The sequence below is a fragment of the Halorussus lipolyticus genome (genome assembly GCF_029338375.1).
GTDB lineage: Archaea > Halobacteriota > Halobacteria > Halobacteriales > Haladaptataceae > Halorussus > Halorussus lipolyticus.
The window spans coordinates 3171219-3383853 of record NZ_CP119804.1 but is presented as its reverse complement, the minus strand read 5'-3'; the positions used below and the strand labels follow the sequence as shown (position 1 = coordinate 3383853).

At 64.7% G+C, this 212635-nt stretch carries 217 protein-coding genes, 1 tRNA gene and 1 pseudogene (1 of these 219 running past the window's edge); 137 read left to right on the top strand and 82 right to left on the bottom strand.

The window, feature by feature from the left end:
• Nucleotides 1–112: 112 nt before the first annotated feature.
• From P2T57_RS17040 to P2T57_RS17020, 5 genes are read left to right on the top strand one after another with little or no spacing between them, the layout of a single operon-like run.
• Nucleotides 113–379 carry an AbrB/MazE/SpoVT family DNA-binding domain-containing protein gene (locus P2T57_RS17040; RefSeq protein ID WP_276300421.1) on the top strand — a complete coding sequence of 89 codons (267 nt, stop codon included), beginning with the start codon at nt 113–115 and terminating at the stop codon, nt 377–379.
• A gap of 3 nt (nt 380–382) precedes the next feature.
• A complete protein-coding gene (locus tag P2T57_RS17035; protein WP_276300420.1) occupies nt 383–784 on the top strand; it encodes a type II toxin-antitoxin system VapC family toxin in 402 nt (133 codons plus the stop codon).
• Between the two features lie 52 nt (nt 785–836).
• The gene (locus P2T57_RS17030; RefSeq protein ID WP_276300419.1) at nt 837–2006 is read left to right on the top strand and encodes an MBL fold metallo-hydrolase; all 1170 of its coding nucleotides are present in this window, start codon (nt 837–839) and stop codon (nt 2004–2006) included.
• 60 nt (nt 2007–2066) lie between these two features.
• Entirely contained in the window at nt 2067–2660 is a 594-nt protein-coding gene (locus tag P2T57_RS17025) for a flavin reductase family protein (RefSeq protein WP_276300418.1), read from the top strand.
• The gene (locus tag P2T57_RS17020; RefSeq protein WP_276300417.1) at nt 2657–3529 is read left to right on the top strand and encodes an AAC(3) family N-acetyltransferase; all 873 of its coding nucleotides are present in this window, start codon (nt 2657–2659) and stop codon (nt 3527–3529) included. The genes P2T57_RS17025 and P2T57_RS17020 overlap by 4 nt, the downstream gene beginning before the upstream one ends.
• Nucleotides 3530–3550: 21 nt before the next feature.
• Here P2T57_RS17020 and P2T57_RS17015 read toward each other — a convergent pair whose 3' ends face one another.
• A complete protein-coding gene (locus tag P2T57_RS17015; protein ID WP_276300416.1) occupies nt 3551–3883 on the bottom strand; it encodes a 2Fe-2S iron-sulfur cluster-binding protein in 333 nt (110 codons plus the stop codon).
• A 118-nt stretch (nt 3884–4001) separates the two neighbouring features.
• Here P2T57_RS17015 and P2T57_RS17010 point away from each other — a divergent pair, with 118 nt between their 5' ends.
• Nucleotides 4002–5372: a geranylgeranyl reductase family protein gene (locus P2T57_RS17010; RefSeq protein ID WP_276300415.1), complete on the top strand. Its 1371-nt coding sequence runs from the start codon at nt 4002–4004 to the stop codon at nt 5370–5372.
• Nucleotides 5373–5624: 252 nt separating this feature from the next.
• On the opposite strand, the gene P2T57_RS17005 is transcribed toward P2T57_RS17010, so the two are convergent.
• Nucleotides 5625–5777, bottom strand: coding sequence for a hypothetical protein (locus tag P2T57_RS17005; RefSeq protein WP_276300414.1), 153 nt, complete (start codon nt 5775–5777; stop codon nt 5625–5627).
• Between the two features lie 264 nt (nt 5778–6041).
• On the opposite strand from P2T57_RS17005, the gene P2T57_RS17000 reads away from it, so the two are divergent.
• Entirely contained in the window at nt 6042–7310 is a 1269-nt protein-coding gene (locus P2T57_RS17000; RefSeq protein WP_276300413.1) for a PQQ-binding-like beta-propeller repeat protein, read from the top strand.
• Between the two features lie 9 nt (nt 7311–7319).
• Nucleotides 7320–7955, top strand: coding sequence for a PH domain-containing protein (locus P2T57_RS16995; protein ID WP_276300412.1), 636 nt, complete (start codon nt 7320–7322; stop codon nt 7953–7955).
• A 553-nt stretch (nt 7956–8508) separates the two neighbouring features.
• On the opposite strand, the gene P2T57_RS16990 is transcribed toward P2T57_RS16995, so the two are convergent.
• From P2T57_RS16990 to P2T57_RS16980, 3 genes are all read right to left on the bottom strand, one after another.
• On the bottom strand, nt 8509–9255 hold the full coding sequence (locus tag P2T57_RS16990; RefSeq protein WP_276300411.1) for a proteasome assembly chaperone family protein: 747 nt from the start codon (nt 9253–9255) through the stop codon (nt 8509–8511).
• 72 nt (nt 9256–9327) lie between these two features.
• Nucleotides 9328–9696 carry a hypothetical protein gene (locus tag P2T57_RS16985; protein WP_276300410.1) on the bottom strand — a complete coding sequence of 123 codons (369 nt, stop codon included), beginning with the start codon at nt 9694–9696 and terminating at the stop codon, nt 9328–9330.
• 65 nt (nt 9697–9761) lie between these two features.
• Nucleotides 9762–10034 (bottom strand): hypothetical protein, encoded by a 273-nt coding sequence (locus P2T57_RS16980; protein ID WP_276300409.1) that lies wholly within the window; start codon nt 10032–10034, stop codon nt 9762–9764.
• Between the two features lie 111 nt (nt 10035–10145).
• Here P2T57_RS16980 and P2T57_RS16975 point away from each other — a divergent pair, with 111 nt between their 5' ends.
• From P2T57_RS16975 to P2T57_RS16965, 3 genes are all read left to right on the top strand, one after another.
• Nucleotides 10146–11054: an RsmB/NOP family class I SAM-dependent RNA methyltransferase gene (locus P2T57_RS16975; RefSeq protein WP_276300408.1), complete on the top strand. Its 909-nt coding sequence runs from the start codon at nt 10146–10148 to the stop codon at nt 11052–11054.
• Nucleotides 11051–11569, top strand: coding sequence for a DUF7122 family protein (locus P2T57_RS16970; protein WP_276300407.1), 519 nt, complete (start codon nt 11051–11053; stop codon nt 11567–11569). The genes P2T57_RS16975 and P2T57_RS16970 overlap by 4 nt, the downstream gene beginning before the upstream one ends.
• A gap of 159 nt (nt 11570–11728) precedes the next feature.
• A complete protein-coding gene (locus tag P2T57_RS16965; protein WP_276300406.1) occupies nt 11729–12325 on the top strand; it encodes a carboxymuconolactone decarboxylase family protein in 597 nt (198 codons plus the stop codon).
• A 4-nt stretch (nt 12326–12329) separates the two neighbouring features.
• Here the strand turns inward: P2T57_RS16965 and P2T57_RS16960 are convergent, their stop codons facing one another.
• Nucleotides 12330–13868, bottom strand: a complete 1539-nt coding sequence (locus tag P2T57_RS16960; protein WP_276300405.1) for a DUF790 family protein — start codon at nt 13866–13868, stop codon at nt 12330–12332.
• 136 nt (nt 13869–14004) lie between these two features.
• Here P2T57_RS16960 and P2T57_RS16955 point away from each other — a divergent pair, with 136 nt between their 5' ends.
• The gene (locus P2T57_RS16955; RefSeq protein ID WP_276300404.1) at nt 14005–14421 is read left to right on the top strand and encodes a hypothetical protein; all 417 of its coding nucleotides are present in this window, start codon (nt 14005–14007) and stop codon (nt 14419–14421) included.
• Between the two features lie 6 nt (nt 14422–14427).
• Here the strand turns inward: P2T57_RS16955 and P2T57_RS16950 are convergent, their stop codons facing one another.
• The gene (locus P2T57_RS16950) at nt 14428–15822 is read right to left on the bottom strand and encodes a DEAD/DEAH box helicase (RefSeq protein ID WP_276300403.1); all 1395 of its coding nucleotides are present in this window, start codon (nt 15820–15822) and stop codon (nt 14428–14430) included.
• 467 nt (nt 15823–16289) lie between these two features.
• Between P2T57_RS16950 and P2T57_RS16945 the strand changes: the two genes are divergently transcribed.
• The 4 genes from P2T57_RS16945 (at nt 16290) to dnaK (ending at nt 20597) form a co-directional block, all read left to right on the top strand.
• Entirely contained in the window at nt 16290–16745 is a 456-nt protein-coding gene (locus tag P2T57_RS16945) for a luciferase domain-containing protein (protein ID WP_276300402.1), read from the top strand.
• 82 nt (nt 16746–16827) lie between these two features.
• Nucleotides 16828–17406, top strand: coding sequence for a twin-arginine translocation signal domain-containing protein (locus P2T57_RS16940; protein WP_276300401.1), 579 nt, complete (start codon nt 16828–16830; stop codon nt 17404–17406).
• A 69-nt stretch (nt 17407–17475) separates the two neighbouring features.
• On the top strand, nt 17476–18123 hold the full coding sequence (locus tag P2T57_RS16935; protein ID WP_276300400.1) for a nucleotide exchange factor GrpE: 648 nt from the start codon (nt 17476–17478) through the stop codon (nt 18121–18123).
• 542 nt (nt 18124–18665) lie between these two features.
• Nucleotides 18666–20597: a molecular chaperone DnaK gene (dnaK, locus tag P2T57_RS16930; protein ID WP_276300399.1), complete on the top strand. Its 1932-nt coding sequence runs from the start codon at nt 18666–18668 to the stop codon at nt 20595–20597.
• A gap of 234 nt (nt 20598–20831) precedes the next feature.
• Here dnaK and P2T57_RS16925 read toward each other — a convergent pair whose 3' ends face one another.
• On the bottom strand, nt 20832–21215 hold the full coding sequence (locus P2T57_RS16925) for a twin-arginine translocation signal domain-containing protein (protein WP_276300398.1): 384 nt from the start codon (nt 21213–21215) through the stop codon (nt 20832–20834).
• 180 nt (nt 21216–21395) lie between these two features.
• Here P2T57_RS16925 and dnaJ point away from each other — a divergent pair, with 180 nt between their 5' ends.
• The 5 genes from dnaJ to P2T57_RS16900 all read left to right on the top strand — a co-directional run bounded on the left by dnaJ (nt 21396) and on the right by P2T57_RS16900 (nt 27324).
• Nucleotides 21396–22574 carry a molecular chaperone DnaJ gene (gene dnaJ / locus P2T57_RS16920; protein ID WP_276300397.1) on the top strand — a complete coding sequence of 393 codons (1179 nt, stop codon included), beginning with the start codon at nt 21396–21398 and terminating at the stop codon, nt 22572–22574.
• Nucleotides 22575–22923: 349 nt separating this feature from the next.
• Nucleotides 22924–23241, top strand: coding sequence for a DJ-1/PfpI family protein (locus P2T57_RS16915; protein WP_276300396.1), 318 nt, complete (start codon nt 22924–22926; stop codon nt 23239–23241).
• 60 nt (nt 23242–23301) lie between these two features.
• Nucleotides 23302–24300 carry a CPBP family intramembrane glutamic endopeptidase gene (locus P2T57_RS16910; RefSeq protein WP_276300395.1) on the top strand — a complete coding sequence of 333 codons (999 nt, stop codon included), beginning with the start codon at nt 23302–23304 and terminating at the stop codon, nt 24298–24300.
• Nucleotides 24301–24345: 45 nt separating this feature from the next.
• Entirely contained in the window at nt 24346–25206 is an 861-nt protein-coding gene (locus P2T57_RS16905; protein ID WP_276300394.1) for a hypothetical protein, read from the top strand.
• A gap of 108 nt (nt 25207–25314) precedes the next feature.
• A complete protein-coding gene (locus P2T57_RS16900) occupies nt 25315–27324 on the top strand; it encodes an AMP-binding protein (RefSeq protein WP_276300393.1) in 2010 nt (669 codons plus the stop codon).
• 23 nt (nt 27325–27347) lie between these two features.
• On the opposite strand, the gene P2T57_RS16895 is transcribed toward P2T57_RS16900, so the two are convergent.
• Nucleotides 27348–27638 (bottom strand): Ig-like domain-containing protein, encoded by a 291-nt coding sequence (locus P2T57_RS16895; protein WP_276300392.1) that lies wholly within the window; start codon nt 27636–27638, stop codon nt 27348–27350.
• 198 nt (nt 27639–27836) lie between these two features.
• Between P2T57_RS16895 and P2T57_RS16890 the strand changes: the two genes are divergently transcribed.
• Together P2T57_RS16890 and P2T57_RS16885 are read left to right on the top strand one after the other, a co-directional pair.
• Nucleotides 27837–28616 carry an acyl-CoA synthetase family protein gene (locus P2T57_RS16890; protein ID WP_276300391.1) on the top strand — a complete coding sequence of 260 codons (780 nt, stop codon included), beginning with the start codon at nt 27837–27839 and terminating at the stop codon, nt 28614–28616.
• Between the two features lie 81 nt (nt 28617–28697).
• The gene (locus P2T57_RS16885) at nt 28698–29012 is read left to right on the top strand and encodes a hypothetical protein (RefSeq protein WP_276300390.1); all 315 of its coding nucleotides are present in this window, start codon (nt 28698–28700) and stop codon (nt 29010–29012) included.
• Nucleotides 29013–29050: 38 nt separating this feature from the next.
• On the opposite strand, the gene P2T57_RS16880 is transcribed toward P2T57_RS16885, so the two are convergent.
• Nucleotides 29051–29239, bottom strand: coding sequence for a hypothetical protein (locus tag P2T57_RS16880; RefSeq protein WP_276300389.1), 189 nt, complete (start codon nt 29237–29239; stop codon nt 29051–29053).
• A 142-nt stretch (nt 29240–29381) separates the two neighbouring features.
• A complete protein-coding gene (gene lonB, locus P2T57_RS16875) occupies nt 29382–31394 on the bottom strand; it encodes an ATP-dependent protease LonB (protein ID WP_276300388.1) in 2013 nt (670 codons plus the stop codon).
• 171 nt (nt 31395–31565) lie between these two features.
• Here lonB and P2T57_RS16870 point away from each other — a divergent pair, with 171 nt between their 5' ends.
• Nucleotides 31566–32084 carry a nicotinamide-nucleotide adenylyltransferase gene (locus P2T57_RS16870; protein ID WP_276300387.1) on the top strand — a complete coding sequence of 173 codons (519 nt, stop codon included), beginning with the start codon at nt 31566–31568 and terminating at the stop codon, nt 32082–32084.
• Nucleotides 32085–32539: 455 nt separating this feature from the next.
• Nucleotides 32540–33289, top strand: a complete 750-nt coding sequence (locus P2T57_RS16865; RefSeq protein ID WP_276300386.1) for an SAM hydrolase/SAM-dependent halogenase family protein — start codon at nt 32540–32542, stop codon at nt 33287–33289.
• 15 nt (nt 33290–33304) lie between these two features.
• Here P2T57_RS16865 and P2T57_RS16860 read toward each other — a convergent pair whose 3' ends face one another.
• Both P2T57_RS16860 and pyrF read right to left on the bottom strand, forming a co-directional pair.
• Complete coding sequence (locus P2T57_RS16860; RefSeq protein ID WP_276300385.1) at nt 33305–33580, bottom strand: DUF7520 family protein; 276 nt, start codon at nt 33578–33580, stop codon at nt 33305–33307.
• A gap of 31 nt (nt 33581–33611) precedes the next feature.
• Entirely contained in the window at nt 33612–34415 is an 804-nt protein-coding gene (pyrF, locus tag P2T57_RS16855; protein WP_276300384.1) for an orotidine-5'-phosphate decarboxylase, read from the bottom strand.
• Nucleotides 34416–34552: 137 nt separating this feature from the next.
• Between pyrF and P2T57_RS16850 the strand changes: the two genes are divergently transcribed.
• From P2T57_RS16850 to P2T57_RS16835, 4 genes are all read left to right on the top strand, one after another.
• Nucleotides 34553–34750: a hypothetical protein gene (locus tag P2T57_RS16850; protein WP_276300383.1), complete on the top strand. Its 198-nt coding sequence runs from the start codon at nt 34553–34555 to the stop codon at nt 34748–34750.
• Between the two features lie 166 nt (nt 34751–34916).
• Nucleotides 34917–35177, top strand: coding sequence for a type II toxin-antitoxin system HicB family antitoxin (locus P2T57_RS16845; protein WP_276300382.1), 261 nt, complete (start codon nt 34917–34919; stop codon nt 35175–35177).
• Nucleotides 35178–35265: 88 nt separating this feature from the next.
• Complete coding sequence (locus P2T57_RS20300; RefSeq protein WP_337250807.1) at nt 35266–35424, top strand: type II toxin-antitoxin system HicA family toxin; 159 nt, start codon at nt 35266–35268, stop codon at nt 35422–35424.
• A gap of 39 nt (nt 35425–35463) precedes the next feature.
• Nucleotides 35464–36270, top strand: coding sequence for a pantoate kinase (locus P2T57_RS16835; protein ID WP_276300381.1), 807 nt, complete (start codon nt 35464–35466; stop codon nt 36268–36270).
• Nucleotides 36271–36303: 33 nt separating this feature from the next.
• On the opposite strand, the gene thsA is transcribed toward P2T57_RS16835, so the two are convergent.
• The gene (thsA, locus tag P2T57_RS16830) at nt 36304–37866 is read right to left on the bottom strand and encodes a thermosome subunit alpha (protein WP_276302127.1); all 1563 of its coding nucleotides are present in this window, start codon (nt 37864–37866) and stop codon (nt 36304–36306) included.
• Between the two features lie 328 nt (nt 37867–38194).
• On the opposite strand from thsA, the gene katG reads away from it, so the two are divergent.
• The 3 genes from katG (at nt 38195) to P2T57_RS16815 (ending at nt 42079) form a co-directional block, all read left to right on the top strand.
• Nucleotides 38195–40342 (top strand): catalase/peroxidase HPI, encoded by a 2148-nt coding sequence (gene katG, locus P2T57_RS16825; protein WP_276300380.1) that lies wholly within the window; start codon nt 38195–38197, stop codon nt 40340–40342.
• Nucleotides 40343–40732: 390 nt separating this feature from the next.
• Nucleotides 40733–41557 (top strand): amidohydrolase family protein, encoded by an 825-nt coding sequence (locus P2T57_RS16820; RefSeq protein WP_276300379.1) that lies wholly within the window; start codon nt 40733–40735, stop codon nt 41555–41557.
• Between the two features lie 117 nt (nt 41558–41674).
• Entirely contained in the window at nt 41675–42079 is a 405-nt protein-coding gene (locus P2T57_RS16815; RefSeq protein WP_276300378.1) for a DUF7344 domain-containing protein, read from the top strand.
• Here P2T57_RS16815 and P2T57_RS16810 read toward each other — a convergent pair.
• The gene (locus P2T57_RS16810) at nt 42076–42468 is read right to left on the bottom strand and encodes a DUF7344 domain-containing protein (protein ID WP_276300377.1); all 393 of its coding nucleotides are present in this window, start codon (nt 42466–42468) and stop codon (nt 42076–42078) included. The genes P2T57_RS16815 and P2T57_RS16810 overlap by 4 nt on opposite strands.
• A gap of 147 nt (nt 42469–42615) precedes the next feature.
• Here P2T57_RS16810 and P2T57_RS16805 point away from each other — a divergent pair, with 147 nt between their 5' ends.
• The gene (locus P2T57_RS16805) at nt 42616–43296 is read left to right on the top strand and encodes a helix-turn-helix domain-containing protein (RefSeq protein WP_276300376.1); all 681 of its coding nucleotides are present in this window, start codon (nt 42616–42618) and stop codon (nt 43294–43296) included.
• Here the strand turns inward: P2T57_RS16805 and P2T57_RS16800 are convergent, their stop codons facing one another.
• Nucleotides 43297–44250 (bottom strand): glycosyltransferase family 2 protein, encoded by a 954-nt coding sequence (locus P2T57_RS16800; protein WP_276300375.1) that lies wholly within the window; start codon nt 44248–44250, stop codon nt 43297–43299.
• Nucleotides 44251–44324: 74 nt separating this feature from the next.
• Nucleotides 44325–45032, bottom strand: a complete 708-nt coding sequence (locus tag P2T57_RS16795; protein ID WP_276300374.1) for a class I SAM-dependent methyltransferase — start codon at nt 45030–45032, stop codon at nt 44325–44327.
• Nucleotides 45033–45150: 118 nt separating this feature from the next.
• Here P2T57_RS16795 and P2T57_RS16790 point away from each other — a divergent pair, with 118 nt between their 5' ends.
• A complete protein-coding gene (locus P2T57_RS16790) occupies nt 45151–45312 on the top strand; it encodes a hypothetical protein (protein WP_276300373.1) in 162 nt (53 codons plus the stop codon).
• A gap of 27 nt (nt 45313–45339) precedes the next feature.
• Here P2T57_RS16790 and P2T57_RS16785 read toward each other — a convergent pair whose 3' ends face one another.
• Nucleotides 45340–45744 (bottom strand): PPOX class F420-dependent oxidoreductase, encoded by a 405-nt coding sequence (locus tag P2T57_RS16785; RefSeq protein WP_276300372.1) that lies wholly within the window; start codon nt 45742–45744, stop codon nt 45340–45342.
• Nucleotides 45745–45895: 151 nt separating this feature from the next.
• On the opposite strand from P2T57_RS16785, the gene P2T57_RS16780 reads away from it, so the two are divergent.
• From P2T57_RS16780 to P2T57_RS16765, 4 genes are all read left to right on the top strand, one after another.
• Nucleotides 45896–46165 carry a MarR family transcriptional regulator gene (locus tag P2T57_RS16780; protein WP_276300371.1) on the top strand — a complete coding sequence of 90 codons (270 nt, stop codon included), beginning with the start codon at nt 45896–45898 and terminating at the stop codon, nt 46163–46165.
• 54 nt (nt 46166–46219) lie between these two features.
• Entirely contained in the window at nt 46220–46984 is a 765-nt protein-coding gene (locus tag P2T57_RS16775) for an MBL fold metallo-hydrolase (protein ID WP_276300370.1), read from the top strand.
• Nucleotides 46985–47061: 77 nt separating this feature from the next.
• Nucleotides 47062–47766, top strand: a complete 705-nt coding sequence (locus tag P2T57_RS16770) for a YkgJ family cysteine cluster protein (protein ID WP_276300369.1) — start codon at nt 47062–47064, stop codon at nt 47764–47766.
• A 347-nt stretch (nt 47767–48113) separates the two neighbouring features.
• Nucleotides 48114–48527, top strand: a complete 414-nt coding sequence (locus tag P2T57_RS16765) for a TRAM domain-containing protein (RefSeq protein WP_276300368.1) — start codon at nt 48114–48116, stop codon at nt 48525–48527.
• 72 nt (nt 48528–48599) lie between these two features.
• Here P2T57_RS16765 and P2T57_RS16760 read toward each other — a convergent pair whose 3' ends face one another.
• Nucleotides 48600–50324 (bottom strand): radical SAM protein, encoded by a 1725-nt coding sequence (locus P2T57_RS16760; RefSeq protein ID WP_276300367.1) that lies wholly within the window; start codon nt 50322–50324, stop codon nt 48600–48602.
• 149 nt (nt 50325–50473) lie between these two features.
• Between P2T57_RS16760 and P2T57_RS16755 the strand changes: the two genes are divergently transcribed.
• From P2T57_RS16755 to P2T57_RS16745, 3 genes and pseudogenes are all read left to right on the top strand, one after another.
• Nucleotides 50474–51934 (top strand): hypothetical protein, encoded by a 1461-nt coding sequence (locus P2T57_RS16755; RefSeq protein WP_276300366.1) that lies wholly within the window; start codon nt 50474–50476, stop codon nt 51932–51934.
• A 213-nt stretch (nt 51935–52147) separates the two neighbouring features.
• The gene (locus P2T57_RS16750; protein WP_276300365.1) at nt 52148–52306 is read left to right on the top strand and encodes a DUF7559 family protein; all 159 of its coding nucleotides are present in this window, start codon (nt 52148–52150) and stop codon (nt 52304–52306) included.
• Nucleotides 52303–52692, top strand: a pseudogene (locus tag P2T57_RS16745) (Hsp20 family protein); the annotation flags it as partial. The gene P2T57_RS16750 and the pseudogene P2T57_RS16745, both read left to right, overlap by 4 nt.
• A gap of 20 nt (nt 52693–52712) precedes the next feature.
• On the opposite strand, the gene P2T57_RS16740 reads toward P2T57_RS16745, so the two are convergent.
• The 8 genes from P2T57_RS16740 to P2T57_RS16705 all read right to left on the bottom strand — a co-directional run bounded on the left by P2T57_RS16740 (nt 52713) and on the right by P2T57_RS16705 (nt 59890).
• Nucleotides 52713–52904, bottom strand: coding sequence for a hypothetical protein (locus P2T57_RS16740; protein ID WP_276300364.1), 192 nt, complete (start codon nt 52902–52904; stop codon nt 52713–52715).
• Nucleotides 52905–52997: 93 nt separating this feature from the next.
• Nucleotides 52998–54128: an NAD(P)/FAD-dependent oxidoreductase gene (locus P2T57_RS16735; RefSeq protein WP_276300363.1), complete on the bottom strand. Its 1131-nt coding sequence runs from the start codon at nt 54126–54128 to the stop codon at nt 52998–53000.
• Entirely contained in the window at nt 54129–54899 is a 771-nt protein-coding gene (locus P2T57_RS16730) for a creatininase family protein (RefSeq protein WP_276300362.1), read from the bottom strand.
• A 72-nt stretch (nt 54900–54971) separates the two neighbouring features.
• Nucleotides 54972–55691, bottom strand: coding sequence for a fumarylacetoacetate hydrolase family protein (locus P2T57_RS16725; RefSeq protein WP_276300361.1), 720 nt, complete (start codon nt 55689–55691; stop codon nt 54972–54974).
• 69 nt (nt 55692–55760) lie between these two features.
• Complete coding sequence (locus P2T57_RS16720; protein WP_276300360.1) at nt 55761–56543, bottom strand: DUF7388 family protein; 783 nt, start codon at nt 56541–56543, stop codon at nt 55761–55763.
• A gap of 531 nt (nt 56544–57074) precedes the next feature.
• Nucleotides 57075–57680 carry an NUDIX hydrolase gene (locus P2T57_RS16715; RefSeq protein WP_276300359.1) on the bottom strand — a complete coding sequence of 202 codons (606 nt, stop codon included), beginning with the start codon at nt 57678–57680 and terminating at the stop codon, nt 57075–57077.
• A gap of 147 nt (nt 57681–57827) precedes the next feature.
• Entirely contained in the window at nt 57828–58307 is a 480-nt protein-coding gene (locus P2T57_RS16710; RefSeq protein ID WP_276300358.1) for a DUF7109 family protein, read from the bottom strand.
• Nucleotides 58308–58789: 482 nt separating this feature from the next.
• The gene (locus P2T57_RS16705; RefSeq protein WP_276300357.1) at nt 58790–59890 is read right to left on the bottom strand and encodes a pyridoxal phosphate-dependent aminotransferase; all 1101 of its coding nucleotides are present in this window, start codon (nt 59888–59890) and stop codon (nt 58790–58792) included.
• A gap of 95 nt (nt 59891–59985) precedes the next feature.
• Between P2T57_RS16705 and P2T57_RS16700 the strand changes: the two genes are divergently transcribed.
• The 3 genes from P2T57_RS16700 (at nt 59986) to P2T57_RS16690 (ending at nt 61902) form a co-directional block, all read left to right on the top strand.
• The gene (locus P2T57_RS16700) at nt 59986–60342 is read left to right on the top strand and encodes a nuclear transport factor 2 family protein (protein WP_276300356.1); all 357 of its coding nucleotides are present in this window, start codon (nt 59986–59988) and stop codon (nt 60340–60342) included.
• Between the two features lie 297 nt (nt 60343–60639).
• On the top strand, nt 60640–61155 hold the full coding sequence (locus P2T57_RS16695) for a CinA family protein (RefSeq protein WP_276302126.1): 516 nt from the start codon (nt 60640–60642) through the stop codon (nt 61153–61155).
• 264 nt (nt 61156–61419) lie between these two features.
• Nucleotides 61420–61902, top strand: a complete 483-nt coding sequence (locus P2T57_RS16690) for a metal-dependent hydrolase (protein ID WP_276300355.1) — start codon at nt 61420–61422, stop codon at nt 61900–61902.
• On the opposite strand, the gene P2T57_RS16685 is transcribed toward P2T57_RS16690, so the two are convergent.
• Complete coding sequence (locus P2T57_RS16685) at nt 61899–62657, bottom strand: PHP-associated domain-containing protein (RefSeq protein WP_276300354.1); 759 nt, start codon at nt 62655–62657, stop codon at nt 61899–61901. The genes P2T57_RS16690 and P2T57_RS16685 overlap by 4 nt on opposite strands.
• Before the next feature lie 102 nt (nt 62658–62759).
• On the opposite strand from P2T57_RS16685, the gene P2T57_RS16680 reads away from it, so the two are divergent.
• The 3 genes from P2T57_RS16680 (at nt 62760) to P2T57_RS16670 (ending at nt 66798) form a co-directional block, all read left to right on the top strand.
• Entirely contained in the window at nt 62760–64418 is a 1659-nt protein-coding gene (locus P2T57_RS16680) for a long-chain fatty acid--CoA ligase (RefSeq protein ID WP_276300353.1), read from the top strand.
• A gap of 427 nt (nt 64419–64845) precedes the next feature.
• A complete protein-coding gene (locus tag P2T57_RS16675; protein WP_276300352.1) occupies nt 64846–66000 on the top strand; it encodes an acyl-CoA dehydrogenase family protein in 1155 nt (384 codons plus the stop codon).
• A 132-nt stretch (nt 66001–66132) separates the two neighbouring features.
• Nucleotides 66133–66798, top strand: a complete 666-nt coding sequence (locus P2T57_RS16670; RefSeq protein WP_276300351.1) for an HAD family hydrolase — start codon at nt 66133–66135, stop codon at nt 66796–66798.
• Here P2T57_RS16670 and P2T57_RS16665 read toward each other — a convergent pair whose 3' ends face one another.
• On the bottom strand, nt 66799–68886 hold the full coding sequence (locus tag P2T57_RS16665) for an ABC transporter substrate-binding protein (RefSeq protein ID WP_276300350.1): 2088 nt from the start codon (nt 68884–68886) through the stop codon (nt 66799–66801).
• A 143-nt stretch (nt 68887–69029) separates the two neighbouring features.
• Here P2T57_RS16665 and P2T57_RS16660 point away from each other — a divergent pair, with 143 nt between their 5' ends.
• The 3 genes from P2T57_RS16660 to P2T57_RS16650 all read left to right on the top strand — a co-directional run bounded on the left by P2T57_RS16660 (nt 69030) and on the right by P2T57_RS16650 (nt 72030).
• Nucleotides 69030–69335 carry a DUF7565 family protein gene (locus tag P2T57_RS16660; RefSeq protein WP_276300349.1) on the top strand — a complete coding sequence of 102 codons (306 nt, stop codon included), beginning with the start codon at nt 69030–69032 and terminating at the stop codon, nt 69333–69335.
• Nucleotides 69336–69527: 192 nt separating this feature from the next.
• Nucleotides 69528–70109: a GNAT family N-acetyltransferase gene (locus P2T57_RS16655; protein ID WP_276300348.1), complete on the top strand. Its 582-nt coding sequence runs from the start codon at nt 69528–69530 to the stop codon at nt 70107–70109.
• Between the two features lie 238 nt (nt 70110–70347).
• Nucleotides 70348–72030 (top strand): acyl-CoA mutase large subunit family protein, encoded by a 1683-nt coding sequence (locus tag P2T57_RS16650; protein WP_276300347.1) that lies wholly within the window; start codon nt 70348–70350, stop codon nt 72028–72030.
• Between the two features lie 495 nt (nt 72031–72525).
• On the opposite strand, the gene P2T57_RS16645 is transcribed toward P2T57_RS16650, so the two are convergent.
• Nucleotides 72526–73647, bottom strand: a complete 1122-nt coding sequence (locus P2T57_RS16645) for an aminotransferase class V-fold PLP-dependent enzyme (protein ID WP_276302125.1) — start codon at nt 73645–73647, stop codon at nt 72526–72528.
• A gap of 1297 nt (nt 73648–74944) precedes the next feature.
• Between P2T57_RS16645 and mce the strand changes: the two genes are divergently transcribed.
• Nucleotides 74945–75328, top strand: coding sequence for a methylmalonyl-CoA epimerase (gene mce / locus P2T57_RS16640; RefSeq protein WP_276300346.1), 384 nt, complete (start codon nt 74945–74947; stop codon nt 75326–75328).
• Between the two features lie 18 nt (nt 75329–75346).
• Here the strand turns inward: mce and P2T57_RS16635 are convergent, their stop codons facing one another.
• Nucleotides 75347–75997 carry a ferredoxin--NADP reductase gene (locus P2T57_RS16635; RefSeq protein ID WP_276300344.1) on the bottom strand — a complete coding sequence of 217 codons (651 nt, stop codon included), beginning with the start codon at nt 75995–75997 and terminating at the stop codon, nt 75347–75349.
• A gap of 260 nt (nt 75998–76257) precedes the next feature.
• Between P2T57_RS16635 and P2T57_RS16630 the strand changes: the two genes are divergently transcribed.
• The 6 genes from P2T57_RS16630 (at nt 76258) to P2T57_RS16605 (ending at nt 82929) form a co-directional block, all read left to right on the top strand.
• Nucleotides 76258–78018 carry a 2-oxoacid:acceptor oxidoreductase subunit alpha gene (locus P2T57_RS16630; RefSeq protein ID WP_276300343.1) on the top strand — a complete coding sequence of 587 codons (1761 nt, stop codon included), beginning with the start codon at nt 76258–76260 and terminating at the stop codon, nt 78016–78018.
• Nucleotides 78015–78878: a 2-oxoacid:ferredoxin oxidoreductase subunit beta gene (locus P2T57_RS16625; protein WP_276300342.1), complete on the top strand. Its 864-nt coding sequence runs from the start codon at nt 78015–78017 to the stop codon at nt 78876–78878. The genes P2T57_RS16630 and P2T57_RS16625 overlap by 4 nt, the downstream gene beginning before the upstream one ends.
• A 206-nt stretch (nt 78879–79084) precedes the next feature.
• On the top strand, nt 79085–80014 hold the full coding sequence (locus tag P2T57_RS16620; protein ID WP_276300341.1) for a hypothetical protein: 930 nt from the start codon (nt 79085–79087) through the stop codon (nt 80012–80014).
• A gap of 231 nt (nt 80015–80245) precedes the next feature.
• Nucleotides 80246–81208: a hypothetical protein gene (locus P2T57_RS16615; protein WP_276300340.1), complete on the top strand. Its 963-nt coding sequence runs from the start codon at nt 80246–80248 to the stop codon at nt 81206–81208.
• A gap of 271 nt (nt 81209–81479) precedes the next feature.
• Nucleotides 81480–81704, top strand: coding sequence for a hypothetical protein (locus P2T57_RS16610; protein WP_276300339.1), 225 nt, complete (start codon nt 81480–81482; stop codon nt 81702–81704).
• Complete coding sequence (locus P2T57_RS16605) at nt 81697–82929, top strand: digeranylgeranylglycerophospholipid reductase (protein WP_276300338.1); 1233 nt, start codon at nt 81697–81699, stop codon at nt 82927–82929. Before P2T57_RS16610 ends, P2T57_RS16605 begins: the two co-directional genes overlap by 8 nt.
• Before the next feature lie 9 nt (nt 82930–82938).
• Here the strand turns inward: P2T57_RS16605 and P2T57_RS16600 are convergent, their stop codons facing one another.
• From P2T57_RS16600 to P2T57_RS16590, 3 genes are read right to left on the bottom strand one after another with little or no spacing between them, the layout of a single operon-like run.
• On the bottom strand, nt 82939–83070 hold the full coding sequence (locus P2T57_RS16600; RefSeq protein WP_276300337.1) for a hypothetical protein: 132 nt from the start codon (nt 83068–83070) through the stop codon (nt 82939–82941).
• A 54-nt stretch (nt 83071–83124) separates the two neighbouring features.
• Nucleotides 83125–84720: an AMP-binding protein gene (locus tag P2T57_RS16595; RefSeq protein ID WP_276300336.1), complete on the bottom strand. Its 1596-nt coding sequence runs from the start codon at nt 84718–84720 to the stop codon at nt 83125–83127.
• A complete protein-coding gene (locus tag P2T57_RS16590; protein WP_276300335.1) occupies nt 84713–85537 on the bottom strand; it encodes an alpha/beta fold hydrolase in 825 nt (274 codons plus the stop codon). Before P2T57_RS16590 ends, P2T57_RS16595 begins: the two co-directional genes overlap by 8 nt.
• Before the next feature lie 88 nt (nt 85538–85625).
• Between P2T57_RS16590 and P2T57_RS16585 the strand changes: the two genes are divergently transcribed.
• Nucleotides 85626–86051, top strand: coding sequence for a MaoC family dehydratase (locus P2T57_RS16585; protein ID WP_276300334.1), 426 nt, complete (start codon nt 85626–85628; stop codon nt 86049–86051).
• Between the two features lie 157 nt (nt 86052–86208).
• Nucleotides 86209–87768 carry a BGTF surface domain-containing protein gene (locus P2T57_RS16580; RefSeq protein ID WP_276300333.1) on the top strand — a complete coding sequence of 520 codons (1560 nt, stop codon included), beginning with the start codon at nt 86209–86211 and terminating at the stop codon, nt 87766–87768.
• Between the two features lie 14 nt (nt 87769–87782).
• Here P2T57_RS16580 and proS read toward each other — a convergent pair whose 3' ends face one another.
• The 3 genes from proS to P2T57_RS16565 form a co-directional block, all read right to left on the bottom strand.
• Entirely contained in the window at nt 87783–89240 is a 1458-nt protein-coding gene (gene proS / locus P2T57_RS16575; RefSeq protein WP_276300332.1) for a proline--tRNA ligase, read from the bottom strand.
• A gap of 252 nt (nt 89241–89492) precedes the next feature.
• On the bottom strand, nt 89493–90167 hold the full coding sequence (locus tag P2T57_RS16570) for a hypothetical protein (RefSeq protein WP_276300331.1): 675 nt from the start codon (nt 90165–90167) through the stop codon (nt 89493–89495).
• A gap of 104 nt (nt 90168–90271) precedes the next feature.
• Entirely contained in the window at nt 90272–90760 is a 489-nt protein-coding gene (locus P2T57_RS16565; protein ID WP_276300330.1) for an 8-oxo-dGTP diphosphatase, read from the bottom strand.
• A 92-nt stretch (nt 90761–90852) separates the two neighbouring features.
• Between P2T57_RS16565 and P2T57_RS16560 the strand changes: the two genes are divergently transcribed.
• Together P2T57_RS16560 and P2T57_RS16555 are read left to right on the top strand one after the other, a co-directional pair.
• Nucleotides 90853–91098, top strand: coding sequence for a hypothetical protein (locus P2T57_RS16560; RefSeq protein ID WP_276300328.1), 246 nt, complete (start codon nt 90853–90855; stop codon nt 91096–91098).
• On the top strand, nt 91058–91696 hold the full coding sequence (locus tag P2T57_RS16555) for a ferredoxin--NADP reductase (protein ID WP_276300327.1): 639 nt from the start codon (nt 91058–91060) through the stop codon (nt 91694–91696). Before P2T57_RS16560 ends, P2T57_RS16555 begins: the two co-directional genes overlap by 41 nt.
• A 403-nt stretch (nt 91697–92099) precedes the next feature.
• On the opposite strand, the gene P2T57_RS16550 is transcribed toward P2T57_RS16555, so the two are convergent.
• Nucleotides 92100–92591, bottom strand: coding sequence for a DUF7984 family protein (locus P2T57_RS16550; protein WP_276300326.1), 492 nt, complete (start codon nt 92589–92591; stop codon nt 92100–92102).
• A gap of 336 nt (nt 92592–92927) precedes the next feature.
• Between P2T57_RS16550 and P2T57_RS16545 the strand changes: the two genes are divergently transcribed.
• A complete protein-coding gene (locus P2T57_RS16545) occupies nt 92928–94847 on the top strand; it encodes a beta-CASP ribonuclease aCPSF1 (RefSeq protein ID WP_276300325.1) in 1920 nt (639 codons plus the stop codon).
• A 161-nt stretch (nt 94848–95008) separates the two neighbouring features.
• Here the strand turns inward: P2T57_RS16545 and P2T57_RS16540 are convergent, their stop codons facing one another.
• Complete coding sequence (locus P2T57_RS16540; protein WP_276300324.1) at nt 95009–95491, bottom strand: MGMT family protein; 483 nt, start codon at nt 95489–95491, stop codon at nt 95009–95011.
• 97 nt (nt 95492–95588) lie between these two features.
• Between P2T57_RS16540 and trpC the strand changes: the two genes are divergently transcribed.
• Genes trpC through P2T57_RS16520 form a run of 4 tightly spaced genes read left to right on the top strand, consistent with a single transcriptional unit; the run spans nt 95589 to nt 99344 of the window.
• Nucleotides 95589–96404 carry an indole-3-glycerol phosphate synthase gene (gene trpC, locus P2T57_RS16535; protein ID WP_276302124.1) on the top strand — a complete coding sequence of 272 codons (816 nt, stop codon included), beginning with the start codon at nt 95589–95591 and terminating at the stop codon, nt 96402–96404.
• The gene (gene trpB / locus P2T57_RS16530) at nt 96401–97654 is read left to right on the top strand and encodes a tryptophan synthase subunit beta (RefSeq protein ID WP_276300323.1); all 1254 of its coding nucleotides are present in this window, start codon (nt 96401–96403) and stop codon (nt 97652–97654) included. Before trpC ends, trpB begins: the two co-directional genes overlap by 4 nt.
• Nucleotides 97644–98522, top strand: coding sequence for a tryptophan synthase subunit alpha (trpA, locus tag P2T57_RS16525; protein WP_276300322.1), 879 nt, complete (start codon nt 97644–97646; stop codon nt 98520–98522). The genes trpB and trpA overlap by 11 nt, the downstream gene beginning before the upstream one ends.
• Before the next feature lie 27 nt (nt 98523–98549).
• Entirely contained in the window at nt 98550–99344 is a 795-nt protein-coding gene (locus P2T57_RS16520) for a 2-amino-3,7-dideoxy-D-threo-hept-6-ulosonate synthase (protein ID WP_276300321.1), read from the top strand.
• A 611-nt stretch (nt 99345–99955) separates the two neighbouring features.
• Here P2T57_RS16520 and P2T57_RS16515 read toward each other — a convergent pair.
• Nucleotides 99956–100819: a coiled-coil protein gene (locus tag P2T57_RS16515; protein WP_276300320.1), complete on the bottom strand. Its 864-nt coding sequence runs from the start codon at nt 100817–100819 to the stop codon at nt 99956–99958.
• Between the two features lie 259 nt (nt 100820–101078).
• A complete protein-coding gene (locus tag P2T57_RS16510; protein ID WP_276300319.1) occupies nt 101079–102953 on the bottom strand; it encodes a hydrolase in 1875 nt (624 codons plus the stop codon).
• A 112-nt stretch (nt 102954–103065) separates the two neighbouring features.
• Between P2T57_RS16510 and P2T57_RS16505 the strand changes: the two genes are divergently transcribed.
• From P2T57_RS16505 to P2T57_RS16490, 4 genes are all read left to right on the top strand, one after another.
• Nucleotides 103066–103218 carry a hypothetical protein gene (locus P2T57_RS16505; RefSeq protein ID WP_168215896.1) on the top strand — a complete coding sequence of 51 codons (153 nt, stop codon included), beginning with the start codon at nt 103066–103068 and terminating at the stop codon, nt 103216–103218.
• Between the two features lie 120 nt (nt 103219–103338).
• Nucleotides 103339–103761 (top strand): DUF371 domain-containing protein, encoded by a 423-nt coding sequence (locus P2T57_RS16500; protein ID WP_276300318.1) that lies wholly within the window; start codon nt 103339–103341, stop codon nt 103759–103761.
• Nucleotides 103758–104195 carry a hypothetical protein gene (locus P2T57_RS16495; RefSeq protein WP_276300317.1) on the top strand — a complete coding sequence of 146 codons (438 nt, stop codon included), beginning with the start codon at nt 103758–103760 and terminating at the stop codon, nt 104193–104195. The genes P2T57_RS16500 and P2T57_RS16495 overlap by 4 nt, the downstream gene beginning before the upstream one ends.
• A gap of 129 nt (nt 104196–104324) precedes the next feature.
• Entirely contained in the window at nt 104325–105173 is an 849-nt protein-coding gene (locus tag P2T57_RS16490) for an endonuclease III domain-containing protein (RefSeq protein ID WP_276300316.1), read from the top strand.
• Here the strand turns inward: P2T57_RS16490 and P2T57_RS16485 are convergent.
• A complete protein-coding gene (locus tag P2T57_RS16485) occupies nt 105170–105508 on the bottom strand; it encodes a hypothetical protein (protein ID WP_276300315.1) in 339 nt (112 codons plus the stop codon). The genes P2T57_RS16490 and P2T57_RS16485 overlap by 4 nt on opposite strands.
• A 60-nt stretch (nt 105509–105568) precedes the next feature.
• On the opposite strand from P2T57_RS16485, the gene P2T57_RS16480 reads away from it, so the two are divergent.
• From P2T57_RS16480 to P2T57_RS16465, 4 genes are all read left to right on the top strand, one after another.
• The gene (locus P2T57_RS16480; RefSeq protein ID WP_276300314.1) at nt 105569–106291 is read left to right on the top strand and encodes a PHP domain-containing protein; all 723 of its coding nucleotides are present in this window, start codon (nt 105569–105571) and stop codon (nt 106289–106291) included.
• A 73-nt stretch (nt 106292–106364) separates the two neighbouring features.
• Entirely contained in the window at nt 106365–107522 is a 1158-nt protein-coding gene (locus P2T57_RS16475) for a DUF373 family protein (RefSeq protein WP_276300313.1), read from the top strand.
• 117 nt (nt 107523–107639) lie between these two features.
• A complete protein-coding gene (locus P2T57_RS16470) occupies nt 107640–108386 on the top strand; it encodes a diphthine--ammonia ligase (protein ID WP_276300312.1) in 747 nt (248 codons plus the stop codon).
• 442 nt (nt 108387–108828) lie between these two features.
• On the top strand, nt 108829–109854 hold the full coding sequence (locus tag P2T57_RS16465; RefSeq protein ID WP_276300311.1) for an SH3 domain-containing protein: 1026 nt from the start codon (nt 108829–108831) through the stop codon (nt 109852–109854).
• A gap of 84 nt (nt 109855–109938) precedes the next feature.
• On the opposite strand, the gene P2T57_RS16460 is transcribed toward P2T57_RS16465, so the two are convergent.
• The 3 genes from P2T57_RS16460 to P2T57_RS16450 form a co-directional block, all read right to left on the bottom strand.
• The gene (locus P2T57_RS16460) at nt 109939–110907 is read right to left on the bottom strand and encodes a nucleotidyltransferase family protein (protein ID WP_276300310.1); all 969 of its coding nucleotides are present in this window, start codon (nt 110905–110907) and stop codon (nt 109939–109941) included.
• A 147-nt stretch (nt 110908–111054) separates the two neighbouring features.
• Complete coding sequence (locus P2T57_RS16455; RefSeq protein ID WP_276300309.1) at nt 111055–111450, bottom strand: DUF7344 domain-containing protein; 396 nt, start codon at nt 111448–111450, stop codon at nt 111055–111057.
• A 59-nt stretch (nt 111451–111509) separates the two neighbouring features.
• A complete protein-coding gene (locus P2T57_RS16450; RefSeq protein ID WP_276300308.1) occupies nt 111510–113138 on the bottom strand; it encodes a bacterio-opsin activator domain-containing protein in 1629 nt (542 codons plus the stop codon).
• Nucleotides 113139–113369: 231 nt separating this feature from the next.
• Between P2T57_RS16450 and P2T57_RS16445 the strand changes: the two genes are divergently transcribed.
• Both P2T57_RS16445 and P2T57_RS16440 read left to right on the top strand, forming a co-directional pair.
• The gene (locus P2T57_RS16445; RefSeq protein ID WP_276300307.1) at nt 113370–113663 is read left to right on the top strand and encodes a transcriptional regulator; all 294 of its coding nucleotides are present in this window, start codon (nt 113370–113372) and stop codon (nt 113661–113663) included.
• A gap of 74 nt (nt 113664–113737) precedes the next feature.
• A complete protein-coding gene (locus P2T57_RS16440; protein ID WP_276300306.1) occupies nt 113738–114154 on the top strand; it encodes a Rieske (2Fe-2S) protein in 417 nt (138 codons plus the stop codon).
• 75 nt (nt 114155–114229) lie between these two features.
• Here P2T57_RS16440 and P2T57_RS16435 read toward each other — a convergent pair whose 3' ends face one another.
• Together P2T57_RS16435 and P2T57_RS16430 are read right to left on the bottom strand one after the other, a co-directional pair.
• Nucleotides 114230–114967: a helix-hairpin-helix domain-containing protein gene (locus tag P2T57_RS16435; RefSeq protein ID WP_276300305.1), complete on the bottom strand. Its 738-nt coding sequence runs from the start codon at nt 114965–114967 to the stop codon at nt 114230–114232.
• A 27-nt stretch (nt 114968–114994) separates the two neighbouring features.
• Nucleotides 114995–115804 (bottom strand): shikimate dehydrogenase, encoded by an 810-nt coding sequence (locus P2T57_RS16430; protein WP_276300304.1) that lies wholly within the window; start codon nt 115802–115804, stop codon nt 114995–114997.
• 147 nt (nt 115805–115951) lie between these two features.
• Between P2T57_RS16430 and P2T57_RS16425 the strand changes: the two genes are divergently transcribed.
• From P2T57_RS16425 to P2T57_RS16400, 6 genes are all read left to right on the top strand, one after another.
• Nucleotides 115952–116896 (top strand): calcium/sodium antiporter, encoded by a 945-nt coding sequence (locus P2T57_RS16425; protein ID WP_276300303.1) that lies wholly within the window; start codon nt 115952–115954, stop codon nt 116894–116896.
• A 48-nt stretch (nt 116897–116944) separates the two neighbouring features.
• Complete coding sequence (locus P2T57_RS16420; protein WP_276300302.1) at nt 116945–118288, top strand: sodium/calcium exchanger protein; 1344 nt, start codon at nt 116945–116947, stop codon at nt 118286–118288.
• A gap of 54 nt (nt 118289–118342) precedes the next feature.
• The gene (locus P2T57_RS16415; protein WP_276300301.1) at nt 118343–119698 is read left to right on the top strand and encodes a D-aminoacyl-tRNA deacylase; all 1356 of its coding nucleotides are present in this window, start codon (nt 118343–118345) and stop codon (nt 119696–119698) included.
• Between the two features lie 98 nt (nt 119699–119796).
• The gene (ftsZ, locus tag P2T57_RS16410) at nt 119797–120942 is read left to right on the top strand and encodes a cell division protein FtsZ (protein ID WP_276300300.1); all 1146 of its coding nucleotides are present in this window, start codon (nt 119797–119799) and stop codon (nt 120940–120942) included.
• 490 nt (nt 120943–121432) lie between these two features.
• Nucleotides 121433–121600, top strand: coding sequence for a protein translocase SEC61 complex subunit gamma (locus P2T57_RS16405; protein WP_276300299.1), 168 nt, complete (start codon nt 121433–121435; stop codon nt 121598–121600).
• Nucleotides 121601–121610: 10 nt separating this feature from the next.
• Nucleotides 121611–122048 (top strand): transcription elongation factor Spt5, encoded by a 438-nt coding sequence (locus tag P2T57_RS16400; RefSeq protein ID WP_135825507.1) that lies wholly within the window; start codon nt 121611–121613, stop codon nt 122046–122048.
• A 553-nt stretch (nt 122049–122601) separates the two neighbouring features.
• Here P2T57_RS16400 and sppA read toward each other — a convergent pair.
• The gene (gene sppA / locus P2T57_RS16395) at nt 122602–123546 is read right to left on the bottom strand and encodes a signal peptide peptidase SppA (protein ID WP_276302123.1); all 945 of its coding nucleotides are present in this window, start codon (nt 123544–123546) and stop codon (nt 122602–122604) included.
• 625 nt (nt 123547–124171) lie between these two features.
• Nucleotides 124172–124732: a YqaA family protein gene (locus P2T57_RS16390; RefSeq protein ID WP_276300298.1), complete on the bottom strand. Its 561-nt coding sequence runs from the start codon at nt 124730–124732 to the stop codon at nt 124172–124174.
• A gap of 119 nt (nt 124733–124851) precedes the next feature.
• Here P2T57_RS16390 and P2T57_RS16385 point away from each other — a divergent pair, with 119 nt between their 5' ends.
• Nucleotides 124852–125538, top strand: coding sequence for an HVO_2922 family protein (locus P2T57_RS16385; protein WP_276300297.1), 687 nt, complete (start codon nt 124852–124854; stop codon nt 125536–125538).
• A 22-nt stretch (nt 125539–125560) separates the two neighbouring features.
• Here P2T57_RS16385 and P2T57_RS16380 read toward each other — a convergent pair whose 3' ends face one another.
• The 4 genes from P2T57_RS16380 to P2T57_RS16365 form a co-directional block, all read right to left on the bottom strand.
• Nucleotides 125561–126205 carry a DUF3267 domain-containing protein gene (locus tag P2T57_RS16380; RefSeq protein ID WP_276300296.1) on the bottom strand — a complete coding sequence of 215 codons (645 nt, stop codon included), beginning with the start codon at nt 126203–126205 and terminating at the stop codon, nt 125561–125563.
• Nucleotides 126206–126269: 64 nt separating this feature from the next.
• On the bottom strand, nt 126270–127319 hold the full coding sequence (mfnA, locus tag P2T57_RS16375; RefSeq protein WP_276300295.1) for a tyrosine decarboxylase MfnA: 1050 nt from the start codon (nt 127317–127319) through the stop codon (nt 126270–126272).
• Nucleotides 127320–127925: 606 nt separating this feature from the next.
• Complete coding sequence (locus P2T57_RS16370) at nt 127926–128948, bottom strand: DNA-methyltransferase (RefSeq protein ID WP_276300294.1); 1023 nt, start codon at nt 128946–128948, stop codon at nt 127926–127928.
• A gap of 77 nt (nt 128949–129025) precedes the next feature.
• Nucleotides 129026–129994 carry a transcription initiation factor IIB gene (locus P2T57_RS16365; RefSeq protein WP_276300293.1) on the bottom strand — a complete coding sequence of 323 codons (969 nt, stop codon included), beginning with the start codon at nt 129992–129994 and terminating at the stop codon, nt 129026–129028.
• A gap of 263 nt (nt 129995–130257) precedes the next feature.
• Between P2T57_RS16365 and P2T57_RS16360 the strand changes: the two genes are divergently transcribed.
• From P2T57_RS16360 to P2T57_RS16350, 3 genes are all read left to right on the top strand, one after another.
• Nucleotides 130258–131016: a helical backbone metal receptor gene (locus P2T57_RS16360; protein ID WP_276300292.1), complete on the top strand. Its 759-nt coding sequence runs from the start codon at nt 130258–130260 to the stop codon at nt 131014–131016.
• Between the two features lie 96 nt (nt 131017–131112).
• Nucleotides 131113–131631 (top strand): inosine/xanthosine triphosphatase, encoded by a 519-nt coding sequence (yjjX, locus tag P2T57_RS16355; RefSeq protein WP_276300291.1) that lies wholly within the window; start codon nt 131113–131115, stop codon nt 131629–131631.
• The gene (locus tag P2T57_RS16350; RefSeq protein ID WP_276300290.1) at nt 131628–131822 is read left to right on the top strand and encodes a hypothetical protein; all 195 of its coding nucleotides are present in this window, start codon (nt 131628–131630) and stop codon (nt 131820–131822) included. The genes yjjX and P2T57_RS16350 overlap by 4 nt, the downstream gene beginning before the upstream one ends.
• 10 nt (nt 131823–131832) lie before the next feature.
• Here P2T57_RS16350 and P2T57_RS16345 read toward each other — a convergent pair whose 3' ends face one another.
• Nucleotides 131833–133680 (bottom strand): flippase-like domain-containing protein, encoded by a 1848-nt coding sequence (locus P2T57_RS16345; protein WP_276300289.1) that lies wholly within the window; start codon nt 133678–133680, stop codon nt 131833–131835.
• A gap of 384 nt (nt 133681–134064) precedes the next feature.
• Here P2T57_RS16345 and P2T57_RS16340 point away from each other — a divergent pair, with 384 nt between their 5' ends.
• Nucleotides 134065–134307 (top strand): DUF7123 family protein, encoded by a 243-nt coding sequence (locus P2T57_RS16340; RefSeq protein WP_276300287.1) that lies wholly within the window; start codon nt 134065–134067, stop codon nt 134305–134307.
• On the opposite strand, the gene P2T57_RS16335 is transcribed toward P2T57_RS16340, so the two are convergent.
• The 6 genes from P2T57_RS16335 to P2T57_RS16310 all read right to left on the bottom strand — a co-directional run bounded on the left by P2T57_RS16335 (nt 134271) and on the right by P2T57_RS16310 (nt 139515).
• Nucleotides 134271–134441, bottom strand: a complete 171-nt coding sequence (locus P2T57_RS16335; RefSeq protein WP_276300286.1) for a hypothetical protein — start codon at nt 134439–134441, stop codon at nt 134271–134273. The two genes, P2T57_RS16340 and P2T57_RS16335, sit on opposite strands and share 37 nt — an antisense overlap.
• Before the next feature lie 59 nt (nt 134442–134500).
• Entirely contained in the window at nt 134501–135838 is a 1338-nt protein-coding gene (locus P2T57_RS16330; protein ID WP_276300285.1) for a cytochrome P450, read from the bottom strand.
• A gap of 104 nt (nt 135839–135942) precedes the next feature.
• Entirely contained in the window at nt 135943–136812 is an 870-nt protein-coding gene (locus P2T57_RS16325; protein ID WP_276300284.1) for an NAD-dependent epimerase/dehydratase family protein, read from the bottom strand.
• Nucleotides 136813–136843: 31 nt separating this feature from the next.
• A complete protein-coding gene (locus P2T57_RS16320) occupies nt 136844–137455 on the bottom strand; it encodes a winged helix-turn-helix transcriptional regulator (protein WP_276300283.1) in 612 nt (203 codons plus the stop codon).
• A 244-nt stretch (nt 137456–137699) separates the two neighbouring features.
• Nucleotides 137700–138857, bottom strand: a complete 1158-nt coding sequence (locus P2T57_RS16315) for an SPFH domain-containing protein (protein WP_276300282.1) — start codon at nt 138855–138857, stop codon at nt 137700–137702.
• Between the two features lie 97 nt (nt 138858–138954).
• Complete coding sequence (locus P2T57_RS16310) at nt 138955–139515, bottom strand: NfeD family protein (protein WP_276300281.1); 561 nt, start codon at nt 139513–139515, stop codon at nt 138955–138957.
• Between the two features lie 389 nt (nt 139516–139904).
• On the opposite strand from P2T57_RS16310, the gene P2T57_RS16305 reads away from it, so the two are divergent.
• A complete protein-coding gene (locus P2T57_RS16305; protein ID WP_276300280.1) occupies nt 139905–140084 on the top strand; it encodes a DUF7312 domain-containing protein in 180 nt (59 codons plus the stop codon).
• A 466-nt stretch (nt 140085–140550) separates the two neighbouring features.
• Here P2T57_RS16305 and pyk read toward each other — a convergent pair whose 3' ends face one another.
• On the bottom strand, nt 140551–142311 hold the full coding sequence (pyk, locus tag P2T57_RS16300; RefSeq protein WP_276300279.1) for a pyruvate kinase: 1761 nt from the start codon (nt 142309–142311) through the stop codon (nt 140551–140553).
• A gap of 119 nt (nt 142312–142430) precedes the next feature.
• On the opposite strand from pyk, the gene P2T57_RS16295 reads away from it, so the two are divergent.
• Together P2T57_RS16295 and P2T57_RS16290 are read left to right on the top strand one after the other, a co-directional pair.
• Nucleotides 142431–142715 (top strand): GYD domain-containing protein, encoded by a 285-nt coding sequence (locus P2T57_RS16295; protein WP_276300278.1) that lies wholly within the window; start codon nt 142431–142433, stop codon nt 142713–142715.
• Nucleotides 142716–142868: 153 nt separating this feature from the next.
• Nucleotides 142869–143003 (top strand): hypothetical protein, encoded by a 135-nt coding sequence (locus P2T57_RS16290; protein WP_276300277.1) that lies wholly within the window; start codon nt 142869–142871, stop codon nt 143001–143003.
• Between the two features lie 310 nt (nt 143004–143313).
• Here P2T57_RS16290 and metG read toward each other — a convergent pair whose 3' ends face one another.
• On the bottom strand, nt 143314–145449 hold the full coding sequence (metG, locus tag P2T57_RS16285; RefSeq protein ID WP_276300276.1) for a methionine--tRNA ligase: 2136 nt from the start codon (nt 145447–145449) through the stop codon (nt 143314–143316).
• A 705-nt stretch (nt 145450–146154) separates the two neighbouring features.
• On the opposite strand from metG, the gene P2T57_RS16280 reads away from it, so the two are divergent.
• Both P2T57_RS16280 and P2T57_RS16275 read left to right on the top strand, forming a co-directional pair.
• On the top strand, nt 146155–146826 hold the full coding sequence (locus tag P2T57_RS16280; protein WP_276300275.1) for a type I 3-dehydroquinate dehydratase: 672 nt from the start codon (nt 146155–146157) through the stop codon (nt 146824–146826).
• 73 nt (nt 146827–146899) lie between these two features.
• Nucleotides 146900–147367: a zinc ribbon domain-containing protein gene (locus P2T57_RS16275; RefSeq protein WP_276300274.1), complete on the top strand. Its 468-nt coding sequence runs from the start codon at nt 146900–146902 to the stop codon at nt 147365–147367.
• Nucleotides 147368–147391: 24 nt separating this feature from the next.
• Here the strand turns inward: P2T57_RS16275 and P2T57_RS16270 are convergent, their stop codons facing one another.
• The 3 genes from P2T57_RS16270 to ppsA form a co-directional block, all read right to left on the bottom strand.
• Nucleotides 147392–148558: a 3-dehydroquinate synthase II gene (locus tag P2T57_RS16270; protein WP_276300273.1), complete on the bottom strand. Its 1167-nt coding sequence runs from the start codon at nt 148556–148558 to the stop codon at nt 147392–147394.
• Between the two features lie 188 nt (nt 148559–148746).
• Nucleotides 148747–149745 (bottom strand): DUF7537 family lipoprotein, encoded by a 999-nt coding sequence (locus P2T57_RS16265; protein ID WP_276300272.1) that lies wholly within the window; start codon nt 149743–149745, stop codon nt 148747–148749.
• Between the two features lie 139 nt (nt 149746–149884).
• A complete protein-coding gene (ppsA, locus tag P2T57_RS16260) occupies nt 149885–152215 on the bottom strand; it encodes a pyruvate, water dikinase (protein ID WP_276300271.1) in 2331 nt (776 codons plus the stop codon).
• A gap of 248 nt (nt 152216–152463) precedes the next feature.
• Between ppsA and P2T57_RS16255 the strand changes: the two genes are divergently transcribed.
• Complete coding sequence (locus tag P2T57_RS16255) at nt 152464–152895, top strand: hypothetical protein (protein ID WP_276300270.1); 432 nt, start codon at nt 152464–152466, stop codon at nt 152893–152895.
• 344 nt (nt 152896–153239) lie between these two features.
• Here the strand turns inward: P2T57_RS16255 and P2T57_RS16250 are convergent, their stop codons facing one another.
• On the bottom strand, nt 153240–154148 hold the full coding sequence (locus tag P2T57_RS16250) for a PhzF family phenazine biosynthesis protein (RefSeq protein WP_276300268.1): 909 nt from the start codon (nt 154146–154148) through the stop codon (nt 153240–153242).
• Nucleotides 154149–154238: 90 nt separating this feature from the next.
• Here P2T57_RS16250 and P2T57_RS16245 point away from each other — a divergent pair, with 90 nt between their 5' ends.
• The 4 genes from P2T57_RS16245 to P2T57_RS16230 all read left to right on the top strand — a co-directional run bounded on the left by P2T57_RS16245 (nt 154239) and on the right by P2T57_RS16230 (nt 157135).
• Nucleotides 154239–154772 (top strand): hypothetical protein, encoded by a 534-nt coding sequence (locus tag P2T57_RS16245; protein ID WP_276300267.1) that lies wholly within the window; start codon nt 154239–154241, stop codon nt 154770–154772.
• 81 nt (nt 154773–154853) lie between these two features.
• Nucleotides 154854–155567 carry a phosphoribosyltransferase gene (locus tag P2T57_RS16240; protein WP_276300266.1) on the top strand — a complete coding sequence of 238 codons (714 nt, stop codon included), beginning with the start codon at nt 154854–154856 and terminating at the stop codon, nt 155565–155567.
• Between the two features lie 141 nt (nt 155568–155708).
• A complete protein-coding gene (gene mtnP / locus P2T57_RS16235; protein WP_276300265.1) occupies nt 155709–156563 on the top strand; it encodes an S-methyl-5'-thioadenosine phosphorylase in 855 nt (284 codons plus the stop codon).
• A gap of 125 nt (nt 156564–156688) precedes the next feature.
• Nucleotides 156689–157135: a CBS domain-containing protein gene (locus P2T57_RS16230; protein ID WP_276300264.1), complete on the top strand. Its 447-nt coding sequence runs from the start codon at nt 156689–156691 to the stop codon at nt 157133–157135.
• On the opposite strand, the gene P2T57_RS16225 is transcribed toward P2T57_RS16230, so the two are convergent.
• From P2T57_RS16225 to P2T57_RS16215, 3 genes are read right to left on the bottom strand one after another with little or no spacing between them, the layout of a single operon-like run.
• Entirely contained in the window at nt 157132–158151 is a 1020-nt protein-coding gene (locus P2T57_RS16225; RefSeq protein WP_276300263.1) for a segregation and condensation protein A, read from the bottom strand. The two genes, P2T57_RS16230 and P2T57_RS16225, sit on opposite strands and share 4 nt — an antisense overlap.
• On the bottom strand, nt 158144–161728 hold the full coding sequence (smc, locus tag P2T57_RS16220; protein WP_276300262.1) for a chromosome segregation protein SMC: 3585 nt from the start codon (nt 161726–161728) through the stop codon (nt 158144–158146). The genes P2T57_RS16225 and smc overlap by 8 nt, the downstream gene beginning before the upstream one ends.
• A gap of 24 nt (nt 161729–161752) precedes the next feature.
• On the bottom strand, nt 161753–162037 hold the full coding sequence (locus P2T57_RS16215; RefSeq protein WP_276300261.1) for a DUF7518 family protein: 285 nt from the start codon (nt 162035–162037) through the stop codon (nt 161753–161755).
• Nucleotides 162038–162844: 807 nt separating this feature from the next.
• Here P2T57_RS16215 and P2T57_RS16210 point away from each other — a divergent pair.
• Complete coding sequence (locus tag P2T57_RS16210; protein WP_276300260.1) at nt 162845–163873, top strand: PGF-pre-PGF domain-containing protein; 1029 nt, start codon at nt 162845–162847, stop codon at nt 163871–163873.
• A gap of 5 nt (nt 163874–163878) precedes the next feature.
• Here the strand turns inward: P2T57_RS16210 and P2T57_RS16205 are convergent, their stop codons facing one another.
• Nucleotides 163879–165537, bottom strand: coding sequence for a sensor histidine kinase (locus P2T57_RS16205; protein WP_276300259.1), 1659 nt, complete (start codon nt 165535–165537; stop codon nt 163879–163881).
• A gap of 89 nt (nt 165538–165626) precedes the next feature.
• On the opposite strand from P2T57_RS16205, the gene gatB reads away from it, so the two are divergent.
• Nucleotides 165627–167114: an Asp-tRNA(Asn)/Glu-tRNA(Gln) amidotransferase subunit GatB gene (gene gatB / locus P2T57_RS16200; protein WP_276300258.1), complete on the top strand. Its 1488-nt coding sequence runs from the start codon at nt 165627–165629 to the stop codon at nt 167112–167114.
• 129 nt (nt 167115–167243) lie between these two features.
• Here gatB and P2T57_RS16195 read toward each other — a convergent pair whose 3' ends face one another.
• Together P2T57_RS16195 and P2T57_RS16190 are read right to left on the bottom strand one after the other, a co-directional pair.
• Nucleotides 167244–168248 (bottom strand): YeiH family protein, encoded by a 1005-nt coding sequence (locus P2T57_RS16195; protein ID WP_276300257.1) that lies wholly within the window; start codon nt 168246–168248, stop codon nt 167244–167246.
• A gap of 254 nt (nt 168249–168502) precedes the next feature.
• Nucleotides 168503–169900, bottom strand: coding sequence for an MATE family efflux transporter (locus P2T57_RS16190; RefSeq protein WP_420028546.1), 1398 nt, complete (start codon nt 169898–169900; stop codon nt 168503–168505).
• 255 nt (nt 169901–170155) lie between these two features.
• Between P2T57_RS16190 and P2T57_RS16185 the strand changes: the two genes are divergently transcribed.
• The gene (locus P2T57_RS16185; RefSeq protein WP_276300255.1) at nt 170156–172657 is read left to right on the top strand and encodes a DNA topoisomerase I; all 2502 of its coding nucleotides are present in this window, start codon (nt 170156–170158) and stop codon (nt 172655–172657) included.
• A 78-nt stretch (nt 172658–172735) separates the two neighbouring features.
• On the opposite strand, the gene P2T57_RS16180 is transcribed toward P2T57_RS16185, so the two are convergent.
• On the bottom strand, nt 172736–173116 hold the full coding sequence (locus P2T57_RS16180; RefSeq protein WP_276300254.1) for a hypothetical protein: 381 nt from the start codon (nt 173114–173116) through the stop codon (nt 172736–172738).
• A 225-nt stretch (nt 173117–173341) separates the two neighbouring features.
• Here P2T57_RS16180 and P2T57_RS16175 point away from each other — a divergent pair, with 225 nt between their 5' ends.
• The 5 genes from P2T57_RS16175 (at nt 173342) to aspS (ending at nt 178166) form a co-directional block, all read left to right on the top strand.
• On the top strand, nt 173342–174067 hold the full coding sequence (locus P2T57_RS16175; RefSeq protein ID WP_276300253.1) for a phosphoglycerol geranylgeranyltransferase: 726 nt from the start codon (nt 173342–173344) through the stop codon (nt 174065–174067).
• Between the two features lie 318 nt (nt 174068–174385).
• Complete coding sequence (locus P2T57_RS16170; protein WP_276300252.1) at nt 174386–175333, top strand: ABC transporter ATP-binding protein; 948 nt, start codon at nt 174386–174388, stop codon at nt 175331–175333.
• Nucleotides 175326–176123, top strand: coding sequence for an ABC transporter permease subunit (locus P2T57_RS16165; protein WP_276300251.1), 798 nt, complete (start codon nt 175326–175328; stop codon nt 176121–176123). The genes P2T57_RS16170 and P2T57_RS16165 overlap by 8 nt, the downstream gene beginning before the upstream one ends.
• A complete protein-coding gene (locus tag P2T57_RS16160) occupies nt 176123–176764 on the top strand; it encodes a TetR/AcrR family transcriptional regulator (protein ID WP_276300250.1) in 642 nt (213 codons plus the stop codon). The genes P2T57_RS16165 and P2T57_RS16160 overlap by 1 nt, the downstream gene beginning before the upstream one ends.
• A gap of 100 nt (nt 176765–176864) precedes the next feature.
• Entirely contained in the window at nt 176865–178166 is a 1302-nt protein-coding gene (aspS, locus tag P2T57_RS16155) for an aspartate--tRNA(Asn) ligase (RefSeq protein ID WP_276300249.1), read from the top strand.
• Between the two features lie 5 nt (nt 178167–178171).
• On the opposite strand, the gene P2T57_RS16150 is transcribed toward aspS, so the two are convergent.
• Complete coding sequence (locus P2T57_RS16150; RefSeq protein ID WP_276300248.1) at nt 178172–178714, bottom strand: PIN domain-containing protein; 543 nt, start codon at nt 178712–178714, stop codon at nt 178172–178174.
• Complete coding sequence (locus P2T57_RS16145) at nt 178711–179013, bottom strand: UPF0175 family protein (RefSeq protein ID WP_276300247.1); 303 nt, start codon at nt 179011–179013, stop codon at nt 178711–178713. The genes P2T57_RS16150 and P2T57_RS16145 overlap by 4 nt, the downstream gene beginning before the upstream one ends.
• 113 nt (nt 179014–179126) lie before the next feature.
• On the opposite strand from P2T57_RS16145, the gene P2T57_RS16140 reads away from it, so the two are divergent.
• The 3 genes from P2T57_RS16140 to P2T57_RS16130 are packed head-to-tail and all read left to right on the top strand — an operon-like array spanning nt 179127 to nt 181420.
• The gene (locus tag P2T57_RS16140) at nt 179127–179963 is read left to right on the top strand and encodes a pantoate kinase (RefSeq protein WP_276300246.1); all 837 of its coding nucleotides are present in this window, start codon (nt 179127–179129) and stop codon (nt 179961–179963) included.
• A 41-nt stretch (nt 179964–180004) separates the two neighbouring features.
• The gene (locus P2T57_RS16135) at nt 180005–180619 is read left to right on the top strand and encodes an SIMPL domain-containing protein (RefSeq protein ID WP_276300245.1); all 615 of its coding nucleotides are present in this window, start codon (nt 180005–180007) and stop codon (nt 180617–180619) included.
• 57 nt (nt 180620–180676) lie between these two features.
• On the top strand, nt 180677–181420 hold the full coding sequence (locus tag P2T57_RS16130; protein ID WP_276300244.1) for a 4-phosphopantoate--beta-alanine ligase: 744 nt from the start codon (nt 180677–180679) through the stop codon (nt 181418–181420).
• A 200-nt stretch (nt 181421–181620) separates the two neighbouring features.
• On the opposite strand, the gene P2T57_RS16125 is transcribed toward P2T57_RS16130, so the two are convergent.
• Nucleotides 181621–181815, bottom strand: coding sequence for a cold-shock protein (locus P2T57_RS16125; RefSeq protein WP_115794993.1), 195 nt, complete (start codon nt 181813–181815; stop codon nt 181621–181623).
• 246 nt (nt 181816–182061) lie between these two features.
• Here P2T57_RS16125 and P2T57_RS16120 point away from each other — a divergent pair, with 246 nt between their 5' ends.
• Both P2T57_RS16120 and P2T57_RS16115 read left to right on the top strand, forming a co-directional pair.
• Complete coding sequence (locus P2T57_RS16120; RefSeq protein ID WP_276300243.1) at nt 182062–182991, top strand: sulfide-dependent adenosine diphosphate thiazole synthase; 930 nt, start codon at nt 182062–182064, stop codon at nt 182989–182991.
• A gap of 14 nt (nt 182992–183005) precedes the next feature.
• Nucleotides 183006–183761: a DUF7001 family protein gene (locus tag P2T57_RS16115; RefSeq protein ID WP_276300242.1), complete on the top strand. Its 756-nt coding sequence runs from the start codon at nt 183006–183008 to the stop codon at nt 183759–183761.
• Nucleotides 183762–183941: 180 nt separating this feature from the next.
• On the opposite strand, the gene P2T57_RS16110 is transcribed toward P2T57_RS16115, so the two are convergent.
• Nucleotides 183942–184619 carry a class I SAM-dependent methyltransferase gene (locus P2T57_RS16110; protein WP_276300241.1) on the bottom strand — a complete coding sequence of 226 codons (678 nt, stop codon included), beginning with the start codon at nt 184617–184619 and terminating at the stop codon, nt 183942–183944.
• 161 nt (nt 184620–184780) lie between these two features.
• On the opposite strand from P2T57_RS16110, the gene P2T57_RS16105 reads away from it, so the two are divergent.
• The gene (locus P2T57_RS16105) at nt 184781–187219 is read left to right on the top strand and encodes a methyl-accepting chemotaxis protein (protein ID WP_276300240.1); all 2439 of its coding nucleotides are present in this window, start codon (nt 184781–184783) and stop codon (nt 187217–187219) included.
• Between the two features lie 191 nt (nt 187220–187410).
• A complete protein-coding gene (locus tag P2T57_RS16100; protein ID WP_276300239.1) occupies nt 187411–187662 on the top strand; it encodes a hypothetical protein in 252 nt (83 codons plus the stop codon).
• Nucleotide 187663: 1 nt separating this feature from the next.
• Here P2T57_RS16100 and P2T57_RS16095 read toward each other — a convergent pair whose 3' ends face one another.
• A complete protein-coding gene (locus tag P2T57_RS16095; protein WP_276300238.1) occupies nt 187664–188563 on the bottom strand; it encodes a thiamine-phosphate synthase family protein in 900 nt (299 codons plus the stop codon).
• Nucleotides 188560–189165 (bottom strand): dCTP deaminase, encoded by a 606-nt coding sequence (gene dcd, locus P2T57_RS16090; protein ID WP_276300237.1) that lies wholly within the window; start codon nt 189163–189165, stop codon nt 188560–188562. Before dcd ends, P2T57_RS16095 begins: the two co-directional genes overlap by 4 nt.
• Before the next feature lie 84 nt (nt 189166–189249).
• On the opposite strand from dcd, the gene pth2 reads away from it, so the two are divergent.
• The 17 genes from pth2 (at nt 189250) to P2T57_RS16005 (ending at nt 201299) form a co-directional block, all read left to right on the top strand.
• A complete protein-coding gene (gene pth2 / locus P2T57_RS16085) occupies nt 189250–189588 on the top strand; it encodes a peptidyl-tRNA hydrolase Pth2 (protein WP_276300236.1) in 339 nt (112 codons plus the stop codon).
• 152 nt (nt 189589–189740) lie between these two features.
• Entirely contained in the window at nt 189741–191468 is a 1728-nt protein-coding gene (locus P2T57_RS16080; RefSeq protein WP_276300235.1) for a histidine kinase N-terminal 7TM domain-containing protein, read from the top strand.
• A 101-nt stretch (nt 191469–191569) separates the two neighbouring features.
• The gene (truD, locus tag P2T57_RS16075; protein ID WP_276300234.1) at nt 191570–192898 is read left to right on the top strand and encodes a tRNA pseudouridine(13) synthase TruD; all 1329 of its coding nucleotides are present in this window, start codon (nt 191570–191572) and stop codon (nt 192896–192898) included.
• 83 nt (nt 192899–192981) lie between these two features.
• On the top strand, nt 192982–193131 hold the full coding sequence (locus P2T57_RS16070; protein WP_276300233.1) for a hypothetical protein: 150 nt from the start codon (nt 192982–192984) through the stop codon (nt 193129–193131).
• Between the two features lie 147 nt (nt 193132–193278).
• The gene (locus P2T57_RS16065) at nt 193279–193659 is read left to right on the top strand and encodes a zinc ribbon domain-containing protein (protein WP_276300232.1); all 381 of its coding nucleotides are present in this window, start codon (nt 193279–193281) and stop codon (nt 193657–193659) included.
• A 54-nt stretch (nt 193660–193713) separates the two neighbouring features.
• Nucleotides 193714–194439 carry a DUF2103 domain-containing protein gene (locus tag P2T57_RS16060; RefSeq protein WP_276300231.1) on the top strand — a complete coding sequence of 242 codons (726 nt, stop codon included), beginning with the start codon at nt 193714–193716 and terminating at the stop codon, nt 194437–194439.
• A gap of 153 nt (nt 194440–194592) precedes the next feature.
• Entirely contained in the window at nt 194593–194760 is a 168-nt protein-coding gene (locus P2T57_RS16055; protein ID WP_276300230.1) for a DUF8015 family protein, read from the top strand.
• A gap of 77 nt (nt 194761–194837) precedes the next feature.
• Nucleotides 194838–195119 carry a 50S ribosomal protein L37ae gene (locus P2T57_RS16050; protein ID WP_276300229.1) on the top strand — a complete coding sequence of 94 codons (282 nt, stop codon included), beginning with the start codon at nt 194838–194840 and terminating at the stop codon, nt 195117–195119.
• Nucleotides 195116–195250: a DNA-directed RNA polymerase subunit P gene (locus tag P2T57_RS16045; RefSeq protein WP_276300228.1), complete on the top strand. Its 135-nt coding sequence runs from the start codon at nt 195116–195118 to the stop codon at nt 195248–195250. Before P2T57_RS16050 ends, P2T57_RS16045 begins: the two co-directional genes overlap by 4 nt.
• A 15-nt stretch (nt 195251–195265) precedes the next feature.
• The gene (locus tag P2T57_RS16040) at nt 195266–195535 is read left to right on the top strand and encodes a KEOPS complex subunit Pcc1 (protein WP_276300227.1); all 270 of its coding nucleotides are present in this window, start codon (nt 195266–195268) and stop codon (nt 195533–195535) included.
• Between the two features lie 136 nt (nt 195536–195671).
• A complete protein-coding gene (locus P2T57_RS16035; protein WP_276300226.1) occupies nt 195672–196073 on the top strand; it encodes a prefoldin subunit beta in 402 nt (133 codons plus the stop codon).
• Nucleotides 196074–196316 carry a DUF3194 domain-containing protein gene (locus P2T57_RS16030; protein ID WP_276300224.1) on the top strand — a complete coding sequence of 81 codons (243 nt, stop codon included), beginning with the start codon at nt 196074–196076 and terminating at the stop codon, nt 196314–196316.
• 211 nt (nt 196317–196527) lie between these two features.
• Complete coding sequence (locus P2T57_RS16025; RefSeq protein ID WP_276300223.1) at nt 196528–196773, top strand: hypothetical protein; 246 nt, start codon at nt 196528–196530, stop codon at nt 196771–196773.
• 188 nt (nt 196774–196961) lie between these two features.
• Nucleotides 196962–197612: a helix-turn-helix domain-containing protein gene (locus P2T57_RS16020; protein ID WP_276300222.1), complete on the top strand. Its 651-nt coding sequence runs from the start codon at nt 196962–196964 to the stop codon at nt 197610–197612.
• Between the two features lie 75 nt (nt 197613–197687).
• Nucleotides 197688–198656, top strand: coding sequence for a diacylglycerol/lipid kinase family protein (locus P2T57_RS16015; RefSeq protein ID WP_276300221.1), 969 nt, complete (start codon nt 197688–197690; stop codon nt 198654–198656).
• Nucleotides 198657–198716: 60 nt separating this feature from the next.
• Complete coding sequence (locus tag P2T57_RS16010) at nt 198717–199268, top strand: GMP synthase subunit A (protein ID WP_276300220.1); 552 nt, start codon at nt 198717–198719, stop codon at nt 199266–199268.
• Nucleotides 199269–199412: 144 nt separating this feature from the next.
• Nucleotides 199413–201299, top strand: coding sequence for a DUF2070 family protein (locus P2T57_RS16005; RefSeq protein ID WP_276300219.1), 1887 nt, complete (start codon nt 199413–199415; stop codon nt 201297–201299).
• A gap of 78 nt (nt 201300–201377) precedes the next feature.
• Here the strand turns inward: P2T57_RS16005 and P2T57_RS16000 are convergent, their stop codons facing one another.
• On the bottom strand, nt 201378–201893 hold the full coding sequence (locus tag P2T57_RS16000) for a VOC family protein (RefSeq protein WP_276300218.1): 516 nt from the start codon (nt 201891–201893) through the stop codon (nt 201378–201380).
• 204 nt (nt 201894–202097) lie between these two features.
• Between P2T57_RS16000 and P2T57_RS15995 the strand changes: the two genes are divergently transcribed.
• Together P2T57_RS15995 and P2T57_RS15990 are read left to right on the top strand one after the other, a co-directional pair.
• On the top strand, nt 202098–203345 hold the full coding sequence (locus P2T57_RS15995; RefSeq protein ID WP_276300216.1) for an ABC transporter substrate-binding protein: 1248 nt from the start codon (nt 202098–202100) through the stop codon (nt 203343–203345).
• Nucleotides 203345–205777, top strand: a complete 2433-nt coding sequence (locus tag P2T57_RS15990) for a methyl-accepting chemotaxis protein (RefSeq protein ID WP_276300215.1) — start codon at nt 203345–203347, stop codon at nt 205775–205777. The genes P2T57_RS15995 and P2T57_RS15990 overlap by 1 nt, the downstream gene beginning before the upstream one ends.
• A gap of 21 nt (nt 205778–205798) precedes the next feature.
• Here P2T57_RS15990 and P2T57_RS15985 read toward each other — a convergent pair whose 3' ends face one another.
• The gene (locus P2T57_RS15985; RefSeq protein WP_276300214.1) at nt 205799–206374 is read right to left on the bottom strand and encodes a DUF7097 family protein; all 576 of its coding nucleotides are present in this window, start codon (nt 206372–206374) and stop codon (nt 205799–205801) included.
• Between the two features lie 278 nt (nt 206375–206652).
• On the opposite strand from P2T57_RS15985, the gene P2T57_RS15980 reads away from it, so the two are divergent.
• The 5 genes from P2T57_RS15980 to P2T57_RS15960 all read left to right on the top strand — a co-directional run bounded on the left by P2T57_RS15980 (nt 206653) and on the right by P2T57_RS15960 (nt 211526).
• The gene (locus P2T57_RS15980; RefSeq protein ID WP_276300213.1) at nt 206653–207000 is read left to right on the top strand and encodes a DUF192 domain-containing protein; all 348 of its coding nucleotides are present in this window, start codon (nt 206653–206655) and stop codon (nt 206998–207000) included.
• A 104-nt stretch (nt 207001–207104) separates the two neighbouring features.
• The gene (locus P2T57_RS15975; RefSeq protein WP_276300212.1) at nt 207105–208358 is read left to right on the top strand and encodes an MFS transporter; all 1254 of its coding nucleotides are present in this window, start codon (nt 207105–207107) and stop codon (nt 208356–208358) included.
• A 291-nt stretch (nt 208359–208649) separates the two neighbouring features.
• A complete protein-coding gene (locus tag P2T57_RS15970) occupies nt 208650–210233 on the top strand; it encodes a 2-isopropylmalate synthase (protein ID WP_276300211.1) in 1584 nt (527 codons plus the stop codon).
• 219 nt (nt 210234–210452) lie between these two features.
• A complete protein-coding gene (locus P2T57_RS15965; RefSeq protein WP_276300210.1) occupies nt 210453–210965 on the top strand; it encodes a TspO/MBR family protein in 513 nt (170 codons plus the stop codon).
• A gap of 162 nt (nt 210966–211127) precedes the next feature.
• Nucleotides 211128–211526, top strand: coding sequence for a hypothetical protein (locus tag P2T57_RS15960; RefSeq protein WP_276300209.1), 399 nt, complete (start codon nt 211128–211130; stop codon nt 211524–211526).
• Nucleotides 211527–211600: 74 nt separating this feature from the next.
• Here P2T57_RS15960 and P2T57_RS15955 read toward each other — a convergent pair.
• Nucleotides 211601–211686 (bottom strand) — tRNA-Ser (locus tag P2T57_RS15955).
• A gap of 102 nt (nt 211687–211788) precedes the next feature.
• Between P2T57_RS15955 and P2T57_RS15950 the strand changes: the two genes are divergently transcribed.
• Nucleotides 211789–212635 carry the 5' portion of an AAA family ATPase gene (locus P2T57_RS15950; RefSeq protein ID WP_276300208.1) on the top strand. Its footprint extends 104 nt past the window's final position, so the window shows 847 of its 951 coding nt (coding positions 1–847); the start codon lies at nt 211789–211791; its stop codon lies beyond the right edge, outside the window.

The following is a 212635-nucleotide window of genomic DNA, read 5'->3' as shown; positions in this document are numbered from 1 at the left end:
GATGTTTTGAAGACCGGTCAGGAGTCCGTCCGATAGCGATGTCGCTCGGTACGGGAAAATACAGGAATCAGCGGGAAGACTTTATAATCTTCCCGCGTTAGTAGCTCGTAGGATGTCGAAATCTACGGACGAACGCGGACGCATCTACCTGCCTAAAGGCGTTCGTGAGCGGTTCGGAGACCAGTATCGAATCGTCGAACTCCCGAGTCACGTCGCGCTGTTTCCCGTTGACGACGACCCGCTAGAGGGACTGCGGGACGCCGTCGGTGACGCTTTCGAAGGCGACGATGCCGACCAGTTGAAAACTGATGCCCGCGAGCGAATTACCGAAGACGTACAAGCGGAAGCCGAACGTCGCATGGAGGAGCGAGAGGACTGACCCGTGTACGTCGAAACGGACTTTCTCATCGCCCTCGTCAAGGACGACGATTGGCTCCGCGAACCCGCACTTCGGGCGCTCGAGGAGCGCGACGACGTTCACACGTCGATTCTCGCGTACGCCGAGGTCCTCGTCCTCTTTTACGACCGCGGGCAGGCCGAGTACGAAATCGACGCGCCGCGAGCGATTACGAACCTCCTCGAACTAGTCCCGATTCGTCCGGAACGCCACGAGGACGCCGTCCTCGCCGCCGCCACGTTTCTGGAAGAACACCAGATGACGCCGTTCGACGCACTCCACGCGGGGATGGCTACGACGGGCGACGGGTCGGTGCTATCGAGCGAGCAGGACTACGATACCGCCGGTCTCGACCGCCTTCCGCTGGAAACGTACATCGACGAGTGACGTTTTCTCCGGGTGCCACATCGTTTTCTCCCCGCAAGCCGTACCCCCACGCATGACCGAGGAGACCGTCTCACCCGAAGACCTCTACGAGCGACTCCGGCGCGGCGACCCCGTGAACCTCCTCGACGTGCGCAACCGCGACGAGGCCGAGGCGTGGCCGCTCACCGGCCCGAGCGTCGAGTCCGAGCGCGTCACCTACGCCGAGTTCATGGCCGTGAAGGCCCGCGGCGAGGCCGAGGCGTTCGTGGCCGACCTCGGCCTCGACGAGCCAATCGTGGCGGTCTGTCCCCGAGGCGAGGCCAGCGCCTCGGTCGCCGAACTCCTCCGCGAGCAGGGTCTCGACGCCAGAAACCTCGAATCCGGGATGGAGGGCTGGGCGCGGGTCTACGCCGACCGCGAACTCCCGGCGGATGCGACCCCCGAGGCGACCGTCCTCCAGTACGACCGCCCGGCGACCGGATGCCTCGGCTATCTGGTCGTCTCGGGCGACGAGGCCGCGGTCATCGACCCCTTGCGGGCCTTCGCCGACCGCTACGTCGCCGACGCCGAGGACCGCGGTGCCCAACTCCGGTACGCCATCGACACCCACGTCCACGCCGACCACCTCTCGGGCGTCCAGCAACTCGCCAGCGACGAGGACGTTGAACCGGTTCTGCCAACAGGAGCGACCGACCGCGGCCTCGCATTCGACGCGACCCTGCTGGCGGACGGCGACGAGTTGGCGGTCGGCGACGCCACGCTGACCGCGCTCCACGCGCCGGGCCACACCACCGAACTCACCGCGTTCCGCCTCGGAGACGTGCTGTTCTCGGGTGACGCGCTGTTCACCGACAGTTTCGGTCGGCCCGACTTGGAACGGGGCGACGAGGGCGCGGGGGTCCTCGCCGGGACGCTCCACGAGACGCTGACCGAGCGACTGCTGGCGCTTCCGGAGGACCTCCTCGTCGCGCCCGGCCACCGGACGCCCGACGAGACACCCAACCCCGACGAGAACGAGACCTACACCGCCAGAATCGGCGACGTGCGCGACCGACTCGACGTTCCCGCCGAGAAGGAGGCGTTCGTGAGTGGGGTATTGGAGTCGCTTCCGCCTCGGCCCGCCAACTTCGAGGCCATCATCCCGGCGAATCTGGGCCGGGAGGCCATCGACGACGACTCGGCCTTCGAAATCGAGTTGGGGCCGAACAACTGCGCGGTCACCACCGCGGCCGAGAGCGACTGACTCGGGGACTTTCCTCGCCGGAAGCGCAAGCCATTCGTCGCCGCGAGACCTGCTGTCGATATGGAAATCGACCCCGACGAAGCGGGTTCACTGTACCGGACCCTCGCCGGAGCGGTCGTCCCTCGGCCAATCGCGTGGGTCAGCACGACCGACACCGAGGGAACCGACAACCTCGCGCCCTACAGCTTTTTCAACGTCGTCGCGGTGGACCCGCCGGTCGTGATGTTCGCGCCGGTGGACGACGACGACGCGCCCGGCGGTCTGAAGGACACTCCTCGGAACATCCGAGACACCGAGGAGTTCGTGGTCAACGTCGTCACCGAGTCAGTCGCCGAGGCGATGAATCAGACCAGCGCGACCCTCCCGGCGGGCGAAAGCGAGTTCGACCACGCCGACCTGACCCGCGCCGACTCGACCGAAATCGCCCCGCCGCGAGTCGCCGAGTCCCCGGTCGCCTTCGAGTGTTCGCTCTACGAGATGGTGGACGTCGGCGACTCCACGATGGTTCTGGGCGAGGTCGAGTGGGTCCATCTGGACGACGACGTGACCACCGACGGGAAGATGGACGTCGAAAAGTTGGATGCTGTCGGTCGCCTGTCGGGGAGCTTATACGCCACCACGGAAAATCGGTTCTCGATGGAGCGCCCGCCATGACCGACGAAGAGACCCAACGCGCCGACCCCGAATCGAACGACGTGGACGCAGAAGGCGAAGCGAAGGCCATCGAGCGCACCGACGCCCCGCTGACCGTCGAGCGACTCGCCGACGACCTCCGGGACCTCGGCATCGAGGCGGGCGACACGCTACTGGTTCACTCCTCGATGTCCTCGCTCGGGTGGGTCGCGGTCGGCCCGCCGACCGTGGTGGACGCGCTGATGGAGGTCCTTGCGCCCGAGGGAACGCTCGTGATGCCGACTCACTCGCCCCAGTACACCGACCCCGCGGGATGGGGCAATCCGCCGGTCCCCGACGACTGGGAGGAGACGGTTCGGACCGAGCGCCCGCCCTACCGGCCCGCCGTGACGCCGACCCGCGGGATGGGCGCGATTGGCGAGTGCTTCCGGACCTATCCCGAGGTCCGCCGGAGTCGCCACCCGACCTACTCCTTCGCAGGGTGGGGTGCCGACGCCGAGGCCATCGTTGCCGACCACAGTTACGACCACGGCCTCGGCGAGGAGTCTCCGCTGGCAAAAATCTACGACCGAGATGGCACCATCCTGATGCTCGGCACCGGCCACGAGACCAACACCTCGCTCCACCTCGCGGAGCATCGCGCCGACCGCGAGCAGGAAATCGTCACTCAGTCCGCCCCGGTGCTGGACGAGGACGGCGAGCGCGTGATGAAAGAATTCGAGGAACTGGACTACGATTCCGACGATTTCCCGGATGCAGGTGCGGCCTTCGAGGAGGCCCACCCGAAGGCGGTCACTCGCGGACAGGTCGGGTCCGGGACGGCGACGCTCGTCTCTCAGCGCGACCTCGTGGACTACGGCGCTGAGTGGTTCGAGGAGAATCGGGAGTAGGTCGCTAAATCCGGCGTCGAATCAGTCGTCGGCCGCGGCGGGTTCGCTCTCCATCGCGCCGGCGTCGTCCTCGATGCTCGGCGGGTACTTCCCCCGGTCGAGTTTGAGGTCGCTGTTGGGTCGGGCCATGCAGGTCAGGGCGTAGTTTTCGGCCTCGTCCTCGGTCAGACCGCGGGCCGCGGGTTGGGTCACGTCGCCCTCCAGAATTTCGGCCGAGCAGGCCAGACACATCCCGACGCGACAGGAGTACTCTTGGGCGACGCCCTCCTCGATGCACTTGCTCAGGATGGTCTCCTTGTCCGAGACCTCGATGGTCTCGCCCGTGCCGACGAACTCGACGGTGTACTCGGTCATGCCTCGTGCTACGAAACTCCCTCACTTTACTCTTTATCGCCGCGGTTGTCGGCTTCGGGCGACAGAATCCCGGCCCGCGTATAAAGAGTTTTGCCCCCTCCGTCTCGTAGCCGAATGCATGGCTACGCACGAGTACGACATCGTCGTCGTCGGGGCGGGGACGGCGGGATGTTACGCCGCCGCGACCGCCTCGAAGGCGGGGTACGATGTCGTCGTAGTGGAGCGAAAGACCGAGGAGGAAGCCGGCCACATCGCCTGCGGAGACGCCCTGAAGGGCGCGGACGCCTTTCCCGAGGCCATCCCCAAGTCCCAGTTAGCGCCGTCCTTTACGAACACCGGCGTGGACCACGGCCGGTTCGAGATTCCCCAAGAGAACACGGTGCTGGAAATCCCGGTGCCCGGCGAGTTGGCGGTCATCGACCGCTGGGAGTACGGGCGGCGCATCATCGAGGGTGCCGAAAGCGCGGGCGTCGAGTTCCACTACGACACGGTGGTCAAGGACGTGACCCAGCGCGAGGACGGCCGGGTCACTGGCGTCCGGGGCAAGCGCAAGGGCGACATCCACCGGTACGACGCCGAGGTCGTGGTGGACGCCGCGGGGTCGCTCTCTATCCTGCAGGACAAGGCGAACCTCGAAGACGCCACCTTCGACACCAACGTCAACTACTCGCAGTTCTGCTCTGCCTACCGTGAAATCGTGGAGGTTGAGGAGCCAGTCCCGTGGGACGACGCGCTCGTCTTCAAGCCGACCGAGCGGGCGGCGGGCTATCTCTGGTACTTCCCGCGGACCGACACCGAGATTAACGCCGGGTTGGGCTTCCAGATGACCGAGGAGCCGATGCACCTCGTGGACGACCTCAAGCGGGACCTCCGCAAGCGCCCGGAGTTCGAGAACGCGACTGTCGAGGACAAACTCGGCGCGGCCCTGCCCACTCGGCGACCCTACGACTCGGCGACTGCGCCGGGATTCATGTCGGTGGGTGACGCCGCGGGCCACGTTAACCCGACCACAGGCGGTGGCATCGCCGGCGCGGCCTACGCCGGCAAGTACGCCGCCGAGGCCGCCATCGACGCCATGGAGCAGGGCGACGTGAGCGAGGCCAACCTCTGGGAGTACAACGAGCGCGTCATGGACCACTTCGGCGCGCGCTACGCCGGTCTCGACGTGTACAACATCTTCTCGACCGCGGTGGACGTTGACGACCTGATGGGTCTGCTCGGCGCGCTCCCGGCGAGCAAACTCGCGGAAGCCCTCTACTCCGGGTCGGCCAACGTCGGGTGGTGGCTCAAGATTCAGACCGCCATCAAGTCGGTCGGCCACTGGGACCTCATCTACGACCTCTACCAGACCAAGAACCTCGCCGACGACCTCATCGACCACTACGCGACCTATCCGAGCGACCCCCGAGGACTGCCGGCGTGGCAGGAGAAGCGCGATTCGCTCATGGACGAGATTTACCAGACAACGGGCGCGGACCCCAAGTACTAGAAACGACCTTTTTATTGCGAGCGAGGCCGCCGCGGGCGGCCTCACTCGATAAAAAGCTCGACCAAAAACACCGGAAGACAAACCGCGTCTTCCGAGCAGTCGGTCGCTTTGCTCCCGACAACACGGCGCTCCTCCCGTTGGTCGTCGCTTGGTCCGCTCGCTCACGTTCGTTCGCTCGCGGTAGAAAACGCTAGCCCGGACTGGTGGGTCGGTTTGAGCGCAGGTGGGTTAAACCGGACCTATCGCCGACGATTACTCCGACTCGGCTTCTTCGCGGAGGGCTTCGACCTCCTTCTCGATTCTGCTCAGCGCGGCGTCGGCGTCCATGTAGCCCTTGTCGTACTCGCGGTACACGGTGTCTGCTTCGCTCAGGAACTCCGAAACGGCGTCTTCGAGGTCGGTCATATCGCTACCGACGGGATTCGCCGAGAAAGGTCTGATGAAGTTGGCTCGGTAAATATCAGGAAGGTTTTTGGCAAAACCATGAATATTTCTGCTCGACTAGGAGTAATGGAGTCGAACAACCCGCCTTCTCGAACGCCGAGACGTTGCTCCGGAGTCACCCGTCGGACATTTCTCCGGTCGGGTGCCGTTCTCACCGCCGGGAGTCTCGCGTTTCAACAGGCAACGATACAACCGGTCGCCGCGGCAGAGTCCGAAGCGTGGCCGATGCAACGATTCGACCCGGCGAACACCGGCCACAATCCGAACGGAACCCCGTTGAAAGGCGACGTCGGGATACTCGCCAAAGTAGACGCCCCCGTCTTTCCGACCGAGGACTACCTGCTGTCCGATGGCACCGCCTACATCCACACGGACGACAACGAAATCGGCGCAGTCGATGTCGAGACGGGCGAGGTTCAGTGGATGACCGAGACGCTAAGTTCGCTCACTATCCCCGAGTTCTTCAACGGCGACCACCTCGTCGCTCGGTCGATAGACGAGGCCGGATACGTGTTCGACCGGGCGTCGGGGAGCGTCGCCTCCGAACCGACGTTCGGGCGGGGGACCGGCCTCGGTTACGACGGTCAGAACCGGTGGTTCGCCCCGCGGGCCGACGGGACGCTCACTGCGGGCGAAATCGGTTCCGACGAACCACTGTGGGAAACCCCGCTCGGTGGCATCGGACTCCTGCCCGCCGTTTCGAACCAGCGCGTCTACGTGGCGACGATTCACGACACCGACTTCGACGAACTACAGTACGAAACGCCGACCGAGATGGACGCCGAAGGTCGATTGTACGCACTCGACGCTTCGGACGGGTCCGTCGTCTGGGAAGTCTCCCGCGAGCGATTCGGCATCGAACCGCCCGCAGTACACGACGGGACCGTCTACTGGACGGGGACGGACGGGAACCTCGTCGCCTACGACGCCGGAACCGGTGAAAAGCAGTGGGAGTTCAGCACGGACCGCAGTTTCCACACTCCGCCAGCAGTCGCCGACGGAACGGTCGTCGCGGGGAACGACGCCGGACGGATATACGCACTCGACTCCGAATCGGGTGACGAAATCGGGGCAGTACAAACCGACGGACGGGTTCGCGGCGGCCCCGTCGTGGTGGACGACGTGGTCTACTGCGGTAGTGACGACAACACCGTGTACGCGATAGGACTCGGTTCCGGCGAGACGCTGTGGGAGTTCAAGACCGGGGACTCGATTCGTGCCCTGAGCGCCGGGCAGAATCGAGTTCTCGTCGGCACCCACTCCGGCATGTACGTCCTCGGCCCGCGGAGCCAAATTCCGGCCGAAGACGCCGCGAGCAGAGAGACCAAGAGCGACGGGCGCGGCCCAGCAGAGTCGGACCAGCAACGTGGGTTCCTGACGAACGACGCCGATTCGTCGTTGGCGTTCCTCGAAGACCCCGTGACGCTCACGTGGGCGGGCATCGGCGTCTCGATTGCTGGAATCGTCATCCAACTACTCGGACGGCAAACCTGACACAGAACCATGGCACGAGGACTTCCCGGCGTTTGGAGTACCGCTCTCAGTATCCTGTTCGGCGCAAGCGGCGGATACGTGTATTTCGGACAGACCCCCTTCCCGGAGGTGTTGGGGACACCGCTCCTGTTGTTCGGCGCGTTCGTCTTCGTCACCGGGTGGTACATCCACTTGGTCGCCGCGCCGCCTGCCCCGACGCTTCGGGAAAGCGAGGAGATCATCGACACGCGCCACCCCACGCAGAAAGCCCCGCTCGCAAAAGTACTGTTGGGCCTGCCGTTTCTCGTCTCGGCCGGGTACTTCCTGTTCTTCACGATGTACCCCTACGTCTATCCGACAGTCGCGTTCGCAATCGCGCTCTACCTGCTCTCGACCGGACTGTTGACCTACTGGACCAACTCACTCACGACCTACTACGTCACGACCGACCGGGTGATGAGTTCCTTCCGGCTATTTTCGCTCGTCCGGAAGGAGATTCCGATGGAGAAGATTCGCGCCGTGAAAGAGAGCAAATCGCCCATCGAGGCGATAGTCGGCGTCGGCAACATCCGGGTCGCCAGTGGTGGCGGTGCCGGACTCGAAGTCGTGATTCGGAACGTGGACGACGCGATAACGTTCGCCGACGAGATTCGCAAGATTACCTAGATTCGGCGTGGCGTCCGTGTTCTCGTCGTCCTCGCGGAACACGGTGTCTGCTTTCGCTCGGGAACACCGAAACGGCGTCTTCGGGGTCACTCGTATCGCTCCCGGCGGATTCGCCGGGAACGGCCCGGTGAATCGCGGTAGAGCAGTTCCCCCGCCAGTTATACACATAATCCTAATTGCTAGAAGATGAATATTACTTCCTAAGGCATTATTTTGTTGTTTCTATAGCCCTTGTGGTAGTCTTTACGGAAAGTTCGAGGCGAAAGCCTCGCCCTTCAGGGCAGGGAGGAAGTCAACGCCGTTGTAGGACGGTGCGCGGCGGTGGCAGTTGCGTTGCTGTAGCGGTGGCGGTGCTGTAGCAGTGGCGGCCGCGGTGCTGTCGCGGACGAGTACCAGCGATTCCACCGCGAGCGAGGAGCAACGCGACGAGCGAGCGGACCAAGGGAGGACCAAAGCGAGCGAAGCGAGCGGCGGGACGACCGCCGTGTTTTTCATGAAAGTTTTACCAGCGAGGAGATTCGCCGGAGGCGAATCTACGAGCGCAGTAAAAGTTTCATTGGAACATACGTAGGGGCTGAGCCTGCGAACTCTCGTCGGACTCGGCCTCCTGCATGCGCTGGGCGAGTTGCTCCTTCTGCTCGCTTATCTCCTCGGCGCGTTCCACGAGGTCACTGCTATCGACCTCGACGCCGGTCAGCGGGCCGATGCCGTGTTTGATGAGGATGCGGGCGGCCTCCGGGTCGGGGAACTGCGGGTCACTCTCCACGATGAGGCCCAGCGCGTCGAGGCCCCGCGCCCCGGCCTCGGACAGCAGTGCGCCGGTGGGACCGCTAATCGCGCCGCGGTCACGGGGCGAATCGATGTCCTCGTCGTCCAATCGACCGGCCACGTCACCCGTCGCCACGCCGTAGAGCGACGGAATCTCGTCGGCCTCTTTCTTGTCGGGCAGGCCGCTCATGTAGATGGCGGTGGCGTCGTGGGCTTCGAGCCAGTTGCTGATACACGAGGCGAACTCGGAGGCCGCCGACGCCGAGACCGGCACGTCGCTCTGGAGCGCCACGAGGTCGCGCTCCTCGTCAGCGTAGAGTCGGACCGGGGGCCGGAGTTCACGGCTGTCCTCCTCGTAGACCGAAATCCGAGGCAGGCCCTCGCAGTCGATGCTGGCGTAGTAGGTCATGTCGAACGTCTCCACGAGGTGGTCGGTCGCAATCTTCCCGACCAGTCCGATGCCCGGCAGTCCCTCGACTAGCGTGGGTTGGTCGAGTGCTACGTCCTCGTCAACGACTGTGACGCTTGCCATGTCCGAGGGTTGTGTCAGCGAGCGCATAAAGGTCCGGGCCGCGGCCGGATTCGACCGCGGCCTCTCAGGTCGCTACTCCTCAACGGGGTCGCTGGTGCGGCAGTAGGGACACTCCGACCGACCGGCACCGATTCGGTGGTCGCAGATTCGGCAGTTCGCCCGGTTGCCGGGGCGATTCGAGTCGATAGGTCCGAAGAAGTCGAACTCGGCGTGGATTGCCAGCAGGACGCCGACGACGAACAGACCGGCGGCGACCAGCGGCGCTGGCGACACCGAGTGACTCGCGGTCACGATTCCAGCGACGACCGCACTGGCAGTTTCGAGCGTGAAGGCGTCGAGACCGACCGTTCCGACCGTGAGCATCCCCACGACGGCCACCAGTAGGCCGACGCCACGAACCACCTGCAGACGCATTCCGTCTCTCCCACCCAAAGGGTCCATGCACGACCCGAGACGGTTTGCATTCAAAACCGTTACCAATCTCCCTCGAACTTGGGCGTACTGGCTCAGGTCTCCGAGTCAGAGGTGTAGGCCAGTTCGAGTTGGAGGAGCGCCGTGCAAGTGACGTTCTCCACGTCGAAGTCGATGCCCTCGACCTGCTCGTTCAGGTAGCCGTTGCACCGGCGCTCCTCGATGATGTTCTCGACCGTCGCCGGGGACCCGCACTCCGGGCAGTCGAAGTAGTAGCCCGAATCGCTCTCGTGGATGGCGTCGGGTTCGAGTTCCATCCGCGCGGCCTCCTCCCAGTCCACGTCGTCTGGTGCGTTCGCGTTTGCCATGAGACAATCGACGGTGGAGAGACGGGTAACGGCTACGGCCGGCGAGTGGCTTTTGGGACAGTCGCCCGCCTTCCGAAACCCACAAACGACGCTCGCGCCAACTCACCGCCAATGGAGAAACTGGAGCGGTACGAACCGCTGGTCGAGGAGTTCGACGCTTTCCTCGAAGCCTGCCAGCGCACGCTTCCCTCGGTCGTCCGGGTCAACACCATCAAGGCGACCCCGGAGCGCGCGAAGGCGGCGCTGGACGAGGAGGGCGTCGGGTGGACCGACCGCGAGTGGTCAGAGACGGTCTTGGAGTTAGACACCGACAATCCCGGAAGCACGTGGGCGTCCTACCACGGGTGGATTCACGGCCAAGAGGAGGTCTCGGCCATCCCGGCCGAGGTCCTCGGGCCGGAACCCGGCGAGGTCGTCTGGGACGCCTGCGCCGCGCCGGGGAGCAAGACCACCCAGCTATCGGCGCTGATGGACGACGAGGGACTGGTCGTGGCCAACGACAACAACCTCGGCAGACTCTCTGCTCTGCGGTTCAACACCGAGCGACTGGGCGTCACCAACACCGCGGTCACCAACACCGACTCGCGGAACTTCTCGCTGAAGCCATTCGATTTCGACGCCTTCGACAAAGCCTTGGTTGACGTACCCTGCTCCTGTGAGGGCACCATCCGGAAGAATCCGACCGCGCTGGACGACTGGACGATGGACCACGTTCGGAGCGTGGCGGGCGTCCAGAAGGGCATCCTCCGGCGGGCCGTGCAGGCCACCAAGGAGGGCGGCACGGTGGTCTACTCGACCTGTACCTTCGCGCCCGAGGAGAACGAGGCCGTTCTCGATTACGTCCTCGGCGAGGAGGACTGCCGACTGGTCGAGTTCGACCTCGGTCTCGATTCGCGGCCCGGCGTCACCGAGTTCGAGGGCGAGGAGTACGACGAGAGCGTCCGGAAGGCCAAGCGGTTCTACCCGCACCACAACGACACCGGCGGGTTCTTCTGCGCGAAACTGGAGGTGGGAGAATGAGCGACCAGACCAATCCTACGAACGACGGCCAGCAGTTCGACCGCCTGCCCGCGACCGCCGACGACCGCGAGGTCGAGGGCCGGGCCACCCGCAAGGAGGTGCTGGACTGGTGGGACCAGCGATTCGAGATTCCGCCCGAGACCTTCGAGGAGTTCACGTTTTGGGAGAAGGGCAAGGGCAAAATCTGGATTCTCCACGGCGACATCGCCTCGCCGCTCCGCATCGAGGCCCTCGGGATGAAGTTCCTGCGGACCCGCCAAGAGCATTGGAAGCCCACGACAAACGCGGTCCAGCGGTTCGGCCGCGAGGCCACCAAGAACGTCGTGGAAGTCACCCGCGAGGAGGCGCGGCGGTTCGTCCGGGGCGAGGACCAAGAACTCGACTGGGACGGCGACTGGGGCTATCTGGTGGTGAGCCACGAACTCGCCGGGGGCCTCGAACCCCTCGGGGTGGGTCTCTACGTCCACGGCGAACTCCGGAGTCCCGTGCCGAAGGGCCGCCAGCGCGACCTGTAGGTCTCCTCGGGTCGCCGCTCGGTCCGGACGGCGAACTCGACTATTTCGAGCTGTCTTTCGGGATTGTATACGATTCTTTGGGGATTGTTTTTCGTCGTCCGTGGTGGTCCAGCGAATCGGAGGTACACTTATCTGTCGAGCGAGAGGAATTGCGCACTGATGACACACCTCGACCCGCTTCCCGAGGACGAGACGGACGAACTCGAAGCCGAGTTCGAGACCTTCGAGGAGATTCTTGGCTTCGTGCCCAACAGTCTCCTCACGATGCAACGCAAGCCCGAAATCGTGGAGGGCTTCGACTACCTCACCCAGAAAGTGATGCAGGAGGCCGACGACGTGGACCCCGGATTCAAGCGACTCGCCGCCCACGTGGCAAGCCACAGCGCCGGGTGCCAGTACTGCGAGGCCCACTCGCTCGTCGCCGCCGACATCCACGGCGTGAGCCAAGCCAAGTTAGACGACCTCTGGGAGTACAAGGACAGCGACCACTACTCCGAGAAGGAGCGCGCGGGCCTCGACTTCGCGCTCGCCGCCGGGAGCGTCCCCAACGAGGTGGACGACGAAATCATGGAGACCCTCAAAGCCCACTGGACCGAGGACGAAATCGTGGAACTGCTGGCCGCCATCAGCCTCTACGGCTTCCTGAACCGGTGGAACGACTCGATGGCGACCGACCTCGAAGACGTGCCCCGCGAGATGGGCGAGGAGTTCGCCGACGAAAGCTGGGACGGCGGCAAGCACGTCGCCGACGAGTGAGAGCCTATTCCGACTGCGCGTCGTCTTTCTTGCGAACGGTCCCGCCGCTCAGGCCCTCCCACTCGACGGCGTAGCCCAACTCCGAGAGGAGGGCGCTAGCGTCTCCGATAGCCCGCGATTCGAGGACCGCCTCGACGGCGGAGAAGGCCATCCCGTCCTCGATTTCGTCTGCGAGGTCGTCTAACACGCCGGGACGGACGAGGGTCCGACCGACGCGCTCGTGGGCCGGGAACGCCCTGCTCTCGATTGCCTCCTCGCTGACGCCGCGCTCCTCGGCGAGGGCTTCCAGCGAAATCGCGTCGGCTTCGGGGACGATTTCGGCGGGCAGGTCGGCCGCGTTCTCGGCGACTAACTCGTCCTCGTAGCGCCGGAGGGCGTCGCGCACGTCCTTGAGCCGAACCGTCTCCGAGTAGGGAATCGCCCGGTGGTCGCGGGCCTCGATGGCCTCGCCGACGCCCAGACTCTCGTCCACCGCGACCAGAAGCTCCACGTCCTCGACGGTTTCGAGCTGTGAGAGCTTCTTTTCGACGTACTCGGGCGTCCAGAACCCCATAATCTCGAAGAAGACTCGAAAGTCGCTGTGCCGATAGTCGAACGCGAAGTCCGGAATCATGACCCGCGCGCCGGTTTCGAGGGGTTCGGGTTCGCGGGTCAATTCCCAGTCCGACCCCAGCGACTCGAACCGGCCGGCGAAGTCGGCCTCGACGCCGCTGTCGAAGGTCACCTCCGCGACCGGTTCGACGCCGGGGACCCGAACCGGGTCGTCGTCCGACAGCGAGAGGGTGCGCTCGGTACCGTAGTCGTCGATGGTCGCCGAGAGGGTCCACGAGTCGGCCTTGGCGACGGTCCGGAGGAGGCGCGCGAACCGGGTCCCGTAGCGCCGCGTCGAGCGAAAGAGGGCGTCGGGGCCGGTGACGATTACCTCGCGGTCCGAGAGGTCCTTTCCGTCGCCCTCGGTCTTGTGAATCTCGTACATCAGACGCAGACGTTTGACCGCCGAGACGAGGGCTTTCGGGTCAGCAGTTCGGACCCGAATCTCGGTCGCATCGAAAAGCGCTGTCTGGGCGAGTGAGAGGTTGTATTGTGTCAGCAGTTCGTCTGGACTCCATCTGGCGTCGAACTCGGCGAGGACCTGTCGTTCGTCCAAATCGGCGTAGAGCGAGTCGGCGACTGTTCCGGGCGAAACAGCGAGTCGGTCGCTCGCTCGCCGGAGGGCCTCGGCGCGCTCGGACTCCGAGACCACGCCGACCGCCTCGGCCTCCTCGAAGGCGGTCCGGCGGGCGCGCTCCGGCGGGACCGGAGCCTCGGTTTCGAAGACGGCCTCGCGGTCCAGCAGTTTGGCGAATCCCCGGACGAGTTTGAAGTGGTCGGCGTCGGCCTCCAACTCCTTCAGCGCGGAGTCGAGGTCGGACCGCGGTTCGCCGACGTGGCCCTGAAACGTGCCGAGGACCCGCGCTGAAAGCGGACGGTGTTCCCGCCCGGCGAACTGCGGGTGATAACCCCCGCCGGCCCGAGAGACGCGAAGCAGGTCCTTCGTCAGCATACCCGTCACTCGGGTCGGCGCGTACAAAAGCGGTCGGAAGAGTAGGGAGAACACCGGGCCTGAGAGAACGCAGGCCGGGGTGAAAGCGCAGGGCCGGAAGCAGAAAGCACATGCCACTCGACTGAGAGGCTCCGCCATGCGCAGACGTGACACCCTCCGGAAGTGTGCGGCGGTCGGCGTGACCGCCGGGTCCGGTCTCCTCGTCGCACTCTCGGACGGCGATGGGTCGAACGCCGAATCTGAAGCAGGCGGCGAGACCAAATCGGGTCCGTTGGCGGTCAGCAACGTGGACTACCGCGAGGACGACGCCGGGAACTTCGTGGCCGTGATTTCGGTGACCAACTCGGGAGACGCCGAGGCCACTGGCACGCTCGCGGTGAACGTGACCGCGGCGAAATCGACCACCGAAGACGCCGACGACACTACGACCGTCCGCCAGTCCACCGAGGTCACGGTGTCGGCGGGCGAGACCCAGACCGTCAGTCTGTCCTTCTCGGTGACGTTCGCGCAGTTCGAGCGGAAGGGGTCGCTCGACGCGGAGGTCCGGACCTGACGACGCTCACCGTCTGCGCTCGGCGACGCGCTCCTCGGCGGTTTCGGCGCTGACGACTTCGTAGAGGAGGGCGGGCCGACCGTCGTCTTTCGGGCGGAGGACCCGGCCGAGGCGCTGAGTGAACTCGCGTTCGCTCCCGCTTCCAGAGAGAACGACGGCGACGGTGGCGTCGGGCACGTCAACCCCCTCGTCCAGCACGTTCGAGGTCACGATGCGGGAGTACTCTCCCTCGCGGAACCGACTCAGGATTTCTCTGCGCTCGGCGGTGGCGGTCTGGTGGGTGAGGGCGGGGAGAAGAAATCGCTCCGAGAGGCGGTACACGAGGTCGTTGTGGGCGGTGAAGACGATAACCCGGTCGTCGCGGTGGTCGGCGAGGATGGATTGGAGGGCTTGGACTTTGGCCTCGCTGTTCAGCATGATTTCGCGGGCCTGCTGTTTGGCCAGCAGGGCCTCGCGGGCCTCGGGGTCGGACCCGGAGCGTTTGACCAGTTCCTGATAGTCGCTCCCGCTCCGCATCTGGATATTCGACTTGGCGAGGTAGTTCGTGAACACCTCGTTGGCGTCTTCGTATCGCCGGCGCTCGTCGTCGGTGAGTTCGACTTCGAGGCGCTTGATGTCGTAGGGCGCGAGGTGTTCGCCGGCGAGTTCGTCGGGGTCGATGGCGTAGACTTTTCCGCCGACCAATTCGGCGACGACTTCGTGGGCACCGTCGGGGCGCTCGAACGTCGCCGTCAGGCCCATTCTGGCGGGCGCGGCCAGTAGTCTGGCGATGTCGCGGTAGCCCTCGCCGCCGAGGTGGTGAACCTCGTCGAAGATTGCCAGTCCGAACCGGTCGCCCAGTTCGTCGGCCCGGAGGTACGCCGAGTCGTAGGTCGAGACGGTGAGGGCTTCGACGGTCTGCTCGCCGCCGCCCAACTGACCGACCGGGACGCCGAACTCGGCTTCTAACTCCCGCCGCCACTGCTCCAGCAGGTCGATAGTCGGGACGACGACGAGGGTCGCGGTCCGGAGGTCCTCGATGGCCTTCAGGCCGATGACGGTCTTTCCGCTCCCGGTGGGGAGTTCGAGGACACCCCAGCGGCGAAGCCGCTGTGAGCCTCCACTCGCTTCGCTCGCGGGGACTCCTCGGCGATTCGCCTCCTCCCACGCCGACAGCGCGTCCCGCTGGTACGCTCGGAGTTCGTAGTCGGAGGCAATTTCGGGAAGGTCGGGCGCGTCGAGAACCCTGTCGTCGGCGGAAATCCCACGGCGGTCGAGGGCCTCGCGCAGGTCAGCGTACCGAAAAGCGGGCGCTCGGCGCGTCTTCGACCGGGTGTCGGCCTCGGTGTGAGGGAGGGAGAGACCGGGGTCGGCCTCGACGCGGATGGTTCCCTCCTCGAAGGTGAGCGTCGCGTCTGGCACGGCTTGGTGGGTCCTCGGTCCCCGTAGAACATAAGCGGACTGCCGTCGGTCGGCGAGCAGTCCGAGGAATAAATATAAAAGAATGATTATCTAACGATTGTATTCATTTCTTAAACACGCATATTTATTTTCGGACTGGGTATTCGAGCGAGCGCCCGCCGAGGCAGGGGCTCGCAGACGCGCGGTGTGGTTCTCCCGCCGAACGCGCGATAGCCCATCTGACGGAGGCGTCAAAAACACACCAGCCCCGCAATCCTGCTGTTCGCGCTCCCGACCACACCAAGATAGTGCAACCGGTAGAGGTTTCGAAAAGCGTTCACAGTTCCTCGGGCATCCAAAACAGAAACCCGACAACGAAACCCCACTATTCCCGGCATTTCGACGCTGAGACAGTCGTTCTCCGAGGAGACACGACTTCGAGTGGGCACGTAGATTAAGTTGCCAGACGGCGTTACCCCGATGAACACATGGGGGACCAGACCAAGCGAGAAGCGGCCCGGCTCGTGGACCGCGTTATCGAGGAGGTCGCGGCGTGGCCGCACGTCAACACCAACGAACACCGGTTCGAGGGCCGGGAGTTCACCCTCGGCCCGCGCGAGGTGGGCCACGTCCACCGCTGGGGCATCGTAGACGTGCCGTTCACCAAGCGCCTGCGAGAGACGCTGGTCGAGGACGGAAAGACCGAGAAACACCACGTCGTCCCCGAGTCGGGGTGGACTACCTACTACATCAAGGGCGAGGAGGACGTGGAGCGGGCGATTTGGCTCCTCCGGCTGTCGTACCTCTACCACGTCAACAACCTGAAGAAGACGCCCGCGGGGGCCGAGAAGTTCGAGAACGTGGACGTGGCCGACGAGTTGGCGGAGTTAGAGATTAGCGACGACGTTCGGGCGGCGTTCGAGCGGCGAGGACTACCACAGTGATGCGGAGCGGAACCTTCGACCCATCTTTTCATTCTAGTTATAATTAGAAAATTTTATTACTTGACAATTATAAAATTCGTGTATGCAGAACTCGGAATTAGATTCTGGTCGGAGGAGTTTCCTGAAACGAACAAGTGGCATTGCAGGAGCTGGAATCGGAATTGGCCTCCTCTCCTCGACGGCCGCGGCACGCGAACACGACTTGTACATCGCGGCGGCGTCCGGAGAACCCTACTACCACATCACCGTCACCGGTTCGTTCGAGAACGGTGACAGCGATATCGTCGGGCGAGTGAGCGCCGACGAGCAAATCTCGTTCACCTACACGGGGTACATGGAGAAAATAAACGTTCAAGAGACCGGTGAAATAGTCATCGAGGCGACGAATGGGAACAACTTCGATGGTTGGCGGAAGCTGACGCTGGACAACGTGGACTCAACGAGCGTCGATTACCGCGTCAACACCGCCGACGGAATCTCCGACTACGACAAGCTCGAAAGCGGCGACTCGAAGCCGACGAAAGGTGCCGGCGACGGAACCCTCGGCTCGTTCGATACAGACATCTACTACGGTCGCGGGGACTTCACCTCGGCTCGGTTCACGCTGGATGACATCTACAGCACGGACCTGACAGTCGAGTACATGGACAACGCGCCGTAGGTCGCCGGCTGAGCGCCCCCGTCGTCCCGTTTCTCAATTCTTAAACGCGCCCAACCGTTTGTATCGCACATGACCGACGAGGAGACCACCGAGCAGGTGCGGAAGGACGCCGACAGCGAGGCCGACGCCACCGAAACCGCCGACGCCGACACCGAGGCCGAGGAGCAGGAGGACTCGCTCGGCCCGACCAGTACCAAACTCGTCGCCGAGGTCGCAACCCAAGACGCCGAACTCGCCACCGACCTCGAAGCACACCTCGCAGAACTGGAGGCCGACAAGCAGGAGGCCGCCGAGCGCGCCGACGACCTCGAATCCAAACTCAAGCGCAACCGCGCGGACTTCAAGAACTACAAGAAGCGCGCCAAGAAGCGCCAAGAGCAGATGAAAGAGCGCGCGACCGAGGACCTCGTGGAGAATCTCCTCGACGTGCGCGACAACCTCAAGCGCGCCGTCGAGGACGACCACGAAAACGTCGAGAGCGTCCGAGAGGGCGTCGAGATGACGCTCAACGAACTGGACCGCGTGTTCGACGACGAGAACGTCGAGGAAATCGCGCCCGAACCCGGCACCGAGACCGACCCACAGCGCCACGAGGTCATGATGCAAGTCGAGAGCGACCAACCGGAGGGGACCGTGGCCGACGTGTATCAACCCGGCTACGAGATGGGCGAGAAGGTCTTGCGGGCGGCGCAGGTGACTGTCAGCGACGGCGAATAACACCAGAGTCGCTTTTGGGGTTTGCAGGGTTTCGGGTGTTCACTGAGGATAACGAGGGAAAACGGGAATACCGGAGCAAGGACGTTTTAGAAAGCCCCCGCCCGGTCGCGGTCACGTGAGCGAAGCGAACGTGACCTTGGAAGACGCGGTTTGTCTTCCAGCGGTCGCTCAGCGACATATCGCTGGCCTCTCCGCACCACCCGGCCAGCGATAGGGGTCGCTGAGGCGACTAAACTGCACGCGACCGGGCGGCCCCTTTCAGTCCACCCAGACGTAGGTTTGGTTGGCCAAGCATTTGCTGGCGGTTGTTCGGCCGAGCGTTCGCCGACAGGCGCGTCGCCGAGCGAGGCTTGTTCGTGTTCGAGTTCTGCGAATTATTTCGACTGGTCGAGAACTGGTAGAATTGCGGTCCGATATATAAGTATGTCATTCACGGGCATAGGACATTTCCAAAACCGCAAGACGGCGTAGGGTTTTCTCTGCGAGCCTGTACGCCGAGACTAGCAAGGCTTAAACAGCAGAACCCGCAACGTATCGACAACATGGCGAGCAACAAGATTCTGGGCATCGACCTCGGTACCACGAACAGCGCGTTCGCGGTCATGGAGGGCGGCGACCCGGAGATTATCGTCAACAGCGAGGGCGACCGCACCACGCCCTCGGTCGTCGCCTTCGACGACGGTGAGCGTCTCGTCGGGAAACCCGCCAAGAACCAGGCGGTCCAGAACCCCGACCACACGATTCAGTCCATCAAGCGCCACATGGGCGAGGACGACTACACCGTCGAAATCGACGACGAGGAGTACACGCCGGAGCAAATCTCGGCGATGACCCTCCAGAAAATCAAACGAGACGCCGAGGAGTATCTGGGCGACGACATCGAGAAGGCGGTCATCACGGTCCCCGCCTACTTCAACGACAAACAGCGCCAAGCGACCAAGGACGCCGGCGAAATCGCCGGCTTCGAGGTCGAGCGCATTGTCAACGAGCCGACCGCGGCCTCGATGGCCTACGGGCTTGACGACGAGTCCGACCAGACGGTCCTCGTCTACGACCTTGGTGGGGGTACCTTCGACGTGTCCATCCTCGACCTCGGCGGGGGCGTCTACGAAGTCGTCGCCACGAACGGTGACAACGACCTCGGAGGCGACGACTGGGACGAGGCCATCATCGACTATCTGGCCGACGAGTTCGAGAACGACCACGGCATCGACCTCCGCGACGACCGACAGGCCCTCCAGCGACTCAAGGACGCCGCCGAGGAGGCCAAAATCGAACTCTCGTCGCGCAAGGAAGCCGACATCAATCTGCCGTTCATCACCGCGACCGACGAGGGTCCGGTCCACCTCGAAGACAGCATCACTCGCGCGAAGTTCGAGAGTCTCACGTCGGACCTCATCGAGCGGACTGTCGGCCCGACGGAGCAGGCCCTCGAAGACGCGGGCTACGACAAGGGCGACATCGACGAGGTAATTCTCGTGGGTGGCTCGACCCGAATGCCGCAGGTTCAGGAGCAGGTCGAGGAGATGACCGGCCAAGAACCGAAGAAGAACGTCAACCCCGACGAGGCCGTCGCGCTCGGCGCGGCGATTCAGGGCGGCGTCCTCTCGGGCGACGTGGACGACATCGTTCTGCTCGACGTGACGCCCCTCTCTCTCGGTATCGAGGTCAAGGGCGGTCTGTTCGAGCGCCTCATCGACAAGAACACCACCATCCCGACCGAGGAGTCCAAGGTCTTCACCACGGCGGCGGACAACCAGACCTCCGTACAGGTCCGAGTGTTCCAAGGCGAGCGTGAAATCGCCGACGAGAACGAACTCCTCGGCGAGTTCCAGTTGACCGGCATCCCGCCGGCCCCGGCCGGAACGCCCCAAATCGAAGTCGGCTTCAACATCGACGAGAACGGCATCGTCAACGTCTCCGCCGAGGACCAAGGTTCGGGCAACTCCGAGGAGATTACCATCGAGGGCGGCGCTGGTCTCTCGGACGAGCAAATCGAGGAGATGCAGGAAGAAGCCGAGAAGCACCAAGAGGAAGACCAGAAGCGCAGAGAGCGCATCGAGGCCCGCAACGAGGCCGAGAGCGCGGTCCAGCGCGCCGAGACCCTGCTGGACGAGAACGAGGACGACATCGACGACGACCTCAAAGCCGACATCGAGGCCGAAATCGAGAGCGTCCAAGAGGTCCTCGGCGACGAGGACGCCACCAAAGAAGAACTCGAAGACGCCACCGAGAGCCTGAGCGAGGAGCTTCAGGAAATCGGCAAGCAGATGTACCAGCAACAGGCCCAAGCCGGTGCTGGCGGTGCCGGACCGGGCGGCGCTGGTGCAGGACCCGGCGGCGCGGCGGGCGCTGGCCCCGGCGGCATGGGCGGTCAGGCCGGACCCGGCGGTGCCGGTCCGGGCGCTGGCGGCGACGACGACGAGTACGTGGACGCCGACTTCGAAGACGTTGACGACGAGGAGGAGCAATAGCGACGACGAGTCGTCTGCTCGTCAGAGCTTGCCTCTGACGGTGTTGACGACGACGACGAAGACAAGTAGTGACGAATAGCGACGAGGTGGATTCGCGGTCGGTCGTCCGCGAACCCGCGCGCCGACGAAATCGACCGACGTTTCTTTCGAGGTGAAAAAACAGTCAGTGGTGAGTTCACACGCTGACCGGTTCAGTTTGGGAATCGGGGTCCCGTCTCCGCGGTTCAGCGGTAGCTACGGGTAAATCTGGTCTCCGTTGAGCGTCACTCTGACACAGCAGTCCGTCTGAGATTCGTCGACGACGAGGTTCGCCGAGTCGTACCAGATGACGTCTACGTCGTCGCCCGAGGAGGCGATGGTACCGTCCAGAGCCAGTCCCGAATCGAGGTACTCCCAGTTGTCGTCCGACTCCAGTTTCTCCCACTGGACACTATCGGCCTGTCCGAAGATGAGTCGGTAGTCCTTCTCGCTGTCCGCGTTGAACGGTTCGACTCGGACTTCGTTTGCCAACTCGGCCGCGCCCGTTCCCGACAGGGCCGCCGTCCCGAGCGTTGCGGCGCTTGCAGTAGCCGTAATCCGTTTCAGTGCGTCCCTCCGCGAAACATCTTCGTGTGACATCACTCACTTGTTGGGATTCTATCCATTTGAAATTGTTGGCAAAAACTAATTAAATTAGTAACTCTTACTCTGTATATTGCTCCCGGTTCGTCTCGCAGAACGAGGCCGTTTTACTCAGCGGTCGGGACGACTCGGCAACGCACCCTTGAAGTAACTCCATCGTTTATCGACTGACAACGAATGAGCGAGGACTTCTACGACGTACTCGGCGTGAGCAGGGATGCCGACGAGGACGAAATCAAGGACGCCTACCGCGAGAAAGCGACCGAGTACCACCCCGACGTGAGCGACGACCCCAACGCCGAGGAGAAGTTTAAGCAGGTCAAGAAGGCAAAGGAAGTGCTGACCGACGACGAGAAGCGCCAAGCCTACGACCAGATGGGCCACGAGCGATTCGAGCAGGCCGAGAAACGCGGCGGATTCGACGGCGGTCGCGGCGGCGCTGGCGGTGCCGGCGGCATGGGCGGCGGTCCCTTCGGCGGCGGCATGGGCGGCGGTGGCAACATGGGCGGTGGCATGGGCGACATCTTCGAGCAGTTCTTCGGCGGCGGGAGCGGCGGTCGCCGGTCCAACCGGGCGCAGAAGGGCCAAGACCTCCGAACGCGCCTGACCATCGACCTCGAAGACGCCTACGAGGGCGTCCAGAAGCAGGTCAGCGTCCGCAGACCCGAGACCTGCGACGACTGCGACGGCGAGGGCCACCCGCCGGGCACCGATTCGCACACCTGCGAGGAGTGCAACGGTCGCGGGCAGGTCACGCAGGTCCAGCAGACGCCCCTCGGCCGGGTCCAGCAGACCCAGACCTGCCGTCGGTGTGGCGGCGAGGGCGAAATCTACGCCGAGACGTGTTCGACCTGTAACGGCGACGGCACGGTCCGCAAGGAGGCCACCCTCTCGGTCGAGGTCCCGGCGGGTATCCAGTCGGGCCAGACCCTCCAGATGGAGCGCGAGGGCGCACCCGGCGAAAACGGCGGGCCGAACGGGGACCTCCTCATCGAGGTCGAAATCGAGGACCACCCGGACTTCGAGCGCGAGGGCGACGACCTGCGCTATCAGGAACCCATCTCCTTCCCGCAGGCCACGTTCGGCGACACCGTGCAAATCGAGACCTTCGACGGGACCGTCGAGATGGACGTGCCCGCGGGCACCCAGAGCGGCGAGACCTTCCGCCTGAAGGACAAGGGCATGCCGCGCCTCCGGCGGCGCGGCCACGGCGACCTCTACGTGAAAGTGCAGGTCGTCACCCCCGACAGCCTCAACGACGAGCAAAAGGAGGCCCTCCAGCAGTTCGCCGAGGCCGGCGGCGAGGAGGTCAGCGTGGACGAGGGGTTCTTCGAGAAGATTAAAAACTCCTTCTAAACGACCTTTTTATTGCGAGAGCAAAACCGGCGTCACCGCCTCAGAAGCGCCTTCGGTGCTTCTTCGACAGTTCCTTGGTCCGCTTGCTCCTCCCTCCGGTCGTCGCTCGCGGTGAAACAGCGCAGAGCGCCGTATGCTACTGCGCCCACCCGCGGTCGAATCGCTGGCCCGTCGGTGGGCAGTCTCGCCGCGCACGCTAGAATGAATTCGACTGTCTGGTTGTAGACAACCTTCTGCGTTTAGAAAAGACGTGAAAAGGTTTCTTTAGGAATTGTTTTGTTGTCTTTATCCGTAGTCCCCTCCAACTGGCCCGTCGGCTTTTCCCTGTCTATCTCTGACTCCGACCCGAATGAGTGAAACCGAGCAACCGCTCGACGGGACGACGGCCGCGGTCCTCGTCGCGCCAGAGGGCACCGAGGACGTAGAGTTTGCACAGTCGAGAGAAGCGGTCGCCGACGCCGGGACCGAGGTCGAAGTCCTCAGCACCGAGGCCGACGACCGGACGCTCACGTCCTATCCGAGCCTTCAGACCGACGTTCGGAACGCGGGCGGCGACTGGGTTGACGAGGAGGTCGTCACCGACGACGGTCTCGTGACCAGTCGCAAGCCCGACGACCTCGACGCCTTCTGCGAGACCATCGTCTCGGAACTCGCCGGCGAATCGTAGACTGGGCCGGACGCCGCGAGGAGCCGAACTTTTTGACCGCGGGGTTCCTACTCGGTACCGATGCCGCCAGCGCCCCAGTACGAGTCGTTCGCCGCCGTCACGATGCTGGTCCTCGGCCTGCTCATCGTCCTCGCGCGGGCCTCCGAAGCGATGTTCGAAGACCCCGAGGAAGCCGAGGACGCTACTGTAGAGACCGATGCCGACGACGGAACCGACGAGTGGGACGCCAGCGAGCCCCGGATTCCCGCGACCGGCGCGGCCCGAATCGAACAGCACACCGACACCGGCGAGGGCCGCATCGAGCGCCGGATTCTGGACGACGAGAACGACCCGTGGAACGACGAGAGCGACTGGGACGACGGGCCGGACCGAGACGACACCCCGTGGGGCGAAAACGAGGCCGAGGCCGACGCCCGACGAGCGCGGGCGCAGGCCGCCCCACGCGAGGAGGCCGAACTCGACTTCACGACCGGCGCGCTGTTGGCCAACGTGGCGTTCAGTCAGGGCCTCTTCGGCGTGGCAATCGTCGGCGCGGCGTGGATTGCCGACCTCCCGCTGGTCGCCCTCGGGGTCAGTCCCGCCGACCCGTGGAACCTCGGTCTCCCGGCGGTCGCAATCGGTGTCGGCGTCGGTCTCGCGCTCTACGTCGCTAACGAACTCTCCGCGAAAGTCGCCGACGCAGTGGGCGTGGACTACTCCGAGGGACTGCGCGAGGCGCTGGCCCCGGACTCGCTGGGCGGGTGGGCGATTCTCCTCGGCGTCGTCTTGCCCGTCATCGCCGGGTTCGAGGAACTCCTCTTTCGGGCCGCGCTAATCGGCGCGTTCTCCGCGGGATTCGGTATCTCACCGTGGGTGCTGGCGGTCTTCTCGACCGTCGCGTTCGCCATCGGCCACGGCGCACAGGGACCCGGCGGCGTCGCCGTCACCGGCCTGCTGGGGTTCGCGCTGGCCGCCGCGTTCGTCGTCTCGGGTAGCCTGCTGGTCGTGGTGGTCGCCCATTACCTCGTCAACGCGCTGGAGTTCGTGGTTCACGAGGGACTGGGCATCGAGTGGGCCTGAGCCAAACCCTTTTGCGCGGACGCCCCCAGTTTTCCGACGAGAGCGATGTCCGAAAGCGCGACGCCGAACGAGTTCGCACCTACCGACAGTGACGAGACCGACGGCTTCTTCGGCCTCGTCGCGGGCCTGTACGCCGCCACTCTGCTCGCGCCCGCCGTCGCTATCCTCACAGCGTTCGTGACCGACGACGCCGCCGCGCCGTTTTTCGGCTTTCTCGGTTCGGTCGTCGCGTTCGCGGGTCTCGTCGGGTGGTACGCTCGCCCGAAGTCGGTCGCGGTCCGCCTCGGACGCTCGCGGTGGATTTGGCTGGCCGTCGTCGCCCCCTTTGGCTACGCCGGAGTCCTGTTCCTGACCATCTCTGCCGGCCTCGGCGGTGCGGGCGTCGGTGCCTCGATGGTCGGGATGATAGCCGGAATGTTCGTCGGGATGGGGTTCGCCGTCGCGGCGCGGAACCGCTACGCGAAGGCCGCACTCGACGGGGCCGACGAGTACGTTCGGTTCAGTGCCCGCGCACCGAAGCGTGACCGGCGGGTTCACTACGTCGTCCTCGGAGCGGGCGTCGTCGTCACCTTCGCGGGTCCGGTGGTTGCGTGGCTGACCGACCTCCACGTCGCGGAAAACACGTTCTATCTCGTCGGTCCCTTCCTCGGCGGGTTGGCTGGACTCACCGCCGAGCGAACCTTCGCAGTCACCGACGCCGGACTCCTCGTGGACCAGCGCGTCTCCAAGAACCTCCGGCCGTGGGACCAGTTCGAGAGTTTTTCGGTGAGCGACGATGCCGTCGTCGTCCGTCGCGCTGGCCGGTCGCTGTTCGGACTGCGGGACGTTCGCCGAGACGCCAGCGACATCGAAGACCCGGATGCAGTCGCCGACGCGCTCTCGGAATTTCTACCGCGAGAGGAGTAAGACGGTTCTCCTCCGCGAACGACGAGACGAGGCGACTCCAGTCGTCGGTGCATCCAGTGAGAAAAAGGTGGTAAGTTACTTTGCACCGGACCGCAATTTTTGCGATATATGGACACGCTCGAAGACGTGGACGAGGTTGTACACGAACCCAGCGACGAGTTCGTGGAATCGACGAACGTCTACCAGTTCATGCAGAAGTACGACATCGAGGACTACGACGAACTCATCGAACGAACGACTTCGGACGTGGAAGGCGTCGAGGAGTCCGGCGTCGAGTGGTTCTGGGACGAGATGGTCGAGTACCTCGGCATCGACTTCTACGAGGACTACGACACCATTCGAGATAACAGCGAGGGACCCCAGTTCTCGGAGTGGTACGAGGGCGGCGAGTTGAATATCGCGCACAACGTCGTGGACCGCCACGCAGAACCCGACAGCGAGACCCGGAACAAGGTCGCCACCATCTGGGAGGGCGAGGACGGCGAGGTCCGGGAAATCACCTACCACGAACTCGCCCGCCAGTCGAACAAGGTGGCTAACGCCCTCAAAGAACGAGGCATCGAGGCCGGCGACTCGGTTGGCCTCTACATGCCGATGGTGCCGGAGGTCGTCTCTATCCTCTACGGCGCGTTCAAGGTCGGCGCAATCGTCGTGCCCATCTTCTCCGGATTCGGCGTGGACGCGACGGCGACCCGCATCGAGGACCCCGAGTGCAAGGTGCTGTTCACTGCCGACGGGTTCTACCGACGCGGCGACGAGGTTCTGCTGAAGGACGCCGCCGACGAGGCCATCGACCAAGCGGGCCACGTCGAACACACCATCGTCTACGAGCGACTCGGCCACATCTCAAGCGACGAGGTGTCGCTGAAGTGGCGGAGTAGGGACGAATCGTGGGACGAGGCGGTCGAAACCCAGTCCGACGAGTTCGATACCGAGTCGATGGCGTCGGGCGACGAGTCGATGCTGTTGTACTCGTCGGGGACCACCGGCAAGCCCAAGGGCATCGTCCACACCCACGCCGGGGCCTTGATGCAGTCCGCCAAGGAGATTTACTTCGGCTTCGACCACAAACCGAGCGACCGGTTCTTCTGGGTGTCCGACATCGGGTGGATGATGGGACCGTGGACGCTTATCGGCAACCACGCCTTCGGCGGCACCGTCTTCATGTACGAGGGAGCGCCCGACCACCCCGAACCCGACCGGTTCTGGGAGATGATAGACCGCCACGGCATCTCGACGTTCGGCATCTCGCCGACCGCGATTCGGGCCTTGCGGAAGTACGGCGACGAGTACGTCGAGAAACACGACCTCTCGACCCTGCGACTGCTGGGTTCGACCGGGGAACCGTGGGACCCCGAGAGTTGGATGTGGTTCTACGAGAAGGTCGGCAACAGCGAGGCACCCATCATCAACATCTCCGGCGGCACCGAAATCATGGGCTGTTTCCTGATGCCGATGCCGATTCAGTCGCTCAAGCCCTGTACCCTCGGCGGGCCGGGTCTCGGCATGGACATCGACATCGTGGACTCCCAAGGCGAATCCATCGCCGACACGCACGAACGCGGCTTCCTCGTGGCCCGCGATTCGTGTCCCTCGATGACCAAGAGCCTCTGGTCGGGCGACGAGCGGTATCTGGACGAGTACTGGTCTAGCTTCGAGGACCCGCCGCTGTGGGACCACGGCGACTGGGCCCAGAAGGACGAGGAGGGCTTCTGGTTCCTCCACGGCCGGGCCGACGACGCCATCAACGTGGCGGGCCGGAAGGTCGGTCCCGCGGAGGTCGAGGGCGCGCTCATCGACCACGAGGCCGTGAATCAGGCCGCCGCGGTCGGGGTCCCGGACGACACCACCGGGCAGGCCGTGGTCGCCTACGTCATCCTCGAAGACGGCTTCGAGGCCACCGACGACCTCCGGGCGGAACTCCGCGGGCAGGTCGGGGGCGAACTCGGCAAGCCCTTCAAGCCCCGCGAAGTCCTGTTCGTGAACGAGTTCCCCAAGACCCAATCGGGCAAAATCATCCGGCGGGCCATCGAAGCGACCTACACCGGCGAGGACCTCGGCGACATGAGCAGTATCGAGAACCCCGAGGCGCTCGACGAACTGGAAAACGCCGAGTAGTCTCGCGTCCTGTCTTTCGAGCGTCAGGCGCACCCCATCCGCACTTCGACCGCGCCGCCGGACGCGACTGCTACCACTAGCTGGCAGTAGTCGTCCGGCCCTCGTCGCTCGAACGACTGGGATTCGCGGTCGTCCACTGTCACGACGAACCGATACTGCGCGTCCTCGTCAGCTACTCCGTCGAGCGAGACTGTCTCTCCCGGTGCGAGTACCGCCTCGACTTCGAAGCCGTCGGTCTCGCTCGACTTGTTGGTCGGGTCCTCTGCCGGGGCGGTCGTCGCTCGCTCGTCGCGGGAGAAGGGGACGCGGGGCATACACCTGCCGACGGACCTTTCGGACTAAAGGGAGGTCCTCTCCGGACGAGTCTCCTCGATGCGGGCCGAGGGCGTATCCGCTCGGACGAGACAACAAAAACAGTCTCAAAGAAATCAATATCATTGTTTAAATCCCCTATATATGTTTCTGCAGGTCGAACCGACGCCACTTTTCCGCCACCGTCCTAACCGCCGACCATGAACGCACTCGGTGACCTCGTGGCCCGCGACCGGCGCTCGGAGGAGACCGCACTCGTCGCCCCCCGCGAGAACCGGACCTACGACTACCACCGGTTCTGCACCACGGCGTGGAAGACCGGCAACTTCTGGCGGCGGCGAGGAGTCCACGACGAGGCCACCGTCGCAGTCGCCGACGACCCCGAACCCGAGGCCGTCTTCTCGCTCCTCGGGGCGGCCCTGCTGGGCGCGCGGACCCGGTTCGGCCTGCCCGCGACCGGCGAGACCGGTGACTCCGGCCAGACCGGCGACTCCGAGAAGGCCGCCGACCTCGACGCCCGCGTCGTGGTCGCGCCCCACGACGAAATCGGCGACTACGAGGTCCCGCCGGGGTGCCAGCGCGTCGGGTACGGCGGACCGCCCGACGACCCCGCGATAGCCCACTTCGAGCGCGACGTGTGGAGCGAAAACCCCTCGTTCCCCGAGACGCCCATCGACCCCGAGACGGTCGCGCTAGTGGCCGACGGCGACGAATTCACCCACGCCGACCTCCTGACCGCCGCAGAGGAGGTCGCCGACGACTGGGGCCTCGAACCCGGCGACGAGGTGGCCGTCCGCGCGCCCCTCGCCGACCCCGGAACGGTCGTCGCCGGCCTCGTTGCTCCGCTGGTGGCGGGCGCGGCCGTTCTGTTCCCCGACGACGAGACCGCCGGTGACTTCGCAGTCGTCGCCGAATCCGGCGACTCGCCCGGTGAGCAGACACCGGAGTCCGAGACTATCGCAGTGTCTACGGTCGTGTAGGTTGCTCGTCGGCCCGGCGTCCTCCTTTCGTCCCGGTTCACTCCGAACTATTATTACACTCGTACTGGAACTACCGCCGGAATGTCAGTTACCGAGAAATCGATAGCGGTGGCCCGTCGGGTGTTCGTTCGCCTCGTCGCCTCGGTCCGAGAGTTCGCGCTGATAGCCGTCTACGCCGCCATCGTCGTCGCCGTCTCAGCGCCGACCATCATCGCTACCGGCGCGGCGATGTACTGGGTGAGCGTCCACCTCGGCTTGGAGGGTCCCGTCCGAACCGCCTACTTCGGCGTCGGCGTGGTGGTCCTCATGTTCGTGTTCGCCATGCTCCACCGGTTCGTCCAGCACGTCGGCCGGGCGCTCCTCGGGGCGACCCGAGAACCGTACTATCAGGTCTGAGGCACAAAAAATAGCGACTGCCCGCAGGGGACAGTGACTTACTCGGCGGGAATCTCGTCCTCGAACTCGATTTCCGCGTCGTCCGACCCGGAGAGAATCGAGGCGACCGCAACCGAACCGCCGGTCAGGAGGCCGATTTTCGTGCCGTCGCCGCCGACCGCGCGGACGGCCAGCGTTGCGACCACGAACGCGACGATACCGCTCAGGAGGCTCTTTTTGAGTCCCATACTCACCCTTACGACAGGTAGCGTAAAATAGGTATCTATCGTTCTCGGCCAGCGAAACCGACCGCCGGGTCGCTCGAAACGAACTGGCCGGAACGAATCGGTCGAGATGAATCGGTCGAAACGCGAAGAAAAGCGCGCCGAGTTACTGGGGACTCGGACTACCGGTGCCCTGACGGCCAACCTGCCGTTCGAGGGCCGACCCGGTGATGTTCTTCAGGCGGTCCACGAGACTGTCCTTCTCGGCCTCGCCTTCGAGGGCGACCTCCAGCACTTCGCTGATGTGGGAGACGGGGATGATTTCGATTTGGTCCTCGTACTCCTCTTCTATCATCACGTCGTCCTCGTTCGCCGCGGGGATGATAACCCGGTCGAGACCCGCCTTCGCGGCGGCCTCGATTTTGTGGGTGACGCCGCCGACCGGAAGCACGTCGCCCCGGACCGACAGCGAACCGGTCATGGCGAGGTCCTGCCCGACCGGAATGTCCTCCAGCGCGCTGATGACGGCCGTGGCGACCGTGATGGACGCCGAGTCACCGTCGACGCCCTGCTGGCCGGCCTGCACGAACTGGATGTGAACGTCCTTCTCGGTGATGTCCTCGTCGCTGAACTTCTTGATGATGGCCGAGACGTTCTGGACCGCCTCTTGCGCCATCTCCTTGAGTTGTCCCGTGGCGATGACCTCGCCGGGACCCTGCGAGGGCGTCACCTCGGCCATCACGGGCAGGACGATACCGGAGTCCTCGCCCATGACTGCCAGTCCGTTGACCCTGCCGACGACCTCGCCCTGATTGACGGTGAGTTCGTAGTCCTTTCTGCGCTCGATGTAGTCGTCGGCGACCTGTTGCTCGATGGAGCGACTGCGGCGCTTGGCCTGTAGCACGTCCTCGCGCTCGGTCTGGTCTTTGTTCTCGGCGCGAGCGATGTCGCCCGCGACCCGAACCAGTCCGCCGAGGTCACGCAGTTTGAGCGTGAGGTGGTCCTTGCGACCCGACCGACGCTGTGCTTCGAGGATGATTTCCTCGACGGCCTCCTCGTTGAAGTGCGGCAGGCGGCCGTCTTTTTCGACCTCTTGGGCGATGAACCGGGTGTACTTCCGGCGCATCTCCGGGGTGTCGTCGATGGTGTCGTCCATGTAGACCTCGTATCCGTACCCCTTGATGCGGGAGCGGAGCGCCGGATGCATGTTCTCCATCGCGTCCATGTTCCCCGCGGCAATCATGATGAAGTCACAGGGGACGGGTTCGGTCTGGACCATCGCGCCCGAGGAGCGCTCGGACTGGCCCGTGATGGAGAACTCGCCCTCCTGAATCGCGGTCATCAGCTTCTGCTGGGACCGGATGTCGAGGGTGTTGATTTCGTCCACGAACAGCACGCCCTTGTTGGCCTTGTGGATGGCTCCCGGTTCCACGCGGTCGTGGCTCGGGGTCTCCATCCCGCCGGACTGGAAGGGGTCGTGGCGAACGTCGCCCAGCAGGGCACCGGCGTGGGCACCGGTGGCGTCCTCGAAGGGCGCGGTGGTCTGGTCGGCGTGGTTGACCAGCAGGTTCGGAATCATCGCGTCGTTGCCCCGCGACCCGTAGCGGAACGCGAGGTAGATGACGCCGGCCGCGAGGATGCCCAGCAGGGGCCGGGTTGCGATGAGGAGCGAGTAGCCGACCACGATGGCGATGATGACCCACATCAAAAAGGAGCGCATCTGGTTGCGCTTGCGGGCCTCCTCTTTGTGGGCCTCGATAATCTGGTCGCCCTTCCCCGCGGGGACGGTCCGAACCTTCGGTTCGTTGCCGTCGTCGGGGTTGTGGTAGACGAGGACGTCCTGTAGGTCCTCCTTCGGCAGGAGTTCGCTCATCGCCTTCGCCAGCATCGACTTCCCGGTACCGGGCGTGCCGATCATCATCACGTGGCGGCGCTGTTTGGCCGCCTTCTGCACCACGTCGCGGGCGTGGTCCTGCCCGATGACCTGATCCACCAGTCTATCGGGAATTTCTATCTCGTCGGTGGTCTCGATCTCCAATCCGCCAAGCAGGTCCTCCTCGACTGCTTCGTCGTCCGCGATGTCGGGTTCGACATCACTGCCGAGGTCTTCGAACTCCGAGCCCCCCTGCTCGGTCGTCTGCTCCGGCGGCGGAGCCTCGTTATCGGTGTCCTTACTCATAGAACTGTCCTGTACGTGTCTGAATTGAGGGCTGGAGAATTGATATACTTTCTCCCTCGATTCGCCCGAGGAGGTTACGTCGAACTCACCGCGATACGGGCTGAAAACCCGGTTTCTACCAAACGCGGTAACTCGCCACCCTTATAAAACCACACCGTGCAACGGTACAGTATGACTCGCGGATTTTACATCGGGCGGTTTCAGCCCTACCACAACGGCCACCACAACGTGGTCCAGAGCATCGCCGAGGAGGTAGACGAGTTGGTCCTCGGCATCGGAAGTGCGGGCGACTCTCACAGCCAGCACGACCCCTTCACCGCCGGCGAGCGAATCATGATGATAACCAAGTCGCTGGTCGATTCGGACCTCGTGACCTACGCGGTCCCAATCGAGGACTTGGACCGAAATTCCGTCTGGGTCAGCCACGTCCAGAGCATGAGTCCGGACTTCGACGTGGCCTACTCGAACAATCCGCTGGTCATCCAACTGTTCGAGGAGGCCGGCGTCGAGGTGCGCCAGTCGCCGATGTACAACCGCGACGTGCTGGAGGGCACCGAGGTCCGCGACCGGATGATAGAGGGCGACGACTGGGAGAGGTTGGTGCCGGACGCGGTGGTCGAGGTTGTCGAGGAGACCGGCGGTCTGGAGCGGATTCAGCGCGTGAGCGATTCGGACTCGAACGGCGAATAGCACGTTTTGGGTAGGGGGCGTTTTCTCGACCGGTCGCTCTGAATTATACGATTAGAGTTCGGCATCGGAGTACCGAAGTCCCAGAAAGCCCACGACCGGTCGCGGACGCTCCGGCGGATATATTCGCTCTCCGCACCGCCCGCGAAGATAGAGCCGCCGGAGACGACCATGCAAGCACGACCGGGCGTGCCCTTTCAGTCCGACCGCGCCGCAACCGCAGGCCTCACACCTCCCCAACCTCCTCGCTCGCTTCGCTCGCTCGTCCCTCGCACGAAACGGCGCACCCACTGACGGGGTGCGCCAGCGCGCGCCAACCCCAAAGAATTGTTCAGCCATTTTTAGGAATTGTAATTCAATTCTTAGACCACAAATAGTTGTTTTATCCCGACACCACATCCTCGACCGCTCCCGAACTAGTGCGTTTTAGACGCCAGAAATAGAAGTGATGAGCGACAATGATAACGCTCGCTTCAGACTTCGGCACGCCCTACCCCGCCGCGATGAAGGGCGTGATGCTCCAGCGGACCGACGCGCGACTGGTGGACGTAGCCCACGATTTCCCCCGGCAGGACGTGCGGTCCGCCGGGTTCTGGCTCCGGGAGGTCCTGCCGTACTTCCCGCCCGCGGTCCACCTCGTCGTCGTGGACCCCGGCGTCGGCACCGACCGGTCTGCGCTGGCGATTCGGGCGGGCGACCACGCGCTCGTCGGCCCGGACAACGGGGTCCTCCTCCCGACAGCGAGAGCACTCGCTGGCGACGACATTGAGGTCTTCGAAGTCGAGTATCTGGACCCCGAAAGCTCGACTTTCCACGGGCGAGACGTGTTCGCGCCTTTTGCGGCCGAAATCCACGAGGAGGGCGTCGAGTCCTTCCACGAACGCGACGACGTGACGCCAGTCGAGGACTACCAAGACCTCCGGTTCCCCGAGCCAGCAATCGAGGACGGCACGGCGGTCGGCGAGGTCCTCGTCGTGGACGGGTTCGGCAACGTCGTCACCAACTTGCCCAGCGACCTGCTGGCCGACCGCGAGGAAGTGACCGTCAATGGCGAGTCAGCGCCGGTCGTGCGGGCCTACGCCGAGGTCGGCCCGAACCGACGCCTCGTCACGGTCGGAAGCCACGGCAACGTCGAACTCGCGGTGAACCGCGGCCGAGGAGACGACGCCTTCGGCGTCTCGGTCGGTGACGAAATCAGAATCGAGTGAGGGGCCGGCCCTCGGTCACTGCGCTCGCTCTCCGGTTTGGTCGTCGTACCGCGAGGCCACGCTGACGAGGCCGAACAACAGCGCCAGCACCCCTGCGGTCAGGGCCATCCCGAACACCGCCATCGAAACCGGCGTCATCTGGAAGGAGACGACGCCCAGCAGGTCCATCGACACCGCTCGATTCTGGCCGGACGCGCCCACGACTGCGCCGATGCCGCCCGCGAGGAGGACGACGATGACCGCGCCCGCCCCGAAAATCGGTCTGCTGGAGATGCGCTCGTCAGTACTCACGACCGGACGTTAGAACCGACCGCGATTATGGCTATCGGTACTGGTTCAGGCGCTCTTTGAGGTCCGCGGCGGCCTCGCCCGCGGCCTCGTCGAAGGGCAGGTCGGACTCCTCGCCCGAGAAGATGATGCCTCGGGTCGAGTTGACCAGTCCGGCACCGTTGTCGGCCGTGGCGTGGGTCGCCGCGGCCTCCGCGTCGCCGCCCTGCGCGCCGACGCCGGGGACGAGGAACGGGAGGTCCGGCACGCGCTCTCGGACCGAGCGTAGCTCTGCGGGCGTGGTCGCGCCGACCACGAGACCCACGTTGTCGTTGTCGTTCCAGTCGCTAGCGAGGTCGGCGACGCGCTCGTAGACCAGTTCGCCGCTGGCGAGTTCCAACTCCTGTAGGTCCGCGCCGCCGGGGTTCGAGGTCCGACAGAGGAGAAAACAGCCGGCGTCCTCGCGGTCGAGGAAGGGGGCCAGCGCGTCCTGTCCGAGGAAGGGATTGAGCGTGATGGCGTCCACCGAGTCCAGAATCTTGGCGTACTGCCGCGAGGTGTTGCCGATGTCGGCGCGCTTGGCGTCGAGCAGGACCGGGACGCCCGTCTCGTGGGCGTGTTCGACCGTCTGCTCCAGTGCTTTCCAGCCCTCCGAGTCCTCGTAGAACGCGGCGTTGGGCTTGAAGACGGCGGCGTGTTCGGCGGTCGCGTCGATGATTCGACGGTTGAACTCCCAGCGCGGCAGGTCGGCGTCCCGGACCGCCTCGGGCAGGCGGTCGGTATCCGGGTCGAGTCCGACCGAGACGATGCTGTCGATGTCGGCGATGCGGTCGGCGAGTCGGTCGAAGAACGTCGTCATTGCCCCGGATTTCCGGGGGCGCGGATACAAAGGTTGCTACTCGGCCGCGGTCCCGAACGTCGGGCGTCACCGCCGCCGCGTCTTGTCCGACCACAAATATGATAACAAATTTATAATCGGGGTGCAGAGACAGGAGCATGTCGGTAGCAAACGACGATTCGCCGACTGGTCTCCTCGGCGAGAAACTCGGCGTCTTCCTCATGGGCATCGGCCTCGGCTATCTCGTCGCCATCGAGGCCACCGTTTCCGGCGGCGACGAAATCAGCTACGTCGGCCTGTCCACGATTACGCTCGGCGTCCTCGTCTCGGCGTACTTCCGGCGAGACGAAAACTGATACTGCTGGCCGAGATTCGACGTAGAACCCGCGCCGGAATCAAATATACTTCTTAAGCAGAGGATTACAATTTTGCACTCCGGGCTGGTGGATTACCTGCTAGCAAAAAAGGCCGTGTTTGGGCAGGGACAGGCTTTTGAGGTTGCTACCCGAACGTGCAATCAATATGGCAACTCGTGCGGGACGCGATTCGGGGAATCCGCGTCGGGAAATCCACCTCGTTCAGGAGGACGACGGATGGTGGTCGGCCATCGACGAGGAGACTGGGGTCGCAAGTCAAGGCGAAACTCGGAGCAAAGCACTCGACAATTTGGACGAGGCAGTCGCGCTCACGAAGGAAGCGCGGGCCGAGGACACGGACGCGCCGGAACCTGACGCGCCGGAACCTGACGCGCCGGAACCTGACGCGCCGTGGTTCGATGAATAACTGTGGTATCACGCGACTTTTCTGGGCGTGACGTAATCAGCGCGCTCACGATTTCAACTACCGAAAGGACCGACAGCGCGGCAGTCACGTGATTCTGAAGTACACGAATCCTGATACAGGAGAAGTCCGAACCGTCACGGTCCCACTCCACGACCGAATACGCACCGGGACACTGCAGTCAATAGCGAATCAATGCGGTGCGGAAGACTTCGAAAGTTGGTGCGAGTGGGTCGATGAGCATCGGTGAAGGGCACGTACTAAACCCCTTGCTCTCCCACCAACGCTTATGAGAGCCTTCGCCCCCGGAAGCGTCACCGCCGTCTTCGCGCCGGGCGAGACGGCAGACCAGTCGAAGGGCGCGAGCGTCGCCATCGCCGACGGGATGATTGCGGACGTACAGCAGGCCCGAGACGAGACCGACCGTGACGGACCACTCGTCACGGTCGGCGGCGAACCGACCGCTTTCGAACCGGTCGAGTTGGCCCTCGGAAAACTCGACCTGCCGGACGCGGCGGTTCGCGCCGACCTCACCGCCGAGGTCCCCATCGGCAGGGGGTTCGGCGCGAGCGGGGCGGCCACCCTCGCCACCGTCCTCGCTGTCAACGAGGAGTTCGACCTCTCGATGACCCGCGAGGACCTCCTCGAAGTCGCCCACCGCGCCGAAGTCGAGGCCGGGACCGGTCTCGGCGACGTGTTCGTGCAAAATCGCGGCGGCCTCGTGGTCGGCGACGGTGGGGAACCACAGAAGTTCGCGCGTGAGACGACCATCGAGTACTCGTCGTTCGGTTCCATCGCCACCGAGGGCGCCTTGGCCGACGACGACCTGATGGCTCGCGTCCAGCGCGAAGGCACCGCCGTTCTCGACGCGCTCCCCGACGACCCCGCACTCGCGGACCTGACCCGGAAATCGTGGGCGTTCGCACAGGCAATCGACCTGCCGACCGAGGAGGTCCGCGAGGCGGTCGAAGCGGTCGAAGCGGCGGGTGGGACCGCCAGCATGGCGATGGTCGGCGAAACCGTGTTCGCGGTCGGCGTCGAGGGTGTGCTGGAGAACCAGACTGAGGTGTGTCCCGAGGGCGCGGAACTGCGATAAAAAGGAAAGTCCGAGAGAACGGCCGCTACGAGATCATTCCGCCGCAATCACGTCGTCGATGCGCGCAATCATCGTCGCGGCTTCGGTCGCCGACTCGAAGGCCTCGCGCTTGACTGCGGCGGGGTCGAGGACGCCCGCTTCCACGGGATTGCCGACCTCGCCGTGTTCGCCCTCGGCGATGATTCCGGCCCGGCCCTCGTTGTCGTCGTTCTCGGCGCGGAGGTCCACCAGTCCGTCGATGGGGTCCATGCCGGTGTTCTCGGCGAGGGTGCGCGGAAGCACGTCGAGGGCGTCGGCGAAGGCCTCGACCGCGAGTTGCTTGCGACCTTCGACGCTGGCGGCCTCCTCGCGCACTCGGTCGGCAGAGACGATTTCGGTCGCGCCAGCGCCGGGGACGACGCCGCCGGTGTCGAGCGCGGCAGTCACCACGTCGATGGCGTCCGAGAGGGCGCGTTCGAGTTCGTCCACGACGTGTTCGGTGCCGCCCCGAATCAGCATCGTGACCGCCTCGGCGGCCGCGCCGCCCTCTACGAACGCGAGGTCGTCGTCGCCGAAGGTCCGGACCCGGACCGTCTCGGCGCGTCCGAGGTCGGCGTCCTCGATGTCCGCGACCTTGCTGGTCCTGCTCGCGCCGGTCGCGGAGGCGATGGCGCGGGCCTCGTCGTCGCCGACGCTCTCGAAGGCGAGGAGGCCCGCGTCGGCGAGGAAAGCCCCGGCGCGGTCGTCGATGGAGTCGGTCGAGAAGACCACATCGACACCGGCCTCGGCGAGCGCGTCGGCGTATTCGCGGAGTTCGCGCTCCTCGGCGTCCATCGCGGCGGTGAGTTGGTCCACGTTCTCGACGCTGTACTCGGCGTCGATTTCGGTCTCGCGGACGCCGAACTTCTCGTCTACGACCGCGATGGTGGCGTCTTCGACCTCGGTGGGCATGTTGGCGTGGACCGCCTCGGCGTCGCTGATGACGCCCTCCACGAGTTCGGTGGCGGACGAGGAGCCACCGGTCTGAGTGTGGACCCGGATGTTGTCGCGGACGACGCCCTCGTCGCCCTCGACGTGGCGGACCGCCCGGACCACCGCGTCGGCGAGTTTGTCGGTGGTCACGTCGCCGGTGCCCTTACCGGTCATGCTCGACTCAGCGACGTGCCGGAGGAGTTCGTCGTCCAGTTCGTCGTCAAGAACGAGGTCATCGACCGCGCCGAGGGCCAACTCGCGGGCCTCGGCGTAGCCTTCTACGATGGTCGTCGGGTGTACGTCGTCGTCCAGCAGTTGCTCGGCCTTCGACAGCAGTTCGCCCGCCAGCACCGCCGCGGTCGTAGTCCCGTCGCCGACTTCCTCCTCTTGGGCCTCAGCGACTTCGACAATCATCTGGGCGGCGGGATGCTCGATGTCCATCGTGTTCAGGATGGTCGCGCCGTCGTTGGTGATGGTCACGTCGCCGGTGTCCGTGACCAGCATCTTGTCCATCCCGCGAGGCCCGAGCGTGGTGCGTACCGCCTCGCTGACCGCCCTCCCGGCCGAGATGTTCGACTTCTGTGCGTCTCGGCCCTGCGTTCGCTCGGTCCCCTCCGCGAGGACGAACATCGGTCGGCCTCCCATGCGTTGCTGTCCGGAGTGTGAGTCTGCCATGGTTACTCCCCGTCTAAAAGATGTCTAAACTTCTATATAAACTTTACTCGCAGTTCGTGTCGAGTGGTACCACAAATGATGGTCCTCAGACCGGCCGAATACCGACATCCATCCCACCCATTTCCAACTTCAACAAAAAATATTGCTCTTTCAAGAATTTGAGACTGCCGAAGACCGCCTACTTTTTGTAATAGCAGTTCGTCGTTTCGAACGAGTGAGCTAAACAAATGTCAGTAGACAGCTACAAGCACGGCGTGTATGGCGTGCAGGACGACGAGATTTCTGCGGAGGTTCGAGTATGAGTCGGTCGAACAAAAACTGGTGGCCCAACCAGTTGAGTTTGGACATCCTCGATAAGAACACTCAGGAAGTCAGCCCGATGGGCGACGAGTTCGACTACGCCGAGGAGTTCCAGAAACTCGACCTCGACGAGGTGAAAGACGACATCGAAGACGTGATGACGACCTCGCAGGACTGGTGGCCCGCCGACTACGGCCACTACGGGCCGCTCTTTATCCGGATGGCGTGGCACAGCGCCGGGACCTACCGAACCAGCGACGGTCGCGGCGGTGCCTCCGAAGGTACTCAGCGGTTCGCTCCCCTGAACAGTTGGCCCGACAACGCGAACCTCGACAAGGCCCGGCGACTCCTCTGGCCCGTCAAGCAGAAGTACGGCAAGAAGCTCTCGTGGGCCGACCTGATGATTCTGGCGGGGAACGTCGCCATCGAGTCGATGGGGGCCAAGACGTTCGGCTTCGCCGGCGGCCGCGAGGACGCCTTCGAACCCGACGACGCCGCCTACTGGGGACCGGAAGACGAGATGGAGGCCTCCGAACGCTTCGACGCCGACGGCAAACTCCACGAGGGCCTCGGTGCCACCGTGATGGGCCTCATCTACGTGAACCCGGAAGGCCCGGACGGGAATCCGGACCCGATGGCGTCGGCGGAGAACATCCGCGAGTCGTTCGGTCGCATGGCGATGAACGACGAGGAGACCGCCGCGCTCATCGCCGGCGGACACACGTTCGGAAAGGTCCACGGTGCCGACTCCGGTGACAAACTCGGTCCCGAACCCGAGGCCGCGCCCATCGAACAGCAGGGTCTCGGTTGGGAGAACGAGTACGGAACCGGCAAAGGCTCCGACACCATCACCAGCGGCATCGAGGGGCCGTGGACCCAAGCACCCACCGAGTGGGACACCGGCTACATCGACAACCTGCTCGACTACGAGTGGGAACCCCACAAGGGTCCCGGCGGCGCGTGGCAGTGGAAACCCAAGGACGAGGACCTCCACGACACTGTGCCGGACGCCCACGAGGAGGGCGAGACCCAGACGCCGATGATGCTGACGACGGACATCGCGCTGAAGCGCGACCCCGAGTACCGGGAAATCATCGAGCGGTTCCAAGACAACCCGATGGAGTTCGGCATCAACTTCGCCAAGGCATGGTACAAGCTGACCCACCGCGACATGGGACCGCCCGAGCGGTTCCTCGGCCCGGAAGTCCCGGACGAGGAGATGCTGTGGCAGGACCCGGTTCCCGACGCCGACTACGACCTCATCGGCGACGACGAGGCCGCCGACCTCAAAGCCGAGATTATCGACTCGGACCTCTCGGTCTCCCAACTCGTCAAGACCGCGTGGGCCGCGGCATCGACGTACCGCGACAGCGACAAGCGCGGCGGCGTCAACGGCGCTCGCATCCGCCTCGAACCCCAGAAAAGCTGGGAAGTGAACGAACCGGCAGAGCTGGAGACGGTGCTGGAGACCCTCGAACGGATTCAAGAGGAGTTCAACGGCTCGCGCTCCGACGAGACGCGCGTCTCGCTCGCCGACCTCATCGTGCTGGGCGGCAACGCGGCCGTCGAGCAGGCGGCGGCCGACGCCGGATACGACGTGGAAGTGCCCTTCGAACCGGGTCGGACGGACGCCTCCCAAGAGCAGACCGACGTGGAGTCGTTCGAGGCCCTCAAGCCGACGGCGGACGGGTTCCGTAACTACCGCTCGGACGAGGCCGACGAGCCGGCGGAGGAACTGCTGGTTGACAATGCGGAACTGCTGAACCTGACGCCCGGCGAGATGACGGCGCTCCTCGGCGGCATGCGGGCGCTGGACGCGAACTATCAGGGTTCGGACCTCGGCGTCTTCACCGACCAACCGGAGACGCTGACCAACGACTTCTTCCGGAACGTCCTCGACATGGGCTACGAGTGGGACCCGGTCTCGGAGGACCGCGAGGTCTTCGAGGTCCGCGACCGTGAGACGGGCGAAGTCGAGTGGAAGGGGTCCCGCGTGGACCTCATCTTCGGCTCGCACTCCCGACTCCGCGCTCTCGCCGAGGTCTACGCCTCGGACGACGGCGAGGAGAAATTCGTGCAGGACTTCGTGGACACGTGGTCGAAGGTCATGAAGCTCGACCGCTTCGACTTGGAGTACGCTGAATAAGACTCCTCTACGTTTCCTTTAGCAATATTTTGTTGTCTTAAAAGATTGTCTTGTTGTCCTAAATAGTGGTTGTGACCACCGGCATTAGTGTGAACGTCTACTGAAGTCCCGCCCGAGAGAAGTTCGACCGGGCGCACCCTGCCGGTTGTTCGTCCGGGCGTTCGCTGGCAGTTGGTCAGCCGAACACATCCGAGACCGGTCCGCCAAATCGTTCGGCATAGTGAATCAACCGACCGGTCTCGCCCGGCGGACCTTGTTCGGTCCGTGGCGGACTGAAAGGGCGAACCGCGCGAGGGCTTTCGAGGTCGTAATCGCTACTCTCACATCGTATCCAACTCCTGCCGAGTGCAACCGACACTAAGAAATAGGGTAGTTCCGAAGCCACCCACGATGCTGGAGTTGGAGCATCGCTTCCGGGTGGTGGACGTACACGCACGGCTCAACGCCGACGCCGGGGGCGTCCAGACCCGCGGGCGGGCTATCAGTCCTGATAGATTGGAACGAGAGATGCACCAAGCGGGAGTCGTGCGGTCGGTCGTGTTCCCCGGACCGCGAGACGGCGGGAGCTACGTCAGCGCGAACAACGCCGTCGCGCGCCGGAGTGTCGATAGGCCCTTCCTCGCGTTCGCCCGCATCGACGGCCCGCGAAATCCCGGCGAGACGGCCTCGTCGCGGCTTCGAAACCTGACCGCGCGACGGCAGGACCACCACACTTCGCCCGAGGACGTAGAGCAGTACGCCTACGACGACCGATTTCACGGCTTCAAACTCGACCCCGCCAAAGACGGCCTGCCCGACGAGGAGACACTCGACCAGTTAGAGGAGGTCGGTCTCCCCGTCTTGGTCCACGGCGGCGAGGGGTTCTCGCCGAAGACCGCCGAGGACGACCTCCTCGCGCGGTCGTTCCCCGTCATTCTGGCCCACTTCGGCGGCCACCCGCTGAACCGGGAGTTGATGACCGACGCCATCGACCTGTTGGAGCGCCACGACGAGTGTTACCTCGACACGAGTTACGTCCGGTATCGGGACCTGTTGGAGCGGGCGGTCATGGAACACCCCGACCGGGTGCTGTTCGGAAGCGGCGCGCCCAGTTCCCACCCCAACGTGGCGGTGATGGAGATTCTGACCCTCGACGTGCCCGAGGACGCGATGCGGAAGGTCTTCGACAAGAACGCCCGGCGGGTGCTGGCCGATTCGCTTCCGGGAGACTTCTGAGCGGTTGGCGACCGTCGGCGGACGCCGACGAGTCGCTGACGGTCTCACGCGCGACGCTCTGGGTCGGGCACAATTCTTAGGTGTGAGCCGACGGTTTACACGCCGGGGCGGAAGCGGATGTCTGAGAATGGGGGAGACGACGACCAATCCGACGACAGCGACGACTGTACCGATAGCGCGCGTGACCGACGACCAGTCGGTGACGTTTCGCTGTCGATAGATACGACGCTCGAACTCCTCGCCGACCACGACCGGCGAGTCGTTATCGACTATCTCCAAGACGGAGACGACCGGACAGTGACCATCGACGAACTCGCTACCTATCTCGCCTCCCGGACCGACGAGTGCGCCGCCGACCCACCGAGTGCCGACCGCGTGCAGACGATGCTCCATCACGTCCACGTGCCGAAACTAGTTGACACCGGCGTCGTGGATTACGACGCCCGCAACGAGGAGGTTCGATACTGGGGGAGCGAGCGACTCGAACGCTGGCACGAGCGCATCCGGAATCGAGACGATTAGTCGGGCGCGTTCCGCGCGATACTGTCCGGCGAGGCCACCTCGGCGAACGCGCGGGGTTCGCTCTCGGTCTCCGCTCGGGCCGCGGTCGTCAGAAACGGTTCGAGGCCAGCGATGCCGTCGTCCAGCGATACCTCGTCGTTCGGGCCGTCGTAGGTCACTACGTCGAATTCAGCGAGTTTCGGGAGGTGGTTGTGGACGAGCGACGCCATCGCCCGCTCGTGCTCGTCTGCGATTCCGGCCGAGACCACCGCGTCTGCGAGTTCGCCGACGCTCGCCGGACCGTCCGCTTGGAGGGCGTAGATAACGTGCCGACGATAGGAACTACTGAGGAGGTCGCACGAGCGGTCGATTCGCTCGCGGACGCTCCCTACGTGTTCATCTAACATCATCTCCGGATACCGCCACGGGCCACTTAAGCGATTGATTCGTTCCCACCCGTTCCGTAGCGACGACCGGGACCGTTGCAACCGTTTCACGACCGTTCGGAATCGAAAGCGGACCCAACCGATTAAACTCTCAGGCGTCGTACTCGTCGTATGACCCTCATCGCGGACTTCTATCTGGAGACGCCCGTCCTGCGGACCGCGATTCGGGAGGCCCCCGAGATGACCATCAACTTCGAGCAACAGACCTCCCGAGATACCAAGCCCTTCGCAATCACGTTCTGGACCGTGGACGGCGATTTCGAGGCCTTCGAGGACGGTTTGGCCGACGACCCGACCGTCGAGGACGCGGCGGTGCTGGCGGAAGTGGACGACCAGCGACTCTATCAAGTCGAGTTGACTCCGGAGGGAAGCGACCAGATGACCTATCACGCGTGGGCCGACCTCGGCGGCGTGTTCGTCTCGTCGGAGCGGGTCGGCGACGGGTGGCGCGTCCGGATTCGGTTCCCCGACCGGGAGTCGCTCCGGGAGTACGTCGATTTCTGCGAGGACCGAGACCTTACGTTCGACCTCCGGCAGTTGTACGATGCCGGACGCGAGACGGAGAACACGCTCGGCTTGACCGACCGCCAGCACGAGACGCTCCAGACCGCGACCGAGATGGGGTATTTCGAGGTCCCCCGCCAGTCCGAACTCGAAGACCTCGCAGAGGTGCTTGGCGTCTCCCGGCAGGCGGTCTCGGAGCGACTTCGGCGCGCGACCGAGACGCTGGTCCGGGCTACGATTTACGAGGGCGACTCCCCTGACGGCGGTGACACCGACCGCGGTGAGTAGCTACTGTTCGGGTTCTTCGGTCCGCTCGGTCTCGTCGGCCTCGTCAGAATCGGTGCGCCAGTCGTAGCGTTCGACTGCCCGGTCGGCACGGGCCGAGATGCCCCACGGGTTGCGGGTCTCGCTCCGGTCTTTGACCCGCGCCCAGAAACCGTCTTTCGCGCCCCGGACCGTGTTCACCGCGACGCACCGCCCGCTGGCCATCCACGCAGAGGGCGTCCCGTCGCCTTGAATCACGTCGATACCGGACCCGATTGCGTCGGACACCGCGTCTCGGGCGGTCCGCCCGAAGACGCCGGGTCGCGGCCCGTAATTCTTCACGAGTCGGTAGGCCAGCGCGCGGTACTTCCACCCCCAGTCGCGTTCCTCGTCGTCCTCGCCCTCGTCGTGAGACACGCTCACGTCCGACGACCACTCGACTTCGTAGCCGTTGGCGGCGAGTCGGTGGGCGCAGTCCCGCGCGCCGCCGGTGACGAGGTACTCGTCGAACCCATCCATCGCCTCGATGGTCTCGCGGGTGAACGCGACGTTGCCGCCGTCGAAGTAGGTGACTTCCCGGCCGTCGATGGTCCGGGACTCCTCGTCCTCGGTGGTCACGCCGGCCCGGACCGACCGGTGAACCGGCCCGGTGACCGCGCCGATGTCACTGTCGGCGAGCGCGGACCGGACGCCCTCGGGCCACGAGTCCTCGATTTTCTTGTCCTGTCCGACGAGCGCGATGGCGTCACCGCTGGCGACCGAGAGGCCGGCGTTGCGCGCGACGTTGAGTTTCCTGTCCGAAACCTCGACCAACATGTCCACGTCGTCGCGGTTCCGGACCATCCCGGTGGTCCCGTCGGCCGAGGGGCCGTTGACGACGACCACCTCGGCTTCGGGGGCGTGAGACGCCAGCGCGTCGAGACACCCGGCGAGGCGCTCGCGCCCGTTGAGCGTCGGGACCACCACGGATAGCTCCATACCCCCGAATCTCCCGCCCAAGGTTTAAAAACGGTTCGGCCTCTGGTCGAAGTTCGCCGATTCGGCGAGTCGATTCACTCGACTCGGGTGTTCCAATAGGAGACCGACGCGAAGTAGTCGCCGACCGGCGAGTCGCCGATGGCGGTGTCGAAGTCCCGAATCGGGCCGGCGATTGCGCCGGGAATCTTCCGGTAGAACCCGTAAGGCAGAATCCAATCGTGGTCCTCGTCCACGAGTCGGAGGTCGGCCTCGTTCAGCAGTTTGTCCACGTCGCCCCGCGAGTAGAGGTGCGACCCCATCGGGAGCAACCAGTTGTAGACGCTCCGAGTACTTCTGGCGTTGAACGTGTCGAAGACGACCTGCTCCTTGGCGACCCGGCGCATCTCCGAGAGGAAGGTCGCCGGGGTGTCCGCCAGATGGAAGAACCGCATGGCGAAGACCACATCGAAGTGGTCGTCGGGGAAGGGAAGTCGCCCGGCGTCCCCCCGCATGAACTCCAGATGGTCGGAGACTCCGGCGTCTCGGGCTTTCTGGCGGCCCTGCTGGAGCATCGCAGACGAAATGTCGAGACCCACGATGTCGGCACCGCGCTCGGCCAGCATGACGGTGAACCGACCGGTACCGCAGGCTATTTCGAGGACTTTCTTGTCCTGTAGCGGGCCGATGGCGTCGAGGACGGCCTGCTTCTCCCGGCGGTCGATGAGTCGTCCGCCGCGCGAAAATCGCTTCTCCTCGTACTCCTCGGCGACCTCGTCAGTCTGGTACCACTCCGCTCCTTTCACGCTTCTCGTCTGCTTATAGTCCGCCGGGGGACTAAAACGGTATTGGAACAGTTTCGGGACTGACCGCTTTCCGGGGACTAACCTCTTTGCGGGTCGGGTCGTACCCCCACGGGGAACTATGACGACGTGCAAGGGATGCGGGCGGGAACTCGACGCCGAGGACCTCGTCCGCCACGAACTCGAACGGTCGGTGGTCGTCCACTGTCCGGACTGCGAGTGTCTCGTCGGGCGGTACAACCGCCACGGCGACAACCCGAAGACCGACCGGCGAACGCAGTGAGACCGCGGCCGTCCGGCCCGCTGGGCGCTACTTACCGCTAGTGACCACGCGGTCGGGCCGAATCCGAATGATGACTCGCGGTCCGGCCTCCTCGCCGTGGTGTGGATACTCCTCGACGCCCATGTAGCGTCGGGCGAGTTTGTCGATGTGGTCGATTGCGCCGTCCTCGGTGACCTCCTCGACTTCGCCGCGGACCGAGACGTACCGGTAGGGGTCGTCGGGGTCCATCACGCAGACGCCGACCTTGGGGTCGCGCTCGACGTTCTTCTCCTTCTGGCGACCGCGGGCGGTGTTGACCAGCAGGTTGCCCTCGTCGTCTTTGTCTATCCAGACCGGCGTAACCTGCGGGGTGCCCTCCGGCATCAGGGTAGCGAAGTTGGCGAACGTCTCGCGCTCGAACAGGTCGTTGAACTCGTCGGGTATCGTCTCCATGTCGCACCCGACGTTCCCGACCGCCGTAATTTTTGCCGCCTCGGCAACTACGAAAGAAATTTAAGGGTGATTAATATTTCCTTAAGGTGTTTAGAGTGTACAGACGCACATATAGCCAACATTTACCTATGCTTTCCGGAGTTGGATACCCATGAGCACGACCACGGACGAGCCACCCGTCGCCGAGCAGTTATCCGACGACTTTCGCGACCGCTTACGCGAACTTCCCCCGAGCGCCAAACTCGTAGCGAAGGTGCTGGAGACCGACGCCCCGCTGTCGCAGGGCCAACTCGCCGAGGAGTCCCTCCTCCCGGACCGCACGGTGCGCTACGCCCTCAACCGCCTCGAAGACGAGGACCTCGTGGACTCTCGCTACAGCTTTCAGGACGCCCGCAAGCAGGTCTACTTCCTCGAACGCTGACGACTCCCGAGTCGCTTCGTCTCCCTTTTCTCGTCGGCGCGCGACGCTTCCGACATGAACGTCCAGCAGGTCTCGGTCCCGACCGAGACGCTCGCACCGACCGGCGCGACCAACGCCTACGTACTGGGTGACGACGAGGCCCTCCTCGTGGACCCCGCGAGTCGAACCGACAAACTCGACACTGTGGTCGAGTCCTCGTCGGTCGAACACGTGCTGGTGACCCACGCTCATCCCGACCACGTCGGCGCTGTCGAACACTACGCCGACGCCTGTGACGCGACAGTCTGGGCGCGGGCGGGCAGAGAGGAGCGATTCGAGCGCGCCACGGGAATCGAACCGGACCGGAGTTTCCGAGAAGGGACCGACATCGCCGGTACGACCGTCGTGGAGACGCCGGGTCACGCTCCCGACCACGTTGCGCTCGAAACGGACGGCGGGATACTGACCGGCGACCTCGTGGTCTCGGAGGGAAGCGTCGTCGTCGGGGCGGACGAGGGCGACGTGCGGGCCTACCTGACCTCGCTTCGGCGACTCTACGCCAGAAACCCCGACCGGCTCTGGCCCGGCCACGGCCCCGCTATCGAGAATCCGCGCGACCAAATCGAGCGCCTGATTCGCCACCGCCTCGACCGCGAGGAGAAGATTCTGGCCGCGGTTCGCGGCGGTGCGACCGAACTGGACGCCATCGTAGACGCCGCCTACGACAAGGACCTCTCGGGGGTGCGAGAACTGGCCCGAAGCACGACCGTGGCGCACCTCCGGAAACTCGACACCGAGGGGAAGGTCGGTTGGGACGGCGACCGAACGCATCCGGCCTGACCGGTGCGCTCGGTGGATTCGAATCCCCCTTCACTCCCGATAAACACCCTTTTGCCCGCTAAGACCAACCCAAGCGTGTGCAGAGCCTCGAAGCGGAACTCGAAAACGCCCGGCAACTCGACACCGCCGACCTCGCGGACGCCATCGAGGAAATCGGCTTCGAGTGTACCCGGTGCGGAGCCTGTTGTAAGAGCGCGGAGCCTCGCTCCGCGGAGAATCGAGCGGCGGAGCCGCGAGATGCCGAGGCTGACGACCCCCACACGGCGACGGTCTTCCCCGACGAGGTGCGGGACCTCCAAGACGCCACCGACTACGATTGGCGGGACGTGGCTCGGCCGATGCCCTACGGCCTCGACGGGGCGGGAGATAGCGTAACGGGCGAGACCTTCGAGTGGGCGCTCCAGACCGACGCCTGCGGCGATTGCGCCTTCTACGAGGAGGCCGACGACGGCACTGGAGCCTGCTCGGTCCACGGCGACCGGCCGCTCATCTGCGAGACCTACCCCTTCAGCGTCGCGCTCGGCGGAACGAGCCAACCGATGGGTGAAGCGGTAGACGAGGAGGGAATGGTCCGCGCTCACGAGTGCGAGGGACTGGGCAGAGATATCTCTCGTGAGGACGCCGAGGACCTCGCAGAGGCGCTCAAGGAGCGAGCGGTGCGGGAACTACGGGAGGCCATCGCGGTCCGCGACGAGTACGAACCCGCCGACCCGGACGACGGCGTGGTGGTCCACGACTCCGAGGGCGCGAAGCGCCCGGACGGTACGGAGTACGACGGCTGAGGACGCCGCCGCGGAGGACCACCGCAAGCCCAATCACCGCGAGCGGGCCAGTTTTGAGTTTGTGAGGCGACACGCGAACGGTTGGTCCCGTGCCGGTATTTAAACCTCAGGTAGGGGAGAGTCATCGAGTTGGGTCTGGAACTCCTCCGAAGAACAGAAATCATTTTCTTAGTCAATGTTTTAGATTCTCAAGCAATTGAACATATTTCTCTTGCAGGAGGAGCGAGCGCAGAATTTTAACCGACCTTTTGCAAGGTCACGCCTCTCGTGGCGCGGCCGCAGGAGAAGGTCGTTGAGTAAAATTCTTTACGCACTGACCACTTGGGTTCTAATGGAGGCATATAGCCTTGGAGATCTCTGACAAACTCCTGTGTCTGTTCAGTGCTGATGTGACTATCGAAGACGACAGCTACGTCGTCGAAGTACCGCGCCGAGAAATCGAGACTGGGTCGGTCGAACCCGGCGAAACCTACCGCGTCGCGCTCATCTCCGACGATTCGGACTCTTCGACCAAATCTACGGAGTCCGAGGACAACACGAGCAGTGGCGCACCGTCCGAACCCCAGCCCCCCGTCGAGGAGGGCGAAATCCGCTACGTCGAAGTCGAGGACATCGGCAAGCAGGGCGACGGCATCGCTCGCGTCGAGCGAGGCTACGTCATCATCGTCCCCGACGCCGAAATCGGCGAGCGCGTGAAGGTCGAAATCACGGAAGTCAAGTCCAACTTCGCGGTCGGCGAAATCATCGACGAGGACTTCTAACCGACTTCCCCTTTTGTTGCGAGCAACGCCGCACAGCGACCGCTACGGCACGAAAACAGTAGTTCTGAGTCGTTAGTCCGCTCCTTCCGGCGTCTCTGCGGTCGTGAACTCGGCGAGGTCAATGCCCACGTCGGCCGAGAGGTCGGTCGGCGACTCGTAGGGTCGGTTGACGATGACGTTGCCGGCGCGCTGTTTGCCCAGACCCGGAATCGCGGTGAGTTCGTCCATCGTCGCGCTGTTCAGGTCGAGCGGATAGGGCACGCCCGTCACCGACCGGTAGCCGTGGTCCACCACCGCCACGTCCACGGTCCGGCCGAGTTCGCGCTCGCCCGGAATCCCCACGAGGAGCGGGTAGGTGCCCAACTGGCGACCGAAGGTCTTGCCGTCCTGATGGTACTCCAGATGCACGTCCGGCAGAATCGTCCCCGCCGGTGCGAGGCGCTGGAGCATCGGGTTGTCGATGGTCTCGCGGACCTCCGATTTGTACTGCTTGAACAGTTTCTTGTGGTCGTTGGCGATGTCCGCGCCAACGTCGCTCATCTCGGTGCCGTCGAAGGCCATGACCTGCCGGATGTTGACCCGCCGGAGCATCAGGCCCTCGTCGTAGACCCGGTTCAGGAACTCCTTGTTGTGGTCGAAGGTCTCTCTGCGCTCGCCCTTCAGGCCGTGGAGGAGGTTGATTCCCGGCAAGAGCTTCGGCAGGCGATTCGCGGCGGATTTCCCGTGGGTCGGGGCGTCCGCGGGGTCCTCGCCCGGTCGCCACCCGGCCTCCTCGTTGACGATTTTGACTGCCTCGAAGCATTCGTCGGCGGTGACGTTGAGGTTGTTCTCGTCCTGTACGAGGGGGTCGGCCGATTCGAGGCCGAACGCGGCGGTGTCGCCCGGCGTGTTGTGTTCGGCGATGACCCGGATGCCCTCGCGGGCCAGTTCGGGCCACTCGACCACCGTGATGGGGTTCATGTTGTCGAGGTGGAGCGTCTGGATGTCGGGCGCAACCTCTCGAATGCCACCGTACAAATCGCGCAGGGCCTCCGGATTGGGCTTCTCGCCGTCGCCGCCGTAGGCGAGGATGTCGGCCTGTCGGCCGAGTCGGAAGTGGCGCGCGCCCCGATTGTAGAGGACTTCCACCTCGCTGACGACCGACTCGGGTTGCCGGAAGGAGGGGTTGCCGTACAGCGGTTCGGTGCAGAACGAACATCGGTAGGGACACCCTCTGCTGGTCTCCATCTCGCAGATGAGGTAGTCCGGGTGGTTGGGGTGCTGTTCGATGACGAAGGCACCGTCGGCGGCCCAGCGGTCGATTTCTTCGTTGTCCCGTATCCGGTTGTTGAACCCTTCCAACCCGCTTTCGAGCAGGTCGTAGGCCGCGGCTTCCACGTCGCCCTTCGCCACGAAGTCGAAGTCCAAGTCGTCGCGCTCGGTTTCGGTCGCGCCGGCGTTCTCGTCGCCGACGCCGAACTTGACGGGGCCGCCCATCAGACTGGTACCGTCGGCGGTCCACGCCATCTTGCGCACCTCGTCGGGTTCGGCCGGGGTGCCGCCGACGTACTTGCCGGGGACGGTCATCCCGCCGAGGTAGACGAACAGGTCGGCGTCCTCCACGTCGCGCCACTTCTGGGAGTCGTCGCGGAGTTCGTCGATTGTGTGGTAGGTTACGTTCTCCTTGGGGACCCCCGCGTCCACGATGGCTCCGGCGGTGTACCGGGGGTACGTCGAGATGTACGGCGGCACGCCGAAGTGGGCCGGTTCGTCGACGTACCCGTCCACGAGGGTCACGTCGAGGGCGAGGTCGGTCATGTACCTTCCTACCCGTTCCACGGATAAAACCGTGCGGATGTCTGAAGCGGTGGAAACCATCCCAACGCTGACGTTTCAGAATAGGAGACACCTGCGGCCGAATAGCCGCCCGATAACAAAGCCCGACGCGGCGCTTTCTGAAACCACGAATGGTACCCGTTAGCCGACGCGGCCTGCTGGCGACCATCGCTGTCGGTGTCGCCGGACGCGCCGCCGCTCGCACCACGGACGCCACCGAGTACGTCATTGAGCAGGGCGACCAGTGCATCCCGGTGACGCCGCTCTCGGGCGAGGAGTCCGCCGAATCGTTCTACGACTACCGGACGCCCAACACCTCCCCGTCCGGGGCGACCTACAGCTCTTACGGCACGAGAGGCCTCCAGCGCGCCGAGACGAGCATCTGCTTTCTCTACGACGGTCCGGAGGGCCTGAGTCTGGTGGTCGTCCACGACAAACTCCGGGACGGAACTCCCGGCGGCGCGGTCACCTTCGACCTGAATCTGGCGAACCCGGACCGCGGTTCGTGGCTCGTCGGCGACGACGACTACGACGCGCCGACCAACTACGACACCTTCGCGCGCACCGACACCGGGTGGCGCGTCGATTGGACGTGGGCCGAGGCCCGGTCCGACGGCGGCGTCTACGGTCTCCTCGGCGAGGACTTCGCACTCACTATCGACCCGTCGTTCAACCGGCAGGCCGCGCTCTACGACGACCACTATGAGGGCGAACTCACCGACTGGCAGTTTCTGACTGGCGACCGGACCGACCCCGAGCGAATCTCGCTGGCGATGGACCGACCGGTGACGATTCGGCCCGGCGGGTGCGGCGAGCGCACGACCACATCGACGACCACGACCCGGCGCGAGACAACCGAGGAGACCACCCGAGATGACGAGTCCGAGAAACGCCCGTCCGAACCGCTCGAAGCCGACGTGGAGATATTTCCCGGCAAGGTCAACCCCCGGAGCCACGGCCGCCTGCCGGTCGTGGTCCGGTCGTCCGAGGAGTTCGACGCCACCGCGCTCGCTCCCGGTACGGTCGCGTTCGGGCCGGGCGACGCAGAGCCGGGGAAGCGAATCCGGACCGACGCCGACGACGATGGGCGCGAAGACTTGAAACTCCTCTTCTGGATGGACGCCACGGGCATCGGTTGGGAAACCGACGAGGTTCGACTGACCGGGGAGACCGAGAGTGGCCGAGAAGTCGTCGGCGAGGCCGAGGTCAGACTCGCGCCGAACCGTGGTGAGGACGACGAGAGCGACGCGGACGACGAGAATGGCGAGAGGAACGAGAGTGGCGAGAGGAACGAGAATGACGAGGACGACGAGAGCGAGGACGAAGCCGACAGGGACGAGGCCGGAAACGGGGAAGCCGACGAAGACGAAGCGGAAGACGGGGACGACGGCGAAGACGAGCGAGGCGACGAGGAACCCGAACGCGAAGGAGACGACGACGCGGAGTCGGGAGACGACGAAGACCACCCCGGTCGCGGTCACGGAAACGGGAAGAATCGCGGGGAGGGTCGCGGCCGAGGGCGTGGAAACGGCCGCGGCAAGGGCCGAGGAAAGGGTCGCGGCAACGACAAGGGCCGTGGGAAAGGTGACTGACTCGCCTCTCGCTTCGAAGTTTGGAAATATCTGTATTTGTTAAAAGTAAGTAAGTATATTTTTAACACAGAGATATATTTCCCCTACCGCTGGCGCTGACGGGTTCGAGACTCGGACGGCGACGGCGCGCGCCGGACGAATCGCTCCGCGACTTCGGGCCGGAGAATCGCCGAAGCCCTCCCGTTTATAGTCACTCGCGCGTTAGATTCGACCATGCCCGCGACGCTCGAAGTGAAGTGTACGAACGACGAGTGCGAGTTGGATATGTTCGAGATGCACTACACCTACGACATGCCCGACGACGTGGGGGTCTCGGACTTCCAATGCCCCTACTGCGCTGGAACCGACTGCCTGCGAGAGATAGAACTATGACGATAGGCGACATCGGCCGGTCGGTCGGAAGCGCCATCCTCCAGCGCATCGGCCGGGCCGCCAGCAAGGTCCAAGAGTCCAAGCCCCTGCCGGTGGACCTGCTGGAGAGCGACGACGCCTATCTGGTGGTGTTCGACGCGCCCGGTGCGACCGGAAGCGACGTGCAGGTCCGGTACGCCGACGGCGCAGTCCACGTCCGCATCGACCGCTTCCGGGACTTCTACGAGGACTTCGAGATGCTATTCCCCGGACGCGGCCTCTCGCTCGACGGCCGGGCAGACCTGCCCGCCGACGCGGTGGTTGACGCCGAGGCCGCGAGCGCGACGTTGACCGAACACGGCACGCTCCGGGTTCGAGTGCCCAAGCACGCAGAACAGACCGACGAGTCCCGCGAGTCGGCCGAGGCTTAGGGCGACTCGCCGACCGGATTCGCGCTCGTCGCACCCTTCTCGTCGCATCGCTCGATGGTGACTCGCCAGTCGGGTAACTGGTCGGGAACCGTCGTCACCGCTCGCTCTCCGGCAACCGTCTCCCCCTCGGCGAACGCGGTCAGCAGTAAGTCGCGCAGTTCGCTGTCGAAGTCGCTGTCTTCAGCCATACGAATCCTTCAATGCAAGCATACTATTTTAACCTTTCCTGCCCGGCAAACTGAAATTAGCGCCGTCGCGCTCGTCGCGCTGGCGACCCGGCGCTACTCGACGGTCATCCCCTCGACGATGGCGAACTCCTCGTCGCCGTCGAACCGCGTCGGGTCGAACTCCGGGAGGGGGTTCTCGCCGAGCATCGCGTCGGCAGACGCCTCGCCGAGGGCCGGGGCACGCATGAATCCGTGGCCCTGCCACCCGCCAGCGACGTAGAGGCCGTCGCGCAGTTCGCCCAAGAGGGGGTCGCGGTCGGGGGTCGCCACGCAGAGGCCGGCCCACGCCTCTCGCGTGGCACCGAACTCGCCGAGGCGATGGCCGAGTCGGTCGCGGGTGATTTCTCGGAACTCCCGGTCGGCCTCCCGCGCCCAGTCGTCCGGGTCGCTCTCTACCTCCTCGGTGCCGTCGCCCGCCAGCAGGCCCTCGGAATGCGGTCGGAAGTAGTAGCCACCGGTCGCGTCGTAACCCATCGGCAGGTCGGCCCGGTCCTCGCTCCGAGTCGTCCCTCCGAACCCCGCGGTCAGCGCCTGTACTCGGTAGGGCTTGAGGGGAACCGGGATGCCGGCGATAGCGAGGAGGCGCTTGGTGTGCGCCCCGGCCGCGACCAGAATCGCGTCGAAGGACTCGCTTTCGCCGTCTGTCTCCTCGACGGCGAGTGCGTCGGCGTCGATTCGGGCCTCGGTGTCGGTCCGAATCTCCGCGCCCTCCTCGCGGGCCTTCTCGGCCAGCAGGTCGGCGTAACTCGCGGGGTCGGTGTGGCCGGCGTTCTCGGCGACTGCGGCGACCGCCACGTCGCGCCAGTTCACCGCGGGGAATCGCTCGCGGAGTTCGTCGGCGTCAGCGAACGACACGTCCCGCCCGGACTCCTGCATCCGGGGCACCTGCTCGCGGATGGCTTCTACTCGCTTCTCGTCGCCTTCGCGGGCGAACCAGACGTAGGGCGTCTCGTGAAACTCGAAATCGCCTTCGCCGGAGAACTCCCGGAAGCGACCGATTGCTCGCTCGCCGACACGGGCGTCCTCCGGTGCGGCGAAGGCGTCGTAGAGGACTCCCGCGGCCCGCCCGGTGCTTCCCCCGGCAATCTCGTCCTTCTCGTAGAGAACCACCTCGGCACCCTGCCGGGCGAGGTCGTAGGCAGACGTGACGCCGACCGCACCGCCGCCGATGATTGCGGCCTTCATCTATCGATGCTCCCGCGGCCAGAGGTCCGCCATCGCTTGCTCGGCTAGCCAGTCCACCAGCGCGGAGAGGTCGTCCTCCGCGTGGGCCAGCAGTTTCTCGCCGACCTCTCGGGACCCTGCGGTGGGTTCGCCGACCGCGCCGCTCTCGGAGAAGTCGATGGTGTCGAAGCCGATGGATGCGCCCCGGACCGACTTACCCCACGAGTCAGCGCCGCCGTCCTCGGCGTCTTCGAGGGCAGACTCGCGGACCCACTCGTCGGCGACGGCCAGCATCATGCTGGTCTCTACCTCGTCGGCGTGGCCCAGCGACGTGTCGAGTTCCTCCTCGATGAGCGCGTCCAAGTTCGACCACCAGTTCCACGGTGCAGTGAAGGCGACCTCCTCGTTCCGAAGGGTGCGGGCCGCGCGCCGGAGGGCGTCTGAGTTGCCGCCGTGGCCATTGACCACGACTGCCTTCCGGACGCCGTGTTCGGTCACGCTGGCCAGAATGTCGGCCACGTAGTCCTCGAAGGTCTCGGGATTCGTCCAGAGCGTCCCGTCGAACTGGCGGTGGTGGGAACTCACGCCGACCGGCACCGGCGGGAGGACCAGCGCGTCGGGGTGGTCGGCGACGGTCTCGGCGACCGCCCGCGCCGCGAGGAGGTCGGTGCCAAGCGGGAGCGCCGGACCGTGCTGTTCGACGCTTCCGGTCGGGAGGACGGCGACTTCGGCCTCCTCGAAGGCGTCGCCAGCGGTCGTCGTGGTGTGTTCGTGGAGATACGTGCGACTCATGGCCGGGAGAAGGGCCAGCGGGTACTTAGAGATGTGGTCCCCGGAAACGGAGACGAGTTGGCGGACGGGGTTCTACTCCGAGGAGACGACCCGATTCCGGAGCGTGCCGACGCCCTCGTAGGTAATCTCGATTTCGTCGCCGGGTTCGACCAGTCCGGGATTCGCCGGACTGCCGAACGCGATTACGTCGCCCGATTCGAGCGTGAATCGCTTCGAGAGGAACGAGACGATTTCGAAGGGGTCGAACAGCATCAGTTCGGTGTTGGCCGCTTGGCGGCGCTCGCCCGCCACGTCGGTCCACATGTCGAGGCCGGTCGGGTCAACGTCGGTCTCGACCCACGGGCCGAGGGGACCGGAGGAGTCGAAGGCCTTCCGAGCGGTCCGGCCCTGCTGGTCGAGGGCGTCCATGTCGTTCATCACCGTGTAGCCCCGAATCGCGTCGGCGGCCTCGTCGGGCGAGAGGTTCCGGCACCGCCGGTCGATGACCGCGGCGAGTTCCCCCGCGTAGGTGAGTTCGTCGGTGAACTCGGGGTAGGGAATCGGTCGCTCGTGGCCCAGAAGCGATGCGGGAGGTTTGATGAAGAAGTCGGGTTCCTCGGGGCGTTCGTACTCCATCTGTTCGAGCGTCTCGGCGTAGTTCCGGCCGACGCAGTACAGCGCCGAGGGGTCGGCGGGCGGCAGGAGTCTGCCATCTCTGCCGACCTCGTAGACGCCATCGTCGGCGTCAATTCTGCCGTCGTCGTACTCGCCGCGGACTGGTCCGTCCGGCGTCAGCAAGCGCGCGAGTTTCATGTCTCGGGATTCGGAACTCGGCGGGAAAGGGGTACCGACTCGGCGCGGAGCGGGTTCGATGCGGGTCTCCTATCCGACGAACTCGTCGATGCCGCGGGCGGGGTAGCCCACCACGAGGTCGGCCCCGGCGTCTTCGAGCGCCGCGACTTGCTCGCCGACCTCTGCGGGTTGGCCGACCAGCGCGTAGTCGCGGGTCGCCGCCGAGAGGACCTCGCGCGCTCTCCCGGTTGCTGTCCGGTCGGTCTCAGCGCCGTCGGGGAGCGCGCTGGCGACGGGACCGCGGCGGGCGGCGTAGGCCCCCACGGCGTCGAGGATTTCGTCCTCGTCGTCGGTGAGGACCGTGGGCGCGTAGACTGCGAGTTCGCCGTCGAATCCGGCCGACCGGAGCGCCGTCAGGTCGCGCTCGGTGGACCGGGAGAGGAGTTCGAACTGGGTCGCGCCGGTGGCCAGCGCGAGGCGTTCGACGCCCTCGGTGCCGACCCACGCTGAGGGGGCGCGCTCGACGGCCTCGCGGAGTCGGGGCGCGACCGCCTTCCGGCGCTCGTCGTCGGAGAGGTAGGCCGAGTGGCCCGCGACTGCGACCCGGCCGACGTCCTCGGGGATGCGGTCGTAGCGCGTATCGTCGCCGAGAGGGTCGAACCCCTCGGCCCTGACGGGCGTGGTCAGGCGAACGTCCTTCCGGCGCGAGATGTCGGCAAGGGTCTCCTCGTCGGGGAGGTGTTCGGCACCCTCGTAGTCGATAGCGATTGTGTCGAAGGGCAACTCGACCGCTCGCGCCACGTCGCACTCGGCGGGTTTCAGCGCGGCGGCGTCCAGTCCTGTCTCGGCGAGAGTCTCGCCAGTGGTCAACATGCGCGAACACCTCCAGTAACAGTCGCTCGTCGTTGTCGTCGTGCGGTTCTACTGCTCGTGCGGAACGCGATCCATCGTCTGTGCGACCATGTAGCCACCTGTTCCCTCGGGAGGTTCAAAAGGGTATCGGCGCGGACGATTCTTACCGACTCGACCAACTGACTCGACTCTCGGGTCGCGCTCGGAAAATCTAGTCCTCCGGCGCGCGCTGGCGCGGCGTTTATGCCGCGCCGAATCGCGTGAGGGATGAGGACCACAGGGTGTGAGCGAACGCGAACCCCGAGGCTGGCGAGACGCGCCGCGTCTCGCTGATCTGCGAACGTGGTTCGCAGAGACCGCAATCGGTTGGGGAGGGTGTGGGCCGCAGTCGCAGTGCGGAGCGGTGCGGGTGCAGTGCTGTGCGGCAGACGACTTTGCGCAAGCCTGAAGCTAGCTCTGACGCACCGTCCGCTCCCGAAAGTCTCGGGAGAGAAAAGACAGTTCTAAGAAACAAATACAAACCCTAAATATAGGATATTATTTCCCTAGAACTCAATTTCCTTGCCGAACGTCGGCATCGGGATCCAGCACCCTGTCGATTTTCTCCGGCGCGCGCCAGTCGGTCGTCAGTTCCAGCAACTGCACCAGAATCCGGGCCGTCGCGCCCCAGACCGTGTAGCCGCCGACGTGGAAGAAGTGGACGACCGCCTCGCCGTACTGGGGATGCTCCCGGCGCTCGTTCTCGTAGTTGGCCGGGTCCAGAAAGTCGCCGACCGGCAGGACCGCGATTTCTGCGACCTCGCGCTCGTCCGGGACGTACTCGCGGTCCGGAACTCGGGCGACGTAGGGGGTGACCGAGTAGCGACTGGTGGTCCTGATGTCGTCTAAGCGACCCACCACGTCGGCCTCGTCCGGGCGAAGGCCGATTTCCTCCTCGGCCTCACGGAGCGCGGTGGCCCGGAGGTCCTCGTCGCTCGGTTCGCGGCCGCCGCCCGGAAAGCTCATCTGGCCGGCGTGTTCGCCGAGGTGGTCGGCACGCTTGGTGAACAGGAGGTAGCGGTCGTCCTCGCGCTCCACCACGGCGGCCAGCACCGCCGCATCGTGCTCCTCGTCGGCGATTTCCCGCGGGACGTGTTCGGCCACGCGACCCAACTCCATACGCCATCCTCGTACCCCGGCGTCTTAATTCGTCCGTCCTCGGGTTACGGAGACTCCCTCGAAGGCCCAGGAGTAGACGAAACTGCAACGTTCTCGAAAGCCCTCGCGCGGTTCGCGGTCGAAACAGTCGATAGACAGTCTCTCGACCTACTCGAAGGCCCGGTCCAGCGTCTCGCGCACGTGGTCAGCCTCGACCGGTGCCCACGCTTCGAGGTCGTAGCTCACGTCCAGCAGTTCCTGAGCGCGCTCTGCATCTCCTGCCGCCGCGATTGTTCGGGCCTCGTCGTGGAGACGCTCGGCGACCGACTCTCCGAGGCCCTCGCGGTCTAACTCCCGGTCGGGCACGTCGAGGATGTGGGGCAGGTCCTCGCCGTTCTCCGGCACCGTGGGGAAAGCCGCCGGGCCGGACACGAGGAGCGTCGCGGTTTCGCCGTCGCCACCGTCCCAGTCGGCTTCCGCGAGGTAGTAGTCCTCGACCGCGGCCTCGATTTCGGTCGCGAAGGCCTCGCGTTCGACCTCCTTGCCCTGCTTGAACGCGAGTTCGACCAGCGCCTGCTGTAGCTCCTCGGGGGTGAGACCGCCGAACAGGTCCACCACCCCGGCGAGTTCGTCCTTGGTGTCGCTCATTCGTGTCGGGAGGGGTTCTCGCGGGGGCTTAGTTGTTCGGGAACCATCGCAGGGTAGTGCTCAGATTAGCAGGTGAAACTGAGGTTGTGGTTTCAAAAGCCCTCGCGCGGTTCGCCCTTTCAGTCCACCAAGGGGTTGTTTTGATTCACCGAGCGAAGCAGGTAGCGAGTGGCGCGTATCTGAACGCCGACCCATCGCAGTGGCTCTCCGCTCGCTTCGCCGCGCTCGCGCAGAACTGTGCGTGTGGCGAGTGCAGTGTGAGTGGGGAGTTTCACGCTGAAAGCCGACTGCTCGGACGAAGATTGAAGTACGAAACCGTGACGAATCCGCCCCGGACGCTCCGTGCGGTTGCGGGCAGATAGCTGGCGAGTCAGTCAGCACTGTCGCTCGGCGGTTCCACTGCCTCGCTAATGGCGGCAGAGCCGCCCGTACCTCGTAACCGCCAGTCCGACTACCCGGAAACGGCTGTGCCAATCCGATAGCTATGCGAAGTACTCTGCCAGTCGCTCGGCGGCCTCCTCGACGCGGGGTGAGACCAGCGCGAACCGGAGCCATTCGTCGCGCGACTCGCCGAACGCCTCGCCGGGCATGCCCGCGACACCGGCCTCGTCGATGAGTTTCTCGACGTTCTCCAGCGTGCCGGGGAACTCGGGGAAGCGCGCCAGCACGTAGAACGCACCGTCCGGCGAGGAGTAGTCTGCCCCGGCCGCATCCAGCGCGTCAGTGAACGTCTCGACGCGCTCTCGCAGGAGTTCGCGGTTGGCCTCGTAGTAGGCGGGGTCGGTGTTCCGGAGTGCGTGGAGGACCGCGTACTGGCCGGGGCGAGTAGTGGCAACGTTGGTCAGCATGTGGCGGGTCTTGGCCACGTCCACCAGCGACTCGGGGAAGACGGCGTAGCCGACCCGAAAGCCCGTGATGGCGAACGTCTTCGAGTAGGAGTTGGTGACGACGCGGTTCTCGGAGTCGAAGGCGAGCGCCGAGGTGAACTCCCCGGAGAAGTCGAAGTGGTCGTACACCTCGTCGCTGACGAGGAGCGCGTCGTACTCCTCGGCGATAGCCACGAGTTCGCGCATGGTCTCCTCGTCGTAGACCGCGCCGGTGGGGTTGTTCGGCGTGTTGACCACGATGCCGGCAGTCTCGTCGCTGGCGGCCGCCCGGACGTTTGCCGGGTCGAGTGTGCCATCCTCCTCGGTGGCGACGTAGTTCGCGCTCGCGCCGAGCATCGTCGTCTTGCCGGGGTAGTAGGGATAAACGGGGTCGGTGAGGACGAACTCCGACCCGCGTTCGCGCTCCAACGCTCTGGCCATGGCGAGGTAATTCGCTTCGCCACCGCCGTTGGTCACGACGACTTGGGATTCGTGGACGTTCCGGCGTTCGGCTATCTCCTCGCGGAGTTCTCGCAGGCCCTCGCTCGGCGGGTACTGGAAGTCAGCCCCGCCGAGGTCGGCGTACTCGTGGAGGCCCTCGCTGATGGCGTCGGGCGACCCCCAGTCGGGGTTCCCGCTCACCATGTCCACGACGTCTCGGTCGGCGTCGGCCGCGTACTGCATCACGTGGAAGAACAGCGGTGTGTCGTACTCCATGGGCGGAGAGTCGCACGCCGAGTAGGTTTTTCTTTCCCTCGCCGAGTCGCGGGACCCCCAAAAGGTACAACTGCTAGACACGCCACGGAATCGATATGTCCAACGCAGACCCCGACGCGGTTCGAGACTACTACGACTACATCGACGCCGAGGACCACGAGTCGGTCTTCTCGCTATTCGCCGACAACGTGACCTACGAGCGCCCCGGCCAGTCTGACCTCTCGGGAATGGACGAGTTCCGCGAGTTCTACCTCGAAGACCGACCGCTAGAAGACGGGAGCCACGAGGCCCACAATCTCGTCGTGGACGGGGATACCGTTGCGGTCCGCGGCGAGTTCTCCGGCGTGCAGGACGGCGAGGAGGTCACCTTCGGCTTCGCGGACTTCCACCGCTTCGACGACGAGGGCCAAATCACCGAGCGATGGACCTACACCGACCGCGACGAGGTGTAGGCGACTGGTTTCGCCAATGGACCAATCGTCATTCCTTGGTGGACTGAAGGGGCGACCGCCGGAAGACAACCCGTGTCTTCCGAAATCACGTTCGCTTCGCTCGCGGTTCCACCGCTCGCCAGCCACAGCGCGGAGCGCCGCCACTCCTCACGTGACCGCGAACCGCGCGAGGGCTTTCGAGGATGTTGCGGTCTCGTCCGCTCCGGCGGTTTCGAGGACTCCATCGGCCAGTCCGCCAACCGACCAATTACCACCGACACCCGCACCTTCATCCACGTCCGCCCCGACACCTCAAGTATGCGCGAGTTCGCCGAGGAGCCACCAGTCGAGGAGCGCATCGGAGACCCACTCCGCGAGGCCGACCAGACCCTCGCAGTCGCCGAGTCCTGCACCGGCGGTCTCGTCGGGTCGCTTCTGACCGACGTGTCGGGGTCGAGTGACTACTTCGACCGGGGCCTCGTGACCTACTCCTACGACGCCAAACTGCAGGAACTCGGCGTCGCTCGCGAGGCCTTGGACGAACACGGCGCGGTCAGCGAACCCGTCGCGCGCCAGATGGCCCGCGGGGTCCGCGACGATGCCGGAACCGACTGGGGCGTGGCGACGACCGGCATCGCGGGGCCGACCGGCGGGACCGACGAGAAACCGGTCGGAACGGTGTTCATCGGGGTGGCATACGCCGGCGAGTGGGGTACGCAGGAGTCCTACGCGACGGTCTCTCGCTACGAGTTCGACGGGAGTCGGCGAATGGTGAAAGAGCAAATCGCCCGGCAGGCGCTTCGGGACGTGCTTTCTGAGATAGAGTCGGAATAGCGGTGATAGTGTTAGAGCAATCAAAATATTTCCCAAAAGCAAATTTGTGATTATTAGAAGCTTGTAATTGTTGCTTGTTTCGGGGTACGGTGGTTTGGGTGGTCGGGCCTTTGTCGGTGGTTTGGCACACCGAGCGCGCTCTGTCGGAGGACCCTCGGGTCTTCCTTGACCCGAATCCCGAAAGCGCAAGACGTGCGTCAGACATCGGAAGGAAAACCTTGAGTCGCCGCCGGGTAAGGAGTCCGATATGACCGAGGCCAAGCCATGAACAAGGAGGGACACGTGCTGAACGCGGTTCTGCTGAGTATCGGACTGGGGTACGTCTTGCACCCCTCGGGCGACGTGCCCACTTTCCGGGCCATCGCCGAGATTTCCGTGCCGGTGGTCCTCGGCGCGCTGTTCCCCGACGTGGACACCGCGTTCGGCAAGCACCGCAAGACGCTCCACAACCTGCCCGTGCTGGCGATTATCTACGCCTACCCCGTCTTCTTCGACAACCTCCACTACGTCTGGATTGGCGTGGCGACCCACTACGTGCTGGACGTGGTGGGGAGCAAGCGCGGCATCGCGCTGTTCTACCCCTACACGAAGGAGTACAACCTCCCGGTCGGCGTTGCAGTTTCGAGCGAGCGCGCCACCCTCGTGACGGTCCTCATCACGGGTCTCGAAGTCGCGCTCATCGCCGCAGTGGTCCACGTCCAACTCCCGGTGCAGGACCTCACGGCCTCGATTACGGGACTGCTCTAGTAGACGCTCTCGAATCGGTCGTCGTAGGCGATGTGATTCGGGTGGGTCGGTTCGGTCCCCGAGAGAAACAGGCGGTCGATTTTCTCGTAGGAGTTCTCCCACCCGAGATGCGCGAACTCCGCGGCGCACCGGAGTTTGTGGCCCCATCCCGACCGGTGGACGATTCTGCGCGAGACGCCCTCCTTCAGCGCCGACACGAGGTCACTCGCCGAGTCGAAGGACTCCTCGAACTCGGTCCACGCCTCGCCGACCGACCCCCGGAGGTGGGCGTACGACGAGGTGAACGTCGGCAGGTCGAACTCGGTCGCCAGTTCCCGAGCGCGTCGATTGTGGTGCGCCCAGTGTTTCGGGTTGTAGGCCTCCACGGCGTCGATTCGGTCGCGGTGGGCCGACAAGTCCTCGGCGTCGAAACTGACGTTGAGGAACTCCGGATGCGGCGCGAGGACCGCGGCGTCCTGCCGGTCGAACTCGGCCAGCGCGTCGGCGAGGGTGATGAAGTCGGGCACCGGGTCGTCGAGGCCGAACGCGAGGACGTGCCTGCGGTTCGACCAGTCGCCCGTGAACACCTCTCGGCCGGGAATCACCAACAGGTCGTCGTCGGAGAATCGGTCGGCCTGCTGGCGGACCTCGGAGAGTCGAGTGAAGTGGGGTGCGTAGACGATTGCGTCCAACCCGCGGGCCTTTGCTCGTTGCACTACTCGCTCGTCCAACACCTTCACGTGGAAATCGACGCGAAACGACTCGCCCCCTGTCACGTCCGAACGTTGCCACACCCACCGGTTAACGATTCTGATTCGCGGAGTTTTAGGTTGGTATCTTGTAACAAACAATAAGGTGTCGAAGCCCGGAGAAAGAATATGGGTGGAACTGACCCCACACTTCGACCGTTCCTCTGGCGCGCCGAGAAACTGTACCCCGACACCGAAATCGTCTCTCGGACCGCGCAGGGAATCGAGCGATACGACTACGCGGAGTTCGCCGACCGGACCGGCCAGTTGGCGAACGCTCTCGATTCAGCGGGCATCGAATCGGGCGACAGGGTGGCGACGTTCTGCTGGAATCACCACCGCCACTTCGAGACCTACTTCGGCGTGCCCAACTCCGGCGCGCAGTTGCACACAATCAATCCCCTCCTCCCCGACCACCACATCGAGTACATCGTAGAGAACGCCGACGACAAACTCATCTTCGTGGACCCCTCCCTCATCGAGAAACTGGAAGGTCCCGCCGACTCGGCGGCCTTCGAGAGCGTCGAGCAGTTCGTCGTGATGGGCCAGCAAGTCCCCGAAACCTCGCTCTCCCCAGTAACTGACTACGAGTCCTTCGTCGCCGACGAGTCGGCCGACTACGACTGGCCGGACCTCTCGGGCGACACCAAAGCCGGGATGTGCTACACCTCCGGGACCACGGGCAAGCCCAAGGGCGTCGAGTACACCCAGCAGATGCTCTGGTCGCACACGATGGCGTCTCTGACCCCGCAGGGACTGGAGTTCGACGAGTCCGACGTAATCATGCCGGTCGTGCCCATGTTCCACGTCAACGCATGGGGAATGCCCTATTCGGCGACTGCCGCGGGAGCCAAGCACGTCTACCCCGGTCCCGCACCGGAACCTGCGGACTTGGCTCAACTCATCGAGGAGGAAGGCGTCACCTTCACCGCGGGCGTGCCGACGGTTTGGCTCGGACTCCTCGAATATCTGGAGGACAACGACGCCGACCTCTCGTCGCTCGAAACCATCGTCATCGGCGGGAGCGCCGCCCCCGAGGCCGTCATCCGGCGCTTCGACGAGGAGTACGACGTGGACGTCCTCCACGCGTGGGGCATGACCGAAACCGCCCCAATCGGGACTGTCTCGCACCTCAAGGCCGGAATGGAGGACTGGGACGACGACGCGCGCTACGAGAAGCGGGGCAAGCAGGGCCTCGTCGTGCCCGGACTGGAGTTCAAAGTCGTGGACGACGACGGCAGTGAGGTCCCGTGGAACGGCGAGGACTTCGGCGAAATGTACATCAAAGGGCCGTGGGTGACCCAATCGTACTTCGAGCGCCCCGAAGCCAACGAGGAGGACTTCGAGGACGGATGGCTCAAGACCGGCGACGTGGTGACGGTGGACACCGACGGCTACGTCAAAATCGTGGACCGCGCCAAGGACGTCATCAAGAGCGGCGGGGAATGGATTTCGTCGCTCGAACTCGAAAACGCGCTGATGGCGAACGACAGCGTGGCCGAGGCCACGGTCATCGGCGTGCCTCACGAACGCTGGCAGGAGCGACCGGTCGCCTTCGTGGTTCCGGTCGAGGGGGCCGACGAGGAGGACCTGCGCGAGGCCCTCATGGCGTCGATTCAGGACGAGTACCCGCGATGGTGGGCACCCGACGAACTCGTCTTCATCGACGAGGTGCCAAAGACCGCGACCGGGAAGTTCGACAAGAAGGTCCTGCGCGAGGAGTACAGCGACGAGTCGCTGGTCGAGGGGTCGGTGCCCGATGAGGCCGCCCCGGAAGAAGACGAGTGAGTCCAGCGATGGCGTAACCGGTCAGACGACTACCGAACCAACCGTCCGGCGCGCGGGGGTGTCTGCGCGAACGAAGTGAGCGCAGGCTCGGAAGACGTGGTTTGTCTTCCGGCGCGCGCAGAACTGCGCGCATCCCTCGTGCGAGGGACGAGCGAACGACCAGCGGGAGTGACCGAGGAGGGTGGGGAGGTATGAGGTTCGCGGTAGCGGGGCGGTTGCGGTGTTGGGCGGTTGCGGTGTTGGACGGGGAGGTAGACGGCGTTGCTCACGCCTGAAGCTAGCTTCTTGCTGACTTTCAGGGTTCGTTTCTCTCGGCTCCTCTGGTTCTCACTCCTCTCAGCTCCTCCGGTTCTCACCCCAACTCGGCCCCCGAGTTCGTCTCCCGACCAGCCCCGAAGTATATCCTCCCGCAGTCCTTCCATCCCGTATGGAACTGCTCGCCGACGACATCGTGCCAGAGTACGCCCGAGAAGTCAAACACGAGGCCCGCGAGTTCGCCGACGAGTACATCGCGCCCAACGCCGAGGAGCGATTCCGAGAAGCCGAGTACCCCCACGACATCCTGCAAGCCGGACAGGACGCCGGACTCGTCGCCCAAGACATCGGCGAGGACTTGGGTGGCCGGGGTCTCGACGTGGTGGAGATGCTCGCCGTGGCCGAGGAGTGGTTTCGGGCCGACGCGGGCATCGCCCTGTCGCTCCAACTCGCCAGTTTCGGCGCGGAAATCGTGGAAGCCCACGGCACCGACGAGCAGAAAGAGGAGTACCTCCGACCGGTCGCCGAGGGCGACCAGATTACGGGCCTCGCGGTCTCTGAACCCGACACCGGGAGCGACCTCTCGGGAATGCAGACCACCGCCGAGAAAGACGAGGACACGGGAGAGTGGGTCCTGAACGGCGAGAAGTACTGGATAGGCAACGGCGTCGAGGGCGACTGGCTGACGGTCTACGCCCGGACCGGTAACGACGAGGACAATCGCTACGGCAACCACTCGCTGTTCATCGTGCCGACCGATGCCGAGGGCTACGACGCCGAACACATCCCCGAGAAGATGGGGATGCGGGCGAGCAAGCAGGCCCACATCGTCTTCGACGACTGCCGGATTCCCGACGAGAATCTGGTGGGCTACGAGGGCGCTGGCTTCATGCTGTTGGCGGAGTTCTTCAACCACGGGCGGACCGTCGTGGCGGGCCACGGTCTGGGTCTCGCCGCCGCCGCAATCGAGGAGGCGTGGGAGTTCGTCCACGGCAGAGAGGAGTTCGGCCGGACCATCGCGGACTTTCAGGCGGTCCAGCACGGTCTGGCCGACATGCGGATGGAGTTCGAGGCGGCCCGCGCGCTGACCTACCGGTCAGCAGAGAAAGTCCGCGACGGCGACAACGCGGGTCTGTGGGCCGCGATGGCCAAGACCAAGGCCACCGAAGTCGCCACCGACTGCGCCGAGCAGGGGATGCAGTTCCACGGCGGACGTTCGATTCTGACCGACCGCAGAATCGCGCGGGTGTACCGCGACGTTCGCATTCCGGTGGTCTACGAGGGCGCGAACGAGATTCAGCGGAACCTCATCTATAGGCAATCGTAGAGTAGGCTTTGAGAAACCTTCTTCGTTCCTTAGAAATCACGATTGTTTCTCTTGCGCAGGGGCGGAGTTGTGTGAGATACTTACCCACGCCCTCCCGTCCCTTTTTATCCGAGAACGGAGAACCCCGAAGACATGCGAGCGGTCTTCTTCGACCTCGACGGCACGCTAATCGACCTCCCCGAGGACTTCTTCGCGGTCTTCGAACAGGCCCTGACCCGCCACGACGTGCGCGCCGACGCCGAGCGCCACGAGCGGTTCACCGAGACTCTGCTCGACCTCCTCGGGGAGTGCCGCGCTGACCCCTACCGGGACGCGATGGCCGACCTCTGTGCCGAGTTCGGCCTCGACGCCGACCCCGACGAGTTAGCCGAGAGCTACGTCGAGCGTGAGGTCGCGGCGACCGCGCTCCGACCGGGTACCAACGAGGTCTTCGACGCGCTCGGAGGGTCGGCGGAGACCGCGCTCGGCGTGCTGACCAACGGCGGGGCGCGCGCTCAGCGCCGGAAGTTAGCCCGTCACGGTCTCGCCGAGGAGTTCGACGCCGTGGTGGTTTCGGGCGAGGTCGGCGCGGGCAAGCCCGACCCCGAAATCTTCGCTACGGCGACCGAAGCGATACCGGCCGACGAGTACGTCTTCGTCGCCGACGACCTCGAACGCGACGTGCTACCGGCCCAAGAATCCGGCTTCACCGGAGTCTATCTGTCGGAAGCGAAAGAATCGGCCGAACTGAGCGAGGCGACCGACCGCGCCGACGAAACCGCTTCGTCGCTCCGCGAGGTGCCCGCACTGCTCGGGTAGTTAGCTACTGCTGTTGCCGCCGCCACCGCTATTTCCGCCACCGCCGCCATTTCCGCCGCCGGACTGGTGAATCTGCATCATCTGTACCGGGAGGTTCGCGGCACCCGGACCCGGAATCTCCGGGACGAACCCGGCGAACTCCCCGGAGTTCACCGGCCACATCACCTTGTCGTAGCCGTACACCTGATACGGGAAGTCCAGATAGATTCGCTCGACCGCCTTGCGGGCGATTTGGTTGCGCTTCTCGGCTTCCATGGTGGTTCTGGCCCGCGAGATGAGGTCGTCGGCCCCGGCGTCGCCGAGTCCGTACCCCATCGCGTTGTTGAGTTGGGTCGTGGTGTTCTTCTCGTCGTAGCCTTCGAGTTCGGAGTGGTCGTCGGCGTTGTCGGAGTGGAAGATGTTGTAGAGGGTCCCCGTGGCGAACGGCGAGAGGTCGCTCCACCCCATCGGGTAGATGTCGAAGTCCTCTTGGGAGTAGACCCGGCCGAGCATCGTGTTGAACGTCATGACCTTCGTGACGGCCGGAATCCCGAGTCTGTTCATCATGTCCACCCACCGGGTCGTCATCTTGGCCAGTTTGGGCGTGTCCTTGGCCGGGTAGAGCAGGACCTCGATGGGACCGCCCATGATTTCGGGGATGGTCTTGCCGTTGACCCGAATTTCGTCCTCGACGCCCTGCTTCTGGCGCAGGGTCTCCGACTGGACCGGTCCGAAACTGTAGTCGTGTTTACCCTTCGACTGCCCGCCCGTGACGCCCGTCAGGGTTCCGGGATACTGCTTGCCGACGTACTCGCCCTCGTCGCCGTCGATGACCTTCCCCTCGGTGAGGAAGGTTCGAATCCCCTCGTAGTCGGGGACGCCCGGTTCCTTCTGGCGGAACTCGAAGGCGTTGGTCTCGGGCGCGTTCAGCAGTTCGGCGTCCTCGACTGCGGATTCGGGCCGGACCGCGGTGTACCCCGGTGGCATCACGAAGTCGCCCATGTAGGAGTAGCCCTGCTGGAGTCGTTCGGTCCAGAAGTAGTCGTCGAACACCATCGAAGTCGCCTGCCGGAAGGTGGCGTCGTCCAGCGGCACCCGGCGCATGTTGTACGCGAAGTAGCCGAAGCCAGTGTCGTACCCCTGCACGAACGACTGGCCCTGATTCTCCTCGACCTTCGGGATGTTGGCGACGTTGATGGAGTCGTAGAGACTGTCGATGTTTCCGCGGAGGAAGGCCTGCTGGAGCGCCGAGTCGCTCCCGAATATCTTGAACCGGACCGCATCGAGGAAGGGACCGCCCGACACGAGTCGGTCCACGTCCTCCCGCCAACCGAGGTCACCCAGCGGGTAGTCGTCCCGGAACTCGACTTCGACCGCGGTCGATTGCTCGTACCGAGTGACCGTCCCCGGACCGACGCCCACCGGTCCGTCGTTCTGGGCCGGCGAGTACTGGCGGTAGTCGCTCACGTCGGACCAGACGTGCTGGGGCAGAATCGGCACCGCGAGTTGGTTGCTCGCGTAGGTCCCGATGGGCTTGTCGAGTTTCATGTGTACGTCCCAGTCGCCCTGCGAGGCCTTCTCGACCGTGTTGATGGGCTGAATGGCCGAGGCGTACCGCCCCGGCTCCTGCTCTTTCATGTAGTCGTAGGTGAATATCACGTCCTCGACGGTGAGGTCCTCGCCGTCGGTCCACGTCAGGCCCTCCCGGACGTTGAAGTACACGTCCGGTTGCGGTTCGGCCTGCCCGTCGGGGACCTCGACGGTCCAGTCCGTGTAGATGTTTGGCCGGACCTCGAACTCCACCGGGTCCACCGTGGTCCCGCCCTGATACACGAGGTCCAGAATCGCCCACGAGTACGCCGAGGAGGTCGAAAGTGGATTCAGTCCTCTCGGCTGTTGGCCCATCCCCATGACGAAGACGCCGCCCTCTTGGACGTTCTGAGCGTCCACGTCCGTCGGCTCCGTCAGGATTGACTCGTCCGTGTCTCGTACCGCGCCGCGCTCCTCGGCGTCCGCCGCGCCGGGGAGTGACAGTGCGACTGCGCCCGCACCGCTTGCTTGTAGAAAGCTACGCCGACCGGTTTCGAACTCTGGGTTATCGTCACCCATGGTGGGAGCTAGACATTGGCACGGAAGAAGGCAATGGCTATTAATAAATCACTCCACATTGATTCAGAGCGCCGAGACAGCCCTCGCGCCACGCCGACACCGAGGCGAAAGGTTTTATCAGGACCCTCCGACCATCCGCGTACATGAGTGATTGGGAGTGCGGCATCGACGGTTGCGCCGAGGAGTTTGCGGACGTAGAGGAGGCCATCGTTCACCAGACGACCGACCACAAGCGCCGCGAGTGCAAGGTATGTGGCTCAGTAGTTCCCGATGGCTACTTCGCCATCCGCCACGCGTTCAACGAACACTCGCGGGCCGAGTACGTCCGGGCCTATGGCGCGAGCGCCGCCGAGGTCCGCCAGCGAGAGCGCGTCCGGGACGCCATCGAGGACGAGGCCGACCTCCAGCAGGTAGTGAACCGACTGGACGAAGTGACCGGCGGCCTCTGAGGACGAACCGATTCGGCCACGCTGGCCAGACACCGATTTCGCGCTACCGAGACGGTCCACGCGTTTGGGTGGCTGAAGGGGGCTTCGACGGGCGGCACTCACCCGGTCGTTCCGCGCCGAGAGCGTCGAGTTCGCCGACTGACCGTCTCCTCGCGCCACAGGTTTTTACCCTCAGACGGCGAACTGACACCCATGTACGTCCGGGGCGCGAAAAACAGAGAGGAGGTCTGGCTGTTAGACCACATCGAGGCGATGGGTCTCGACGATACCGCGTTCCGTTCCCGCGACTACGTGGTCGCCATCGACGAGACCTCCGGTCAGAAGGCGGGATTCGGCCGCATCCGAATCCACAAGACCGACGAGCGGGAACTCTGTGAACTCACCAGCATCGGGGTCCTCGAATCGTGGCGCAGGCAGGGAGTCGGCGCGCACGTCGTGGAGCGACTGGTCGAACAGGCCCGCGACCACGGTTTCGAGGTGGTCTTCTCGCTGACCAGCGCGACAGACTACCTCGCCCAGTTCGGCTTCCGGGGCGTCGAGGCCAGCGACCTGCCAGAACGACTCCGCGAGCGCCTCGAAACCAAGCGTGAGAACCTCGACCCGGAAGCGGTCGGGATGGCGCTCGAAGTCGAGGCGTTCGTGATGCCCGACCGACTCCGCGAGCGGTTCAAGAGCGCCCAACCCCACGAGGAGGAACCCGAACCCGAGGAGTCGCCCGAGGACTTCGGCATCGACCCCAAAGAGGCGACCTACAAGTACGATACCGGCGACTGACCCCGGCGTCCTCGGCGGGCGGGGGAAACTGGTGACGGGATACCGTAAATACGCGCCCGTTTAGCAACATATGGTATTGTTTAGGACGTATTTCTGTTTCTCTAGTAGGACTAGATGATTGTTTAGGGCGGTGAACGCCTCGAACGCGTAGCGAGCGAGCGCAATCCGCCGACCCGAGACCGGGGTGGCCGACGCAATCCGCCAATTGTTAAGAGTCGCGCGCTCGTCGGTTCGACCAATGTTCGACTCGGACGACCTCGAGGAGATACGCTCGGCGCGCGAGGAGTGGGAGGACGAGACGGTCGGTCCCACGGTCGAGCGGTTCGGCGAGCGCAAAGACGAGTTCACCACGGACACGGGCGGCCAAGAGGTAGAGCGCATCTACACCCCCAACGACGTGGCGGACTTGGACTACGACGACGACCTCGGTTTCCCCGGCGAGGAACCCTACACGCGCGGGGTCTACTCCACGATGCACCGCGGTCGGCTCTGGACCATGCGCCAGTACGCCGGGTTCGGCACGCCCGAGGAGACCAACGAGCGATTCGAGTACCTCATCGAGAACGGGTCGTCGGGCCTCTCGATGGCGTTCGACCTGCCGACCCAGATGGGCTACGACTCCGACGCCGACATGGCCGCGGGCGAGGTGGGCAAGTCGGGCGTCGCCATCGACTCGCTCCACGACATGGAAACCGTCTTCGACGGCATCCCGCTCGACGAGGTGAGTACGTCGATGACCATCAACGCGCCCGCCTCGGTCCTGCTGGCGATGTACATCGCTGTCGGCGACAAGCAGGGCGTCGATAGGGAGGAGCTACGCGGCACTATCCAGAACGACCTGCTGAAAGAGTACATCGCGCGGAACACCTACATCTACCCGCCGGAACCCTCGATGCGCATCATCACCGACATCTTCGAGTTCTGCGCCGACGAGACCCCGAAGTTCAACACCATCTCCATCTCCGGCTACCACATCCGAGAGGCCGGAGCCACCGCGGCCCAAGAACTCGCGTTCACGCTCGGGAACGGCATCGAGTACGTCGAGGCCGCGATGGACGCCGGTCTCGACGTGGACGACTTCGCCCCGCAACTCTCCTTTTTCTTCAACGCTCACAACAACATTCTGGAGGAGGTCGCCAAGTTCCGCGCGGCCCGCCGGATGTGGGCCACGATTATGGAGGAGCGATTCGACGCCCAGAACCCCAAGTCCAAGCAACTCAAGTTCCACACTCAGACCGCGGGTTCGACGCTCACGGCTCAGCAGGTGGACAACAACATCGTCCGAGTCGCCTATCAGGCCCTCGCGGCGGTGCTGGGCGGCACCCAGAGCCTCCACACCAACGGGAAGGACGAGGCCCTCGCCCTGCCGACCGAGGACAGCGTGCGGACCGCCCTCCGGACCCAGCAGATTCTGGCCCACGAGTCGGGCGCGGCCGACACCATCGACCCCCTCGCCGGAAGCTACTACATCGAGAGTCTGACCGACGACGTGGAGGACGACGCCTTCGACTTGCTGGACACCGTGGACGAGAAGGGCGGCATGCTCCAAGCCATCGAGGACCAGTGGGTCCAGCGCCAGATTCAGGACATCGCCTACGAACGTCAGCGCGAAATCGAGGAGAAAGAGCGCGTCATCGTCGGCGTCAACGAGTTCGAGGTGGACGAGGAACCCGAAGTGGACATTCAGGAGGTCACCGAGGAGGAAGAACAGAAGCAAATCGACCACCTGAACGCGGTCAAAGACGACCGAGACGACGAGGAAGTCGAGGCCAAACTCGACGCGCTTCGGGAGGCCGCCGAGGGCGACGAGAACGTGATGCCCTACATCATCGACGCGGTGAAGGCCTACGCGACGGTCGGCGAAATCTGCGGCGTCTTCCGCGACACCTTCGGGGAGTACCGGCCCGGCGCGGCGGTGTAGTCCAGCGTTTCCGGCGACTTCGCTCGCTCGAACTTAGATTGAGATTCTATATGTTTGAACCGAAACTTATTCTCGGAGGTGAGACCGCGTCCGGATTCAATCCGCTCCAAATCTGTGACGGAGACATCGACGCCGTCTGTTAGTGCCAGCGGTCCACCGCTGGCCCACAGTGACGTATCGCACGCTACCGATTCTCTTGGAAACTAGCGATAGGATTCGAAGATACTTTCCTTTGGAGATATAGAAGACATTTCATAATTCTACAATTTTATTAACGATTGTTTATATAGAAAGATTTATCTCTGTGTGCTTGATTACCGTGTGGAGGTGAACCACATGATCGGATTCGAAATATTCCAGAACGCCATCTGCGTCGGTGCTGGATACTGCTACGGTGCGTAATCGCGTTTTCGCGGAATCGGGTGACAATTGCGGCCGCCGATGCGGCCGTTAGGGATATTCCTAGTTCGTTGCAATACTCCAGTTTTCCGACCCTCAGAGCCACGCGACTAGTTCGTCCACGTCGTCCTCGGTGTTGAAGACGTGAATCGACGCCCGAACCGCGTTCTCGGGGTAGGGGAGCGCCCGAATCTGAATCCCGTCGTCGGCCAACTCGTCCACGAACGCCTCCGGGTCGGGGTCGTCCACGGCGAAGGTGACGAGGCCCGACTCGTACTCGCGAGGACTCAGCAGGCGGGCGGATTCGGCGTCCGCGATGCCTTCCTTGAGGTGGTCGGTCAGGGTCTCGATTCGGCGCTGAATCGCGTCGTAGCCCACGTCTTCGATGGTCTCGATGGCCTCTGCGAGTCCGGCGTAGGGCGCGGGCGAGACGGTGCCGACCTCCAAGCGATGTGCGCCGGGTTCGTAGGCGTACTCCTCGGCGTTGGGGTCCTCGACGCTCCGATAGCCGATGTGGGCCGGTTCGAGGAGGTCCTCGACGCCGGGACTGACGTGAACGAACCCCGCGCCGAAGGGGCCGAGGAGCCACTTGTGTCCGGCACCCGCAGAGAAGTCCGCGCCCCACTCCGCGAGGTTCAGGGGCATCTGGCCGGGCGACTGCACGGCGTCGGCCAGCACCAGTGCGCCGTGGTCGTGAGCGATGTCGGCGACTTCAGAGACGGGGAGTTGGGTGCCGTGGGTCCACGTCAGTGAACTCAGGCAGACGAGTTTCGCGTCCCGGACCGCCTCCTGTATCACGTCCAAATCGAGGCGACCGTCCTCGGTCTCGACCACCTCAATCTCGACGCCCTGTCGCTTGAGGCGCTTCCACGGCAGGATTCCCGACGAGTGTTCGAGGTCGGTCCGGACCACGGTGTCGCCGCGCTCCCAGTCGAGCGCCGCCGCGATGCGATTGATGCCGTCGGTGGTACTCTGGGTCAGCGCGATTTCGGCCGCGTCCACGCCGAAGTGGTCGGCCACCGTCTCGCGCGTCCGGTCGAACACGTCGAACGCGCAGGGGTACATCCCCTCCTCGGCGGGCGCTTCGTACTCGTGGTACTCGACGCACTCCTCGATGGCCTCGACCACTCGCGCCGGACTCGGCCCCGCGGCCCCGGTGTTCATGTAGGTCGTGCGGTCGAGCGCCGGAATCGCGTCCCTGAGGTCGGTCGGATTCACGTCTTCGGTCACGATAACTACGTCCTAAAATCCCCCGACCCATCGGTTGATGCTCTGGTCGTCGGCGAGGGAACCCGACAATGAATGAGGGTAACTCACCACAAGAAATATTAAATTGTACTATCGTAAGTTGGGAAAGGAGGTGACAGAATGTTCCGCATCGTTCCGTTCCAAATCATCTGCGCACAGCCGCACAAATCCTGTGAGTAAACCACACCGATGAGTATCGTCTTTCAACCAGTTTTCGTAGCGCCGACGGTTCGATTACTGGACGCACTGCTATCGTGTTGTCAGACAGGTGCTTAGGGCCTCGGTCGCGAGAGGTTCGTAACGAGTACCGACGGCGGGCCGGGGCAGGCGACCCGCACCGATTTGTGGTGCGCATTGGCGGCATCAGTCGGGTTATCTCTCCAACCCGGAAAGAAATAGATACTTCTAAGAATTAAAATACTGTCTTAAGAACTTGATTATATTTCTTTCCGGGGAAGAAAGTGTGGTTCGGTAGCACTAAACGTTCGCACGAAATATTGGTGTTTTCAATACTATTATTGTTTAATTATTCTCTGATATAGACACATTTATTATCCAGAGACTCACTATCATGTGACAGGAGGTGACAAAGAATGTTCGAATTCAACCCGCTCGAAATCGTGTGCGGTTACAACCAGTGCTTCCTCGCGTAAGGTAGCCATCTTCCGTTCGTGGACTCGACAGCTATTTTGCGACCAGTCGGTACCGGTCGAATTACGAGAATGCTACCCTGATAGTCGCGTCTGTCGCCCGTACGTATCGAACAACGTCGGCGCGGTACCGAGAGTATCGAGACGCTTCTTCCCCCTCGTACATAGTACCAACAATGTGGGACCGTCCGGTTGTACCTCGACAGTAGCGGACCGGAGGCCCCGCGGCACTAAATTTTACCCGAACTGCCCTGATTTTCACTAGAAGAAATATTCAATTATACCACTAGATGGAAATATTTATTACCCAGAGAATCACTACCATGTGGTAGGAGGTGACAAGCAAATGTTCCTAGTCAACCCGACCGAAATCGTGTGCGGTATCCAGTGGTGCGAACTGGCCTAACCCAGCCGACCGGATTCTCCCGAGTGAATCGGCTCGTAATCGTCCCTTTTCGGTAACTTATCGCTAATTCGATAGCTTGGCGTTCGCCGGTTCGGCAGTTCCGACCGAGAATCGTTAGAACAGCGACTGCGCCGGTCGAGACGACGACTCGGACTGCCGGAACACGACTCGGACCGCCGGAACTATACTCCGACGGAGGCATCTGTCGCACATGCACATCGACCACGTCGGAATCGCAACCGACGACGCCGAGGACCTCGCCGAACTGTACGCCGACCTGTTCGACGCGCCGGTCGCCCACGAGGAGCGATTCGACGGCCTCCGAGTCGTCTTCCTCGACTTTGGCGACAGCTACTTCGAACTCCTCGAACCCCTCGAAGGCGGAACCGTCCAGAAGTACCTCGACGCCAACGGGCCGGGCATCCACCACGTCGCGCTCGCTACCGACGACATCGAGTCCGCGCTCGACACCGCCCGAAATCACGGCGTCGAACTCATCGACGACGAACCCCGGCCCGGCGCGTGGGGCCACGACGTGGCGTTTCTCCACCCCAAATCGACGGGTGGCATCCTCATCGAGTTCGTAGAACACTGAGCAACCGCCAGTTTTCCGCTACTCCGAGTCGGGCGCAGGACCGAAGTTCTCGGTCTTGGCGTCGTCGGCGTCCACGTTGGCCGCGTCGAGCGCCGCAGTGGCCCGGTCCAAGAAGTCGGCGAACCCGTAGATGAACGTCTGGCCACCCGCGTCGGCGAGGACCTCCAAGACCTCCTCGCTACTCACGTCGTCGGTGATGACCACCGTTGCGCCGCCGACCGCGAGGTCGGTCAGGCGCTGTTCGTGGGCCGGGTCGGCGTCCTCGTAGACCACGGTGACAGTCGCGTCCTCTCGCTGTGCTCGCTCGCCGATGCCGACCGCGGGACCGACGCCCGGCCCACCCGCGAGGAGGACGACGTTCTCCTCGGCCTCGTAGTAGGAGTCGCCGAAGGGACCCGCGACTTCGACCGTCTCGCCGGGTTCGAGGCCCGCGAGGTAGGGACTGAGCGTCCCCTCGGGGTCAACCTCGACCGTGACCTCGAAGGTCTCGTCTGTGTCCGGCGACGAGAGGGTGTAGTGGCGCGTTATCTCCTCGCCATCGACCGTTCCAGCGAGTTGCACGAACTGGCCCGGTTCGGCGTCGAACGCCGCCGGCGTCTCCAGCGTCAGCGCGATGGTGTCCGTTCCGACCGACTCGACCGCTCGAACCGCGACCGCAGTTCCGTCCATACTCCTCGGTTGTCGGGGCGCGAGTAAAGACGCTACGACTGATTGCGAGAGTGGACGAGAGTTACGACCGATTGCAAGGTCGAACGAGAGGTAATTAACCCCGGAGTAGACGAGATTGCCGGAAGACTATCACGATTTGAAACGGACGCGACACTGCCGTAACCGGCAAGAACAACCGGGGACAACGGTTCAGAAGTTCACCACGCTCGCGGTCGCTTCAGAAGGCTTTTGATTTGGGACGGGCTACCCCACGCCTAGGAATGCCAGACGACCTGAACTGGGCCATCGGCGGCGAGGCCGGCGATGGGATCGACTCTACCGGGAAAATTTTCGCACAGGCGCTTTCCCGCGCAGGACGACACGTATTCACGTCGAAAGATTTCGCGTCCCGAATCCGAGGCGGCTACACCGCCTACAAGATTCGGAGCGCGACCGACCGCGTCGAGAGCGTCGTGGACCGCCTCGACATCCTCGTCGCGCTGACCGAGCGCACCATCGACGAGAATCTCGACGAACTGCACGACGACTCGGTCATCATCTACGACGGCGAGCGCACCGAGATGGAGGACATCGAGATTCCCGGCGACATGACGGGTCTCTCGGTCCCCCTCCAGCGTCTCGCCGAGGAGGCCGGCGGGGCCATCATGCAGAACATCGTCGCGCTCGGCGCGGCGTGCGAGGTCACGAACTTCCCCATCGAGAATCTCGACTCCGCGCTCGAAAAGAAGTTCGGCGCGAAGGGCGAGTCCATCGTGGACAACAACAAGGAAGCGGCACGGAAGGGCCAAGAGTTCGTGGCCGACGAGTTCGACCACGAGTTCGATTACGACCTCGACACCACCGACAACGATTACGTCCTCCTGAACGGTGACCAAGCCATCGGGATGGGCGCAATCGCGGCCGGATGCCGGTTCTACGCTGGCTACCCCATCACCCCCGCGACCGACGTGATGGAGTACCTGACGGGCAGAATCGAGCAGTTCGGCGGCGAAGTCGTGCAGGCCGAGGACGAACTCTCGGCCATCAACATGGCGCTGGGTGCGGCACGCGCTGGTGCCCGTTCGATGACGGCCACCTCCGGGCCGGGCATCGACCTGATGACCGAGACGTTCGGTCTGGTCGCCACCAGCGAGACCCCGCTGGTCATCGCCGACGTGATGCGCTCCGGGCCTTCGACAGGGATGCCGACCAAGCAGGAGCAGGGCGACCTGAACATGACCCTCTACGGCGGCCATGGCGAGATTCCGCGCTTCGTCGTCGCGCCGACCAACGTCGCCGAGTGTTTCCAGAAGACCGTCGAGGCGTTCAACCTCGCCGAGAAGTACCAGACGCCGGTCTTCCTGCTGGCGGACCTCTCGATGGCCGTCACCGAGCAGACCTTCGAACCGGAGACGTTCGACATGGACGCCGTGGAAATCGACCGCGGCAAAATCGTGGACGACGACGAGGTGGAAGCGTGGACCGACGAGCGCGACCGCTTCCAACCGCACTTCTCGACCGCCGACGGCATCAGTCCGCGCGCCCTCCCCGGCACCGAGAACGCCGCCCACATGTCCACCGGTCTCGAACACAACGCGCTCGGTCGCCGGACCGAGGACACCGACGTTCGCATCGAGCAGGTGGACAAGCGCAACCGGAAGGTCCAGACCGCCCAAGAGGAGGAAGACTGGAGTCCCCGAGAGTACGGTAATCCGGACTCGAACAACCTCGTCATCTCGTGGGGGTCCAACGAGGGCGCGATGCGAGAGGCCCTCGACTACCTCGAGGAGGACGACATCGACGTGCGGTTCCTCTCGGTGCCTTACATCTTCCCGCGGCCCGACCTCAGCGACGACATCGAGTCGGCGGACGAGGTCATCGTCGTCGAGTGTAACGCCAACGGACAGTTCGCCGACGTTCTCGAACACGACGCCCTGACTCGCGTCAAGCGCGTCAACAAGTACAACGGCGTCAGGTTCAAGGCCGACGAACTGGCAGAGGAAATCAAGCAGAAGCTCCAGAGCGAGGAGGTCAAAGCATGAGTTCAGAAGTTAGATTCACGGATTTCAAATCCGACAAACAGCCGACGTGGTGCCCCGGATGCGGGGACTTCGGCACGATGAACGGCATGATGAAGGCGCTGGCCAACACGGGCAACGACCCGGACAACACCTTCGTCGTGGCGGGCATCGGCTGTTCCGGCAAAATCGGCACCTACATGCACAGCTACGCGCTTCACGGCGTTCACGGTCGCGCCCTCCCGGTCGGGACGGGCGTCAAACTCGCCAACCCCGACCTCGAAGTGATGGTTGCGGGCGGCGACGGTGACGGCTACTCCATCGGCGCGGGTCACTTCATCCACGCGGTCCGCCGGAACGTGGACATGACCTACGTCGTCATGGACAACCGAATCTACGGACTGACCAAGGGGCAGGCCTCGCCGACCTCGCGCGAGGACTTCGAGACCTCCACGACTCCCGAGGGTCCGAAACAGCCGCCGGTCAACCCCCTCGCGCTGGCCCTCTCGGCAGGCGGAAGCTTCATCGCCCAGTCGTTCTCCACCGACGCCCAGCGCCACACCGAAATCGTCCAGAAGGCAATCGAACACGACGGCTTCGGCTTCGTGAACGTCTTCAGTCCGTGCGTGACGTTCAACGACGTGGACACCTACGACTACTTCCGCGACTCCATCGTGGACCTCGACGAGACGGACCACGACCCGACCGACCGCGAGTCTGCCAAAGAGAAGATTCTCGACGCCGACAAGGAGTATCAGGGCGTCCTCTATCAGGACGAGGAGAGCGTGCCCTACTCGGACCTCCACGGTCTGGATTCGAACATGGCCGACATTCCGGACGGTGCCCCCGAGGGCGCGATGGACCTCGTTCGAGAGTTCTACTGACGACCGGAACTGAATTCGGTCGTCTTTCTTCAGTTCTGCATTTTCGTTTCCCGCCGTTTCGCTCGGGTGAGTAGCCAAATCCTCGGATGGCTTCGAAACCCAGTTCTCTCTGCTCGAAGCCACAACTCCAGTTTCAGCTACTTCGCCAAACACGCTTGCGCGCCCCGGCCCACAAAATTATCCGCGGAAACGTCGTGGCCAGATTCATGAATCGACGGGAACTGCTGACAGCAGTCGGCGTGAGGGCGACCGGAATCGTGGGGTTCGCCGGAGACCGACGAGCGACCGCGAAACAGGACACGCAGACGACCCAGACCACGACCGAGGACGAGGGGTTCTCCGGCATCGACTCGTCGGCCGAGCGGCCATTCGCCACGATTTCGGTCGGGTCGCGGGCCGGGGTTCGGAATCCCGAGAACAACCAACCGCACGCGGTCAGGGTGTGGAACGACAGCGATTCGGCCCGGACTGTCGCCCTCGTCCTCTCGCGGGATGGGGTCGGTGGCGAAACCGGAGCCGGTGGCGGAACCGGGAGCGACGGGGCGTTGGTGGACCGACAGGTCGAGTTCCCCGCGGACGGGTACCTGACGATGCGACTCCTCGAACCGGCGGGGTACGCGCTGACCGTCACGCCCGGCGGAGGCGCTGGCGGTGCCGAAACCATCCGAATCCCGAGAGCGCAGTTCGACTGCAACGACTCGGCGACCGAGGTCGGAGTCACGCCCGACGGGCAGGTGAAATCGAGGACCGTCACGACCGAGGTCGGATGCCCGCCGGAGGTCACGGACCGGACGTTCACCGCGTTCGCGGGGTCCTGCGGGTCGGCCAGCGAGGCCAGCGTCTCGTTCGCCGACGAGTCAGTCACGGTCTCAGGAGCCATTCGCACGCCGAACCCCTGCTACGGCGCGCGACTGGCCGACGTGTCGGTCTCCTCGGCCGACACCCTGCGAGTCGTGGTCGCTACCACGGAACCGAGCGCCGGGGTGTGCGCCCAGTGCGTGGCGAGTGTGGAGTACGAGGCCGTCCTCGGCGTCCGCGACCGACTGCCCGAGACCGTCGAGGTGGTCCACCGCCACGACGGCCAGACGGAGACGGTTGCGACAGTCACGCGCGGAGAGGAGACGACCGCAGAGTAGCGCCGAAGCTATCGGTTCAATTCCAGTTTGAAGTCGGGTCCGGTCGCTCGCGCCCCGAGGCCCGAAAATCGACGCTCGCAGTCGCCGCCGGCACGCACCGATTACGGCCCCGTCACGTCGCGTTGTGTTCCTAAAGCCGGGTTGAGTTGGCTGAACTCCGGTTGACCCCGGCGAAGCAACTGAACGTTTGGTGGTAGTTAACACACTTCAGGTCGGTGCGTGAAACGAGTCATGCCAGACGACACGCACCTTCAGACCAAACCCATCGAACTCACGACCGACGTGAGCGAGTTCGCCGACGCGGCCGAACTCACCGCCGATGGTACCGAATCGACGACCGACCGCCTGCCCACGCTGGCCGTCTCCCGGCGGGGCCTCCTCCGCCGAGGAGCGGCGGCCGTCGCGGGCGGGTCGCTCCTGACCGCGAGCGCCGACCGAGGCGGGGCGACTCCGCACGGCGGAGACGAGCGACCGCTCGACGTGCAGACGACCGACGTGGAACTCCTCGGGGGAACCGACAGCGGGGGCGGCGACGGTGGCGACGGCCGGGCCAAGACGACGGGCAAGGTCCACGGGATGGACCGGGTGAACTGCCGCCGCTGTAGAATCGGCGCGCAGGTCTCGCGGGCGGGCCACGACAAGTGGTACGGTGGCCTCCAGCGAGTCGTGACCGCGCGGAGCAGTTTCCGGGTGGCGGTCACGCTGACCGGTCTCCGGCCCGGCAGGTTCCGGTTCCGACTCGTGGCGTGCCCAGTCACTCACGACCACCTCTGTTTCGGCAACGTCCTCACCGTGGTCGTCCGCGCGGGCGGCCGGAGAAAAAAGAAGAAGAAGAAGCAGAAGCACCACAAGAAAAAGAAGAAGAAACGCAAGAAGCGGGGCAAGTGCCCCTGCGGGAAGCACCACCCGGACAAGCACCACCTGACGCTCTGCGGTGGCGACGGCGACCGGTTACGGGATTACGCCTTCATGATTTCGGGTGGGGGCGTCGAGAAGTCACGGTACAGTTGCGCGCCCCACGCGGTCGGCCACCACGCGGTCACCGTGGACGGCGAGGACCGCATCCGGAGCGACATCGTGACCGGCGCGCTCGCAGGCGGCGGCGATAGCTTCCTGTTCCGAGGCGACCTCACCGATATGCGGTGTGACGACGGCACGAGCGTCTACCTCGACGGTCGGGAACTCCACTACTGAGCCGACCCAAGCAATATTTACAGCTTCTTAAGTATTATAATTACGTCCGAGGGACATCCATACGTTGCTTGCAGAACCAGTGCCCGTGAGCGATGGTCGGTCGACTTCTCCGAGGAGACCGAAGTCGTCCGGGACCCCGAGTAACCGACGCACCGACCGCGGAACGTCCGGTTGACACGGTTCGTCTTGTGCCCGCAGAGCGCCAACAGAATTTCCGTGCGAGAGCGTTTGCGTCCGTTTTTTAAGGGAGAGGTGAATACACGCAGTAGAGATGACTGCGGACGAATACGACGTTGACGGGACGACTTCGCCGGCCGTCCGGACCGGTTCGGGTGGCAGTCCCGTCGTCGGGGGCGAGGCGGAGAACGGGGCCGCCCCGACCCCGAGCGAACAGTTCGAGGCCCACCGGACCGGCGACGACCGACCGGTAGGAGGCTTCGGGACAGCAGACAAAACGCCGTCTTCTACTCACACCGAGGAGTCACTCTATGTCTGAACACTTCGACGTAATCGTCGCCGGTGCCGGACCGGCCGGAGCGCAGTGCGCACGCGACTTGGCCCAGCGAGACTACGACGTGCTGGTGCTGGAAGCCGAGTCCGAAGACGAGTTCCCGCGTCAGTCGAACAAATCGACGGCCGGGACCTTCCCGTCGATGATGGGGTCGTTCGGTATCCCCGACGACGTGGTGATGAACTACACCGACGACGTGGTGCTGGAGTCGCCGAACCAGCACTTCGTCCGGCGGCAACCCGGTGCCGTGCTGGAGTTCGCCGACTTCAAGAACTTCCTCGTGGCGGACGGCCGCGACGACGGTGCCGAATACTGGTTCGACGCTCGCGTCTCCAAGCCGATTACGGAGAACGGCGACATCGTCGGCGTCAAGTACGGCGGCAATCAGGAGGTCTACGCCGACGTTATCGTTGATGCGACCGGACCGTCTGCGCCGCTGGCCAAGAAACTCGGTGTGACCGACCTCCAGCGCGCCAATCAGGCCATCGGTGTCGAGTACGAGTTAGAGGGCATCGACATCGACGCCGACGGCTACGCCGATTTGACCGGTTCGATGATGCTCCGCCTCGACCACGACTTGGCCCCCGGCGGCTACTCGTGGATTTTCCACACCGGCGACGACACCGCCAAGGTCGGCCTCTGCTACATCCAGAACGAGGCCCACCGCGACTACGCCAAGGACGGGATGGGCATCGACGACTACCTCCAGTACTGGCTGGACAACGACCCGCGATTCGAGTCGGCCGAGCGCATCGAGGGCAAACAGCACCGCGGGTCGGCCCACATCCAGATGCCGACCGGCTTCAGCACCGACAACTTCATGGCAATCGGTGACACGGTTCCGACCATCGACCCCCTCTGGGGCGAGGGCATCCACACCTGCATGAAGTCCGGCCGCGCGGCCGCCATCACCGCCGACCGGTGTTTCATGTCCAGCGACCAAGACACCTCGGCCGAGAAGATGGCCATCTACGACGACCTCTGGCAGGAGCGCGTCGCGCCGAAGATGCGGGTCCGCCTGCTGATGACCCAACTCCTCTACCTCGCGCCGAACGAGCGCTACGACACGCTCATCCGGGACCTCAACCGACTCAACCCCGAGACCCTGAGCGACGCCAACGCCGGAAGCGCCCGCGAGATTCTGAAACTCCTGCACACCGACGACATCCCGCTGTTGGCCCAGTTCGCCAAGGAACGACTGTTCAGCTGAGACGCCCGACTACGCCAGCGAACCCGGCCGACCCCGAAGTCCTCGAATCAGTTTTCGCAGGAGTTTGAGCGAGCGAACGACGCTCCGAACGTCGTCCGCGATTGTGACGAGTCGCACCAGTCGTTTGAACAGCGAAGCCATGACAAGAAGTACCACCCGAGTCCAGATAAAAGACGGGGGCGAGGACCCCGACGGTTACTCGTCGCCGAACTCGTCGTTGACGGCCTGTCGGTCGATTTTGGAGGGACCGGACATCGGCATCTCCTCGACGAAATCGAGGTGTCGCGGGCGCTTGAACCGCGCTAGCTTGCCGTCCAAGAAGTCGGTCAGTTCGTCGAGGGTCAGCGTCTCGTCGCCCTGCACGACCGCCTTGCCGACCTGTCCCCACTGGTCGTCGGCGACCGGCACGACCACGACCTCCTCGACCGTGGGGTGGTCGGCGATTCGGTCCTCGACTTCGGCGGGGTAGACGTTCTCGCCGCCCGAGACGTACATGTTCTTCTTCCGACCCTCGATGTAGACGTAGCCCTCGTCGTCCTTGCGGGCCAAATCGCCGGTCGAAACCCACCCGTTCCCGAACGTGGCTTCGGTCTCCTCCTCGTTGCGCCAGTATCGGTCTGCGGCGTGCGGACTCGCCAGTTCGAGTTCGCCGATTTCGCCCGCCGGGAGTTTCTCGCCGTCGTCGTCCACGACTCTGGCGTCGGCGTGCATCACCGGGACGCCCACGCTGTCGGCCTTCTCGCGGGGCCAGCCCTCGGGCATCGTGAAGTTGTTCGGGCCGCACTCGGTCAGGCCGTAGCCCTGCGAGAGGTCCACACTGCGGTCCCACCACGCCTCCATGACCGATTCGCGGCAAGGGCCGCCGCCCGATTTGGCGAACCGGAGCGTCGAGAGGTCGGTGTCGGCCCAGTCGTCGTGGTTGGCCATCATCCGGAGGACCGCCGGAACTGCGACGAGGAGAGTCGCACCTTCCGATTCCACGAGGTGCAGGACCTCACTGGGTTCGAACTCGCGGGCGATGACGACGGTGCCGCCGAGGTGGAACAGGGGGACCGACAGGACGTTCCATCCGCCGGTGTGGAACATCGGGAACACCATCGGGGTCACGTCCTCGGGGCGGAGACCCCACGCGGTGATGGTGTTGAACGAGTTCCAGACGAGCGACCCGTGGGTCAGCACCGTCTCCTTGGGCACCCCGGTCGAACCGCCGGTGTGGAGAAACAGGTGGGCGTCGTCCATCGACACGTCGGCGCTCTCGACCGGCGAGTCGTCTTCGGGGAGCGCGTCGGCCCACGAGTCGAACGCCGACGTGTCGGCGTCGGAGTCGCCTTCGCCGGTCGAAAGCGCGAGGACCGAGCAGTCGAACTCCCGGTTCTCGTGGTCCAGCACGCGCTCGGCGAGGTCGGCGAAGGGGTCTTCGACCACCAGCAGGGCCGGGTCCACGTCGTTGAGCATCTCGACCAGTTCGCCCCCAGCGAGGCGGTGGGAGAGGGGCGCGAGGACGCCGCCGGTCTTGGCGGTGGCGAAAAAGAGGTCCACGAGTTCCGGGCGGTTCCGCGAGAGGACCGCGACGCGCTCGCCGTCTTCGTCCTCGCCGACTGCTCGGCCGCCCACGACGCCCTCCTCGCGGAGGAGCCTCGCGGTCCGATTGGCCCGCGCGTCGAGGTCGGCGTAGGTGAACCGCTCGCCGGTCGTGGCGTCCACGAGGCCGACCGAATCTGGCGAGAGGCGGGCGCGCTTCTCGCTCCACGCGCCCACCCAGTCGTAGGGTCGCTGGTCGTGGCTAAACATGGCTCAGGAACTCCACGAGTCGGTCGGTGACCTCCTCGGACTGCTCGATGAAGAACAGGTGGGACCCGCCCTCGAAGACGGCGAGTTGTACCTTCGAAAGCTTCTGGTAGAGGCGGTCGGCGTTCTCGACCGGCAGAACTCGGTCGTCGGTGCCGTGGGCGACGAGGACGGGAATCTCGATGTCGTCCAGTCGGTCGCTCGAATCGAAGGCGGCGACCCCGCCAGCTTGGGCCTCGCGGGCAGAATCGGAGGCGTCACCCTCCAGTCGCCAGTCCACGATGTCCTCGATGAGGTCCTGATTGTCGGCCCAGAACTCGTCGGTCATCGCTGGCTTCATCTTGTACCGGATGGCCTCGCGCTCGTCGGCGTCGTCTGGCACGCCGAACATCCGGGCTTGGGTCTCGTCGGGCGTCTCTACCGCGTCCTCGCCGCCGTGGCTGGTGCAGAGGAGGCCGAGGCTCTCGGCGCGGTCGTAGTCCAGCGCGTACTGCTGAGCTATCATCCCGCCCATGCTCGCCCCGACGACGTGGGCGCTCTCGACGCCCACAGCATCGAGGACCGCTTCGAGGTCGCTCGCCATCTCCTCGACGGTGTACGGTCCCTCGGGTTCGTCGGAGTCGCCCGTGCCGCGGTTGTCCCAGACCACGACGCGGTAGCCCTCGTCGGCGAGTCGCTGTCTCTGCCAGCGCCACATCCATCGGCCGTAGCCCAACCCCTCCACGAGCGCGACGACTTCGGGGTCGCTCGCGGTGGCCTCCTCGGCCGGGTCGGTAATCTCGTAGTAGAGAGAAATTCCGTCGTTGTCCGCGTAAGGCATGGGTGAACCCACGGACGACCCCGCCTTGAAATCCCCGTTTCACATGTTAACCCCCGGATTGATTCGCCGGGCAGAACGAGGTTCGGGCATGCCAGTCGCATCTGTAGACGACACCGCAGAGGCCACCCTCATCGTCACCGAGGAGACCATCGACGCCTACGCCGACCTGACCGGCGACGACAACCCCATCCACCGCGACGACGACTACGCCGCCGAGACGTTCTTCGGCGGTCGGGTGGCCCACGGGATGCTCTCGGCGGGCGTCGTCAGCGCCGCGCTCGCCGACCTGCCCGGCGACATCATCTACCTCTCGCAGGACTTGGACTTCGAGAACCCGGTCCGACCGGGCCAAATCGTGACCGCGACGGTGACGGTCGAGGAGGACCTCGGTGACGACCGACTGCGCGTCGAGACGGTTGCGGAGGCCGAGGACGAGGAATCTGAGGGCGGGGACGCCGAGCAGGTGATTTCCGGCGAGGCCGTCGTCATGTCGGTCCCTCACGAGAGCGAGTAGTCCGACGAGCGCCCACAAAGAAATCAAAGCATTTCCGAAGCAATCTCTATTATTTCTTTAGAGATTGTATAGCTGTCTCGGATCGGGGAGGAGTTGCCGCGAGGACCGCCCGGATTCCATCACAAAGCATTTTCCCGACTAGTTAGCAATCGGAGGTATGTCTCCCGTCCTCCACCGGCGACTGTTGTCCGGATTGGTAGTCATCCTGCTCGTGACCGCCGCGGTCCCGGCGACCGCAGTCGGTGCGACCGCCGAACCGCCGTCCGCGACGGTCTCCACTTCGGTCGCGGACTCCTCGACCGCCGAATCTGCGTCGGCAGACGAGGAGGCGAACGTCACCACTTCGACCGACCAGAGCGCCAACGCGACGGTCTCGGTCCACGGCCTCCGGACGTGGACAGCGACCGGTTCCGCCGACCTCTCGGGCCTGCGCGACCTCCGCGAGGCCGAGGACTCCGGCAATCTGACCCGGAGCGCGGTCGTCGCGCGAAACGACACGCTGGTCCTCGAACTCCGGGCGTCGGGACTGGCGGGCGCGATTGCCGCCGAGGAGGGGCCGAACGCCACGGCCCGGTTCGTCGCCTTCCTGAACCGAAGCGGGGCCTCGCTGGACGTCTACGACCTGCCCGGTCCCGAACAGCAACGGGCCTACCTCGACGTGACCGACCACAGCGCCGTCTCGGTCGTCCCCGACCCGCGAAACGATTCGTACTACCTCGCCGTCGAAACCAGCGAGGTGAACGTCACCGACGGCGACGGCGGCACACCCGCGAACAACCGGCGTCCGTGGGGCGGGCACGTCGCTAACTTCACCCTCCGAAAATCGTCGGCGGTGACCGACGGCGACCGAGAGACCGCGACGACTGAGTTCCGAATCGAGGACGCCGAGGCCACCCTCGACGCGCCCGACGAGACCGACCGGGTTCTCCTCGCGCCGGGACCGAACCAGACGGTTTCGGGCAGGACGACCCTCGCACCCGGCCACCGCGTGACGGTCGAGGTCCGCGGTCCCGACGGTGAAATCCGGTCGGAGACGGTTCGCGTCCGGAACGGCACCGAGACCGCGGGCCGGTTCGCGGCCGACTTCTACCTGAGCGGCGTCCCCGCAGGGTCGAACGTCGAGGTGTGGGTCGGCCACGATGGCGATTCTCTCCTCGACCACTATCCCCACGACGCCACCGTCCCGGCGAGCGTCCGCCTCCTCGACGCCGCGGTGAACCTGACCGAGCGAGGACTGACCGCGCAGGGCGTGCTGGTCGAGGACGCCCGCCTCTCGCACGGCGGCTATCTCGCGGTCCATCGCGGGTCGGCCGACGGCGAGGTCATCACCCGCTCGCAGTACCTCACGCCCGACGACGAGTTCGGCCAGTTCGTGGACTACGGTCCCGCGCTGGAGTCGAACGCGACGCTCGTCGTGGTCGCCCATCGCGCCGGTCCCGGCGATACGCTCGGCGAACCCTACGCCGAGAACGGGAGCGTCGTTTCCGATTCGGTCGAGTTCACCGTCGAACGCGAGACGACCACGACCACCGAGACGACCCGACGGACCACCGATTTGACTACCGCGACCGATTCGACTGCCACGACCGATTCGACTACCGCGACCACCGTCGAGACTCGGACGCCCTACCCCCAAGGGGACGTTCCGGGATTCGGCGTCGGCGCGGCGCTGGTCGGTCTGCTGGCGGGCCTCGGACTCGCGGGGAGAAGGGAGTAGACGAAAGGCGCAGTTCAGTACGACTTGGCGAAGTAGGCCGTCTCGCAGGCCTCGTCGCCACAGACCGCACACTCGTCGCCGATGGGGTCCTCGTCGCGGTCCATCGGGACCATCACGATTTCGGCCGCAATCTCCTCCTTGACGACCGTTTCGCAGGCCTCGTCGCCGCACCACGGGGCCTTGACGTAGCCGCCGTGCTGGCCGATGGTGCCGAGGATTTGGGAGGTCTCGTAGGCCTCGCGGACGTTCTCGTCCAGATTCTCCTTGGCGGCGTCGTAGAGTTTAGCGTACACCTGCTCGAAGTGGCTCTCGACCGTCTCGGCGACGTTCTCGCGGTCCTCCACGGTGTCCTCGCCGTCGGGGCGGTGGACCACGGTGAGTTCCTCGTCTTCGACCTCGTTGGGGCCGATTTCGATACGGACGGGGACGCCCTTCAGTTCCCACTCGTTGAACTTGAAGCCGGGATTGCGCTCGTCGCGGTCGTCGAGTTCGACGCGGACGCCAGCGTCTTCGAGGTCCTCGGTCACGTCCTCGGCGTAATCGAGGACCTCCTCTTGGTTGTCCTCGTTCCAGATGGGGACGATGACGACCTGTTCGGGGGCGAGTTTGGGCGGGCAGACGAAGCCTTGGTCGTCGGAGTGGGTCATGATGAGCGCGCCGATTGCGCGCCACGAGAGACCCCACGAGGTCGTGTGAGCGACCGACTCCTCCTCGTCCTCGTCGGTGTAGGTCAGGTCGTAGGCCTCGGCGAAGCCCTGCCCGAGGTAGTGGGAAGTGCCACCCTGCACCGACTTGCCGTCGGGCATCAGGGCCTCGACGGTCGTGGTGGTGTGGGCACCGGGGAACTTGTCGTGTTCGGGCTTGCGGCCCCGGAGGACCGGGATGGCCAGCACGTCCTCGTAGAGGTCTTCGTACTGGTCGAGGCGGGTCATCGTCTCGTCCCACGCCTCGTCCTCGGTGGTGTGGGCGGTGTGGCCTTCCTGCCAGAGGAACTCCTTGGTGCGGAAGAAGGGCTTGGTCTCGGTGGCCTCCCACCGGATGACGCTACACCACTGGTTGAGGCGCATGGGCAGGTCGCGGTGGCTTCGAACCCACTCGCTCATGAACGGCGTGATGATGGACTCGCTGGTGGGCCGGAAGGCGAGGCGTTCCTCTAGCTCCTCGTGGCCGCCGTGGGTGACCCACGCCACCTCGGGGTCGAAGCCCTCCACGATGTCGCTCTCGCGTTCGAGGTAGCTCTCGGGGATGAGCGCGGGGAAGTAGGCGTTCTGCGCGCCGGTGGATTTGAACCGCTCGTCGAGGTAGTCCTGAATCCCCTCCCAGAGGGCGTACCCCCGGGGCCGGGTGACGATGAACCCGCCCATGGGGGCGTAGTCGGCGAGTTCGGCCTTCTTGACGACCTCCGCGTACCAGTCGCCGGGCGAGTACTCTTTGCGCTCGGTGATGCCGAGTTCCTGCTCGTTGTCGCTCATTGGGTAGCAGTTTCTTCGATGTGGTCTTAAATGCGATGAAGCTATGGCAAGGGTTCAGACGAGTCCGAGTAGACGCGGGAGATTCGCAGAACGCGACATGAGTGCGGAGTCCGGACGACCTCTTTTTTAGTCGTCCTCCTCGTCGAAGTCACCGTTGAATACGGTCTGTCCCTCGAAATCGGGCTTCTCTCTGTCGTCTTCGTTAGTCACGATTACCAGTTGTGCGTAATCTCGGAAATAGGTTTGCCCTGACTACGATTCGCTTCTGTCTATCCCATCGAAAATCCGCTTCGACCACGAACGAATACTGTTCTCCGGATTCGCCATCTTTCGCCATCTTCGAAGCTGTCCCGGAAGCCCGCTCAGTTTTCCGAGGAGTACGAACAACGTGAGGCCCCAGAGGTTAGTGTGCCACGGGAGCGGTGCAGTATATACTTCAACTGCACCAAGAAGCAGATAGCAAATCCCCGTCACGGTCGTCAGAAGCGTGAGTGTGAACAAGAGTGCATTTTTAGTGTTCGCTCGGTAGTTCTCCTGAATCCACGTCGCGTACGCTTCCGCCAGTCCCTCCTCAACGAGGTCGTAGTCAAACCGATCTTCGAGAATTCGGTCGGTCACGTCGTCTGGATTGACACCGATTTCGCCGCGAGTCGAGGTATAAGTTACAGAGGCAAAGACGATTGAGCTGAATAGCAACCCGACCCCAAACTCGATAAACGGATTCGACAGCGCCGACGCGGTGACCACCTCTGACCGGATTGAAAGAGAAATCCCGCTAATCAGTATACCGACGACTACGATGTTCAGTCGAAATATCTGAACCGCCTTCTCGTTGATGTCCGAAAGTTTTGCCGTCTGTTCGGCGATAGTTTCTCTGGCCTCTGTCCTTGCAAGTTGTGCCCGGCGAACGCGGTCTTCGTTACTCATTACCCAACCTTCGCGTCCACAGGTCGTCGCCGCTACCGGTACTTCTCATAGCCCGATTTAGCTTCGTTTTGACGTATAAACGTATGTACGGGAAATATCCTCACCTAAAATGACTCGGCCGCATCGACTTCCCGGACACCGGTTTCGACTTCCCAGTCCCGGAGTTCGTCGCCATCTTCATCGAAGACGAACTCGCCCGCAAAGGTCTCGCCGTCGAGGAGATGGGGCATCCAATACCGGTCGTCATCCCACATCTGGTCGTAGGGGAGCGAATCGTAGTCGAACCACTCGGGGTCGGCCTCCGAGGACTCCTCGGGCGTGCCCGAGAACTCCTCGGCCCGGAAGACGTGGGCGAACATCCCGGAGTCGTCACCCATCACGAATCGAAACTCGCCGACCTTCTCGGGGTCGCGAGGCGTGACGCCGATTTCCTCCTCGACTTCGCGGACGACGCACTCGCGGGGGGTCTCGTCCTCCTCGACCTTGCCGCCGGGGCCGAGGTAGAGGCCTTCGCCGAGGCCGCGCTTCTTTCGGATGAGGAGGACCTCCTTCTCCTCGGGTCGCAAGAGGTAACAGAGGGTCGCGGACTGCATGTGTCGGCAATCGAACCGCCAACTGATAAATCGGGACGATTGCTCGGCCGCCCGAGTTATCCGGCCGCCCGGCGTACCACCTTCGAATCACCATGAGCGACCTCCACGAGGTCACGGTCACGTCCGTCCACCAGATGACACCGAACGTCAAGCAGTTCGTCCTCGAAGCGGACGACGCATTCGAGTTCGACCCCGGCCAGCACACGCACGTCCACTTCCCGCGAGCGGAGAGTCCGGCGGCCGACGACGAGGACAACGATGGAGAGGGTGAAAGCAACGAGAGAGAAAGTGAAAAGAATGAACCAGAAAGCGAAAGCAACGAAGGGGGAAAGCGGTGAGGACGGCGACGAAGACGAGGAGGTCGTCCGTCCCTACACCTCGACTGCGCTCCCCGGTACCCGGAAAATCACGCTCGCCATCAAGCGGTACCCCGGCGGCGTGGCCTCGACGTGGATGCACGAGCGGACGCCCGGCGACACCATCGACATCGAGGAGCTAGACGGAAATCTCTCCCTCCGAAATCTCGACTCGGACGTGGCGTTCGTCTCGACCGGAACCGGCATCACGCCGATGATGGCGATGGTCAAGCAGTACGTCGAGGAGGGGACCGGACAGGCCACCTTCTTCTTCGGCGAGAAGGACCAACAGCACATCTTCTATCGGGAGACGCTGGACCAACTCGAAGCCCAACACGAGAATCTGGAGGTCGTCTACGTCCTCTCGGAGGCCGACGACGACTGGTCGGGACCCGAGGGCCACGTGCAGGACCTCCTCGACGACTATCTGGACGACTTCGGCGACCGGGACTTCTACATCTGCGGCGTGCCCGAGATGGTGGTCGAGACGCAGGAGTATCTCGGCGACCAAGGTGTAGACGACGAACAGGTGTACGTCGAAGGCTGGGAGGGCGACGAGGTTTCGGACGAAAGCGAGTAATTGAATCATCGAGAGACCGGTAGGCAGGAACGGCGACGAAAACGACCACCGGAAGCACGGCGAAGTGCGTTTAGAAAGCCCCCGGTCGGCCGCGGTCGCTGTGGCGGATATTCGCGGCTCTCAGCACTGGAAGACAACCCGCGTCTTCCAAGCCATCGTCGTCCGAAAATCGGAGATTTTCGTGATCACGAAAGGCTTCGCCTTTCGAACGACCTCACTCCGTTCGGCGAGACACCGCCCGCCGCGAATAGAGCCACCACAGCGACTGAACTGTACGCGGCCGACCGGCCCCTTTCAGTCCACCCAAACCGGCGGTTGGTCCGTCAGGCGGAACTCGCGTTTTGGTCGGCCTGCGTTCGGCTTGTCGAACCTCGATGCCGGCGATTTCGCTGGAATTTCCATCCTACTTCCGGTCGATAGCGAAGGGACTCTCTCCCTCCTGCCAGTCCCACCCCGGCAGTCGAGTCTGGAACCCGGCGGCGAGGGCGGCGTCAAGGTCGTCGGCCCCGGCAGTCTGGCGGTCCTCCTCGGCGTGAACGCTCACGTCGGCGTAGTGAAAGGTGGCCTCGCCCAGCAAGCGGAGGGGTTGGGTCCCGGCGATGGTTCCCGCGAGTTCCCGGCCTAACATCTCGTCCACCACGAACCCCGGATAGTCGCCCTCCACGTCGAGTTCCCGGAGGAGGACCACCAGTCCAGCGAGGTTGACCGCCCGGTCCCCGTCGGCGAAAACGGCGTCTACTTCCTCGCGGTAGGTCTCCTCGGTCACGGAATCGACCTCGGTGTCGAACAGGTCGCCGAGGTCCTCGCGCACGTCGTTTATCAGCGGCACCACCACGTCGGCCCGACTCCGGACCCACTCGTACTCGTCGGCGACTCGCTGAGGAGTCAGTCGCATGTCCGGCCAAACGGCGGCCACGGGCTTGGGTTTGCGCATTTTGAGAAGGCTTTTATAATATCAGGAACTAATGCCGGATAAGCGGGTTTTCCTGCGTCCCCGAGTGAGCGTCCGGTCCGCCCCGGTTGTTCCGGGGGCGTGGACGACTCGCCGACGCGCGAGTTATCGTATCCCGCGGAGAAGCGAAACCTATGCTGTGCTGTACTCTGCATCGTAGTCCTGATGGCATCCCGACCGGTCCGACACGCGACCGTGAGCAGTTAGCCTGCGGTGGCGTCGGACCGGACGGGCCAGACGGGACGATGCGGAGAACGACAACGGAACCACTTTTTCACTATGAGTAAAGTAGACCAGCAATTAGAGGACCTGCGAGCAGAGATTACGAGCGAGTTACCGAGCGACATCTCGGTATCGGACGTGAAGTACGAAGGCCCGGAACTGGTCGTCTACACGCGCGACCCGAAGAAATTCGCCCGGAACGGCGACCTCATCCGAAAGTTGGCCAGTCAACTTCGCAAGCGCATCACGGTCCGGCCCGACCCGGACGTGCTGTCTCGGCCGAAGGACGCCCGAGAGGACATTATGGACGTTATCCCCGAGGAGGCCGGCGTCACCGACCTCGACTTCCACGCCGACACGGGAGAGGTCGTCATCGAGGCCGAAAAGCCCGGCATGGTCATCGGCAAGCACGGTTCGACCCTCCGAGAGATTACCCAAGAAGTCGGCTGGACGCCCGAAGTCGTCCGGACCCCGCCCATCGAGTCCTCGACGGTCTCGAACGTCCGGAATTTCCTGAAACAGGAGCGCGACGAGCGCCGCGACATCCTCGAGAAGGTGGGTCGCCAGATTCACCGCGAGGAGATGTCCGACGACGAGTACGTCCGGGTCACGACCCTCGGCTGTTGTCGTGAGGTCGGCCGTGCGTCGTTCATCCTCTCGACGCCCGAGACCCGCATCCTCATCGATTGCGGCGACAAGCCCGGTGCCGAGGACGAAGTGCCCTACCTCCAAGTCGAGGAGGCCCTCGGTGCCGGCGCAAACACCATCGACGCGGTGGTGCTGACCCACGCCCACCTCGACCACTCGGCGCTGATTCCCCTGCTGTTCAAGTACGGCTACGACGGCCCGATTTACACCACGGAACCGACCCGCGACCTGATGGGTCTGCTCCAACTCGACTACCTCGACGTGGCCGCCAAGGAGGGCCGCGCGCCGCCCTACGAGTCCGAGATGGTCCGGGAGGCCATCAAGCACACCATCCCGCTCGAATACGGCGACGTGACCGACATCGCGCCCGACGTGAAACTCACGCTCCACAACGCGGGCCACATCCTCGGGTCGTCCATCTGTCACTTCCACATCGGCGACGGCCTCTACAACGTGGCGTTCTCCGGCGACATCCACTACGACGACACCCGCCTGTTCAACGGCGCGGTCAACGACTTCCCGCGGGTCGAGACCCTCGTCATGGAATCGACCTACGGCGGTCGCAACGACTACCAAACCGACCAAGAGGACTCCGAGGAGAAACTCAAGGAGGTAATCAACGAGGCCTACGACCGCGGCGGAAAGGTCGTCATCCCGGCGTTCGCAGTCGGTCGGTCCCAAGAGATGATGCTCGTCCTCGAGGAGGCGATGCGCAACGGCGACATCCCCGAGATGCCGGTCCACCTCGACGGGATGATTTGGGAGGCGACTGCGATTCACACGACCTACCCCGAGTATCTGCGTGACGACCTCAGAGACCGCATCTTCCACGAGGACGAGAACCCCTTCCTCGCCGACCAGTTCAACCACATCGACGGCGGCGAGGAGGAGCGCCAAGACGTGGCCGACGGCGACCAGTGCATCATCCTCTCGACCTCCGGGATGGTCACGGGCGGTCCCATCATGTCGTGGCTCGAACACCTCGGCGGCGACCCCGACAACCGGATGGTCTTCGTCGGCTATCAGGCACAGGGGACGCTGGGCCGACGCATCCAGAACGGGTGGGACGAGATTCCGATGAACCGCGGCGGCGGCCGCAACGGCCAACTCTCGCTCGAACTCGACGTGCGGACGGTAGACGGCTTCTCCGGCCACGCCGACCGACAGGGCCTGATGAACTTCGTCAAGACCATGAACCCTCGCCCCGAGAAGATTCTCTGCGTCCACGGCGACGAGTCCTCGACGCAGGACCTCTCGTCGTCGCTCTACCACGAGTTCAACATGCGAACGTTCGCGCCCAAGAATCTGGAGACGTTCAGGTTCAAGTAGGGAACGACCGACCTCGCAGGCCCTCGCTTCTCCGCGTTTCGGCACGAGTAGCCGCGAGTAGGTCGTCCGAATCGGAGAAACGTATAGAGTTGCTAGAAAAACGATTCCGTGTCTAAAAGAAATAAATAATTGTCCCTGCCGTCTGGGCGTGCCCGCCGTCCTCAGAGTCCTTCCAGCGACCGGAGTTTCTGCTCGACCACGGCCGGGGCGGCGCTCGGGCCGTCCCGAACCCGATGGTCCGGGATGACCAGCGGCGCGGGGTTCTGGTCGAGCGCGGTCCGGACGATGTTCAAATCTGCCTCGTCGGTGTGGTCGATGCCGCTGGTCATCCGGGCCAGCGTCTCGACGTTGATTTGGTCGCCGTAGGGAATCTCGCGGACCCGCTCCAGCACCCGGCGCTGGTCGGTCGGCACCGTGAGCGCGACTTCCACGTCCGAGAAGTCGTCCTCCTCCACCCCGTCGAGGTAGTCGAAGATTCTGTCCAGCAGGTCGTGGTCGGACTCGGCCTCCTCGTCGGGCGTGTCCGGGAAGGAGACGCTGAGGACCCGTCCGCTGGCGATGCCCAGTTGGACGTGTCGGTCTAGATACGACGACTCGCGCGCGAAGATGCCAGCAACGCCGTCCACGTCGCCAATCTCGTCCATGCCCGTCGCTTCGGGCGGTCCGGACTTGAAGATTCCGCGGTCAGTCGGGAACCCCAGCGCAAGCCTTATGTACAATTCCGTCCGTTGATGCACAATGATGAACGAAAGCGAGGAACTTGCGCCCGCGGTGGCCTCTATCCTCCGGTCTGCGGAGGCCCGCGGGGACCCCGACGGCGGGCCGCTGTCGGTCGATTCCCGGTCGCTTCCCGACGCGCTCGCGGACGCCGAGGCCGACGGGCGCGTCCCAGTCATCGCGGAAGTCAAGCCGACGAGTCCGACCACCGACGGGACCCGTGACGCCGACCCGGTAGAACTGGCCGAACAGATGGTCGAGGGCGGCGCGGCCGCCCTTTCGGTCCTCACCGAACCCGACCACTTCGAGGGGTCGCCCGAGAACCTGCGCCGGGTCCGCGAGGCGGTGGACGTGCCGGTCCTCCGGAAGGACTTCGTTCTGCGCGAGGAGCAACTCGACACCGTGAAAGCCGACGTAATCCTCCTCATCGCCCGGTTCGTGGACGACCTCGACGGCCTGATTTCTGCGGCCCGAGACCGCGGGTTTCAGCCCCTCGTGGAGGTCCACGACCGCGACGGGTTGGCCCAAGCGGTCCGGGCCGGAGCCGAAATCGTCGGCGTGAACAACCGGGATTTGGCCCGGTTGGAAGTGGACCTCGAAACCTTCGAGAGCGTCGCGCCCTTCGCACCGGACGACGTGACCCTCGTAGCCGAGAGCGGAATCGCCACCTCGGACGACGCCAACCGGATGCGGGAGGCCGGTGCCGACGGCTTGCTCGTCGGGAGTGCGATTATGGACGGGATTCCAGAGACCGACTCCGGAAGTCGAGGGACCGAGTCCCTCGGAAACGTAACTGAGAACACCCAGCGACTGACTACCCCCAAAGAGACACAGACATGAGTAGCGAATCCAAGTTCGGCGACTACGGCGGTCAGTACGTCCCGGAGGCGCTGATGCCCGCCATCGAGGAGTTGACGGACGCCTACGAACGCTACGTCCTCGACAACGAGGACGGCTTCATGGACGAGTTCCGCGAACGCCTGCGAGACTTCGGCGGGCGACCCACGCCCCTCCAGCGGGCCGACCGACTCAGCGAGCGATACGACCGCGAGGTCTATCTCAAACGCGAGGACTTGCTTCACGGCGGGGCGCACAAACTGAACAACGCGCTCGGACAGGTCCTGCTGGCCAAGTACATGGGCAAGGACCGCATCATCGCCGAGACCGGCGCGGGCCAGCACGGCACCGCGACGGCGATGGCGTCGGCCTACCTCGGGATGCCCTGCGAAATCTACATGGGCCGGACCGACATCAACCGCCAGCGACCCAACGTCTTCCGGATGCGAATCCACGACGCCGAGGTCAATCCCGTAGACATCGGGTCGGGCACCCTGAAGGAGGCCATCAACGAGACGATGCGCGACTGGGCGACCAACGTCGAGGACACCCACTACGTCATCGGGTCCATCGTCGGCCCCCATCCCTTCCCCAAGATGGTCCGGGACTTCCAGTCAGTCATCTCCGAGGAGGCCCGCGAGCAGGTCCGCGACCAGACCGGGCGACTCCCCGACAGCGTGGTGGCCTGCGCCGGCGGTGGGTCGAACACGATGGGAACCTTCCACGAGTTCGTCCCGGACGAGGACGTAGACCTCGTGGCGGTGGAAGCAGGTGGCTCGGAGTTGACCATCGACGAGGACGAGGACCTCGCACCCCACTCGGCCTCGCTCTCGACCGGCGAGGAGGGCGTGCTTCACGGCGCGAGGACCAAGCTCCTCCAGAACCGGGACGGTCAGATTCTCGAATCCCACAGCGTGAGCGCGGGACTGGACTACTCGGGCGTCGGCCCGGAACTGGCCTACCTCGCGGACGAGGGCCGAGTCACGCCGGTCAACGTCGGCGACGACGCGGCGCTCGAAGCCTTCCACCGACTCTCGAAGTTGGAGGGCATCATCCCCGCGCTCGAATCCAGCCACGCGCTGGCCTACTTGGAGGAGGCCGTCCTCGGCGAGCAGGCCGACGACCTCGGCGACCTCGTAGTCGTCAACGTCTCGGGCCGAGGAGACAAAGACCTCGACACGGTTATCGAGGAGAGCGAGAAGCGCGACTTGGACGCCGCGCCCTCCATGGAGGTGTTCGAGGGTGAGCAGTAGTATTCGCGAAGCGTTCGCCGACGAACCCCCGCTTATCTCTTACGTCGCGGCGGGCGACCCAGACGCCGAGTCAACGAAAGAGTACGTCCGGGCGCTGGTCCGGGGCGGGGCCGACGTCATCGAACTCGGCCTGCCGTTCTCCGAACCCATCGCCGAGGGGCCGACCATCCAGCAGGCGATTCGCCGGGCGCTAGACGCCGGGATGACGCCGGACCGGTACTTCGACCTCGTGGCCGAACTGCGCGAGGACGCCGAGGTAGACGTGCCGCTGGTCTGCATGACCTACTACAATCTGATTTATCAGTACGGGGATAGCGAGGCGCAACGCGCCTCGGATGCGAGCGGTAAAACCGCGAGCGAGGGCCGGGAGGGACCGGAACCCTTCGTGGAGGCCGCCGCGGAAGCCGGAATCTCGGGCCTCATCGTGCCCGACCTGCCGGTGGACGAGAGCGGCCCCCTCAAGTCGGCCTGCGAGGCCCACGGTCTCGACCTGATATTCATCGTCGCGCCCACGACGACCGACGAGCGCCTCGACCGGATGCTCGACAGGGCGACTGGGTTCGTCTACGTGCAGGGCCGACTCGGTACGACCGGCGCGCGCTCCGACGTGAGTACCGACACCCACGTCAGCCTCGGGCGACTGGACGAGACCGACCTCCCGAAGGCGGTCGGATTCGGCATCAGCGAGCGCGACCACGCCAGAGAAATTGTCTCGGGCGGCGCTGACGGCATCATCGTCGGGAGCGCGTTCGTGGACCTCATCGCAGAAGGCGACGAGGTAGCCGACCGCCTCGAAGCCAAGGCCCGCGAACTCAAAGAAGGCGCACTCGACGGCGCGGAGAAAGTTCCGGAACCGGAAGGCAAATAACCATTCCTTGCTACAGATTCACACACCATGGACGTAGGAACCACAGCACGACTCGACCGAATCGGCACAGACGGAAAGTACGTAATCGTCCCGATGGACCACGGCATCACCCTCGGCGCGGTGAAGGGACTGGGGGACATCGAATCGACCATCGACGCGGTGACTCGCGGCGGCGCGGACTCGGTGCTGACCCAGAAGGGCATCGCCCCCCGCGTTCACCCGAACAAGAACGGCGCTGGCTACATCGTCCACCTCAACGCCTCGACTTCCATCGGCCCGGACAGTAACGACAAGCGCATGACCGGCACCGTCAAGGAAGCGGTCCGGGCGGGCGCTGACGCCGTGTCGCTCCACATCAACGTCGGGAGCAAGTTCGAGCGCGAGCAAATCGAGGACCTCGCCCGCGTCACCGAGACGGCAGACGAGTACGGCGTCCCGGTGCTGGCGATGTCCTACGCTCGGGGACCGGGCATAGACGAACACGACGCCGAGAATCTGGGCCACGCGGTCCGCCTCGCCGAGGAGGTCGGCTCCGACGTCGTGAAAACAGCCTACAGCGGCGACGCCGACAGCTTCGAGCGCGTCGTGGAATCGACCAACCTCCCGGTGGTCATCGCCGGCGGCGAACCCGAGGGCGACCGGGCGACACTCGAAGCGGTCCGCGGCGCGATGGACGCCGGCGCATCCGGCGTCTCGATGGGCCGGTCGATTTTCCAGCACGACAGTCCGGAGTCGATTGCGCGGGCGGTCTCCTCGGTGGTCCACGACGGCGCGAGCGCGAACGACGCGCTTCGGGAAGCGGGTCTGGCAGTCGAAGTCTGATTTTGTAGCGGTCTCGTTTAGAGCAACTTCTTCATGTGCTTTGAATAGGTAATCGTTTCTTTAGCAATTGTATCTAATTCTCCAATGGTGCTGTGGCGCGCGCTGGCGTCTTGCCGAGCGTAGCGAGGCAAGGCTCGTGGGAGCTTGTCTCCCACGGCGCGGCGTTCATGCCGCGCCAACCGCACGAGGTCGTCGGGAGCGTAGTCGTTCGAAAATCGAAGATTTTCGTGATCACGAGAGCGTCGCTCTCGGACGACGACCGACTGCTCGGCAGACGCGGTTTGTCTGCCGGTGGATGAGTAGCGCAGGCCGTAGGCCGAGGCTTGCGAGACGCTTCGCGTCTCGCTGATCTGCGAACGTCGTTCGCAGACAACGCAATCGGTTGGAGAGGGTGTGGCCCGCGGTAGCGGGGCGGGGCGGTAGACGCCTCGGCTTCGGCAATAGCTAGCTTGCTCGCAACATCTTCCGGCGTTTCACCACTGCAACGTCCTCCGGAGTTCCGCCAGTAACCTAGCAATCAGTCGCCGAGATAGAATCAGTCTATTGCTCACACCCATCGCTACCCGTCGAGAGAAAACTGAGAATGAAATGTCCGCAGAACTACGGCCGGATTAGAGCAGGCCCGTCTTCTGGAGCTTCATGAGGTCCTCGGTGTCGAGGGTCTCGCCTTCCTTGAACTGCTGGTAGATTTCCTCGGCCTCTTCCTTGGCCTCTTCTCGCTCCTTCTCCTTCTCGGACTTGCGCTCCTCTTCTTCCTGCTTGTCCAGTTCGCGGAGTCGCTTCTGGACGCGCACGAAGTCCTCGTGGTGCTGGTCGGCGGACTCTTGGGCCTCCACGAACTTCTCGTGCATCTCGTCGGCCTCGTCACGAATCTCGTCGGCCTCGCGGTAGGCCTCAATCATCTGGTTGTGATGCTCTTGGGCCTTGTCCGCGAGTTCCGTGACCTTCTCGTGGTGACGGCTCGCTTCGGCGCGAACCTCCTCGGCTTCCTCAACGAGGCCTTCGAGGTCCTCGCTCTCCTCGAGCTTCTCCTTGCGGGCCTGAAGCTTCTCGCGCTTCTCCTCGATTTTCTCGATGAGTTCGCGCTCGTCCTCGGTCGAGAGGACCTCGGTCTGTTGCTTGAATTCGAGGTCCTCGATTTCGGATTCGAGCTCCTCGATGTCCTTGCCCTCGTCGAGTTCGAGGTCTGACTTCTTGTCCTCGACCTCGTCGAACAGTTCGTTGGCCTTCGCGTTGAGCTCGTTACGGCTCTCTTTGTGCTCTTGAACCTGCTCGTTGAGTTCGTCGCGCTTCTCGCGGTGTTCCTGCGCTTCGTCGACCTTCTCGCGGGTCTTGGCGTTCAGGTCGTCACGCTTGGAAGCGCGCTTGGACGCCTTCTGGTTCAGCTCGTTTCGTCGGTCTCGGAGCTGTCCTGCAAGTTTGATTAGTTCGCCTTTCGACTTGTTCTGAAGTTCCTCTTCTGTTACACTTACCATGCTAATTAAACCTCGATTCCATGCCCGCCGTGGCGTTCGGCTGTCCAGCGACCGACAGCAACTGCTGTCTGTCACTGGCAATCGACCGTTGACAATAGTCCCATGTCATTTGTCGCACGATGCTGGCCGAACGCTCGTGGCGTTCTGGTACCTCCAAATATTCGCTGTGGATATATAAATGTTCCGCCTACCCCAGCCGTGGAAAGCGTTCACACGCCCTCTACCGGCCGTGTAAGGCCTTCCCACACTTCTCAGGGGGTTATAAAGGATACACGTTCTGGACCGCCCCGTCGGCCCGGCCGAACGAGAGTTCGACCGCTTCGGCGTCGGTCGGAACGTCCAGCGTTCCCGCCCGCTCCCGGCCGTAGGCTTCGACCGACACGTCCGACCCGCCGGTCCGGTCGCCCGCGGTCCACGAGACAGTGCCCGACACCTCCTCGGGCGTGTCGTTGACCACGGTCAACTCGCGGGTGTCCCCGCCGGTCGGGTAGGCGTCGAGGAGGACCTGCACCGGTTCGAGCGAGGCCGCCATCGCCTCGTACCCGGCCTTCTGGCTTCCGTCGGCGGTCAGGACGCCCATGCCCGCCCCGGCGTCGGTGTCCCGAAGCGCGTCCGCCGTCAGCAGGCCAGTTCCGCGTCTGCGAAGCGTCTCGGTGACGTGCTTGAGGACGCGCGTCTGGTAGGCTTGGGAGGCCTCAACCGCTCCCACGTCGTCACCGCTCTGCGGGACGTAGGCGTCGTGGGCGCTCGCATCGAACCCGGCGGGGTCGCCGTCGCCGCCCGCCTCCTCGGCGAGCGAACCGGCACCGAACGCACCGACTGCGCCGCCGCAGTCGTACTTGTCGAGAATCCACTCGGTATCGCCGACGTCGCCGAACTCCCATCCGGGGTAGACGTGGGTCGCGTCGGCGTCGATGCCCGGCGCGCCCGAGACCGGAAACACCACCGCATCGTCGGGGAAGGCCTCGGCGACCTCTCGGTCCGGCGTCGGGTCGTGGCCCGCCCGCCACGCCCGCCAGCGGACCTTGTAGCGCGCGAATCGTGAGGGACCGACGCCCGCGAGGTGGTCGCTGGGGTCCGACCGGACGCCGAACGCGGCCACGCAGGGGTGGCGCTCGACCGATTCGGCGAGGTCGGTCGCGCGCTCGGCGTCGTAGTCGCTCGCTCCCGAAATCGGGAGGTCCTGCCAGACCAGCAGGCCCGCCTCGGCCGCGGCCTCGTAGAACTCTGCGGGCGGGACGTGGCCCCGAGCGCGGACGAGGTTGGCGTTGGCGTTGGCCGCCCGTTCCACGTCCCACGTGGGGTCGCCGGTCGGCAGGAGCGAGAACCCTCGCGCTCGGACTCGCTGGCCGTTGACGACGAGACCATCTGTTCCGTCTCCGGCCTCCTCGACTTCGCAGAGGCCGGTCTGGACGACGCGCTCGGAGTCGCCGAGTCTCGCCCTGACGGCGTACCGGTGCTGAGGACCGTGCCCGGCGGGCCACCAGTAGGCGGGGTCCCGGAGTTCGAGGGTCTTCGAAATCGCGGCGCGCTCCCCGGCGTCGGCCTCGATTCTGGCGCGCTCCATCACGCCGCCGCCCCGGAACCCCTGCGGGCGGACCGACAGCGAGATGCGGTCGTCGAGGGCTTCGCCCGCTTCGACTGCGAGTTCGGCGTCGATGACCGCGCCCTCGTCGGTCCGCCGAGGAGTCAGCGACAGTCGGTCGATGAACGTCTCGGGGTGGGTTTCGAGGTCCACGCCCCACCAGATGCCGGGGACGGCGCGCGACTCGGGCACTCGGTCGGTACCGTAGATACCGGCGAACTCGTCGGGGGCGCGACACTCCACGACTAACTCGTTGTCGGCCTCCAAGTCCAACTCGTAGCGGGCGGGGAGGAAGTAGGTGTCGTGTTCGCCGAGCAGGTCGCCGTTGAGCCAGATTCGGGCGTCGGCGAACAGGCCGCGGAGTTCGAGGGTCGCTCGCTCGTCGCCGTCGGTGGGGTCGGCGAACTCGGTTCGGTAGGCTACGATGTCCGCGTCGGCAAACCGCTCGGGGCGGCCCGGCACTTCGACGGGGTGCCACTCGTCGGAGGAGGGAGGTTCGTCCTCCGCGGGCGAGTCGAGGGCCGCGCCCGTCCAGTCGGTGAGAGACATACTCGGCCAACTAAACCCATACCAGATAGGCTTTACGTCCCATGGCCGACCACTTTCACTTTCACTGCGCCCTTAGCACAATTTAAGTAGGATGGCGGCACCACGTTCTCCCATGCTCGAAGACTTGCGGTGTGCCTGCGACGGTGCCAAGTGCGAGCGCACCCTCGGCGAGAACGAGTTGATGCTCCGGATGACGACCGAGGCGGGCGAGCGCCGGGCCTACGAGTGTGCCTGCGGCGCGGTCACCGTGACCGTCGTCCGGTAGCGCCGCGCCGGAACGCCGCCCTGTCGTCCTCGCGGATAGCGGTTGCCGACGACGCCGAGAGAAACTCGTCCCGAAAGAAGACTCTCAAGTGACCACCCTCCCAACCCTCGGCCAGCAACCATGCAAGAAGTCATCCACGCCGAGGGCCACGAGAACGTCTCGGCGGAACACGCCAGCACGTTCGAGGTCACGACCGACGACTTCCTCACGCCCGCCGGCGACTGTATTCTCGGTATCGAGGCCGACCGCGCCCCGGCGGACTTCAATCCCGAGTTCGTCGCGGCGTGCCAGCACGAGGACGCCACCATCACCCTCACCTTCGAGACTCCCGACCACACCGAGACGGTCGCGGGCCGAGGAGACCCCGACCTCACCTTCGAGAGCGACCGGAGCGCCGTAGGTCGGACCAGCGACTACGTGGACGACCGGACCGTGGTGGTCGGCGCGGAGTTCGCCGCCGAGGGCTTCGACCGCGAACTGGTCTCCGCGCTGGCCGAGGGCGCGGAGTTGACCGTGACGCTGACCGTCGAGCGCGAGGAATGAGTCGTCAGACGTGGAGCGTCGTGGCCCGGTTGGTCGCGTTCGCCGGGGCCGGCGGGGTCGCGGTCGGGACGTGGCTCCCGTGGCTGATGGTCCGACCGGGGTATCAGGGGCCGGTACCGGCGATTCATCTCGCCGGGATGGAGACGGGTATCGCCGGTCTGGATTGGCTTGCCCTGACTGCGGCGGCCGTGGCGCTTCTGGGGGTCCTCCCCGTCGAGTTGATGCCCGTCTCGGTCCCTCTCCTCGGCGGAGCGCGGGCCGCCGTCGTGACGACCGTCGCGGGCGGGTTCGTCGCGGTGCTGACCGTCTACTACCTGCTTTCGAGCGGCTTTCTCGGCACGTTCGTCCCGGCCGCGGGGTTCTACCTCACCGCGCTCGGGGGCGTCCACCTCTCGATGGGCGGCGCGCTCCGCCTCTACGCCATCGGCGGGTGAGACGTATTATTGTTTGCTTTCGGCATAGAATTATTTCTCCGAGCAATCGATACATTTCCCCGTCCGGTAGCCGACCGCTCGGACTGCGAGGCCGAGCGTTTTAATCGGATTCGGTCCTCAGCCTCGGCCATGAGCGAGGACGCCGACCCCGACGAGGGCGACCCCGAACCCGCCGAGAACATCAGCGGGGGCGACCCGTCTGCGAGTTCGTTCGCGGCGTTCGACGCCGCCGAGGCCGGGACCCGCGCCGAGGAGGTCGTGAATCGCCTCGGAGACCTGTACTGGCAGAAGACCTACGGCGGACGCGACGCCTTCGAGTGTCTGGTCCGCACGATTCTGAGCCAGAACACCAGCGACGTGGCGAGCCAACCGGCCCACGACGCGCTGATGGAGACGTACGGCGAGGACTCCGAAGCGACCGACCTCGCTGGCGCGCTCGCCGACGCCGACCACGACGAACTCGCCGACACGATTCGGTCCGCGGGCCTCTACAACCGGAAGGCCGACGTGCTGATTTCGGTCGCCGACCGGGTGCTGGCCGACTACGGGAGCGCCGCCGAGTTCGACGCCTTCGTCCGCGAGGAGGACCCAGAGGAGGTCCGGCCCGTCCTCCTCGATTTCGGCGGCGTGGGTCCCAAGACCGCCGATTGCGTCCTGCTGTTCGCTGGCGGTCGGGGCGGCGTCTTCCCCGTGGACACCCACGTCCACCGCATCTACCGGCGACTCGGCATCGCGCCCGCCGACGCCGACCACGAGGGGGTCCGCGCAGTCTTGGAGCGAGAAGTCCCGGCGGAGAAGTGCGGGTTCGGCCACACCGCGAGCATCCAGTTCGGCCGGGAGTACTGCTCGGCCCGCAAACCGGCGTGCCTCGACGGACTGGACGAGTGCCCGATGTCGGACATCTGCGACAGGGTGGGCGTCGATGTCGAGTCCCGCGCAGTCGTTGACCCTGCGGAAGCCACGCTTGACGCCGACTAGTTTTCTCGCCGGGCCTCCGCCAGCAGGTGGTCCCGCAGGTGGCGAACGTCCCGGCGCTCCCGGTCGCGCCACGGCAGAAAGCGAAGCTTCCGCGCTCGCTTCCCGAGGTACGACCCGAGGTAGCCGACCTGCCGGTTCGAGAGCGAGACGGTTTCGGTGACGCCGGCGGTCTCACGGTTTTCGCCGCGCTGGTCCGCTATCTCCCGCCGGAGGTCGTGAACGAACTCCCATTCGGCGGACTTGTCCCGGAGGGCGTACTGGAGGCGGTTCTCCCGCTCTCGGAGCCAGTTTTCGAGGACGTACCACTCCTCGGATTCGAGGGTCAGGTCCGGCATCTCGACGCCTCGGATTTTCGAGGGCCGGACTTTTGCCGTTTCGGGTCCTAGCGAGAGGAAATGACTCCCGAGGTCACGGTGGCTATCGACCCCCACGTCCACTCCGAAGGGTCCTACGACGGCCACGAACCCGTCGAACTCCTCTTGGAGCAGGCCAGCGACATCGGCCTCGACGGCATCGTCGTGACCGACCACGACACCATCGCCGAGTCGCTCCGGGCGGCCGAACTCGCGCCCCAGTACGGACTGGTCGGCATCCCCGGCGTCGAGGTTTCGACCGCGGCGGGCCACCTGCTCGCCATCGGCGTCGAGGAGCGCCCGGAACCCCATCGGCCTCTCGACGAGACGGTCGAGTGGATTCGAGACGCGGGGGGAACTGCCGTCGTTCCCCATCCCTTCCAGCGGACTCGCCACGGGGTTCGGAAGGGCCACATCACCGACTGCGACGCCATCGAGGTGTACAACGCGTGGATTTTCACGGGCTACCGCAACCGGCGCGCTCGGAAGTTCGCCGCCCACTGGGACTACCCCGGCGTGGCCGCCAGCGACGCCCACTCCGCGAAGTACATCGGCCGGGCCTACACCGAACTCACCATCGAGGGGGTCGGGTCGAAGGCGGACCTCGACAGCAATCGCGTCGTGGACGCCATCGGCAATGGCGACGCCGAGGTCCACGGCCGCCGCCAGCCACTGACCCGGAGCGTCCAACACTACGCGCTGGGTGCCGGGCGGAAGGTCGGCCACGGCGTCGCCGCGAGTCTGTCGAGTTTCGCCCGATTCTGACGGGGTTTACCGGACGTATCACCCCAAGCACGAGGGTTTTTAACGCCCGACCGTCTGAATTCAGATACGCGACATGAGTACGCTGGTAGTGTGCGTGGACCGCGACGACGACATCGGCACCAAGACCGGTCTCCAGACCCCAGTTTCGGGGTGGGAGGCCGTCAGGTCGTTAGTCACGGAAGTCGGTCTCGCGGACCCCGAAGACGCCAGCGTCAACTGCCTCCTCGAATCCCTGCGGGTGGCCCGCGACCTGCGCGACGACGACGAGGAGACCACCGTGGCGGTCATCTCCGGCGCGGCCGAGACGATGGTCGGCCGGGACCGCGCGGTGGCCGACCAGATGGACTCTCTCATCGCCGAACACGACCCCGACTCCGCGGTCGTGGTCATCGACAGCGCCCAAGACGAGCGACTGGTCCCCATCATCGAGAGCAGGGTGCAGGTTGATGCGGTCGATAGGGTGGTCGTCCGGCAGGCCCGCGACATCGAATCGACCTACTATCTCCTCAAGCAGTTCCTCGCCGACGAGGAGCTACGCCAGACCGTCCTCGTCCCGGTCGGGGTCGCCATGCTGGCGTTCCCCATCCTGCTGATGGTGTTCGGTCCCGCGATGGCGGTGGCCTCGATTACGGCCGTTATCGGCCTGTTCGTCCTCTACAAGGGGTTGGGCGTGGACGAGTACGTCTCGGACCTGCCCGGCCAGATTCGGGACGCCCTCTACTCGGGCCGGGTCTCCATCGTCACCTACGTCGTCGCGGCGGGCCTCTCGCTCATCGGCGTGTTCGCCGGGGCGCTCCGGGTCTCGGACCTCGGGATGCCGACGCAGGGGGTCCTCCTGCCCGCGATGGCGTTCGCGTTCGCCAGCGTGCCGTGGCTGGCGGCGGCGGCGCTCGCGGCCTCGACGGGCCGACTGCTGGACGAGGTTATCCGCAACGACCGGGTGCGCAACTCCTACCTCAATCTCCCGTTCGGCGTGCTGGCGGTCGGACTGGTCGTCCGGGGCTTCTCGGCGTACTTCCTCCAGCGCGAGGAGTTCATCGAACCGGTGGTGGTCCCCCACGCCGAACTCGGAAGCCTCGCGGTCGCACGCATCAACCTCGACGCCGGCACCCGGATGGCGCTGTTCGTCGTCGCGGGCGTCGTGGTGAGTCTGCTCGGGGTTCGCATCTCGTCCTACGTCACGGGGTCCTCGCTTGGCGACGAGTTCGAGGACGAGGAACTGATGGATTGAGGAACTATACGTATTCGTCTCGCAAACACATTTATTCTGCATACAATCGAAAATGTGTTTTAGGCCGGAGTGGCGCGATTCGCCGCACCTAAATCCGCTCGCTCCCGACTCACGGTCATGACCGAACAGCCATCGTCGGCCGCGCGGGAGGGCCAGTGGGTTAGCCTCTTCTCGGGCGGCAAGGACTCGTCGTGGGCGCTGTATCAGGCGCTCGAAAACGGACTGGACGTGTCCCGTCTCGTCACGGTCCATCCCGAAGGCGACTCTTACATGTACCACGTCCCGGCGACCCGATTGGCCTCGCTGGCGGCCGAGAGCATCGGCATCCCGCTCGTAGAGGTCGAACCCGACGACTTCGAGGCCGACGACGCGACCGAATCCGGCGCGCAGGGCGACGAGGAACTCGAACCCCTCGAAGCCGCGGTCCGGGAACTCGACTCGGACCTTTCGGGCGGCGTGGCGGGCGTCACGGCGGGCGCAGTCGAGAGCGAATACCAGACCTCCCGCATCGAGGAGATGGCCGACCGACTCGACGCCGAGGTGTTCGCGCCCCTCTGGCAGGAAAATCCCCGCGAACTCGCCGACGCGATGCTCGACGCGGGCTTCGAAATCACCATCATCCGCGTCGCGGCCTACGGACTTGACGAGTCGTGGCTTGGCCGGACGCTGGACGAGGCGGCCATCGCGGAACTCGAGGAGTTGAACGAGAGCCACGGCGTCCACATCCTCGGTGAGGGCGGCGAGTTCGAGACGCTGGTGACCGACGGTCCGCACATGGACCGCGCCATCGAGTTGGAGTATTCGACCGAGTGGGACGGGACTCGCGGGACGCTCCAAATTGAAGATGCGTGGTTGAGTGAGTGATTTCGGGCGTCGGTGGTTGCGGCAGTTTGTGATTTGTCGGCGGTCGCGTTCTCTGCGTGCGTCAGCAGTCGGTGAAGGGTCAGGGAAGCTAGCTTCAGGCTTGAGCATCGCCGTCTACCGCCCCGCACAGCACCGTCAGAGCTTCGCTCTGACGAGTCGTGACTCGCTTCGCTCGTCATGACACCGCAACCGCGAATCACACCCTCCCCAACCTCCTCACTCCTTCGCTCCTTTCAGTCACTCAGTCGTTCGTCCCTCGCACGAGGAGTGCGCGCAGTTCTGCGCGCGCCGGAAGACAAACCACGTCTTCCGAGCCTGCGCTCAGCTTCGTTCGCGCAGACACTCCCGCGCGCCGGGAAGCTTCCCGAGATTCGCGCAGGCAATTATTTCTATTCTTTAGCCGTGGAATTTATTTACGCGGGTTTCGTGGCCGAAACTGTAGATGCGAGATTCACGACGCGACTTCCTGAAAAAGGCAGGCGTCGCCGCGGGCGGAGCGTCCGTCCTCGGCGCGAGTACCGCGAGTGCGGCGACCTTCCAACTCGGCGAGGTCGTCCACACCACGACCGCTTTGAACGTCCGAGACGGCGCTGGCACCGGCTACACCGTCCTCGACACCGAACCCGCCGGGATGCGCGGCACGGTCAAGGACGGCCCGGCCTACGCCGACGGCTACGAGTGGTGGTACGTCGAGTTCGACGACGACCGCTACGACGGCACCGCGACCGGGTGGTGCGCGAAAGGCGACGGATGGCTCTCGTCGGGCAAGGAGTGGACCACCAAGTTCTGCCGCTACGACGCGGTTCACGCCACCGAGTACGCCGCCATCCGGGACAATCCGACCACCAGCGCGAGCAAGGCCGGCACGACCGAACCGGGCGACTGGGGCACCCTCGTCGCCGGGCCGAAGTGGAGCGACGGCTACGAGTGGTGGAAGGTAGACTTCCACACCGACTACGACGGGTGGGTCGCCGCGAAGTCGCTCGAGGAGGGCATGCTCTACGGTTGTAACTCCGCGTGGGACAACCTCGACAACCAGTGGGCGCTCGCCAAGGTCATCATGTCCGAGGCCTCCATCGGCAACACGACCGAGCAACGGGCCGTGGGCTACACGGTCCTCAACCGGATGGACCGCAACGGCACCACCGCCGTCACCGACGAGTGGGACGCCTACGCCCACAATCAGGACCCGACCAGCGAGATTCACGACCTCGCGGGACGCATCCTGACCTGCTCGGAACCCGACCCCTCTTGCGGCGCGACCCACTTCTACTCGCCCCGAAGCATGCCGATGGAGGGAGAAAGCACCTCCGGATGCGCCTGTGGTGGCGGACTAGAGTGGACGCCGGGTCTCGACCAGCGTAACTACTGTCCGAGTTGGTCCGAGACGCTGTGTCGGTCCTACGTGGTCGGCGCTCGGCAGGCCTACTACAAGTTCTACCGGTCGTGGGGCGACGGCGCAATCTAGGCGAGAAGTTGCGGTCTTTTCATCGACGTTTTGCAAGCGAGCGAGGAAACGGAGCGACCGACCGAGCGCAGGAAACGGTCGTCGTTAATCGCCGTTCAGAATCTGGGTGTGTGCCCCGATGAGGGCACCCGCGAGGTCCATGTTCTCGACGGTGGTCTTCTCGTCGATGATGGAGTTGCGGATGTCACAGTCCCGAATCGTCGTGTTCGGGAAGACGATGGAGTTGTTGACGCTGGAGTTGACGACTTCCGCACCCGGCATGATGTGGACGTTCTCGCCGACCGTGGTGTTCTCGACGCTGGCGGAATCGGCGATTTGGTTCTCGCCGTCGAGTTTCCACCCGACCGCTTCGAGGTAGCTCTCGGGGGTGCCGATGTCGAACCACGCCTCGTCGAAGGTGTAACTGTACACCGAGTCGCGGTCCTGAAGCCACTGGACGAACCAACCCGGTTCGTCGGGGTTGTTGCCGTTTTCGAGGTACTTGTCGAACAGCGGGATGTTCTCAGCGGTAAAGGCGTAGCAGGCGATGGAGACCAGCGTACTCTTGGGGTCGTCTGGCTTCTCTTGGAAGTCCACCACCTCGTCGCCGTCGAGTTCGACCAGTCCGTAGGATTTGGCGCGTTCTCTGCTTCCCACGTCGTAGGCGGCCAGCGTCGGCGAATCCTTGGCTTGGAAGAAGTCGATGAAGTCGCTGATGCCGAAACTGATGAGGTTGTCGCCGGCGATGACGAGGGTGTCCTCGGAGATGTTTTCGCGGTCGAACAACTGGGCAAGCGCCCCGACCACGCCGAACTTCTCGTCCTCCTCGGTGGTGTCCTCGACGGTGAGTTTCGGCTTGTCGAATTCGCTCTCGGCGAGGTGGTCCCGGAAGTCCTCGGCGAAACGCTCGTTGGTCGAGACGTACACCTCGTCAACTCGGTCGTCGGCCTCCAGTTCGGCGAAAATCTGGTCGATGACGGTCGAATCGCCGACCGGCAGAAACATCTTGGGTCGGTGCTTCGTAATCGGCCAGAGTCGCGTCGCATAGCCTCCCGCGAGAACGACTGCCTTCATAGACTGAGACTCGACCCGCCACGGTAAGTCCTTTTTCATTTCTCAAGTCGGGGGAAATCGGGAGCGGAGTCGGCCTCGAAACCCGAGTCAGCAGTCGGAATCGAGTCGGCAGTCAGAATCGAGTCGGTAGCCACCACTGGGGTCTGCTTACTCGCCGGTCTCGTGAGACCGTGCTAGTTCCACCCAATCGGTGACGAGGCCGTCGCCGCGGTAGCGGACGACCTCGCTTCGAGGGTCGTATTCCACGACGTTCGCGTCCGCGAGTTTCGGCAAGTGGGTGTGATGAAGACTGACTGCGAGTCGCTCGTTGTCGGTCGATTCCCCGGCCGAGTCGTCGGCGACGTGTTCAACGAGGTCCGAAAACGCCGCAACACCGTCGTCGGTGTCGGCGAGATAGGCGAGGACTCGACGCCGGTGGCCGTCCGCGAGGACCTCGAAAAGCCTGTCGAGTTCAGTGCCTGTGGCCGCTTGCTCGTCGGAAACGGACGGCCCGCCGTCCGTCGTTGCCCCCTCCTCTCCCGTCGGTGCGTGTTCCTTACTCATGTTGCGGCGCGCCGGCGGATACTTTCGACCGGACAGTAAAGAACAGTGGACCTAAACAGCTAGGGTCGGTCGCCATCCCAGTCGAAGAAGGCCCCGAGGAGTTCTCGCTGGGCCTTGCGGATGTGCTGGTGGAAGGTGGGCGACGAGACCCCGAGCGCGTCGGCCACCTCCTCGGCGGTACTGTCGCGGGGCCACTCGTAGTAGCCAGCGAAGTAGGCCGCCCTCAGCGCGGTCCGCTGGGCGTCGGTGAGTCGCTCGTCGAAGTCCTGCCGGAAGTCCCGAGTCGTTCGGACCTGCCGGTCCTGTTCGCGCTTGGCGACGAGTTCCACGTCGGGGAACTTGGTCTGGACGCGCTCGACCACGCTCCGCACGTCGGCGTCGGCGGGGAGTTCGGCGACGATGGTTGACTCGCCGTCCTCGCTCGTCGCACTCTTGGTCTTCGCGCCGTACTCCGAGAGCGTCACCACCAGCGACGACCCGGACATCGTGAACTCGACCAGCGACTCGTCGTCTCGGTCGCTGACGAGGCGTGCGTCCTCAACGTTGTCCCACTCGTCGGCGTAGTCGAGGACCTCCTCGGTGTCGGCACCCGCCACGGTGTCGTAGAACAGCAGGTTCCCGTCCGGTCCCGCCGCCATGCCTTCGAGCGCGAGCCGACAGCCTAGCTCGTCGGTGACGGCGACGTAGAACGACTCGGTGTCGGTCAACCGGAACTTGAGTTCGACCACGGCGTCCGAGAGCGCGAGCCGCCGGTGTTTGACCGCGCCGATGGCGAAGCCGATGACCTCGCCCAGCACCTCGAAGGCGTCGGTCTCGCGGTCGCTGAACGCCGAGAGGCGGTCCGAGCCGACCGAGAGGACGCCGTAGGTCGTGTCGCCGTAGCGTATCGGCACCGCGATGCCCGACCGGTCGCCGCGTTCAAGGATGTCCTCTCTGCGCTGTTCGGGGAGCGAGTCGTCGTCGGGGACGCTCTGGACGACGTGGGTCTCGCCGTCGTAGTAGGCCCGCGGAACCGGTTCGATGCTGTCCTCGCTGGCGTCGATGCTGTCGATGAGGTCGCGGGTCTGGTCGTCCAGTCCCGCGCCGACGACGTTCGTCATCTTCGACCCGTTCGGACTGGGTTCGCCGACCCACGCGACCTGATAGAGTTCGGTCTTCACGAGGTGGTCACAGACCGCTTGCGCTATCTCGTCGCGGGTCGGTTCGCCGATAAGCGTCCGGACGACCTCTTGGGCGACCTCGTTGATTCGGTCGAGGGTCTCCAACTCGTCGCGCTGGTTCTCCAACCGCCGCTCGCGGACCCGCTGGTCGGTGACGTTCCGATAGACGCACACCGTGCCCGCGAGGCCCCCGTCGGCGTCGTAGTACGGCGAGCAGGTCGCCTCGAAGACCTGCTCGTCGTCCTCGACCGGGAGGACGACCTCGAAGGTGCGCTCGGTCTCGGTTTCGAGGACCGCGGTCTCGTGTTCGCAGAGTCGCCCGGCGGCCTCCGGGCCGAATACCTCGTCGTCGGTCCTCCCGACGACCTCCTCGGGGTCGTAGTCGAGGAGCGTCCCGGTCGCCCCGTTGGCGAACTGATACCGCCCCTCGGTGTCCTTGACCAAGATGGCGTCGGCGGTGGTCTCGACGGCCGCCTCTAAGCGTCGCACGTACTCGGAGTCGCGGTCTGTCGCGTCGAGGTCGTCCATGGGAAGTCCGCCAGAGAAAAGTCACCGAAAACACATAAATCTCGGGGCTATTTCGGTCGTTTCAATCGCGGACCGCGCCAAAATCGGTCGTGTCCCCGAACCGTCTACCGGGTTTAGACCCACTCTCCCTGTCCAAGAAAATTGAAAACATTTCTAAAATATAGATAATTATTTCCCTCCCGGATTCGCGTCCGGGAAAGGGTTATGTCCTCCGAGTGGCGACGGGAGAGTATGCGCGAGGCCGACGAGACTACCCGCGAGCGCATCGCCTCCCACCTCCGCGAGACCACCGCCTCGCCGAGCGCGCTGGCGACGGAGTTCGACGTGACCGCGAGCGCCGCCATCGACCACGTTCGCCACGTCGCCCAGTCGATTTCGGCGGGCGACGACGAACAGTTGCTGGTCGCTCCTCCCGAATGTAGCGACTGCGGGTTCGACGACTTCGACGACCCGGCGAATCGCCCCTCGCGGTGCCCCGAGTGCAAGAGCGAGTCCGTCGAGGAACCCGCGTTCAGAATCGGATAGGACGAGTCGCCTCGGGGACGACACCGCGATTCTATCGAAAAGGCAATTTGCGGGCCTCGCCCTACACCGAGGTAATGGAACCCGGACAACGCATCACCGCCGTCGAGAACGTCCCCGACGACACGACGTTTCTGTTCACCGTTCGGGACGAGGAGGGCGAGGAAGACGAGGCCATCCTCACCCGGTTGGACGGAGAGGTCACTGGCTGGATTAACCGGTGCATGCACTTCCAACACATCCGCCTCGACAAGGGGTCGGGTGCGCCAAAGCGGAACGGCGAACTGGTCTGTGCGAACCACGGTGCGCTCTTTGCGGACGACACCGGTCGCTGTACGCACGGTCCCTGCGAAGGGGCCTACCTGAACCCGGTCGAGACCGAGGTCCGAGACGGCGCGGTCTACCTCACCGCCGACGACTACGAGTTCGTCGGCGAGGGCGGCATCGAGACGGACCCGACCGATTTGTCCTCGAAGTCGAACATCGAGTTCTGACCGACTCGCCCGGTCGTTTCGGGTGTCTCTCTCGCTGGGGCGTTCGCCGTGGTCGGCGGTCGAAGCTTCGACCGCTTACCGCGCGTCGGCCCGGTCTATCCACGTCGAGATGCGCTTGGCCGAGAGACCGGTCTCGTCGGCGAGTTGGTCGGCGTCGGCGCGGGCCAGTTCGGCGATGTCGCCGACCCCGGCGTCCCGCAGGCGCTCGGCGTAGGCCGGACCGATGCCCTTCACGTCTTCGAGGGGTTCGCCCTCGCCGACGGGTTCCTCGGCGGCCTCGTCGGGTTCGGGCGTCTCGTCGTCGGTCTCCTCGGGCGTCGGTTCGGGTTCGTCGCCCGCGCTCTGGGAGGGTTCGGCGGCGTCCATCGACGGACCGGCGGCCTCGGCGGGTTCGGCCGCCTCGTCGCGCTGTTCCTCGACGCTCTCGGCCTCGGGGGCAGTCGTCACGTCTTCGGTGGTGATGCCGGTTTCGGCCGCCTCGTCGTCGGTTGACTCGTCCTCCGCAGTCGATTCGGTTTCTGTGGCCGGGTCGGTTTCGGTGGCCTGTTCAGGTTCGGTAGCCGATTCGGGTTCCGGGGTCTCGGCTTCGGTCGGTTCCTCGGCGTCTGCTCGCTCGTCGGATTGGGTCGCTTCGCTGTCGAAGGACTCCTCCGTACCGGTATCGACGCCTTTGACGGCGCTCTCGGTTTCCGCATCCGGTTGGGCCGACGCGTCGGGTTCGCGCTCGATGGTCACGCCGGACTCTCCGCGGCGCACCTGCGAGCGGTCGTCATCGAGACCAAGCAACGACTTCAGCTTAGTGAGCAGTCCCATTTGCGCGACAGTAGACGGCCGCGCCACTTAAAGCCGTGCCCGAAGCGCCCTGTTCATCGCGCTCACGGGGGCGTCTCGACCAGTCCAGCGCTCGAAAGCTTCCACTCCCTGATACAATAGCATCCATGCGCCGTCGATGGTGGTCGCGCCGCGCTCGCCCGCCTCCCGGAGGAGTCGCGTCTCCAGCGGTCGGTACACCGCGTCCAGCACCGCGAGGTCGGCGTGGAGCGCGTCGGCCGGAACCGGTGAGGCGTCCTCCTCCATGCCGACGCTGGTCGCGTTGACCAGCACGTCGGCGTCCGAGACCCGCGTTTCGAGCGATTCGAGGCCTCCGGCGGTCGCCCCCGACAGGTCGTCTGCGAGTTGCTCGGCGCGCTCTACCGTCCGGTTGGCGACGTGGACCTCGGCCCCGGCGTCGGCCAGCGCGAACCCCACAGCGCGGGCCGCCCCGCCAGCGCCGACGACCACCGCATCTTTCCCCGCGAGGGTCACGTCGTGGTGGGCGAACGAGCGACGTACGCCGCCAGCGTCGGTGTTGTGGCCGGTCGGGAGGCTATCGCCGTCGCCCGAGAAGTCGATGGTGTTGACCGCGCCGATTCGGACTGCGAGGTCGTCCGGTTCGACGTAATCGAGGGCCTCCTCTTTGAACGGAATCGTCACGTTCAGCCCCGAGATACCGAGCGAGTCCGCGCCCTCGATTGCAGAACCGAGGTCGTCGCGGTCCGGTTCGAAGGTGACGTACCGGGCGTCCAGTCCGAGTTCGTCGTATCCCGCCTCGTGCATCGGCGGCGACAGCGAGTGGCCGACGGGGTTGCCGAGGAGTCCGAACACCTGCATGTCGGGCGAGAGGTCGGCGACCGAGTTAATTACTGCGTTCGGTCGGTGCGTAAACCGAGTACCTTAATCCAAGTATTTATACCGATGGTCCGGTTCGGACCGCAATAGGAAACAATGTTGTCGCTCAAAGCCATCGGAAGCGTGCTCGTGTCAGCTGACGTATTGTACCTCGTCGGCGGTATCCTTCTGTTGTACCTCGGTGCGGAACTGCTCGTGAGTAGCGCCTCGTCGCTGGCCATCGGGTACGGAATCGCGCCCGCGACGGTCGGCGTCACCATCGTCGCGTTCTCGACGACCGCACCCGAGTTGTTCGTCAGTCTCATCGGGGGCATCGGCATCTCCAGCGACATCGGACTGGGCAACATCATCGGTTCGAACATCGCCAATATCGGTCTCGTCTTGGGAGCGTCCGCGCTCGTCCAACCCCTGTCGGTCAACTCCAAACTCCTGTGGCGGCACGGTCCGTTCATGTTCGTGGCGGCGGTACTGCTCGTCGTCCTCGGGAGCGACGGGAGACTCGGCCAGATGGACGGTGCCGGGATGCTCGCACTACTGGCGGTGTTCACCGGCTACCTGCTGTACAAATCTCGGACCGCGGACGAAACAGTCGTCCCCGACGAGATGCAGGTCGAGGACGAGGACGGGTCGGCGAGCGTGCGCGAAATCGGTCTGCTCGTCGGTGCAGGCCTCTGCCTCCTCGGCGGTTCGTTCGGTCTCGTACAGGGCGGGACCGGTCTCCTCCGAGCGTTCGGATTCGGCGACCTCTTTATCGGCATCACCATCATCGCGTTCGGCACGTCGCTCCCGGAGCTTGCGACTTCGCTCGTGAGTTCCATCCGCGACGAGTCGGGCTTCAGCATCGGCAACGTCGTCGGTTCGAACATCTACAATATCCTCGCGGTCATCGGCCTCCTCGCGGTGGTGAACCCGCTTTCAGTGAACACCGACGTTCAGACCTTCCACTTCCCGATGATGATCGGCTTCACGGTCGGCGCAATCGGGCTGATGGCCTACGGCCGACAGCTGTCGCGGCGGAGCGGCCTCGTGCTTCTGAGTGGCTACTTCGGGTTCATCTACCTCCTATTCCCGTAATCACATAACGCAAGACCTACTTTTCGGGGTGAGCTACTCCCCGATAGAATGTTCGGTCGTTTACGACATCCTCTCTCCGCGGTTGCCGTGACGATGGCGCTCACGCTTCCGTGGCTGTTCATCTGGGCGACGGATAGCACACACTCACTCGGTCACTTGCAGACGGTCGCCGTGAGTGGTGTCGCAGTCCTCGGTGCATCCTTCATGCTCGCGTGGGCCGCCGAGACCGCCGAGGAGGACGTTCCCCGCGCCTTCGCGCTGGCCGTCCTCGCGGTCCTCGCAGTCGCACCGGAGTACGCAGTTGACGCGCTGTACGCGTGGACTGCCGGTGCGAACGCCGGGACGCCGCGCGGTGCCGAGGCCGCGAACCTCGCGGTCGCCAACATGACCGGCGCGAACCGCATCCTCATCGGTCTGGGCTGGTCGGCCATCGCGCTGTTCACCGTCTACCGCGCAGGGAGCGCCCGAGACCCCGCGGTCAACAAGGAGTCCGGATTCCTCAAGGGGAACGTCGAACTCGACCGCGACATCGCCACCGAAATCGCCTTCCTGCTGGCGGCGACCGCGTTCGCGTTCTTCGTCCCGTTCGGCGGCGGCATCGGCATGGTCGATACCGTCGTCCTCGTCGGTCTCTACATGACCTACATCGCCATCATCATCCGGGGCGACGTCGAGGAGACCGAGGAGCAAGTCGGCGTCCCGGCTTACTTCCAGTCGTACTCGAAGGGGCCGCGCATCGCCTCCATCCTCTTTCTGTTCGGCTACTCGGGCTTCATGATTTACTCCGCGGTCCATCCCTTCGCTCACGGTCTCGAAGCGCTCGGGCAGTCCATCGGCATCCCCGCGTTCTTCATGATTCAGTGGATTGCGCCGCTGGCGTCCGAGTCGCCGGAACTCATCGTGGTCGCCTACCTCGTCAACAAGGCGCGCTCGACCGCCGGGTTCAACGCGCTCATCTCCTCGAAGCTCAATCAGTGGACGCTCCTCATCGGGACGCTCGCGGTCGTCTACAGCATCGCCGCGGGCGACATCGGCGCGCTTCCCTTCGACGAGAAACAGCGGGCCGAAATCTGGATTACCGCGGCCCAGAGCTTCTTCGCCATCGCCATCCTGACCAACTTCGAAATTAGCGTCCGGGAGGCAATCGGTCTGCTGGTGCTGTTCGCCAGCCAGATTATCGCGGAGTTCTACGTCATCCAGACCATGGCAGACGCACAGGCCCACGAAATCAGCCTCCTCATCCTGTACGCCTACACCGTCGTCTACCTCGTCCTCGGCGCAATTCTGTTCGTCCAGCGTCGCGGCGAGGTCCGCGCGCTGTTCGGCCGAACCGTCTCGAACGCTCGGGACGCCATGGGCGGCCAGTCGGGCCGCCCCGAACACGCTGACTGAGGGTACCCGACCCATTCGACGCGCTTTTCTTCCGGTCGCGCCGTAGTTTCGAGCGTGATTGCCATCGTCGTCAGCGACGCCGACTCGGCCTCGGTTCACATCGGCGACCACCTGCTGGACCTCGCCGACTGGGAGACCCACGAGGACGACTCCCGACCGGACGCCGAGGGCGGCGGCACGGTCTACACCCGCGAGGGCTTCGAACTCCGGGAGTTCGACGCGCTCCACCTCGAAATCGAGGAGACAGCCGAACCGTTCCGGGATTCGACCGGCCACCCCGAAGACCCGGACCTGCTCGTGTTCGCCTCTCGCCACTCCGGGGACACCGGCCCCCTGTTGACGGCCCACTTCACGGGGAACTTCGGCCCGGCCGAGTACGGCGGCACCGAGGGCGGCCTCGCCGAAACTTGCCCGAACGCTCACGCTCGACTCCTCGACGCCTTCGAGGAGTACGCCCCCGAATCCTACGAGGTCGGCATGGAGTGTACCCACCACGGTCCCTCGGAGGTCGGGGTCCCCTCGCTGTTCGCCGAACTGGGGAGCGACGAATCGGAGTGGGACGACCCGGAGGGGGCGCGAGCAGTCGCTCGGGGCATTCTGGACTTGGCGGGGGTCGCTCCGCACCGGGAGCGCCAAATCGTCGGCTTCGGCGGGGGCCACTACGTCCCGCGGTTCACCCGAATCGAGCGCGAGACCGACTGGGCGGTCGGTCACATCGCGGCCGACTGGGTGCTGGACGCGATGGGGTCGCCCGAACAGAACCGCGAGGTGATTCGGCGGGCCTTCGAGGAGAGTCGCGCCGAGCGCGCCGTCGTGGAGGGCGAGTACCCCGAACTGAAGCGCGTGATTCGAGAACTGGGCTACGACGTGGTGGGCGAGACGTGGGTCCGCGAGACGACCGGGATTCCCCTCGAACTGGTCGAGCGTCTCGAATCCGACCTCTCGGGGATTTCGGAGGGCCTGCGCTTCGGGGGCCTCGCGGCAGGGTACGAGAACGATTCCGGCGAGTACGAGTGCATCGACCTGCCCGACGAACTGCTGGTGGAGACCCAAGGCATCGACGCCGACGAGACCCGCGAAATCGTTTCGGCCCACACGATTGCGTTCGAGACCGAACAGAGTGGCACCCGCGCCGGAGGCCGGGCTGTGGTCCGCGGACCGAGCGACCGCGAGGCGCTAGTCGCAGAGTTGGCCGACCTGCTGGGCGAGAAGTACGATTCGGTGGCGCGCGACGACGGCGAAATCGTCGCCCGAACGACCACGTTCGACCCCGAGAAGGCCCGGACGCTCGGAATCGAGGAGGGACCGGCGTTCGGAAAGCTCTCGGCGGGCCAGTCGGTCACGGTCGGCGGCGACGAAATCGACCCCGAAACCGTTCAGTCCGAGGAAGTTCTGCGGTTCGACTGGTAATTTCGACCGCCTGACGTGGTAAATGACACCGAATGTCAGACATTCGTCCGACATAGAGGGGAAAGATAATTAAGCTCCGTTCTCAAGCCAACTTCAGCATGGACTCGCTAGTCGAAGACGCCATCGAGGAAGCCGAGGGGGGACAGGACTCCCGACAGGCCAGTTCGGGGACTGGGGCGAAGTCGCAGGCCGCGAACGCGTCGGGCACGATGACCGACGAGGAACTCAAAGACGTTCTCCAAGACCTCCAGACCGACATCACGGTGGTCGGTTGCGGCGGTGCCGGCGGTAACACCGTCAACCGCATGGCCGAGGAGGGTATCCACGGCGCGAAACTCGTGGCGGCCAACACCGACGTACAGCACCTCGTGGAAATCGAGGCCGACACCAAGATTCTGATGGGCGAGCAGAAGACCCAAGGCCGGGGTGCTGGCTCGCTCCCGCAGGTCGGCGAGGAGGCCGCCCTCGAAAGTCAGGAAGAAATCTACGACGCCATCCAAGGTTCGGACATGGTGTTCGTCACCGCCGGACTCGGCGGTGGCACCGGCACCGGTTCGGCCCCGGTGGTCGCCAAGGCCGCCCGCGAGTCCGGCGCGCTGACTATCTCCATCGTCACCACGCCCTTCACCGCGGAGGGCGAGGTCCGCCGGACCAACGCCGAGGCCGGTCTGGAGCGCCTGCGCGACGTTTCTGACACGGTTATCGTCGTGCCCAACGACCGCCTGCTCGACTCGGTGGGCAAGCTTCCGGTCCGACAGGCGTTCAAGGTCGCCGACGAGGTGCTGATGCGCTCGGTCAAGGGCATCACGGAACTCATCACCAAGCCCGGTCTGGTCAATCTGGACTTCGCCGACGTTCGCACCGTCATGGAGAAGGGCGGCGTGGCGATGATTGGCCTCGGCGAGAGCGATTCGGACGCCAAGGCCCAAGATTCGGTCAAGTCCGCGCTCCGGTCGCCCCTGCTGGACGTGGACATCTCCGGCGCGAACTCCGCGCTGGTCAACGTCACCGGTGGTAACGACATGTCCATCGAGGAGGCCGAAGGCGTGGTCGAAGAAATCTACGACCGCATCGACCCCGACGCCCGCATCATCTGGGGGACCTCCATCGACGAGGAACTCGACGGCGAGATGCGCACGATGATAGTCGTGACCGGCGTCGAGTCGCCCCAGATTTACGGCAGAAACGAGGCCCAGCAGGCCAAGGCCAACAAGCGACTGCAAGACATCGACTACGTGGAGTAGTCCGCTCCGCTCGGAGTCGTTCGGCCTCCTCGGCCTCCTCGGCCCGCCCTGCCCCGCCCTCTCCCCTCGTTCGCCGGTTCGGTAGCGATGGCTATCCCAAATTGCTCGGGAGCGACCAGCATGGCTGAGTGCGCTCGGTGGACCAACCGCCGGGACGCGCTCGGTGACACAACCCACCAGCGAACGCTCGGCCGACCAATCGATAGGGTGGGATGAAGGGGCCGCCCGGTCGCGTCCAATTTAGTCGTCTGAGCGACCCCTATCTGCGCCGGGCGGTGCGGAGAGGCGCAGATATGTCGCTCAGCGACCGCCGGAGGACAAACCGCGTGACCGCGACCGGGCGGGGCTTCAATAAAACGTCACCACCCTGACTCCGCGGTTTGCGCTCATGGCCACTCAACCAGAAGGTCCGACAGATACCCGACACCCACCCAAACCACCGAGCGCATAGCAATAGATAGAAAAAGGACGGTCTCTAAGCCCCGATAACATGGATGTCAAGCTAGACCTCTCGTCGTACGTTCGAGTGCTGAAGCTCGCCAGCACGCCCTCGTGGGAGGAGTTCTCGAAGATTTCGAAGATTGCGGGTGCGGGAATCATCCTCGTCGGCCTGCTCGGCTTTATCATCTTCGCCATCATGAGTTTCATCCCAACGTAGGTGACGCAAAATGGGAATGTACGCAGTCAAGACGACCGCGAGTCAGGAGCGCACCGTCGCAGACATGATTATCAACCGCGAGGAGCCAGAGATTCACGCGGTCCTCGCCCCCGACTCGCTGACGAGTTACGTCATGGTCGAGGCCGACAACGACGCGGTTATCACCCGCGTTCTGGAGGAGATTCCCCACGCTCGGAGTATGGTGCCGGGCAAGAGCGACATCTCGGAAGTCGAACACTTCCTGTCGCCGACGCCGGACGTGGAGGGCATCGCCGAGGGGGACATCGTGGAACTCATCGCCGGGCCGTTCAAGGGCGAGAAAGCGCAGGTTCAGCGCATCGACGAGGGCAAGGACCAAGTGACGGTCGAACTCTACGAGGCCACGGTCCCGATTCCGGTGACGGTTCGTGGGGACCAGATTCGGGTGCTGGACTCCGAAGAACGGTAACTGGCTGACGCGGCTGTTTTTGGCGTTTTTGTCGGTGGTAGTGAGTCGCTGGTGTGGGGTTTGCTTCGTATCGGGGTACGTTGCTCCGCCGAAGCGAGTTACGGGACAGTTGTTCAGCAGAAGCTAGCTATTGCCGAAGCCGAGGCGTCTACCGCCCCGCTACCGCGGGCCACACCCTCCCCAACCGACTGTGTTGTCTGCGAACCACGTTCGCAGATCAGCGAGACGCTCCGCGTCTCGCTAGCCTCGGCCGATGGCCTGCGCTACTCATCCACCGGCAGACAAACCGCGTCTGCCGAGCAGTCGGTCGTCGTCCGAGAGCGACGCTCTCGTGATCACGAAAATCTTCGATTTTCGAACGACTACGCTCCCGACGACCTCGCGCGGTTCGGCGCGGCATGAACGCCGCGCCGTGGGAGACAAGCTCCCACGAGCCTTGCCTCGCTACGCTCGGCAAGACGCCAGCGCGCGCCGTTTTGAGGTTGTAAAATCCGCTAAACAATTCTATAACTACTCTTAGAAAACAATGTAGTTTCCTAAGCAACGAATTACATTACCGAAGCTTGAACTCCACGCCCTCCACGCTCCCGCCGTCGTCGCTCGTGAACGCGCTGGCGACTCCAGCGCCGAGGGCGTAGGCCACCGCCTGCGAGCCACCGCGAACGCGCTCCATCAGGTTCCGCTCGGGGGCGAACTCCTCGACCGTGACCTCCTCGACGCCGAGGTCCCCGGCGAGACGGTCTTTCACGTCGCGTTTGGTCCCGAGTTCGTCCACCAGTCCGATTGCGGCGGCCTCCTCGCCCAGATACACCTTGGCCTCGGTGTCCCGGACCTGCTCGTCGCTGAGGTCCCGGCCGTCGGTCACGCGGTCCACGAACTCGTCGTAGTAGCCGTCGATGAGGCCCTGCAGATACTCGCGCTCGTCCTCGGACATCCCCTTGAGCGAGTTGCCCGCGTCCTTGTACTTGCCCGCTGTCAGGCGCTCGTACTCCAAGCCGAGTTTGTCGGCGGCCTCCGCGGCGTTGACCCGCGAGCCGATGACACCGATTGAGCCGACGATGCTCCCGTCGCGGGCGTAGATGGTGTCACACCCGCTGGCTATCCAGTAGCCGCCGCTGGCGCAGGTGTCGGTGGCGTAGGCGACCGTCGGGCCGTCGAAGCGCTCGGCCGCGATTCGGATGTCGTCGCTGGGCACGACCTGCCCGCCGGGCGTGTTGAGTTTCAGCAGGAGGGCTTGGGCGCTTTGGTCCTCGTCGGCGCGCTCGATTTGCTCCACGATGTCGTCGGCCGAGGACCCGCCGGGCCGAGGAGGGAACCCACCCCCGCCGCCATCACGAGTAATCGGCCCCTCGACGGCGACCTCGGCCACGTCGTAGCCGGCGAACCGCGAGGAGGCCACACCTCCGGCCGCCCGCGCTCCGACGACGCCCGCGAGGACCGCCAGCACGACGCCGAGCAGTCGCGCGAGGTTGCCGTCGGGAATCACCACGAACAGCATCCACCCCAGCGCGACCGCCACCGCGACGCCGACCAGAATCGAGAAGAACTGTGCGACCTGCGCGAGCCGTGAGCTACCGGCCACGGCTCCTCACCTCGATGAATCGCATACCACCGATTGAAGGCGTGTACGCCGTTAAGCCTTCGCCTACGCTGAAACAGATTGCTTCGACTTGTCGAGGGGAAGGTGGACACGAACCGCAGAATCGGTGTCGTGATGTTCTCTCGAAGCCCCCGCCCGGTCGCGGTCACGCGAACGAAGTGAGTGTGACCTCGGAGGACGCGGTTTGTCCTCCGGCGGTCGCTGAGCGACATATCGGCGCTCTCCGCACCGGAAGACAACCCGCGTCTTCCAAGCCATCGTCGTCCGAAAATCGGAGATTTTCGTGATCACGAAAGGCTTCGCCTTTCGAACGACCTCACTCCGTTCGGCGAGACACCGCCCGCGCCGATAGGGGTCGCTCAGACAACTAAACTGCACGCGACCGGCCGGCCCCTTCATCCCACCCATCAGTTGTTCGGCCGGGCGTTCGCTGGTGGTTTGTTCGGCCGAGCGTTCGCCGGCCGCTGGCCGGCAATCATGGTTTCGAGAATTCGAGTACGGAGTTTCGTCGTCTTCGTCGAGTTCAGAACGCCACGACCGTCGAACCCACGAGGAAGATGGTCACGAGGAGTCGCCCCACGCTCCCCGCGAACGTCGCCAGCGCGAACTTGAAGTAGTCCTCCTCGAGGACCGCGAAGGCGTAAATCGACACCGTGTCCGGGAAGAAGGGCACCGAGAGCGCCACCGCCATCCCGAGGTAGCCCCACTTCTTGGCGAGTTCGACCGTCTTGTTCTCGGACCACTCGATGATGTCGAACCGCGAGCGCCGGAGATAGCTGATGATTGGCCCCGACTCCTTGGCCTCCTGCCCGATGTGGAACGCGAGGATGCTCCCCGCGGCCTTGCCGACCGCGCTGACCAAGATGATGATGCTCAGGCGCTCGACCTGCGTCAGACCGAGGTCGAGCGGGGCGACCAGCACCACCTCACTCACGCCGGGGAGCGCGAACGCGATGAGGAACGAGTAGACGAAGATGATGCCGAGACCGACCCAACCGGTCGCTGTCTCTACCAGATGTTCCAACCACTCGAAGGACCCGAGACCGAGACCTTCGAGGAGCGCGGGGGCGACGACGGAGTACACGCTCGGAGAAGGAGGGAGCACGATTATCAGTTTTATGTCTTGGTCGAGCGAGGTTTCGCCCGAAAAGAGGTCCGAGTGCGGCAAACAGACTCATACCTATCCGGACGCTACTCGGTTCCATGTTCGACCACGAGTATACGCTCGTCGCCCATCCCCGACTCCGAGCGCGACTCTCCTACCGGAGCGACGAGGGTGACCTCGCGGCCGCGAGCGTCGAGTTCGACTACCGGCGCGACGAGATTTGGACCGAGGAGGAAACCGGAGTCGCCCTCCCCGACGACACCGACCATCCCGACGAGGCCGACGTGGAGTGGCAGGGCCTCTCGATTTCGCTCTACCGGGACGGCGAGCGCCTGCTGTCGCGGGAGTTCTCGTCGGACTCGCTCGTCTCGGACGCCATCGACGTGGTGAACGCCGCCGAGGCAGTCGCGCCCTCGGTGGTCCGCCGCGGCAAAACCATCGCCAAGCGCGTCGTCAGCAAGCGCCCCGGCGGCCGAGTCGAGATGCGCCAACTCGACGGCGAGACGGTCGAAGCACTCCGACCACCGGCCCAAGCCACTTTCGAGGTCTACGAGGGCAAAGACGAGAAGTGGCGCTGGCGACTCGTCCACGACAACGGTAACGTCATCGCCGACTCCGGGCAGGGCTACTCGTCGCGCCAGTCCGCCGAGAAGGGCCTCCGGAGCGTCAAGCGAAACGCGCTGGGCGCGCCGGTCGAGCGAATCGGCGGCGAGACCCAGCGCGACGTGCGGTCGAGTTCCGACGCTGAGAACGAGAGTTCGGGCACGGAACCCGCCGAGTCGTAGTACTGTTCGACCGCGTCGTGACTCACTCGTCGCCCGACGCCGGGAAGTAGGCGTAGGAGTGGCGTGCGTCGAGGTCGTACATCAGCGTCCCCTCCGGCATCCGGAGGAGTCGCCACGAGATGTAGAGGTCGCCGATAGCGCCCGAGGTATTCACCACGAGGACGAGGAAGGCCGCGAGCGCGACCGAAAACGGCTCCACCGCCAGCAGAGGCGTCAGAACCGCGGTAAAGACTGCCAGCGGTGCGAGGGCGACCACGAGGTTGTCGCGCCGGGTCTGGAACTGGCCGAACGCGGCGGCGTAGGCCGCGCCCATGTTCCACGCGATGCCGTACCGAACCCGGTAGCCGAGGAGTCGGTAGACCAGTCCGTGAACCACTTCGTGGACGACGACGGTTCCGACCGATAGGACTCCGACGACCGCGATACCGCGAGGACCGACGGTGAATTCGAGGGTCGCTCCGGGCCGGAGCGCGCTCATCACTCTCCCGAAGACGAAGACAGCGGCCACGAACAGGGCCAGCGATCCGACCGAGAGTGCCAGTCCCGGATACTCGAAGGTGACCGGTTCGCGGTAGCCCTCGGGCGGGTCGGGTGGGTCCGGAGTCGGCGCGCCCGGTGAACCGTCGTCGTCCGCTTGGGTGTCCGACGCCGCGTCTGGCGGTGCCATGTCGTCCCGACAGACAACGAACAGACCGAAAAATGATGCGCCGACGAGTTCGGCGGGCCGGGCCTCACAGCGAGTCGAGGTCCGCGACGAACGATTCCAGCATCTCGCGGGTGACGTGGGGCATGCAGACGATGCGGAGTTCGCCGGTCGCGGTGGGCGAGACGCGCCAGCCCTCGGCCTGCAACGCTTCAATCTCCTCGCGGGGGATGTCGGCCGCGACCAGCGGTAAAACCGGTTCCACCACGTCGTAGCCGCGGGATTCGAGCGCGTCGGCTATCCACTCGGCGTTTTCCTGTCCTCGCTCGTAGTTCCGGCGGTAGCCATCCGACCAGAGGGCCTCCATCGCGGCGTGTGCCCCGGCCACCCCGGCCCCGCTTCGGGTGCCGGTCAGGGTCGCCTGTGAGGTCGATTCGAGGTAAGGCGTATCGACCGCCAGCGCGTCGAGGACTCGCTCGTCGCGGGTCAGAAACCCGCCCGCGGGGACCGGGGCTTGGCCCATCTTGTGTGGGTCGATGGCCATCGTGTCCACCGGCGCGTGGTCGAAGTGCCATTCCCAGTCGGTGAACGGCAGGACGAACCCGCCCCACGCCGCATCGACGTGGCAGAGCGCCCCCACGTCGTCGGCCACGTCGGCGAGGGCCGGGATGGGGTCAACTCGCCCGTACTCGGTGGTTCCGGCGACTCCGGCGACGAGGGCGGTCTCGTCATCGGCGAGGCGTCGGACCTCGGCGAGGTCGGCCCGCCGGTCGTCGTCTACCGGCGCGAGGCGTAACTCCACGTCTAGCACGTCCGCAGACTTCTGGAAACTGAAGTGGGCGCTCTCGGGCGCGACGACGTTGGGCGTGGGTGTGTCAGAAAGGTTCCGAGCGGCCCGGACCGCCTGTAGGTTGGCCTCGGTCCCGCCGCTGGCGACGTAGCCGTGCGGGTCGTCGAGGCCGGTCATCTCGCCGAGGAGGCCGACGGCCTCGCGCTCCAACTCGGCGACTGCCGGGTAGGTCGTCGGGTCGCCGGGGTTGTCGGCGAGGAACTGCCGGGCGGCCTCGCGGGCGTCGGGGTGGGGTCGGGTACACATCGAGGAGAGGACTCGCCCGAAGTCCTGCGACTCTCTCTGCATGCCAGAAAAAATTGCCGGGGACCGTTTAGTGGTTCTGTTATCGGTTTCGGGGGTTTCATCGGTGACACGAGATGGAACTGGGAGCGTTGGTCAGAAGCGTTGGGAGGCGGGAATGAGCTTCGTATTCGGATTACTGCGTGGACCCGTTCCAACAAGAGGTGACGGCGACAGGGAGCTAGCTTCAGGCTTGAACATCGCCGTCTACCGCACAGCAACGTCACCGCTACCGCGGGCCACACCCTCCCCAACCGATTGCGTTGTCTGCGAACCACGTTCGCAGATCAGCGAGACGCGAAGCGTCTCGCAAGCCTCGGCCAATGGCCTGCGCTACTCATCCACCGGCAGACAAACCGCGTCTGCCGAGCAGTCGGTCGTCGTCCGAGAGCGACGCTCTCGTGATCACGAAAATCTTCGATTTTCGAACGACTACGCTCCCGACGACCTCGCGCGGTTCGGCGCGACGCTAAAACGTCGCGCCGTGGGAGACAAGCTCCCACGAGCCTTGCCTCGCTACGCTCGGCAAGACGCCAGCGCGCGCCGACAGCAGACACTTAATTAGTAGTGTTTAAGGAATAGATGCTGGTTCCTAGGCAACCAAAAAGTTGTTTAGAACGGTCGGTGTTCGACCGCGTAGCGGTCGCCGTGCTTCTCGTAGTCCGCGACGGTGTAGAGTTGGAGTCGTCGCTCCTGTTTGGTCTTGACGCCGAAATCGTAGTTCTCGGCGTCGTAGCCGAGTTCCGCCCCCTCGGCGAACGCCCGGTGGTCTTCGAGGCGCTGGCGGTTCTTCTCGTCTGCGAACTCCTCGATTTCCGCGAGGCGGTCGTCGAACACCTCCCGGAACTCTCGGCTGAGTTCGTAGCCCACCGAATTTCGCCCGGCGACCATCGCCGCGAGGCTGGTGGTGCCCGTGCCCCAGAAGGGGTCCAGCACGGTGTCGCCGTAGACCGAATACATGTTGACCAGCCGATAGGGGACCTCGAAGGGGAAGGCGGCCGAGCGCGTCCGGAGTTCGTCGTGGTCCAAGTCTTGGCCCTCGCCCTGCACGTCGGTCCAGAGGTCCGAGAACCAGTCGTTTCGCTCCTCCCAGAAGTACGCCGACTCGTATCGGTGGTCCGCGCCGGGATTGAACGACCGACTCTCGGGGCCGTTGCGGAACAACAGGACGTACTCGTGTTCCAGCGTGGTGTAGGCGTTGGGCGGCACCATCCCCGACCCCATGAACTTCGTGAGGCTGTTGACCGGTTTGCGCCACAGCACGTCGGGCAAGAGGTGGAAGCCCCGCTCCCGAAACCGAGTAATCAGTTCGGCGTGGTTGGGGTAAAGTTGGAACCCGTCGCCCACGCTCCGGGTTGCGTCGCCGACGTTGACTGCGGCGATGCCGCCGTCCACGAGGACCCGCGAGAGTTCGTCCCACACGGGGTCGAGCGCGGCGTGCATCGCCTCGAAAGCAGACTCGCCGTCGCCCCGTGCCACGTGGTCCTCGATGTCGGGGTTCAACTCTGCAAACAAATCGTCCCACATCTCTATCATGGGATACGGCGGCGAGGTCACGACGAGTTCGACAGAGCCATCGCCGACTGCGGTCATCTCGCGGGCGTCGCCGACGTGAATCCGGTGTTCGGTCTCCATCCGCTCTGTGGTGCTATCTCTGGTCCCACAGAATTATTTTTCGGTTCAAAACAGTTGTAACTTGTAGACGACCGCGCTCAGGCCATCGCCGGGGCCTCTTCGGCCTCCAGCAGTTCGTGGTAGCGGTTGCGAATCGTGACTTCGCTGATGTCGGCGACTTCGCTGACCTCGGCCTGCGTGGTCTTCTCGTTGGTCAGGAGCGCGGCGGCGTAGACGGCCGCGGCGGCCAGTCCAACCGGCGACTTGCCACTGTGGACGCCCTTTTCCTTGGCGGTCTTGAGGAGTTCGCGGGCGCGGTGTTCGGCCTCGTCGGAGAGGTCGAGTCCGGAGGCGAACCGCGGGACGTAGCTCTCGGGGTCTGCGGGCTTGACCTCCAGATTCAGTTCGCGGACCACGTAGCGGTAGGTCCGGGCGACTTCGCTCTTTTCGACACGCGAAACGTCGGCGATTTCGTCCAGACTGCGCGGGACGCCGGCCTGTCGCGCGGCGGCGTAGACGCAGGCCGTCGAGACGCCCTCGATGGAACGGCCGGGCAGGAGGTCCTCGTCGAGCGCACGTCGGTAGATGACTGAAGCGGTCTCTCGGACGTTGTTCGGCAGGCCGAGCGCCGAGGCCATCCGGTCGATTTCGCCGAGGGCCTGCTTGAGGTTGCGCTCCTTGGAGTCGCGCGTTCGGAATCGCTCGTTCCACTTGCGGAGCCTCTGCATCTTCTCTCGCTGGCGGGAGCCAAGGGAGTTACCGTAGGCGTCCTTGTTCCGCCAGTCGATGTTAGTCGAGAGGCCCTTGTCGTGCATCGTGTTCGTGGTGGGCGCACCGACGCGGGACTTCTCGTTCTTCTCTTTGGAGTCGAACGCGCGCCACTCCGGCCCGCGGTCCACTTGGTCCTCGTCTACGACCAGTCCGCACTCCTCGCAGACCGTCTCGCCGTGTTCGGTGTCGGAGATGAGATTGCCGCCACACTCGGGACAGGCGGTCTTCTCGCTCGATTCTTCCTCTACTTCTTCCTCTTGTTCCGCTCGCTTGACTCTAGTGCTTACGTCTGACATGTTGATTCCTCGTTGACGGAGATGGCGTGGGCTACCGGGCAGGGAAAACCTGGAAAACCCCGGACCTCAGTTCCTTAACGTTGCGTTGTTCCGAAAGGTATTTAGTATTTTCGGAATTGGCTTTTTCGGTTCTCGTGAACGGGTCTCACACCCGGTCGAGACGGCCGTCTCGCTCGACCCGAGATAAAAATTTAAGTATAGCATTTCGAGTTCGACCGGGGTTGCCGGGCGATTTAACCCAGCGGGGTGCCAATCGCCCGACGATGGACGCCAAGACCGAGCGAATCGTTTCGCTGGCCCCGAGCGCGACCGAAATCCTACAGGCGCTCGACGGGAGCGACCTCCTCGCGGGAGTCACTCACCACTGCGAGGCCGACGCGCCGGCGGTCGGCGGATGGCTCAATCCCGACTACGACGCGATTGCCGACCGCGACCCGGACCTCGTGCTGACCGCCGACGACTTGCAGGCCGACATCGCGGCCGACCTCCGAGAGCGCGGCCACGAGGTCTACCACGCCGCACCCGCCACGCTGGAGGAGGTAGTCGAGTCCTTCGCAGACCTCGGCGAGGCGGTCGGTCTCCCAGACGAGGGGTCTGCACTCGCCCGCCGGGCCAGAAGCCGACTCGCTCGCGTGGACCGCCTCACGCCGGACGACGACCACCCAGTCGTCTACTGCGAGGAGTGGTCCGAACCCCCGATGGCCGCGGGCAACTGGGTCCCCGAGGCGGTCGAGGCCGCGGGTGGTCGCTACCCCTTCGTCTCTCCCGGCGAACGTTCCCGAGAGGTCTCTACCGCCGAAGTCGAAACCGCCGGTCCCGACCACGTCGTCCTGCACGTCTGCGGCCACGGCGACCGTGCGGACCCCGAGGACATCACCCGGCGCGACTGGGACCTCCCGGCGATAGAGCGTGGCAACGTCCACGTCCTCGACGACTCACTGCTGAATCAGCCGAGTCCTCGACTCGTGGAGGGCATCGAGACGCTCGCTGTCAAACTCCACCCCGACGCGCTGAACTCGTGACGTTCCGGTTTTCGGTCGGTCTCGTCACCAGTTTTCCGAAACGTTCCTCCTCGGACTATCGCAATCACCAAGTTCGTTCGATGCCACCGCACGCTCATGCGAGTCGGCGTCGGTAGCACCAACCCAGTCAAGGCGTCTGCGACGGCATCGGCGCTCGAAGCGTTCGCCGAGACCGAGGTCGAACCGGTCGCGGTCGAATCGGGCGTGAGCGAACAGCCATTCGGCGAGGCCGAAACTATCGAGGGTGCGGAGAACCGCGCCGGAAACGTCCTCACGGCGGGCGACTACGACCTCGGGGTCGGACTGGAGGGCGGCGTCGCCGAAATCGAGTCTGCGGACGGTCTCTTTCTCATCATGTGGGCCGCCGCGACGGACGGCGAGCGAGTGGGTCGCGGAGCAGGGCCGCGCCTCCGCCTTCCCGAATCTATCGCCAACCGGGTCCGGGACGGCGAGGAGTTAGGCCCGGTCATGGACGACGTACTCGACATGGAGAACGTCGCCGAGAAGCAGGGCGCGGCGGGCGCGCTCACCGGTCACGCCATCGACCGCGAGAGTGCGCTCCGCCAAGCAGTCGCCGGCGCGCTCGGACCGTTCGTGACCGAGTTGTACGAGTGACCGGGGTTCTGTACCGCGCGCTCGGCGTCTTCGTTCGACTGTTCGGCGTGGGAGTCGCGGTATTCGGCGCGTTCGTCGCCACGAAGTCCCCCGAAACCGGATTTCCGGTGTTGCTCTTTGGGGCTTCGTTCGCGCTTCGGCCCCACCTCGTCGGGAAGGCGGTCGATTGGGTCCGAATACTGATTTATTAAAAGAGATTACTCAGTCGTCGGTGGGTTCCGCCGGGTCGGCGGCGGCCCGCGCGTCCTTGCTCTCCTCGACGGCGGTGGTCAGCGAGACGTTCAGCACGAACATCGAGGCCACGCCGCCGACCAGCGTGACGACGTTCTTGACTGCGTGGTCGAGGATGGCCGCGCCGAGGGCGACGCTCCATCCGAGGGGCGTCAGACCGACCACGAGGAGCGTGAAGGCTCCTTCGTAGAGACCCACCCCGCCGGGCGAGAGGGGCAGGACCTTGGCGAGGTTGCCGACGCTGACCGCGAAGAAACACACCGCGGTCAGCATCACGGGCGACAGCGACACGTCGAAGGCCATCAGCACCAGCAGGGCAGTCACCACGTCGAGCGCCCAGATGGCGAGGCTCGAAACCCCCACGGTGAGGAAGGCGCTCCGGTTGCCCGCGACGGTCTGGACGTCGCCGGTGAATCGCTCGATGACGCCCGCCACGTAGTCGGCGTAGGAGTCGTTGCTCAGGCCCGAGACGATGCCGCGGACGAAGTTGCGGTCGGACCGGGCGCTGGCGACGATGACCCCGACTGCGAGGATTGCCGCGAGACCGACGCCCCCCGCGACGTAGAGTGCGGTCTGTCCGGCCGCGCCGTATTCGCCGCCTTCAGCGCCCGAGGGGGCGGACCCGAACAGGGTCGATTCGAGGCCGCCGGTCGCGCCGGTCAGCGCCAGTCCGATGAGGACGACCCCGGCCAGCATCGTAATCGTCAGCAGGTCGAAGACGCGCTCGACCGCCAGCGAGGCGAACCCGGTCGGGTAGGGAATCGAGCGCCGGGCCTTCACGACGTAGGCCCGAACCGCGTCACCTGCCCGAGCGGGGAACACGAGATTGCCGGTCTGACTGACGAATATCGCCCCCGTCAGAAAGCCCGCGTCCTCGGTGTAGCCGAGTTCTTCGAGGATGTCCCTGTAGCGCGTCCCGCGGAGGGGCCACGACAGGGCGTAGACCAGCGCGGCAACCCCGACCAGCGCGGGGTCGGCGTTGCTCATCTGGGTCAGCACCTCGTCCAGCGGGAGGTACTGGCCCATCAACAGGACGGCGACGATGGTCAGGAAGATTCCCGCCGTGATGGAGACTCGCTTGGTGATGCGTGGTTGGACCGAGAACTCCCACCAGCACCGCATGATTTGGCTCCCCATCCCGAACACGTCCCGAACGATGTCCACCTTCGAATCGCCCTTGGGTTCCCAATCGACCGCGAACTCCTTGATGTCGTAGCCCCGGCGCTGGGCGCGCACGAGGACTTCGGTGTCCCAAAACCAATGCTCGTCCTCTACCTCCGACAACACGTCGAACAGCGCGGTCCGGTCGAACGCCTTGAACCCGCACTGGTGGTCGCGCATCTTCGAACCGAGGAAGAGTCTGGTCAGGCCGTTGAACCCCCGACTCGCCACGTCGCGCTTGGCCGGGCGGTCGGCCGTCTCGCCGGGCATCCACCGCGACCCGGTGGCGAAATCGTACTCGCCAGACCGGACGCTTTCGACCAGTTCTTCGAGGTGGCGCATGTCGGTGGCGAGGTCGGTGTCGAAGTAGACCAGCGTCTGGCCGTCTGCAGACTCGAACGCTCGGTTCAGCGCCCCTCCTCGGCCGAGTCTCTCGTCGCTGTGGTAGTGTCTCACCCGCTCGTCTTCTTCAGCCATCCGGTCGGCGATTTCGGGCGTCCGGTCTTCGCACCCGTCCTCGGCGACGATGACCTCGAAGGCCCCCGCGGGAAGGAATTCGTCTAACGTGGCGAGCGTCGTCGCTACGGTGTTCTCGATGGTCGCCTCCTCGTTGTACGCCGGGAGGACGACGCTCACCTCGACTGCACGACCGCTCATTATCGAAGATAGTCTGTCCACCTGCCTAAGTACCTTCTGCTCCGTTCCGGCGGGTTCACGTCTGTAGGCCGGGCCTTTCGGCGTCGTTCAGTCTCGTTCACGCGGAAAACGCCTCGTGGAGGAGTTTCGCGGTGTCGTTACTCGCGAGTAACTCGGGATTACGGGTACGTTTCGACCGGGCGAATCCCGAAATGTGAACTATCCCCATACGGGTGAGACGCACGACGGATTTCGACCGAAACTCCCGATTAACCAGCTGTACCAACAGCCCCCTCGGGGGTTGTTTATTCCACTGTAATTTAATATGAAATCGCAAGAGGGCGGCGTGTTAACTCCCCGTACCAAATCCCCTAAGGCGGTTTCTCTCTAAGGTGCATGTAAGTCATGAGCACGACCGCAACTGCTGGCACGACCGCCCTGACCGACAAACAACAGCGCATCCTCCAGTACCTCCGCGAGAACGGCCAGATGAAGACCTACTTCAAGTCCCGCCTCATCGGCGAGGAGTTAGGCATGACGGCCAAGGAAGTCGGCGCGAACATGACCGCCATCGCTGACGGGGAATTCGACGTGGACGTCGAGAAGTGGGGCTACTCGTCCTCGACCACGTGGAAGGTCACGACGTAAGTCTGACCCGACACAGAGACCGCTGTACACTGCTGGCACGCGCTCGGGGGTTTCCGCACCGTCGGTTCCGGGCCGCTGTCGCCCTTCTCTCCCGCTTTCTTCGAGACCGTCTCGTCGTTCGAGAGAGTCGTCAAAGAAACATCTACAATTGTTAAAGAAATAATTCGAAGTCTGAGAAGTGGAGCGACGTTTCTTATCGCGGTTCGACGTGCATCTCCACCGAGTCCTTCGGTTGGAGCGTCAGCGCGATGTCCACCTCGGGGAGTGAGTCGTAGGCCGGTTCGAAGCGGAACCGCCGGGCGAGCATCGAGATGGCTATCTTCATCTCCATCATGGCGAAGCGCATCCCGATGCAGTGGCGCGGCCCGCCGCCGAACGGGAAGTGGGCGTACTCGGGAATCTCGTCGGCGAAGTCGTCGGTCCACCGCTCCGGGCGGAAGGTCTCGGGGTCGTCGTAGTAGCGTCCGTCGCGGTGGATGCTCCACTGGGGCATCGTGACTGTCACGCCTTCCGGTACGTAGTACTCGCCGAGTCGCACGTCGGTCTCGGTCTCGCGGAACAGTTGGGTGATGGGCGGAAACAGGCGGAGCGCCTCCTGAATTACCCGGTCGAGATACTCCAGTTTCGAGATGTCGCGGAACGACGGCGGGTCCCCGCCCAGCACCTCGTCGAGTTCCGCGAGGAGCGTCTCCATCTTGTCGGGGTGAGTCGCCAACAGGTGCCACGTGTAAGTCATCGCCAGCGAGGTGGTGTCGTGACCGGCGAGCGTGAACGTCAGCAGTTCGTCGCGGATAACCTCGTCGGTCACGTGGTCGTTTTCATCGCGGGCCTCCAGCAGAACCGACAGCAGGTCCGGCCCCTCCTCGTCGTCGGCGAGTCGGCGCTCGATGAGTTGGTCGGTGATGTCGTGGAGGTCCGACAGACTCCGGCGGTACTTCAAGTTCCGGAGGGTCGGGACCCACGGCGGGAGGAGGGTGTTGTACGACGCGCCGAACCGGAGTTGGATGGCCTCAACCGCGTCGTGAATCCGCTCTTTGGTCTCGTGGTCGTCCTCAACGCCGAACAGGGTGCTGGTCAGCACCGACAGCGCGAGGTCGTTCATCACGTAGTCGAGTTCGACCGGGCCGGACTGGCGGGCCATCCGGTCGGCCATTCGGTCTACTACGGCCACGATTTGCTCGGCGTACTTCTTGATGTGGTTCGGCCGGAAGGAGGGTTGGAGGAGCGACCGGCGCTGTTCCCACGTCTCGCCGTCCACCACGAAGACGCCCTCGGCGGCGTGGCCGAAGCTATCCTTGATGAACTGCCCCTTGCCGAACTTCTCGTTTTTCTCGACCAGCACCTGTTTGACGAGTTCGGGGTCGGCGACCACCAGCGCCGGCGAGTTCATCAGCGAGAACGAAACCACGTCCCCCAGCGGTTCGCAGTTCTCGTAGAACGAAAGCCCCTCGTTGAAGAACTGGTGGGCGTTCCCGAGGACCGGGACGCCCTCCCGTCGGGGTATCTCGTCGTAGGAACGTGACGTTGCCATGGCTACACGGTCACGTCGATTTGTAAAGAGGCTTCTGTTTGTTAAAATATTCGGGGAACCGCCGGAATATCGCGGGTCGCCGACCACAAGTCCGGGCGACTTCCTCACTCGCGCCACGACCGGTCGGGCGACCATCCGAGCGTCTCCTCGGCCTTGGTGGCATCGAGGAGTCGCTCGTGGCCCACAAACGAGCCTCGGACCTCGGCGTCGTAGCAGTCCGCTAACTCGTCACTCGGCGCGTCTATCGTGGTATCCGGTGCGGACCCGAAGAAGACCTCGTGGCCGGAGAAATCGGCGTCCAGCGCCCTAATCGCCAGCCTCGCGGCGTCGTCCAGATGGAGGTAGGCGAACAGCGTCTTGCGCGCCTTCTCGAAGAATCCCGCCTCGCGGACTGCCTCGGGCGACCGGTCGGCCTCGGCGAAGACGGTGCGTAGCTCGTCGTCGCCGACCACCAGCGGGAACCGGAGCGACGAAATCGTGGTCGGCGCTCCCTCCCGACGCCCGAATCCCTCGGCGACGACCTCCGAGACCTGCTTGCCGAGGCCGTAGGGGTTCGAGGGCGTCAGGGGGTGGTCCTCGTCTACGGGGAGGTACTCGACGCCCACCGAGTCCTCGAACCCCGCGCCCATCGCCGAGAGGCTAGACGCGAGGACCACCGTCTCGATTTCGAGGGCCTCGGCGGCTTCCAGCACGTGATACGGCGTCTCGGCGTTGCTCCGAAAAGTGACGTGGCCGGGCGTCCGGTCGGGCCGGGGAATCGTCCCGAAGTGGGCCACGGCGTCGGGATTCGCTTTCGCCAGCGACCCATAGACCTCGCCGGGGTCCAACAGGTCGGTCTGAAGATACTGGTCGGCGATTCGCTCCCGGCGTTCTCGTCTGCTCAGATTGACGGTGCGATAGCCTCGCTCGGCGAGTTCCGCGAGGACCGCCGAGCCGATTTCGCCGTTCCCGCCGGTGACTGCCACGGTGTCCATAGAGAAAGACGGCGCGGGAGCGGACGAAAAACTACGGGTCGAACGAGATGAACCCGTCGGCCTGCGCGGCGAACGTCGCGGCGTCCTCGCCGAACGAATCTGCGTACCGGACCAGTAGCGTGATGACCGTCTCGGGTCGCTTGACGGCGTAGCCGTCTTCGCGGTCCAAGAGGCCGGCCTCCTCGAGCGACGAGGCGTACTTGCTCACTGTCGGTCTCGACACGTCTAGGGCCTCTGCGAGGTCGCTACCGGTCGCGTCTGGGTCGCGCAGTAACTCGATGAGCATCCCGCGGGGCGTCTCCCGTCGGAGATAGCCGAGTGCGATTTGCTCGAAGGGAGTGAACTGCTCGGCCGGGTAGAATCGCCGGTAGTCGCCGTCTCTGCGACTCTCGACGACTTGGGAGTCGAGCAGTTGGCGGAGGTGGTGCTGTGCTTCGCCGGTCCCCAGTTTGAGGTCGTCGCGTATCTTCGAGAAGTGCGCGCCCGGCGTGGTGGCGACGTAGCCCGCAATCGCGTCGCGGGCCTCGCTCTCGCCGCCGTCGTCGTCGCCGCGGAACTTCGAGAGCGGCGTCGCGGCCCCCAAGACCGCGAACCGGCGGAGGGTTGCCCGCTTATTTTCATCCACATCGGAGCGCTCAACCATCTACATGTGATGGTCATCACGGACACCTAAAATACCTTCGCTTGCGGGACCGTCACATGGCCGACCGGTCGGGGTTCGGCCGGAGCAGGCGTCACGCGACCATCTCCAGTGACTCCGGACGAGCGATTTCAAATATTATGCACCAATTTATAAGGATTACGCACGGGGTAGGCGGGGCAAAGCAGGTCGTCGCAACACCGAAAACGGGGAACGCTGGACAGCGAAAAGGAGACGCGACCGAGACCTACTTTTCGAGTTCGGCGTCCATCTCGGCCTCCACGTCGTCCACGTCGGGGGCCTCCTCGTCCATCTCCTCGATAACTTCGTCGGCGCTCTTGATGCTCGCCGGGTCCTCGCCCTCCTTGATGGCTTGGGCCTCCTGTTCCATCGCCTCGACGTCCATCTCGGCCTCCTCGTCTATCTGGCCCAGAATCTCCTCGATGTTGTCGAGACCGATGAGTTCGCGGGTCTCCTCGTCGAAGTCGAGGCTGTCGAGTTCGCCGTTGTCCTCTTTCACGTCGCTCCCCGTCAGATGCTTGCCGTACCGGCCGAGCATCGAGGAGAGTTCCTGCGGGAGGACGAACGTAGTGGACTCACCCTGACCGATGGATTCGAGCGTCTCCATCCCCTTGTCGATGACCGCGCGTTCGCCCATCGACTCGGCGGATTTGGCGCGCAGAACGGTCGAAACTGCGTCACCCTGCGCTTCCAGAATCTGGCTCTGCTTCTCACCCTGTGCGCGGATGATGTTCGACTGCTTGTCACCTTCGGCCGTCTCGATGGCGCTCCGGCGCTCACCCTGCGCTTCCAGAATCATCGCACGGCGCTTCCGTTCCGCGGAGGTCTGTTGCTCCATCGCCTGCTGGACGTCCTTGCTCGGGTTGACCTCCCGAACTTCGACGCTCTCGACGCGGATGCCCCACTCGTCGGTGGGTTCGTCCAGTTCGCGCCGGATTTTGGCGTTGATTTCTTGGCGCTTGTTGAGCGTGTCGTCCAGTTCCATGTCGCCCAGCACGGCGCGGAGGGTTGTCTGGGCGAGGTTGGAGACGGCGCGCTTGTAGTCCTCGACTTCGAGGAAGGCCTTCTTTGCGTCCATGACCTTGATGTAGACCACGGCGTCGGCCGTCACCGGCGAGTTGTCGCGGGTGATGGCCTCTTGGCGGGGCACGTCGAGGGTCTGGGTCCGCATGTCGAATCGGTGGGTCGCGCTCACGAACGGCGGCACGAAGTTGATACCGGGTTCCAGCAGTTTCCGGTACTCGCCGAACACCGTCAGCGCGCGCTTCTCTGTCGCGTCTACGATTTCGACGGACTGCCAGATGGTGATGACCGCCAGCGCCAGAATCAACAGCGCGACGACCGTGAAACCGCCAACCGGGGCGGCCTGTAGTGGAACCAACATACTCCGACTGTTAGCAAGAATACGTGTTAAGCCTTCCCCTCACTGTCGTTGTGGACGCGACGAAATTTTGTCATTCGGCGGACAGCGCCGTGAATGACTAGATTTCCTCGGTGTCGGTCTCCCGCTCCGGTTCGGGACTGCCGACCGCCTCGTCGTCGCGGCCCTTCGCCAGTTCCCGGTCGATTGGGTCCTCGATTGCCTCTAAGGCCTCAACGGTGACGACGTTGCCGCCGCCGGGGTCCACGACCATGACCTCGGTCCCCTCGGGTATCTCGTCGCGGACGCTCCGGGCGGCGTAGTAGGGGTTGAAGCCGCCTTCGTGGAGTTTGATTTGTCCGTCTTGGGGCGAGACGCGCTCGGTGACGCGACCGGTTTGACCCTTGAGCGAGTCGGAGTCGCGGGTCCGAGCGACGCCCTTCCCGCCGTACAGGTCGAGTTCGCGGTAGGCGTACAGCGAGACCGCACCGAATCCTAACACCAGCGCGGCCAACACGAGCGGCGACGCCAGCGGCCCGAGGAGCATCCCGACCAACCCCGCGAGGACGAGCGCGACGCCGAGGACGATGAAGTGCGCGCCCGGAATCAGGGCCTCGGCGATGGCGAGGCCGATGCCAGCGACGAGAAGCAACAGCGGGAGCGAGTCCAACAGCGGTGCCATACCAACGTCTTGGGATTCGGACCGGTTAACGTTTTGCAGTCTGTCGAAGCGATGAGGTCGCCATCGCGCACCGACCCACGGATTCCGGGCAGTGAACTAACCGCCGGGTTCCGGCCGGTGGAGCAAATGCCGCCTCGGAGGAATGAAAGGGCGAGCGGGGTTCGCGTTTGCGTGGTCGTCTCCGGTGGCCCTATTCTGCGCGGGCGGTGCGGAGAGCGCAGAATATCCGCCGGAGCGACCGCGAACCGCGCGAGGGCTTTCGAGGACATTGCTGTCCCGACGGTTCCAAGCACAAGAGCTTTCGAGAGCCTCGTTACTGTTTCCGTGACGTATCTACACACCTCCACTCGTCGCCAACCCTTTTGCCGGTGGGACCCGTACTCGGGCGCATGTCGGACTGGAAATACGACACCGACGAGGTCGGCGAAGACGGCTACGAACCGAAAGAGCGCGAGGAGCTGGACCCGCTGGAACCGGGGTCCCCGACGCTCGAAAACGCCGCCTTCGTGGTCCTCGGCGTCGCCACGATGCTGTTCGTCTTCGGTCGGGTGGTTCTCCTCGCGGCGTAACTCTCTCTCCTTTTGGAAGTTATTCTGTGTTTCTCTAAGGTGTAAAAATCTTCACTTAGGACAGATATTTGTTTCTTTGTTCGGAGAAACAGGACACGCGCTCGCTCCGAACCGTTTACCGATTGCGAGCAGAGCCGTGACTGTGAACACTTCTTGAAGCCCCCGCCCGGTCGCGGTCGCTGGCCGGGATATTCGGCGCTCTCAGCACCGGAAGACAACCCGCGTCTTCCGAGCCATCGCCTCTCTGCGTTCGGCGAGACACCGCCCGCGCCGAATACTGGCCCGGCCAGCGACTACGATGAACGCGACCGGGCGGCCCCTTCATCCCACCCGTCGGCTGGTTCACCGAGCGTTTGCCGGTGGATTGCTCCACCCGAGCGCATCCTCGTGGTTTGTCGCACCGAGCGCGAGCAACCGCCGAAAATCGAAGGCCGAAAATCGAAGTCCCAAAACCCAGAATCGCCGGTTACGGTCGGTCGGCGTGGGTCACGTCGCCCTCGTAGACAACGCCGCGCTCGGCGTCGAGGGTCACCACGTCGCCGTCCCGGATGGAGGGGTTCAGCGGCGCGCCGCTGACCATCGGGATTTCGAGTTCCCGCGCAACCATCGCGGGGTAGCCCGTCATCCCCGGCCGGGCGTCCACGATGCCGACGAGTTTCGAGGCGTCGCCCGTGAACTCGCCGTCGAACTCGGGTTCGATGGCCAGCACCGACCCGTCGGCCACGTCCGAGAGGTCCCCGCTGTCAGTCCGGGCGACCGGCGCGGCGATTCGGCCCCGAACGACGCTCCGGCCCGTCGCAATCGTCTCGGCCGCGACGTGGACTTTGAGCGTGTTCGTCGTGCTGGTCCCCTCCAGTTCGGACATCATCCCCGAGAGGACGACCACGGTGTCGCCGCTGTCGGCCACGTCGGCGTCGAGCGCCGCCTGCACCGCGTCCTCGATGACGTTGTCCACGCCCGAGGAGAGCGGCGTGTACTGGGCGTTGACGCCCCACGTCAGCGCGAGTTGTCTGCGCACCTTGTCGTTGGGCGTGGTGGCGACGACCGGGACCTGTGGCCGGAACTTGGCCACCTTGAGCGCGGTGTACCCGGATTCGGAGGCCGCCACGATGGCTGACGCGCCGATGTCTCGGGCCAGATACCGGGCCGACCGTGCGAGGGCTTCGGTCCGGGCGTCGTCCGCAGACGGAACCCGTTGCTCCCGAATCTCGTCGTACTCGCCGCTTCCTTCGACTTCGCGGACGATGCGGTCCATCGTCTCCACGACGCGCACCGGGTCGTCGCCGATTGCGGTCTCGCCCGACAGCATCACGCCGTCAGTGCCGTCCAGCACCGCGTTGGCAACGTCCGAGGCCTCGGCGCGGGTGGGCCGCCGGGCGTGGACCATCGAGTCCAGCATCTCGGTCGCGGTGATGACCGGCGTGCCGGTCTGCTGGCACTTGCGGATGATGCGCTTCTGAATCATCGGCACGTCTTCGAGCGGGCACTCGACGCCCAAGTCGCCGCGGGCGACCATGACGCCGTAGGCCGATTCCACGATTTCGTCCAGATTCTCGACCGCTCCTCGGCGCTCGATTTTGGCGACGATGGGGATGTCCGCGCCCAGTTCCTCTAGCACCTCGCTGACCTCCAGTACGTCGGCGGCGCTCCGGACGAAACTCGCGGCCACGAAGTCGGCATCCTTCTCGGCGGCGAGTTCGAGGTCCTTGCGGTCCTTCTCGGTCACCACGTCGAGGTCCAAATCCACGCCCGGGATGTTGACGCCCTTGCGACTGCTCAGGTCGCCGCCGCTCACGACGTTGGCGACGACCACGCCATCCCCGCCGCTTCCTTCAACCTCCTCGACGGTCGTTTCGATTCGGCCGTCGTCCAAGAGAATGGTGTCGCCGGGTTCGACGTTGGTGATGGCGTAACTTAGGCCGACCTCCTCGGGAGTCGTGGTGTCGCCCTTGACGAACCGGACGGTCGAACCGGTTTCGAGGTGGACCGACTCGTCGGTCTCGGCGGTCCGAATCTCCGGGCCTTGGAGGTCCATCATCACCGCGAGGGGGTCGGCGGTGGTCTCGTCCACGTCTCGGACGTGGCCGATGATTTCGGCGCGGTCCTCTCGGGTGCCGTGACTGGCGTTGAGTCTGGCGACGGTCATTCCGGCGTCGGCCAACTCGCGGATGGTACGTCGGGACTCGGAGGCCGGTCCCAGCGTACAGACGATTTTGGCGTTTCTCATACCGGCGGGTACGCCCGACCCACCCAAAAACCCACGGTCATTGCCCCGAAATTCACTCGCCGACGAGTTGTTCACGTGGCCGCAATCCCCTTATTGCATCGCTCCCGAATGGAATAGATATGCCCGAGTACGCTTCCCTCGTGGACGTTCGAACTGACTTCCAGAACGCCCAAGAACTCACCTCGGTCTGGGGAGACATTCGCTCGGACCTCGAAGACCAGAACGCCGACCTGAAACACACCTACGCTATCCTCGGCGAGTACGACTTTCTGGTCGTGATGGAAGCGCCCGACCGGGATGCGGCGTATCAAGCCGGGGTCGCCTTAGAGCGCCACGGGTTAGACGCCCAGACGATGGAGATTATTCCGACCGAGGAGTTGGCGCAGGTCGTGGACGACCTGTGAGTTCGGTCTTTTCCTGTTTGTAATTATCGAAGGTGTAGAATAGTCTATAATCCCGTCTCACGGTATATTCGCGTAATTTTAATGTGTAAGGTGAAATCATCGATATGCTGGAAGCGAGGTTGGCACCAGTAACCTTCCAGCGAGGCCGAGAGAATGACGCCCAACACCGACAGGAACGACGACGAGTCTGAACCGACGACTAAGATTGGTCGGTTCCTGCAGTACGCAAACCTCGTCGCCCGGTTCCTACTGAACGTCGGGAAGTTGGTATTCATGCTGACGGGATAGTCGGCCGCTGATACGAACTTCCAGTATCGTCCGCGAACCACCTGAGGAGACGAACACTCTCCGATGATGGTTTTCGGACACCCATTTTTCGGCATCGGATACCGCGTGACGCATCTCGAAAGCGGTGAAAACGTGAGAGAATGACGCCCCGTCGCGGAGAGCGGCGTGAACTGGAAATCCAGTACAGTGGCTTTTCTCCCGACTGGTTACGTCGTTGGCACCGTTCGTCGATACGACGGCGAAGGTATATAAATATACTGCTGAGTTGCCTTCGGACCGCCGACGTAGCGTCTGCGCAGTCGGCAGTCAGTTACTTGACCTTCGTGCCCGGCGCGCTGTCGTCGTGGGTCGTCAGCAGGTCGGCCTCCTCGCCGGCCGCCAGCACCATCCCGTTGGACTCGACGCCGAACAGTTCGGCCTGTTCGAGGTTCGCCACGACGACGACTTTCGTGCCCGGCAGGGAGTCGAGGTCGTGGAGTTGCTTGATGCCCGCGACGATTTGGCGAGTCTCGGTCCCGATGTCCACTTCGAGGCGTGCGAGGTCGTCGGCCCCCTCGATGGGTTCGGCGACTTCGATTTCGCCGACGCGGATGTCGAGATTTTGGAAGTCTTCGAAGCTGATGCGGTCCTCGGCGATGGGTTCGATGTCGGTGTCGCTCATGGTGTCGGATTCGTCTTCGTCGCTGTCGTCCGTAGCCGCTTCGATTCGCTCCTGAAGCTTCTCGTTGAGTTGTTCGACGCGCTCGTCCTCGATTTTCTCGAACAGTTCGTCGGGTTCGCCGAACTCGCCCGGCGGCGACTGGAGGCAGGCGTCGAGGTTCGCGTCGTGGACCGACCCGTCCTCGCCGAGTTGGGTCCAGAGCGTCTGGGCCTTGTCGGGCAGGACCGGCGCGGAGAGGACCGCGACGGCTTTGGCAATCTGCACGCAGTCGTAGATGACCTGCTCTGCGCGTTCCGGTTCGTCACCCGTGAGGTTCCACGGTTCGTTGCGCTGGATGTACTCGTTGCCGAACCCGGCCAGCGCCACCGCGGCGTCACCGGCGTTCTTGAGCGAGTAGTCGTTGACCGCCTGCTCGAAGTCCGCGATGGCCTCCTCGATTCGGTCGGCGACCTCCTCGGAGGTTTCGGCGTCCGGGGCACCGTCGTAGTTCCGCGCAGAGAACAGCAGGCTTCGGTAGGCGAAGTTGCCGAGCGTGCCGACCAACTCGCCGTTCACGCGCTCTTGGAACTTCTCCCACGAGAAGTCCACGTCCTGCTGGAAGCCCCCGGTCGTGGTCAGGTAGTAGCGCACGAGGTCCGGGTGGAAGCCCTCGTCGAGGTAGTCGTCGGCCCAGACCGCGCGGTTGCGACTGGTCGAGAACGCCTGTCCGTCGAGGTTGACGAAGCCGCTGGCCATGACCGACCGGGGTTCGTTGTAGCCCGCGCCCCGGAGCATCGAGGGCCAGAAGACGGTGTGGTGCTGGATGATGTCTCTACCGATGACGTGGACGATTTCGCCCGTGTCTGCTGATTCCCACGCCTCGTCGTCGGTCTCGTCGGGTGCGCCAGCATCCGGGGCACCGTCCTTCCAGACCTCCTCCCAGTCGTACTCGTCGGCACCGACGCGCTCGGTGTACTGCTTCGTGGAGGCGACGTACTCGATGGGGGCGTCAACCCAGACGTAGAGGACGAGGTCTTCTTTCTCCTCGCCGCCTTCGCCATCGCCGGGGTAGTCGATGCCCCAGTCCATATCGCGGGTGATACAGAGGTCCTGTAGTTCGCCCTCTATCCACTCTTTGGGCTGGTTTCGGGCGTTGCTGGTGCCTTCGAGGCGGTCGATGAACCCGGCGAGGTACTCCTGAAAGTCCGAGAGGCGCAGGAACTTGTGTTCCCGCGTCCGGTACTCGGCGGGGTTGCCGGTGATGGTGCTGACGGGATTTTCGATTTCGCCGGGTTCGAGGTGGCGCTGACACCCCTCGTCGCACTCGTCGCCGCGGGCCTTGGCACCGCAGTAGGGACAGGTGCCCTCGACGTAGCGGTCGGGCAGGGGCGTGTCGGCCTCGGGGTCCCACGCCACCTGAATCTCCTTCTCGAACACGTGGTCGTTTTCGACCCACGACCGGACGAACTCTTGGGTGAGTTCGGTGTTGGTCTCGTCGTGGGTGTGGCCGTAGTTGTCGAACTCGACGTTGAACTGCGGGAAGGTCTCGGCGTACTTCTCGTGGTGTTCCAGCGCGAACTCCTCGGGGGAGACGCCCTGCTTCTCGGCGTTGACCGCCACCGGGGTCCCGTGCATGTCGGACCCGGAGACGAATGCGGTCTGCTGACCTAACTTCTCCAGTGCGCGAGCGTAGGCGTCGCCGCTGATGTACGTCCGGAGGTGGCCGATGTGCAGGTCGCCGTTGGCGTAGGGCAGACCGCACGTCACCACCGCCGGATGCTCCGTCGGGAAGTCGTCGTGGCTCATACTATCCAATCCTCCGTGGCGAGTGTAAAACCCGCCGATTTCCGTGTTCGGACATGCTGTCGTCTGTGGATTACTGACTGGCTGGCGATTCGACCGGACGGCCGGGTTTCACCACCCAAAAATGCCGCGCGCCACGGTCCGGGCGGGTCCTCCCGACGCTATGCGTCGCTTCGCATGCGCATACGCATAGCGCGGGGGCGTGCCCTCGACTTCGCAGGGGTCTGGACCGTGAGTAGCACGTTCTCGGGTTGGGCGTCTCGATATTTAAACGTTCGTCCGACGTATCACGGAGTATTAGACATATGTAGTTAGGTTATAAAAACACATACAATAACTTGTAGATTATATTTAATTGTCTAGCAATTACAGATGTGTCTCTAGTCGTTGCGGTCGGCGCGCGTGGCGCGGCGGTCGGCGCGCGTGGCGCGGCGCTCGCCGCGCCTTGCGTGCGAGGGACGAACGACGGAGCGAAGCGGAGGAGTGAGGCGGTTGGGGAGGACGAGGAGCAGAGCGGTTGCGGTACCGTGCGATGACGCCTCGGCCCACGCCCGACTCAACCTCGCCGGTGTTCGGGAGATGGCTTCTCCGACTCCCTACCGCGACAGTCCTCTGCAGTGCGACCCTCGTCACGAAACGAATCTCGACCGGAGCAATCCACCCGACGCGACGAACACACTTTTCCACGCCCCACACTCACATCCGGACATGAATTTCGAGGAGCTCGTCCTCGCGGCCAGCCTCACCGACCTCGACGCCGAACCCGAGGCCCGCGACCACGCCGACGCCGTGGAGTTCCGGATGGACCTCGCGGACGACCCGCTCGCCGCGCTCGACGACTACGACGGCGACCTGCCCGTCCTCGCCACCAACCGCGCGGCGTGGGAGGGCGGCGAGGCCGAGGACGACGACGCTCGTCTCGCCGACCTTGCCGAGGCCGCCGAGTTGGCCTGCGTCGGCGCAGTCGATATAGAACTTCAGTCGCTGACCGAGGGCGACGGCGAGCGCGTCGCCGAGCGAGCGCGCCGGACCGACACTACGGTCGTGGCCTCGGTCCACGACTTCGAGCGCACGCCGCCGAAGTCCGAACTTCGGGACCTCCTCGAAACCGCGACCGACCGCGCCGACGTGGGCAAACTCGCCGTGACCGCCCGGAACCGGAGCGACGTACTGGACCTGCTTTCGGTCACCCACGAGTTCTCCGAGGCCGGGGCGCGGGTGGCGACGATGGCGATGGGCGAGGCGGGCCGCCACTCGCGGGCGGTCGCGCCGCTCTACGGGTCGAAAATCGGCTACGCTCCAGTCCGCCCCGAGGAGGCCACCGCGCCGGGGCAGTACGACCTCGCCACGCTGGCCGAGTTAGTCGATGATTTAAAATAAAACGTCTATATTGAGGTCCAGCGCCGGCGTTCGGGGACAGCATTTATTAACGTCGCTCGGCTACCCCCGACTAGTGACTCATACGAAAAGCGAGAAGCGTCCGTGGTTGGGCGCTGTGTTGTCCTTCTTCCTGCCCGGTCTCGGGCACGTCTACATCAAGGAGTGGCTTCGCTCGGCGATGTGGTTCGCGTTCGCGGTCAGCGCCGTCCTGCTGTTCGTCCCGCTCCCCGAAACCGGGAGTGCCACGAGCATGTCCGGCGCGTTCGACGCGGCGATGGCGGCGACGCAGGACCTCCCGCTGGAGGCTCTGCTCCCCATCTGGGTGGTTCGACTGTTCAGCGCCATCGACGCCTACTGGCTGGCGCTCCAGCGCGCTCCCGCCGAGGAGGACGAGGCCGAGCAGTGCCCGGCCTGCGGGAGACCGGTGGACGAGGACCTCGACTTCTGCCAGTGGTGTACGACGCCCCTCCCCGAGCGCGAGGGTCCCAACGGCTCCTCCGAGGGGAACAACCCCACGGAAGGCAACGCGATTTCGCGGTAAACCGGGTCGCCGACGTTCGGTCGGTTACTTTTCGATGATGCTCTCTTCGACTGCCTCGCCGAAGTGACGAGCGCCGCCCTCGCGGTAGACCTTGAGTTCGTCGCCCGCTTCGAGGTCCGTCACCGCTTTCCGTCCCTCGCTGGTGGCGACTTTGATGGTCTCGGCGTTCTGGAGGAGCGTCTCGACTCTATCGCCGTCGCCGAACTCGACTTCGACCCGGAACATCGGACGCTTCTCGATTTTGACCCGGCCGACGGTGGCCTCGCGGGTGTGGCCCTCGGTGTCCACGACCTGCACCTCGTCGCCCGACTTGAGTTCCGAGAGGTACTTGGTGCCGCCGTCGGGGGTCCGGACGTAGGCGTGGACCGCCCCGGCGTTGACCCGGAAGGGCCGCGAGGCCACGTAGGGCGATTCGGCCGTCTCGGCGTGGACGAAGAACAGACCGCGGGACATCGACCCGACCAGCATGCCTTCGTCGTGGTCCATCAGACTGCCCGTATCGACACACACTCGGTCGGCGCTCCCGGTTCGCTCGATGGCCGTGACCTCGGCCCAGTCGAGGTCGAGGGTCTCGCGCTCGGCGGCGTCGCGGACCTCGACGGTCTTGCGAATCTCGTCTGGGTCGTCGGTGTCCAGCAGAACCGCGTCGCTCCCGATTTCCAGCGTCTCGAAGGCGGTTTCGGCCTCCTCGGCGGTCGTGACGCCCGCGATGAGTTCGGTCTCGTCGCCGATTCGGGCGATGAGATTTTCCAGCGGGATGATGGTCCAGTCCTCGCCGACGACGATAGTGTAGTCGGCCTCTTGGGCCGCCGCCCCGGCGAACTCCTCGTAGCCCTCGTTGAAGATGCGGACGTAGGCCCCGTCGGCCCGGTCGTCGTCGCGCCGGAGCGTCGAGAGGTCCGCCGACCCGGAGAAGTCCGCGGGTAAGTCCACGGTTCCGTCGCCCTCTCCGTCCTTGCCCACGACGTAGGCGTCGGGTTCGGCCCGCGGTTCAGCCTCGTCGATTACTCGGGTGTCGCCATCGGTGAACGCCGCGACGTTCACGTCGCCGAGTTCCCGGACTCGGCCCACGTCCTCGGCGTCCACCAGCACCCAATCGACCCCTGCTTCGAGTCCCGCCGTGATTCGCTTCCGGCGGGCGTCCCAGTCGCCGACCGCGTCGTCGGCTTTGAGCCAGACAGAGCGTGTCATGTTCGCACGCTTGCGTCCGGAGGGCTTGAACGTGGCGGATGCGGCGATAGGAGCAGGTGGAGACAGACCGAAGATAACTATACGTTTCTATAACTACTATTTTCGATACTTTACGAACGATATACGATGCTGGGAGAGCGGACCCACGAACAGCACGACTGGCGCGACTCCCCCAGCGGAGACTCGATTCAGTCAGTTGTCGTCGTGGCGTTGGCGTCTTCGGTGGTCGTCGCCTCGGCCCCGACCGTCGTCGCGTTCGCGCTCTCGCTCGGCGGAATCGCCGCGTCCACCCACCGCGGCTGGGAGACCGAGGAGGCCCCGACCTCGGTCAGTTGGAACTCGTAGTGAATCCGGTTCTCGTCGGCCTCGTCGTAGGCCGCGGTCAGCGAGAGCGAGTGGACCCGGCCCTCGGCGTCCACCACGACGGTGGCGTTCAGGTCTGTGAAGTTAGCGCCAGCGACGGCCTCGCTCGACCGGAGGACGACGACCCGACGACCGTCTCGCTCCTCGATTTGTTCGAGGTCGTAGTCGGCCGCGGTCAGCGCGAGTTCGAGGAGCCACGCTTGGGTCACCTGCGAGTCGAGGTCTGCCCGCGGGAGGTGCGCCCACGTTTCGTCGGCGAGGTTCTCGCCGGTCCGGTTGTACCGCCGGAGTTCGGTCCGGTTCGTCCGACTGTACTGGACGACCACCGTGGTCTCGTTGGCCCAGAGGTCGGTCGAGACGCGGGTCGCCCCGCCGTCGAACTGGCGCAGACTCTCCGAGCGGACCACCAGCGGCGACAGGCCCGCTTCGACCGCGCCGCGCTGGTAAGTCCACTGACTCGCCGGTCCGACCGAGACGTTCGCCCGGAACCAGAACCCGAAGCTGGTGTTGTTGAGCGCGCGCTGGTGGGCTGAGACTAGCTCGTCGGCGTCCGCGACGCCGGACTGATTCAGGCCGGGCGGGAGCGAGTCGGTGGTGGCGGTGGTGGCGGTGGTGGTGTTCGCCCCTAACGTCGTCACCGAAGCCTGCGACGTGCTGGCTGACGATGCAGTCGCCGTCGCCGTGCCGTTCCCGGCAGTCGGCGATGCGGTCGTCTGCGTCTCGGCGGTCGGCGTGGTCGTCTCCGACGGCCCGAAGGCGCTTCCGGTACACCCCGACAGGACGAGCAGTCCGGCGACGACGAGCGCGGCTCTGGCCGACTCCATTTATTCCCCGTTCCGCCCGCGTCGCTCATAAACAGCGTGTATCGTGGGGTGACGTTTTGGCGATTAGCACCTGCTTATTCGACCTAACCGGCGCTTACTCGCTCGAAAACTGAAAAAGAATCCCTCGTCGGAACCGGCCTCAGCGCACCGAATCGAGGACGAGTTTCTGCTCGACGCGCTTGACCTCGTGTTGCACGTCACGAACCGCGTCGATGTTGGCCGAAATCGAGGAGATGCCCTCGTTGACCAGATGCTGTACCATCTGGGGTTTGGACCCGGCCTGTCCGCAGATAGAGGTGTCAACGTCGTGTTCCCGGCAGGTCTCGATGGTCTGGCTGATGAGTTGCAGGACCGAGGGGTGGAGTTCGTCGAACCGGTCGGCGACGTTCCCGTTGTTCCGGTCCACCGCGAGGGTGTACTGAGTCAGGTCGTTGGTGCCGAACGAGGCGAAGTCGATGCCCTGCTCGGCCATCTGCTCGACGCCCAGCGCCGAGGCGGGCGTCTCTATCATCACGCCCCACGTTCGCTTCTCGGGGTCGATGCCCGACTCCTCCATCAGGTTGCGCGCCTTCAGCACGTCCTCGGCGTCGTTGACCAGCGGGAACATGATTTCCACGTTGTCGTAGCCCATCTCGTAGAGGCGGGCGAACGCTTCGAGTTCGTGCTTGAACACGTCCGGGCGGTCCAGACTCCGGCGGATGCCCCGGTAGCCCAGCATCGGGTTGTGTTCGTCGGGTTCGTCGTCGCCGCCCTGCAGTTGGCGGAACTCGTCGGTGGGCGCGTCGAGGGTTCGGACCCGAACCGGCCGGGGGTAGAACTCGTCGGCGACCCCGCGGATTCCCTCCACGATTTCGCCGACGTAGGCATCGACGCCGTGGTCGGCGAGGTACTTGGCGGGCGTCTTGTTGGTCGAGAGAATCATGTGTTCCATCCGGAGGAGACCCACGCCGTCTGCGCCGGTCGCGGCGGCGCGCTCGGCGGCCTCGGGGATGGAGACGTTGACCTTGACCTCGGTCGCGGTCATGGGCTTGACCGGGGTCTTCGGCCGGGCCTCCTCGATGGGTTCGCGCTCGGCGCTGGTCTCCTTGCGTCCCTCGGTGATGGTGCCCTTGTCGCCGTCGATGGTGATTCGCTGGTCGTCGGTCAGGGTCGGCGTGGCGTCGGTACACCCGACGACGGCGGGGACGCCGAGTTCACGGGAGACGATGGCGGCGTGGCTGGTCATCCCGCCCTCGTCGGTGACGATGCCCGCGGCGCGCTTCATCGCGGGCACCATGTCGGGCGTGGTCATCTCGGTGACGATGATGTCGCCCTCGCTCACCTTGTCGAGTTGGTCGAGTTGACCCACGATTCGGACCGCGCCCGAGGCGATGCCCGGACTCGCGCCCAGACCGGAGACCAGCACGTCGCCGTTGCCGCTCGCCCCGGCGTCGCTTGTGCCGCTGGCGGCCTCGACGCCGCCGCTCCCGTCGGCGATGCCCTCGGAACTGGTTCCGCTCGCGTCGGTCTCGATTTCGGCGTCGCCGTCGTCGATGGTCGTGATGGGTCTCGACTGGAGCATGAAGACCTCGCCGTCAACGATTGCCCACTCGACGTCTTGGGGCGTCTCGTAGTGGTCTTCGACGCGCTCGCCGAGTTCAACGAGGCGCTCGATGTCGCGCTCGTCCAGCACTTGGGCCTCGCGCAGGTCGTCGGAGACCTCGCGTTCGACCGTCTCGCCGGTCTCGTCGTCCTTCTCCATCATCGTCTTCTTGTCGGCGATGGTCACTTCGTCCACCGCGCCGGTCTCGCGGTCCACGACGTAGTTGTCGGGCGAGACCGACCCCGAGACGACCGCCTCGCCGAGGCCCCACGCGGCCTCGATGATGATTCGCGGGTCGCCGGTCGAGGGGTGACTGGTGAACATCACGCCGGACTTCTCGGCGTCCACCATGCGCTGGACGACGACAGCGATGTCCACTTTGTCGTGGGCGAAGCCCTTCTCCTGTCGGTAGTAGATAGCGCGCTGGGTGAACAGCGAGGCCCAGCATCGCTTCACGCGGTCCACGAGGTCCTCGCGGGTGACGTTGAGGAAGGTCTCCTGTTGCCCGGCGAAGGAGGCGTCCGGAAGGTCCTCGGCGGTCGCAGACGAGCGAACCGCGACGAACGCCTCGCCGTCGCCCAAGTCGTCGTAGGAGTCGTAAATCTCCTGTCGGATGTCGTCGGGCATCTCGGTTTCCAGCACGAGTTCCTTGGCCCGCGATTGCGCCTCGGCGAGCGCCGCGGAGTCCTCGGTGTCAACGTCCACGGCCTCGAATAGTTCCTCGGCGATGCCGGTCTCCTCGATGAACGAGCGGTAGGTGCCGGCCGAAACCACGAACCCCGACGGAACCGGCAGGCCAGCGCCCGTGAGTTCCCCCAGCGACGCGCCTTTCCCGCCGACCAGTTCGAGGTCGTCCGCGGTGATTTCGTCCAGCCAGAGTACAGCCATTGGTGCATGTGAGAGAACAAGAAGGCGAATAAAGAATGTTCCGACCGGCCCGTGAAATGAATAATAACTCGAAACCGAATTTACTTTTCAGGCACCCGGTGGTGGCCCGCAGACACGGCGGTCGTCCTCGGGGTGTTCTGACGACTATGGCTATCGAGCGAACGCGCAGACCGACTCCCGACCGGTTTTGCACTCGAACCGACACGAAAACGGGTGAGTTTATATCCCGGCGTTCGTGGCAGTCACCCATGGACGCGAGTCGTTCGCTTCGGTGGGCAGTGTACTACGTGGTCCTCGCCGGAATCGCCACGCTCCTCGGCGGCACGTTGGTCGGTGGCGGCGTCGTGCTTGGCATCGCGGACGCGTACAGTCAACTACAGAGCGGCGCGGCCCTTTCGGGCGCGCTGACGACCGCCGCGCCGGGCCTCGTGCTGGCGGCGCTGGGCGTCGTGGTCTGGGTCGTCGGCACCGTCACCGCCTTCGTGCGAGTGTTTACGGCGGCGGTCGAGGAGCAAATGCGCGAACGCTTCGACAGCGAGAAGGTCAAAAGCGAGATTCTCTCGGTGCTGGACGACCGCCTCGCGGACGTCGAGCGGGACGTTTCCGAGACCCGCCGGCAGGTCTCGGAACTCAAGCGCGAGGACACCGCCGACGAGTTCCAATTCGGCGAGCAGTCGTAGATTTCGGGCGGGTTCCGAAACGCGGTCGGGAGAGCGCGACCGCAAACCGTACACCACCCGGACAGCGGGATTGGGCGGTGTGTTCGGTAAAACGAGAGAATCGGAAAACTAGCGTCAGGCGTGAACAACGCCGTCTGCCCCACCGCCCGGCCGCCACCGCTACCGCGGACCTCACACCTCCCCAACCTCCTCGGTCGCTATGCTCCCTCGTCCCTCGCACGCGAGGTGCGGCCGGACGGCCGCACCAACGCGCGCCGACTGCAGAGATAGAGGAGCAATCCTGAAAGAACCAATTTTGTTTCCTTAAGCAACGTCAAGAATTGCGTATAAACGACTCCGAAGACTCAGGCCTCGATGATGTCGTCGCCGTCGTCGGTCTCCGGGACGCGCAGTTCGCCGTCGAGGGCGGTGGCGGCCCGTCCGCCGACGCGGACCTCCTCGCCGATTCGGACCCGGACGTGGCCCGGTCGGTCCACGAAGTGGCCCTGCTCGAAGACCATCTCGTCCGGAACGCCTTCGTCGTCGAACGCCCGGAACTCCCGGAGGTAGGCCCCCGTCGCGCCGCTGGCGGTGCCGGTCACGGGGTCCTCGGGGACTCCTGCGCCGGGCGCGAACATCCGCCCGTGGAGCGTCGAATCGACGCCGAGCGCGTCGAAACTGAAGGCGTAGATGCCGGTGGCGTCCACCTCCTCGGTGATGGCCTCGATTTTTCCGAAATCGGGGTCCATCGCCGAGAGGTGTTCGAGGAAGTTGACGGGGACCACGAGGAAGGGCAGACCGGTCGAGGACACCGCCAGCGGGAGGTCAGCGCCCACGTCCTCCATCGCGGCGTGGTCGATGCCGAGCGCGTCGGCGACCCGCTCGTAGTCGAGGTCCACCCGCCGAATCTCGGGGTCGTCTTGGGTCATCCAAATCGTGCCGTCCTCGGTGACCTCGATTTCGAGGAGTCCGACGTTGGTTTCGAGACTGTGAGTGCCGGGGTCGATAGCACCGTCTTCGAGCAGGTGGGCGTGGGACGCAATCGTCGCGTGGCCGCAGAGGTCCACCTCGGTCGTCGGCGTGAAGTACCGGACTCTGCGGTCGGCCTCGTCGCTCTCGCGGAAGAAAGCCGTCTCGCTGACCGCCAGTTCGTTGGCGATGGCCTGCATCTGGTCGTCGGTCAACTCGTCGGCCTCCGGGACCACTCCCGCCGCGTTCCCGGCGAACGGTTCGTCTGCGAAGGCGTCTACCTGAAGGGCGCGTAACGTCTCCATGGTCGCCCCGACGAACGCGAGACGTTTAGAACTGGTTGGTCGGCCGTCGGTCCGGGGCTTTTTGCTCCCCTCTCGCGTATCACCGTCGCCGTGAGAGAGCGCGTCCCACAGACCGAAGTCGTCCGGAGTTGGCTCGAACGCGAGTGCCGAAAGGGTGACCTCGACCACCAACTGGACGACGAGACGCCCGACTGGGAACTCGTCGGCCTGCTGTTCGCCCACCAACCGTTTCAGGCCGCGTTCGTCTGGCGCTACCCGGTGACGTGGTACCGGACCGAGTTCGACGAGGAGACCTTTCGGCGACTCCGGGTCATCGAGGGACCCCGCGACGAGTCGTGGCGAAAGCTCTCGCCCGACGGGACCATCCTCGGCGCGGCCCGCCGAATCCGGGAGTCGGGCCTCCGGGGGCAGTTCGAGGACATCGACGTGGACCACATTCGCCGACTCGCCGACCGGACGCCCGAGGCCGAGCGCATCGTCTGCTTCCGGCGCGGGACCGGGACGCCCTCGGTCGCAGACGGCAACCACTACGCGACGGGGTGTGCGCTTCGCCTCCTCCGGACCGGCGAGTACGAACCACAGCAGGCATACCTCGGCGTTCGTCGGTATCCGAGCGTCAGGTAGGGCGTCCGCGGAAACGCCTCGTGCGCTGTGAAACCCACCTGTAAACCGTTAAGTGTGCAGGGCGTCGAATCCCGAGGTGATATGAGCGAACTCCCCGACGAGTTCAAGTGTACGATTACGAACTGGGAGTACATCTACGGTCTCTGTCGTGACGTGAGCGACGAGGTCAAGCGCGACTCCTTCGAACCGGACGTGGTGGTCGCGCTGGCCCGCGGCGGGTGGTTCGCCGGGCGATGTATCTGTGACTTCCTCGGACTGGACGACCTGACCAGCCTCAAGATGGAGCATTACGTCGGCACCGCCGAGAAATCCGACGAACCCGAAGTCCGCTACCCGATGCCCGAGGGGAGCGTCGAGGGCAAGGACGTTCTCATCATCGACGACATCGCCGACACCGGCGGTTCCATCGAACGCGCCGAGGAGTACGTCACCGACCGGGACGCGGGCGAGGTCCGGACCGCCACCCTCCAACTTCTCCAGACCAGTTCCTTCGAACCGGACTACATCGGCGAGCGTCTGGACGAGTGGGCGTGGATAGTCTACCCGTGGAACTTCATCGAGGACATGATAGACATCATCAGTGGCGTGCTGGACAAGGCGGAGGGCGAGGCGTTCACCACCGAGGAGATTCGCCACCTCCTCAGCGAGTTCCACGACGTGGAGCGAATCGAGATGGAAATCGCCCAACCCGACCGCATGGAGGAAGTGCTGACCGAGATGGTTCGCCGGGGAGTCCTCGAAGACGACGGCGAGGCGTGGCGACTGGTCGAGAACGACGACGGCGTGCAGGCCTGAGCGCGGCCCTTTCGTTTCTTTTCGGTTTCTCTCGACTCCCGTCCGAACAGTCGCGGGAAAGATATGAACGGTGGCGAACGTGACCGACCGGACAGTTCCGAAAGGATAGCCGTTTAGTAGCCACCGACACGACTGTAGGCCATGACGATTGGCTTCATCGGGGGAAGCGGCATCTACGAGGCCCTGCCCCTCGAAAACACCCGCGAAGAGGACGTTTCGACACCCTTCGGCGAACCGAGCGCGCCGGTCACTATCGGCGAGTTGGCGGGCGAGGAAGTCGCCTTCCTGCCGCGCCACGGCCCGGACCACCAGCACACGCCGACCAACGCGCCCTACAAGGCCAACATCCACGCGCTGAAGCAGGTCGGCGTCGAGCGCGTGCTGTCGAGCAACGCGGTCGGAAGCCTCCGCGAGGACCTGCCGCCCCAGAGCCTGCTGGTGCCCGACCAGATTTTCGACCGGACCAAACACCGGGATTCGACCTTCTTCGGCGACGGCATCGTGGTCCACATGCCCTTCGCGGACCCCTACTGCCCGCACATGGTCGAACACCTCTCCGAATCGTGTGAGACCGCGACCGATGCAGATTCGGAGCAGGGCGGCACCTACGTCTGCATCGAGGGACCACAGTACTCGACTCGCGCGGAAAGCGAGTTCTACCGCGACCAAGGCTGGGACGTAATCGGCATGACGACGATTCCGGAGGCCAAACTCGCCCGCGAGGCCGAGATGTGCTACGCCACCATCACGGGCGTCACCGACTACGACGTGTGGAAAGAGGACAGCGAAGTGACCCTCCAAGAGGTGCTGGACAACGCCGCCGAGAACGAGGAGGCCATCAAGGAAGTCGTGGAACACGCAATCGAGAACATGCCCGACGAGCGAGAGTGTGACTGCGGCCACGCGCTGGAGGGGACCATCAACACGCCGACCGATGCGATTCCGGACGAGACTCGGGAGCGAGTGGACGAGTTCGTCGGCGAGTATCTGGACTGACCGACTCAGCGAAGTCGCCACCGTCGCAGTCAGGACTGCGACCCGCAGGCCCAGTCGTCGGTCTCCGTTCTCTCTAACTGGGAATGCGGAACAGATATTCGTACTATCAGCTTCTGGACAGTGATATGCAAGTCAGCGAACTGATGACTCCTAGTGTCATCGCCATCTCGGAGACCGAAACGATTCGAGAGGCTTCGAAGCGGATGATTCGGTACGGCGTCGGGAGTATCATCGTCGTCGCCGAGGGGAACCCGGTCGGAATCGTCACTCAGACGGACGTGATGGAGGCCGGCGCGGCGACGGACAAGCCGTTCAGCAAGCTACCGGTCAAGAAGGTGATGACCAGTCCGGTCGTGACGGTTCGCCCGACGGCCACGGTCCGCGAGGCCGTCGAACTGATGGAGGAACACGGCGTCAAACACCTCCCGGTCGCCGACGGCGAACTCCACGGGATGGTCACGACCAGCGATGTGGTGATGCACCACGAAGAGCTGGTGACCGAGTTCGAGGCGCTCAGGGAGTCGCCGCCGACCTCCTCCGACCGAGAGACGACGGCAAACTCGGAGCGTTAGTCCGCTATCGCCTCGGGCGGTTCGGACTCGTCGGTGTCCTCGGGGGCCTCGCCGTCGACGACCCAGAGGTCGCCGAACAGGTCGTCTTGGTCCAAGGTGACGCTCCCGCGGTGGGAGAGAAACAGGAGCGCGAGAAAGGTCTGGATGCGCGACCCGCCAATCGTCTCGATTTCGGCGTACAGCACCTCGGTTCGGCCCTTGTCGTAGTGGGCGCGGAGTTCCTCGCGCACGTCGTCGATGACGGCCTCGATGTCCTCCTCGTGGGCCGTGCCGGTCACGTCGTCCGCGGAGGGTTCCTCGTCCACGCGCATGTCGTCGTCCATCCGGTAGTCCAGCGTCTGGGTGCCGCGCTGGAACCCGCTTGGCGAGTCGGCGGTGTCGTAGCTTCGAGACTCCTTCCACCACGACCCGCGCTCTCGCTCCCGGAGTTCGCGGACGAGTTCGTCCAGCGTCTCGGGCGACCCGCGGGCGGATTTGCGCTCCAGTCGGCGCTCCATCTCGTCTTCGAGTTGGGCCACCGGGTCGTGACCCGAAAAGTCGCCGTCGTCGGCCATCGGCGCGTCCCAGTCGTCCCACGGGACCTCCTCCTCTTCGTCGGGTTCGTCGTCGTCGTCGTCGGCCAGCATCGCGTCGCTTTTCATCCGGAGGAGGACGCTAGCGTAAAACAGCGCCCGACCAGAGGTCCGGAGGTCGGCCTCGTCCAACCGGTCGAGGAACTTGTCCGTGACCGTCACGATGTCGATGTCCCACGGTTCGATTTCGCCCTCCTCGGCCAACTGGACGAGGAGTTCGACGGGTTCGGCCTCGTCGTCGTCCGGGTCGGCGTCCACGTCTACGTCCTCGCCGAGGATACTGTCGTCTTCGGCTTGCTCGCCGTCGTCTTCAGCGGCCGACTCGTCTGCGTCGCCACCGAAAGGGTCCGACGCCTCGGCCTCGGCTTTCCGCCGTCGCTTCTCGTCGTCGTGGCCCGCGATGTTCAGCGAAAAATCGTCTTCCGAGGACGACTGCTCAGTCATCGGCGGGCACCTCGTCTTCCTCGCTGTCGCCCAACTGGATGCCGGTCACGGTACTCACGTTGTCGCCCTGCATCGTGACGCCGATGGCGCGCTCCGAGCGCTCCATCATCGCCGAGCGGTGCGAGACCACGATGAACTGGGCGTCGCCCGCCAACTCGTCCACCATCTCGCCGACGCGCTCGGCGTTGGCGGCGTCGAGGAAGGCGTCAACCTCGTCCAGCGCGTAGAACGGCGCGGGGTTGTACCGCTGGATGGCGAAGATGAACGCGAGGGCTGTCAGGCTCTTTTCGCCGCCCGACATCGCGTCGAGGCGCTGGATGGGCTTGTCGCCCGGTTGGGCCTTCATCGTCAGGCCGCCTTCGAAGGGGTCCTCGTCGTCTTCGAGGTGAAGGTCCCCGGTCCCGTTCGAGAGGCGCTCGAAGATGTTCTGGAACTGGTCGTCGATGGCCTCGTAGGCGTCCATGAAGGTGGCCCGTTTCTGGTCCTCGTAGGAGTCGATTCGGTCGCGGATTCCCTCGCGCTCCTCCACGAGGACCGACTTGCGTTCTTCGAGGTCGTCCAAATCGGCCTTCACGTCGTCGTACTCCTCGATTGCCAGCATGTTCACCGGTTCCAACTCCTCCATCTGGCGTTCGAGGCGCGCGATGTTCTCCTCGACTTCGCCCAAGTCGGGAATCTCGTCGGCGTCGTAGTCGCCGACCTGTTCGTCCAGTTTCGAAATGTCGTCTTCGAGGCGGTCGGCGCTCCGCCGGAGGCTTTCGAGTCGATTCTCGACCGTCTCGACCTCCGACTTCTTCTCGTCGCGGGCCTGCTGGGCCTCGCGGAGATCGGCCTTCACGTCCTTGCGGTCGTCTTTGAGGTCGGCGAGTTCGTCCTCCAGTTCTTCGACCGCCTCGCGCTTCTGTTCGAGGAGGCCCTCTTGGTCTTCGATTTCGGCCTCCAGTTCCTCGATTCGCTCCTCTTGGTCGGCCTTCTTGTTCTGGGCCTGCTCGATGTCGTCGTGGAGGTCCTCGATTGCGTCCTCGGCGTACTGTTTCTCCAGTTGGAGTTCGTTGAGTTCGCCGTCCAACTCGTCCATCTTGTCCTCGAACTCGTCGATTTCGGCCTCGATGTCGTCGGCCTCGGAGGTGAGTTCCGGAATGCGCGAGTCGGCAAGTTCGGTTTCGAGGTCCGCGATGTCGTCTTCGATTTCGGCGATGGTCTCCTCGCGGTCGTCTATCTCGTCTTCCAACTCCTGCATCTGCTCGTTGACGGCCTCGCGTTCGGCCTCCATCGCCAGCAGTTCGTCTTCGAGGTCGTCGATGCGCTCGCGGGCCTCCTCCAGTTCCTCGCCGGTCCGGTCGATGTCCGACTCGATGGACCGAACTTGGTCGGTCGCGTCGCTCTTGCGGTCCCGAGCGTCGTCTAGCCGACTCTCCACGTCTCGGAGGTCCTCGCGGACCGACTTGCGCTCGTCCTCCAACTCGTTGATTCGCTGGGCGACGCGCTCCAGTTGGCCCTCACCGGACTTCGAGAAGGAGTAGCGCGACCCGGATTTCGACCCGCCGGTCATCGCGCCGCTCTTTTCGACCAACTCGCCCGAGAGGGTCACGAGTCGGTAATCGCCCATCAGGTCACGGGCCGTCTCCATGTCTTCGACGACCAGCGTGTCGCCCAGCACGTAGGCGAACACCCCGGAGTACTGCGAGTCGAAGTCCAGCAAGTTGTACGCGAAGTCCACCACGCCGGGCATGCTGGGCGCGCTGGGCAGGTTCCGGTCGTGCATCTCGGTCATCGGCAGGAAGGTCGCCCGCCCGGCGTTCCGGGATTTGAGGTACTCGATGCACGACTGACCCACGCCGTCGTCGTCCACCACGACGTGGGCCATCCGGCCGCCCGCGGCGGTCTCACAGGCAGTCGCGTACTTCTGGTTGACGCCGCCCAACTGGGCGACCGTTCCGTGGACACCCTGCTTGTCGGCGTTCAGAATGGTCGAGACTGCGCGGCCATACGACGAGTCGCCGCTCTGGCCCGCCTTGGCTTCGAGTTCGGCGTACTCCTGCTGTTTGGCCTGAATCTCGTCCTCGACCGAATCGAGGTCGTCTTGGAGTTCGCGCTTCTCCTGTTTCAGGTCCTCAACCACGTCGTCTATCTGGGCGCGGTTGCGCTCGGCCTTGGACAACTCGTCGTCCAAGTCGTCCAGTTTGGCCTCCAACTCGGGAATCCGCTCGCGGGCGTCGTCCAACTCGGCTTCCTTCTCGCTCTCGGCGTTCGACCGGCGGCGGGCCTCGTCCAGCAGGCGGTCCTTCTCGCGCTGGAGGTCGTTTTTCTCGCTTTTCTCGTCTTCCAGCAGTTCCTTCTTCTCGGCCAACTCGGCTTTCACCTCGTCGTACTCGGTGTCGATGGCCTCGATTTCGGCCTCGACCTCCTCCAACTCGGCCTCCTTCTGCTGGATGTCGGCCTTCACGGAGGACTTCTCGATTTTGATGTCGCGGATGTCGCTTTCGAACTCGTCTACGTCCTCCTGCTTGCGGTCGATTTCCACGAACGCCTGTCGGCGGGTGTTCTCGGCGTCCTGAATCTTCTCCTCGGCCGACTCGATGGCGTCTTCCAACCGGGAGATTTCGCCTTTGACCTCCTCGATTTCGCTCTTGATGCGGAGTTGTTCGTCCTCGCCCTTGCGCTCGATTTCGGCGTTGAGTTCCTCCAACTCGTCTTCGAGGCGGATGACCTTGCCCTGCTTTTCGTCAAGTTCGGCTTGCAGGTCGGCGAGTTCCGCCTCTCGGTCTTCGATGTCGTCTCGCGTGTGCGCGAGGTCCTCTCGTTTCTCCTCTAACTCGGCGGCCTTGAGGTGGCCCTCGTACTCCTGTTTTTCGTCGCGCAGGCCTTGATATTCGAGGGCGGTCTCTCGCTCGTCGGCCAACTGGTCGAGGCGGTCCTGCTTCTCGCCGATGCGGAGTTCGGCCTCGCTGATGCGCTCTTTGACCGTCTCCAGTTCTTCGAGGGCGTCGTCTTTCTTGGCGTCGAACTCGGCGACGCCCGCGATTTCATCGATGATTTGGCGACGCTCGTGGGGCGTCATGTTGATAATCTCGGTCACGTCGCCCTGCATGACGACGTTGTACCCCTCCGGCGTCACCCCGGCCTGCGCCAACAGGTCTTGGATGTCCGAGAGGTTGACCGAGCGCCCGTTGAGGTAGTAGTACGAATAGTAGTTGTCGTCGGTCTCCTTGACCCGGCGCTTGATGGTGATTTCTTCGACATCGCCGACGTTATCCGAGCCTGCGGCGTTGACGACCTGCGCGCGGTCCACCACGCCGTCGGTGTTGTCCAACACGACTTCGACGCTGGCCTCTCGCGTCCCGCCCTGCTCCTCGCTCCCGTCGGCGTGGCCGGGATTGTAGATGAGGTCGGTCAGTTTCTCCGCGCGGATGCCTCGGGTTCGGGCGAGACCCAAGGCGAACAGCACGCTGTCGATGATGTTGCTTTTCCCCGAGCCATTCGGACCCGAAACAGTCGTGAAATCCTCGTAGAACGGGATTTCGGTCCGCCGTCCGAAGCTCTTGAAGTTATCCAAGACGAGCTTTTTGATGTGCATGGTTGCTCGTACGCGGGGACCCCGTTACGCGACGATGATGTCGTCGCCCAACTCGGAATCTCCCCCCGTCTCGTCTTCCTCCTGGGACTCTTGGCTTTTAGCATCATCGCTTTCCTCGCTTTCGTCGTCTCGGGCGGTCGTAGCCTTCGATTCCGACGATTTCGCCGGCCGCGAATCGGTCGCCTCACTTTCGAGGGTTTCGAGTCGGTCGTGGACCTCCACCAACTCCTCGGTCAGTCCTTTCACCGTGGCTTCGAGTCGCTCGACTTTCGATTCGAGTTCCTCGACGCGCTCGTCTTGGTCGTTCATGTCCGTGTTGGGCCACGGCAGGACCATAAAACGTGCGTCAGACAAATGTATATAATTTTACCAGAGGTGTCGTGGGTGCGATTCCCACGCTTCAGCGACGGTATCCGGTGAATATAAGTTCTCACCGCCAGAGAAATTAGCCACTTCAAGCAGATGACTCGGGGAAACGGACGGAAGCCGTGGCTTCGTCTCTCGGGTATTAGCCACGCGCTCGCGGTTCTTACCGCCGTTCTCCTCGTCGCCGCCAGCGTCGGGCCCGGAGTCGGCGTCGTGTTCGCCGAAACTGACAGTTCGGCCGAGGAGGCCCCGTCGCTAGCCGAGAACCCACTCGTCGTCGGTGGCGACGACCGGGCGAACTCCTCGGTCCGAAGGACGCCGACCGGCCCACCTAGACCGACCGAGACGCCCGACCCAGAACCGGGTCCGGGCGGCCCGCCGGGTGACGAAACGACTGCCTCCGCCCCGAACACGACTGTTCCCGGCGACCCGCCCGGAGACGGGGGCGGTCCGCCCGAAACCCCCGGTCCGCCGGATGACGACACCGGCCCACCGGAAAATGAAACCGGGCCGCCGGAAGACCCCGGTCCGCCGGGCAACGACAGCGATGCGCCCGGCGAACCCGGACCACCGGGCAACCAGACCGGGCCGCCCGAGGACGGGACTGGTCCACCGGGTAACGAGACCGGCCCACCCGAAGACGCCGGACCGCCGGAGAACCGAACCGGTCCACCCGCCGACCCCGGTCCGCCCGAAAACCGGACTGGCCCGCCCGGCAACGGAACCGGCGTGCCGGGCAATGGAAACGGAATGCCTCGGAATGAAACAGGTGGTCCTCGCAACGGAACAGGATTCTCCGGCAACGCGACCGGTCCGCCGGGCAACGCCACCGACCCCGGCAACCGGAACGACCGCGCCGGCCGAGGACCCAACGTCAGCGCCCCGAGCGTGAACGTCACCGTGCCCAACGCGACCGCGAACGACTCGGTGTCGGTGAACGTCTCGGAGACGGCGGCCGACGAGTCCGACGTGGCGTTCTCGTCGGTCAACGTCACCCCGACCAAGAACGGGAGTTTCTCGCTCGACGTGACCGCCAGCGAGGCCCCGATAGCCGACAAGACGCCGACCCGCGACCTGTCGAACGGAACCGAACCGCTGGCGTACCTGAGCGTGGGCCACTCGATTGCCGACCGGAACATCAGTAACGTCACCTTCCGGTTCCGCGTGGACCGAGACCGGGTGAACGACTCCGAGCGCGACGAAATCGCCATGTACCGCTACCACGGCGAGTCGTGGAACGCGCTCCCGACGACGCTGGTGAAGACCACCGAGGACCACTACGTCTATCGAGTTCACTCGCCCGGCCTCTCGGAGTTCGCGGCCGGAAAACAGCGACCCAAATTCGAGATTGCCGACGCTACGGTCGAACTCACCACGCTGTCGGTCGGCGACGCGCTCGAAGTGCAGGTCCGCATCACCAACGAGGGCGACGCCGACGGGACCTTCACGGCGGACCTCGTTCTCGGCGGTGAGACGGTCGCCGACCGCCAACTCACCATCGCAGAGGGCGGGATGCGCCAGACGACCTTCGAGCGCACGGTGGCCCGACCGGGCACCTACGAAGTCTACGTCAACGACTTCCGTGTCGGGGAAATCGCGGTGGACGGGTCAGCGGTGCGGGGGAACAACGCCACGAGTCCAGTACTGACCGAGGACGCCGAGACTGTCGGCGACAGCACGACCAGTCGGAACACCAACGCGAGCGTTCCCGGTCTCGGGGCCGCGGCGGGACTCCTCGCGCTCCTGACGACCCTGCTGGCAATCTGGCGAACCCAGTAGCCCGGTCAGTTTTCTGCCGGCTGTAAGTCGATATTGACGACCGACCCCTGCGGGTCGTTCTCGGCGAAGGTAAGCCGACCGCCGGAGCGTTCCACGACCCAGTGGACTAGCCACAGGCCCAGACCGCTCCCGTGTTCGAGGTCGGTCTCCTCGCCCTCGGTCAAGACGGCCCGCTCGTGTTCCGGGATGCCCGACCCGTCGTCTGTGACCGAGACGCGGACCCACTGCGGGTCGTCAGCATCGGCGTCAGCGCCGGTTGCGTCCGCGACCTCCTCGACAGAGACCGACACCGAGGGGTCGTCATTGTGTTCGACCGCGTTCTCACAGAGGTTCTCGACCGCGGCGTCGAGGGCGGGAACCGCCAGCGCAGAGGGTTGGTCGTCGGCCTCGACCGAGATGTCGGCGTCGGGGTAGTCGTCGCGGACCGCCTCAGCGGCATCTTCGGCGACCGAGGAGACGTCGGTCTCGACCGGCCCGGACTCCTCGCCCTCCATCGCCGACCCGACCCTGCGGGCCTTCTCGCTTAAGTCCACGAGGTCCCAGCCTCGGGTGGCGATTTTCTCGGCGGCCTGCCGGACCTGTTGGTCGTCGGCCTCGTCGGCGACGAACTCGGCGTAGTTGACCACGACGGTCATGCCGTTTCGCACGTTGTGGCGCAGGACGCGGTTGAACACCTGTAGACGCTGTTCGCGCTCCCGGAGTTCCGTCTCGCGCTCGGCCAGCGCGTCGGCGAGGTCCTCGAACCCCTCCCGAATCTGGTGCCACTCCTCGCCCGAGGCGAGTTCGGGCGACTCGTCGTAGTCGCCGTCCCGGAGCGCGCTGAACCCGTCGAGCAGTTTCTCTGCCTGCCGGATGTTGGCGTTGTACTCCCAGACCGCCAGCGCGATGACCAGCGACAACACCAGCGCCAGACTCGCCGCCTGCATGACGGCGACCTCTCGCAATCGGGCGTTCAGGGTCGAGCGGTCCCGACTCACCCTGACCGTCCACCCGGTCGAGGAGACAGTCGCACTGCTCGAAACGCTCTCGTCGAAGGCGGCCTGCGACTCGTGGAGAACCTTGCCGTCGGCCCGGACCGAGACGGTCCGAACCCCGGTCTCCAGCGGCTTGACCATGGTGAGGAAGGTGAACTCGTTGACCGGGAGCGCCGCCGCGAGGACGCCGGTTATCTCGCCGTCCTCGAAAATCGGCGCGCTGACGACGACGATGTGCTGGTCGGTCCCCGCAACGCGCTCGGGGTCGGTGACGTGGATTTCGCCGGTTTCGGCGGTCTTGCTCACGTAGGTCCGGGTGCTGAGGTCCTTGCCGATGGTCTCGTCGCGGACCTCGGGCGAGATGTCGCCCCGGAAATCGACCACGGTGCCGTTGGCCGCGACCACCTGCGCGGCGAACAGGTGCGGGTTCGTCAGAAGCCTGTCCAAGAACTCGCCGGACCGGTTGAAGTCGCTCGCCGCCGGGCGCGAGGCGTAGAACCCGACGTAGTTCTTCTCTTGGCGAATCTGGGCGTCGATTTGCTCGGCAGTCTGGGCCGCCGTCTGGTCCACGTTCTCCTGCATCCCCGAGATGGACCGGTCTTTTGCCAGTTCGAGTTGGCCGTAGACCACGCCGCTGAGGACCAGCGTGACGACCACCATCAGCACCGCGAACTTCGTCCGGACCTTCACGTTTTCACCACCTGAACGCTCGGAGGTAATGAACCCTGCTGAACCGTCGTTCGTTAGTCTTTAGCGGCCCGGCCGCAAACTGGGGCGTAATGACTGCACAGGCTGTCCAGCAATCGGACCTCGCCGTCGTCATCGGTCTGGAGGTCCACGTGCAACTCGAGACGGACACGAAAATCTTCTGCGGGTGTTCGACCGACGTGGCCGACGCCGAGCCAAACACCCACACCTGCCCGGTGTGTCTCGGCCTGCCCGGCGCGCTCCCGGTGCTGAACGAGGGCGCGGTCGAATCCGCGGTCAAGGTCGGCAAGGCCATCGACGCCGACATCCCCGAGGAGACGACCTTCCACCGGAAGAACTACTTCTACCCCGACCTGCCCAAGGGGTTCCAGATTACCCAGTACGACGCTCCTGTCTGTCAGGACGGCGAACTGGCGGTCGAAGTCGAGGGCGAGCGCCGGACCGTCGGCATCCAGCGCGCCCACCTCGAAGAGGACCCCGGAAGCCTCCAGCACGCCGGCGGGAGCATCGACACCGCCGAGTACACGCTGGTCAACTACAACCGAGCGGGCGTCCCGCTGATGGAAATCGTGACCGAACCCGACTTCCGTGGCTCCGAGGAGGTCCGGGCCTTCCTCGCCAAACTCGAAGAAGTGCTGGAATACCTCGGCGTGTTCGATAGCCAGCGCGACGGGAGCCTCCGCATCGACGCCAACCTCAGCGTCGTGGACGCCGACGAAATCGGCGACGACGGCGAGATTAGCGACGAGGCCCTCGAATCGGCCAACCGGACCGAGGTCAAGAACATCTCTAGCCACAAGGGTGCGGAGAAAGCCCTGTCCTACGAGGCCCAACGCCAGAAGAACGCGGTCAAGCGCGGCCGAGAAGTCGAACAGGAGACCCGCCACTGGGACGAGTCCCGTGGCATCACCGTCTCGATGCGGTCGAAGGAAGAGGAGAAAGACTACCGCTACTTCCGGGAGGCCGACCTGCCGCCGCTCCAAGTCAGCGACTGGAAGCAGAAACTCGACATCCCCGAGCTACCGGACGCCCGGCGCGAGCGGTTCCGCGACGAGTACGACCTGAGCGAGGAGGCCGCCAGCAAACTCACCTCCACCAAGCAGGTCGCGGACTTCTACGAGGACGTGGCCAGCGAGTACGCCCCCGACCTCGCCGCGACGTGGGTCGCCGACAACCTGCTGGGCGAACTCAACTACCGCGACATGGAGATTACCGACGTTGAGGGTCGCCTCGGCGAGTTCAAGCACCTCGTCGAACTCGTCGCCGAAGACGAGATTACCACGAAGAACGCCGAGGAGGTCGTCCTCCGCGAGATGCTGGACGAGGGCGACGACCCCGAGACGGTCATCGACCGCGAGGGGCTGGGCAAGGCCGACGAGGGCGAAGTCGAGGGTGCCGTCACCGAGGCCATCGAGGAGAACCCCGACGCCGTGGAAGACTACCACACCGGCGAAGGCGGCGCGCTCAACTTCCTCGTCGGGCAGGTCATGCAGAAGACCGGCGGGAGCGCCGACCCCGGTTCGGTGAACCAGATGCTCCGCGAGCGACTGGACGAGTAGGCGAACAGGCGGCGCAAGTTTTGGTTGCTTCGACCCCGAGGAGCGCGCCGCGCTCCCGCCGAGACTCCTCGGGACGGGTCTCAGGTCACGCGAGGGGTTCGTCCCGGCTTCAGGCTTAAACTCTCGTCCTCAGAACAGGAACCGAACCCCGACTAGCGACACTGCACTGACGACGACGAGCGTGACGAACAGTAGTCCGACCGGTCCCGCGCCGGTCCGGCGGAGGTCCCGAGCGTCGATGTCGAGGCCGAGACCGGCGAACGCGACGAGGAATAAATAGTGATAGGCGCGCGTGAGAGCGTCGATTTCGGCCGGAGAGAGCACCCCGCTGGACGCAAGCACCATCACCGAGACGAACCCGAGGACGAACTTGGGGAACCCCTGCCAGAGTTCCCGGAGGGTCCGGCCGGGGGCGTCGAACGCCGAGTCGGAACCGGCAGTGCCGGTGTAGGCCACCGAGTAGGCGAGGACGACCGCACCCAGCAGGACGTTGCGCGTGAGTTTCGTCAGCGTGGCCCACTGGCCGGCCGCCTCGGAGTAGGCGAACCCCGCGGCCGTCACCGGGCCGGTGCTGAACATGCTCAGGCCGGCCCAGATGCCGAAGACCTGCCCGGAGAGTCCGAGGAGTTGCCCGACAACGGGATAGGCGAACAGCGTGAGCGCGTCGAACAGCAGGATGGCGCTGGTGGCGTAGGCGATTTGGTCCTCGTCGGCCCGGACGGTCCCGGCGATGGCGACCACCGCCGAGACGCCGCAGATGCTCGCGCCCGCCGCCAGCAGGGACCCGAGGCGGCGCTGGAGACCGAACAGACTGCGCGAGAGGCCTTCGGCGACGGCGATGGTGAACGCGACGATGCCGACCACCGACAGCAGGAGCGGGAGACCCGCGGCGAGGACGGAATCGAGCGCGATGCGAGCGCCCATCAGTACGATGCCGACTTCGAGCCAGAGCTTCTGGGTGGCGACGCCCGGTCGGCAGGCCGCCGGAACTCCCGCGACGTTGGCGACCAGAATCCCGAGCGCGATTGCGACGACGAGCGAGTTCAGCGGCGTGACCGCGCCGACGGCCTCGCCGACTGCACCGACGGCTATCAGGAGCGCGAGACCGGGGAGGAGTCGCCGGAACCCTGCCATCGAGTTAGACTACGAGAGCGACCACGCCGACCGCGAGGTAGCCGAGGACGACCGCCTGCCACCCGCGGTCGAGTTCGGCCCACCGGCGTCGAAGTCGCGTGCTCCTCGTTCGTGCGTCCATCGTTGGAAACCTCGGCGAGGTCCCATAATAGGCTGTTGGAAGCGAGAGGCCTCGCGTGGAGCTACCGATACAAGTGGTTAGGAATTGTTTTCCTATTTCAACAAATTTCATTTGTTGCCCTCCGGAACGTCGCTCAGTCTCCCGGCGAGGCCGTCGGTTCTTTCTCTACGACGCCTTTCTGCCACCGACCGAGGCTGAACCACGCCACGCCGACGACGAACGACCCAATCGCGGAGAACGACCACGCCCACCAGAGACCCTCGACGCCCCACGCCCACCCCGAGAGCGGGACGCCGAGCGCGGAAATCGACCACGAGTAGGCTAACACCAGCGCGACCGGGATACGCAGAACCCACCGCGAGAGGACCGACAGCGCCATCGCGGTCCGGGTGTCGCCCGCGCCCCGGAACCCGCCCTGCACGACCATCAGGCCGCCGAAGAAGGCGAGGAAGGGGCCGATGATGCGCAGGAACTCCACGCCCGCAGAGACGACAGCGGGGTCGTCGATGAACACACGCATCGCTCCGGCGGGGAAGACATACATCAGCGCGCCAGCGCCGAACAGCACCGCCATCGTCCCGCCGGTCCCCTTCCACGTGACCTCGGCGGCCCGGTCGGGCGTGTCAGCGCCGAGGTTCTGGCCCACCCCGGTCGCGGTGGCCTGTCCGACCGCGCCCGAGACGGTCCACGACACCGACATCAACCGGAGGCCGACGCCGTAGGCCGCGGTCGGAATCGCACCGAACCGGGCAACCAGCGCCGCCATCGCCACCGCAGAGAAACTCCGCGCGAGGCCGTCGAGGGTGCCGGGATACCCGACATCCACGAGTCGCTTCAGCACTGGCCAGTCGGGCCGGAGGTCCCCGAGGCGCAGGCGGACGCCCCAGTCGCCCTTGACGAGGAGCGCGACACCAATAACCGCGGCCAGCACCCGCGAAATCAGGGTAGCGATGGCGGCCCCGCGGACGCCCCACTCGGGGAAGGGACCCCACCCGAGGATGAGCAAGGGGTCCACGACCACGTTGACGCCCGCCGAGAGGACCATCAACCACATCGCGGTCCGGGTGTCGCCCGCCCCGCGCAGGACCGCTCGGAAGACGAAAAACAGGAAGGTGAACGGAATCGAGACGAACAGCACTTCGATGTACTCAAGCGAGAAGGCATACACCTGCCCCTGCGCGCCGACTAGCGACAGCAGTGGGTGTCGGAAGACGTAGCCGAACGCCGACAGCGCCAGCGCCACCGCGACGGTCAACATCGTAATCTGGGCCACCACGTTGTCGGCCTTCCGGTCGTCGCCCGCGCCGACGTGCTGGGAGACCAGCGCGACGGACGCCGCGGTCAACCCCATCGCCACCGAGACGAACATCCACGCGGTCGGGAACATCAGCGAGACGGCCGCGACCGCGTTCGGCCCGACTCTGCCCACCCAGAACATGTCCGCGAGATTGTAGAACGTCTGGAGGAGGTTCCCGGCCACCAGCGGCCACGCGAGACTCACCAACTTGGGCGTGATTGCCCCGGTGGTCATGTCCACCCGACTTTCCTGTTTGCCTGCCACGGTTCCGGTGGAACGTCGTGGGTGTAATTCTTAAACACACGCTTTCCCTTCGGGCCTGCCGGATTCGCCCCGTTCGGCGGGTAACCCGACGCCTGCATGCGATTTTCTCGGCGAAAGCTTTACCCCCGCAGTTGTCCTACCGAGAACACGAATGAGCGACCAGCGACTCCCCGACCCCCAAGTAGCCGCCCGGTTCGGACGCGGACCGACCGCTGGAGGTGAGGCATGGAACTGATAATCACCGAGAAGGACAACGCCGCCAGACGCATCGCCGACATCCTGAGCGGCGAGTCCGCCGAGGCCGAACGCAAGAACGGCGTCAACGTCTACAAGTGGGGCGGCAGGCGGTGCATCGGTCTGTCGGGCCACGTGGTGGGCGTGGACTTCCCCGACGAGTACAACGACTGGCGCGACGTGGAACCCGTCGAACTCATCAACGCCCCCATCGAGAAGAAGGCCACCAAGGAAAACATCGTCTCCACCCTGCGAGTGCTGGCCCGGAAGTCCGACCAAGTGACGATTGCGACCGACTACGACCGCGAGGGCGAACTCATCGGCAAGGAGGCGTGGGAACTCGTCCGCGAGGTCAACGACGAGGTGCCGATTCGCCGGGTCCGGTTCTCCTCGATTACGAAAAACGAGGTCACGGAGGCCTTCGAAAACCCCGACGAGTTGGACTTCGACCTCGCGGCGGCGGGCGAGGCCCGACAGGAAATCGACCTCATCTGGGGCGCGGCCCTCACCCGATTCCTCTCGCTGTCGGCCCGCCAGTTGGGCGACGACTTCATCTCGGTCGGCCGAGTCCAGTCGCCGACCCTCAAACTCATCGTGGACCGCGAGCGCGAAATCGAGGCCTTCGACCCCGAGGACTACTGGGAACTGTTCGCGGACCTCCTGAAGGATACTGACGACGAGACCGCCGAGTTCGAGTCCCAGTACTTCTACCGCAACGACGAGGGCAACGAGGCCGAGCGTGTCTGGGACGAGGAGACCGCCCGAAGCGTCTTCGAGGTCCTCGATTCGGCGACCACGGCAGAAGTAGAGCGCGTCTCCCGGCGCACCCGGACCGACGACCCGCCGGCACCCTTCAACACCACGCAGTTCATCCGCGCCGCGGGGAGTCTGGGCTACTCGGCCCAGCAGGCCATGAGCATCGCCGAGGACCTCTACACTGCGGGCTACATGACCTACCCCCGGACCGACAACACGGTCTATCCCGACGATTTGGACCCCGAGGAGCTACTCGACACGTTCTCGGGCAACTACCACTTCGGCGACGACGCCGACGACCTGCTCGAACTGGACGACCTCGAACCCACCGAGGGCGACGAGGAGACCACCGACCACCCGCCGATTCACCCGACCGAGGACATCCCCACCAAGGGCGACCTCTCGGACGACGAGTGGGAAATCTACGAACTGGTCGTCAGGCGATTCTTCGCCACCGTCGCCGATTCCGCGACGTGGGAACATCTCAAGGTGGTTGCCAGCGTCGAGGACCACACGCTCAAGGCCAACGGCAAGCGTCTGATGGAGGAGGGCTACCACGCGGTCTACCCCTACTTCAACACCTCCGAGAACTACGTCCCCGACGTCGAGGAGGGCGACGAGTTGGAAGTCACCGACGCCCGCATCGAGGACAAACAGACCCAACCGCCCCGCAGATACGGCCAATCGCGGCTTATCGAGACCATGGAGAAGATGGGGGTCGGCACGAAATCGACTCGCCACAACACCATCGAGAAACTCTACGACCGGGGCTACGTCGAGGGCGACCCGCCCCGGCCGACCCAACTCGCCAAGGCCGTGGTCACGGCCGCCGAGGAGTTCGCGGACCTCGTGGTCAGCGAGGAGATGACCGTCGAACTCGAAGAAGACATGACCGCCATCGCGGAGGGCGAGGCCGACCTGTCCGAGGTCGCAGACGAGTCGCGCGAGTACCTCCAGCAAGTGTTCGACGAACTGCGCGACTCGCGCGAGGAGGTCGGTGACCTGCTTCAGGAGTCACTGAAGGCCGACAAGAAACTCGGTCCCTGCCCCGAGTCGGACCACGAACTGCTGGTTCGCCAGAGCCGGAACGGGTCGTACTTCGTCGGGTGTGACGGCTACCCCGACTGCGAGTACACCCTGCCGCTTCCGAACACGGGCAAGCCCCTGATTCTGGACGAGGAGTGCGAGGACCACGGCCTGCGCCACGTCAAGATGCTGGCCGGACGCCAGACGTTCGTCCACGGGTGTCCGCTTTGCAAGGCCGAGGAGGCCGACGAGGAGGACGACGAAGTAATCGGCGTCTGTCCAGAATGCGGCGAGGAAGAAGGCGGAGAGCTTGCTATCAAGCACCTCCAAAACGGCTCTCGGCTGGTCGGGTGTACCCGGTACCCCGACTGCGATTACTCGCTTCCGCTCCCTCGCCGGGGCGACATCGAGATTACCGACGAGCGGTGCGAGGAACACGACCTGCCCGAACTCGTCATCCACAACAGCGACGAACCGTGGGAACTCGGCTGTCCCATCTGCAACTACCGGGAGTTCAAGGCCCGCGAGAGCGAGTCCGGAAGCGACCTCGAATCGCTCGACGGCATCGGCGCGAAGACTGCCGAGAAGCTCTCTGAGGCAGGTATCGAGAGCATCGACGACCTGAAAGACGCCGAGGTTGAGACGGTGGCCTCGGAGGTGCAGGGCGTGAGCGAGGACCGACTGCGGGGTTGGCAGGCGAAAGCCGACTAATCACTGACCGAGGAGACGCGACTCCGAGGAGTCAGTCGTGTCCGCCCTTTTCGGAAAAGAACTGCGTCGGAACCGCCTTTAAACGCCGTCGCAGGGACGGGTCTGGTCGTCGTTGCACTTCGGGAGCGAGCAGTCGGCCGTGTAGCCACACGTGGCGCTGGCGGCGTACCAACCGTTCAGACCGTCGTCGCAGTAGTCTCGGTACTCCCAGTTGACCTCGTAGTAGAGAGTGGGACTGTTCGGCGGGTCGTCGCACTCCTCGCTGAGGTCCACGCAGGTACACTCCTCGACGACGGTGTACTCGCCGTCGGTACACTGCGTTTCGACCGATTCCGTCTCGGTGTCGTCGGTAGTCGCCGAGACGCTACCGATGGCACCGAACGAAACCGCCGCTCCGACGCCGCCAGCTTTTGCCGCGCTGTTCAGAATCGCTCGTCGGGAGAGTTTTTCATCGCCCATGTTGAAATAGTAACTACTCCTGACTAATAGGTTGTATTATTTACAGCTGGAATGTATCGGGTCCGACGGGTCGTACCGCCACCGGGTCGCTCCTCGGCAGGCAGACACGAGGACGTGGAGGGCGAAAACACGCGGAGCAGACGCGACACAGCGACGAGTCGAACGCCGAGCGGGCGAAAGCCGGTTTCGAAGCGGTTTTAGCACACACTCTGGTTTACACGAACAATGACTACTTCACCGTGGACCGACTGGGACCACATCGTCAAGTTGGACCCCGACAAGACGCTCGCGGAGGGCGAGACCTTCGAGGACGTCTGCGAGACCGGTACCGACGCCCTCGAAATCGGCGGGACGCTCGACATGACCCAAGAGAAGATGCAGCGAGTCATCGACGCCTGCGCGAAGTACGACGTGCCGCTGTATCAGGAACCGAGCAACCCGGCGGTCGTGGTGGACGACGACGACCTCGACGGCTATCTGGTGCCGATTGTCCTCAACGCCGGGGACATCGCGTGGGCCACCGGATTCCACAAAGAGTGGATAAAATCGAGCGACGTGAACTGGGACCGGACGACCACCGAGGCCTACATCATCATGAATCCCGAGGCCAGCGTGGCCCAACTCACCGACGCCGACTGCGACCAGACGCCCGAGGACGTGGCGGCCTACGCCGAGGTCGCAGAGCAGATGTACGGCCAAGAAATCGTCTACGTCGAGTACTCGGGGATGTACGGCGACCCCGATGTGGTCGAGTCTGCGGCCGACGCGCTGGAGGAGGCCACGCTGTTCTACGGCGGGGGCATCCACGACTACGACTCGGCCCGGACGATGGCCGAGCGGGCAGACACCATCGTCGTCGGCGACTTGGTTCACGACGAGGGCGTCGAGGCGGTGCGCGAGACCGTCGAGGCCGCGCAGGACGCCAAAGCGGCCGCTCCCGAGTCGGTTTGAGAGTCTGGTTCTCCAGACAGCACCCACATTTTCTATGTTTAGAAATTGTTTTTACATCTTTTAGCATTGTTTTTGTTTGTCTATTTTGGAGCGGACTGCTGAGGCCGTGACTTCGACCTCGAAACCCTCGCGCTTAGAACAACAAGAGCAGGTGAGACAGCAGATTCCACCGAGCGCACTCGACGGTGGACGGGCAGATACTCGCCTATTCCGAGTCCCCTGTCGGTTTTGACCACGCTGGCGACTCTCAACCCGGATTCCGAATCTTGTGAACGAATAACCGAACCATTCATCTATTCACGGGTCGAAGTACTTCGAATGAGCGCCATCGAGACGACCGACCTGACGAAGTACTACGGGGAGACCCGCGGCATCGAGGACCTCTCGCTGTCGGTGCGCGAGGGCGAGGTCTTCGGCTTCCTCGGACCCAACGGTGCGGGCAAGACCACGGCCATCCGGACCCTGCTGGGGTTCATCTCCCCGACCCGCGGGTCGGCGACGCTCCTCGGTCGGGACGTGACCGACGAGGAGGCCCTCATCGAGGCCAAGCGCAGAATCGGCTACCTACCGAGCAGTCCCGGCTTCGACGAGGGAACCACCGGACGGCGACTGATTCGGTACCACGGCGAGTTGAAGGGCGACGAGCGAAGCGACGAACTCCTCGAAGCGTTCGACCCGCCCATCGACCGCGAAATCGGCGAGTACTCCACCGGAAACCGCCAGAAACTCGCGCTGGTGTTGGCGTTCATGCACGACCCGGATTTGGTCGTCATGGACGAACCCACCTCCGGGTTGGACCCCCTGATGCAGGAGCGCCTCTACGAGTTCATCGAGGACGAACAGGCGCGGGGCACCACGTTCTTCTTCTCCAGTCACATCCTGAGCGAGGTCCGGAAGGTCTGTGACCGGGTGGGCATCGTCAGGGACGGCCACCTCGTCGCGCTGGAGGGCGTCGAGGAGCTATTGGACCGGAGTGGCAAGCGCGTCCACGTCAGCGTGGCCGAGTCGCTGGACCCCGCGGACTTCGCCCTCTCGGGCGTCCACGACCTCGAAGTCGGCGACGGGGACGCCTCGTTCATGTTCACCGGCGAGTACGACGCCCTGCTGGACCACCTCGGGAACTACCACGTTCGGGACCTCGAAATCGAGGAGGCCCCGCTCGAAGACGTGTTCATGAAGTTCTACGACGCGGGACCGGCGAGCGACCGAGACCCCGCGGCGTCGCCGACCGCGGCGGTCTCGACCCGAGGTGAGTCCGATGCTTGACATCGCCACCTACGAGTCCGAGCGCCGGATTCGCGGCGCGCTCGTCCTCTCGGCCCTGCTGGCCGTGATGTCGTTGCTGTTCGTCGCGCTGTTCCCCTCCATCGCCAACTCCGGCGCGGATTTGGACGCCTACATGGAGAGTCTGCCGCCCGCGATGCAGACGGCGTTCGGCGCGACCGGTGCCTTCTCCATCACTACCATCGAGGGCTTTCTGGCGGTCGAACTCTACCAGTTCTTCTGGTTGCTCCTGCTGGGCATCTACACAGCGTACCTCGCTGGCGGCCTGATTGCGGGCGACGTCGAACGCGGCCGAATGGATATTCTGCTGGCCGCGCCGGTTTCGCGGTCCCGCGTCGTGGTCGAGAAGTTCGCCTCGCTGGTGCCGGTCGTCCTCGCGGTCAACCTCGTCGTCGGTATCGCAGTCTACGTCACCGTGCTGGCCATCGGCGAGTCCATCTCTCTCGCTGACCTCGTTGTGGTCCACCTGCTGTCCGTGCCCTACTTGCTGGCCTGCGGCGCAATCGGCTTGCTCCTCTCGGTCGCGTCCGCCAACTCCGACGTGGCCAAGCGCGGCGGACTCGGGGCCATCTTCGGTCTGTTCCTGCTGGATACGGTCAGCGAATCCGCCGACGCGGGATGGCTGGGCGCGATTAGCCCGACCCGATACTACGACCCCACCGCAATCTTGGTCTCCGGCGAGTACGACTGGGTGGGTGCCCTCGTTCTGCTCACGGCGACAGTTGCGCTCGTCGCGCTCAGCGCGGTCTGGTTCCGGAGGAAGGACATCTGATGGCGGGCTTCGACGACGCCGAACGCGACCGGATTCGGGGGCAACTCCGCGAGACCGGCCGAGAACTGTTCGCGCGCTACGGCCTCGACAAGACCACCATCGGCGACCTCACTGACCCCGCGGGCATCGCCAACGGGACCTTCTACCGGTTCTACGACTCGAAGGAGCAACTCTACTTCGAGATTCTCCGCGACGAAGGCGAACATCTCGCCACTGAACTCGTCGCTGAGTCCTTCGAGCGCGTCGGTGACGCCGAGGACGCTGGCGACGAGGACTCCCTTGACCCGGAGGAGGCCATCGTCGCCTTCCTGACGCTCCTCTGTGAGGAAATCGAGACCAATCCACTCGTCCGGCGACTGGTCGTGGACGACGACCTCTCGCGCCTGATGGCCCAGTTCAGCGGCGAGGAGCTACGAGAAGAGCGCTCTCAGTCCCTGAGCTACATCGTTCCCTACGTCGAAAAGTGGCAAGCCGAGGGCCGACTCCGCGAGGGTGACCCCGAGGTCCTGTCGGCCGCGATGGGCGTCGTGAAGTTCGTCGCCTACCGCAAGGACGACTTCGGCGACGAGACCTTCTACCGTGCGGTCCGGGACGCGCTCATCGAAGCGGTCGCAGTGGGGATGACGACCCGGAAGGAGTGAGAACAAGGAACACACTTCCGGAAAGCATACGTGGGTTTGCGAGCGATTTCCTTCCGACGAAATGACGGCGTTTAAGAGAACGCCGCAGAAACTCAGACCCATGGAAGACCGAACGTACACGGCCGACGCCGAACCCGGCGAGACCGCGACGGTCGCCGGCTGGGCACACGAAATCCGCGACCTCGGTGGCATCGCATTCCTCATCGTCCGCGACACGACCGGCAAGATTCAGGTCAAGTTCGAGAAGGACGAGATGGACGACGACCTCGTGGAGACCGGCATCAACGTCAACCGCGAGAGCGTCGTCAAGGTGACTGGCGACGTCGAGGAGGAAGAACGCGCCCCGACCGGCGTCGAAATCGTCCCCGAATCGGTCGAGGTCATCGCCGACGCCGACCCCGAACTCCCGCTTGACCCCTCGGGTAAGGTGGACGCCGACCTCTCGACGCGCCTCGACAACCGCACCCTCGACCTCCGGAAGGACGAGACCAAGGCCATCTTCGAGATTCGCGCCGAGGTCCTGCGGTCGGTCCGCGAGGCCTTCCGCAATCTCGGTTCGACCGAAATCAACACGCCGAAAATCGTGGCGACGGGCACCGAGGGCGGCACCGAACTGTTCCCCATCACGTACTTCGGGCAGGAAGCGTTCATGAACCAGTCGCCCCAGTTGTTCAAGCAACTGATGGTCGGCTCCGGTCTCGAACGAGTCTTCGAAGTCGGTCCCATCTTCCGCGCCGAGGAACACAACACGCCCCGGCACCTCAACGAAGCGACCTCCATCGACTTCGAGAGCGCCTTCTACGACCACGAGGACGCGATGGACGCCTGCGAACACGTCGTCAAGTCTGCCTACGAGGGCGTCGCCGAGAACTGTCAGGAGGAACTGGAAGCACTCGGATACGACGACTTCGAGGTCCCGGAGGGCGACTTCCCGCGACTCACTTACGAGGAGGCCATCGAGCGCATCAACGCCACGGGCGAACTCGACGAGCAGTTGGTCTGGGGCGACGACCTGCCCACCGAGGGCGAGAAGGCACTCGGCGAGGACGTTGGCTCCCACTACTTCATCACCGACTGGCCCAGCGAAATCAAGCCCTTCTACATCAAGGACCACGACGACGACGAACAGCTCTCGACCGGGTTCGACATGATGCACCCGAACATGGAACTCGTCTCGGGCGGCCAGCGTGAACACCGCTACGACAAGCTGGTCGAAGGCTTCGAACAGCAGGGACTCGACCCCGACGCCTTCGAGTACTACACCAAGATGTTCAAGTACGGCATGCCGCCCCACGCCGGATGGGGTCTCGGCGGCGAGCGCCTCATCATGACGATGCTCGGACTGGAGAACATCCGCGAGGCCGTCCTCTTCCCGCGAGACCGTCAGCGTCTGAGTCCGTAAACCAACTACTCGTTTTCCGCGGCTTCTTCGACCAACTTGTACGCTTTTTCACGAAGTTCGCCGGTCATGTGTAGACCGTGACTGTCAACCCGACGAACGAGGCCTTTACCCTCCTCAACAGTCATATTTCGTTCATCTACAGCACGTACAATTACACCGACTGTTCCAGTAACGGTTGCCCCAAGTCGGCGCGAGACGGTACGGACGCGCTGGTCGTCAGAAATTACAGCGAATTCGTCGTGGTTCTCGTCTACCAATATCGCTGTGAGAATCTGTACGTCACCGTTGACTTCGTTTTCGCCGAGAATCTGCTTTGCTTCTGTATAATCTGGTGCTTCCGTTCCTTTTTCAGTAACTCGGGCAACACGAGGAAACTCATAACGATCCAGAAAGTTTTCGAGGTTCGTATTCGCTGGTTCGGTCGTCACTTCGGATTCGACCTTCGGGACGACGCTGATTTCACCATCGAAACAGGTGAGTAAGTCAAGCTCCCCAATTTGACCGAGTGCAATAAGTACCGTCGCATCGGCAAGAATTCGTCTTCTCATAGCTCATGAGCGGCATCAGCGTCGGCTTCCAAATCATCAGGAGACAACTGCGAAGTTAAATTTCGCTCACGGGCAATCTCGAACCACTCTCCGAGCGAGACTCCCGCGATTCGGGCCGCTTCATTCACCGAAACCTCACCTGATTGATACCGTTCTATTGCGACACGAACGCGAAGGTCGTAAAGGCCTTGATGGAGCGCCTTTCGAATTGTCGTACTCTTATCTTCTTCTAGCAGGTCTGCGACCTCTTCTAAGATTTCTTCCTCGTCGTCAGGAATGCGGGCACTAATCGATGGCATGTATGCAATGTGCTAAGACGTAATCACTTATGAAGTTGTGGATGAGGGCGATCCCACTCTAGCAGTCAACAGAGATTATAAACGTTATACGGCGTGACGCGAAAGGCCAGAGCATGACCGACGACTCGTCGCGGGCGTTCGTGCCGGGCCACGTCACCGGCTTCTTCAGCGTTCACGAGGCCGACGACCCCGAGCAAGCCGGGTCGCGGGGCGCTGGCCTGACGCTCTCGGAGGGCGTGACCGTCGAGGTCGAACCCGCCGTGGAGACCTCGATGCAGTTGAACGACGAACCGGCCGCCATCGAGGCGGTGACGCGAGTGCTGGGCGACCTCGGCGTCGAGGCGCGCGTGACCGCCACGACCGACCTGCCGATTGGCGCGGGCTTCGGCGTCTCGGGGGCCGCGGCGCTCGGGACCGCGCTGGCGGCCAACCGGACCTTCGACTGCGGGCGCTCGGAGAACGAACTCGTGACCATCGCCCACACGGCGGAGGTCGAGGCCGGGACCGGACTCGGCGACGTGGTGGCCCAAGCCCGCGGCGGCGTGCCGATTCGACTCGACCCCGGTGCGCCCGAATACGGCCGGATGGACGGCGTTCCGGCCCGGAGTCGGGTGGAGTATCTCACCCTCGGGGAACGCTCGACCGAGGAGGTCCTCGCGGGCAACACCGACCGCCTCTCGGAAGTCGGCGTGGACATGCTGGTCCGTCTCGTGGAGAAGCCGACCCTCCCCACTCTGCTGGCGTCCTCGCGGAAATTCGCCCGCGAGGCCGACCTGCTGACTCCGGGGGTCGAGGACGTTCTGGAAGACGTGGCAGACGAGGGCGGCGAGGCCGCGATGGCGATGCTCGGCGAGACGATTTTCGCGCTCGGCAACGGCCTGACGCGGGCGGGGTACGACGCCGAGGCCTGCGAGGTCCACCCCACCGGCGCGACGTTGGAGATGGACTGAAACGACTTTGTGTCGGCGATTCGTTGTGTCGATTCGTCACCATGACCGGACGCACGATTACGACCGACGCCGCGGGGCGGTGCGAACAGTCGCCGGAGAAAGCGGTCGTCGAGGCGACGGCCATCGGCGAAGGGGAGTCGGCCGCCTCTGCGCAGGAGAACGCTCGGCGCTGTGCGGCCGCCGTTCGAGAGGCGCTCGCCGAACTCGACCCCGACCGGATTGCGACGACTGAACTGGAGGTGGCGGACTCCTCGCAGGCGTTCGACCCCGCAACCGACGAAGCGTACCGAGCGGTCGAACGACTCCGCATCGATTGCGCGCCGGAGGCGGTCCGTGAGGTCGTCGTGGTGGCGTCGGACGCGGGTGCGACCGTCCCCAGCGTCGAGTTCGGCCTGTCCGACGAGACCCGGACCCAACTCGAGGCCGACGCCCTCGACGCCGCGATGGACCGCGCCAGAGCGAAGGCCGAGCGAATCGCGGACGCCGAGGAGTTGAGCGTCGGCGGCGTGCAGGAGGTCACCGCCCGAGGACGAGAGTCGGGGATGTCGAGCATCGTGGACGACGCCCTCGCGTCGAGCGGGGACCTCGACGTCCATCCCGGTCCTATCCCGGTCTCCGAGTCGATTGAAGTCACCTACGAACTCGCCGACGAGTGAGCGGTCGGCGAGCGCGAGATAGGTCGATTTTTCCCGCTACCCCGCCCAACGTCGGATATGACCGAGATTCCCGACGACCACCCGCGCGCCCAGTCGCTTCGGACCCGCCACCGAATCGAGGAGGGCGTCGAGAAGGGTATCACCAGCCAACAGGGCCTCATCGCGCAGGGCCGGGGCGAAGCCTACGACTACTTGCTGGGCGAGCAGACCATCCCGAGCGCCGACGAGGCCGAGCGGACAGCGGCCGCCCAGTTGCTACTGGCCGACCACGCGGTCCTCTCGGTCAACGGCAACGTCGCGGCGCTCGTGCCCGGCGAGATGGTGGAGTTGGCCGAGGCGACGGGGGCCGACATCGAAGTGAACCTGTTCAACCGGACCGACGAGCGCATGCAAGCCATCGCCGACCACCTGCGAGAACACGGCGCAGAGGACGTGAAGGGCCTCACAGCGGACGCTCGGATTCCGGGGTTGGAACACGAGCGCGCCAAGGTGGACGCCGAGGGCATCCACGACGCCGACGTGGTGGTGGTGCCACTCGAAGACGGCGACCGGGCCGAGGCGCTGGCCGAGATGGGCAAGACCGAAATCGTCGTGGACCTGAATCCGATGTCTCGCTCGGCCCAGACCGCCACGATTCCGATTGTAGACAACATCATGCGGGCGATTCCGAACGTGACCGAACACGCTCGGGAGTTGCAGGGCGCGAGTGACGACGAGTTAACGGAAATCGTGGACGGATTCGACCGCGAGACGGCGCTCGAAGAAGCGGAGCGAGCGATTCGGCAGGGCGAGTTGGACTGAGCGGCGATACAATTTCGACCGCGTTGAGACGTGACTGGTTATTTTATAACCACCTATACAATCGTATAGGGAATGATTAGGTTGCTCTAACGAGTGCGGAGAATAGTCTCACGGTTGAGTAGCGTCGTGAAAAGCGATGTTAGGTGTATCGCTCGAAAATGTTCGTTGTGGTGTCGCGCAAGGCGACGTTAGTTTCCGACTTACGCGCGAACGACGTTCGTCGCGCGCGGCCCCTTGGGGGCGTCTTCGATGTCGAATTCGATGTCGGTTCCCTCTTCGAGGTCCGGACCGCCGACATCCTCCATGTGGAAGAACACGTCGTCGTCCTCGTCGTCAGTAGAGATGAAACCGTAGCCGCCAGTGTCGTTGAAGAAATCAACAGTACCTTTTGCCATTACAATTTTACAAAGGCCCCGTCCACGGATAACGCTTCCGAGGGTCGCGGTATCACGGGTGTCGGCGTTTCTATACCGGAAATTCGGCCGAATACCGGCGGCGCAGGTAGTCAGCCGGTGGTTCACGTCGATTTCGTGGAAACGAGTCGAAAGCGACGAGATTCGATTCCGAATGACGAGTCGGCCCCTCTCTCGGCGACTCATTTCGCAACCTCTTTCAACAACCTTGTGGTATCACTGAGTTGTATGAGCGAATTCGAGCAGTTCAGCGACGTAGGTGAGGCGGACGTAACTCGCGCAATCGGCCAAGAGTGGACCGAGGAGTTCATGGACTTCTCCGACTCCGACGTCATCATCGTCGGCGGCGGTCCCTCGGGCCTGATGGCCGCGAAGGAACTCTCCGAGCGCGGCGTCCAGACGATGGTCGTCGAGAAGAACAACTACCTCGGCGGCGGGTTCTGGCTCGGCGGCTTCCTGATGAACAAGGTCACGGTCCGCGACCCGGCCCAGCACGTGCTGGGCGACCTCGACGTGGATTTCAAGCAGTCCCAAGACAGCGAGGGCCTCTACGTCGCTAACGGTCCCGAGGCCTGTTCCGGTCTCATCAAGGCGGCCTGCGACGCCGGCGCGAAGATGCAGAACATGACCGAGTTCACCGACATCGTGATTCGGGAGGACCACCGCGTCGGCGGCATCGTGATGAACTGGACGCCGGTCCACGCCCTGCCCCGCGAAATCACCTGCGTGGACCCCATCGCCGTCGAGGCCGACCTCGTTATCGACGCAACGGGTCACGACGGCATGGCCGTCTCGAAACTGGACGAGCGCGGCGTCCTCGACGCCCCCGGCATCGGCGACGCCAAGGAGAACTCCACCGGCATGGACAAGACCGGCGACGACTCCTACGGCGCGCCCGGCCACGATTCGCCCGGCCACGACTCGATGTGGGTCGGCAAATCCGAGGACGCCATCGTGGAACACACTGGATTGGTTCACGACGGTCTCATCGTCACCGGCATGGCGACGGCGACGACCTACGGCCTGCCGCGCATGGGTCCGACCTTCGGCGCGATGCTCCTGTCGGGCAAGCGCGCCGCCCAGTGCGCTCTCGACGAACTCGGCGTGGACGCCGAACCGGTTGACATGACCACGAAGGCTGCGTCCGCCGACGACTAAAAGCCAGTCAGACCATGACCAAGGTCACGCTGTATCGCGCGCCGACCACAGAGGCGAACGCCGACGACATCGCGGACTGGCTCCGCGACCGAATCACCGGCGAGGTCGCCGTCTCGGACCGATTTTTGGACGTTCACCGCAACGACGCTCTGCCCGAGCAGTTCGCCGACTCGCGGGTCCTCTCGCCCTACGAGCGCGAGACGGGCAACACCATGCTCGGCATCGTCCGGTACGAGGAGCGCGCCCTCGACAGCCCCGAGCGCGAGGGCGGGGTCCTCTACGACGGCGTGGCGGTCCAGCGCGCGCTCAACGCCGCGATTCCCGAGGCCGAGCGCACCCTCGACCACCTCCACGTCGTCCTGTTGGACCGCGCGATTGGGACGTGGGGCGACCACGACGCCCGGTGGCACAAGCGGGTGAACCTCCTCGGCCAGCCGGCCATCGTCTCGGTGCCGGGCCTCTACGAAGCGCCCGCCAAACCCGAGCAGTACTACAAGGAAAAGCAGAAGACGGCGTTGCTCTCGGGCGATACGCCGCCCAGAGAAGTGCTGGAAAACGAGGTCGAAGGCGAGTTTCTGGTCGAATCGGACCCCCGGACGACCGAGGCCCTGAAGGGGTACGTCCTGCAGGCGGTCCACTGCTGGCGGACCGGCGAGGGCTTCTGCGACGACGAGTGTCGCCTCTCGAACCCCCACCGGCAACCGGGCGTAATCGAGGCGCAACTGCGGGACCCGGCGTTCTGCGAGGACCACGCCGAACTGTACGACTGACTCCCGAGCGCCGGCGCGCTTTCTGACAGACGAGTCTGTTCGATAGCGACCGTTTATGCTCCGGACCTCCGAAATCCGAACCGCCGACACCGCGACTCTGGCACGAGAGCGGTCGTCAGGGGCTGGTATCCCCGAATCACTACTCCCAAACTGGCTTTTCCCGCGGCGAGTCGTCTCCGGTCAGTCGATTCGCCCGCCGGTAATCCGGACCACCCCAAGCGCGTGTTCGCTGTGGGTCGTCTCGTCGGCCCGTGCCCGGAGCGCCCGGCGTGCTTCGGCGACTCGCTGGTCCAGCACCAACCACGGCGCTCGCTCGTAGCCCTGCATCCCGGTCGGCGACGAGGCCACGACCAGTCCGCGGAACGCCTGATTCACCGGCCACCCGAACCAGCGCGTCGTCTGGGCCGCGTCGAGGAGCGCGAGGCGGCCGCCGGGCGCGAGTCTGTCGGCCCACCGGTTCACGGCCCCAGCGGGGTCGCCGAGCATCCCGACGACGAAGGTGGCCAGAATGGCGTCCGGCGGTTCCCGAAACTCGATTTGGGTCGCGTCACCCCGCACGAGGTGGACGTTCCGCCAGTCCTCGCGGTCGATTCGGTCCCGAGCGCGGGCCACCATTCCCTGCGTGAAGTCCACGCCTACGACCCGGCCCTCGGGACCGACTCGCTCCCGGAGGTGCGGGAAGTTCGCGCCGGTGCCACACCCCATCTCGACAACCGTGTCGCCGGGGTCGAGTTCGAGCGCGTCGGCCGCCCGGTCCCGCAGTCGTCCGAGACCCGGCGTCGAGCGAGCGAGAGCGTCGTAGAGGTCGGCCCACCGACCGTAGAACTGCTGTGCCGCCGTCGTCGCGTCGGTCGCCATGCAGGTACGATGACGGCCGGGAACTAAACCGTAGGGCAGAGTAATCAGAATACGTATTATTTTTCCGCGGTTCCGGAGAAACAAGCCTTCTATCCCCGACAAATTATCGACTATGTTTTTCTATATTCCCTATATACTCTGGGAATTTAAGTATCGGTGTTATGGAGAGTTTCCCAATGAAGCGCATCGGCAGGTGGGTGCAAGGGATGGACTTCTCGGCTGTCGTTCCCGACCGAATCCGAAAGCGCCACGCCCGCAAGTTCTTCATGGGGGTGCTGGTGGTCATGCTGGTAGCGGGACTGGTCGGCGCGGTTAGCTACGCTCAGACCCAGCAACGACTCGAAACGCAGGTCCAAAACCGACTCGTCTCGACCGCCGAGTTGCAGGCCGACGGTCTCGACAGTTGGATAACCGGCCTGAGCAGACAGACCCGGACGCTCTCGCAGGCCAAGCAGTTCCAGAACGGCGACGTGTCGGCCATCGACCTCTACCTGATGAGCCAGCGACCCTCCGAGAGCGAAGCCATCGCGGCGGTCCACTACGTCAACGTGAGTTCGGGCGAGATTCTCGCCAGCACGAACCGGACCGTCGTGAACCGGACCGCCGAGGGACTGGGGGCGACGTGGGCGGGCAAGGAGGTAGACGCCACGACCGACGAGACTTCGACGGTTCACGTCGCCAGCCAACCCTATCGCTCGCCGGTCGCCGACGCGCCGGTGGTCGCGTTCGTCAGCGCGCCGCCGAGCAACACCGCCCACGCCGTCGTCGTCGTGGCGAGTCTGGAAACCCGCGTCAACGACTTCCACCAGACGACTGCGGGCGGATACACTCGCATCGTCAACGCCAGCGGGGGCACCGTGCTGGCGAGTCGCGCCAACGCCAGCGACCCCGGCATCTCCCCGACTGCGCTCTATGGGGAGACCCGGAACTCGACCGCCGGCTTTGCCACCGGCTCCTCGGCCGTCGTCGGGTACGCGCCGGTCGAACACGCCGACTGGGCGGTGTTGACCTACGCGCCGAAATCGAGCGCGTACAGCATCCGCGACAGCGTGGGGACCAGTCTCGGGGCGACCGTGCTGGCCACGCTGGCGGTCCTCGGCGTCTCTGCGATCTGGTTCGGACGACGACAGACCCGGACGCTCGAAGATTTGACGGCGAAGGCCGAGCGGATGGAAGCCGGGAATCTCGACGCCGAACTCGAAACCGAGCGCATCGACGAGTTCGGCCGACTCTACGGCGCGTTCGACAGCATGCGCCGGTCGCTCCGGGAGAAAATCGAGCGTACAGAACACGCCCGCGCCGAAGCCGAATCGGCCCGCGAAAAAGCTGAGGACGCCCGCGAGGCCGTCGAGCGCGAGCGCCGAGAGGCAGAACAGGCCCGCGCCGAGGCCGAGGAGCTATCGGCCAGCCTCGAAGCCACCGCCGAGGAGTACCGGGACGTGATGGCCGCCTGCGCCGAGGGCGACCTGACCGCACGGATGGACGGAGACGACCGGAGCGAGGCGATGGCCGACATCGCGGGGGCGTTCAACGAGATGGTGGCCGAGTGGGAGGCCACCCTGCGGTCGGTCAGGGAGTTCGGTCGGACGGTGGCCGACGAGAGCGAGGTCGTCAGCGACACCGTGGCCGAGGTGTCGGCGACTGGTGAGGACGTGAGCGAGTCGGTGGCCCAGATTTCGGAGGGCGCGGCCGACCAGAGCGACCACCTCCAGTCGGTCGTGGGCGAGATGAACGACCTGACCGCGACGGTCGAGGAGGTCTCGACCGCCGCGGACGACGCCGCAGTCCGTGCCGAGCGCGTGGCGAGTCGCGGCCAAGACGGCCGGGAGGCCACGGCATCTGTCGTGCGCGAACTGGACGAAATCGAGGCCCAGACCCAGCAGACCGTCGAGTCGGTCGAACAACTGCACGCGCTGGTCGCCGACATCGAGGACGTGACCGAGTTCATCACCGACATCGCCGAGCAGACCCACGTGCTGGCGCTCAACGCCTCCATCGAGGCCGCCCGCGCCGGGGATGCCGGAAGCGGGTTCGCGGTGGTCGCCGAGGAGGTCAAGGCGTTGGCCGACCAGACGCAGGACGCGACCGACGACATCGAGTCCTCCATCGACCGGGTGCGCGACCAGACCGACGAGACGATGGCGGGCATCCGCGAGACCCGCCGCAAGGTGGCCGAGGGCACGGAAACGGTCGCCGAAGCGGTCGAGGCCTTCGAGGCGGTCGTAGACGGGGTGGCCGAGACCGACGACGACCTACAGGAGATGAGCGCGGCGACCGAGCGACAGGCCGAGTCGGCCCGGTCAGTCGTGGCGATGGTCGAGGAGGTGTCGGCCATCAGCGAGGAGACCACCGCCGAAGCCCAGACCGTCGCGGCCGCCGCCGAACGCCAGACCGACGCCCTCGGCGAGGCCACCGAGGGAGTGGCCGAGTTGGCCGACCGGGCCGACGAGTTGACCGACCTCCTCGATTCGTTCGAGACGGCGAGCGCGGAGACCGAGGTCGAAGCGGACCATTCCGAACCGAGCGCCGACGCCGGGACAGACGCTACCGAGACTGATGCCACCGACGAACCCGACGACCTCCTCGCAACGCCGCCGTGACCGACCGCTGAGACCGTCGCTCGATGTGGATTACTGCATCGGGTGACGAGCGATTCCACCCATGTCGAGAAACGTTTAGGTTCTTCTAAGACAACTACACCTATTTTAAACAAAGAAATACATTTTCTGGGTGAGACCGCTTGCACGTTCGCGGCCGTAGCCGTCTTCCCCGAGTCCGTCGAACAGAAGGCATGGAGTTCACCGAAGACGACGAAGGAGCCTCCGTGTTCGACGCCGACCGCGAGAAAATCGGCGTCGTCGTGGAGGTCCGCGACGGCGAGGCCTACGTCGAACCCGAACCCAGTCTGACCGAGGAGCTAAAGGCCAAACTCGACTGGGGGAGCCACGAGGCCGACGACGACGACGCCTACGCGCTCGAATCCGACTGGATAGACGAAATCGAGGAGGGCGAGATTCTACTGCGGAACCGGCCCCAGAGCTGAGTCAGAGCAGGTCCCGAGCCATCTCGGCGACCGCCTCGGCGTCCTCGCCCAGCAGGTAGACGATGGGTTCGACGCCGTAGCCGCCGGTGTGGTAGAGGACGGTCGCATCCGGATTCTCGCGGAGCGCCGCCCCGACCACCGCGTCGAGGTCGTCGTACTCGGCGTCGAACTCGACGGTCTCGTGGCCGGCGTCCTCCAGCGCGGACACGATGTCGGCGTCGTAGCGGATGTTGAGGCCGGCGCGAACGTCCGCACCGTTGCGCCGCGCAGACAGCAGGAGGGACGCGACGTGTTCGCTCACGCCGAACTCGGGGTCAGAGGGGATGGTCGCCTGCCCTTTCACGTCGAAGATTCTGCCCGGCACGCCCGCCACGTCGTCGATGCCGTCGGCGTCGGGGGTGCATTCACACAGGTTCGACCCGACCGCCGGAATGAGCGAGGCGAACCCGCTGGCGCTCTCCACGATGGTCAGGCCGCGCCGGAGCGACGACCGGACGCGCTCTGTGACGCGGAGTTCGCTGTCGGGGTCGTGGACGTTGAAGTCGCCGCCGTGACCCGAGAGTTCGGGCATCTCTCGCTCGTGAATCTCGGCGATGAGGTCGCGGTCCTCCAGTCGCCGGATGAGAACCTCGATTTCGATGAGGGCCTCGACCGGACTCATGGTCTCGTCGGCCAGTCCGCCGCTGATTCGCGTGACCAGATTCTGGACGCGCTCGTCTTCGAGGAACCGGTCGTTGCGCTCGACTTCACCGTTGGCGTACTTCGAGACGGCGCTCTGGCTGATTCCCAGCAGGTCGGCGACCTCGCTCTGGGTCAGGCCGCGATTCCGGAGTTCCTCGGCCAGCATCGACCGCACCGTCGGCAGGAACTCCTCGACGACGATTTCCTCGGCGAACCTCATTTACCCGCACCCGGTTTCTGGTCGCCGCCGAACTCGTCGTCGCCGCCGATGCGCGAGGCCTGCGGCCCGGACTGGTCCTGATACTTCGACCCGCGCTCGGAGCCATACGGTCGCTCCGCCGGGCGCTTGAGTTCGGTGAAGATGAGTTGGGAGATGCGAGTGTCCGGCGTGAGCGCCACGGGCGCGGTGCCCAGATTCGAGAGTTCGAGGGTTATCTGCCCGCAGTAGCCGGGGTCCACGACGCCCGCCGTGGCGTGGATGACCACCGCGAGGCGGCCGAACGACGACCGACCCTCGACGTGGGCGATGAGGTCGGCGGGAATCTCGACGCGCTCTTTGGTCGTGCCCAGCACGAAGTCGCCGGGGTGGAGGATGAACTCGTCGCCCTCCTCGACCGTGGTCTCGGTGACGTACTCGGAGACCTCCTGTTCGCTGTCGGGGTGGATGCAGGGGATGTTGGTGCGCTTGAACTCCAAGAACTCCCGGCCGAGTCGCAAGTCCACGCTCGCTGGCTGAATCTGGAGGTCGGGGTCGTCTAGCGGTTCGACCACGAGGTCGCCGGCCTCCATCCGGTCGAGGATGTCGGCGTCGGAGAGTATCATACCTGTAGCACTGGCGGGAGGGAGGTAAAACGTGGCGGTCCGCAGAGCAGTACATCTATACGCCATCGTCTCAGATTTCGTCGCATGAAGCAGGCCATCGTCGCCCGCACCGACATCGGCATGGGACAGGGGAAACTCGCCGCACAGGTCGCACACGCCTCGCTGTCGGCCTACGAGGACGCCGGCACCAAAGCCCGGAAGCGGTGGAAGGGCGAGGGCCAGAAGAAAGTCGTCCTGAAGGGAAGCGGCGAGAGCCAACTGTTCGAACTCGCCGAGAAGGCCCGCGCCGAGGGTCTGCCGAACGCGATTATCCGGGACGCCGGCCACACTCAACTCGACCCCGGCACGGTCACGGCACTGGCGGTCGGCCCGGCCGACGACGACCTCGTGGACAAGGTGACCGGCGACCTCTCGCTGTACTGAAAATCCGGCCGCCGGAAGGAGTCGTCGGTCGTCGTCTCGCTCCGGGCACGTTGTCGGTGTCGTTCCGAGTCGGGAAGCGTGTAGCTTCCAAAACATATATCGGCAGGGATAAACCACTTTTTTATCGTACGCAAAACATAGGAACTATTACAGTGAACTGGGTCACTGCAATCCCGTGGCTGTCGGGTGGCTCACTCCTCGCCGGGGTCGCCACACTCGCTCTCGCCAGCTATCTATACCAGTACCGCGGGAAGCCGGGCGCGAACTGGTTTTTCGCCCAGTTGGTCATGCAGGCGATGACGTGTCTCATCTACGGCGTCTCGCTGTTCGTGTTCGACCCGGCGCTCCGACTGGCGTTCACGGGACTCCTGTGGATTTCGTTCACGTGGCTCGGCCCGCTGTTCCTCGCGTTCGCGCTGGAGTACACCGGTCGTGCCGGGTGGATTCGAAGTCCGCTGTTCGGACTCGTCCTGTCGGTCCCCGCGCTCGTCACGGTCCTCCTCGTGACGAACCAGTATCAGGGCCTGCTCTGGACCGACTTTCGCATCCTCCCGACGTTCGGGGCCGCGACCGTCGAATACGCGTTCGGGCCGGTGGCGTACCTCGGTATCGGCATGGGGATGAGTACGACCGGAATCGGCTTCCTGCTGTTGTTGGAGACTATTACGAGCTACGGGCCGCTGTACCGACGCGAGGCGACCGCGGTGGCTCTCAGCCCGATTCCGCCGAGCATCGGTCTCACCGTCTGGCTGTTCGGTCTCGGACCGATACCGCAGGCGAACATCGCCATGGTGCTGTTCCTGCCTCACGTCCTGCTCGACGCCTACGCATTCGTCGGGACGAACATGTTCGAGAGCAACCCGACCACGCTTCGGGTCGCCGAGCGGACCGCCATCGAGGATTTGGACACCCCGATTGCCGTCCTCGACAAGAACGAGCAGGTCGTCGACCTCAACGATTCCGCACGCCGACTGTTCGACGCCGAGAAGTCGGCGGCGCTCGGGTCGACACTCACGACGCTCTCGGGTCTCGATAGCGAGGACCTCACCGACGGAGCGGTGGTCACCCTCCCGGTCGACAACCAGCGCCGCGAGTTCGTCCTCTCGTTCTCGTCGCTGACCGACCCACGGGGGACCCGCGTCGGCGAGACGGTCAGCTTTCAGGATATCACGGCTGAGCGACAGCACAGACAGCGCCTCGAAGTCCTCAATCGCGTCCTCCGGCACAACCTCCGCAACGAGATGACCGTGATTCAGGGGTACGCACGGAACATCGCCGAGTCGGCCGAAGACGAGTCGCTGGCCGGGTGGGCGAACACGATAGCCGAGGCCGGAGACCGACTGGCCGGTATCGGCGAGAAGGCCCGAGACTTCGAGCAAGTGATTGACTCGGAGTTCTCGCCAGCGACCGTGGACGTTCGGGAGTTGGTCGCCGACGTTCGGGCCAACCTCGAAGCCGAGTTCCCCGGTGCGACCGTAGACATCTCGGTCGAAACCGACGAGGACGCGCGAGTCTACACCGACCGCGACCTGCTCGGGCTAGTCCTCCAGAACCTCGTAGAGAACGCACTCGAACACAACGACTCGTCGGACCCCTGTGCCGAAGTAACGATGCGACCGGACTCCGGCGACGCGGTGGCGGTGTCGGTCCGAGACGACGGGCCGGGGATTCCCGAGGAGGAACTCGCGCCGCTCCGGAGCGGGTCAGAGGACGCACTCGAACACGGAAGCGGCATCGGACTCTGGATAACCTACTGGGGCGTGAAACGCCTCGGGGGCAACCTCTCCTTCCGGACCGGCGAGGACGGCACGACCGCCGCCGTGTCGCTTCCCCGAGAGACCGACGAGGCGCTACTCGGGTCGCCGAACCCGAACGTGTGAGACAGTCGGTCGCGCGAGGCGTCGGAGTCTGGCGCGCAAACGCGCCGATTCGACGGCCCGAGAAGTCAGATACAAGCGGCCCGGCGACCAAGCACGGTCGAATGCGCGAGGCGTACCCAGTCGAGGAGGCGGTCGGCATCGAACACTTCGTCAGCGACAGCGAGGGGACCGGCGGGCGACTCCGGGCCTCGCCCGAGGACTTCCGGGTCCGGGAGGTCGAACGCTTCGAGGCCGAACCCGCCGACGCCGATTCGGGGGCCTACCCTCACCTCGTGGTCAGGGCGACCCTCCGGGAGTGGGACACCAACGACTTCGCCAAGCGCCTGTCGGACGCGCTGGGAATCAGCAGAGAGCGCGTCTCGTGGGCCGGAACCAAGGACAAGTATGCCGTCACGACCCAGTTGTTCACCCTCCGGAAGATAGACCAGTCGGACCTCGCGGACGTGTCCATCTACGACGCCGACATCGAGGTGGTGGGCCGGGCCGGTCGAGGACTGGAGTTCGGGGACCTCGCGGGCAACGAGTTCGAAATCGTGGTCAGCGACCCCGAGCGCCCGGAGAACGCCGAGGAGATTCGGGACGAACTCGAAGACTGGGCGGGAGAGCCACTCGGCGTCCCGAACTTCTTCGGTCAGCAACGGTTCGGGAGTCGGCGGCCCGTCACCCACGAGGTCGGTCTCCATGTCGTCCGCAGAGAGTGGGAGGAGGCCGTCAGAGCCTACGCGGGCAACCCCTACGACACCGAACCCGAGGGGAGCCAGCAGGCCCGAAGGGAAGTCGAGGAGGCCTTCGAGGCCCGCGACTGGCAGTCCGCGCTCGACGCCATCCCCCCGCGACTCGGCTTCGAGCGGTCGATGCTGAACTCACTGGTCGAGTCAGGCGGCGACTCGCCCGAAGACTTCCGGACCGCCTTGGAGGCCGTCCCCTCGAACCTCCAGCGCCTGTTCGTCAACGCGGCCCAGTCGTTCGCCTTCAACCGAATCCTGAGCGAGCGACTGTCGCGGGGCCTGCCCTTCGACCGACCGGTCGCGGGCGACGTGGCCTGCTTCGCCGAGGAGGTAGACGGCGTGACCGTCCCGGACCCCGACCGGGAACAGCGCGTGACCGAGCGCCGGGTCGAGACGGTGGCCCGCCACTGCGAACGGGACCGGGCGTTCGTGACCGCCCCGCTGGTCGGGACCGAGACCGAGTTGGCAGACGGCGAACCCGGCGAAATCGAGCGCGAGGTGCTGGACGAGTTGAATCTGGCACCCGAGGACTTCGACCTGCCGGGCGAGTTCCACTCGACCGGGACCCGGCGGGCAATCGTGGTCCGGACCGACCTCGAAATCGAGCAGAATCCCCTGACGTTCGACTTCGCGCTCCCGAAGGGGTCCTACGCCACGGTGGTCCTCCGGGAGTTCATGAAGGGCGACCCGGCCGACGAGTGAGTACGGGCTAGGGGTGGAATCCCTCGGCGGTCGGTTCGGCGAGCGGTCAACAACCCCTTGGTCGTGGGCCGAGTAACCGAACCATGGCCATCTCGGACTACGCGGCGGAAATCGAACCGACGATACTCATCGCCGTCGGATTCGTCCTGTTCGTCGTCCCCGAACCGGCGACGTCCGCGCTCGGTATCGGCCTGATGCTACTGGGCATCGCGTGGTGGATTCAGTGGGCGTAGTCGAACGGGCCGTCCGTGATAGTTCGGCCAGAGACAAACATACAGTTCCTTCAAATAGAAATACAATTCCTAAAGAAACATTTTGACGTGTGGTAGACTCTCGCGGAACCTCAAACCATATCCCCGAAGCCGTCGTATCTGACTCGGATGACCTACGGAAACAGAAGCGAGCGCCTCCAGCGGGAAATCGACGACGCCATCGCCGACGGGTGGCGAATCGAGTCCGAGACGCCCGAGCGGGTGGTCCTCGTCAAGCGCAACCTCGGGAGCATCGGGGTCCACCTGATTCTGGCGGTCCTGACCGGGTGGTGGTCGTTCGGGGTCGTCAACCTCGTCTACGGCGCGTACAAGTACCTGAACGACTCTCAGCGCCGGGTCCTCCGGGACGGCGCGGCCTGCCCCGAGTGCGGCGCGTCGGTCGCACCCAACGCGAGTTACTGCCAGAACTGCGGGACCGGCCTCGACAGCGAAGCGGTCGGGTTCGGGACCGACGCGGCGACCGAAACCGAGACCACGCGACGAGAGTGAACCCCGCCGAACCAAAGCACCGAGGTTAAATCCGGCGGCGAGTTAGGCCCGACCATGGACTGTCGGCAGTGCGCGTCCCCGCTCGAACGACCGGGCGACTACTGTCTGGTCTGCCGGACGCCCAACGCCGACGCCGTGGTGCTGGAACTCGACCGGGACCACGCGACCCTGACGATGCTGGACGACGAGGAGGTCGTCGGCGCGACCGACATCACGACCACGCCCGAGGACGGCGGCGAGGCCGGCGTGGTCGAACTCCGGAACTTCGCGGGCCGGGTCGCCGACGAGGTTCGGCGCAAGCGCCCCGAGGAGGTCTACGCCGCGGGCGACCGGCAAGTCCTCCGCGCCGCACGCGGGCAACTCCACCACTCGTTCTATCGAATCAGCGACGGCGACGACGACCCGGTCGAGGCGGTCCTCGCGCGCCGCGGCGACCGGGCCTTGGAGGTCGTGGAGGCCTCGCCCGCCGAGAAACTGGGCGGAAGCCACTCGACGCTCATCGGAAATCGGGCGGGCCGCAAGGCGATTCAGACCGTCGCGGGCCACCCGCACGTCAAGAAAATCATTCCGGGTCCCATCGACGCCGGCGGGTCGGGCAGTCGGACCGGCGTCCGGGCCAAGGCGACCCGCGCCGACGAGAACGGGAACGTGAGGCTCCTCTTGCGGGACGGTTCCAGCGTGCAGGAGAACCGGGTCGTCACCACCGCGATGGACCGCGAGCGCGGCGAGCGAGTCCGGGCCGACCTCAACGACGCGCTTGCCGAGGCCGAGTTACAGTAGGAGAAGCCACGCTCTCAAGCCGACCGTACCCGAGTTATCCACCGCGTAGCTTTGGGTGTCGGCGTCGAAGTCGCTCGCGGGGCGGCGGGCAACGAGGTCTGCCAACTCGAAGCCCCAAGCTTCTTAGGGGTCGTAATTATATCTAATTACACGATGGTCAGCCACTACGACGCGGTCCTCGCGGCGATTCCGGTCCTCTCGGGGATGGGAGTACTGGTCGGCCAGCTTACCGGATTGCCGGGCACGATTGCCGGATTCACAGCTTCGCTCGCGGTCATCGGTCACGAACTGTTCAACCCGCCCTTCCGCGACGACGAGTGACGAACGCATCCGGAGTGACGATGTGCCCGACTCGACTCAAAGGCTTTATCAGCGCGCCGGAGTAAATTCGCAGTACTATGGCCGAAGGCACCAAAAGTCGAACCGGTAGCGCCGGTCGATTCGGTGCGCGATACGGGCGCGTCGCCCGCAAGCGCGTCGCCGACATCGAGAGCGACATGAACGACGACCACACCTGCCCCGACTGTGGCTCGGACGCCGTTGACCGACAGGGCACCGGCATCTGGCAGTGCGGCCAGTGTGGCTACAAGTACGCGGGCGGTACCTACCGCCCCGAGACGCCCGCGGGTCGGACGGTCAAACGCTCCATCCGCGCCGCGCTCGGCGAAGACGAAGAATGAGCTACAAGTGTTCGCGGTGTAAGCGCGACGTGGAACTCGACGAGTACGGCGGCGTTCGCTGTCCGTACTGCGGGCACCGCGTCCTCCTGAAGGAGCGGAGCCGCGACGTGAAGGAAATCGGCGTCAACTAACTCATTCCATTCTCTATGGGCCACGAACCGACCGGACAGCCTCGCCCTCACGATGCGGTCCTTAGATTCGAATACGACTCGCCTGCGCGCGCGAGGACCGTCGCCAGCGCCGTCGCCCAAGAGGTCGGCGAAATCGACGGCGACCGGTCGTCCGCGACGGTCGAGTGCGAGGCCGAGGCCGTCGTGGTCCGCGTCGTCGCCGACGACCTCGTGGCCCTCCGCGCGGGGTGTAACACGTGGGGGTCGCTGGTCGAAGTCGCCGAGCGAACGTCCGGACTGGCGTGAATCGGCGGGGTCGCTCGGTTCGAGAACCCTCGAATGCGGTTATCGCGTTACCGCCATCGAGCGCCACCGAAACCCGCCGAAGTGGGTCGAAACCCGAAAGCGGGGGTTTTTCTGTCCGGGCCGCATTCCCGTAGGTATGCAGGGTAATCTGCCACCGGAAGCACAAGAGAAACTCGAGGAGCTACAGGACCTTCAGGAGACGGCCCAACAGGTCGCCGCCCAGAAGAATCAGGCCGAAACTCAGCTCAACGAGGCCGAGACGGCGCTCGACGAACTCGACGGCATCGACGAGGACACCACGATGTACCGAGAAGTCGGCGAACTCCTCGTCAAGACCGGCTACGACGAGGCCCAAGACGACCTCGACGAGAAGGTAGACAGTCTCGAAATCCGCGTCGAGACCCTCGAAAAGCAGGAGGAGCGCGTCCAAGAGCAGTTCGAGAGCCTCCAGTCCGAGCTTCAGGAGATGCTCGGCGGCGGTGGCGGCCCCGGCGGCCCGCAGGGTCCCGGCATGGGCGGCGGCCCCGGCGGCGCATAAATGCCGACTGACGACGAAGTGGTTCAGACGGCCGCCGAGGCCGCCGAAGGCCTCATCTTGTCTCGGCTTTCGAACTCGGCGGTCAAGGACCTCGACGTGACGGTCTCGTTCGAGGACGGCGTCCTCGACGTGGACGTCTACCTCAACGCGCCCGAGGCCGACGACGAGGAGCAAATCGCCGAGGACGCGGCCCTCACCGCGCGCTCGGCGGTGGACGAACTATTCGCCGACGCCGAGGACTGACCCTCGGTTCGGCGCTGTATTTTCTACTGTCGGTAGTCGTGATGCTGTCACCGCTGGAGCTGTACGAGATAATTATATGTATGTTTAAGCAACCGAGGGTTATGTCAAAGACGCCAATAGCAGTTCCGGAACGACTGCGACGGAGCATTCGGCGGTCGAATCCCCGCGGCGTGCCGAAGATACTTGGCGGCGGAATTAAAAATATTATAACATGTCCGGTCGAGAGCGGCCGATAACTGGCTCGCTTGCGGGCGAATCGTCGGCGAGGAGCGTTCGTGGGGTCGTCGTAACTGGCGGGTCGATTGTGGGTGTGTTCGTCGTCCTCGGCGTCGTCGCAACGGTGGTCTACGACGCGGTGCCGGTGGGCGTTCGGCTACCGGCGTTGGTGGTCGGACTCGCGGTGCTGGGCGTTGGTGGTCTCTATGCTGTCCTGCGGATTCGGGACCGGTTCGGATAGCCGTCGGTCGAAAGACCACAAAACCTTTCACTCGTCCCTGAATTGCGATGAAATACCGCGGGTAGGGGTACCTTGCGGTGTTCTTTCGGCGCTGGTCGGCAGTCGCATCGCCCGCGAGTCGCTCGACCGTCGCACTCCGGTTCAAACAGAGCAAGCAATTAATAACCGAGCAGACGGAGTAGATACCGATGAGCGTTTTGACCGGATTCACCGTACCGGGCGAGGACTTCCTCTTGGAGTGGACGCTCGATAGCGTGCCCGAGATGCGGGTCGAAATCGAGCGCGTGGCCGTCGAGGACGACGAAGTTACCCCGTTCTTCTGGGTCGCGGGCGACGACTTCGAGGCCTTCGAGGCCGCGCTGGCCGACGACCCGACCGTCGAGGACGTAACCACGCTCGAAGAACACGCCGACGGCGAACGCCTCTATCAGGTGACGTGGCGCGAGAACGCCAAGGGGATGGTCTACGCCGTCTCGGAGGCCGACGCGACGATTCTGGAGGCCACCAGCGAGAACGACAACTGGGAAGTCAAACTGCTTTTCCCCGACGAGGAGTCCCTCTCTGACTTTCAGGAGTTCTCTGCGGCCCACGACCTCTCCTTCGAACTCCGGTGGTTGCACGACTCGGCCCACTCGGAGGCGCTGGGTCAGTACGAGGTCACCGACGAACAGCGCGAGGCGCTCGTGACCGCCTACCGGAAGGGCTACTTCGAGGTGCCCGGCGAAGTCTCGCTGGGCGAGTTGGCCGACGAGTTGGGCATCTCGAAAAACGCCGCGTCGTCCCGACTCCATCGCGGGTACTCCAACCTCGTGGAGAACACCCTGATTCACGACGAGTAGCACACCGCCCGAAACGAGGAGGCGGACAGAACCCTCGGCCTCACAGCATTTACGCGACTGGTACGTAAGACGGACATGGACCGCCGAGCAGAGTCGCCCGAGAGCGGGGCGGGCACGGAGACGCGCAGACTCATCCTCAATCCGACCAGCGGCGGCGGCGGCGCACACGTCGAGGAGGTCCGGTATCTCGCCGACGAGTACGGCTTCCCGGTCGTGGAGACCGAACGCGCGGGCCACGGCACAGACCTCGCCGAAGCGGCCGCCGAAGACGGCGTGGACCTCCTCGCGGTCTGTGGCGGCGACGGGACCCTCCACGAGGTCGTACAGGGGTTGGTCCGGACCGACGCCCTCGACTCCGTGACGCTCGCCGTCGTGCCCGCCGGGACCGAGAACTTCTTCGCGGGGGACTTAGGCGTCCAGTCGCTCGAAGACGGGTTCGAGGTGGCCGACACCGGCGAGACCCGCCGACTCGACCTCGGCGTGGCAGACGGCGAACCCTTCGTCCTCTCGGCTATCGCGGGCCTGCCGGCCGACACCAGCGCTGGGGCGACCCACGAGCGCAAGAATAGCCTCGGGCCGATGGCGTTCGTCGTCGCGGGCATCGAGGAGGCGCTCGACTTCGACGGACTGAGCGTCGAAATCGACGCCGTGAGCGAGGGCGGTCGGGACGCCGGCGAGAAGGGGAGGGGTGACGACCGCAAGTGGTCGGGCGAGGCCGAAGCCGTGCTGGTCGGCAACGCCCGGAAGTTCGCCGAGGAGGGCGGCCAAGCCGACGCCGAGGACGGCCTACTGGAAGTCACCATCATCGAAGAACTCTCGGCCCGCGACGCGCTCGTGGAGTACCTCGAACAGCGCGTCCTCCGGCGCGAAACTCCTCACGTCACCGAACTCCACGCCCGACGACTCGATTTCGAGAATCTCGACGGCGAACCGGTCACGTTCAGCCTCGACGGCGAGATTCAGGAGTTCGAGGACGTGACGCTCGACACCCGGCCGGGCGCACTCCGGGTGAAGGTCGGCGAGGAGTATGAACCGAATCCGTGAGCGGCAAATCGCTTCTCATCATCGAACGCCTTTAGTACCGGTGCTAACTACGATTCGCCAATGACTCGTATCGTCGTGGTTGACAACCACGGGCAGTTCACGCACCTCGAACACCGGGCACTACGCGACATGGGCGTCGAGACCGAAATCGTCGAGAACACCACGCCGGCCGACGACATCGCGGCCGACGGCATCGTCCTCTCGGGCGGTCCCGACATCGAGGACATCGGCAACTGCGCCGACTACCTCGAACTCGACGTGCCGGTGCTGGGCATCTGCCTCGGCATGCAGGTCATCGCGGACGAACTTGGCGGCCGGGTCGGCGGCGGCGAGTACGGCGGCTACGCCGACGTGAACGTCGAGATTCTGGACGAGGAGGACCCTCTCATCGGGTCGCTCGCTCCCGAAACTCGCGTCTGGGCCAGTCACGCCGACGAAGTGAAGGAGGTCCCCGAGGGCTTCACCCGGACCGCGACCAGCGACGTGTGCGGCGTCGAGGCGATGGCCGACGCCGACCGGAACCTCTACGGTGTCCAGTGGCACCCCGAAGTCGCCCACACCGAGGAGGGCGAGGAGGTCTTCGAGAACTTCCGGGCAATCTGCGAGGCGTAATCTCGTCCCGACGTGAGGTACACCGAGCGCACGCCGTCGAGAATTCCGCCGACGCCACGCCGTCTGCCGATTGCTGTCGAATAACGACCAATTACGCCGGCGCGGACTACCACCTTTTATCCTTCCCCGCCGAAACTCCCGAGTATGACAGCGACGCAGGGCGACCTCGCAAGCCTCTCGCGGTACATCTTCCGCGCGCCGCGGTGGTACGCCAGCGTGACGTTCGCGCTCCTCGTTGCGGCCGTCGCGGGTGTCGGGGCGTTCGACGCGGGGTTCGTACTGGAGGACGCGTGGCAGGGCGTGTTCTTCATCGGGGTGCCGACAGTCGTCGCCAGCCTTCTGACCACGCCGGTAGACAGACGACTCGGCGGCCAGTTGACCTACAATCGGTCGTCACTGCTGGCGTTGACCTGCGAGGGCATCATCGTGGCCATCATGGCCGGGGCGGGAGCAATCGCCGTCCTCTCTCAGCGACTCGGCCAGCAGTTCGTCTTCGACGCGCTCATCGTCGGACTGGCCTCCGTGTTCGCGCTCCGCCTGCTGGTCGTGATGGCGGTCTCGGGCCGCTCCGTCCTCGTCGCGGCGGTCCCCGCCAGCCTCCAGACCGGCGCGGCCGCCGTCCTCTTTTTCATCTACAGCGGAACGATGAAGTACCTCCACGTCGGCGGCGGGCCGGTCGTCGAGGTGTTCTTCAACCGGGTCGAGGAGGCCCCGAGCGCGCTGAACGTCATCGAACTGCAGGACTTCGCCCTGCTGGCGCTGATGTGTTTCATCTACGGACTCGCGGTCTGGGCGTTCGTCAAGTTCATCGACCGGCCGTGGAAGCGAAGCCTCGGGGTGAGCGTGCTGGACTTCCTTCGGGGGTTCATCGGCCACATCGCCGAGGGGACTACCGAACTCGAAGATTTCTTCGAGGACATCGGCGAGGAGGCCGTCGTGCCCGTCACCGTCCTCGCCTTCCGCCGGAAAGACGGGTCCGAGAAGGCCCGGTTCGTCCTGCCGATGATTCACCCCGGTCCGATGGGCGAAATCGGCGGCGGCAACCTGCCACAGCGCGTGGCAGAGTCGGCGGAGGGCGTCGCCTTCCCGCCCCACGCGACCGCCGGCCACGACTTCAACCTCGTCACCGAGCGCGAGGTCGAGACGCTGGTCGAGACGGCCAACGACGCCTTCGACGACATCGAGTACCACGACACCGCGACCCCCTCGCTCCGGGTCCAAGAGGGTGACGCCAAGATGGTCGGGCAGGCGTTCGGCGACGACGCCCTGCTGGTGGCGACCTACTCGCCGGAGTTCGCCGACGACGTGGAGTACGCGGTCGGTCTCTCCGCGGCGGCGGAGGCCCGGTCTGCCGGCGTCGAGGACGTGATGCTGGTGGACGCCCACAACTGCAACAACGGGTTGGAGGGACCGGACCTCGGCCACGTCTACCCCGGTAGCGAACGCTCGTTCGACATGATGCAGGCGGCGGGCCGGGCGGGCGACCGACTCGCCGAGGCCGACCAGTCCCCGGTCCGGATGGGCGTCGCGTGGGACGAGACCGACTGGGAACCGCTGGACGGCATCGGCCCGCTCGGCGTCCGCGTCTCGATTCTGGAAATCGGCGACCACCGGACGGTGTACGTCCTCGTGGACGGTAACAACATGGAACCCGGCCTGCGCGACCGCATCGTGGCCGCGCTGACCGGCGACGACGCCGGGGTCCCCGCCGACGAGGCCGAGGTCATGACCACCGACACCCACGTCGTGAACCAAGTCGAGGCGTCGAATCAGGTCGGCGAGGCCATCGACGCCGACGAACTCCTCGAAGTCGTTCGGCGACTGGTCGGGGAGGCGGCCGACGACGTGGAACCGGTCGAGGCGGGAATGGCCAGCGAGCGCGCCGAGGTCACGGTGTTCGGCAACGACCGGACCGAGACGCTGGCGAGTCACGCCAACGCCGTCATGTCGATGGGCGCGGCGCTGGCCGCGACGGTCATCATGGCCGCGATGGCCGTGAGTCTCCTCATCTTCTTCCTCGCGTCGTCGTAGGCCGAAAGAAATGTTTTCGTTTTCGAGGGAATCGAAAAGGATTGCTTCGAAATCAATCTGTTGTCCGAGAGCGGGAAGTCACTCCGCCAGCGACTCGGGGTCGAAGCGCGCGTTCTCGCCGCCCCACTCCGGCCGGTCGTTCTCCTCGCGGGTGTCGAGATACACTTCGAGACCGTTGCCGTCGGGGTCGTCGAAGTACAGCGCCTTGCTGATGTGGTGGTCTACCGCCGAGACTTCGACCCCGCGCTCGCGGAGTCGCCGGTAGGTCGCACGCAGGTCCTCGGGAGATTCGACCTCGAACGCGGCGTGGTAGAGGCCGACGCCGGGTCCGGGTTCGGGCGCATCTCCGCCGACTCCCTGTAACGCGAGGTCGTGGTGGTGGTCGCTACTCGCGGGTCGTCCCTCCCCGCTCGCTTCGTCCGAGGCGCTCCGGGCCTCGCTACCGAACGTCAGGAAGACGTAGTTTCCGACGCGCTCGGTCACGTCCAGACCCAACACGTCGCGGTAAAACTCGACCGCACGGTCCACGTCCCGCACCTTGAGGTGGACGTGACCGAGTTCGGTAGGGTAGGTTTCGGGCGTTTCGCTGTCCATGCCACTCCTACGCGCTCGGACCGAAAAGACCCGTCGCCGGACTCCGCCGACGCGAGTAGTCGTCTTTCCACCGCGAAGACGGAGACTAGAGTTTATTTCAAATTTCTAATTCACGTTAAAAACTGCGGATCAGGACGACGCTCTCGCCCCGAGCGAAGTGATTACCACAATACATATAAATCAGATTTTTAAATTTAGTTACTGATGAACGCAAGTTACTCTCGACGGTCGTATCTCGCTCGGGGCGGGGCCGCTCTCGTCGGCGTCGGGGCGCTTTCCGGATGTGCCGGAAAGCTCCGAGGAGGTCGGGGGACCGTCACCTTTGGTTCTATCCTGCCGGTCTCGATGGACGGACTCCTCGGCGAACTCGGGAAGAACCACACCCGCGCCGTCGAACAGGCCGTGGCGGACGTTCGAGGAGCGGGCGGCCCGCTCGGCCGGGACGTGAAACTCCTCGCGCGCGACAGCGAGGTGGACGGCGAGGCCGCCGTCGAGGAGTGCGAGGACCTCGTTTCCGAGGGAGCAGTAGGCTTCGTCGGCGCGCTGGTCAGCGACGTGTCGCTGGTCCTCGCCGACTACGTGAGCGACACCCCCATCGTGCAGGTGAGTCCGTCGAGTACGACGCCCGCGCTGGCCGACCGGGGCTACCACGACGGCGTGAAGTACGTCGGCCGGACCGCGCCCAACGACATCCAGCAGGCGTTCGTGATGGCTAAGGCGCTCAACGACGCCAAACACGTCGGGGCCGACGACGTGGCGATTCTCCACCAAGACAACGCCTTCGGGACCAATCTGGCCCGCGAAGTCGCCGACGCCTTCGACGGCGACGTGACCGCCCGCGTTCCCTTCGAGGGCAGTGCGGACTCCTACGACGATACCATCTCGGAACTCACTGCGGGCACCCCCGACGCCATCGCGCTCGTGAGTTCGCCCGGCAAGACCAAGGGCGTCCTCCAGCGAGGCATCGACAGCGACTACGACGGCGAGTGGGTCCTGAGCGCGGGCCTCATCCCCGACTCGCCGCCGGACTACTACGAAGGGCTGTACGGCGCGACGATAGCGGCCCGACGCTCGACCGGTGCCCAGAAGCTCTCCCAGAAACTCGGCGACATCGCGCCGCTGGCACCCTACACCCAGCACGCCTACGATGCGCTGTTTCTGCAGGCGTTGGCGGTCGAACGCGCTGGCGAGGCGACCCCCAAAGCGGTCGCCGAGAACCTGCGGGCGGTGTCGGGCGGCGAGGGCCACACCGTCACGGTCGGCCAGTTCGACCGGGCGAAGCAACTCCTCGACGCCGGGCGGGAAATCAACTACGAGGGCGCGTCGAGTAGCGTGGACCTGAACGGGAACCTCGAACCCCTCAACCCCTACGTCATCCAGCGCGTGGAGGGCGGGACGGTCCATGACCTCGAACTGGTCAAGACCTCCTTCTTCAACGGGGGTGAGGCGTGATGAGCGACGACGGCGGACTCGGCGACCGGTTCGGCGCGGTTTTGTCCGACATCGAGCGCCGACTCCCCGACCGACTCCGGCGGAGTTACGCCGCGAAGTTCAACCTCGTCCTCCTGCTGGTCATCGTGCTGGTGGGCGCTATCGGGGTGTTCATCCACTTCGACACGCAGGCGCTCGTCCAAGACGACACCCAAGCCCAGATTACCGGCATCGCCCGCGAGGAGGCCGACGCGGTTCACAACTGGGTCAGCAAGAAGAAGTCCACGACTCAGTTCATCGCGGCCTCGGTGGCGACAGACGAGTCCGGGGCGGTCGGGACCGACTTGGAGCGCAAACTCGTCAAACTGCCCGACGACGTGCAGTCGATTCACTACGTCAACTCGACCACCGGGTGGGTGGCGGCCAGCACGAGCGACGCCACTGTCGGCACCGACGTTGCGGGGCGGAGCGTCCCGTGGACCGGACGCCTCGGCGAGGTCAAACAGGGCACGGTCCACGTGTCCCGACCCTACGAGAACGACGCCGGACCGGTCGTGGCGTTCATCACGCCGGTCAACGACACCCGGAGTCTCGTCCTCACCGCGTCGCTCCAGAAGCGGTCGCTCGGGTTCAACTCGCCCATCGCCACCGGCGACATCAAGGTGGTCAACCCCAATGGCACCGTGGTCCTCGACAACCGGAACGCGAACCTCCTCGAATCGTACACCGAGGAGGGCGCGACGCCCGCCGCGGTCGAATCCGGACTGAAGGGCAAGACCGGGTTCGAGACGGTTTCGGCCCGGACGGGAATGGCCCAAGGCAAGTACGTGATGGCCTACACGCCGGTTATCGGGACCGACTGGGTGCTGACCTTCCACGTGCCCAAACAGCAGGCGTTCGCTCTCCAGACGCAGGTGACGCGCAACATTGGCGGCCTGCTGGTCGTGATGTTGGTCGGTCTGGGCCTGTTCGCGCTCACCATCGGGCGACAGACCGCTCGGTCGCTCGACCTCCTCACCGAGAAGGCCGACGCCATCGCTCACGGGGAACTCGACGTGACCATCCCCGAGTCCGACCGCATCGACGAGATGGGGTCGCTGTTCGACTCGTTCACTGCGATGCGGGCGTACCTGAACACCGTCGCCGACCAAGCGGGCGCGCTCTCCCGCCAGAACTTCGACGCGCCGGTCCTCGACGAGGAGGTCCCCGGAACGTTCGGCGAGGCCTTAGACAGGATGCAGGACAACTTGGAGACGATGGTGACGGACATCGAGCAGGCCCGCGACGAGGCCGAGACCGCCAAGCGAGAGGCCGAGGCCCTCAACCAGTCGTTGGTCGAGAAAGCGGGCGAGTTCAGCGACGTGATGGAGTCTGCCGCCGACGGCGACCTCACGCAACGGATGGATACCGACAGCGAGAGCGAGGCGATGGCCCGCATCGCCGAGGAGTTCAACGCGATGATGGCCGAACTCGAAGCCACCGTCGAGGAGGTCCGGACCTTCGCCCAGAGCGTGGCCAGCGCGAGCGAGGAGGTCACCGCCCGGACCGAGGACATCGAGGCGACCAGCCAGCAGGTCAGCGAGGCCAGCCAAGAGCTATCCGACGGTGCCCGCGAACAGCAGGAGCGCCTCGACGCCACCTCCAGCGAAATCAGCACGCTGTCGGCGACCATCGAGGAGGTCGCGGCGTCGGCAAACGAGGTCGCAGACGTGGCCGAGCAGACCGAATCGCTCGGCGAAGGCGGTCGGGAGGCCGCCCGCGAGGCCATCGAGACGATGCACAGCATCGAGGCCGAGACCGAGGAGACCGTCGAGCAGATAGACGGGCTACAGGACGAGATGGCGGAAATCGGCGAGGTGGTGGACCTGATTCGGGACATCGCCGACCAGACCAACCTGCTGGCGCTCAACGCCAACATCGAGGCGGCGGCCGCCGACGGGTCCAGCGACGGGTTCGAGGTCGTCGCCAACGAAATCAAGGCCCTCGCCGAGGAGTCCAAGGACGCCGTGCAGGAAATCGAGGACCAGATAGCCGAGATTCGGGCCGAGACCGACGAGGCGGTCGAAGACATCCGCGAGACGCAGACGCGGGTCTCCTCGGGCGTCGAGACGGTCGAGGAGGCCCAGCGGTCGCTGGAAGCCATCGTGGAGAACGTCGAGGAGACCGCGGTCGGCATCCAGCAAATCAACGCCGCCACCGACGAACAGGCGAGTTCGACCGAGGAGGCGGTCGGGATGATGGACGACGTGACCCGCCTCAGCGAGCGGTCGGCCGACGAGGCAGAGGAGGTCGCGGCCGTGACCGAAGAACAGTCGGTCGCCGTCTCGGAAGTCGCCGAGAGCGCCGACCAGTTGGCCCGGCGCGCCGACGAACTGATGGAGATGCTCGAAGACTTCCGAGCGAGCGAAGCGGGTGCCCAGCGAGAGGCGATGAGCGTCGCCCCGGACGAGTAGGCCGACGCTTCGACCGCGTTCCTACTCGTCGCCGAAGTCGAACCGGTCGGCCGCCGACTCGAAACTCGCCTCGGACTGCTCGCGCGACCGTCTGTCCTCTTTTTCGGCGATGGCTTCGGGGTCGGGGTTCACGTCGTCGTCGATGCGCGCCCACGACTTGTGGACCTTGGCGTGACACCACCGACAGAGGTAGACCGTAATCTCGTGACTCAGGGTCTCGCCCTCGCCGGCGTAGGAAAGATGGTGTTCTTCGAGAAGCGGGCGCTCGTCGGAGTGGGCCATCCGGCGCTCTTCGAGACCGCACCGAACGCACTCCCGGTCGTGCTTCCGGCATCGGTAGTGGGGGCAGTCGTCCCAGTTCCAGTCGCCGCTCGCGGTTTCATCACTCGCTATCGAGGCGCACGACGCCTCGCCGTCCGGGTCAGCGGCGGGACAGCGAAGGTCGTCGTCCCGGCGCTCGCGGGCGAACTCGGGGTCCTGTTCGGGATGCTCGAAGGCGTACCGACACTTGCCCTCGTCGGTGAGATGGTCGCAGAGTCCGGCGTGGTCGTAAGGGTCGTCCACGCCGACCGGCGTTCCGGAGGGCGTCTCCTTCATCGCCCGGTGGTTGTCGTTCGTCGGATAAAAGGCTACGGCGTGAGGTTCGTCGGTGTAGAAAGGAAAGAAGACTAAATATAATTGTCTCTAAAGAGTATTCTTGTTGTATAAAAATATCAGTAGTTGTCTGTAATCGACGTGGTGGCGTCCGCTAAAGCCCCGGTCGTACTCGCTTCGCTCGCGCGACCGGCCCCTTCACCCCACTCACGGCGAAACCACCGGATTCGAGCCTACAGCGGACGGAAACGCTTTTCTCGGCTCCGCGAACACCTCCTGTCGTGCGACTGGTACGCGACGACGGCAGGACCGAGCAGACCCTCGCAACCGAAATCGAGACGGCCGAATCCTTCCTCTCGAAGGCCCGCGGCCTGATGTTCCGGCGGTCGATTCCCGACGACTACGCGCTGGTATTCGAGTTCGACGACGTGGGAATGCAGGACGTTCACATGGTGTTCGTCCCCTTCCCGCTGGACGTGCTGTGGCTTCGGGACGACGAGGTTCAGCACAAAGAGCGCCTCTCGCCGTGGACCGGGATGGCGAAAGCGAAGGCCGACCGACTCGTGGAACTCCCGGCAGGGAGCGCCGACGCGGTGACCGTCGGCGATACGGTGCGACTGGTCGAGTAGCCGCCCCGACTCCAACCCAGTCCCGACCCCGGCGTCGTATTACGATTTCCCCGATTCGGTCATAACAACTCCTTTGAGAAGTGGCACGTGTCGTCTACCTAATAATGCCCCGCGACGAATCGAGGACCGCTCCGACCGCCGCGGTCCTGAAGTACTACGCCTACAAGGCCACCAAGGCGGTCGAGTTCTACCGGCCGGTGATGTACCTCTTTTTCCTCGCACAGGGCCTCTCGTTCACCCAAATCGCGTTTCTGGAGGCCGCGTACAACGTGACGACCGTGCTGGGCGAGGTCCCGACTGGCTACGTCGGCGACCGCATCGGCCGGCGAAACAGTCTGCTGGTCGGGACCGGCCTCATCGCGGTGACGCTGGTCGGCATCGGTCTCTCAGGCTCGTTCCTCGCGCTGTTGGGGCTGTACGTCTGCTGGTCGATGGGCTACAATTTCCGGTCGGGAAGCGAGGACGCGTGGCTCTACGACACCCTGACCGACGACCTCTCGGAAGACCAGTTCTCCCGAGTCCGAGGCCGCGGCGAGTCGGTCTCGCTCCTTACCGGCGTCGTCGCCGCGGTCATCGGTGGCTACCTCGGCGACATCGACCTCTCGTACCCCTTCTTCGTCGCGGCGGGCGTGACCGCGCTCGGCATCGTGGCCCTGCTGTCGTTCTCGGAACCCGAGACCTACGAAAAAACCGACTCGGACGACCTCTCGCTCCGGCGAAGCCTCGGCATCGTCCGGGACGCCGTGACCAACCGCCGGATTCGAGCGTTCGTGATTTACTACTACGTCCTGTTCGCGGCGGTCCTCTACCTCGTCTTCATGTTCGTCCAGCCGATTTTCGAGGGCGTCGTCGTGGACCTCGGCATCGAACCGGGGCGCGTCGAGTCGCTTCTGGGGTGGTACTACGCCGGTATCAGCCTCGTCGGGGCCGGATTCAGCTACTACGCCGGGGCCATCAAGGACCGAATCGGCCTCCGGACGTGGTTCCTCGTTCTCCCCTTCGCGGTGGGCGCGGCGCTAGTCGGGATGTACCTCGTGCCGGTGCTTGCCCTGCCGGTCTTGCTTCTGGCGCGGGGCATCGCCGACACCACGCGGGCGCTGGCCAGCCAGTACGTCAACGACCGCATCGAGTCGGTGGGCCGGGCGACGGTCCTGAGCGCGATGGCGATGGTCAGCGGCCTGACCGTGATTCCCTTCCAGTTGGCCAGCGGCGCGGTGTCGGACTTCTCGTCGCCGCTCCTCGCGCTGGCGGTTGCCGGCGGAGTCCTGATACTCGGGTCGCTGGCGGTGCTGGCGTGGGAGGTTCCGGTGGCATCCGAGGGAACGGCAGTCGAAGTGGGCGACGAAACAAGCGACTGAGCCAGATTACTCGGCGGCCTCCTCGATGAGTTTCTCGGCGCGACGGAGGAGTCTGGCGCTGAGTCGGGGCGTGACTTGCTACGCGCCTTTAAAGAAGATTCTCTACATCGGATTCGAGGTCTTCCTCGTCGTCAATCGGTGGCGAGGCGTTTCCCATAGTCAACGGCTTTCGATGTATCATAAAATACCTTATGAGGTTGACGGGCGGGGTCGGGTCCGACAGTCCGGCCTGTCACAAAGCCCCGCTTAACTCTCCCCCGGTGAAAGCGACTGCGTGGTCAAGCATGGCCAGTGAACGATTTATTCGGGGGTTCCCCGAATAACACATCTCAGTCGAAGACGGACGCACAGGACGCAGAACGCGAAGTGGACCTCCTCGACACGACGCTCCGGGACGGCGAGCAGGCACCGGGCGTCTCGCTGACGCCCGACGAGAAGGCCGACGTGGCGAAAGCCCTCGACAGAGCGGGGGTCTCGGTTGTCGAGGCCGGGAGCGCCTGCACCGGCGACGGCGAGCGCGCGACCATCGAGCGCGTGGCCGGCCTCGGATTGGACGCTCGGGTGACGAGTTTCGCCCGAGGAGTCCGGGGCGACGTGGACCTCGCGCTCGACTGCGGGGTTGACGGCGTGAACCTCGTCGTACCCGCCAGCGACCGCCACGTCGAGGAGAAAGTCGGCTCCTCGCGCGAGGAGGTCGTCGAGGAGACCGGCGAGTTGGTCGCCTACGCCAAAGACCACGGTCTCTGGGTCGAGGTCATCGGCGAGGACGGCTCTCGGGCCGACCTCGATTTCCTCGAACGCCTTGCCGAGGCGGCCCACGACGCTGGAGCAGACCGGTTCTGCTTCGCCGACACGGTGGGCCACGCCGGGCCGGAACGGGCCTACGAGGCTGTCTCGCGGTTGGCCGACCTCGGGCCGGTCAGCACCCACACCCACGACGACTTGGGCCTCGGGATGACCAACGCCCTCGCCAGCGTCGCTGGCGGGGCGGATTTGGTCCACGCCACAGTCAACGGCGTCGGCGAGCGAGCGGGCAACGTCGCCTTGGAGGAGGTCGCCATCGCGCTCGACCACTCCTACGGCGTCGAGACGGTCGAGTTATCGGAACTCTACGACCTCGCGCGAGTCGTGGCCGACGCGACCGACGTACCCCTCGCGCCGAACAAGGCCGTGGTCGGCGAGAACGCCTTCGCCCACGAGTCGGGCATCCACACCGACGGCACGCTCAAAGACGAGCGGATGTACGAACCCTACCCGCCCGAGACGGTCGGGCGGGAGCGCAGACTCGTCCTCGGCAAGCACACCGGCAGAGCGGGCGCGAAGGCGGCGCTCGCAGAACACGGCGTAGAGGTCGGCGAGGACGAACTCCGGGAGGTGGTGGCCCGCGTGCAGGACCTCGCCGAGCGGAACAAGCGCGTGACCGACGCCGACCTGCTGGCCATCGCCGAGGACGTGCAGGGCAGAGACCGGGACCGGCGCATCGAACTCCGAGAACTCACCGCGACCAGCGGCGGGGCCATCCCGACCGCGAGCGTCGAACTCGAAGTGGACGGCGACCGGCGCGTCGCCAGCGGCACCGGCGACGGCCCGGTGGACGCCGCAGTGACCGCAGTCCGCGAGGCCGTCTCCGGGTCGCCGGACTCGCCCTCGGTGGCGGCCGACGCCCATCTGGAGTCCTACCGCGTGGACGCCATCACCGGCGGCACCGACGCGGTGGTCACGGTCGAGGTCGAGATGACCCGAGGAGACCGCTCGGTCACGGTCGCGGCCAGCGACGGCGACATCACCAGCGCCAGCGTCACCGCGATGGTGGACGCGCTGGACCGCCTGCTTCCGGCCGACGACGAGGCCGAGCGCGCGGTGGCCGACGACTGACCGAGACAAACGTCCTGCATCGGGAAAGATACCTAATTCATTCTTTACGCATTGTAGAGTCGCGGCTGGCCGACTGTCAGCGACCGCGAGCGACCGAGGGCTTCAAGGGGCTTTCATCCCGACGATTTCTGTGGTAATAGTCGAGACGATGACGACTCAGAGCGACCCAAAATCGTCGAGACCTCCACCTCTTTCCCGCTCGCCGACCTACGACCCACCATGAGCGTCATCGAAAGCATCCGCAATGCCCGCGACGACGGAACCGGTCCCAACTGGCCGGTCCTCGTCGGGGCGGTCCTCGTCTGCGAACTCGCCGGAATCGTCCCCTCGATTCTGACGGCCAACGACGTGGCGACGTGGTACCCCACGCTGGCCAAACCCGCGTTCACGCCGCCGAGTTGGGTGTTCGGGCCGGTCTGGACCACCCTGTATCTCCTGATGGGCGTGGCGCTGTATCTGGTCTGGCGAAGCGACCGAGGACGAATCCGACAGGTCGCGCTCGCCGTCTTCGGCGCGCAGTTGGTGCTGAACGCCGCGTGGACGCTGGTCTTCTTCGGGTCGCAGGCCATCTTCGGCGGTCTGGTCGTCATCGCCGTCCTGCTGGCGACGATTCTAGCCACGATGGCGGCGTTCGCCCGCATCGACCGCCGAGCGGCCGCGCTGTTGGTCCCGTACCTCGTCTGGGTCGGGTTCGCCACCGCGCTGAACTACGAGATTTGGCGACTGAACTGAAGCCGCGCGAACGACGGGACAGTCCCCGCCGCCGGTGGCCGCCGGACCACGGCGGTATCGAGTCGTTACTGCCGACAACGAGGCCCTGCGGTCGGATTGGACCCCAGTTACTGCCGATTTTTGCGGTCCATAACAAAGGACGCGACCGGCGTCTCACGCGACGTGTCGAACAGTTCGGTTCCCTCCTACGCCATCGACGGCGGGCGCTTCGGGGTCGGCGCGGACCGTGCTACGCTATTCGCGGTGGCACTGGCTGGCAAGGCGCTCGACGCCATCAGCACCGTGACGGTCCTCTCGCTCCGCGACGACGTCTACGAGTCGATGTGGCTCACCCGAACGCTGATGCAGGAACTCGGGATGGTAACGGGCGTGCTGGTCACGGTGGTCCTCGCCGTCGTCGGCGTGGCCCTGCTGGCCGAGAGCGGCGAACTCGTCGCCCGACTCGCCCCCGACGAGTGGGCACCCGACGAGTATCCGACTGCATTTCGGGTCGTGACGTACTCCTCTGCTGGCGTGTGGTACGGCGCGCTCGGCGTCCACAACTTCATGTTCTTGTTCTGAACGCTCTGGACACCGGTCTACAGGAGTACGAAAACGACGGTATCACAGCTAAGAAGCGTTGTAAGTTGGAAAAGCGCCGAGGAGGCGATTTGAACGCCTGAGTCCGTGAAGGACAGTTGCTCTCGAAGCAACCGCCTTGGCCAGGCTAGGCTACCTCGGCTCACCTCATCCTACTGCCCTCTCCGACTTAGTGATTTCGATTCGGTTCGCAGAGTTCAGACGACCGTCACCTTCAAGCGGGTGCCACTACTCGGGGTAGGGTATGGACGTAACCGAGGCCAACGAGCGGTGCGAGTCAGTCCTCGACACCATCGGGAACGCAGTCATCGCGGACAGAGAATTTCTCGAAACCGTACTGTTGGGCGTGATGGCAGGCGGCCACGCCCTCCTCGAGGACGTGCCGGGGACGGGCAAGACCCTGACCGCCCGGAGTTTCGCGTCGGCACTCGGCCTCTCGTTCTCGCGGGTCCAGTTCACGCCGGACCTCCTGCCCGCCGACGTGACCGGGACCCACGTGTTCAACGAGCAGGACCGCACTTTCGAGTTCAACGAGGGTCCCATCTTCGCCAACGTCGTGCTGGCCGACGAAATCAACCGCGCGCCGCCCAAGACCCAAGCCGCCCTGCTGGAAGCCATGGAGGAGGGCCAAGTCACGGTGGACGGCGACACCCACGAACTCCCCAAGCCCTTCTTCGTCATCGCCACCCAGAACCCCGTCGAGCAGGAGGGGACCTTCCCCCTGCCCGAGGCCCAAGTGGACCGCTTCGCCGTCAAGTCGTCCATCGGCTACCCCGACGTGGAGGGCGAGTACGAACTCCTCCGGCGGCGCGCGGGTCGCTCCGCCCAGAGTCCCTCGGTCGGGACGGTCCTCGACCAGCAACTCGTGACCGACCTCCGGGAAGTCCCCGAGGAGGTCCGCGTGGACGACGACCTGCTGGAATACATGGCCAACGTCGCCCGCGAGACCCGCGAGGACCGCCGCGTCCAAGTCGGCGTCTCTCCTCGCGGGACCCAGCGCCTGTTCGAGGCCACCAGAGCCTACGCCGCCATGTGCGGCCGGGAGTTCGTCACGCCAGACGACGTGAAGCGAGTGGCTCAGCCGGTGCTGG

Bases quoted from the DNA above. Each gene is read 5' to 3' on its own strand.
- P2T57_RS16005 (WP_276300219.1), top strand. From the start codon at position 199,413: ATGACAGCGACGCAGGGCGACCTCGCAAGCCTCTCGCGGTACATCTTC.
- P2T57_RS16995 (WP_276300412.1), top strand. From the start codon at position 7,320: ATGGCACGAGGACTTCCCGGCGTTTGGAGTACCGCTCTCAGTATCCTG.
- P2T57_RS16960 (WP_276300405.1), bottom strand. From the start codon at position 13,868: ATGCTGACGAAGGACCTGCTTCGCGTCTCTCGGGCCGGCGGGGGTTAT.
- P2T57_RS16665 (WP_276300350.1), bottom strand. From the start codon at position 68,886: ATGGGTGACGATAACCCAGAGTTCGAAACCGGTCGGCGTAGCTTTCTA.
- yjjX (WP_276300291.1), top strand. From the start codon at position 131,113: ATGCGAGTCGGCGTCGGTAGCACCAACCCAGTCAAGGCGTCTGCGACG.
- P2T57_RS16455 (WP_276300309.1), bottom strand. From the start codon at position 111,450: ATGAGTAAGGAACACGCACCGACGGGAGAGGAGGGGGCAACGACGGAC.
- P2T57_RS16105 (WP_276300240.1), top strand. From the start codon at position 184,781: ATGGAGAGTTTCCCAATGAAGCGCATCGGCAGGTGGGTGCAAGGGATG.
- aspS (WP_276300249.1), top strand. From the start codon at position 176,865: ATGGAAGACCGAACGTACACGGCCGACGCCGAACCCGGCGAGACCGCG.
- P2T57_RS16620 (WP_276300341.1), top strand. From the start codon at position 79,085: ATGAATCGACGGGAACTGCTGACAGCAGTCGGCGTGAGGGCGACCGGA.
- P2T57_RS16955 (WP_276300404.1), top strand. From the start codon at position 14,005: ATGCGCAGACGTGACACCCTCCGGAAGTGTGCGGCGGTCGGCGTGACC.
- P2T57_RS16095 (WP_276300238.1), bottom strand. From the start codon at position 188,563: ATGAGGTTCGCCGAGGAAATCGTCGTCGAGGAGTTCCTGCCGACGGTG.
- P2T57_RS16195 (WP_276300257.1), bottom strand. From the start codon at position 168,248: ATGGCAGGGTTCCGGCGACTCCTCCCCGGTCTCGCGCTCCTGATAGCC.
- P2T57_RS16670 (WP_276300351.1), top strand. From the start codon at position 66,133: ATGCGAGCGGTCTTCTTCGACCTCGACGGCACGCTAATCGACCTCCCC.
- P2T57_RS16015 (WP_276300221.1), top strand. From the start codon at position 197,688: ATGGACCGCCGAGCAGAGTCGCCCGAGAGCGGGGCGGGCACGGAGACG.
- P2T57_RS16100 (WP_276300239.1), top strand. From the start codon at position 187,411: ATGGAGTTCACCGAAGACGACGAAGGAGCCTCCGTGTTCGACGCCGAC.
- P2T57_RS16580 (WP_276300333.1), top strand. From the start codon at position 86,209: ATGTCTCCCGTCCTCCACCGGCGACTGTTGTCCGGATTGGTAGTCATC.
- P2T57_RS16980 (WP_276300409.1), bottom strand. From the start codon at position 10,034: ATGGCAAACGCGAACGCACCAGACGACGTGGACTGGGAGGAGGCCGCG.
- P2T57_RS16440 (WP_276300306.1), top strand. From the start codon at position 113,738: ATGGAACCCGGACAACGCATCACCGCCGTCGAGAACGTCCCCGACGAC.
- P2T57_RS16780 (WP_276300371.1), top strand. From the start codon at position 45,896: ATGAGCACGACCACGGACGAGCCACCCGTCGCCGAGCAGTTATCCGAC.
- P2T57_RS16330 (WP_276300285.1), bottom strand. From the start codon at position 135,838: ATGGCAACGTCACGTTCCTACGACGAGATACCCCGACGGGAGGGCGTC.
- P2T57_RS16690 (WP_276300355.1), top strand. From the start codon at position 61,420: ATGAACAAGGAGGGACACGTGCTGAACGCGGTTCTGCTGAGTATCGGA.
- P2T57_RS17015 (WP_276300416.1), bottom strand. From the start codon at position 3,883: ATGACCGAGTACACCGTCGAGTTCGTCGGCACGGGCGAGACCATCGAG.
- P2T57_RS16365 (WP_276300293.1), bottom strand. From the start codon at position 129,994: ATGTCAGACGTAAGCACTAGAGTCAAGCGAGCGGAACAAGAGGAAGAA.
- P2T57_RS16545 (WP_276300325.1), top strand. From the start codon at position 92,928: ATGAGTAAAGTAGACCAGCAATTAGAGGACCTGCGAGCAGAGATTACG.
- P2T57_RS16815 (WP_276300378.1), top strand. From the start codon at position 41,675: ATGTCTGAGAATGGGGGAGACGACGACCAATCCGACGACAGCGACGAC.
- P2T57_RS16405 (WP_276300299.1), top strand. From the start codon at position 121,433: ATGGATGTCAAGCTAGACCTCTCGTCGTACGTTCGAGTGCTGAAGCTC.
- trpC (WP_276302124.1), top strand. From the start codon at position 95,589: ATGAACGAAAGCGAGGAACTTGCGCCCGCGGTGGCCTCTATCCTCCGG.
- P2T57_RS16320 (WP_276300283.1), bottom strand. From the start codon at position 137,455: ATGGTTGAGCGCTCCGATGTGGATGAAAATAAGCGGGCAACCCTCCGC.
- P2T57_RS16820 (WP_276300379.1), top strand. From the start codon at position 40,733: ATGCTGGAGTTGGAGCATCGCTTCCGGGTGGTGGACGTACACGCACGG.
- P2T57_RS16705 (WP_276300357.1), bottom strand. From the start codon at position 59,890: ATGGAGTACGACACACCGCTGTTCTTCCACGTGATGCAGTACGCGGCC.
- P2T57_RS16775 (WP_276300370.1), top strand. From the start codon at position 46,220: ATGAACGTCCAGCAGGTCTCGGTCCCGACCGAGACGCTCGCACCGACC.
- P2T57_RS16380 (WP_276300296.1), bottom strand. From the start codon at position 126,205: ATGGCACCGCCAGACGCGGCGTCGGACACCCAAGCGGACGACGACGGT.
- P2T57_RS16215 (WP_276300261.1), bottom strand. From the start codon at position 162,037: ATGAACGACCAAGACGAGCGCGTCGAGGAACTCGAATCGAAAGTCGAG.
- dnaJ (WP_276300397.1), top strand. From the start codon at position 21,396: ATGAGCGAGGACTTCTACGACGTACTCGGCGTGAGCAGGGATGCCGAC.
- P2T57_RS16750 (WP_276300365.1), top strand. From the start codon at position 52,148: ATGCCCGCGACGCTCGAAGTGAAGTGTACGAACGACGAGTGCGAGTTG.
- P2T57_RS16385 (WP_276300297.1), top strand. From the start codon at position 124,852: ATGTTCGACCACGAGTATACGCTCGTCGCCCATCCCCGACTCCGAGCG.
- P2T57_RS16755 (WP_276300366.1), top strand. From the start codon at position 50,474: ATGGTACCCGTTAGCCGACGCGGCCTGCTGGCGACCATCGCTGTCGGT.
- P2T57_RS16185 (WP_276300255.1), top strand. From the start codon at position 170,156: ATGGAACTGATAATCACCGAGAAGGACAACGCCGCCAGACGCATCGCC.
- P2T57_RS17005 (WP_276300414.1), bottom strand. From the start codon at position 5,777: ATGACCGACCTCGAAGACGCCGTTTCGGAGTTCCTGAGCGAAGCAGAC.
- gatB (WP_276300258.1), top strand. From the start codon at position 165,627: ATGACTGCACAGGCTGTCCAGCAATCGGACCTCGCCGTCGTCATCGGT.
- P2T57_RS16025 (WP_276300223.1), top strand. From the start codon at position 196,528: ATGTCCGGTCGAGAGCGGCCGATAACTGGCTCGCTTGCGGGCGAATCG.
- P2T57_RS15975 (WP_276300212.1), top strand. From the start codon at position 207,105: ATGCCCCGCGACGAATCGAGGACCGCTCCGACCGCCGCGGTCCTGAAG.
- P2T57_RS16055 (WP_276300230.1), top strand. From the start codon at position 194,593: ATGGTCAGCCACTACGACGCGGTCCTCGCGGCGATTCCGGTCCTCTCG.
- P2T57_RS16810 (WP_276300377.1), bottom strand. From the start codon at position 42,468: ATGATGTTAGATGAACACGTAGGGAGCGTCCGCGAGCGAATCGACCGC.
- P2T57_RS16515 (WP_276300320.1), bottom strand. From the start codon at position 100,819: ATGGTAAGTGTAACAGAAGAGGAACTTCAGAACAAGTCGAAAGGCGAA.
- P2T57_RS16790 (WP_276300373.1), top strand. From the start codon at position 45,151: ATGACGACGTGCAAGGGATGCGGGCGGGAACTCGACGCCGAGGACCTC.
- dcd (WP_276300237.1), bottom strand. From the start codon at position 189,165: ATGATACTCTCCGACGCCGACATCCTCGACCGGATGGAGGCCGGCGAC.
- P2T57_RS16720 (WP_276300360.1), bottom strand. From the start codon at position 56,543: ATGTTGACCACTGGCGAGACTCTCGCCGAGACAGGACTGGACGCCGCC.
- P2T57_RS16250 (WP_276300268.1), bottom strand. From the start codon at position 154,148: ATGGAGACGTTACGCGCCCTTCAGGTAGACGCCTTCGCAGACGAACCG.
- P2T57_RS16915 (WP_276300396.1), top strand. From the start codon at position 22,924: ATGAGTGAAACCGAGCAACCGCTCGACGGGACGACGGCCGCGGTCCTC.
- P2T57_RS16850 (WP_276300383.1), top strand. From the start codon at position 34,553: ATGTCGGTAGCAAACGACGATTCGCCGACTGGTCTCCTCGGCGAGAAA.
- P2T57_RS16040 (WP_276300227.1), top strand. From the start codon at position 195,266: ATGGGCCACGAACCGACCGGACAGCCTCGCCCTCACGATGCGGTCCTT.
- P2T57_RS16675 (WP_276300352.1), top strand. From the start codon at position 64,846: ATGGAACTGCTCGCCGACGACATCGTGCCAGAGTACGCCCGAGAAGTC.
- P2T57_RS17040 (WP_276300421.1), top strand. From the start codon at position 113: ATGTCGAAATCTACGGACGAACGCGGACGCATCTACCTGCCTAAAGGC.
- P2T57_RS16935 (WP_276300400.1), top strand. From the start codon at position 17,476: ATGACCGACGAGGAGACCACCGAGCAGGTGCGGAAGGACGCCGACAGC.
- P2T57_RS16120 (WP_276300243.1), top strand. From the start codon at position 182,062: ATGAGCGAATTCGAGCAGTTCAGCGACGTAGGTGAGGCGGACGTAACT.
- P2T57_RS16270 (WP_276300273.1), bottom strand. From the start codon at position 148,558: ATGACACGCTCTGTCTGGCTCAAAGCCGACGACGCGGTCGGCGACTGG.
- P2T57_RS16280 (WP_276300275.1), top strand. From the start codon at position 146,155: ATGAATTTCGAGGAGCTCGTCCTCGCGGCCAGCCTCACCGACCTCGAC.
- P2T57_RS16435 (WP_276300305.1), bottom strand. From the start codon at position 114,967: ATGGGACTGCTCACTAAGCTGAAGTCGTTGCTTGGTCTCGATGACGAC.
- P2T57_RS16010 (WP_276300220.1), top strand. From the start codon at position 198,717: ATGACTCGTATCGTCGTGGTTGACAACCACGGGCAGTTCACGCACCTC.
- sppA (WP_276302123.1), bottom strand. From the start codon at position 123,546: ATGCTGTTCGTGGTGATTCCCGACGGCAACCTCGCGCGACTGCTCGGC.
- P2T57_RS16000 (WP_276300218.1), bottom strand. From the start codon at position 201,893: ATGGACAGCGAAACGCCCGAAACCTACCCTACCGAACTCGGTCACGTC.
- P2T57_RS16505 (WP_168215896.1), top strand. From the start codon at position 103,066: ATGCTCGAAGACTTGCGGTGTGCCTGCGACGGTGCCAAGTGCGAGCGC.
- P2T57_RS16900 (WP_276300393.1), top strand. From the start codon at position 25,315: ATGGACACGCTCGAAGACGTGGACGAGGTTGTACACGAACCCAGCGAC.
- P2T57_RS16560 (WP_276300328.1), top strand. From the start codon at position 90,853: ATGAGCGACCTCCACGAGGTCACGGTCACGTCCGTCCACCAGATGACA.
- P2T57_RS16450 (WP_276300308.1), bottom strand. From the start codon at position 113,138: ATGGACGACCTCGACGCGACAGACCGCGACTCCGAGTACGTGCGACGC.
- P2T57_RS16070 (WP_276300233.1), top strand. From the start codon at position 192,982: ATGGCCATCTCGGACTACGCGGCGGAAATCGAACCGACGATACTCATC.
- P2T57_RS16445 (WP_276300307.1), top strand. From the start codon at position 113,370: ATGCGCGAGGCCGACGAGACTACCCGCGAGCGCATCGCCTCCCACCTC.
- P2T57_RS16725 (WP_276300361.1), bottom strand. From the start codon at position 55,691: ATGAAACTCGCGCGCTTGCTGACGCCGGACGGACCAGTCCGCGGCGAG.
- P2T57_RS16885 (WP_276300390.1), top strand. From the start codon at position 28,698: ATGTCAGTTACCGAGAAATCGATAGCGGTGGCCCGTCGGGTGTTCGTT.
- P2T57_RS16020 (WP_276300222.1), top strand. From the start codon at position 196,962: ATGAGCGTTTTGACCGGATTCACCGTACCGGGCGAGGACTTCCTCTTG.
- P2T57_RS16615 (WP_276300340.1), top strand. From the start codon at position 80,246: ATGCCAGACGACACGCACCTTCAGACCAAACCCATCGAACTCACGACC.
- P2T57_RS16035 (WP_276300226.1), top strand. From the start codon at position 195,672: ATGCAGGGTAATCTGCCACCGGAAGCACAAGAGAAACTCGAGGAGCTA.
- P2T57_RS16255 (WP_276300270.1), top strand. From the start codon at position 152,464: ATGGACGCGAGTCGTTCGCTTCGGTGGGCAGTGTACTACGTGGTCCTC.
- P2T57_RS16480 (WP_276300314.1), top strand. From the start codon at position 105,569: ATGACTCCCGAGGTCACGGTGGCTATCGACCCCCACGTCCACTCCGAA.
- P2T57_RS16050 (WP_276300229.1), top strand. From the start codon at position 194,838: ATGGCCGAAGGCACCAAAAGTCGAACCGGTAGCGCCGGTCGATTCGGT.
- pyk (WP_276300279.1), bottom strand. From the start codon at position 142,311: ATGAGAAACGCCAAAATCGTCTGTACGCTGGGACCGGCCTCCGAGTCC.
- ppsA (WP_276300271.1), bottom strand. From the start codon at position 152,215: ATGGCTGTACTCTGGCTGGACGAAATCACCGCGGACGACCTCGAACTG.
- P2T57_RS16730 (WP_276300362.1), bottom strand. From the start codon at position 54,899: ATGAGTCGCACGTATCTCCACGAACACACCACGACGACCGCTGGCGAC.
- P2T57_RS16595 (WP_276300336.1), bottom strand. From the start codon at position 84,720: ATGTTTAGCCACGACCAGCGACCCTACGACTGGGTGGGCGCGTGGAGC.
- P2T57_RS16400 (WP_135825507.1), top strand. From the start codon at position 121,611: ATGGGAATGTACGCAGTCAAGACGACCGCGAGTCAGGAGCGCACCGTC.
- P2T57_RS16315 (WP_276300282.1), bottom strand. From the start codon at position 138,857: ATGTTGGTTCCACTACAGGCCGCCCCGGTTGGCGGTTTCACGGTCGTC.
- P2T57_RS16800 (WP_276300375.1), bottom strand. From the start codon at position 44,250: ATGGAGCTATCCGTGGTGGTCCCGACGCTCAACGGGCGCGAGCGCCTC.
- truD (WP_276300234.1), top strand. From the start codon at position 191,570: ATGCGCGAGGCGTACCCAGTCGAGGAGGCGGTCGGCATCGAACACTTC.
- P2T57_RS16540 (WP_276300324.1), bottom strand. From the start codon at position 95,491: ATGGACGAGATTGGCGACGTGGACGGCGTTGCTGGCATCTTCGCGCGC.
- P2T57_RS16230 (WP_276300264.1), top strand. From the start codon at position 156,689: ATGCAAGTCAGCGAACTGATGACTCCTAGTGTCATCGCCATCTCGGAG.
- P2T57_RS16240 (WP_276300266.1), top strand. From the start codon at position 154,854: ATGAGCGAACTCCCCGACGAGTTCAAGTGTACGATTACGAACTGGGAG.
- P2T57_RS16635 (WP_276300344.1), bottom strand. From the start codon at position 75,997: ATGGACGGAACTGCGGTCGCGGTTCGAGCGGTCGAGTCGGTCGGAACG.
- P2T57_RS16805 (WP_276300376.1), top strand. From the start codon at position 42,616: ATGACCCTCATCGCGGACTTCTATCTGGAGACGCCCGTCCTGCGGACC.
- P2T57_RS16500 (WP_276300318.1), top strand. From the start codon at position 103,339: ATGCAAGAAGTCATCCACGCCGAGGGCCACGAGAACGTCTCGGCGGAA.
- P2T57_RS16910 (WP_276300395.1), top strand. From the start codon at position 23,302: ATGCCGCCAGCGCCCCAGTACGAGTCGTTCGCCGCCGTCACGATGCTG.
- P2T57_RS16470 (WP_276300312.1), top strand. From the start codon at position 107,640: ATGACCGAACAGCCATCGTCGGCCGCGCGGGAGGGCCAGTGGGTTAGC.
- P2T57_RS16550 (WP_276300326.1), bottom strand. From the start codon at position 92,591: ATGCGACTGACTCCTCAGCGAGTCGCCGACGAGTACGAGTGGGTCCGG.
- P2T57_RS16110 (WP_276300241.1), bottom strand. From the start codon at position 184,619: ATGGCGACCGACGCGACGACGGCGGCACAGCAGTTCTACGGTCGGTGG.
- pyrF (WP_276300384.1), bottom strand. From the start codon at position 34,415: ATGACGACGTTCTTCGACCGACTCGCCGACCGCATCGCCGACATCGAC.
- P2T57_RS16475 (WP_276300313.1), top strand. From the start codon at position 106,365: ATGAGTACGCTGGTAGTGTGCGTGGACCGCGACGACGACATCGGCACC.
- metG (WP_276300276.1), bottom strand. From the start codon at position 145,449: ATGAGCCACGACGACTTCCCGACGGAGCATCCGGCGGTGGTGACGTGC.
- P2T57_RS16180 (WP_276300254.1), bottom strand. From the start codon at position 173,116: ATGGGCGATGAAAAACTCTCCCGACGAGCGATTCTGAACAGCGCGGCA.
- P2T57_RS16785 (WP_276300372.1), bottom strand. From the start codon at position 45,744: ATGGAGACGATACCCGACGAGTTCAACGACCTGTTCGAGCGCGAGACG.
- P2T57_RS17030 (WP_276300419.1), top strand. From the start codon at position 837: ATGACCGAGGAGACCGTCTCACCCGAAGACCTCTACGAGCGACTCCGG.
- P2T57_RS16485 (WP_276300315.1), bottom strand. From the start codon at position 105,508: ATGCCGGACCTGACCCTCGAATCCGAGGAGTGGTACGTCCTCGAAAAC.
- P2T57_RS16970 (WP_276300407.1), top strand. From the start codon at position 11,051: ATGAGCGACCAGACCAATCCTACGAACGACGGCCAGCAGTTCGACCGC.
- P2T57_RS16600 (WP_276300337.1), bottom strand. From the start codon at position 83,070: ATGGCTTCGCTGTTCAAACGACTGGTGCGACTCGTCACAATCGCGGAC.
- P2T57_RS16170 (WP_276300252.1), top strand. From the start codon at position 174,386: ATGAGCGCCATCGAGACGACCGACCTGACGAAGTACTACGGGGAGACC.
- ftsZ (WP_276300300.1), top strand. From the start codon at position 119,797: ATGGACTCGCTAGTCGAAGACGCCATCGAGGAAGCCGAGGGGGGACAG.
- P2T57_RS16115 (WP_276300242.1), top strand. From the start codon at position 183,006: ATGACCAAGGTCACGCTGTATCGCGCGCCGACCACAGAGGCGAACGCC.
- P2T57_RS16925 (WP_276300398.1), bottom strand. From the start codon at position 21,215: ATGTCACACGAAGATGTTTCGCGGAGGGACGCACTGAAACGGATTACG.
- P2T57_RS16290 (WP_276300277.1), top strand. From the start codon at position 142,869: ATGACGCCCAACACCGACAGGAACGACGACGAGTCTGAACCGACGACT.
- P2T57_RS16890 (WP_276300391.1), top strand. From the start codon at position 27,837: ATGAACGCACTCGGTGACCTCGTGGCCCGCGACCGGCGCTCGGAGGAG.
- P2T57_RS16145 (WP_276300247.1), bottom strand. From the start codon at position 179,013: ATGCCATCGATTAGTGCCCGCATTCCTGACGACGAGGAAGAAATCTTA.
- P2T57_RS16150 (WP_276300248.1), bottom strand. From the start codon at position 178,714: ATGAGAAGACGAATTCTTGCCGATGCGACGGTACTTATTGCACTCGGT.
- P2T57_RS16305 (WP_276300280.1), top strand. From the start codon at position 139,905: ATGTCGGACTGGAAATACGACACCGACGAGGTCGGCGAAGACGGCTAC.
- P2T57_RS15965 (WP_276300210.1), top strand. From the start codon at position 210,453: ATGAGCGTCATCGAAAGCATCCGCAATGCCCGCGACGACGGAACCGGT.
- proS (WP_276300332.1), bottom strand. From the start codon at position 89,240: ATGAGCGACAACGAGCAGGAACTCGGCATCACCGAGCGCAAAGAGTAC.
- P2T57_RS16605 (WP_276300338.1), top strand. From the start codon at position 81,697: ATGTCTGAACACTTCGACGTAATCGTCGCCGGTGCCGGACCGGCCGGA.
- smc (WP_276300262.1), bottom strand. From the start codon at position 161,728: ATGCACATCAAAAAGCTCGTCTTGGATAACTTCAAGAGCTTCGGACGG.
- P2T57_RS16660 (WP_276300349.1), top strand. From the start codon at position 69,030: ATGAGTGATTGGGAGTGCGGCATCGACGGTTGCGCCGAGGAGTTTGCG.
- P2T57_RS16870 (WP_276300387.1), top strand. From the start codon at position 31,566: ATGACTCGCGGATTTTACATCGGGCGGTTTCAGCCCTACCACAACGGC.
- P2T57_RS16895 (WP_276300392.1), bottom strand. From the start codon at position 27,638: ATGCCCCGCGTCCCCTTCTCCCGCGACGAGCGAGCGACGACCGCCCCG.
- P2T57_RS16360 (WP_276300292.1), top strand. From the start codon at position 130,258: ATGGACGCCAAGACCGAGCGAATCGTTTCGCTGGCCCCGAGCGCGACC.
- dnaK (WP_276300399.1), top strand. From the start codon at position 18,666: ATGGCGAGCAACAAGATTCTGGGCATCGACCTCGGTACCACGAACAGC.
- P2T57_RS16990 (WP_276300411.1), bottom strand. From the start codon at position 9,255: ATGGCAAGCGTCACAGTCGTTGACGAGGACGTAGCACTCGACCAACCC.
- P2T57_RS16905 (WP_276300394.1), top strand. From the start codon at position 24,346: ATGTCCGAAAGCGCGACGCCGAACGAGTTCGCACCTACCGACAGTGAC.
- P2T57_RS16880 (WP_276300389.1), bottom strand. From the start codon at position 29,239: ATGGGACTCAAAAAGAGCCTCCTGAGCGGTATCGTCGCGTTCGTGGTC.
- P2T57_RS16700 (WP_276300356.1), top strand. From the start codon at position 59,986: ATGTCCAACGCAGACCCCGACGCGGTTCGAGACTACTACGACTACATC.
- P2T57_RS16945 (WP_276300402.1), top strand. From the start codon at position 16,290: ATGGGGGACCAGACCAAGCGAGAAGCGGCCCGGCTCGTGGACCGCGTT.
- P2T57_RS16265 (WP_276300272.1), bottom strand. From the start codon at position 149,745: ATGGAGTCGGCCAGAGCCGCGCTCGTCGTCGCCGGACTGCTCGTCCTG.
- P2T57_RS16735 (WP_276300363.1), bottom strand. From the start codon at position 54,128: ATGAAGGCCGCAATCATCGGCGGCGGTGCGGTCGGCGTCACGTCTGCC.
- P2T57_RS16985 (WP_276300410.1), bottom strand. From the start codon at position 9,696: ATGGACCCTTTGGGTGGGAGAGACGGAATGCGTCTGCAGGTGGTTCGT.
- P2T57_RS16610 (WP_276300339.1), top strand. From the start codon at position 81,480: ATGACTGCGGACGAATACGACGTTGACGGGACGACTTCGCCGGCCGTC.
- P2T57_RS16135 (WP_276300245.1), top strand. From the start codon at position 180,005: ATGACCGGACGCACGATTACGACCGACGCCGCGGGGCGGTGCGAACAG.
- mtnP (WP_276300265.1), top strand. From the start codon at position 155,709: ATGACGATTGGCTTCATCGGGGGAAGCGGCATCTACGAGGCCCTGCCC.
- trpB (WP_276300323.1), top strand. From the start codon at position 96,401: ATGAGTAGCGAATCCAAGTTCGGCGACTACGGCGGTCAGTACGTCCCG.
- P2T57_RS16710 (WP_276300358.1), bottom strand. From the start codon at position 58,307: ATGAGCGACACCAAGGACGAACTCGCCGGGGTGGTGGACCTGTTCGGC.
- P2T57_RS16210 (WP_276300260.1), top strand. From the start codon at position 162,845: ATGCCTCGGAATGAAACAGGTGGTCCTCGCAACGGAACAGGATTCTCC.
- P2T57_RS16975 (WP_276300408.1), top strand. From the start codon at position 10,146: ATGGAGAAACTGGAGCGGTACGAACCGCTGGTCGAGGAGTTCGACGCT.
- P2T57_RS16370 (WP_276300294.1), bottom strand. From the start codon at position 128,948: ATGGAGACCGAACACCGGATTCACGTCGGCGACGCCCGCGAGATGACC.
- P2T57_RS16585 (WP_276300334.1), top strand. From the start codon at position 85,626: ATGCCAGTCGCATCTGTAGACGACACCGCAGAGGCCACCCTCATCGTC.
- P2T57_RS15990 (WP_276300215.1), top strand. From the start codon at position 203,345: ATGAGCGACGACGGCGGACTCGGCGACCGGTTCGGCGCGGTTTTGTCC.
- P2T57_RS16430 (WP_276300304.1), bottom strand. From the start codon at position 115,804: ATGCAGGTGTTCGGACTCCTCGGCAACCCCGTCGGCCACTCGCTGTCG.
- P2T57_RS16175 (WP_276300253.1), top strand. From the start codon at position 173,342: ATGACTACTTCACCGTGGACCGACTGGGACCACATCGTCAAGTTGGAC.
- P2T57_RS16715 (WP_276300359.1), bottom strand. From the start codon at position 57,680: ATGGAGTTGGGTCGCGTGGCCGAACACGTCCCGCGGGAAATCGCCGAC.
- P2T57_RS16695 (WP_276302126.1), top strand. From the start codon at position 60,640: ATGCGCGAGTTCGCCGAGGAGCCACCAGTCGAGGAGCGCATCGGAGAC.
- P2T57_RS16060 (WP_276300231.1), top strand. From the start codon at position 193,714: ATGGACTGTCGGCAGTGCGCGTCCCCGCTCGAACGACCGGGCGACTAC.
- P2T57_RS16165 (WP_276300251.1), top strand. From the start codon at position 175,326: ATGCTTGACATCGCCACCTACGAGTCCGAGCGCCGGATTCGCGGCGCG.
- lonB (WP_276300388.1), bottom strand. From the start codon at position 31,394: ATGAGTAAGGACACCGATAACGAGGCTCCGCCGCCGGAGCAGACGACC.
- P2T57_RS16065 (WP_276300232.1), top strand. From the start codon at position 193,279: ATGACCTACGGAAACAGAAGCGAGCGCCTCCAGCGGGAAATCGACGAC.
- P2T57_RS16845 (WP_276300382.1), top strand. From the start codon at position 34,917: ATGGCAACTCGTGCGGGACGCGATTCGGGGAATCCGCGTCGGGAAATC.
- P2T57_RS15985 (WP_276300214.1), bottom strand. From the start codon at position 206,374: ATGAAGGAGACGCCCTCCGGAACGCCGGTCGGCGTGGACGACCCTTAC.
- thsA (WP_276302127.1), bottom strand. From the start codon at position 37,866: ATGGGAGGCCGACCGATGTTCGTCCTCGCGGAGGGGACCGAGCGAACG.
- P2T57_RS16140 (WP_276300246.1), top strand. From the start codon at position 179,127: ATGACCGACGACTCGTCGCGGGCGTTCGTGCCGGGCCACGTCACCGGC.
- P2T57_RS16190 (WP_420028546.1), bottom strand. From the start codon at position 169,900: ATGACCACCGGGGCAATCACGCCCAAGTTGGTGAGTCTCGCGTGGCCG.
- P2T57_RS16570 (WP_276300331.1), bottom strand. From the start codon at position 90,167: ATGAGTAACGAAGACCGCGTTCGCCGGGCACAACTTGCAAGGACAGAG.
- P2T57_RS17020 (WP_276300417.1), top strand. From the start codon at position 2,657: ATGACCGACGAAGAGACCCAACGCGCCGACCCCGAATCGAACGACGTG.
- P2T57_RS16740 (WP_276300364.1), bottom strand. From the start codon at position 52,904: ATGGCTGAAGACAGCGACTTCGACAGCGAACTGCGCGACTTACTGCTG.
- P2T57_RS16420 (WP_276300302.1), top strand. From the start codon at position 116,945: ATGTTCGGTCGTTTACGACATCCTCTCTCCGCGGTTGCCGTGACGATG.
- P2T57_RS16520 (WP_276300321.1), top strand. From the start codon at position 98,550: ATGGACGTAGGAACCACAGCACGACTCGACCGAATCGGCACAGACGGA.
- P2T57_RS16940 (WP_276300401.1), top strand. From the start codon at position 16,828: ATGCAGAACTCGGAATTAGATTCTGGTCGGAGGAGTTTCCTGAAACGA.
- P2T57_RS16655 (WP_276300348.1), top strand. From the start codon at position 69,528: ATGTACGTCCGGGGCGCGAAAAACAGAGAGGAGGTCTGGCTGTTAGAC.
- P2T57_RS16760 (WP_276300367.1), bottom strand. From the start codon at position 50,324: ATGACCGACCTCGCCCTCGACGTGACCCTCGTGGACGGGTACGTCGAC.
- P2T57_RS16680 (WP_276300353.1), top strand. From the start codon at position 62,760: ATGGGTGGAACTGACCCCACACTTCGACCGTTCCTCTGGCGCGCCGAG.
- P2T57_RS16295 (WP_276300278.1), top strand. From the start codon at position 142,431: ATGCCCGAGTACGCTTCCCTCGTGGACGTTCGAACTGACTTCCAGAAC.
- P2T57_RS16630 (WP_276300343.1), top strand. From the start codon at position 76,258: ATGCCAGACGACCTGAACTGGGCCATCGGCGGCGAGGCCGGCGATGGG.
- P2T57_RS17025 (WP_276300418.1), top strand. From the start codon at position 2,067: ATGGAAATCGACCCCGACGAAGCGGGTTCACTGTACCGGACCCTCGCC.
- katG (WP_276300380.1), top strand. From the start codon at position 38,195: ATGAGTCGGTCGAACAAAAACTGGTGGCCCAACCAGTTGAGTTTGGAC.
- P2T57_RS16345 (WP_276300289.1), bottom strand. From the start codon at position 133,680: ATGAGCGGTCGTGCAGTCGAGGTGAGCGTCGTCCTCCCGGCGTACAAC.
- P2T57_RS16865 (WP_276300386.1), top strand. From the start codon at position 32,540: ATGATAACGCTCGCTTCAGACTTCGGCACGCCCTACCCCGCCGCGATG.
- P2T57_RS16490 (WP_276300316.1), top strand. From the start codon at position 104,325: ATGAGCGAGGACGCCGACCCCGACGAGGGCGACCCCGAACCCGCCGAG.
- P2T57_RS16325 (WP_276300284.1), bottom strand. From the start codon at position 136,812: ATGGACACCGTGGCAGTCACCGGCGGGAACGGCGAAATCGGCTCGGCG.
- P2T57_RS16310 (WP_276300281.1), bottom strand. From the start codon at position 139,515: ATGGCACCGCTGTTGGACTCGCTCCCGCTGTTGCTTCTCGTCGCTGGC.
- P2T57_RS17000 (WP_276300413.1), top strand. From the start codon at position 6,042: ATGCAACGATTCGACCCGGCGAACACCGGCCACAATCCGAACGGAACC.
- P2T57_RS16160 (WP_276300250.1), top strand. From the start codon at position 176,123: ATGGCGGGCTTCGACGACGCCGAACGCGACCGGATTCGGGGGCAACTC.
- mce (WP_276300346.1), top strand. From the start codon at position 74,945: ATGCACATCGACCACGTCGGAATCGCAACCGACGACGCCGAGGACCTC.
- P2T57_RS16130 (WP_276300244.1), top strand. From the start codon at position 180,677: ATGACCGAGATTCCCGACGACCACCCGCGCGCCCAGTCGCTTCGGACC.
- P2T57_RS16465 (WP_276300311.1), top strand. From the start codon at position 108,829: ATGCGAGATTCACGACGCGACTTCCTGAAAAAGGCAGGCGTCGCCGCG.
- P2T57_RS16965 (WP_276300406.1), top strand. From the start codon at position 11,729: ATGACACACCTCGACCCGCTTCCCGAGGACGAGACGGACGAACTCGAA.
- P2T57_RS16590 (WP_276300335.1), bottom strand. From the start codon at position 85,537: ATGCCTTACGCGGACAACGACGGAATTTCTCTCTACTACGAGATTACC.
- pth2 (WP_276300236.1), top strand. From the start codon at position 189,250: ATGAAGCAGGCCATCGTCGCCCGCACCGACATCGGCATGGGACAGGGG.
- P2T57_RS16625 (WP_276300342.1), top strand. From the start codon at position 78,015: ATGAGTTCAGAAGTTAGATTCACGGATTTCAAATCCGACAAACAGCCG.
- P2T57_RS16340 (WP_276300287.1), top strand. From the start codon at position 134,065: ATGAGCACGACCGCAACTGCTGGCACGACCGCCCTGACCGACAAACAA.
- P2T57_RS16225 (WP_276300263.1), bottom strand. From the start codon at position 158,151: ATGACTGAGCAGTCGTCCTCGGAAGACGATTTTTCGCTGAACATCGCG.
- P2T57_RS16835 (WP_276300381.1), top strand. From the start codon at position 35,464: ATGAGAGCCTTCGCCCCCGGAAGCGTCACCGCCGTCTTCGCGCCGGGC.
- P2T57_RS16565 (WP_276300330.1), bottom strand. From the start codon at position 90,760: ATGCAGTCCGCGACCCTCTGTTACCTCTTGCGACCCGAGGAGAAGGAG.
- mfnA (WP_276300295.1), bottom strand. From the start codon at position 127,319: ATGCAGAGAGAGTCGCAGGACTTCGGGCGAGTCCTCTCCTCGATGTGT.
- P2T57_RS16555 (WP_276300327.1), top strand. From the start codon at position 91,058: ATGAACCAGAAAGCGAAAGCAACGAAGGGGGAAAGCGGTGAGGACGGC.
- P2T57_RS16650 (WP_276300347.1), top strand. From the start codon at position 70,348: ATGTTCGACTCGGACGACCTCGAGGAGATACGCTCGGCGCGCGAGGAG.
- P2T57_RS15995 (WP_276300216.1), top strand. From the start codon at position 202,098: ATGAACGCAAGTTACTCTCGACGGTCGTATCTCGCTCGGGGCGGGGCC.
- P2T57_RS16125 (WP_115794993.1), bottom strand. From the start codon at position 181,815: ATGGCAAAAGGTACTGTTGATTTCTTCAACGACACTGGCGGCTACGGT.
- P2T57_RS16495 (WP_276300317.1), top strand. From the start codon at position 103,758: ATGAGTCGTCAGACGTGGAGCGTCGTGGCCCGGTTGGTCGCGTTCGCC.
- P2T57_RS16460 (WP_276300310.1), bottom strand. From the start codon at position 110,907: ATGAAGGCAGTCGTTCTCGCGGGAGGCTATGCGACGCGACTCTGGCCG.
- P2T57_RS16045 (WP_276300228.1), top strand. From the start codon at position 195,116: ATGAGCTACAAGTGTTCGCGGTGTAAGCGCGACGTGGAACTCGACGAG.
- P2T57_RS16510 (WP_276300319.1), bottom strand. From the start codon at position 102,953: ATGTCTCTCACCGACTGGACGGGCGCGGCCCTCGACTCGCCCGCGGAG.
- P2T57_RS16030 (WP_276300224.1), top strand. From the start codon at position 196,074: ATGCCGACTGACGACGAAGTGGTTCAGACGGCCGCCGAGGCCGCCGAA.
- P2T57_RS17010 (WP_276300415.1), top strand. From the start codon at position 4,002: ATGGCTACGCACGAGTACGACATCGTCGTCGTCGGGGCGGGGACGGCG.